The organism is Streptomyces sp. NRRL B-1347, assembly GCF_000720325.1.
Taxonomy (GTDB): domain Bacteria; phylum Actinomycetota; class Actinomycetes; order Streptomycetales; family Streptomycetaceae; genus Streptomyces.
On record NZ_JOJM01000022.1, the window covers coordinates 1 to 174,474 of the forward strand.

160 protein-coding genes, 1 tRNA gene, 1 other RNA gene and 4 pseudogenes are annotated in these 174,474 nt (G+C 72.8%); 84 read left to right on the plus strand and 82 right to left on the minus strand.

Annotated features, from left to right (window positions below):
• Positions 1-100: 100 nt before the first annotated feature.
• Positions 101-2,674: a M14 family zinc carboxypeptidase gene (locus IG74_RS0119695; protein WP_030678608.1), complete on the minus strand. Its 2,574-nt coding sequence runs from the start codon at positions 2,672-2,674 to the stop codon at positions 101-103.
• Positions 2,675-2,787: 113 nt separating this feature from the next.
• Here IG74_RS0119695 and IG74_RS0119700 point away from each other — a divergent pair, with 113 nt between their 5' ends.
• Positions 2,788-3,594, plus strand: a complete 807-nt coding sequence (locus IG74_RS0119700; RefSeq protein WP_030678612.1) for an EI24 domain-containing protein — start codon at positions 2,788-2,790, stop codon at positions 3,592-3,594.
• Positions 3,595-3,861: 267 nt separating this feature from the next.
• Here IG74_RS0119700 and IG74_RS52150 read toward each other — a convergent pair whose 3' ends face one another.
• The 4 genes from IG74_RS52150 to IG74_RS0119715 all read right to left on the minus strand — a co-directional run bounded on the left by IG74_RS52150 (position 3,862) and on the right by IG74_RS0119715 (position 6,253).
• A complete protein-coding gene (locus IG74_RS52150) occupies positions 3,862-4,083 on the minus strand; it encodes a hypothetical protein (protein ID WP_158857697.1) in 222 nt (73 codons plus the stop codon).
• A complete protein-coding gene (locus IG74_RS49510; protein ID WP_234334382.1) occupies positions 4,080-4,301 on the minus strand; it encodes a hypothetical protein in 222 nt (73 codons plus the stop codon). Before IG74_RS49510 ends, IG74_RS52150 begins: the two co-directional genes overlap by 4 nt.
• A gap of 283 nt (positions 4,302-4,584) precedes the next feature.
• The gene (locus IG74_RS0119710; protein WP_030678615.1) at positions 4,585-5,127 is read right to left on the minus strand and encodes an NUDIX hydrolase; all 543 of its coding nucleotides are present in this window, start codon (positions 5,125-5,127) and stop codon (positions 4,585-4,587) included.
• Between the two features lie 4 nt (positions 5,128-5,131).
• Positions 5,132-6,253, minus strand: a complete 1,122-nt coding sequence (locus IG74_RS0119715; protein ID WP_030678618.1) for an adenosylhomocysteinase — start codon at positions 6,251-6,253, stop codon at positions 5,132-5,134.
• Positions 6,254-6,488: 235 nt separating this feature from the next.
• Between IG74_RS0119715 and IG74_RS49515 the strand changes: the two genes are divergently transcribed.
• Positions 6,489-7,715: a helix-turn-helix domain-containing protein gene (locus IG74_RS49515; protein WP_037825762.1), complete on the plus strand. Its 1,227-nt coding sequence runs from the start codon at positions 6,489-6,491 to the stop codon at positions 7,713-7,715.
• Positions 7,716-7,792: 77 nt separating this feature from the next.
• Here the strand turns inward: IG74_RS49515 and IG74_RS0119720 are convergent, their stop codons facing one another.
• Positions 7,793-8,728 (minus strand): major capsid protein, encoded by a 936-nt coding sequence (locus IG74_RS0119720; protein WP_030678621.1) that lies wholly within the window; start codon positions 8,726-8,728, stop codon positions 7,793-7,795.
• Between the two features lie 752 nt (positions 8,729-9,480).
• Between IG74_RS0119720 and IG74_RS0119725 the strand changes: the two genes are divergently transcribed.
• Positions 9,481-9,825, plus strand: coding sequence for a hypothetical protein (locus tag IG74_RS0119725; RefSeq protein WP_051855038.1), 345 nt, complete (start codon positions 9,481-9,483; stop codon positions 9,823-9,825).
• 165 nt (positions 9,826-9,990) lie between these two features.
• On the opposite strand, the gene IG74_RS0119730 is transcribed toward IG74_RS0119725, so the two are convergent.
• From IG74_RS0119730 to IG74_RS0119740, 3 genes are all read right to left on the minus strand, one after another.
• On the minus strand, positions 9,991-10,332 hold the full coding sequence (locus IG74_RS0119730; RefSeq protein ID WP_030678625.1) for an HNH endonuclease: 342 nt from the start codon (positions 10,330-10,332) through the stop codon (positions 9,991-9,993).
• 857 nt (positions 10,333-11,189) lie between these two features.
• On the minus strand, positions 11,190-12,647 hold the full coding sequence (locus IG74_RS0119735; RefSeq protein WP_324607506.1) for a recombinase family protein: 1,458 nt from the start codon (positions 12,645-12,647) through the stop codon (positions 11,190-11,192).
• Positions 12,648-12,788: 141 nt separating this feature from the next.
• The gene (locus tag IG74_RS0119740) at positions 12,789-14,060 is read right to left on the minus strand and encodes a hypothetical protein (protein WP_030678631.1); all 1,272 of its coding nucleotides are present in this window, start codon (positions 14,058-14,060) and stop codon (positions 12,789-12,791) included.
• A 183-nt stretch (positions 14,061-14,243) separates the two neighbouring features.
• Between IG74_RS0119740 and IG74_RS0119745 the strand changes: the two genes are divergently transcribed.
• Positions 14,244-14,855 carry a hypothetical protein gene (locus tag IG74_RS0119745; RefSeq protein WP_234334384.1) on the plus strand — a complete coding sequence of 204 codons (612 nt, stop codon included), beginning with the start codon at positions 14,244-14,246 and terminating at the stop codon, positions 14,853-14,855.
• Here the strand turns inward: IG74_RS0119745 and IG74_RS0119750 are convergent.
• A complete protein-coding gene (locus IG74_RS0119750; protein WP_078868900.1) occupies positions 14,787-15,782 on the minus strand; it encodes a LysR family transcriptional regulator in 996 nt (331 codons plus the stop codon). The two genes, IG74_RS0119745 and IG74_RS0119750, sit on opposite strands and share 69 nt — an antisense overlap.
• A 49-nt stretch (positions 15,783-15,831) precedes the next feature.
• On the opposite strand from IG74_RS0119750, the gene IG74_RS0119755 reads away from it, so the two are divergent.
• The 3 genes from IG74_RS0119755 to IG74_RS0119765 all read left to right on the plus strand — a co-directional run bounded on the left by IG74_RS0119755 (position 15,832) and on the right by IG74_RS0119765 (position 18,085).
• On the plus strand, positions 15,832-16,686 hold the full coding sequence (locus IG74_RS0119755) for an NAD(P)-dependent oxidoreductase (protein WP_030678638.1): 855 nt from the start codon (positions 15,832-15,834) through the stop codon (positions 16,684-16,686).
• Between the two features lie 68 nt (positions 16,687-16,754).
• A complete protein-coding gene (locus IG74_RS0119760; protein WP_030678639.1) occupies positions 16,755-17,132 on the plus strand; it encodes a RidA family protein in 378 nt (125 codons plus the stop codon).
• Positions 17,133-17,236: 104 nt separating this feature from the next.
• Positions 17,237-18,085: an NAD(P)H-binding protein gene (locus tag IG74_RS0119765; protein WP_051855039.1), complete on the plus strand. Its 849-nt coding sequence runs from the start codon at positions 17,237-17,239 to the stop codon at positions 18,083-18,085.
• 4 nt (positions 18,086-18,089) lie between these two features.
• Here IG74_RS0119765 and IG74_RS0119770 read toward each other — a convergent pair whose 3' ends face one another.
• Positions 18,090-18,995 (minus strand): SGNH/GDSL hydrolase family protein, encoded by a 906-nt coding sequence (locus IG74_RS0119770; protein WP_030678645.1) that lies wholly within the window; start codon positions 18,993-18,995, stop codon positions 18,090-18,092.
• Between the two features lie 379 nt (positions 18,996-19,374).
• On the opposite strand from IG74_RS0119770, the gene IG74_RS0119775 reads away from it, so the two are divergent.
• A complete protein-coding gene (locus tag IG74_RS0119775; RefSeq protein WP_030678647.1) occupies positions 19,375-19,869 on the plus strand; it encodes a DUF3145 domain-containing protein in 495 nt (164 codons plus the stop codon).
• Between the two features lie 78 nt (positions 19,870-19,947).
• Here the strand turns inward: IG74_RS0119775 and fabF are convergent, their stop codons facing one another.
• The 5 genes from fabF to fasR form a co-directional block, all read right to left on the minus strand.
• Positions 19,948-21,210, minus strand: a complete 1,263-nt coding sequence (gene fabF / locus IG74_RS0119780; protein WP_030678650.1) for a beta-ketoacyl-ACP synthase II — start codon at positions 21,208-21,210, stop codon at positions 19,948-19,950.
• A gap of 89 nt (positions 21,211-21,299) precedes the next feature.
• Positions 21,300-21,548 (minus strand): acyl carrier protein, encoded by a 249-nt coding sequence (locus IG74_RS0119785; protein ID WP_030358543.1) that lies wholly within the window; start codon positions 21,546-21,548, stop codon positions 21,300-21,302.
• 72 nt (positions 21,549-21,620) lie between these two features.
• Positions 21,621-22,652, minus strand: a complete 1,032-nt coding sequence (locus IG74_RS0119790; RefSeq protein ID WP_030678652.1) for a ketoacyl-ACP synthase III — start codon at positions 22,650-22,652, stop codon at positions 21,621-21,623.
• 15 nt (positions 22,653-22,667) lie between these two features.
• Complete coding sequence (locus tag IG74_RS0119795) at positions 22,668-23,606, minus strand: ACP S-malonyltransferase (RefSeq protein ID WP_030678655.1); 939 nt, start codon at positions 23,604-23,606, stop codon at positions 22,668-22,670.
• Between the two features lie 89 nt (positions 23,607-23,695).
• Positions 23,696-24,907 carry a fatty acid biosynthesis transcriptional regulator FasR gene (gene fasR / locus IG74_RS0119800; protein ID WP_051855055.1) on the minus strand — a complete coding sequence of 404 codons (1,212 nt, stop codon included), beginning with the start codon at positions 24,905-24,907 and terminating at the stop codon, positions 23,696-23,698.
• A gap of 83 nt (positions 24,908-24,990) precedes the next feature.
• On the opposite strand from fasR, the gene IG74_RS0119805 reads away from it, so the two are divergent.
• Positions 24,991-25,647 (plus strand): pirin family protein, encoded by a 657-nt coding sequence (locus IG74_RS0119805; RefSeq protein ID WP_030678664.1) that lies wholly within the window; start codon positions 24,991-24,993, stop codon positions 25,645-25,647.
• 50 nt (positions 25,648-25,697) lie between these two features.
• On the opposite strand, the gene IG74_RS0119810 is transcribed toward IG74_RS0119805, so the two are convergent.
• Positions 25,698-26,513: a serine hydrolase domain-containing protein gene (locus tag IG74_RS0119810; protein ID WP_030678667.1), complete on the minus strand. Its 816-nt coding sequence runs from the start codon at positions 26,511-26,513 to the stop codon at positions 25,698-25,700.
• A 110-nt stretch (positions 26,514-26,623) separates the two neighbouring features.
• Here IG74_RS0119810 and IG74_RS0119815 point away from each other — a divergent pair, with 110 nt between their 5' ends.
• Entirely contained in the window at positions 26,624-27,064 is a 441-nt protein-coding gene (locus IG74_RS0119815) for a MerR family transcriptional regulator (protein WP_051855040.1), read from the plus strand.
• 75 nt (positions 27,065-27,139) lie between these two features.
• Here IG74_RS0119815 and IG74_RS0119820 read toward each other — a convergent pair whose 3' ends face one another.
• The 3 genes from IG74_RS0119820 to IG74_RS0119830 form a co-directional block, all read right to left on the minus strand.
• Positions 27,140-28,009, minus strand: coding sequence for a DUF4429 domain-containing protein (locus IG74_RS0119820; protein ID WP_030678672.1), 870 nt, complete (start codon positions 28,007-28,009; stop codon positions 27,140-27,142).
• Positions 28,010-28,084: 75 nt separating this feature from the next.
• Positions 28,085-29,296, minus strand: coding sequence for an alpha/beta hydrolase (locus tag IG74_RS0119825; protein ID WP_030678675.1), 1,212 nt, complete (start codon positions 29,294-29,296; stop codon positions 28,085-28,087).
• Positions 29,297-29,589: 293 nt separating this feature from the next.
• Positions 29,590-30,219 carry a TetR/AcrR family transcriptional regulator gene (locus IG74_RS0119830; protein ID WP_030678679.1) on the minus strand — a complete coding sequence of 210 codons (630 nt, stop codon included), beginning with the start codon at positions 30,217-30,219 and terminating at the stop codon, positions 29,590-29,592.
• Between the two features lie 172 nt (positions 30,220-30,391).
• Between IG74_RS0119830 and IG74_RS0119835 the strand changes: the two genes are divergently transcribed.
• Together IG74_RS0119835 and IG74_RS0119840 are read left to right on the plus strand one after the other, a co-directional pair.
• Entirely contained in the window at positions 30,392-32,011 is a 1,620-nt protein-coding gene (locus IG74_RS0119835; RefSeq protein WP_030678682.1) for an MFS transporter, read from the plus strand.
• A 266-nt stretch (positions 32,012-32,277) separates the two neighbouring features.
• A complete protein-coding gene (locus tag IG74_RS0119840) occupies positions 32,278-32,688 on the plus strand; it encodes a peptidase inhibitor family I36 protein (RefSeq protein WP_030678684.1) in 411 nt (136 codons plus the stop codon).
• A gap of 49 nt (positions 32,689-32,737) precedes the next feature.
• Here the strand turns inward: IG74_RS0119840 and IG74_RS0119845 are convergent, their stop codons facing one another.
• Complete coding sequence (locus IG74_RS0119845) at positions 32,738-33,544, minus strand: potassium channel family protein (protein WP_051855041.1); 807 nt, start codon at positions 33,542-33,544, stop codon at positions 32,738-32,740.
• A 112-nt stretch (positions 33,545-33,656) separates the two neighbouring features.
• Complete coding sequence (aceE, locus tag IG74_RS0119850; RefSeq protein WP_030678688.1) at positions 33,657-36,404, minus strand: pyruvate dehydrogenase (acetyl-transferring), homodimeric type; 2,748 nt, start codon at positions 36,402-36,404, stop codon at positions 33,657-33,659.
• A 422-nt stretch (positions 36,405-36,826) separates the two neighbouring features.
• Here aceE and IG74_RS0119855 point away from each other — a divergent pair, with 422 nt between their 5' ends.
• The 6 genes from IG74_RS0119855 (at position 36,827) to IG74_RS0119880 (ending at position 41,666) form a co-directional block, all read left to right on the plus strand.
• A complete protein-coding gene (locus tag IG74_RS0119855) occupies positions 36,827-37,258 on the plus strand; it encodes a DUF3052 domain-containing protein (RefSeq protein WP_030678690.1) in 432 nt (143 codons plus the stop codon).
• Between the two features lie 220 nt (positions 37,259-37,478).
• Complete coding sequence (locus tag IG74_RS0119860) at positions 37,479-37,946, plus strand: peroxiredoxin (RefSeq protein WP_030678694.1); 468 nt, start codon at positions 37,479-37,481, stop codon at positions 37,944-37,946.
• A 148-nt stretch (positions 37,947-38,094) separates the two neighbouring features.
• Positions 38,095-38,670 carry a TerD family protein gene (locus IG74_RS0119865; protein WP_030678698.1) on the plus strand — a complete coding sequence of 192 codons (576 nt, stop codon included), beginning with the start codon at positions 38,095-38,097 and terminating at the stop codon, positions 38,668-38,670.
• Between the two features lie 166 nt (positions 38,671-38,836).
• Positions 38,837-39,412, plus strand: a complete 576-nt coding sequence (locus IG74_RS0119870) for a TerD family protein (RefSeq protein ID WP_030678701.1) — start codon at positions 38,837-38,839, stop codon at positions 39,410-39,412.
• Between the two features lie 127 nt (positions 39,413-39,539).
• Positions 39,540-40,688 carry a DUF475 domain-containing protein gene (locus tag IG74_RS0119875; protein ID WP_030678704.1) on the plus strand — a complete coding sequence of 383 codons (1,149 nt, stop codon included), beginning with the start codon at positions 39,540-39,542 and terminating at the stop codon, positions 40,686-40,688.
• Positions 40,689-40,925: 237 nt separating this feature from the next.
• On the plus strand, positions 40,926-41,666 hold the full coding sequence (locus tag IG74_RS0119880) for a TerD family protein (protein ID WP_030678713.1): 741 nt from the start codon (positions 40,926-40,928) through the stop codon (positions 41,664-41,666).
• Positions 41,667-41,685: 19 nt separating this feature from the next.
• Here the strand turns inward: IG74_RS0119880 and IG74_RS0119885 are convergent, their stop codons facing one another.
• A complete protein-coding gene (locus IG74_RS0119885) occupies positions 41,686-42,624 on the minus strand; it encodes a TerD family protein (protein WP_030678716.1) in 939 nt (312 codons plus the stop codon).
• A 298-nt stretch (positions 42,625-42,922) separates the two neighbouring features.
• Between IG74_RS0119885 and IG74_RS0119890 the strand changes: the two genes are divergently transcribed.
• From IG74_RS0119890 to IG74_RS0119905, 4 genes are all read left to right on the plus strand, one after another.
• The gene (locus tag IG74_RS0119890) at positions 42,923-44,089 is read left to right on the plus strand and encodes an HpcH/HpaI aldolase/citrate lyase family protein (RefSeq protein WP_030678719.1); all 1,167 of its coding nucleotides are present in this window, start codon (positions 42,923-42,925) and stop codon (positions 44,087-44,089) included.
• Between the two features lie 26 nt (positions 44,090-44,115).
• The gene (locus IG74_RS0119895; protein WP_234334385.1) at positions 44,116-46,572 is read left to right on the plus strand and encodes a phosphoribosyltransferase; all 2,457 of its coding nucleotides are present in this window, start codon (positions 44,116-44,118) and stop codon (positions 46,570-46,572) included.
• Positions 46,573-46,649: 77 nt separating this feature from the next.
• Positions 46,650-47,387: an HAD family hydrolase gene (locus tag IG74_RS0119900; RefSeq protein ID WP_234334387.1), complete on the plus strand. Its 738-nt coding sequence runs from the start codon at positions 46,650-46,652 to the stop codon at positions 47,385-47,387.
• 39 nt (positions 47,388-47,426) lie between these two features.
• Positions 47,427-47,636 (plus strand): FmdB family zinc ribbon protein, encoded by a 210-nt coding sequence (locus tag IG74_RS0119905; protein ID WP_030678728.1) that lies wholly within the window; start codon positions 47,427-47,429, stop codon positions 47,634-47,636.
• Here the strand turns inward: IG74_RS0119905 and IG74_RS0119910 are convergent.
• From IG74_RS0119910 to IG74_RS0119925, 4 genes are all read right to left on the minus strand, one after another.
• On the minus strand, positions 47,633-48,607 hold the full coding sequence (locus tag IG74_RS0119910; RefSeq protein ID WP_037825768.1) for a sugar kinase: 975 nt from the start codon (positions 48,605-48,607) through the stop codon (positions 47,633-47,635). The two genes, IG74_RS0119905 and IG74_RS0119910, sit on opposite strands and share 4 nt — an antisense overlap.
• Positions 48,608-48,612: 5 nt before the next feature.
• Positions 48,613-49,284: a bifunctional 4-hydroxy-2-oxoglutarate aldolase/2-dehydro-3-deoxy-phosphogluconate aldolase gene (locus tag IG74_RS0119915; RefSeq protein WP_078868901.1), complete on the minus strand. Its 672-nt coding sequence runs from the start codon at positions 49,282-49,284 to the stop codon at positions 48,613-48,615.
• Between the two features lie 72 nt (positions 49,285-49,356).
• A complete protein-coding gene (locus tag IG74_RS0119920) occupies positions 49,357-50,841 on the minus strand; it encodes a hypothetical protein (RefSeq protein WP_051855042.1) in 1,485 nt (494 codons plus the stop codon).
• Between the two features lie 81 nt (positions 50,842-50,922).
• Positions 50,923-51,735 carry a DUF4097 family beta strand repeat-containing protein gene (locus IG74_RS0119925; RefSeq protein ID WP_051855043.1) on the minus strand — a complete coding sequence of 271 codons (813 nt, stop codon included), beginning with the start codon at positions 51,733-51,735 and terminating at the stop codon, positions 50,923-50,925.
• A 191-nt stretch (positions 51,736-51,926) separates the two neighbouring features.
• Between IG74_RS0119925 and IG74_RS0119930 the strand changes: the two genes are divergently transcribed.
• Together IG74_RS0119930 and IG74_RS0119935 are read left to right on the plus strand one after the other, a co-directional pair.
• A tRNA-Val gene (locus IG74_RS0119930) sits at positions 51,927-51,998 on the plus strand.
• A 380-nt stretch (positions 51,999-52,378) separates the two neighbouring features.
• Complete coding sequence (locus IG74_RS0119935; RefSeq protein WP_030678747.1) at positions 52,379-52,630, plus strand: hypothetical protein; 252 nt, start codon at positions 52,379-52,381, stop codon at positions 52,628-52,630.
• Positions 52,631-53,715: 1,085 nt separating this feature from the next.
• On the opposite strand, the gene IG74_RS0119940 is transcribed toward IG74_RS0119935, so the two are convergent.
• The gene (locus IG74_RS0119940; protein WP_037825790.1) at positions 53,716-54,273 is read right to left on the minus strand and encodes a flavoprotein; all 558 of its coding nucleotides are present in this window, start codon (positions 54,271-54,273) and stop codon (positions 53,716-53,718) included.
• Between the two features lie 132 nt (positions 54,274-54,405).
• Here IG74_RS0119940 and IG74_RS0119945 point away from each other — a divergent pair, with 132 nt between their 5' ends.
• The 3 genes from IG74_RS0119945 to IG74_RS0119960 all read left to right on the plus strand — a co-directional run bounded on the left by IG74_RS0119945 (position 54,406) and on the right by IG74_RS0119960 (position 56,763).
• Entirely contained in the window at positions 54,406-55,584 is a 1,179-nt protein-coding gene (locus tag IG74_RS0119945) for a helix-turn-helix domain-containing protein (RefSeq protein WP_030678752.1), read from the plus strand.
• 89 nt (positions 55,585-55,673) lie between these two features.
• Positions 55,674-56,135 carry a hypothetical protein gene (locus IG74_RS45995; protein ID WP_234334386.1) on the plus strand — a complete coding sequence of 154 codons (462 nt, stop codon included), beginning with the start codon at positions 55,674-55,676 and terminating at the stop codon, positions 56,133-56,135.
• 190 nt (positions 56,136-56,325) lie between these two features.
• Complete coding sequence (locus IG74_RS0119960; RefSeq protein ID WP_030678761.1) at positions 56,326-56,763, plus strand: hypothetical protein; 438 nt, start codon at positions 56,326-56,328, stop codon at positions 56,761-56,763.
• Between the two features lie 96 nt (positions 56,764-56,859).
• On the opposite strand, the gene IG74_RS0119965 is transcribed toward IG74_RS0119960, so the two are convergent.
• Both IG74_RS0119965 and IG74_RS0119970 read right to left on the minus strand, forming a co-directional pair.
• Positions 56,860-57,399 (minus strand): hypothetical protein, encoded by a 540-nt coding sequence (locus IG74_RS0119965; RefSeq protein WP_051855044.1) that lies wholly within the window; start codon positions 57,397-57,399, stop codon positions 56,860-56,862.
• Between the two features lie 116 nt (positions 57,400-57,515).
• Positions 57,516-57,803, minus strand: coding sequence for a hypothetical protein (locus IG74_RS0119970; RefSeq protein WP_030678767.1), 288 nt, complete (start codon positions 57,801-57,803; stop codon positions 57,516-57,518).
• A gap of 228 nt (positions 57,804-58,031) precedes the next feature.
• Here IG74_RS0119970 and IG74_RS0119975 point away from each other — a divergent pair, with 228 nt between their 5' ends.
• The gene (locus IG74_RS0119975) at positions 58,032-58,253 is read left to right on the plus strand and encodes a DUF2277 domain-containing protein (protein ID WP_030678770.1); all 222 of its coding nucleotides are present in this window, start codon (positions 58,032-58,034) and stop codon (positions 58,251-58,253) included.
• 127 nt (positions 58,254-58,380) lie between these two features.
• On the opposite strand, the gene IG74_RS0119980 is transcribed toward IG74_RS0119975, so the two are convergent.
• Positions 58,381-58,986 carry a DedA family protein gene (locus tag IG74_RS0119980; RefSeq protein WP_030678772.1) on the minus strand — a complete coding sequence of 202 codons (606 nt, stop codon included), beginning with the start codon at positions 58,984-58,986 and terminating at the stop codon, positions 58,381-58,383.
• Positions 58,987-59,341: 355 nt separating this feature from the next.
• On the opposite strand from IG74_RS0119980, the gene IG74_RS0119985 reads away from it, so the two are divergent.
• Complete coding sequence (locus IG74_RS0119985) at positions 59,342-59,791, plus strand: superoxide dismutase family protein (protein ID WP_324607505.1); 450 nt, start codon at positions 59,342-59,344, stop codon at positions 59,789-59,791.
• 111 nt (positions 59,792-59,902) lie between these two features.
• Here IG74_RS0119985 and IG74_RS0119990 read toward each other — a convergent pair whose 3' ends face one another.
• The 4 genes from IG74_RS0119990 to IG74_RS0120005 form a co-directional block, all read right to left on the minus strand.
• On the minus strand, positions 59,903-60,358 hold the full coding sequence (locus IG74_RS0119990) for a DoxX family protein (RefSeq protein ID WP_030678776.1): 456 nt from the start codon (positions 60,356-60,358) through the stop codon (positions 59,903-59,905).
• Between the two features lie 71 nt (positions 60,359-60,429).
• Entirely contained in the window at positions 60,430-62,418 is a 1,989-nt protein-coding gene (locus IG74_RS0119995; protein WP_030678778.1) for an FAD/NAD(P)-binding protein, read from the minus strand.
• A gap of 159 nt (positions 62,419-62,577) precedes the next feature.
• A complete protein-coding gene (locus IG74_RS0120000) occupies positions 62,578-64,209 on the minus strand; it encodes an alkaline phosphatase D family protein (protein ID WP_037825774.1) in 1,632 nt (543 codons plus the stop codon).
• A gap of 75 nt (positions 64,210-64,284) precedes the next feature.
• Positions 64,285-64,932 carry an HNH endonuclease family protein gene (locus IG74_RS0120005; RefSeq protein ID WP_030678782.1) on the minus strand — a complete coding sequence of 216 codons (648 nt, stop codon included), beginning with the start codon at positions 64,930-64,932 and terminating at the stop codon, positions 64,285-64,287.
• Positions 64,933-65,418: 486 nt separating this feature from the next.
• Between IG74_RS0120005 and IG74_RS0120010 the strand changes: the two genes are divergently transcribed.
• Together IG74_RS0120010 and IG74_RS0120015 are read left to right on the plus strand one after the other, a co-directional pair.
• Positions 65,419-65,997 carry a TMEM165/GDT1 family protein gene (locus IG74_RS0120010; RefSeq protein WP_030678786.1) on the plus strand — a complete coding sequence of 193 codons (579 nt, stop codon included), beginning with the start codon at positions 65,419-65,421 and terminating at the stop codon, positions 65,995-65,997.
• A 200-nt stretch (positions 65,998-66,197) separates the two neighbouring features.
• The gene (locus IG74_RS0120015; protein ID WP_030678789.1) at positions 66,198-66,863 is read left to right on the plus strand and encodes an HAD family hydrolase; all 666 of its coding nucleotides are present in this window, start codon (positions 66,198-66,200) and stop codon (positions 66,861-66,863) included.
• A gap of 125 nt (positions 66,864-66,988) precedes the next feature.
• Here IG74_RS0120015 and IG74_RS0120020 read toward each other — a convergent pair whose 3' ends face one another.
• Entirely contained in the window at positions 66,989-67,774 is a 786-nt protein-coding gene (locus IG74_RS0120020; RefSeq protein ID WP_051855045.1) for a peptidoglycan-binding protein, read from the minus strand.
• A gap of 276 nt (positions 67,775-68,050) precedes the next feature.
• On the opposite strand from IG74_RS0120020, the gene IG74_RS0120025 reads away from it, so the two are divergent.
• Entirely contained in the window at positions 68,051-70,102 is a 2,052-nt protein-coding gene (locus IG74_RS0120025) for an MDR family MFS transporter (RefSeq protein WP_030678796.1), read from the plus strand.
• A 110-nt stretch (positions 70,103-70,212) separates the two neighbouring features.
• On the opposite strand, the gene IG74_RS0120030 is transcribed toward IG74_RS0120025, so the two are convergent.
• Positions 70,213-70,527, minus strand: a complete 315-nt coding sequence (locus IG74_RS0120030) for an antibiotic biosynthesis monooxygenase family protein (protein WP_030678800.1) — start codon at positions 70,525-70,527, stop codon at positions 70,213-70,215.
• Positions 70,528-70,603: 76 nt separating this feature from the next.
• A complete protein-coding gene (locus IG74_RS0120035; RefSeq protein ID WP_030678805.1) occupies positions 70,604-71,008 on the minus strand; it encodes a DUF1992 domain-containing protein in 405 nt (134 codons plus the stop codon).
• A 78-nt stretch (positions 71,009-71,086) separates the two neighbouring features.
• Here IG74_RS0120035 and IG74_RS0120040 point away from each other — a divergent pair, with 78 nt between their 5' ends.
• A complete protein-coding gene (locus IG74_RS0120040) occupies positions 71,087-71,479 on the plus strand; it encodes a hypothetical protein (RefSeq protein ID WP_030678808.1) in 393 nt (130 codons plus the stop codon).
• 20 nt (positions 71,480-71,499) lie between these two features.
• Here IG74_RS0120040 and IG74_RS0120045 read toward each other — a convergent pair whose 3' ends face one another.
• Together IG74_RS0120045 and proP are read right to left on the minus strand one after the other, a co-directional pair.
• On the minus strand, positions 71,500-72,171 hold the full coding sequence (locus tag IG74_RS0120045) for an O-methyltransferase (protein WP_030678811.1): 672 nt from the start codon (positions 72,169-72,171) through the stop codon (positions 71,500-71,502).
• 98 nt (positions 72,172-72,269) lie between these two features.
• On the minus strand, positions 72,270-73,649 hold the full coding sequence (proP, locus tag IG74_RS0120050) for a glycine betaine/L-proline transporter ProP (RefSeq protein ID WP_051855058.1): 1,380 nt from the start codon (positions 73,647-73,649) through the stop codon (positions 72,270-72,272).
• A 481-nt stretch (positions 73,650-74,130) separates the two neighbouring features.
• Between proP and IG74_RS0120055 the strand changes: the two genes are divergently transcribed.
• Entirely contained in the window at positions 74,131-76,350 is a 2,220-nt protein-coding gene (locus IG74_RS0120055) for a bifunctional glycosyltransferase 87/phosphatase PAP2 family protein (RefSeq protein WP_078868911.1), read from the plus strand.
• On the opposite strand, the gene IG74_RS0120060 is transcribed toward IG74_RS0120055, so the two are convergent.
• Both IG74_RS0120060 and IG74_RS0120065 read right to left on the minus strand, forming a co-directional pair.
• Positions 76,307-77,935, minus strand: coding sequence for a hypothetical protein (locus IG74_RS0120060; protein ID WP_420709920.1), 1,629 nt, complete (start codon positions 77,933-77,935; stop codon positions 76,307-76,309). The two genes, IG74_RS0120055 and IG74_RS0120060, sit on opposite strands and share 44 nt — an antisense overlap.
• A gap of 237 nt (positions 77,936-78,172) precedes the next feature.
• Positions 78,173-79,417, minus strand: a complete 1,245-nt coding sequence (locus IG74_RS0120065) for a cytochrome P450 (RefSeq protein WP_030678824.1) — start codon at positions 79,415-79,417, stop codon at positions 78,173-78,175.
• Positions 79,418-79,713: 296 nt separating this feature from the next.
• Between IG74_RS0120065 and IG74_RS0120070 the strand changes: the two genes are divergently transcribed.
• Positions 79,714-80,883, plus strand: coding sequence for a steroid 3-ketoacyl-CoA thiolase (locus IG74_RS0120070; RefSeq protein ID WP_030678828.1), 1,170 nt, complete (start codon positions 79,714-79,716; stop codon positions 80,881-80,883).
• Between the two features lie 145 nt (positions 80,884-81,028).
• On the opposite strand, the gene IG74_RS0120075 is transcribed toward IG74_RS0120070, so the two are convergent.
• From IG74_RS0120075 to IG74_RS0120100, 6 genes are all read right to left on the minus strand, one after another.
• Positions 81,029-81,436, minus strand: a complete 408-nt coding sequence (locus IG74_RS0120075; protein ID WP_030678830.1) for a transglycosylase SLT domain-containing protein — start codon at positions 81,434-81,436, stop codon at positions 81,029-81,031.
• A gap of 381 nt (positions 81,437-81,817) precedes the next feature.
• Positions 81,818-82,594, minus strand: a complete 777-nt coding sequence (locus IG74_RS0120080; protein WP_051855059.1) for an ECF transporter S component — start codon at positions 82,592-82,594, stop codon at positions 81,818-81,820.
• Between the two features lie 95 nt (positions 82,595-82,689).
• Entirely contained in the window at positions 82,690-84,381 is a 1,692-nt protein-coding gene (locus IG74_RS0120085; RefSeq protein ID WP_030678835.1) for an ABC transporter ATP-binding protein, read from the minus strand.
• Between the two features lie 2 nt (positions 84,382-84,383).
• Positions 84,384-85,571: an energy-coupling factor transporter transmembrane component T gene (locus tag IG74_RS0120090; protein WP_051855046.1), complete on the minus strand. Its 1,188-nt coding sequence runs from the start codon at positions 85,569-85,571 to the stop codon at positions 84,384-84,386.
• Between the two features lie 15 nt (positions 85,572-85,586).
• On the minus strand, positions 85,587-86,246 hold the full coding sequence (locus IG74_RS0120095; protein ID WP_030678840.1) for an SCO2322 family protein: 660 nt from the start codon (positions 86,244-86,246) through the stop codon (positions 85,587-85,589).
• Positions 86,243-87,454: a prenyltransferase/squalene oxidase repeat-containing protein gene (locus IG74_RS0120100; RefSeq protein WP_030678844.1), complete on the minus strand. Its 1,212-nt coding sequence runs from the start codon at positions 87,452-87,454 to the stop codon at positions 86,243-86,245. The genes IG74_RS0120095 and IG74_RS0120100 overlap by 4 nt, the downstream gene beginning before the upstream one ends.
• A gap of 439 nt (positions 87,455-87,893) precedes the next feature.
• Between IG74_RS0120100 and IG74_RS0120105 the strand changes: the two genes are divergently transcribed.
• A complete protein-coding gene (locus IG74_RS0120105; RefSeq protein WP_051855047.1) occupies positions 87,894-88,715 on the plus strand; it encodes an SDR family oxidoreductase in 822 nt (273 codons plus the stop codon).
• A 48-nt stretch (positions 88,716-88,763) separates the two neighbouring features.
• Here the strand turns inward: IG74_RS0120105 and IG74_RS0120110 are convergent, their stop codons facing one another.
• On the minus strand, positions 88,764-89,855 hold the full coding sequence (locus IG74_RS0120110) for an MBL fold metallo-hydrolase (protein ID WP_030678849.1): 1,092 nt from the start codon (positions 89,853-89,855) through the stop codon (positions 88,764-88,766).
• Between the two features lie 119 nt (positions 89,856-89,974).
• On the opposite strand from IG74_RS0120110, the gene IG74_RS0120115 reads away from it, so the two are divergent.
• On the plus strand, positions 89,975-91,447 hold the full coding sequence (locus IG74_RS0120115; protein WP_030678853.1) for an aldehyde dehydrogenase: 1,473 nt from the start codon (positions 89,975-89,977) through the stop codon (positions 91,445-91,447).
• A complete protein-coding gene (locus tag IG74_RS0120120; protein ID WP_030678856.1) occupies positions 91,447-91,680 on the plus strand; it encodes a ferredoxin in 234 nt (77 codons plus the stop codon). Before IG74_RS0120115 ends, IG74_RS0120120 begins: the two co-directional genes overlap by 1 nt.
• Positions 91,681-91,721: 41 nt before the next feature.
• Here the strand turns inward: IG74_RS0120120 and IG74_RS0120125 are convergent, their stop codons facing one another.
• Positions 91,722-92,348 (minus strand): TetR family transcriptional regulator, encoded by a 627-nt coding sequence (locus tag IG74_RS0120125; protein ID WP_030678859.1) that lies wholly within the window; start codon positions 92,346-92,348, stop codon positions 91,722-91,724.
• A 316-nt stretch (positions 92,349-92,664) separates the two neighbouring features.
• Between IG74_RS0120125 and IG74_RS0120130 the strand changes: the two genes are divergently transcribed.
• Genes IG74_RS0120130 through IG74_RS0120140 form a run of 3 tightly spaced genes read left to right on the plus strand, consistent with a single transcriptional unit; the run spans position 92,665 to position 95,899 of the window.
• Positions 92,665-94,080 carry a glycosyltransferase family 4 protein gene (locus IG74_RS0120130; protein WP_030678863.1) on the plus strand — a complete coding sequence of 472 codons (1,416 nt, stop codon included), beginning with the start codon at positions 92,665-92,667 and terminating at the stop codon, positions 94,078-94,080.
• Positions 94,074-94,832 (plus strand): class I SAM-dependent methyltransferase, encoded by a 759-nt coding sequence (locus IG74_RS0120135; RefSeq protein WP_030678866.1) that lies wholly within the window; start codon positions 94,074-94,076, stop codon positions 94,830-94,832. The genes IG74_RS0120130 and IG74_RS0120135 overlap by 7 nt, the downstream gene beginning before the upstream one ends.
• Positions 94,829-95,899: a prenyltransferase gene (locus IG74_RS0120140; RefSeq protein WP_030678869.1), complete on the plus strand. Its 1,071-nt coding sequence runs from the start codon at positions 94,829-94,831 to the stop codon at positions 95,897-95,899. Before IG74_RS0120135 ends, IG74_RS0120140 begins: the two co-directional genes overlap by 4 nt.
• 69 nt (positions 95,900-95,968) lie before the next feature.
• On the opposite strand, the gene IG74_RS0120145 is transcribed toward IG74_RS0120140, so the two are convergent.
• Positions 95,969-96,271: a hypothetical protein gene (locus IG74_RS0120145; protein WP_030678872.1), complete on the minus strand. Its 303-nt coding sequence runs from the start codon at positions 96,269-96,271 to the stop codon at positions 95,969-95,971.
• A 135-nt stretch (positions 96,272-96,406) separates the two neighbouring features.
• Between IG74_RS0120145 and IG74_RS0120150 the strand changes: the two genes are divergently transcribed.
• The 4 genes from IG74_RS0120150 (at position 96,407) to IG74_RS0120165 (ending at position 100,780) form a co-directional block, all read left to right on the plus strand.
• Positions 96,407-96,958 carry a hypothetical protein gene (locus IG74_RS0120150; protein ID WP_030678875.1) on the plus strand — a complete coding sequence of 184 codons (552 nt, stop codon included), beginning with the start codon at positions 96,407-96,409 and terminating at the stop codon, positions 96,956-96,958.
• A gap of 249 nt (positions 96,959-97,207) precedes the next feature.
• Positions 97,208-98,458 (plus strand): hypothetical protein, encoded by a 1,251-nt coding sequence (locus tag IG74_RS0120155; protein ID WP_030678878.1) that lies wholly within the window; start codon positions 97,208-97,210, stop codon positions 98,456-98,458.
• On the plus strand, positions 98,455-100,011 hold the full coding sequence (locus IG74_RS0120160; RefSeq protein ID WP_030678880.1) for a VWA domain-containing protein: 1,557 nt from the start codon (positions 98,455-98,457) through the stop codon (positions 100,009-100,011). The genes IG74_RS0120155 and IG74_RS0120160 overlap by 4 nt, the downstream gene beginning before the upstream one ends.
• The gene (locus IG74_RS0120165) at positions 99,998-100,780 is read left to right on the plus strand and encodes a hypothetical protein (RefSeq protein WP_030678882.1); all 783 of its coding nucleotides are present in this window, start codon (positions 99,998-100,000) and stop codon (positions 100,778-100,780) included. Before IG74_RS0120160 ends, IG74_RS0120165 begins: the two co-directional genes overlap by 14 nt.
• 18 nt (positions 100,781-100,798) lie before the next feature.
• Here the strand turns inward: IG74_RS0120165 and IG74_RS0120170 are convergent, their stop codons facing one another.
• From IG74_RS0120170 to IG74_RS0120190, 5 genes are all read right to left on the minus strand, one after another.
• Positions 100,799-101,809: an LLM class F420-dependent oxidoreductase gene (locus tag IG74_RS0120170; RefSeq protein WP_030678886.1), complete on the minus strand. Its 1,011-nt coding sequence runs from the start codon at positions 101,807-101,809 to the stop codon at positions 100,799-100,801.
• Positions 101,810-101,925: 116 nt separating this feature from the next.
• Positions 101,926-102,786 carry a hypothetical protein gene (locus IG74_RS0120175; protein WP_030678889.1) on the minus strand — a complete coding sequence of 287 codons (861 nt, stop codon included), beginning with the start codon at positions 102,784-102,786 and terminating at the stop codon, positions 101,926-101,928.
• A gap of 222 nt (positions 102,787-103,008) precedes the next feature.
• On the minus strand, positions 103,009-104,034 hold the full coding sequence (locus IG74_RS0120180; protein ID WP_030678893.1) for an N-acetylmuramoyl-L-alanine amidase: 1,026 nt from the start codon (positions 104,032-104,034) through the stop codon (positions 103,009-103,011).
• A gap of 10 nt (positions 104,035-104,044) precedes the next feature.
• Positions 104,045-104,719: a class I SAM-dependent methyltransferase gene (locus IG74_RS0120185; RefSeq protein WP_030678897.1), complete on the minus strand. Its 675-nt coding sequence runs from the start codon at positions 104,717-104,719 to the stop codon at positions 104,045-104,047.
• A gap of 127 nt (positions 104,720-104,846) precedes the next feature.
• The gene (locus tag IG74_RS0120190) at positions 104,847-106,583 is read right to left on the minus strand and encodes an MFS transporter (protein ID WP_030678900.1); all 1,737 of its coding nucleotides are present in this window, start codon (positions 106,581-106,583) and stop codon (positions 104,847-104,849) included.
• Between the two features lie 304 nt (positions 106,584-106,887).
• Here IG74_RS0120190 and IG74_RS0120195 point away from each other — a divergent pair, with 304 nt between their 5' ends.
• The 3 genes from IG74_RS0120195 (at position 106,888) to IG74_RS0120205 (ending at position 109,972) form a co-directional block, all read left to right on the plus strand.
• On the plus strand, positions 106,888-107,139 hold the full coding sequence (locus IG74_RS0120195) for a hypothetical protein (RefSeq protein WP_030678903.1): 252 nt from the start codon (positions 106,888-106,890) through the stop codon (positions 107,137-107,139).
• A gap of 95 nt (positions 107,140-107,234) precedes the next feature.
• Positions 107,235-108,425, plus strand: a complete 1,191-nt coding sequence (locus tag IG74_RS0120200; RefSeq protein WP_030678906.1) for a thiolase C-terminal domain-containing protein — start codon at positions 107,235-107,237, stop codon at positions 108,423-108,425.
• 119 nt (positions 108,426-108,544) lie between these two features.
• The gene (locus IG74_RS0120205; protein WP_037825775.1) at positions 108,545-109,972 is read left to right on the plus strand and encodes a DHA2 family efflux MFS transporter permease subunit; all 1,428 of its coding nucleotides are present in this window, start codon (positions 108,545-108,547) and stop codon (positions 109,970-109,972) included.
• A gap of 22 nt (positions 109,973-109,994) precedes the next feature.
• Here IG74_RS0120205 and IG74_RS0120210 read toward each other — a convergent pair whose 3' ends face one another.
• The 3 genes from IG74_RS0120210 to IG74_RS0120220 form a co-directional block, all read right to left on the minus strand.
• Positions 109,995-110,636, minus strand: coding sequence for a response regulator transcription factor (locus IG74_RS0120210; protein ID WP_030678910.1), 642 nt, complete (start codon positions 110,634-110,636; stop codon positions 109,995-109,997).
• A 124-nt stretch (positions 110,637-110,760) separates the two neighbouring features.
• A complete protein-coding gene (locus IG74_RS0120215) occupies positions 110,761-111,276 on the minus strand; it encodes a lytic polysaccharide monooxygenase auxiliary activity family 9 protein (protein WP_030678913.1) in 516 nt (171 codons plus the stop codon).
• A gap of 190 nt (positions 111,277-111,466) precedes the next feature.
• Positions 111,467-112,711 (minus strand): sensor histidine kinase, encoded by a 1,245-nt coding sequence (locus IG74_RS0120220; protein WP_051855048.1) that lies wholly within the window; start codon positions 112,709-112,711, stop codon positions 111,467-111,469.
• A gap of 323 nt (positions 112,712-113,034) precedes the next feature.
• Here IG74_RS0120220 and IG74_RS0120225 point away from each other — a divergent pair, with 323 nt between their 5' ends.
• The 3 genes from IG74_RS0120225 (at position 113,035) to IG74_RS0120235 (ending at position 116,029) form a co-directional block, all read left to right on the plus strand.
• On the plus strand, positions 113,035-113,907 hold the full coding sequence (locus tag IG74_RS0120225; RefSeq protein WP_030678920.1) for a MaoC/PaaZ C-terminal domain-containing protein: 873 nt from the start codon (positions 113,035-113,037) through the stop codon (positions 113,905-113,907).
• Between the two features lie 74 nt (positions 113,908-113,981).
• Positions 113,982-115,058: a Zn-dependent alcohol dehydrogenase gene (locus IG74_RS0120230; protein WP_030678924.1), complete on the plus strand. Its 1,077-nt coding sequence runs from the start codon at positions 113,982-113,984 to the stop codon at positions 115,056-115,058.
• A gap of 29 nt (positions 115,059-115,087) precedes the next feature.
• The gene (locus IG74_RS0120235) at positions 115,088-116,029 is read left to right on the plus strand and encodes a 3-oxoacyl-ACP reductase (protein WP_030678927.1); all 942 of its coding nucleotides are present in this window, start codon (positions 115,088-115,090) and stop codon (positions 116,027-116,029) included.
• Between the two features lie 205 nt (positions 116,030-116,234).
• Here the strand turns inward: IG74_RS0120235 and IG74_RS52155 are convergent, their stop codons facing one another.
• Together IG74_RS52155 and IG74_RS46000 are read right to left on the minus strand one after the other, a co-directional pair.
• Entirely contained in the window at positions 116,235-116,390 is a 156-nt protein-coding gene (locus IG74_RS52155; RefSeq protein WP_158857699.1) for a hypothetical protein, read from the minus strand.
• A 44-nt stretch (positions 116,391-116,434) separates the two neighbouring features.
• Positions 116,435-117,653: pseudogene (locus IG74_RS46000) on the minus strand (hypothetical protein).
• A 218-nt stretch (positions 117,654-117,871) separates the two neighbouring features.
• On the opposite strand from IG74_RS46000, the gene IG74_RS0120250 reads away from it, so the two are divergent.
• The 4 genes from IG74_RS0120250 to IG74_RS0120265 all read left to right on the plus strand — a co-directional run bounded on the left by IG74_RS0120250 (position 117,872) and on the right by IG74_RS0120265 (position 121,985).
• Positions 117,872-118,915, plus strand: coding sequence for an ABC transporter substrate-binding protein (locus IG74_RS0120250; protein WP_030678930.1), 1,044 nt, complete (start codon positions 117,872-117,874; stop codon positions 118,913-118,915).
• 116 nt (positions 118,916-119,031) lie between these two features.
• The gene (locus IG74_RS0120255; RefSeq protein ID WP_030678932.1) at positions 119,032-119,910 is read left to right on the plus strand and encodes a Nif3-like dinuclear metal center hexameric protein; all 879 of its coding nucleotides are present in this window, start codon (positions 119,032-119,034) and stop codon (positions 119,908-119,910) included.
• On the plus strand, positions 119,907-120,650 hold the full coding sequence (locus IG74_RS0120260; protein WP_063761265.1) for a zinc ribbon domain-containing protein: 744 nt from the start codon (positions 119,907-119,909) through the stop codon (positions 120,648-120,650). The genes IG74_RS0120255 and IG74_RS0120260 overlap by 4 nt, the downstream gene beginning before the upstream one ends.
• A gap of 9 nt (positions 120,651-120,659) precedes the next feature.
• Positions 120,660-121,985: a bifunctional RNase H/acid phosphatase gene (locus IG74_RS0120265; protein WP_030678937.1), complete on the plus strand. Its 1,326-nt coding sequence runs from the start codon at positions 120,660-120,662 to the stop codon at positions 121,983-121,985.
• Positions 121,986-122,119: 134 nt separating this feature from the next.
• On the opposite strand, the gene eda is transcribed toward IG74_RS0120265, so the two are convergent.
• Positions 122,120-122,752: a bifunctional 4-hydroxy-2-oxoglutarate aldolase/2-dehydro-3-deoxy-phosphogluconate aldolase gene (gene eda, locus IG74_RS0120270; RefSeq protein ID WP_030678940.1), complete on the minus strand. Its 633-nt coding sequence runs from the start codon at positions 122,750-122,752 to the stop codon at positions 122,120-122,122.
• A 96-nt stretch (positions 122,753-122,848) separates the two neighbouring features.
• The gene (yaaA, locus tag IG74_RS0120275; RefSeq protein ID WP_030678942.1) at positions 122,849-123,649 is read right to left on the minus strand and encodes a peroxide stress protein YaaA; all 801 of its coding nucleotides are present in this window, start codon (positions 123,647-123,649) and stop codon (positions 122,849-122,851) included.
• 293 nt (positions 123,650-123,942) lie between these two features.
• On the opposite strand from yaaA, the gene IG74_RS0120280 reads away from it, so the two are divergent.
• Positions 123,943-125,391 (plus strand): RNB domain-containing ribonuclease, encoded by a 1,449-nt coding sequence (locus IG74_RS0120280; RefSeq protein WP_030678945.1) that lies wholly within the window; start codon positions 123,943-123,945, stop codon positions 125,389-125,391.
• On the opposite strand, the gene IG74_RS0120285 is transcribed toward IG74_RS0120280, so the two are convergent.
• A complete protein-coding gene (locus tag IG74_RS0120285; RefSeq protein WP_199818861.1) occupies positions 125,378-126,109 on the minus strand; it encodes a hypothetical protein in 732 nt (243 codons plus the stop codon). The genes IG74_RS0120280 and IG74_RS0120285 overlap by 14 nt on opposite strands.
• Positions 126,106-126,933 (minus strand): MerR family transcriptional regulator, encoded by an 828-nt coding sequence (locus IG74_RS0120290; RefSeq protein WP_030678951.1) that lies wholly within the window; start codon positions 126,931-126,933, stop codon positions 126,106-126,108. Before IG74_RS0120290 ends, IG74_RS0120285 begins: the two co-directional genes overlap by 4 nt.
• A 188-nt stretch (positions 126,934-127,121) precedes the next feature.
• Between IG74_RS0120290 and IG74_RS0120295 the strand changes: the two genes are divergently transcribed.
• From IG74_RS0120295 to rnpB, 5 genes and pseudogenes are all read left to right on the plus strand, one after another.
• Positions 127,122-127,547, plus strand: a complete 426-nt coding sequence (locus tag IG74_RS0120295) for a DUF4260 family protein (protein ID WP_030678954.1) — start codon at positions 127,122-127,124, stop codon at positions 127,545-127,547.
• The gene (locus IG74_RS0120300; protein WP_107058981.1) at positions 127,510-128,082 is read left to right on the plus strand and encodes a TetR/AcrR family transcriptional regulator; all 573 of its coding nucleotides are present in this window, start codon (positions 127,510-127,512) and stop codon (positions 128,080-128,082) included. The genes IG74_RS0120295 and IG74_RS0120300 overlap by 38 nt, the downstream gene beginning before the upstream one ends.
• Before the next feature lie 86 nt (positions 128,083-128,168).
• Positions 128,169-129,104, plus strand: coding sequence for an AraC family transcriptional regulator (locus IG74_RS0120305; RefSeq protein ID WP_063761266.1), 936 nt, complete (start codon positions 128,169-128,171; stop codon positions 129,102-129,104).
• Positions 129,101-129,883: pseudogene (locus IG74_RS54695) on the plus strand (DMT family transporter); the annotation flags it as partial. The gene IG74_RS0120305 and the pseudogene IG74_RS54695, both read left to right, overlap by 4 nt.
• Before the next feature lie 118 nt (positions 129,884-130,001).
• An RNA gene (gene rnpB, locus IG74_RS48055) (RNase P RNA component class A) lies at positions 130,002-130,405 on the plus strand.
• A gap of 247 nt (positions 130,406-130,652) precedes the next feature.
• Here rnpB and IG74_RS46005 read toward each other — a convergent pair.
• Positions 130,653-132,007: pseudogene (locus IG74_RS46005) on the minus strand (hypothetical protein).
• Positions 132,008-132,154: 147 nt separating this feature from the next.
• Here IG74_RS46005 and IG74_RS0120320 point away from each other — a divergent pair.
• The 9 genes and pseudogenes from IG74_RS0120320 (at position 132,155) to IG74_RS0120360 (ending at position 144,317) form a co-directional block, all read left to right on the plus strand.
• Positions 132,155-132,334 (plus strand): hypothetical protein, encoded by a 180-nt coding sequence (locus IG74_RS0120320; protein WP_030678961.1) that lies wholly within the window; start codon positions 132,155-132,157, stop codon positions 132,332-132,334.
• Positions 132,331-132,534 (plus strand): hypothetical protein, encoded by a 204-nt coding sequence (locus IG74_RS0120325; protein ID WP_030678963.1) that lies wholly within the window; start codon positions 132,331-132,333, stop codon positions 132,532-132,534. Before IG74_RS0120320 ends, IG74_RS0120325 begins: the two co-directional genes overlap by 4 nt.
• A 151-nt stretch (positions 132,535-132,685) precedes the next feature.
• A complete protein-coding gene (locus IG74_RS48050; RefSeq protein ID WP_051855049.1) occupies positions 132,686-133,201 on the plus strand; it encodes an NUDIX domain-containing protein in 516 nt (171 codons plus the stop codon).
• Positions 133,202-133,411: 210 nt separating this feature from the next.
• Positions 133,412-134,257 carry a radical SAM/SPASM domain-containing protein gene (locus IG74_RS0120335; protein ID WP_234334389.1) on the plus strand — a complete coding sequence of 282 codons (846 nt, stop codon included), beginning with the start codon at positions 133,412-133,414 and terminating at the stop codon, positions 134,255-134,257.
• An 18-nt stretch (positions 134,258-134,275) separates the two neighbouring features.
• Complete coding sequence (locus IG74_RS0120340) at positions 134,276-135,082, plus strand: protein kinase (RefSeq protein ID WP_030678969.1); 807 nt, start codon at positions 134,276-134,278, stop codon at positions 135,080-135,082.
• 271 nt (positions 135,083-135,353) lie between these two features.
• Positions 135,354-136,301 (plus strand): annotated as a pseudogene (locus IG74_RS0120345) (sensor histidine kinase); the annotation flags it as partial.
• Between the two features lie 209 nt (positions 136,302-136,510).
• On the plus strand, positions 136,511-137,191 hold the full coding sequence (locus IG74_RS0120350) for a response regulator (RefSeq protein ID WP_030678973.1): 681 nt from the start codon (positions 136,511-136,513) through the stop codon (positions 137,189-137,191).
• A gap of 266 nt (positions 137,192-137,457) precedes the next feature.
• Complete coding sequence (locus IG74_RS0120355) at positions 137,458-143,709, plus strand: DNRLRE domain-containing protein (RefSeq protein ID WP_078868913.1); 6,252 nt, start codon at positions 137,458-137,460, stop codon at positions 143,707-143,709.
• Positions 143,710-143,792: 83 nt separating this feature from the next.
• Positions 143,793-144,317, plus strand: a complete 525-nt coding sequence (locus IG74_RS0120360; RefSeq protein WP_030678979.1) for a hypothetical protein — start codon at positions 143,793-143,795, stop codon at positions 144,315-144,317.
• A gap of 14 nt (positions 144,318-144,331) precedes the next feature.
• Here the strand turns inward: IG74_RS0120360 and IG74_RS0120365 are convergent, their stop codons facing one another.
• On the minus strand, positions 144,332-145,216 hold the full coding sequence (locus IG74_RS0120365; protein ID WP_030678981.1) for a glycosyltransferase family 2 protein: 885 nt from the start codon (positions 145,214-145,216) through the stop codon (positions 144,332-144,334).
• Between the two features lie 367 nt (positions 145,217-145,583).
• Here IG74_RS0120365 and IG74_RS0120370 point away from each other — a divergent pair, with 367 nt between their 5' ends.
• On the plus strand, positions 145,584-146,051 hold the full coding sequence (locus IG74_RS0120370; RefSeq protein ID WP_030678984.1) for a hypothetical protein: 468 nt from the start codon (positions 145,584-145,586) through the stop codon (positions 146,049-146,051).
• A gap of 98 nt (positions 146,052-146,149) precedes the next feature.
• Positions 146,150-147,082: a phosphotransferase family protein gene (locus tag IG74_RS0120375; RefSeq protein ID WP_030678987.1), complete on the plus strand. Its 933-nt coding sequence runs from the start codon at positions 146,150-146,152 to the stop codon at positions 147,080-147,082.
• 49 nt (positions 147,083-147,131) lie between these two features.
• Here the strand turns inward: IG74_RS0120375 and IG74_RS0120380 are convergent, their stop codons facing one another.
• Both IG74_RS0120380 and IG74_RS0120385 read right to left on the minus strand, forming a co-directional pair.
• On the minus strand, positions 147,132-147,911 hold the full coding sequence (locus IG74_RS0120380; protein ID WP_030678990.1) for an SAM-dependent methyltransferase: 780 nt from the start codon (positions 147,909-147,911) through the stop codon (positions 147,132-147,134).
• Positions 147,912-148,055: 144 nt separating this feature from the next.
• Positions 148,056-148,598 (minus strand): DoxX family protein, encoded by a 543-nt coding sequence (locus tag IG74_RS0120385; RefSeq protein WP_051855050.1) that lies wholly within the window; start codon positions 148,596-148,598, stop codon positions 148,056-148,058.
• 211 nt (positions 148,599-148,809) lie between these two features.
• Between IG74_RS0120385 and IG74_RS0120390 the strand changes: the two genes are divergently transcribed.
• On the plus strand, positions 148,810-149,133 hold the full coding sequence (locus IG74_RS0120390) for a hypothetical protein (RefSeq protein ID WP_030678996.1): 324 nt from the start codon (positions 148,810-148,812) through the stop codon (positions 149,131-149,133).
• Positions 149,134-149,185: 52 nt separating this feature from the next.
• Here IG74_RS0120390 and IG74_RS0120395 read toward each other — a convergent pair whose 3' ends face one another.
• From IG74_RS0120395 to IG74_RS0120405, 3 genes are all read right to left on the minus strand, one after another.
• Positions 149,186-150,070, minus strand: coding sequence for a PhzF family phenazine biosynthesis protein (locus tag IG74_RS0120395; RefSeq protein WP_030678999.1), 885 nt, complete (start codon positions 150,068-150,070; stop codon positions 149,186-149,188).
• 74 nt (positions 150,071-150,144) lie between these two features.
• Entirely contained in the window at positions 150,145-150,609 is a 465-nt protein-coding gene (locus IG74_RS0120400) for a lamin tail domain-containing protein (RefSeq protein WP_030679002.1), read from the minus strand.
• A 314-nt stretch (positions 150,610-150,923) separates the two neighbouring features.
• Positions 150,924-151,814: an SDR family oxidoreductase gene (locus IG74_RS0120405; RefSeq protein WP_078868903.1), complete on the minus strand. Its 891-nt coding sequence runs from the start codon at positions 151,812-151,814 to the stop codon at positions 150,924-150,926.
• Positions 151,815-151,947: 133 nt separating this feature from the next.
• On the opposite strand from IG74_RS0120405, the gene IG74_RS0120410 reads away from it, so the two are divergent.
• The 5 genes from IG74_RS0120410 (at position 151,948) to IG74_RS0120430 (ending at position 159,427) form a co-directional block, all read left to right on the plus strand.
• On the plus strand, positions 151,948-153,579 hold the full coding sequence (locus IG74_RS0120410) for an alkaline phosphatase D family protein (protein WP_030679008.1): 1,632 nt from the start codon (positions 151,948-151,950) through the stop codon (positions 153,577-153,579).
• Positions 153,580-153,711: 132 nt separating this feature from the next.
• A complete protein-coding gene (locus IG74_RS0120415) occupies positions 153,712-155,061 on the plus strand; it encodes a multidrug effflux MFS transporter (RefSeq protein ID WP_037825779.1) in 1,350 nt (449 codons plus the stop codon).
• Positions 155,010-156,185, plus strand: a complete 1,176-nt coding sequence (locus tag IG74_RS0120420; protein WP_030679015.1) for a serine hydrolase domain-containing protein — start codon at positions 155,010-155,012, stop codon at positions 156,183-156,185. The genes IG74_RS0120415 and IG74_RS0120420 overlap by 52 nt, the downstream gene beginning before the upstream one ends.
• A 197-nt stretch (positions 156,186-156,382) precedes the next feature.
• Positions 156,383-157,390 carry a small ribosomal subunit Rsm22 family protein gene (locus IG74_RS0120425; protein ID WP_030679019.1) on the plus strand — a complete coding sequence of 336 codons (1,008 nt, stop codon included), beginning with the start codon at positions 156,383-156,385 and terminating at the stop codon, positions 157,388-157,390.
• 72 nt (positions 157,391-157,462) lie between these two features.
• The gene (locus tag IG74_RS0120430; protein WP_030679022.1) at positions 157,463-159,427 is read left to right on the plus strand and encodes a glycoside hydrolase; all 1,965 of its coding nucleotides are present in this window, start codon (positions 157,463-157,465) and stop codon (positions 159,425-159,427) included.
• Positions 159,428-159,475: 48 nt separating this feature from the next.
• Here the strand turns inward: IG74_RS0120430 and ddaH are convergent, their stop codons facing one another.
• Complete coding sequence (gene ddaH / locus IG74_RS0120435) at positions 159,476-160,303, minus strand: dimethylargininase (protein ID WP_420709919.1); 828 nt, start codon at positions 160,301-160,303, stop codon at positions 159,476-159,478.
• Positions 160,304-160,467: 164 nt separating this feature from the next.
• Positions 160,468-160,647 (minus strand): DUF6243 family protein, encoded by a 180-nt coding sequence (locus IG74_RS52160; protein WP_158857701.1) that lies wholly within the window; start codon positions 160,645-160,647, stop codon positions 160,468-160,470.
• Between the two features lie 182 nt (positions 160,648-160,829).
• On the opposite strand from IG74_RS52160, the gene IG74_RS0120445 reads away from it, so the two are divergent.
• Positions 160,830-161,462: a TetR/AcrR family transcriptional regulator gene (locus tag IG74_RS0120445; protein ID WP_030679028.1), complete on the plus strand. Its 633-nt coding sequence runs from the start codon at positions 160,830-160,832 to the stop codon at positions 161,460-161,462.
• Between the two features lie 21 nt (positions 161,463-161,483).
• Here IG74_RS0120445 and IG74_RS0120450 read toward each other — a convergent pair whose 3' ends face one another.
• Positions 161,484-162,362: a glycerophosphodiester phosphodiesterase gene (locus IG74_RS0120450; protein WP_051855051.1), complete on the minus strand. Its 879-nt coding sequence runs from the start codon at positions 162,360-162,362 to the stop codon at positions 161,484-161,486.
• Between the two features lie 170 nt (positions 162,363-162,532).
• Here IG74_RS0120450 and IG74_RS0120455 point away from each other — a divergent pair, with 170 nt between their 5' ends.
• Positions 162,533-163,279 carry a bifunctional DNA primase/polymerase gene (locus IG74_RS0120455; RefSeq protein ID WP_030679036.1) on the plus strand — a complete coding sequence of 249 codons (747 nt, stop codon included), beginning with the start codon at positions 162,533-162,535 and terminating at the stop codon, positions 163,277-163,279.
• Between the two features lie 18 nt (positions 163,280-163,297).
• Here IG74_RS0120455 and IG74_RS0120460 read toward each other — a convergent pair whose 3' ends face one another.
• The 5 genes from IG74_RS0120460 to IG74_RS0120480 all read right to left on the minus strand — a co-directional run bounded on the left by IG74_RS0120460 (position 163,298) and on the right by IG74_RS0120480 (position 168,146).
• Entirely contained in the window at positions 163,298-164,272 is a 975-nt protein-coding gene (locus IG74_RS0120460) for a hypothetical protein (protein WP_030679039.1), read from the minus strand.
• A gap of 36 nt (positions 164,273-164,308) precedes the next feature.
• Positions 164,309-165,088: an FTR1 family iron permease gene (locus tag IG74_RS0120465; protein WP_107058982.1), complete on the minus strand. Its 780-nt coding sequence runs from the start codon at positions 165,086-165,088 to the stop codon at positions 164,309-164,311.
• A gap of 123 nt (positions 165,089-165,211) precedes the next feature.
• Positions 165,212-166,048 (minus strand): heme ABC transporter ATP-binding protein, encoded by an 837-nt coding sequence (locus IG74_RS0120470; protein WP_030679045.1) that lies wholly within the window; start codon positions 166,046-166,048, stop codon positions 165,212-165,214.
• Complete coding sequence (locus IG74_RS0120475; protein ID WP_051855062.1) at positions 166,045-167,130, minus strand: iron ABC transporter permease; 1,086 nt, start codon at positions 167,128-167,130, stop codon at positions 166,045-166,047. The genes IG74_RS0120470 and IG74_RS0120475 overlap by 4 nt, the downstream gene beginning before the upstream one ends.
• A gap of 5 nt (positions 167,131-167,135) precedes the next feature.
• On the minus strand, positions 167,136-168,146 hold the full coding sequence (locus IG74_RS0120480; RefSeq protein ID WP_030679051.1) for a heme/hemin ABC transporter substrate-binding protein: 1,011 nt from the start codon (positions 168,144-168,146) through the stop codon (positions 167,136-167,138).
• A 150-nt stretch (positions 168,147-168,296) separates the two neighbouring features.
• On the opposite strand from IG74_RS0120480, the gene IG74_RS0120485 reads away from it, so the two are divergent.
• From IG74_RS0120485 to IG74_RS0120495, 3 genes are all read left to right on the plus strand, one after another.
• Positions 168,297-169,841, plus strand: coding sequence for an HtaA domain-containing protein (locus IG74_RS0120485; RefSeq protein WP_030679054.1), 1,545 nt, complete (start codon positions 168,297-168,299; stop codon positions 169,839-169,841).
• A gap of 49 nt (positions 169,842-169,890) precedes the next feature.
• Positions 169,891-171,423, plus strand: a complete 1,533-nt coding sequence (locus IG74_RS0120490) for an HtaA domain-containing protein (protein WP_030679056.1) — start codon at positions 169,891-169,893, stop codon at positions 171,421-171,423.
• Between the two features lie 92 nt (positions 171,424-171,515).
• Positions 171,516-172,253: a PhzF family phenazine biosynthesis protein gene (locus IG74_RS0120495; RefSeq protein WP_078868904.1), complete on the plus strand. Its 738-nt coding sequence runs from the start codon at positions 171,516-171,518 to the stop codon at positions 172,251-172,253.
• A 106-nt stretch (positions 172,254-172,359) separates the two neighbouring features.
• Here IG74_RS0120495 and IG74_RS0120500 read toward each other — a convergent pair whose 3' ends face one another.
• Together IG74_RS0120500 and map are read right to left on the minus strand one after the other, a co-directional pair.
• Positions 172,360-173,046 carry a heme oxygenase (biliverdin-producing) gene (locus IG74_RS0120500; protein WP_030679063.1) on the minus strand — a complete coding sequence of 229 codons (687 nt, stop codon included), beginning with the start codon at positions 173,044-173,046 and terminating at the stop codon, positions 172,360-172,362.
• Positions 173,047-173,207: 161 nt separating this feature from the next.
• On the minus strand, positions 173,208-174,065 hold the full coding sequence (gene map, locus IG74_RS0120505; protein WP_030679068.1) for a type I methionyl aminopeptidase: 858 nt from the start codon (positions 174,063-174,065) through the stop codon (positions 173,208-173,210).
• 68 nt (positions 174,066-174,133) lie between these two features.
• Here map and IG74_RS0120510 point away from each other — a divergent pair, with 68 nt between their 5' ends.
• Positions 174,134-174,358, plus strand: coding sequence for a hypothetical protein (locus IG74_RS0120510; protein ID WP_030679072.1), 225 nt, complete (start codon positions 174,134-174,136; stop codon positions 174,356-174,358).
• Positions 174,359-174,474 lie beyond the last annotated feature (116 nt).

A 174,474-nucleotide genomic window follows, 5' to 3' on the forward strand; every position in this document is an offset into this window, starting at 1 on the left:
GGGGGGGGGGGGGGGGGGGTGTGTTTTTTCCCACCCCCTGTGTTGTTGGGGGGGCGGAGCCCCCAGGTCGGGAAGGGGGGCCTGGGGCGCCCCGCGAGGGCTAGCGCGCGGCGAACAGCGCCCGCGCCACCTGGGCGTACTCCCCCTTCGGGTGCGCCCGGAACAGGGGCTCCGTACCGAAGAGGGCGACCTCCGAGCCCCGGACGGAGCCACTCACCACGGAGGCCTGGCCGGCCGCGTCGGCGGGCCCACCGCGCCCGCCGTCCGCAGGACGCCAGTGCCCCGACACCAGCGGATTCCCCGAGCCGTAGGACTCCTCGACCCGCACCCCGTCGCCGAGCCCCGTGAACCACACGGGCGCGTAGACGAAGCCGAACCCGCCCGCCCCGCGGGCATCGCGCACGCGCACCACGCCGTTGGCGTCGCCGTTGCCCTCGACGGCGGTGACGGGCAGCAGCCCGGCCGCGGAGTTCAGCGCGGCCCCCTCGGCCCCGCGCCCGACCAGGCCGCCCCCGCGCGCGAAGAAGGCGTCGAGCCGGGCCTTCGCCTCGCCGGTCAGCTTCCGGTGGTCAAGGCCCGCCGACACGAACAGCACGTCCGTCCTGCCCCAGTCGAAGCCGGAGTTGAGGACGCCGGTCGACACGGGCGTCACGTCGAAGCCCATCTCCCGCAGCGCGAACAGCTCGCCCGGCGTCACCGCGGCGGCGACCCGCGTGCGCCGGAGCACCTCGCCGCCGCGCGCCCGGGTGGCGTGGAAGGCGACGTCGTACTCGGCGGCGGCCTCCCGCGCGAGCCGCCGCGCGGACCCGGGCACGATCGCGGCGGTGTTCCCGGTGGTCCCGGCGGCGCGCACCGCGACCCCGTCCCCGAGCAGCGAGTTCAGCGCCGCGACCGCGCGCGGGTCGTCAAGGCGCAGCCGCAGGTCGCCGCGCGGGGCGACGTACGCGACCCGCGTCGAGGCGTGCACGCGCCGCGCGGGCACCCGCGCCGCGTCGCCCTTGCCCACCGACGTCACGGACGCGCCCCACAGCCGCCCGAGGCTCCAGCCCGAGATGTCGTACATGGCCGACACCTTGGCGCTGATGTCACGCCCGTCGGCCAGGATCACGTTGGCGAGGCCCCGCTTGGGCTGCCGCATGTCGACGACGTACGAGCCCTTCGCGTACGCGCGCCCGCCGAGCCGGAAGTCACGGGTGGCGCGCCGGACGCGGACGTCGTTGGCGAGCAGGTGGTCGACGAGCCGGGACGCGGCGGCCGCGGAGCGCTGCGCCTGCCGCCCGCCCGCCGGGATCACGTACGCGCGCGGGAACCGCGTCGTGTACACGTCCTCCGGGCCGATGCCCGGCACGCCGGGCACCGTCTCCTTCGAGACCGGCACCTGCGCGGCCCCGGCCGCGCCGCGCCGGAACACCTCGATCTGGTCCGCGATCAGCGACCGCCCCCTGCGGTCGGCGAAGTCGATGCTCGCCCGCATGGCCGCGCCCGCGATGTCCACGTTGACGGCGGCGCGGCGGCGCAGCTCGGCGACCGGCTGCGACTCGTATTCGGCGTTGTTGACCTGCAGCGGGAACTCGATGGTGTGCGCCGCGACCGCGCCGTGGAACGGCATGTACTGCGGCGTGAAGATCGGGGGCCAGTCGTCCCAGCCCTCCTTCTGGTCCCGGAAGGGGATGACCGCCGGCTTCACACCGTCCTTCGCCTCGGTGTAGCCGAGGCCGTTGACGGCCTTCTCCATGCCGAGGGCGTTGGCGTAGGTGTTCTTCAGGAACAGGTCGTACTCGTAGTTCTCGCCGTGCGGCGGCGTGGTCGGCTCGATCAGGGTGCCGTTGACGTAGCCGTGCAGATCGATCATCACGGCGGGCTGCTTGGTGACGGCGATGCGCCGCACCGCGCGCGTCTCGGGCTGCGACGCGGTGATGAAGTCGCGGTTCAGGTCGAAGCCGCCCGCGTTCGGCCGGGTGCCCGCGATCCGGCCGTCGGGGTTCATGGTGACGTTGAAGTACAGGCGGTTGCGGGTGAGGAGCTTCCGCGTCCCCGCGTCCTTCGCCTTCGCCAGCTTCCTGATCAGCTTGAGGGCCGCGTCCGTGCCCTCCCACTCGTTGCCGTGGATGTTGTTGTTGATGAAGACGGGTGTCTTGTACGAGGACTTGATCGCCTGGTTCCGGGCGGCGGCCTTCGGCGCGTTCGCGATGAGGCGGCGCATCCGCTCCTGCCGGGCGGCCTCGCGCGCCGTCTCGGGCGCGGTCACCGTCACCAGGTACAGCTCGTGGCCGCCCGCCGAACGCCCGGCGATCTCCACGCTGACCCGGTCGCCGATCCGCTGGATCTCGTTCAGCTCGGGCGCGATGGCGTGGTACGGGGTCAGGCCCAGCTTGATGGACTTGTCGGCCGGGTTCGGCGGCTCCGGGTCGAGCCTGCGCTCGCGCGGATAGCCGCGGCCCGCGCCGGTGTCGAGCGGCACGTCGGCGCCGTCGAGGGCCCGCTCGGCCGCGGCCCGCGGCGTCCTCGCCGCCTTGTCGGGCGGGTCGAGCGGCGTCCCGTCGCGCACCACGGGGCGCGGCGCGGGCCGGGGATCGGCGCTGGCACCGCCCGGTGTGAGCGCGGTGAACAGGAGCGTGCCCGCGGCGGCCGACGCGGTGAGCAGAACCGGTCTGGATGGCCGGGATGTCCCCATCCGTACCTCCCTATGAGGAGTCCTGAGAGATCCTGAGAGATCAGTAGGGGAGGTCTACAGGGTGAACTCCGCCGCAACAAGGGGGTTTTCACCCACCGGATAAGGTGTGCCGCATGCGTGATCTAGGTCAGGGCTTCGGCTATCTGGTGAAGGGGCAGCGCTGGGTCGCCCAGCACCGCAAGCAGTACGGCTGGGGGCTGCTGCCCGGCCTCATCACCCTCGTCTTGTACGCGGCCGCGCTCGTCGCGCTCGCACTGTGGGGCACGGACCTCGTGTCCTGGGCGACGCCGTTCGCCGACGACTGGGGCTCCCCGTGGCAGGGGGCGTTCCGCGGCTTCCTCACCGCCCTGCTGTTCTCCCTCGCCCTGCTCCTGTCCGTGGTGAGCTTCACCGCCGTGACGCTCCTCATCGGGGAGCCGTTCTACGAGTCCCTGTCGGAGCAGGTCGACGTCTCCGTGGCCGGCTTCGCCCCCGAGTCGGGCCTGCCGCTCTGGCGCGACCTGTTGATCTCCGCGCGCGACAGCCTGCGCATCGTGGTGCGGGCGCTGCTGTGGAGCGTGCTGCTCTTCGGCCTCGGCTTCGTCCCCGTGGTCGGCCAGACCGTGATCCCCGTCCTCGGCTTCCTCGTCACCGGCTTCTTCCTGGTGGAGGAGCTGACGGCGGTCGCGCTCCAGCGCCGCGGCGTCCAGCTGCGCGAGCGCCTCGCCCTGCTGCGCGCCCGCAAGACCCTCGCCTGGGGCTTCGGCGCCCCGCTCGCGGTGGTGTTCCTGATCCCGTTCGTCGCCGTGTTCCTGATGCCCGGCGCGGTCGCGGGCGCGACCTTGATGGCCCGCGACCTGCTGGGCGAGGACGACGACGCCGCCGCCGGGGACGACGGGGCCGCCGCCTCCGACCCGCCCCGCACCCCCACCACGGCGTAGCCCCGGCTGCGCCTGTTCTGCGGCGCCGTCGTGGACCCTCGCGCTGACGCGCTCGTCCTCAAACGCCGGACGGGCTGGAACTCTCAGCCCGTCCGGCGTTTGAGGACGAGGCGCGGAGCGCCGAAAAGCGGGGGTACGGGGGCGGAGTCCCCGGATCGGGAAGCCCCGATGCTCGCTAGTAGGAGGTCTGAGGGTAGTGCCTGGTCAGAGCATGCAAAAGCCCCGCTCGGGACTTGGCCGAGCGGGGCGTGGTCTTGCGTGAGCTGATCAGCGCTGGGTGGTCCAGCGCAGGGCGGGCAGCTCGTCCCACTGCGCTAGGGGCCCGTACAGGTGCACGCAGTCGGGGCACACGTAGTGGGTGTGCCAGCCTCCGCCGCTCGCACGAGGGATCTCGCCTACGGGGACGGGGGCCGTCGTCTGGTGGCCGCAGATGCCGAGCACGGGCGGTGTGGGGGTGGTGAGTGCGCTGGTAACTCCGTCGCGGGTCATGCGGACACCGCCCGGACGGGAGTGATGTTCGTGGTGGGGTGGTCGTAGTCCACGCCGAGTTCGGCGAACGCTGCCGCGCGCCACCGCTCGCGTTGCAGATACGGAAGCTCGGGGCGTTGTTCGAAGATTTCCCGGACCGTCTCGGCGCTCGGTGTCTGCCAGGGGGCACGCCATGCGGCCGCTGGATCGGGCTCGGAGGGCGCTTCCCTCACTGGCATGGGCCGGGCTGTCAGGAACTTGGCGGTGTGGCGTCCGGGCTCGACGCGAGGGGCACGGGGCAGTAAGGAGAGCACCCGGAGGAGTGCTCTGGCGATAGCATCACGCACGGTCGTTTCAGCTCCTTGGAAGCTGTCTCGGCAAGCCCCGGTGGACCGGTCCTACGCGGTCTGTCGGGGCGCTTTGGCTACCTGGCGCGTCTCGGCGGGCACGACGGGCGCCAGGACGACGAAGCCCCGTCCATCCGCAGCAGAGGAGCGCCGGGACGGACGGGGCGAGGAGAGATCAGCGCAGGGCGGCGAGGACGCGGCTGCGCAGTGTCTCGTCAGCGATCGTGTCGATTCCCCGCCATGCGTACCCGCTGACCTCTTCCTCTTGGAGTGTTACGGAGTGCTCGCCCGTCACCTGGAAGACGTAGCGGAAGTCCGCGTGCCAGTGAGCGGGCTCGTCCTTGCTGTCGTTGGCGGGGATGGGGTGCACGTCCACGTGGACCGGGGTCGGCTGGACGGGGGCGACGCTGAGGGTGATCCCGGTTTCTTCGACCAGTTCGCGCAGGGCGGCGTGCATCAGGTTCGTGTCCTCGGGCTCCAGGTGCCCGCCTGGGGTCAGCCACTTGTTCAGGGCCACGTGGTGGATGAACAGCGCTTGGCGCTGGTCGTTGACGAGTACGGCGCCCGCGGTGGCGTGGCCGCGGAACTCCTTGCGGCTGGTCACGTCGGCTCCCTGGTCCAACAGCTCCGACAGGGGTGCGAGCGTGTGCTTGTCCTCGGGATGGGCGTCGGCGTACTCGGCGAGGGTGGTGCGGATGTGGGTTGCCGTGATGGGCATTCGATCACCTGTTGTAGTAGTGCAGCCAGGTAGCCGCGATGGCTGCCCGGTCGGTGGCGGGGACTTCGTGCAGGGTGGCGTCCAGACCGCCGCGGGCCAGCATGGCCGCGCCCGCGATGATTTCGGCTTGGACGAGGAAGATGAACGGTCCAACGCTCGCGCCGTGGAGGAAGTTGACGGCGTTGCCGCCATTCAGCAGGTAGAAGTAGTGCCCCGTGGTGGTGTACCGGGTCACGTTCTCTCCGGCGCTGTCCCGGACGTAGCCCGCGGGCAGGCCGTCCAGTTCCAGTTCGTCTTCCGAGCTGGTCACGGTGGCCACGTAGGCGCCGTTCTTCAGGCGAGGGAAGTCCTCGCCGCGCAGGCTGAGTCCCCCGGTAGCGCACAGAACAAGGCCAGCGGTCTCCAGAGCCTGGTCGCGGTCGCGGGCCACTTCGAACCCGTGTGACATGGCTTGTGTCTGCCGTACCGGGTTGATGTCGTAGACGATGACCCGTACGCCCTTGACGTGCAGCAGCCGGGCGATGCTGGAACCGAGCTTGCCGAAGCCGAGGACCAGCGCGGGGCGTCCGTGCAGGATGTCGCCACGCCCTCGCAGGAGGGCTTCGGCGGAGAAGACGACCGACTGGCCCACCAGGAAGTCTTCCGGGTCCTTGAGGGGCGAGCGCGCGACGGACACCACGGGGCACGGCAGCTTGTCCCTGTCGGCGTACCGCTTGTGGCCGTTCTCGGTGTCCTCGACCACGCCGAGGATGTGACCGGTGAAGCGGGAGCAAAGCGCGTCCAGCGAAGGCGCGAAGTACCCGCCCACATCGAGCAGAACGACCGGTTCCCCGGCCGCCCTGGTCTCCAGGTAGGTCACGGCGGTGTCCGCGTCAGCGAAGGTCTCGCGCGTCAGTTCGTCGCACGCTACGACCTGTTCCACCTCGCGCCGGGCCATCACGTCGATGGACTTCGGCTTGGGCAGCACGGCCCGCAGGACGGTTGCCTTGCCGATGGCCCTGATGAAGGCGGGGCGCTCGGGTAAGAGGTGTGTGATCAGCAATGAGGACGGCCGCTCGGGCGGCGTGAACCCATCAGCGATCTTGCTGAAGTAGCTTTCCAGTCGCGCTCGGTCCGTGGCTTCCATGGGCCCTCTCTCGGGTTCCAGGCGAGAGCTGTTCGACTTCCCATCCGGGGGCATCCAGACGGCTTCTTGAGACCGCCCCGCAGATATCCCGCCTTGGGCGATTCACCAGTACAGGGATAGGCATCGAGAGGTGCCAGCGCGGGAGTGCCGCATCTCTGCCGCATCGTTGCCGCATACTGGACTCACCGGACCCTCTGACCTGGTACAACGGCAATCCAGAGAGCGGGGAGGCGACATGGCCAGGCGAGAGAGCTTCGTGAAGCGCCGCAAGGCGATGGGTTTCAGCCAGGAGTCTCTAGCTGAAGCCATCGGAGTGGAGCGAACAACCGTGAGCCGCTGGGAGACCGGTGAAACCGCTCCGCAATCCTTCCACCGGCCGGGCCTTTGCCGAGAGCTGAAGGTATCCGTATCTCAACTGGATTCATTGATCCACTGTGTAGATGGCGGCCCGCAGGCAGTGCCCGCGACAACTGTCCAGTCGGCGTCGTCTCTTCCTGCACATGATGACGAAATGGAAGCCCTGGAACTTGTGCGGCGAGTGGCAGCAAGTGACGTCGGGGGTGAAACGCTCTCACGTCTTGAGCTGGTTTTTGATGAACTAGCGAGGCAGTATCCGTCTTCCACTCCGCAGGACCTCTTGGTGCGAGTGCGTAAGTACTCGGCATACGTCAGTCACTTGCTGGACGCGAGGAAGACCCTGGCAGAGCACCGGCAGTTGCTGGTCCTCGGTGGTTGGTTCTCACTGCTGGGAGCAACACTCCACATCGACCTGAACCAGGAGCATGCCGCGACGGCACGGCTGCACACAGCCATGACGCTGGCCAAGCACGCCGGACATGCTGAAATCCAAGCCTGGTGTTTCGAGACGGACGCATGGCGGGTCCTTAGTGCTGGTGATTACGCCAAGGCTGTGGAGCTGAGCAAGGCGGCTCAAGCCCTTGCACCGAAGGGAAGCTCCGTTGAAATCCAGGCGACGGCTCAAGAGGGGCGTGCGTACGCCAGGCTCGGACAAGTAAATGAGACGTACGGCGCCATAGGTCGAGTCAACGCGCTCGTCTCTCCCATGCGATTCCCGGACCACCCCGAGCATCATTACCAGTACGACCCTGGCAAGTCCGTTTCCTACACTGCGACTACCCTGGCTTGGGTAGGCGACCCGGCAGCCGAAGAGTACGCGCGTGAGGTGATCAATCGGCTTGCCCCATCGAATGACATCTCGACATGGCCGCGTCGCGTAGCCTCGGCCAATATCGATCTCGCACTGTCGCTGGTAGTTTCCGATCGAGTGGACGAAGCCTGTGATGCCGCGCAGCGAGCCATCCTCTCAGGGCGTGTCGTTCCCTCCAACCGCTGGCGCGCCCTGGAAGTCGTGCAGGCCGTCGAGTCTCGCAAAATTTCAGAGGCCAGTGACCTGCGAGAGGCGTATGAGGGAATGCAGCAACCCGAGATAGAGGCCTGCTAGTTAGCCTCCAAGTCACGCCAAAAGCCCCCGTATTCGCCATCCTGGTAAGGGTGACGAATACGGGGGCTTTGAGTGGGTCAGCCGTTCAGGACGCCAGTCAGACGTGCTGCTGCCTTGCCGCCGAACAGTGCGAGCCCGCAGTAGAAATCGATGCGGGTGCGATAGACGGGCTTGTCGTGGGACTCGCCGAGGTCGGTGACCTGGATGCCGCCGTTGGTCAGCCCGGAGACAGCAGCATCGGCTTCGGAGGAGCCGAAGCGCACGGCGTAGATGTCGCCGGTCTGCTTGCCGCCTGTCCCGGCGGTAAGGGGCAGTACATCGGTGCCGTCCAGTTTCTGTCCTGCGTCCAGGAGCGGGATGCCGTTCCAGGCAACGGTTCGCTTCCCCGCGATCTCTGCGGGGAGGAGTTCGCTGCCGCCGAGTCGGCGGAACCCGGACACGATCTTGGCGCGGATCTCGGCGTTCATGTAGAGAGCGCCATTGGAACCGTTGATGCCGCGTACCTGTGCGGTCAGCGCGTCCAACGCATCAAAGAAGTCATAGCCGTTGGCCACAGGCCCGACGCCCTTTGCGTCCAGGACTTGAGAGCCCAGCAGCCGCTTGCGCAAACCGTCGAACCCCTTGGGGTTCACCGCGGCATCGCCATTGAAGAACTGGTCCGCAAAGTGGATAGAGGCGGCCTTGACCTTCATCACGGTCTGAATGGCCCGCTGGTCATTCAGGTTTCCCCGGGTCTGCACGATGAACTTGTCCACGTCCGCGTCACCGCCGAGGATCGCCAGCGTCTCAATCCGCTGGTTCACGGCACCGGTGCTCTCCGGGTACGCCTCGTTCACTGCCCGGAACGAGACGCCAGGAAGGCTGGACTCTTCGTTGTAGCGATAGGCATTCCCCGCCACATCTATCAGCGGCAGTCGATCCAGGATAGGAGACTCCTGAACGAACGTCTCGATCACTCCACGCCGCAGATCATCCTGAGAGAGCTTCGCGGACTCGGCCAGAGTCAATGACATAAGAATTCTCCTGAGTGAATAGCCGGAACGGCATATCAAGTGAGCGTCAGAATGTCTGGCGATGCGCATGGCCCACGGGAACACTCAAATGAGCCATGCGAGTATTTCGCCTCCCTGCCGATCCGTCTCGGCGAGGCGCGGGGGTCACCCCCTGGTCGCCGACTCAGAAACGGCGAGGACGGACACGCTCGGCAGCCCAACCACCCGGCTGGTGCCGCGCTGTCTCCCGGTTGTGGCACGACGTGCAGAGCGGACGCAGACGAGACCACGCGTCCGGATCGGTGTCGCCCCGAGCCACCAGCGAGCGACGCGACTCCGGGAAGTGATCGGCAACCGTCGCGATGCGCGAGCACAGCACGCACCACGGATGCGCGTACAGGTACCGGCGCCGGACGCGCTGCCACCGGGTGTCATAGCCCCGCTCGGCTGTCGTGCCTCGCTGCTGCTGTGCCTCGCGCTCGTGCGTCGGGCAGCGTCCCCCGCTCGTCAGCTCGGGGCACCCGGGGATCGTGCAGGGGGTACGGGGCTTACGGGGCATGGGGGTCACCTCCCGCGGGGTGAGGGTTGATGCGAGGCGAGCGGGACTCGAATGGCGGAGCGCGCACAGCGTGCATTGGTTCCGCTTCTCGTACGCCCTATGATCACCACCGTGCGCTGGAACGATTCCGCTATCCGGACCATGCCCCGGGGGCAGGCTTCCTACCGGATGGTCGGCCGCCGGTCAACGTCCGCCAAGCAAGGGAATTCCCTTCATGCGCATCCGCCATACCGTCGGCGCCGCTCTCGGCGCCCTCGCCCTCATCGTCACGATCCCCACCTCGGCTCACGCCGAGGCCGTCGGCTTCTTCAAGTATCAGTGGGGCCTCCCCGGCCAAACGAACTACGGAGAGATGATCAACGCGCAGACGAACATCTGCCACCAAATCCCCGAAGTCGAAAACAAGCCTCTGCAGAACGCCTTCAAGCCCCTGAACCAGACCGACAAGCAGGCGTGGCTCTTCCTGGAAGAGGACTGCGACGGCCCCCACACCGTCCTGCTCCAAGGCGCTCAGGACGGGCCGCTGCGCCTGTTCAAGTCTGTGTACTTCCCAGCGTAGTGACCTGATCCTCCCGCCCCGGTACGAGTTCGCGCCCGTACCGGGGCGGTCCCGCGCCCGGAGAACACTCGACCCGTCGGACACGCCGTAGAGCAGCGTGCGCACCTACACCGCCCCCTTTCCGCCCCGTGCGAGCCCGGTCAAGGCCCGGACGGAACGGCGTCTTCACGCGGTACGCCCGAACTCCGTGCTCGTCTTCAGCCCGTGGCAGCCGGTGCACAGCACCTGAACGTTGCTCGCCGTGTCCGTCCCGCCCATGGCGAGCGGGCGTACGTGGTCCACGTCCACCGCGTCCGCGGGGAAGTCGCCCAGGCACCAGTCACACCACGCGTGCCCGCGTTCCTGTATCCGTCTGCGGAGCCGCGCCGCCGCATCATGCCGCCTCGCACGGCGCCCACCGCGTGAACGGCGAGAGCGAACCGAGGGACGGTCCTGATACGCCTTGTCGTGAACGTCGCAGCGTCCGCGGCGAGTTGCCGCATCGCTGCACTCAACACATGGGGTCATGAGTCACCGCCTGGTCGTTGTTGTGATGGAGTGCCCGCCCCCGGACTCGAACCGGGAAACTCTGCGGCCGATACCCCGCGGAGGCCGGTACCGCGCACCTCTACCTGTTGGGTCAGCGGGCATGGGGAGCCCCGAGCCGGCGAGGACCGGTCCGGGACGTTGTGGGGGCCGTACGGGCTTCCAACCCCGTTCGGCGCACTCGCCGGGCGAGTGGGTTACTGATGGGCGGTACGGCCCCCGCGCGCTGCCTCACGACCCCTGCGGCCACCCTCGCGGGTGCGTGGTGCACGGACAGCGCTACTACCGAGAGCAGACACTCAGACCGCCGTGTGTCCCCCTGTAGGGCGGGTGCGCGGTAATCCCGCTCTCGGTAAGTCGGTGGGAGAGGGGCGCTCGCTGGTGTGCGCTGCCGCTCCCTTCCCGGCTCTGATAGGGAGCGGAGGTTGCCCGCCGCTCCGAGCAGTCGGGCCATGCTGAACGGCGCCCCAACCAGCTTCAAGGGCAGACAGCAGAGAGCCCCGACGGTCCGTGAGGGACTGCCGGGGCTCCGTGCGGCTAGTTGTACTGCACCGCATACAACCGGGTGACCTAGCCGCGAGCGGCACCCTAGCGGGCGCAGGATGCCCGCCAAGGAGCGGGGGTGGCCCGGTGGCGGAGTGCTGTTTGAGGCGCCGTTCTCTCCTTCTGTGTATTTTTTTCTATGCGTTTCAAAAAAGTGGTGTAAACCGTCACTCCATCACCACCCTGCACCCCGCTGTGGGCCAGTCGGCCCGAGGACGAGCAAGGGGGCGGCGCCGGGGCAGCCGCAAGCCCCGGCAGGCGACGGGTGCCCACCGGGACACAGCGCTACGGCGCCGCTATGCGGCCACCAGTTCCCGCACGGGTTCGGCGGGGGCGGGCTCGGCGAGGCGTGCGGCGCTGCCCGGGGCCGGGGGCGCGTCCTTGCGTGCTTCGGCTTCCATGTCTCCCGTGGTGGCCGCAAGCTCGGCAATGGCAGGGTCCAACTCCCCGGTGATAGCGAACTCAACGCGGCGCACATCGAGCCGTCGCCATCCGCCCTTGCCACCGGGCTTGACCATCAGGCGCGCTCCCGCAGTGATGAGTGAGGCGCGGCGTGCTGCGGTGTCTGCGCCGTTCCAGTCGTCTGCATACGTGCGCCCGGTGGGGACCACCTCGCGGCGGGGCTCGCGCTTCTCGCGGGATTCCAGCTCTGCCAGACGTGTGTCCAGGGCGTCCGCCCGGCGCTGCCACGCTGCCTGAGCGCTCTTGGACTTCTGGCGCCCCTTCTCCTGCTGGTGTTCCTCGAACTCGGCGAGGGTGGCGTCTATCTCGGGCTGCGGGTCGTAGCCCGGTATCTCGACGACGCGGTTGATCTGGATCTTGCCCGCCGCCTTCAGGAACTCGTCGCTCACGTACTCGTCGACCCATTCCGCGCGCACGGTGCACGGGGCGGGGCAGTAGGTCCCGTACTTGTACGACGAGCACCGGTAGGTACCTGAGGACCGGTTCAGGTACATACGCTCGCTGCATCCGTTGCAGTGGATGACCCGCAGCAACAGCGCCGTGGAATCTGTGCGCTCGGGAGCCTTCTGTTCGATCGGCTTGGGGGTGAGGAGCGCGGCGACCTGGTCGAACTCTTCGCGGGTCAGAATCGGGCTGTCCGTGGCCATGACCGGGGCGCCCTGGTCGTCGCGCACGGGCTTGCCGCGGTGCATCTTCCAGCCCATGAGCGCTTCGTTGGTCAGCATCTTCTCGATGGTCTGCGCCCGCCACTGCGCGGGCTTCTTCACGGGCTCGTCCGTGACCGCAACCGTCTTCCTCTTGGTGCGCGCCTGGTAGGCAGTCCAGTGCGCGGAGGGGGAGAGCACGCCGTCCGCGTTCAGTCCGCGCGCGATGGTGTGCAGCCCTCGGCCGTCGACCAGCTCGGCAATGATCCGTTCAATGATGGTGACCGCGTACGGGTCGGGCACCAGGGTCCAACCAACCCCGCCGTGCTCGGCGGGCATGGGGGCGGGCAGGTAGCCGTACGCGGGCTTGCCGCCGCCCCGCCAGCGAAGCGGCATCTTCCGCATGGCTGCCTGTGCCCCGCTGACGCGGTCCTTGATGCTCTGCGACTCGACCTGAGCGGCAAAGGCCAGCATGAGCATCATGAGCTCGCTCATGGGGTCCATCGGGTTGCGGAAGTCGAATGTCAGACGGCCCCCGCCGATGCCCTCGGCGAACACAATGAGCTTGCGGTGTTCGCGGGCCCACTTGGCAAGCTCGTGCATGTCGCCCATGTCCCGGATGGCGCGGTCGAAGCGCCAGAACACCAGGGCGTCAAAGTGCTCCTGCTAGGGAGCGAAGATTGCCTAGCGCCTCTGACCTGCGTAGATGCCACCATGACCCGATCACTCCAGAAGTGTCACTCTGGAACATCGGGAAGGGGCGGGCCTGGGGCGCTCCGCGAGGGACACCTACCGGCGAGCCTCCACCGCCGCCACCACGATCCGCCGCGTCTGTCCGACGATGTCGGCCCGGTTGCGCACGAACTCGGGGTCGGTGACCGCCCCGGTCGCCGGGTCGGTGTTGCCCGCCCCGAACTGGAGCACCGGCGTGTGCACATGGCCGCCCGGCAGCCGGTCGTGCAGGCCGAGCCGGTCGCGGAGCAGCGTCGCGCGGTAGGCGATCTCGTTCGACAGGTAGTCACCGCCGCCGCCCTTGCGGGCCGCCGAGCCGGGCGTCGGCCCGTCGGGCCGGTCCACGGGCGCGCCGCCGCCCGCCGGCACCTCGGTCACGGCCGTGTTGTCGTACACCGGGAAGCGGCCGGTGGAGGCGGCGACGATGTCCTTGTACGGCAGCGTCGTCGTGGTCCACTGCGGCTGCGACGCGGGATCGGCGACCGGGACCGTGCCGGTGCTCGACAGGTTCTCGTTGTCGCCGAAGCCGCCGCGCCAGGCGCCGTTGGTCCGCTCGATGTCGAACTTGCCGATCCGGCCCTGGCTGACGGTCGTGAACAGGTCCACGCGCGGCAACTGCCGCCGCAGCGCCCGCTCCACGGCACCGTCGGCGAAGTCCGCCCAGCGCACCGGGAACGTGACCGTCTCGATCCGCACGGGGCCCGCGGCGGTCCGTATGACCGTGCCGTCGAGGGCGAGGGCCGTCGCGCCGGACGGGTTGCTGATGCGGACGTCCCGGTCGAGCGTGAACGGGTCGAAGCCGGTGAGGAGCACCCGCTTCATCCGCTTGCCGTGGCCCTTGGGGTAGTCGACCTCGTCCTGGCCCCGGGACGACACCTCCAGCTTCCCCAGCAGCCGCGCCCGCCGCTCCGCGCCGAGTTCGCGGCCCTTCGGCTGCCACGCCCGCAGCTCCCGCGTCATCCCGAGCCGCGCCCAGTACAGCGGCCGGTCGTCGCCCCGGCTCAAGTCCCCGCCGCTCGGCCCCCGCCCCTGCACCCGGTCCACGGCGCGCCGCCACAGCGCCTGCCCGTGGCGGACGACGATCCGCTCGGCCTGCCCGTAGGAGTGCGCACGGTCGAGGGCCCGCGCGAACGCGGGCGCCACGGAGTCGAAGCCGCTGCGGCGCAGGATCTCCTGGGGCACCGCCCGCTCCAGGCGCTGTTCCTCGACGGTGGGCGCGGCCCCGCCCGGTGCGGTGGAGTCGGCCAGGGCGGGCGCGGCCGGGAGCCCGAGCAGCAGGGCGGTGCCGAGCGCCACGAGCCGGGGCCCGACTATGTGAGACGAAGCCACGAGAGTCCTTCCGTTGCAGGTGAGGTGGCGGAAGTATCGCGGGCCGCGGGAGCCGTGCGCTACGGGGTACGCGATCTTTGACCTGCCGTGCCGTGCCGTGCTGTACCGCGCCGCTCGCGGAGGTCCGCCCCTGGGCGCGGTCCGCCTCCCCCGCGCGGCGGAGGCGGACCACCATCCGTGCCGATGCCCGGCCCCGGCCCGCGCACCAGCATGGAGAACATGTCGAAGGTCATCTCCCTGCCCGGCGTGCCCCGCTGGGCCGCACGCGCCGCGCACGCCGTGCCGTGGATCGTCCTGCCGTCGAGCCTGTGGCGCGTCGCCCTCGTCCTGGGCCTGCCCGTGTCCGACTACCGGCCGGGGTTCGGCGAATCGCTGTACGTCCTCTCGCTCAGCGCCGTCTCGGAGGGCCTGGCCCTGCTGACGCTCGGTCTGGTGCGGCCGTGGGGCGAGGTCGTGCCCCGCTGGATACCGCTGCTCGGCGGCCGCCGGGTGCGCCCGCTCGCCGCCGTCGTCCCGGCCGCGCTCGGTGCCGTCGCGCTCGCCCTGATCTGGGGCTACGCCTTCCGGAGCGTGGGCGCGGGCCTGGACTCGGGCATCGGACCCGGCGGCATGGGATCGCCCGCGCAGGACGCGTTCCTGGTGCTCTGCTACGCCCCGCTGCTGCTGTGGGCGCCCCTGCTCCTGGCGGTGACGGCGGCCTACTACCAACGCCGCACGGCACGCCCCTCAGCCGGCGAGCAGCCGCCCGGACTCCCGCAGGGCGGCCAGGAACGGCTCCGCGCTGGGCACGGGTGAACGCCCCCGCGCCGTCGCCGCGTACACCGCGCGGGCGGGCGCGCCCTCGTCGCGGACCGGCACGAGCGCGACGTCCTGCCGCACGCCCTGGGCCGCGAGCGCCGGGATCAGGGCGACGCCGAGCCCGGCGGCGACGTACCCCTGCTTGGCGGTCCACTCGGCGACCACATGGGCGACGCGCGGCCTGAAGCCGTGCCGCAGCGCGGCGTCGAGCAGGGTGCCCGCGGGCTCCGCGCTGCCGGAGATCCAGTCCTCGCCGGCGAGCCGGGCGAGCTCCAGGGACGCCTCGCCCGCCAGGGGGTGGGCGGCGGGCAGGGCCACGTACAGCCGCTCGTCCAGGAGGTGGTGCAGCTCGTACGCGTCCTGCGGGAGCGGGCCGCCCGTCGTCGACACCACGGCCAGGTCGAGGTCGCCGTCCGCGAGGCGGGCCAGCAGCGGCCCGGTGAAGCCCTCCTCGCGCGTGAGCGTCACCCCGGGGTGCCGCGCCCGGAACGCGGCGATGGCGCGCGGCACCAGGGCCACGTCCGCCGTCGCGAACGCCCCGAACCGGAGCAGGCCGCGCGCGACACCCTCCAGGTCCGTCAACTCCTGGCGCAGCCGCGACAGTTGGCCGGTGACGGCCCGCGCGTGCGGCAGCACGGCCCGCCCGTGCGCGGTGAGCCGCACGCCGCGCGGCAGCCGGTCGAAGAGCGGGGCCCCGCCGAGCGCGCCCTCCAGGGCCGCGATCTGGCGGGACACGGCGGACTGCGTCAGGGAGAGCCGCCGCGCCGCCACCGTGAACGAGCCCTCGCGCGCCACCTCCAGGAAGGCCCGCAGCCAGAAGGTGGAGAGATCGGCGGCACCCGGCCCCGCCACCGATACCGGTCCCGCCCCCGGCCGCAGCCCCGGCCCGTCCGCGCTGCCATGCGTTGTCTGCATGGCAGCCATGCTAGACATTCGCTTGTCGCATCGCAGCCCCGGGCCTAGCGTCGTCCCCATGGAACAGCGCACACAGCACGCGGAACGCATCGCCTTCCTGGGGCTCGGCCACATGGGCACGCCCATGGCCCGCCGACTGCTCGCCGCGGGGCACCCGTTGACCGTCTGGAACCGCACCGCCACGAAGGCGGAACGCCTCGTCGCGGAGGGCGCGCGCCTCGCGGCCTCGCCCGCCGACGCCGTGCGGGACGCCGATGTCGTGATCACGATGCTCGCGGGGCCCGACGCCGTGCGCTCCGTCGCCGACGCGATCCTTCCGGCGCTCCGCGAGGGCGCGTACTGGGTGGAGATGTCCACCGTCGGCCCTGACGTCGTCAGGGAGTTGGGGGAGCGGGCCGCGGGCCGCGTCACCCTCGTCGACGCGCCCGTCGCGGGCAGCACCGACAAGGCCGCGGCCGGGGAGCTCGGCATCCTCGCGGGCGGCGACGCCGACGGGGTCGCGCACGTGCTCGCCCGGCTCGGGACCGTGACCCGTACCGGCCCCGCGGGCTCCGGGGCCGCGCTCAAGCTCGTCGTCAACACCGCGGTGCTCGGCGGCGTCGCCCTGGTCGCCGAGGCGCTGGCCCTCGCCGACGCGCTCGGCCTCGACGGGGACGCCGCGCGCACCGCCCTCGCCCGGGGGCCGCTCGGCGGCGCCGTCGCCCGCGCCTTCGCCCAGGACGTGCACTTCGGCGCGGACCTCGCCGCGAAGGACGCCGCGCTGGCCGTGCGGGCCGCGGACCTCCCCGTCATGGAGGCCGTGGCGGCCCACTTCACGGCCGCGGCGGCCGACCCGGAGACCGTCCACGAGGACATCTCCCACGCCGTGTCCCACATCCGAGGGCGCGCCGCCCGCGCCGCCCGTACCGCCTGATCCGCACCGCTCGTACCGCCTGATCCCCACCGCCCGAGCCGCACCGACCGAGACCGGAGTCCGCACCCATGCACGTCACCCTGGCCAACCCCGCCGACGCGCCCCAGCCCCTCGGCCCCTACTCCCAGGTCGCCCGCGTCCCGCTCGCCGACGGCCACGCGCTCCTGTACGTCTCCGGCCAGATCGCCGAAGGCGACGGCATAGCCGAGCAGAGCCGGGGCGTCTTCGAGACCCTCACCGCCCTCCTCGCCGCGTACGGCGCGGGCCTCGGCGACATCATCAACATCCGTACGTTCCTGACCGACATGGACGACCTGCCCGGCTACGCGGCCGTGCGCCGCTCCTACCTCACCGCTACGCCGCCCACCAGCACGACGGTGGAGGTGGCGCGGCTGTTCCGGCCGGAGGCACGGATCGAGGTGGAGGTGGTCGCGGTGGCGCGGTAGCGGCCCCAGCGGCGGGAGCCCGCTCGGGACCACGGCCCACCCGGGACCACGGCCCCTCAGCTCGCGGACAGAAACTGACCGCAAGCCCTCCTAACGTCGTCCCCATGACGAACACCACCGCTTCCGCCGCCCGCCCGATCCACCTCGTCTCCGGCGCCACCGGCACCGTGGGCCGCGAGGTCGTCCGCGAACTCCTGGAGCGCGGCCAGCACGTCCGCGCCCTGACCCGCGACCCGGCGAAGGCCTCCTTCCCCGCGGGCGTCGAGGCCGTCCGCGGCGACCTCACCGACCCGGCGAGCCTCAAGGACGCCCTGGCCGGCGTCACCGGACTGCACCTGATCACCTTCAGCGGGGCCGCCTTCAAGCCCCTGGAGACCGGTCCCGAGATCGTCCGCATGGCCCGCGAGGCCGGGGTGCGGCGGGTCACCGTCCTCAACGGCGGCGGCCCCACGCCCCTGGAGGACGCGGTGCGCGCCGGAGGCCTGGACTGGACCGTGCTCATGCCCGTCGAGTTCATGGCGAACGCCCTGGAGTGGGCGGACGAGGCGCGCACCCGGGACGCCGTCCGCGCGCCCTTCGTGGACCGCCTGAGCGCGCTGGTCCACGAGGGCGACATCGGCGCCGTCGCCGCGGTCGCGCTCACCGAGGAGGGCCACGCGGGGGCGGAGTACCTGATCACCGGGCCGCAGGCGCTGACGGTCCGGGAGAAGGTGGCGGCCATCGCCGGTGCACGGGGCCGGGACATCGAGCTCGTCGAGCTCAGCGAGGAGGAGGCGGCTGAGCGGATGCGCGCCGAGGGGCAGGACGAGTACACGATCGCGTGGCTCCTGGACGTCTACAAGAACACGCCCCCGGAGGGGCGCACCGTCGCCGACACCGTCCAGCGCGTCACCGGCCGCCCCGCCCGCCCCTTCGCCGCCTGGGCCGAGGCCCACGCCCCGGCCTTCCGCTGACCCCTCAGGGGCGGCGCGACGTGATGGTGCGGTAGGCCATCTCGGCAAGGCGGGCCTGCCCGCTCTTGCTGGGGTGGAACCAGTCCCAGTGACTCAAGTGATCCGTACCGAAGCGGAAGTCGAACACCGCCCCGCCGTCGTACCGGCAGCGCAGGTCCTTCGCGCAGACCTCCTTGAGGACCTCGTTGTACGCGACGACCCGCTCCTGCACCGACTCCCTGCGCCGGTTGGACGCCGCGTCCGTCGCGTCCGCGTCCTGGAGCATCGTCTTGCAGATGCCGAGCTTCCAGATCTGCTTGCCGAGCACGTTCTCGCGGCCCTCGGACCACAGCCGCTTGAGGTCCGGCACGCTCGCCACGAACACCTGCGCCTTGGGCCGCTCGCGGCGCAGCGCGGCGAGGGCGTCCTCGAAGTCCGCCTTGAACACCGAGACCGGCGTCATCTCGGCGACCGAGGACCGGCAGGCGTCGTTGGCGCCCGCCATCACGGTCACCAGGTCGGGCTTCCGGGCTGCGGCCTGCTCCATCTGCCCCGTCAGATCGGACATGCGCGCGCCGGTCTTGGCGTAGTTCCAACTGTGCGTGGCCGCGCGCTGCTTGCCGAGCAGCCGCTGCGCGAGGCTGCGCACCTCGCCGTCGCTGCCCGTCGCCCAGGACGCCTCCGGGCAGTCGGAGAGCACCGAGCAGGCGTCGAAGCCGCGGGTGATGGAGTCGCCGACGGCGGCGAGGGAGCGGGGGCTCGCGTCCCACTCGGGGACCGCCTTGCGGCCCGCTCTGTCCTGCGCGGAGGGGCCGTTCGGCGCCGCGTCGTCGCCGCCCGACGCGTCACACGCGGTGAGCGTGGCGATGCCGGTCAGGGCCGCCGCCGCGACGGCGACGGCGGCCCGGGAGCGGCGCCGTGGATTCCGCATACTCGTCCCCTCTGTCCCTACGTCGTCCAACGGGACGTCGTACGGGCCCTTCAGGTTGCGTGTCACTACATGGTGAGATGTCCCGGCGAAGGCCTTCGGACACCCGGCCGGGGGGCAAGGGGCCTCCCAGCGAGTGAAACATCCGTGTTACCCGGCATGCGGACCGACGGTACGTCACAATCCTTGCCTCACATCACGGTAGCCTCGCCACCCAGTGGCAACCGATTTTTTCGGTTCCGCTAAATTACATCACGTCACATCTGTCCCGTTTTCAGACTTTCCTTGACTTTCCTCGGTTCTGAGGAACAGCTGGAATACCGCTCGGCACGGGCCCGAGGCCGCCGGGAACGGCGCGCCTCGTCCCACACTGGAGGTCCCGGTGACGACACGTGGAGTTCTGTACGTGCACTCCGCACCGCGCGCGCTGTGCCCGCACGTCGAGTGGGCGGTCGCCGGGGTACTCGGCGCCCGCGTCAGCCTCGACTGGATCAGGCAGCCCGCGGCGCCCGGTACGTGGAGATCCGAGTTCTCCTGGCGCGGCGCGGCGGGCACCGCCTCCAAGCTGGCCTCCGCGCTGCGCGGCTGGCAGCTGCTGCGCTTCGAGGTGACCGCGGAGCCGTCCGCGAGCGCCGAGGGCGAGCGCTACAGCGCCACGCCCGAGCTCGGCATCTTCCACGCCGTCACCGGCATCCACGGCGACATCCTGATCCCCGAGGACCGGCTGCGCGCCGCCCTCGCCCGTTCCAAGGGCGGCGAGAGCGATCTGGAGGCCGAGGTCGCCAAGCTCCTCGGCAAGCCCTGGGACGACGAGCTGGAGCCGTTCCGGTACGCGGGCGAGGGCGCGCCGGTGCGCTGGCTGCACCAGGTCGTCTGACGCCCCCTCCGGGCGCGCCGCGCAACGCGAAGGGCCCCCACCGAGCGGTGGGGGCCCTTCGCGTTGCGTGACGGCGTATCAGATCGTCCGGAAGGCGAGCACCACGTTGTGGCCGCCGAAGCCGAACGAGTCGTTCAGGGCCGCGATCGTGCCCTCGGGCAGCGGGCGGGCCTCGCCGCGGATGATGTCCGCGTCGACCTCGGGGTCGAGGTTCTCGATGTTGATGGTCGGCGGGGCCACGCGGTGCTTGAGCGCGAGGACCGTGGCCACGGTCTCCACGCCGCCCGCACCACCGAGGAGGTGACCGGTCATCGACTTCGTCGACGCGATCGCCATGTGGTCGACGTCGTCGCCGAACGCCTTGCGCAGCGCCTTGATCTCACCGATGTCGCCCTGCGGCGTCGAGGTGGCGTGCGCGTTGATGTGCGCGATCTCGGACGGCTTGAGGTCGTTGTTCTCGACCAGGTGACGCAGCGCCTGCGCGATGCCGCTGCCGGAGGGCTCCGGCTGCGTGATGTGGTGCGCGTCGGCCGAGATGCCCTGGCCCACCGCCTCCACGTAGATCTTGGCGCCGCGGGCCCTGGCGTGCTCCTCGGACTCGAGCACGACCACGCCCGCGCCCTCGCCAAGCACGAAGCCGTTGCGGTCGACGTCCCAGGGGCGCGAGGCGCCCTGCGGGTCGTCGTTGTTCTTCGACATGGCCATCATGTTGCCGAACGCGGCGATCGGCAGCGGGTGGACCGCCGCCTCCGTGCCGCCCGCGACGACGACGTCGGCGCGGCCGGTGCGGATCATCTCGATCGCGTAGCCGATGGCCTCCGCGCCCGAGGCGCAGGCCGAGACCGGGGTGTGCACCCCGGCGCGGGCGCCGAGGGCGATGCCGACGTTCGCCGCGGGCGAGTTCGGCATCAGCATCGGCACGGTGTGCGGGGAGACGCGGCGTACGCCCTTCTCCTTCAGCACGTCGTACTGGTCGAGCAGGGTCGTCACGCCGCCGATGCCGGAGGCGATGACCGCGCCGAGCCGGTCGGGGTCGACGCCTGCGTCCTCCCCGGCCTTGGCGGTGAAGCCCGCGTCCTGCCAGGCCTCCTGGGCCGCGATCAGCGCGAACTGCGCCGAGCGGTCCATCTTGCGGGCCTGCGGCCGCGGGATGATCTCGGTCGGTTCGACCGCGATCTGGCCCGCGATGCGGACGGGCAGCTCCGCGGCCCAGTCCTGCTCCAGGAGGCTGACCCCGGAGCGCCCGGCGAGCAGGCCCTCCCAGGTCGAGGCCGCGTCGCCACCCAGCGGTGTGGTTGCGCCGATACCGGTGACGACCACGGTGCGATTGGTCGAGTTCACTGGATTTCTCTCTCCACGATTGGTTCAGATGCGGATGCGGCGGCGCCACCGCCGGGTGGCGGCTGGCCAGAGCCTGCTGGCCGCCAGGCTCAGGCCTGGTGCTCGAGGATGTACTTGGTGGCGTCGCCGACCGTCTTCAGGTTCTTGACGTCGTCGTCGGGGATCTTGACGTCGAAGCGCTCCTCGGCGGCGACGACGACCTCGACCATGGACAGCGAGTCGACGTCCAGGTCATCGGTGAAGGACTTGTCCAGCTGGACGTCCTCGACCGGAATGCCGGCGATCTCGTTGACGATCTCCGCGAGACCGTCGACGATCTCCTTCTCAGTGGCGGCCATGAGGCGCTCCTTCGTGTGTATCCAGAGGGTGTGACGGCATCCGCGCGGATCCGAAGATCCGTGAGCGGGTGCCTAGGGGAGGGTAACGACCGTGGCGGCGTACACGAGACCCGCCCCGAAGCCGATGACGAGAGCGGTGTCGCCGCTCTTCGCCTCGCCGGTCGCCAGAAGCCGCTCCATCGCGAGCGGAATCGAGGCGGCCGACGTGTTGCCGGTGGTCTCCACGTCACGGGCGACCGTGACGTGCTCCGGCAGTTTCAAAGTCTTCACCATCGAGTCGATGATCCGCATGTTGGCCTGATGCGGAATGAAGACGTCCAGGTCGTCCGCGCTGATGCCGGCCGCGTCCAGGGCCTGCTGGGCGACCTTCGCCATCTCGAACACGGCCCAGCGGAACACCGCCTGGCCTTCCTGCGTGATCGCGGGGAACTTGATCTCGCCGTCGGCGTCGACGGGCAGCTTGGTGACGTCACCGATGTGGTACTCGTCCCAGGCCACGGTCTGCTTGATGGTCTCGGACTTGTCGCCCTCCGAGCCCCAGACCGTCGGGCCGATCGCGGGCTCCTTGGCGGGGCCGACGACGACCGCGCCCGCGCCGTCACCGAACAGGAAGGCCGTCTTGCGGTCCTCCAGGTCGGTCAGGTCGCTCAGCCGCTCCACGCCGATGACCAGGGCGTACTCCGCGGAGCCGTCGATGATCATGCCCTTGGCGAGGGTCAGGCCGTAGCCGAAGCCCGCGCAGCCCGCGGAGATGTCGAACGCGGCGGGCTTGCCCGTGCCGAGCTTGTCCGCGATCTCCGTGGCGATGGCCGGGGTCTGCTTGAAGTGCGAGACGGTGGAGACGATCACCGCGCCGATCTGCTCGGGCTGGATGCCCGCGTCCGCGATCGCCTTGCCCGCGGCCTCGACGGACATCGCCGCCACGGTCTCCTCGGGGGAGGCCCAGTGGCGCGTCGAGATGCCCGAGCGGGAGCGGATCCATTCGTCGGAGGAGTCGATCTTCTCCAGGATGACCTCGTTGGGCACCACCCGGACCGGGCGGTAGCCGCCGACTCCCATGATGCGCGCGTACGGGGCGCCCTGACTGGGCTTGATCTTCGTCATGCTCCAGGCTCCTTCTCAGGCACCCGCCGCGTCGGCGGCGGAGGCGGCGGTCTCGGCGATGAGCTCACGCGCGGCGTCGAGATCGTCCGGCGTCTTCACGGCCAGGGTCTTGACCCCCTTGAGCGCGCGCTTGGCGAGACCGGTCAGCGTGCCGCCCGGGCACACCTCGATCAGCGCCGTGACGCCGAGCTCCTGGAACGTGTCCATGCACAGGTCCCAGCGGACCGGGTTCGCGACCTGGCCGACGAGGCGGGAGACCACCTCGGTGCCGCTCGCGACGGCCTTGCCGTCCCGGTTCGAGATGTACGTGAGGCGCGGGTCGGCGACCTCCAGGTCCTTGGCGGCCTCGCCGAGCACGGCGACCGCGGGGGCCATGTGCGCGGTGTGGAACGCGCCCGCGACCTTCAGCGGCACGACCTTGCGGACGCCCTCGGGCTTGTCCTCGGCGAGCGCGGCCAGCTGCTCGGCGGTGCCGGCAGCCACGATCTGGCCCGCGCCGTTCACGTTCGCCGGGGTCAGGCCGAGCTTCTCCAGGTGCGGGACGGTGACCTCGGGGTCGCCGCCGAGCAGCGCGGCCATGCCGGTCTGCGTCACGGCGGCGGCGTCGGCCATGGCCAGGCCCCGCTTGCGGACGAAGCCGAGCGCGGCGTCCTCCGAGAGCACCCCCGCGTACGCGGCCGCGGTGATCTCACCCACGCTGTGCCCCGCCACGGCACCGGGGGTGATGTCACCCAGTGCCTGAGCGGACAGGAGCCCGGCCGCGACGAGCAGCGGCTGCGCCACGGCGGTGTCGCGGATCGCGTCGGCGTCCGCCTGCGTACCGTAGTGGGCGAGGTCGAGCCCGATGGCGTCCGACCAGGCGGCGAGGCGGTCCGCGGCGCCGGGAAGGTCGAGCCAGGGGGTCAGGAAGCCGGGCGTCTGAGCGCCTTGGCCGGGAGCGACGAGTACGAGCACTCTCACACTCTCTCTTGTGGACAGGATGAACCGCCCGTGGGGACAGGGACGAAGAACCGCTAGGGGAATTGTAGGGGTCCGACAAACCCCTAGGCCTTGTGATCGCCATCGGCCAGGCGCCCCAAGATCAGCGCGATCCGCAGTGTGAAGGCGGAGCGCACATCTGAAGGAGACCATCCGGTGACGTCGGTCACACGTCGAAGCCGGTAGCGCACGGTGTTGGGATGCACAAAGAGCATCCGGGCGGCGCCTTCGAGGCTGCTCGCCTGCTCCAGGTAGACGCTGAGGGTCTCCAGGAGTGCCGAGCCCGCCTCCTCCAGTGGTCTGTAGATCTCCTCCACCAGCTGTTCCCGCGCGGCCGGATCGCCCGCCATCGCCCGCTCGGGCAGCAAATCGTCCGCGAGCACCGGACGGGGCGCGTCCTGCCAGGCGGAGCAGGCCTTGAGCCCCGCGGCGGCGGCCTGCGCCGAGCGGGTCGCGGCGAGCAGGTCGGGCACGATGGGCCCGGCCACCACGGGCCCGGCCGCGTACGGCCCGATCAGGGCCTTGGCCACGGCGAGCGGGTTGTCGTTGCCGCCCGCGATGACGACCAGGCGGGCGCCGAGCACCCCGGTGAGGACCTGGAGCTTCGCGTGCCGGGCGGCCCTGCGGATGGCCTCGACGGTCAGCTCGCTGTCGCCGTCGGGCGCGGTGCCGAGGACCACGCACACGTGGTCGGGGGAGTTCCAGCCGAGCGCGGCGGCCCGGGACACGGCGCCCTCGTCGGCCTCCCCGGACAGCACGGCGTTCACCACGAGGGACTCCAGGCGGGCGTCCCAGGCACCGCGTGCCTCGGCGGCCTGGGCGTACACCTGAGCGGTGGCGAAGGCGATCTCGCGCGCGTAGACGAGCAGCGCCTCGCGCAGCACCGACTCGTCGCCGGGCGCCGCCACCTCGTCGATGGCGGACTCCATGACCTCGATGGTCGTCCGCACCATCTCCACGGTCTGGCGCAGCGTGATGGCACGGGTCAGTTCGCGCGGCGCGGTCCCGAAGACGTCCGTCGAGATCGCCTGCGGGGCGTCCGGGTGCCGGAACCACTCGGTGAACGCGGCGATGCCGGCCTGGGCGACCAGGCCGATCCACGAGCGGTTCTCCGGTGGCATCGCCCGGTACCAGGACAGCGTCTCGTCCATGCGCGCGATGGCCTGCGCGGCGAGACTGCCGGACGACTTCTCCAGGCGCCTCAGGGTGGCGGCGTGCGCGTGGGCGCGGCCGACGCGGGCCGGACCCGGGGCCGCGGCACCTGTGTCCTGGTGGATTTCGTTCGCTGAGGGTTCGGGCACGGGGACAAGACTGCCTTATCGGGGCGGCGGCGTGCGGGGCCGGGTCTAACGTGGGGGTCGTGATTGATGTGCGGCGCTCCGGCGAGCGGTACCCCGGCGGCGACCCCGGGGCGGGGATCGACTCCTACCACGCGTTCTCCTTCGGGCCCTACTACGAGCCCGACAACCTCCGCTTCGGCGCGATGCTCGCCTGCAACGAGGAGCGCCTCGCCCCCGGCGCGGGCTTCGAGGAGCACCCCCACAGCCACACCGAGATCGTCACGTGGGTGGTCGAGGGCGAGCTCACCCACCGCGACTCCACCGGCCACGAGTCGCTGATCGGGCCCGGCGACGTGCAGCACCTCAGCGCGGGCGCGGGCGTCCGCCACGTGGAGCGCAACGCGGGCCCCGCGCCGCTGACCTTCCTCCAGATGTGGCTGGCCCCCCTGGAGCCCGGCGGCACGCCGGAGTACGGCGTCGTCCCCGGAATCGCCGACTCCACGCCCTACGCCGTCCCCGCCGCGGGCGCCCTCCTGCACGTGCGCCGCCTCGCCCCGGGCGAGCGCGCGGAACTCCCGCCCGCGCCGCACGTGTACGTCCACGTGGTGCGCGGCGAAGTGGCCCTGGGCCAGGAGGAACTGGGCCCGGGCGACTCGGTGCGGATCACGGAGGAAGAGGGCCTGGAGACCGTGGCGTACCTCGGCGAGGCGGAGCTCCTGATCTGGGAGATGCCCTAGCCCGCCCCGGGCCCGCCCCGCCTCGCCCCGCACAGGGCACAGGGCACGGCTCAGAGTTCGGCCAGCACCGCGTCCGTGAACGCGGGCCACACCTCGACGGCCCAGGGCCCGAAGGCCCGGTCGGTCAGGGCCACGCACGCGGCCCCCGCGTCGGGGTCGATCCACAGGAACGTTCCGGCCTGCCCGAAGTGCCCGAAGGTCCGGGGCGAGGACGATGCCCCCGTCCAGTGCGGGGCCTTGCCGTCCCGGATCTCGAAGCCGAGCCCCCAGTCGTTGGGGTTCTGGTGCCCGTACCCCGGAAGCACCCCCTTGAGCCCCGGGTACGTCACCGACATGGCCATCGCCACGGTCCGCGGATCGAGCAGCCGCGGCGCCTGCACCTCGGCGGCGAACCGGACGAGGTCGTCGACGGTGGACACCCCGTCCTTGGCGGGCGACCCGCCGCCCACGAGCCCCGTGGACGTCATCCCGAGCGGCTCCAGGACGGCCTGCCGCAGATAGTCGGCGAAGGGGATGTCCGTCGCCTTGGCGATGTGGTCGCCGAGCACCTCGAACCCGGCGTTGGAGTAGAGCCGCCGCGTCCCCGGCGCGGCCGCCACCTGGTGCTCGTCGAAGGCGAGCCCGCTGGTGTGCGCGAGCAGGTGCCGCACGGTCGAGCCCTCCGGTCCGGCCGGCTCGTCCAGCTCGACGGCGCCCTCCTCGTACGCGACGAGCGCCGCGTACGCCGCGAGCGGCTTGGTGACCGAGGCCAGGGCGAAGCGGTGCGCGGTGGGCCCGCGGGTCCCGGCCACGGTGCCGTCCGCGCGGACGACGGCGGCGGCAGCGGTGGGGACCGGCCAGTTCTCGATCAGCTCCAGGCTCTGCATGCGTACGAGCGTAAGCGCCGCGGGAACGCGGCGGCAGCCAGGGGTCGGGCGGGCGGAGCGGACGCAATCCCCTTGCTTCGAGTGCGCTCCAAGGCCATAGCGTGGGGGCCATGACGGTCATGGAGACGGGGCCCGCCCTCGCGGAGAGCCACTACACGATCAGCGAGGTCGCCGCGGCGACCGGCCTGACCGCGCACACCCTGCGCTGGTACGAGCGCATCGGCCTGATGCCGCACATCGACCGCTCCCACACCGGCCAGCGCCGCTACCGCGACCGCGACCTGCGCTGGCTGACGTTCCTCGGCAAGCTGCGCAGGACCGGCATGCCGGTGGCGGACATGGTGCGCTACGCCGAGCTGGTGCGCGCGGGCGACCACACCTTCGCCGAGCGCCAGGACCTCCTGGAGGAGACCCGGCGCGACGTCCGCGCGCGCATCGCGGAGCTCCAGGACACCCTCGCCGTGCTCGACCACAAGATCGGTTCGTACGCGGTGGCGCGCTCGGAGGCCGCCGTCAGCGCGGACGCGGCCGCCGGGCCCTGCGGGACCTGACCGCCGCCCACCGGTCGCGACCGCTCATCGGCCGCGAGCGCTCACCGGTCGCGACCTCTCACTCGCCGCGAGCGCTCACAGCTCGGCGAGCAGCTCGGCCTTCTTCGCCGTGAACTCGTCGTCCGTGAGCAGGCCCGCCTGGTGCAGCTCGCCCAGGTGCCGGATGCGCTCGGCGATGTCGGCCGGGTCGCGCCGGCCGGCCGGGGCGGCCGCCGCGCTCTGCGTCACCGGGGCCGGGCCCGACGCCCTGACCGCCGCGAGCACCGACGCCGCGAACGGCAGTGACTCGTGTACGGGGCCGTAGCCGAGCCCGAAGACGACGGCTGCCGGGTCCTGGTCGGCCTGGGCGGGCTGCGCCACCGGCGTCTCCCGGCGCAGCAGCCGCAGATGTCCCTCGAAGACCTCCGGCGAGCGCCACTCGACCCCGCTGAGGTCGGTCACCAGGAAACTCTGGTCCCCGGCCTTCCACTTGGCCGACGACGCGCCGGTCCAGAACCAGCGGAAGGCCACCGACTTGCCGTCGAAGGACGCCTTCCCGTCGTACGCCTTGAACTGCAGCGGCACCTCGGGCGCGGCCACCAGGTAGCGGTCCGCCTCTCCCGGGTCCTCCGCGGGCAGCAGGGCGCGCAGCTCGTCCGCGTAGTACTCGGCGAGCGTCTCCCGCTCCGCGGGCAGCACCAAGCGGTACGGGTCGGCCCCGTCCTTGAGCTGTCCCGCCGCGGCCTCCATCAGTGGATCGGCACCTGGTCTCGGGACCAGATGCAGAACCGTCGTGCCCCGTTTGCCCGGTGTGAGCGTGACCCCCGCGATCGCCTCCAGGGGGATGCGGCGCTCGCCGAGAGCCTGGAACAGCTTCGGCGTACGGATCCCCCGTTCGAAGCGGATGAGCACGGAGTCGGACTCGAACTCCCAGGCGGCGTGAAATCCGGCCAGTACATCACCCATGCGGCTCATCGTATGCGGCACGCGCTCCTCCGTCTCTCCTGCGGCGGGCCGCTGTTTCGCCGATTTCTACGCGCGTCAGGCCGCCGTCGTACCGGAAATTCCGTCGTGGCAGCCCGCTTCCCCGTCAGCACAGCGCACCGCGCCGTACGCGCCGACGCCGATCCGGGCGAAGTTGCTGAGGCTGTCCGTGCCCGGCTCGAAATAGCCGGTGTGGCCGCGGGCGCGGTCGGCGGACACCACGCGGGCGCCGAAGCCGCCCGACACCGGGTCGGCGCCGTGGCCGAGCCCGCCGACTTCCATGTGCGGCACATCCTGGATCCAGTCGTCGCTGTCCCGTGCGGCCCACACCCGCGCGCGGGTGCCGAGCCCTGACACGTTGTCGGCGCGCATCCCGGGGCTGCCCGCGACCGCGATGTCCGTGACCCGGTCGGGCAGCCGCCGGGCGGCGACCCCGCACACCACCGAGCCGTAGCTGTGGCAGTACAGCGCCACGCCGGTGCGCCCCGGCAGGGCGCGCACCAGGGCGTCGAGGCGGACGGCGCCGTCGTCGGCCCGCATGGAGGTGGCGGCGTCCACGCCGAGCCCGACGGGCGTGGTGTAGTCGGCCCACGCGATCACGGCGGTCCGCGTGCGGGGGTCGGCCCTGCGCTCGGCGCGGTAGAGGGACCGGGCCATGCCGACCGGTGCCGCGTACTTGCGCTGGGTCCGCTCGAAGGTGAGGACGTTGGTGTCGACGCCCGGCACGATGACCGACACGCGGCTCGCCCGGTCGAGGTCTCCGAGGACCTCGGCCATGCGGCCCGAGCCCATGGGGTCGAAGGCGAGGACCTGGCGGCCGGGGCGCATCATCACGCCGAACCGCTTCATCCTGCGCTCCGCCTCCTGCTTGCCCACGGGCGAGAGCCGGTCGTCGTGCATGCGCCGCCGCTCGATCGCCCGGGCCTGCTTCAGGGCGATGCGGTTCGCGTGGAAGCGCAGCCGGACGGGGGCGCCGTTCATGTTGCCGACCGCGAGCGGGTAGCGGGCGGCCAGCCGGTCGCGCTGGTGCGCGGTCAGCGCGGCGAAGAACCGCGCGAGCCGGTCGGCGGGCGCGTCCGCGTCGGGCAGCGGGCGGCCACCGAGGTGCCCCCGCTCCCAGGCGGCGAGGCTGGCTTCGAGCGGCGACGCGGCGCCTCTGTTCTGGCGCACCGCGGTCCACCCGGTGGTCGCCAGCATGACGAACACGACGGTGAGCGCGAGCAATGCGCGCCAGATGCTGAGTTGGGGGGATGAGTCGAAGGAAGTCACTGCGGGACACACTAGGAGAAGGCTGAAGCCCGCCGTGCTCGGGGTGAGGCAGATCACGTTTCTTGCTGGGTATTTGCGGCAAAGCGGGCACGCGCTGTACCGGATCGTCACGCTCCGTCGAAGGGGCGTACGTGTGGCGCGCATGGGGCGCGCGGGGGAGCGGGGCCTGGAGTTGCCACGGAGCGTCAAGCTCCGCTACTCAACGTGGCGATCGGTGGAGGGTGTTGACCGGCCGCGTCCGGCGCCGACCCGTCGCGTCTGCGACCGTCGGCCGCGAACGCGCCCGAGGCGGGTCAGCGGCCGCGGTGCCAGTCCTCCGCGAGGGCGCCCAGATGATCGAGGTACTCCTCCGTCGTCGCCCGGATCGACTCGACGCTGGCGTCCTCGCCGGTGGCCCACAGCCGTCCCGCCGCCCGCATCACGCCGCCGAACGCGGCGGTCGCCACGCGCGGGCGCGGGTCGGCGGGGTCGAGGCCCTCCCGCTCGGCGAGCACGCGCGCGGCCCGCGCCTCCAGCTCGGTGGAGCGGTGCAGATGGGCGGCGAGCAGCGAGGGCGTCGACTCGATCATCTGGTACGTACGGATGTGGAGTTCGACCGGGATCAGCTCGGCCATGGCCTCGTTCATGGCCTCCCAGGAGTCGAGCACGGCGCCGCGCAGCGCCACGAACGGCGGCTCGCCCGGCGGGCGTTCGCGCAGGGCCCGCATGAAGCGGGCCTCCACCATCTCGGGGACGGCGAAGGCGGTCTCCTGCTTGCTCGCGAAGTGCCGGAAGAACGTGCGCTGGGAGACGTCGACGGCCTCGACGATCTCGTCGACCGTCGTCTCCTCGAACCCCTTCGTGGTGAACAGTTCGAGCGCCGCGCGCAGCAGCGCGTCACGGGTGCGCCGCTTCTTGAGTTCGCGCAAGCCGGGCCTGGTCACGCCGCTCCCTCTTCCTCGGATCCCTCTTGCGCGGATCCCTCCTCCTCGGGCCCCTCTTCTCCGGGGTCCGGCACACCCTACCCGCGGCCCCCGGGCGACGGACGTCCAAATGTCAGTGGCTGTCTTATGGAACCCTTTGTCAAGTGTCAGTGACTGACACTAGCCTCGGTCCATGACGACTCAGACTCCGATCGGCGCGGCCGACAAGCCGCCGGACCCGACGTCAACCTCCGCCTGGGGCAAGGGACTTCGCGGTCATCCCTGGCTCACCCTGGTCTCCGTCGGGATCGGCGTGATGATGGTGGCCCTCGACGGCACGATCGTCGCGGTCGCCAACCCGGCCATCACCAAGGACCTGGACGCCACCCTCGCGGACGTCCAATGGATCACCAACGGCTATCTGCTCGCGCTCGCCGTCGCCCTCATCACGGCGGGCAAGCTCGGCGACCGCTTCGGCCACCGCCAGACCTATCTCATCGGCGTCGTGGGCTTCGCCGCCGCGTCGGGGGCCATCGGCCTGTCCGACACCGTCTCGCTCGTCATCGCCTTCCGGGTGCTCCAGGGGCTGTTCGGCGCGCTCCTCATGCCCGCCGCGCTCGGCTTGCTGCGGGCGTCCTTCCCGGCCGAGAAGCTGAACATGGCCATCGGCGTCTGGGGCATGATCATCGGAGCCTCCACCGCGGGCGGCCCCATCGTCGGCGGTCTGCTCGTCGAGCACGTCAGCTGGCAGTCGGTCTTCTACATCAACGTGCCCGTCGGTGCCGTCGCGCTCGTCCTCGGCCTGGTGATCCTCAAGGACCACCGCGCGGAGAAGGCGCCCCGCTCCTTCGACGTCCTCGGCATCGCGCTGCTCTCGGCCGCGATGTTCGCCCTGGTCTGGGGGCTCATCAAGGCGGGCGACCCGTGGGGCTGGGGCAGCGGCAAGACCTGGGTGTTCCTCGGCGGCTCCGTCCTCTGCTTCGCCCTGTTCGCCTTCTGGGAGACCCGGGTCAAGGAGCCGCTGATCCCGCTCGCCCTGTTCCGCTCCGTACCGCTGTCCGCGGGCGTGGCCCTGATGGTCCTGATGGCCTTCGCCTTCCTCGGCGGCCTGTTCTTCGTGACCTTCTACCTGCAGAACGTGCACGGCATGAGCCCCGTCGACAGCGGCCTGCACCTGCTGCCGCTGACGGCCATGATGATCGTCTCCTCGCCGGTCGCGGGCGCCCTGATCACCCGGATGGGGCCGCGCGTCCCGCTGGTGGTGGGCATGGTCTGCACCGCCGTCGCGATGTTCGGCATGACGAGCCTGACGGAGGACACCGGCACCCTCGCCATGTCCCTGTGGTTCGCGCTGCTCGGCCTCGGTCTCGCCCCGGTCCTGGTCGGGGCCACCGAAGTCATCGTGGGCAACGCCCCGTTGGAGCTGTCCGGTGTCGCGGGCGGCCTCCAGCAGGCGGGCATGCAGGTCGGCGGCAGCCTCGGCACGGCCGTCCTCGGCGCGGTGATGTCCACCACCGTGGACTCCGACCTGGAGGGCAACTGGCGGGACGCCGGGCTGCCCGGCACCCCGCCGCCCGGCCTGGAGAAGGCGGCCTCGACCGGATCGGTGCCCGAGGAGATGGCCAAGGCCCCCGGCATGACCGAGAGCACCTTCGCCCGCATCACGGACGTCGTCCACGACACCTTCATGTCGGGCCTGGGCGTCGCGTTCGTCGTCGCGGGCGTGGTCGGCGCACTGGCGGCGGCGGTCGCCCTCCTGACCAAGCGGGGCGCGAACGCGGAGCCGGGCGGGGGCGGGGCGGGCCACATCTGAGCTGCGCCCCCGAAGGGGCGCGGGGCTGTATCGATATGCGGCTCCGCCGCGTGGGCGCGACAAGCCACGACGCACCCGCAGGCAAAGAACAGCCCCACCGCGGCAATCTCAGGAACATCCCTTACAGGTGAGGGGGCGGAGCCCCGCGGATCCGATCCGGGAGGTTCCACCTATCAGGGTGAGCCCCGCCGAAACCCCTTCCAGCTAACGGCGCCCGAGGCGCAAGGTGGCGACAGGTGATCGATACGACACGGGGGTTGATGCACATGCGTACGACCATGCCCACCGCCGCCTTCACGGCACTCACCGCCGCCGCACTCGCCGCGGCGGTCCTCACACCCGCGCACGCGGGCACCACAGCACCGGCACGGGCCGGTGCCGCGCCCCCGGGCAAGCTCGGCGCGTGCGGGCCCGGGGAGCTCTGCCTCTGGGAGAAGGCGGGCTTCAAGGGCGCGCGGCACGTGTTCGAGCTGGCCGGGGTCGACATCGAGAGCTGTGTCGCGCTGCCGGAGGGGGGCAGCGCACAGGCCCTCGCCAACCGCACCGGCCGCCCCGTCACCGCCTATCAGTCCCGGGAGTGCGCCGAGACGGCCGAGTTCAACACCTACCCCGGCGGCGGCACCTGGGCCCCCGAATCGCCCTATCGCATCCGGGCGTTCAAGGTCTGGGAGCACTGAGGCCAGCGGCCCCGGCGCACCGCGGGCACCCGGCCCGCCGGGAGGCGGGTCAGGGCCTGCGGGCCCGGGGGACGGGCGGGGCGGCCGTCTCCTCGTCGGCCACCGGGAGCGGCGCAGGACCCGCGGAGAGCGCGGCGACCTGCGCCCGCAGCGCCATCACCTCCGTGGTGAGGGCCTCGATCGCCGCGGTCTGGCGCCGCTCCTCCTGGTTGTCCTTCTCGAAGCGGGCGATGAACCACGCCGCGATGTTGGCGGTGACCACACCGAGCAGCGCGATGCCCGACAGCATCAGGCCCACCGCGAGGACCCGGCCGAGCCCGGTCGTCGGCGCGTGGTCGCCGTAGCCCACGGTCGTCATCGTGGTGAAGGACCACCACACGGCGTCGCCCAGGGTCTTGATGTTGCCGTCCGGCGACTCCCGCTCCACGGAGAGCACCGCGAGCGAGCCGAACATGAGCAGGCCGACCACGGCCCCCACCACATAGGTGGTCAGCCGTATCTGCGACGCCATCCGGGCCCGCCGCCCCACCAGGAGCAGCGTCGCGACCAGACGCAGCAGCCGCAGCGGCTGGATCATCGGCAGGACCACGGCGCACAGGTCGAGCCAGTGCGTGCGCACGAAGTGCGCGCGGTGCCCGGCGAGGGAGAGCCGCACCAGGTAGTCGGCGGCGAACGAACCCCAGACGAACCACTCCACCCCGGTGCAGGCGCTCGTCAGGGACGCGCTCGCCTCGGGTCTGACTATCGGTACGGCGTAGGCGACGGCGAAGGCCACGGCCAGGGCGAGCAGCGGACGTTGCGTGCGGCGCTCCCAGCGGACCTGTGCCGACTGCTGCTGTTCGGCCTTTTCCTCCATGGTCGCATCGTAGGAAAAGCCCGAAGGGCGACGGACCCCAGGTCCGTCGCCCTTCGCACTGATGAGGTGTTCGCGTGGGGTGCGGGGTGGTGGAGAGGTGCGGCGGAGCGCGTTACGCGTCGCCGCCGGCGGCGCCCGGATCGGCCGCCGTCACGTCCAGGAGCTGGTAGCGGTCGATCGCCTGCTTCAGGGCGGAGCGGTCGACCTTGCCCTCGCGGGCCAGCTCGGTGAGGACCGCGACCACGATCGACTGCGCGTCGATGTGGAAGTAGCGGCGGGCCGCGCCCCGGGTGTCGGCGAAGCCGAACCCGTCGGCGCCGAGCGACTGGTAGGTGCCCGGGACCCAGCGGGAGATCTGGTCGGGGACGCTGCGCATCCAGTCGGAGACCGCCACGAACGGACCCTCGGAGCCCGAGAGCTTGCGCGTCACGTAGGGCACGCGCTGCTCCTCGTCCGGGTGCAGCAGATTGTGCCGCTCCACCTCCACGGCCTCGCGGCGCAGCTCGTTCCAGGAGGTCGCGGACCAGACGTCCGCCTTCACGTTCCACTCCTCGGCGAGGATGCGCTGGGCCTCGACGGCCCACGGCACCGCGACGCCGGAGGCGAGGATCTGCGCCGGAACGGCACCCCGCTCACCGGACTTGAAGCGGTGGACGCCCTTCAGGATGCCCTCCACGTCCACGTCGGCGGGCTCGGCCGGGTGCTGGATCGGCTCGTTGTAGACGGTCAGGTAGTAGAAGACGTCCTCGCCCGGCTTGCCGTCGGCCGTCTCGCCGTACATCCGGCGCAGGCCGTCCTGGACGATGTGCGCGATCTCGAAGCCGAACGCCGGGTCGTACGCCACACAGCCCGGGTTGGTGGAGGCAAGGAGCTGCGAGTGGCCGTCCGCGTGCTGGAGCCCCTCGCCGGTCAGCGTCGTGCGCCCGGCGGTCGCGCCGAGCACGAAACCGCGCGAGAGCTGGTCGGCCATCTGCCAGAACTGATCGCCGGTCCGCTGGAAACCGAACATCGAGTAGAAGACGTACACCGGGATCAGCGGCTCGCCGTGCGTCGCGTACGCGGAGCCCGCGGCGATGAGCGACGCCGTGCAGCCCGCCTCCGAGATGCCGTCGTGCAGCATCTGGCCGGTCGGCGACTCCTTGTACGCGAGCAGGAGCTCGCGGTCCACGGCCTCGTACTGCTGGCCGAGCGGGTTGTAGATCTTCGCGCTCGGGAAGAAGGAGTCCATGCCGAAGGTGCGGTACTCGTCAGGCGCGATCAGCACGAAGCGCTTGCCGATCTCCTTGTCCCGCATCAGGTCCTTGAGCAGCCGTACGAACGCCATGGTGGTGGCGATGGACTGCTGGCCGGAGCCCTTCTTCACGGACGCGTACGTCTTGTCCTCCGGCAGCTGGAGCGGCTTGGCGCGCACGACCCGGGTCGGGACGTAGCCGCCGAGGCCCTGGCGCCGGTCGTGCATGTACTGGATCTCTTCGGAGTCGCGGCCCGGGTGGTAGTAGGGCGGCGCGCCGTCCTCCAGCTGCTTGTCCGTGATCGGCAGGTGCAGCCGGTCCCGGAAGCGCTTCAGGTCGTCCACGGTCAGCTTCTTCATCTGATGCGTGGCGTTGCGGCCCTCGAAGTTCGGGCCGAGCGTCCAGCCCTTGATCGTCTTGGCCAGGATCACCGTCGGCTGGCCCTTGTGCGCCTTGGCCGCGGAGAACGCCGCGAAGATCTTCCGGTGGTCGTGACCGCCGCGGCCCAGGTGCAGGACCTGGTCGTCGGTCATGTTCTCGACCATGGCGCGCAGCCGCTGGTCCTCGCCGAAGAAGTGGTCGCGGATGTAGCCGCCGGTCTCCGTGGCGTACGTCTGGAACTGGCCGTCCGGAGTCGTGTTCATCTTGTTGACCAGGACGCCGTCCCGGTCCTGGGCGAGCAGTGGGTCCCAACTGCGGTCCCACACCAGCTTGATGACGTTCCAGCCCGCGCCCCGGAAGATCGACTCCAGCTCCTGGATGATCTTGCCGTTGCCGCGCACGGGGCCGTCGAGGCGCTGGAGGTTGCAGTTCACGACGAACGTGAGGTTGTCCAGGCCCTCGCGCGCGGCCAGGGACAGCTGGCCGAGCGACTCCGGCTCGTCCATCTCGCCGTCGCCGAGGAAGGCCCAGACGTGCGACTTGGCCGTCTCGGCGATGCCGCGCGCCTCGATGTAACGGTTCATACGGGCCTGGAAGATCGCGCCGAGCGGCCCCAGACCCATCGAAACCGTCGGAAACTCCCAGAAGTCCGGCATCAGCCGCGGATGCGGATAGGAGGAGAGGCCGTAGGGCTCCTTGGACTTCTCCTGCCGGAAGGCGTCCAGCTGCTGCTCGCTCAGCCGGTCGAGCAGGAAGGCGCGGGCGTAGATGCCGGGGGACGCGTGCCCCTGGAAGAAGATCTGGTCGCCGCCGTCGCCCTCGTCCTTGCCGCGGAAGAAGTGGTTGAAGCCCACGTCGTAGAGCGAGGCGGAGGAGGCGAAGGTGGCGATGTGCCCGCCCACGCCGATGCCGGGGCGCTGGGCGCGCGAGACCATCACCGCGGCGTTCCAGCGGGTCGCGTTCAGGATCTTCCGCTCGATCTCCTCGTTTCCGGGGAAGAACGGCTCGTCCTTGGTGGCGATGGTGTTGACGTAGTCCGTGCTGCGCATCTCGGGCACGGCGACGCGCTTCTCGCGTGCGCGTTCGATCAGCCGGAGCATCAGATAGCGGGCCCGCTCACGGCCGCGCTCGTCGACGGCCGCGTCGAGGGAGTCGAGCCATTCCTGGGTCTCTTCGGGGTCGAAGTCCGGGACCTGGCTGGGGAGACCGCCAATGATGATCGGGTTGCGATCGGATCCGGAAGCCACGCTGTTCCTTCGCTGTGTTGTCGCGCGTGCACGCGATCGGATTCGTGCTCTGCCTTGACTCTGCTCTGGACTGTGCTGCGCTGTACGTGTGCTGTACCGGTACGTTACGACGTTCACCATCGTGTACCCCGGTGGTGGATACGTCATCTCTACCGGGGGGTAACCGGGATGCTGACTGGTGACCCTGGGGTAGGCTCGGTCAAATCGCAACGATACGCCCATCCTGCCTAAGGGCCGTGCGGGCCGTCCGGGCCCGACGGGTGTGGCGGGAGTTGCGGTGACACGGCCGGGAACGTCACCGTTTCGGCGGTCTCGACGGCCGGGTACTTGCGCGATCCGTCCCGCCCGTGTGGACTACGGCCAATGCCCCGCGCACGCGCGTGGCTGAAGGCATTCCCAAAAACATGATCAGGAGGCAATCCGTGAGCGCGACCGCGGACCACGCGGAGACGAACCTTGCCGTAAGGCTGGGTTTCCAGCCCGACATGGTGGTCCAGGAGATCGGCTACGACGACGACGTCGACCAGGAGCTCCGCGAGGCCATCGAGCAGGCTACCGGCACGGAGCTCGTCGACGAGGAATACGACGACGTGGCTGATGCAGTGGTGCTCTGGTTCCGTGAGGACGACGGGGACCTGACTGATGCGCTGGTGGATGCCATCGCGTACATGGAGGAGGGTGGCTCGATCCTGCTCCTCACACCGAAGACGGGCCGGGACGGATACGTCGAGCCCAGCGAGATCGGTGAGGCATCCACCACGGCGGGTCTGTCCCAGACCAAGAGCATCAACGCGGGCAAGGACTGGAACGGCAGCCGGCTCATCACGCCCAAAGCCGCCGCCAAGAAGCGGTAGCCGGCCGTAGGCCCTCTGCACCGTTTTCGTGAGGCCCCCAGTGCGCCGCTGGGGGCCTCACGCATGCCCTGACGCCGGGGCTCCGCCCCGGACCCCGTATCGGCCTGCGGCCTCGTCCTCAAACGCCGGACGGGCGGAAACCCCCCTCCCGTTCCGATCCCAGGCGTCAGCCGTAGGCTGGGCACGCCCCAATGGCGTACCCGAAGGGAAGTGGGTTCTCGTGACGGTTGCGGTCGGTGAGACGGCTCCGGAGTTCGAGCTCAAGGACAATCACGGGCGGACTGTGCGGCTCGCGGACTTCCGGGGGCGGAAGAACGTCGTACTGCTGTTCTACCCGTTCGCCTTCACCGGCGTGTGCACCGGCGAGCTGTGCGCGCTGCGGGACGAGCTGCCCAAGTTCGTCAACGACGACACGCAGCTGCTCGCCGTCTCGAACGACTCGATCCACACCCTGCGGGTCTTCGCCGAGCAGGAGGGCCTGGAGTACCCGCTGCTCTCCGACTTCTGGCCGCACGGCGAGGTGTCCCGGGCCTACGGCGTCTTCGACGAGGACAAGGGCTGCGCGGTGCGCGGCACCTTCATCATCGACAAGGACGGCGTGGTCCGCTGGACCGTCGTGAACGGCCTGCCCGACGCCCGGGACCTCAACGAGTACGTCAAGGCCCTCCAGGAGCTCGGCGGCCGCTGAGGCGGCAGGTGGTCCCGGGGGCGACACCCTGGGATTCTTCGGGTGCGGAGCCTGTGGCGAGCGGGAACCGCTCACTAGGATCCACACGTTGATCCGATGGCAAGCACGACTGGGGCTCCCCGCCCCTGGACACTATTTGGGAGGAATCGTGGGAGTCAGCCTCAGCAAGGGCGGCAACGTATCGCTGAGCAAGGAGGCGCCCGGCCTGACCGCAGTTCTGGTCGGCCTCGGCTGGGACGTCCGGACCACCACCGGTCAGGACTTCGACCTGGACGCCAGCGCCATCCTGACGAACGCCGAGGGCAAGGTCAGCAGCGACCAGAACTTCGTGTTCTTCAACAACCTGAAGAGCCCCGACGGCTCCGTCGAGCACACCGGTGACAACACCACCGGTGAGGGCGAGGGTGACGACGAGGCGATCAAGGTCAACCTCGCCGCGGTGCCGGCCGACATCGAGAAGATCGTCTTCCCGGTCTCGATCTACGACGCCGAGAACCGCCAGCAGTCGTTCGGCCAGGTCCGCAACGCGTTCATCCGCGTCGTGAACCAGGCGGGCGGCGCGGAGATCGCCCGCTACGACCTCTCCGAGGACGCCTCCACGGAGACGGCCATGGTCTTCGGCGAGCTCTACCGCCACGGCGCGGAGTGGAAGTTCCGCGCCGTCGGCCAGGGCTACGCCTCGGGCCTGCGCGGCATCGCGCAGGACTTCGGCGTCAACGTCTGAGCCGAGCAGTCCGCAAGTCCAAGCCGTCCGGCGCCGCACACCCGAGTGCGGCGCCGGACGCGCTCGGCACCGCAGTACCCGCCGCCACGCCCGGACCACGGCTTCCGCCACCGGCCCGGGCGGGCGGCAGCCCAACGGCAGGCACCACCCCGGGGAGGACACGATCATGGGCGTCACACTCGCCAAGGGAGGAAACGTCTCCCTGTCCAAGGCCGCACCCGACCTCACGCAGGTGATGGTCGGACTCGGCTGGGACGCTCGCTCCACCACCGGAGCCCCCTTCGACCTCGACGCCAGCGCCCTGCTGTGCCAGTCGGGCCGGGTTCTGGGCGACGAGTGGTTCGTCTTCTACAACAACCTGAAGAGCCCGGACGAGTCCGTCGAGCACACCGGTGACAACCTCACGGGCGAGGGCGACGGCGACGACGAGTCGCTCCTCGTGGACCTGTCCAGGGTCCCGGCCCACTGCGACAAGATCGTCTTCCCCGTCTCGATCCACGACGCGGACAACCGGGGCCAGACATTCGGCCAAGTCAGCAACGCGTTCATCCGTGTGGTCAATCAGGCCGACGGCCAGGAGCTCGCCCGCTACGACCTCAGCGAGGACGCCTCCACGGAGACCGCGATGATCTTCGGCGAGGTATATCGCTACGGCGGCGAATGGAAGTTCCGCGCCGTCGGTCAGGGGTACGCGTCCGGCCTGCGGGGCATCGCTCTAGACTTCGGAGTCAATGTTTCCTAAAGGACTCTCCCCGGGCTCCCCAAACGGCTGACGCGGTCGGCTCGCGGGGGTTCCCGGGAAGCCCCCGGAGGCGCGAGCAACCGGGGACGGCGCGGGGGAGACCCGTACACACACGATTGGGTAGCCAGTGGTACTGAAAACCTTCGGCTGGTCGTTCGCAGTCACTGCGCTCGGCCTGGTCGCAGCGGTGCTCTTCGGGGGGTGGACGGCGTTCGGGATCGTGGCGATCCTGTCCGTCCTCGAGATCTCGCTGTCCTTCGACAACGCGGTGGTCAACGCCGGAATCCTGAAGAAGATGAATGCCTTCTGGCAGAAGATCTTCCTCACCATCGGCATCCTCATCGCCGTCTTCGGCATGCGCCTCGTCTTCCCGGTCGTGATCGTCGCCGTCAGTGCGAGCATGGGCCCGATCGAAGCGGTCAAGCTCGCGCTCAACGACAAGGACCAGTACCAGCAGCTGGTCACCGACGCGCACCCGTCCATCGCCGCCTTCGGTGGCATGTTCCTGCTGATGATCTTCCTGGACTTCGTCTTCGAGGACCGGGACATCAAGTGGCTCGGCTGGCTGGAGCGCCCGCTCGCCAAGCTCGGCAAGATCGACATGCTGTCGGTGTGCATCGCGCTCGTCGTGCTGCTCGTCTCCGCGATGACCTTCGCCAAGAACGCGCACCAGCACGGCGGCACCCACGCCGACAAGGCGGAGACGGTCCTGATCTCCGGAGTCGCGGGTCTCATCACCTATCTGGTGGTGGGCGGCCTCTCCAGCTACTTCGAGAACAAGCTGGAGGAAGAGGAGGAGCGCGAGCACGAGGCCGAGGAGGAGGCCAAGGCCAAGGGCAAGCAGGTCTCCGTGATCCAGCTCTCCGGCAAGGCCGCGTTCTTCATGTTCCTCTACCTGGAGGTCCTGGACGCGTCGTTCTCCTTCGACGGCGTCATCGGCGCCTTCGCGGTCACCAACGACATCGTCCTGATGGCGCTCGGCCTGGGCATCGGCGCGATGTACGTCCGGTCGCTCACCGTCTACCTGGTCCGCCAGGGCACCCTCGACGACTACGTCTACCTGGAGCACGGCGCGCACTACGCCATCGGCGCGCTCGCCGCGGTCCTGCTCATCACCATCCAGTACGAGATCCACGAGCTCATCACCGGCTCCATCGGCGTCATCCTCATCGGCGCCTCCTTCTGGTCCTCCGTGCGCCGCAACAGGGCGCTGGCGGCGGCCGAGGGAAAGGGCTCGGGCTCGGACGAGAAGGCTGAGGTCTCCTCGGGCGTCTGACCGCCCCCGGGCCCCGGCCCGGACCACGAGCACCGCACTGGCGGCGTCCCCGGCACGGGGGCGCCGCCAGTGGCGTCCGGGCGCTGCCGTACGGTGAGATCCGGATCACTGGAGGGGACGTGTGACACCGGCTCCGGCGAGGAACTCTCTTGTTCGGGGCGGCTGTTGGGGCGCGACTCCCCGGTCGCCCCGGGGGCGCGGGCGGATGGTGACCGGGGCATCGAGTGGGGGGTAGGCATGGGCTTCTTCGACGGTCTGCGGCCCGGCCGTGCGATGGACTTCGCGGCGGGTTCGGCCGCGACGAACGCCATCGAGCTGACCAAGCGGCATCCGATGGTCTCGCTCAGCAAACAGGGCGCGGCCACGGGGAACCTCCGCGTCAACCTGTCCTGGCAGATGCGGACGTCCGACCTCATCGGCAAGAAGCGCGGCGGCGGCGGGCTGCTGCGCCACCCCTTCAAGCTGTTCCAGCCCGAAGAGGTCCAGGCGCACACCCAGAGCATGGTCAATGTGGACCTCGACCTCGGCTGTCTGTACGAGCTGGCGGACGGCGCCAAGGGCGTGGTGCAGCCGCTCGGCAACTTCTTCGGGAGCCTCAACTCGCCGCCCTATGTGAAGGGCAGCGGCGACGACCGGTTCGGTTCGGGCACGGGCGAGACGCTGTACGTCAACCTCGACCACCGGGAGTCCATCAAGCGGCTCCTGGTGTTCGTCTACATCTACGACCAGACCCCGGCCTTCGACCGCACGCACGCCAAGGTCACGCTCTACCCCAGCAACGGCCCGCGGATCGAGATCGACCTGGACGAGCGCCAGCCGCAAGCCCGCTCGTGCGCGGTGGTCCTCCTGGAGAACGTCAAGGACGAGCTGCTCGTGCGCCGCGAGGTGAAGTTCGTGTACGGCTTCCAGGCCGAGCTCGACCGGCTCTACGGCTGGGGCCTGCAGTGGGGCCGCGGCTACAAGTCCAAGGTCGGCTGAGCGGCCGCCCGCGCCCCGCTCAGCGCGCCAGGAACTGTGGCCCCTGCGGCGGCATCCGGAAGTTCGGGTCGGGCACGGGCGCGGCCGGGTGCGGATAGCCGTACGCCGCCTGCGGCGCCACCGGCGGCTGGGTGACGTGCGCGGCCGCGGGCTGCGGATAGCCGTAGGCGGGCTGTGGCGCGGGGTAGCGCGGCGGCTCGGGCGGATAGCCGTACGCGGGCTGGGGCGCGACGGCGGGCACGGGCGGCGCGACCGGGTACGCGGCGGACGGCTGCGGGGCGGACGGCTGCAGCTGGGCCGGAGGCACCGGGTGGGCAGGGTGGGCGGACGGGGGCTGCGCGGCGGCGCCGGGCCCGCCCGGCAGCGAGGCGTCCGGAGTCGGCTCGGGCACGGCCTCCGACTCGTCCACCGAGATGCCGAAGTCGGTGGCGAGGCCCACCAGGCCGTTGGAGTACCCCTCGCCGAGGGCGCGGAACTTCCAGCCCTCGCCGCGGCGGTAGAGCTCACCGCAGATCAGCGCGGTCTCGGCGCCGGTCTGCGGGGTGATGTCGAAGTACGCGAGCGGCTCGCCGGCAGCGGCGGCGGGCGAGGCGTCGTACAGCAGGATCCGCAGCGCCCGCACCTGCTCGAAGGGCACGTCCTCGGCGGAGGCGACCAGGAGCACGCGGTCGACGGCCGGGTCGAGGCCCGCGAGGTCCGCCTGGACCGTGTCGGTCAGATGGACGGCGGTGCCCTCGGTGACGCGCTTCTGGCCCAGGCGCCAGACCTTCCCCGAGGGGTGGCGCGGCTGGTTGTAGAAGACGAAGTCCTCGTCGGAGCGCACCCGGCCGTCGGTGCCGAGCAGCAGCGCCGACGCGTCGACGACGGGGGAGCCCTGACTCAGCGTCCAGCGCAGGACCGCGCGGACGGCGGTGGCTTCCAGCGGGACGTTCGACCCCTTCAACATCGCGTGCGTCATGCCGTCATCCTGCCCTTCCCGTCCCGGGCGGTACAACGTGGGGGCCCGGGGTTCTGCTCCGGACCCCGGTCTGCGGCGCCTCACGGGGCGCGCCCCGTAGGGGGTGCCCCAAGAGGGCGCCTTGTCCTATGACATCCGACTGTGCCGGTGTGGTGCCGAGGTGTACGACATGGCCGGGTTACCTGGATTTCATGCCTGAGGGGAACCTCGGACGCCCGCTCTTACGTACTATTACCGGCCACATCTTCGGATCGCATACGTGATGCGGGCGAAATCAGGAGAATCCCAGGGGAACCCCATGCGTCACTTCGGGCACATAGCCCCAGAGGTGCGAGAGCGCCTCTTTCACAGGGAGCCGTGCGCCTTCACCGCGGACTCCCCGCCGCAGCTCATCGCCGCCGCCCTCGGCGCGACGCTGTACAGCCCGGCCACCCGGCCGCAGCTGGCCGACGACATCCTCAAGCAGGCCGGCCGTGGCGTGATCTCGATGGTCATCTGCCTGGAGGACTCCATCGACGACGCCGAGGTCGTGGGCGCCGAGGAGAATCTGATCCGGCACTTCCGGGATCTCGCCGAGCGCCCGGACGCCGATCCTCCGCTGCTCTTCATCCGCGTCCGCGACCCGGAGCAGATCCCCGATCTCACCCGCAGGCTCGGCCCGGCGGTCCGGCTCCTGTCCGGATTCGTACTGCCGAAGTTCACCGAGGAGCGGGGCGTTCCGTTCCTGGAGTCGCTCGCCGCCGCCGAGACGGCGAGCGGGCGGCGCCTGTTCGCGATGCCGGTCCTCGAATCGCCGCAGCTGCTGTACCTGGAGAGCCGCGCGGAGACGATCGCCGGGATCGCCCGCACCGTCGACAAGTACCGCGACCGGGTGCTCGCGCTGCGGCTCGGCGTCACCGACTTCTGCTCGGCGTACGGCCTGCGCAGACCGCCGCACATGACCGCGTACGACGTGCAGATCGTCGCCTCCGTCATCGCCGACGTCGTGAACCACCTCGGCCGCGCCGACGGCACCGGCTTCATCGTGACCGGGCCCGTGTGGGAGTACTTCCGCGTCCAGGAGCGCATGTTCAAGCCGCAGCTGAGGCAGAGCCCGTTCCTCGAGGTCCGCGCCGAGGAACTGCGCCAGGCCCTCATCGAGCACGACCTCGACGGACTGCTCCGCGAGATCGAGCTGGACCGGGCCAACGGCCTGCTCGGCAAGACCTGCATCCACCCCTCGCACGTCATGCCCGTGCACGCCCTGTCCGTGGTCAGCCACGAGGAGTACAGCGACGCGCAGGACATCCTGCGCCCCGAGCGCGACGGCGGCGGAGTCATGCGGTCCGCGTACACGAACAAGATGAACGAGGTGAAGCCGCACCGCGCCTGGGCCGAGCGGACCCTGCGCCGCGCCGAGGTCTTCGGTGTCGCGCGCGAGGACGTCGGCTTCGTGGAGCTGCTCTCGGCGGGACTGCCCACCTGATGACGCGACAGGGCAATGAAGTGACAGTGAGTGACAGAGGAGTGTCGGAGAACGTGGTGTGGTCGGGTACGTGGGTCGCTGAGCGGCTCGGTGTGGAGCTCGTCGGCGACGACCGGCTGCGGGACCTCCTCGGGCTCGCGCTGCGGCGCAACCCCAAGCGCGCCCACCTCCTGGTGTCGAACGTGCTCGGCAAGCACGTGCCGCAGCCGCCCTCGGTCGTACGGCGGTCCGGGTACGAGCTCGGCCTGCGGGTGCGCGAGCTGCTCGGCCCCGACGCCTGCGCGCGCGCCGTCGTGCTCGGCTACGCGGAGACGGCGACGGGCCTCGGCCACTGCGTCGCCGACGGCGTCGGCGACGCCCCCTACCTGCACTCGACGCGCCGCCCCGTCGCGGGCGTGGCGCGCGCGGGCGGCTTCGAGGAGGCCCACTCGCACGCCACCTCGCACCTGCTGCTCCCCGAGGACCCCCGGCTGCTCGCGGGCGCCGGCGCCCTGGTCCTCGTCGACGACGAGTTCTCCACCGGCAACACCGTCCTCAACACCGTCCGCGCCCTGCACGCGCGCTTCCCGCGCGAGCGGTACGTCATCGTGGCCCTGGTCGACATGCGCGCCCCCGCCGACCGCGACCGCCTCGACGCCTTCGCCGCGGAGATCGGCGCCCGCATCGACCTGGTGGCCCTCGCGTCGGGCACGGTGCGGCTGCCGGACGGGGTGCTGGAGAAGGGGCGGGCACTGGTCGAGGAGCACGAGGCCGAGGCGGAGCCCCCGCCCGCCCCGCGCGCCGAGCCCGCCCCCGTCACCCGTGTCCCCCTGGCCTGGCCCGACGGCGTCCCCGACGGCGGCAGGCACGGCTTCACGCCCGCGCACCGGGCGCGCCTCGCGGCCGCCCTCCCCGGCATGGCGGAGCGGATCGCGCGGGCGCTGCCCGAGGACGCCCGGCGCGTCCTCGTCCTCGGCTTCGAGGAGCTGATGTACGCGCCGCTCGCGCTCGGCGTCGCCCTGGAGGGGCACATCGGCGACCGGGCGGAGGTCCGCTACTCCACCACCACCCGCTCGCCCGTCCTCGCCGTCGACGACCCCGGCTACGCCATCCGCACCCGGCTCGTCTTCCCCGCCCACGACGACCCCGCCGACGGGCCCGGCGACCGCTACGCCTACAACGTGGCGGGCGGCGGCTTCGACGCGGTCGTCGCCGTCGTCGACTCCACCGCCGACACGGCCGCCCTGCACGCCCCCGACGGGCTCCTCGCCGAGCTCTCCGCGCACACCGGGCACGTGCTGCTCGCCGTCGTGCCCTCGTACGCACCCGAAAGGTCCCCGTCCGTGCTGCCCGATCCCCTCCGCGGTCCCGCCTTCTCCTCGTACGCGCCCGACGACGTCGGCTGGCTGCTCCAGGACCTGTCGGAGGTCACGCTCGAAGCGCCCACCGAGGAGCGCGAGGAGGCGATCCAGAGCGGCGGCGCCCACTACGCCGAGTCGCTGCCCGTCGAGTACCAGCCGAGCGCGCAGTACCAGGAGCTGTTCCGGGCCGCGCTCGACACCTCCGCCGCCCGCGTCGCGCAGGCCGTCGGCACGGTCACCGAGACGGTCGTCGCCGAGCGCTCGCCCCGCCCCGTGCTCGTCTCCCTGGCCCGCGCGGGCACCCCCGTCGGCGTCCTGATGCGCCGCTGGGCGCGGTACCGCCACGGCCTCGACCTGCCGCACTACGCGGTGTCGATCGTGCGCGGCCGCGGCATCGACGCCAACGCGCTGCGCTGGCTCGCCGCGCACCACGACCCGGCCGACGTCGTGTTCGTCGACGGCTGGACCGGCAAGGGCGCCATCACCCGTGAACTCGCCGCCGCGATACGGGAGTTCGAGGAGGCCGAGGGCGTCACCGGGTTCAGTCCGGAGATGGCCGTGCTCGCCGACCCGGGCTCCTGCGTGCGGACGTACGGCACCCGCGAGGACTACCTCATCCCCTCCGCCTGCCTCAACTCCACGGTCTCCGGCCTCATCTCGCGCACCGTCCTGCGCGCCGACCTCGTCGGGCCCGACGACTTCCACGGCGCGAAGTTCTACCGCGACCTCGCCCCCGCCGACGTCTCCGCCGACTTCGTGGACGCGGTCGCCGCCCGCTTCGACGAGGTGGCCGACGCCGTGGACACCCGGGTCAAGGAGCTGCTCGCCGCCGACCGCGCCCCCACCTGGGAGGGCTGGGCCGCCGTGGAGCGGATCAGTGAGGAGTACGGCATCCACGACGTGAACCTCGTCAAGCCCGGCGTCGGCGAGACCACGCGCGTGCTGCTCCGCCGGGTGCCGTGGAAGATCCTCGCCAGGGCGGGGGCGGGCGCCGACCTGGACCACGTCCGGCTGCTCGCCGCCCAGCGCGGCGTGCCCGTCGAGGAGGTGGACGGGCTCCCGTACACCTGCGTGGGCCTCATCCACCCCCAGTACACGCGCGGGGCGACCGGCGCCGACGGCAAGGCGGTGACCGGAGCGTGAGCGCCCGTACCGTCCGGCTCGTCGCCAGCGACCTCGACCGCACCCTCATCTACTCCGCCGCCGCGCTCGGCCTGCGCATGCCCGACGCCGACGCGCCGCGCCTGCTGTGCGTCGAGGTGTACGAGGGCAAGCCGCTGTCGTACGTCACGGAGACCGCCGCCGGGCTCCTCGCGGAGCTCGGCAGGGCCGCCGTGTTCGTGCCCACGACCACGCGTACGCGCGAGCAGTACGCGCGCATCCACCTGCCGGGCCCGGCGCCCGCGTACGCGATCTGCGCCAACGGCGGCCACCTGCTCGTCGACGGCGTCCCCGACTCCGACTGGCGCGCGGCCGTCGACCGGCGCATCGCGGCGGAGTGCGCCTCCCTGGAGGAGGTCCGCGCCCATCTGCTGCGCACCGCGGACCCGGCCTGGCTGCTCAAGGAGCGCGTCGCCGAGGACCTCTTCGCCTACCTGGTCGTCGAGCGCGCCCTGCTGCCGGACGGCTGGGTCAAGGAACTCGGCGCGTGGGCGGAGCAGCGCGGCTGGACCGTCTCGCTCCAGGGGCGCAAGGTGTACGCCGTGCCGCGGCCGCTCACCAAGAGCGCGGCGATGCGGGAGGTCGCGCGGCGGGTCGGCGCCGACGAGACGCTGGCCGCGGGGGATTCGCTGCTCGACGCGGATCTGCTGGCCGCGGCGGACCGGGCCTTCCGGCCCTCGCACGGGGAGTTGGCCGACGTCGGCTGGACCGTGCCGGGGCTCGTGGTGGTGCCGGAGGCCGGGGTGGCGGCGGGGGAGGAGATCGCGCGGCGGCTGGCCCTCGCGGCGCATTCGTAGCCCGTCCGGCGTTCGCGTGGCGCGGCGTAATCTTGGGGCATGCCTCGTTACGAGTACCGCTGCCGTCCCTGTGGGGACACCTTCGAGCTGAGCCGGCCCATGGCGGAGTCCGGGGAGCCCGCCGTGTGCCCGGCCGGGCACGAGGACACCGTGAAGCTCCTGTCGGCCGTGGCGGTCGGCGGCTCCGCCCCCGCCCCGGCCGGAGGGGGAGGCGGCGGCGGTTGCTGCGGCGGCGGCTGCTGCGGCTAGCGCAGCACGTCGGCCGCGCCGAGCAGGCCCAACTCCGCCCGCGTGGGGGCGCCTTCCCAGTCCCCGCGCGAGGCGACCGCGAAGGCCCCGGTGGTCACCGCCCGTTCGAGCCGCGCCGGCACGTCCGCACCGTCGAGCAGCGCGGACAGGTACCCGGCGACGAACGCGTCCCCGGCGCCCACCGTGTCGACCACGCGCACCGGCACCGCCGGGCGGTGCCACGACGCGCCCCCGGCCGCGTACGCGCTGGCGCCGTCCGCGCCCAGCTTCACGACGACCTCGGGGACGCCGAGCCGCAGCAGCCGCTCGGCCGCCCCGCGCGCGTCGGCCGGTTCGCCCTCCTGCGGCAGGCACACCGGCAGCTCGTCGGCGGAGGCCACGAGCACGTCGACGTACGGCATCCAGGGGCGCAGGAAGGCGCCCGCCGCATCCGTACTCCACAGCCGGGAGCGGAAGTTGACGTCCAGGCAGACCGGCACGGCGTGCTCGCGCGCCAGGCGCAGCACCCGCTCCCAGGCGGCCCGGGCCGCCTCGCCGAGGGCCGGGGTGACGCCGGTCAGGTGCAGCAGCCGCGGCGGCGCCGCGGCGAAGGCCCGCGCGACGGCGTCCGCGTCGACCCGTGAACCGGCGGACCCTGAGCGGTAGTAGTGGACCCGCGTCACCTCCGGGAGGCGCGGCTCGAACAGGATCAGACCGGTCGGCGCGTGCGGGTCGCGCAGGGCGCCCGTGACGTCCACGCCCTCGGCCCGCAGCGTCCGCAGGACCAGCTCACCGGCCTCGTCGTCGCCGACGGCGCCCGCCCAGGCCGCGCCGTGCCCGAGCCGGGCCAGGCCGACGGCCACGTTCGACTCGGCCCCCGCTACGGACACGGTCATGGTGCCGCCCAGCTTCAGCGGCCCCTCGCCGCGCAGCGCTGCCATGGTCTCCCCGAAGGTGAACACGTCAGGGCCCGGCCCGGTGCCCGCGCGCATCCCGCTCACGCGCACACCGCCACGAACCGCCGCGCGCGGCGCCGCAGCGCGTCCAGGTCGCCGCCGTCCGCCGCGTCCCCGACGAGCGGCGAGCCCACGCCCACCGCCGCGGCACCGTGCTCCAGATAGGCCGCCGCCGCGGCCGCGTCCACCCCGCCGACCGGTACGAACGGCAGGTCGGGGAAGGGGCCGCGGAGCGCCTTCAGATAGTCGGGGCCGCCCGTCGCCGACGCCGGGAAGACCTTCAGGGCGGTCGCGCCCGCCGCGCTCGCGGCGATCACGTCGGTCGGGGTCAGGACGCCCGCGAGCACGGGCAGGCCGAGGCCGAGGCCGGTGTCGACGCCCGCGCCGAGGCCGGGCGTCACGATCAGGTTGGCGCCCGCCGCGGCCGCGCGCCGGGCGTCGTCCGCCGTCAGGACCGTGCCCGCGCCGAGCCACGCGTCCGGGCCGAGCTCGGCCCGCGCCCGCTCCAGTACGCCGAGCGCGCCGGAGCCGCTCAGCGAGACCTCGACGAGCGGCACCCCGGACCCGACCAGCGCCAGGACGGTACGGAACGACGCCTCCGGGTCGCGGCCGCGCACGATGGCGAGCAGCCGCCGGGCCCGCAGGGCGGTGAGGAAGCCGGCCGCACCCGTGGCCGAACCGTCGGTCGAACTCTTGGTCACACCCTCGGTCATGCCCTCAGGCTCGCACAGGCGCTCGGGCGCTCCGACGCGGGGCCCGACAGGCGGGCGGGACCGGCCCGGGGCTCAGCCGGCGCCCTGCCCCCGCTCCTCGCGGATCCGCGCGACCACCCGCGCCGCCGTCGCGCGCACGGCCTCCGTCTCGGTCAGGAACTGCCAGTAGTCGGGGTGACGGCCCTCCAGGGCGGCCACCGCGCGGTCCAGGCGGGCCACCGCCTCGTCCAGCGGCCGCGCGTGCTGCGGGTCGGGGCGCTGGCGGCCCGCCATGGCCAGGCGCTGGGCGTCGCGCACCGCGAACCGGGTGCGCTCGATCTCCGCCTGCGGGTCCTTGGAGACCTCGTTCAGCCGCCGGAGCCGGTCACCGGCGGCGGACACGGCCTCGTCGGTGGAGTTGAGCAGGGCCCGCACGGTCGAAAGGCGCGCCGTCGCGTCCGGCCACCGCTGCTCCTCGCGGGCCCGCTGGGCCTCCTTCAGCTTGGTCTCCGCCTGCCGCACGCTCTCCGCGGCCTGCTCGGGGACGCGCTGGAGGTCCTGCCAGCAGGCCGCGGAGAAGCGCCGCCGCAGCTCGCTCAGGACCGGCTCGACCTGCTCGCTGCGGGTGGTCAGGGCCTGGGCGCGGGTGCGCAGCGACACCAGCCGACGGTCGATCTCACGCGCCCGCTCGGGCAGCCGCTCGGCCTCCGCGCGGACGGCCTCCGCGTCGCGCACGACCCGGTCGGCGCGCTGCAGCGTGTCGGCGACGCCGTGCTGCCCGGCGCCCTGGTTGAGCTTGGTCAGCTCGGGCGCGAGCGCGGCGAGCCGCCCCGCCAGGTCGTCGGCCTTCAGGCCCGCGCCGCGCACCGCGTCCAGGGCGTTGCTCGCGGCCAGGAGCGTCTGCCGGGCCCGCTCCACGGCCGGGGCGAGCCGGGCGAGCTGGGTCTCCGCCTTGTCGAGCAGCGGCCCGAGCCCCTGCGAGAAGCGGTCGAGGTCCTGCTTGGTCCTGCCGAGCGCGTCCTTGGCCGCCGTCAGCTCGGTGCGCGCCCGGGCGGCGGCGGACGTCTCCAGGTCGTCCCGGTCCAGGTCGTGCGCGTCGACGGCGCTGATGTACTGGTGGCTGACCTCGTCGATGCGCTGCCCGAGCGCCTCGAAGTCCGCGGCGGCCCGCCGCGCGGCGGGCGAGGAGTCCACTGCGGCGATCGTCTCGATCGAGATCCGCAGGTCCCGCTGCGCGGTGTCCAGCTCGTAGAACGCGGCGGCCGCCGCGTCCTTGGCCGCCTGGGCATCGGCCCGCACGCCTTCCCCACGCCCCCCGAACCACCGCCGGGTCCCACCCCCGGCAAAGGCCCCGGGCAACACGGCGACGAGAAGGGAAAGGGGCAGCAGAACGAGGGCCAGGGCGTCCCGAAGGGGCCGGGGTGCGGCGTCCCGAAGGGGCGCGGGGCGAGACACGATGCGGTTCCGCCGCGTGGGCGCGCCCAGCCGCGACCGACCCGCAGACGGAGACGAGGGCACCGACGGAGAGGCGGAAGAGGCCGTGCCACACCTGTGTGGCTGCGATGGTGTCGCCGTCACTGTCCCTCTCCCGTGCTGTCATCCGCCCTGCCCGGCCGGTGTCACATTCTCCCACCGGTAGAGGACGAACACACGGGGTGGTCAGTTCGCCGCGCGCACCGTGATGCTGCCGTCGACGCTGCGTACCGACACGTGGTGCGGGCTGTCGTCGGCGCGCGGCACGGACACGTCGACGCCGCCGTCCACGCTCTTGGTGTCCACCCGGTACCGGGCGTCGGGCAGACCGACGTTCACGGACCCGTCCGTGCTCCGCGCCCGCACCCGGTCCGGTACGGCGTCGAGTTCGAGCCATACGGAACCGTCCTGGGACTGGGCGCTGACCCGCTTCGACGTGACCCCGTCGGTCCGCACGGAGCCGTCGGCGCTGCGCAGGTCCAGCGGCCCGCTGCTGTTCCGCACGGTCACGCTGCCGTCGGCCGTGCGCACCTTCAGGGGCTCGCGGAAACCGCTGGCGGTCACCTGGCCGTCGCGGTTCACGATGGTCACGGCGACGCCGCGGGGGACGACGACGCGGTGCTTGGCGGAGCAATTGCTGATCAGGCCGCTGCACTTCACCCGGAACGTGAGCTTGTCGCCCTCGGCGCTCTGCTTCCAGGTGACCTTGGGGCTCCCGCCGAGCACGGTCCTGCCGTCGAACCAGCGCGTCACCCGTACGTCCTTCACGCGGTCCGAGACGACGACGTCCAGGGCGGAGTCGTCGGAGTCGAGGGTCAGCGTCCTGCCGGGCAGGCTGAACGCCCGCCGCTCCGGCGTCTTGTCGTCGTCGGCGCTGGCCCCGCACGCGGAGACGAGCCCGATCACGGCCGCCGTGGCGCCGACACCGGCGATGATGCGCGCGCTCCGCGGACCGAGCGGCCCCCGCGGACCCGGGCGACGGCTGTGGGCGGTGGTCATGGTGGTCTTCTCCCCTGGAACCCCTCGCGGCCCCTGCCGCGAGCACACTCCGAACAGTAGGGAGCGGAGCGCCGTCGGCGGGATGTGGGCCGCTACCGGATCCGAGGTGGGGCTAGCCCCCCTGCCGATCGGGGGGCCGCCACGGGTTTGCGGTCCAGTGCCACCGGCAAGGTAGGCTGTCCACTCGTCCCGGGCGCGTAGCTCAGGGGTAGAGCGTCGCCCTTACAAGGCGAATGTCGGCGGTTCGAAACCGTCCGCGCCCACCGGGTCTGACCTGCAACGGGGAGCCCCGTACCGAGATCGGTACGGGGCTCTTTGTAGATCATTTAGGAGACCCTTGGGAGATCATCCCGTCGGGCCCTCACGACCTGGCCCGACGCGCCACCCGCTGCCCGAGTCGCCACCGTGCCCCCAGGCAGTCCAGACGGTGCCTGCGCATCTCCGGCGTCACGTGCTCGTACGTACGTATGCCACAGACGCACACGAAGCCCCGGCCACCGACCCCCAGCCAGGGCTTCGTCGCGCCCCGCGTGCCCGCCGTTCGCGCTAGGACACCCACACGGGTCACAAAGCGGCCACAGCGCCCCTCCCCACTCCACGCCCTGCATGATGCCTTCAGCATTCGGCGCCAGAGGGAGAAGCCATGGCCAGCTACAGCGAGATCCAGAAGGCTGTGAGGGGCGAGAAGTTCAGGGTCTGGTTCGCGTGGGTGTCGGGCGGCACCATCTGGCTGATGATCACGAACGCAACCAAGGCCATCGCCGTCGTCAGTGTCATCACTCAGATCCTCCTGGTCGTCCTGGGCATCCTCTCGACCATCGCCGCAGTACGGATGAGGAACGCCTTCAACCGTAAGGCCGAAGCCGCCCGCAAGGAGGTCCTCGGCGACCTATGACGGCGAGGGGGATTCCGTGGCTGGTATCCGTAACGGCGGCCCGACCGGCGCCTCGTCGCCGCGCAGAAGGCCCTCGGTCTCACGCAGGTCGACGGACGCCGGAGCCCGGTCGGGTTCACCCTCGACCACCTCATCCCGCTGTCCCGCGGTGGCGACCTTCTCTACCCGCCAACACCTGCTCAGCCCAGCACCGCTGCAACAGTGCACGCGAGAACCGCACGCCTCCGCGGCACAGCCACAGCGAACCTCATGGAGGTGGTGAGGAGCCAGCGTCCGAACTGTCATCCGAAGCTGCACGGGCAGCAATCCGTGCCTCTGCCCTCTGAGCCAACATGTGAATCTCTAAGAGTGCGTTCAGGCGATCGCGCTTACCTCGATTGAACTCAACAGTGACCACGAGCATCGGGACGATGGTCACTATGAAGAGGCCAATCCAGATGCCATAGAACATGAACGATGCGACGCCCGGTGACGGCCCCGACTCCTTGCCTGGCCCGCCCGGCAGTCGCGGCGAGCCCGTTCGCAGCGTGACCGGGCCGCGCGGCCCCAGCGGTCCGGTGGGCGAGTCCGACGACCCGGGCCCACCCGGGCCTCAAGGTGAGCCAGGGCTGGCGGGCCTGCGTAGCGAGCCGGGGTCAACCGGTGAACCAGGCCGGGACGTACAGACCTGCCCGGACGGGTACACCTTCCAGCCGCCTCCCAACGATCCGGATGCTCTCGTCTGTCGCCGCTCCGGAGCGCCGAGCCCCGATCCCACTCTGAAGCGCGGCCCGCAGACGGCCGCATTCGATCCTCAACGACGCCAGTACGCGTGAACGATGCCCCGGTCTCCGCCTTGCGTAGGGGCGGGGCACTTCGTCGTGTCCGGGGTCAGGCCGCAGTGACGATGTCCGCGCGCACAGCTGCCGCCTAGTCGACGAGCGGGCTTTCGCACAGGGCGCGTTGGGCTGTGGTGAGCTGGACGTGGGGGCTTGTCCAGAGGGCGCGGATGTCCTCGTTCACGGCCGCAGCGGGGCGCACGGCGGCCCGGGGGGCTGGGGGTTGGGGACATGCCTGCCGGCGTAGGCCGTGGCGCTGACAGCGGACTACTGCCGCTCGTCACGTCCTTCGAACCGGCGCTTTGCGGCAGCCAGCGCGGCATCCCACGGATACGTCGTGGGCTTGCCTGAGCCTGGCGGGTTGGGGACGAAGCCGCCTTCTCCATACAAGACCGTGACCCCCTGCTCACGCAGCTCCGTGACGCTGCGGTCCAGCTGTCGGTGCTGCGCGTAAGCAGCGTTCACGCACGGCATCGTCACGGTCGGGATGCCCTTGCCGATGCCTTCGGCGACGACGCCCACCACGAAGTTCTGCGTGAGCCCCAGGGCCCACGAGTTGATGCTGTTGAACGTCGCGGGGGCGAAGAGAATCGCATCCGCTGTGGGCCAGACATCGGGCTCGCCGGGGAGCTTGTACTTGCTGCGCACTGGATGCCCCGTGAGTACGGCGAGCCCGTCGATGCTCTCGCGAAGCCAGTGGGCTGCCGTCGGCGTCAGCCCGAGGCAGACGTCCCACCCGTCGCCCTGTGCTGTCTCGATCACCTTCGCCACGTCAAAGAGGGGCGGCGCGGCCGAGCCGAACAGGTACAGAGTCCGAGAGGTCATGGGTTCATCCCATCTCGGGGAGCCGATCACGCGCAACTGCCCCTGATTCAGGTGGAACAGGGGCAGTTGCCGGTCCAGCGCCACATAGCGTGGGTACCGTTCCAGATGGCGAGGAAGGAACGGAGCCCCAGTATGCCCAGAGACGGCCAGCCGGGGGCCCGCATCGCACAGCACCGGAAGCTTGCCGGGCTCACGCAACGCGGGCTGGCTCTGAAGGTCGGCTACTCGTACAGCATGGTCCACCAGGTCGAAGGCGGCCACAAACCGGCGAGCCCGGAGTTCACTGCGGCATGCGCCCGGGTGCTCCACGTGGACGTCACGACCCTGACGGGCCAGCCGTACATGACCGAACTCCAGCAGGACCGGCTCGCTGAACTGATCCGACCCATCCGCGAATCGCTCGACTTGTACGACCTCGGCGCCGACCCCGACGTCGATGTACGCGAGGTGCACAGACTCGTCGCGGCGGCGGACGACCTGTGCGAGCGGGTACGAGCAGCAGAGATCAACAAGGTGGCCCGAACCCTGCCCGGGGTCATCGCCGAGCTCACGACAGCCGCGTACCGCACTCCGTCCACCGAACTGTGGGGCGCGCTCGGATCCGTCTTCCGCACCGCACACGACGTCACCGTGAAGCTCGGCTTCTACGACCTCTCCACGATCGCTCTGGACCGAATGGAGTGGGCCGCACAGCGGGCCTCCGACCCCGTCCTCGCGGCAGTGCGGCAGTACATGCGCGGCCTCGTGTACCACCGCGAGGGGGAGCACACCATCGGGCTCCGGCTCGTGAACGCCGGCCACCAGCTTCTCGGCCAGAGCGACGAGAGCCCTGCCTCGCTCGCTGTCGCGGGGCAACTGCACCTCGGAGCCACCGTCATCGCCGCGCGTGCTCGTGAAGCGGACACGGTGAAGACCCACCTCGATGAAGCGAAGAAGATCACCGACCGCATCGGCGAGATGGGTCACGTCCACTGGTTGTCCTTCGGGCCGACGAACTGGGCAGCGCACGAACTGTCCGCGCTCACCGAGATGGGGCGGTACGGCAAGGCCGTCGAGAAGGCGAAGAAGATCGATATCCCCGACTCCTGGCCCTCGTCTCGCCGCGCGCACGTGCTGATCGACCGCGGGCGCTCGGAGATGGAGATCGGCCGCAGCGAGGCAGCCCTGAAGTCCATCGTGAAGGCCCGCGAGGTGGCTCCCCAGCAGACCCGCTACCACCCTGGCGCGCGAGCGACCGTCGAAGGGCTGATTCACCAGCAGCGGCGCACGCCGGACGCGTTGGGGCACATCTCCGCATGGCTCGGCCTGTGACACCTGGTGTCACTGAAGAGTGACAGTTGACGCCCTTGCGCGTGGTCACGCTGGTCACAAGGCCTGATCAGCGACGACAGGGGCACATCGTGGAAGCCAACCTCAGAGCCGTATCGCAGTGGCTGGCGGAAGCCGACCCGCGACCGGGCGCGGTGTGGGCGGCATGGGAGCAGCATGGTGTCGCGCTGCTCCCGCTCGGCCGCCTCTTCGACGCGGTCCGCGTCCCGGCTGAGCAGGTCCACGCTGCGACGGGCAGCGAGAATCCGAAGACGGTCGAGACGGCGCTGCTCGCCTGGCTCGACGGCCCGGTCATCCGAGACCTGCGCAGCAGCATGGGCCCGTACTACATGCTTATCGCGCCGGACGCAGACTGGGGCGGCCCGGCCGAGCGCCTGACGACCGGCACCTACTTCGGCGTCCCGCGCCCCGGTCACGCGACGATGCTCTCCCGCTGGGTGGTCCTGCCGCCGCACCCCGGCGCCCTGTGCGACACCCGGCACCTGCGCACCCTCCTCGCCACAGCCACGCCCCTCAGGACGGTGGGCCGATGATGGCCGCCGACCTGCCCCCGCTCGAGCAGCAGGCCGAGGATGCGTACCGCATGTACCTCGATCACCTGCGCGTCTGCCCCCGATGCGGCCTGAACTGGGGAAGGCGCTGTGCGGCAGGCCTGTTCCTCAATGGGAACCTACGAGCCACCCGGCTCGCAGCTCGCCTGTACGAGCGCGGGGGGACAAGCTGATGCGTGACGTGACCGAGGCCCTGCTCCTGACAGTGGTGCCCGCCCTCAGTACCCTCTGCCCGGAGCAGCGCTCCGGCGCCGTCTGCGTCTGGTGCCCGCGCGCACTGCCGCCCGGCGAAGGCGTCGACCTGAGCTCTGACGGCCGTCTGCGCGCCTGCGCGCCCTGCCACATGGTCCAAGCCCGGGTCCTGGCGACCTACCTCGGCTGGTACGACCACGGCATCACCTGCCTGCGCTGCCCTCTCGGCCCCTGCGACCGCGGCCAGGTTCTGGCCACCCGGCACCAGGCCGCGCGGGAACAGGCAGGGAAGCCGCCGCTGCGGTGCGTGCATTGCCGGGCGATCATCGAGCCCGGCGAGCAGGCCCGTCCGCACCTGTGGCAGGGCCTGAGTGGGCCCGTGTACAGCTACCTCCACGCCCGCCCGTGCCTGCGATAGACCGTGTGCTCAGCGAACGAGGTCGGCTGTCGGCGGTTCGAAACCGTCCGCGCCCACCGGGTTCAGCATTACATCGACGGCCTCTCGGGGAGATCTTCACGATCCCCGGGGGGCCTTCGGCTTGTCCGCGGCCAGGACGGCCTCGGCGTTCTTCAGCGCGCGGGCGCGGAGTTGGCGCCACTGGGCCAGCTCGGCGCGGTGCCCCGCCCGGACTTCGGCGAGCGGCCGGTCGGCGTGCGCGGCCTCCGGCTCCATGTTGTTCACCACCGTCGACACCCGGAACCAGCGCTTCTGGTCGCCGTACAGCGCGCGCTGGGCGGCGGCCAGGCAGCCGTCGGTGTGCGCGCCCACCGAGTGGCCCGTCGGGAGGGTCAGGGAGAGCTCGGTGCGGCCGGTACCGAACAGGGCGCGGGCCACGCGCGTCCGCTCGGCCGCGGCCGGCGGGCGGTCGCCCGGGCGGGGCGGGGTGAGGCCCCGGCGGCTCAGACAGCCGTCGGTGAGGCGCTGCTGTGCCGCCTTGATGACGTCGTCGGGGGCGGGCGCGGGCGGACGCGGCGCCGGGGACGCGCACCCCGCCGCGAGGGCGCCCGCCAGGAGGACGGGCAGCGGTACGGAGACGAGGGCGCGCAGGCGCATGGGGGCTCCCGGGGTGGGCTCGGCACGGTGCGTGCGCAAACTCCCCGGTGACGGCGCGGGTAAGCGTCGCTTCACCCGCGCCGGTGAGTAGTCCTACCGGCTCCGGTGACGCGGGGCTACTTGCGGCGGTGCTGCGCCGACGGGTGCGTACGGCGGTACCTGCGGTCCCAGCGCTCCTGCCGGGACCGGCGGATGCGGTAGTCGCGGTACGAGGCGGGCGTGCTCATGCCTCCGCCGCCCGCGCTGCCGCCGCTCCCGGCTCCGCTCATGCCGCCCTTGACGGCGGCGCGGTCGTGGCGGCGGATCAGGAAGTAGGCGATCCCCGCAGCAACCAGCCACAGCAGCGGCTGGTTGAAGCCGAGGGCGATCAGGAACAGAAGCAGGGCGATCGTCAGGACAATCATGGGTATACCTCCGCAGGCTGGGCGCGGGGGCTGGGCGTGACCTTCAGGGACGGGAGTGGGCCCGCGCGGCGCGAAGCGGGGGCGGCTCCGGAGCGCGAACCGCGACTCGCGGGGTCGTACACGGGCTCATCGGGCCTTCGTAGGGGGGAGTCAACGCCCGCCGCCGGTGCCTGTCAATGCTCCGGGTATCCCTCGCCTCCGGCCCCGAAACCCTGCGAAGCTGGAGGCATGTGCCGCAGCATCAAGACGCTTCGCCCGCCCGCGCTCGCCGACGAGGCCACCGAGGACGAGATTCGGGCGGCCGCGCTTCAGTACGTACGCAAGGTGTCCGGGTTCCGGGCACCGGCCGCGCACAACCAGGAGGTGTTCGACCGGGCCGTGGAAGCGGTCGCCGCGGCCACGGCCGAGCTGCTCGAAGACCTGGAGGTACGCGGGGCCAGGGCGAGGTAGCCCTCGCGGGGCGCCCCGGACCCACCCCTTCCCGAACCATGGGGCTCCGCCCCCTGGACCCCCGGGCCAGCGGCGCTCCGCACGAGCGCGCAGCGCGATGGAGGGGCGGGCGGGTGGGAGGAGGACCCTACGCGGGGCGGCGCACCACATAGGCCGCGCCCGCGCCCGCCGCGAAGAGGGCGAGCACCGAGACCCCCGTGGCCAGCCAGGTCGCGCCGAGCCACTGGCCGCCGAAGTAGCCGAGGCCCACGCTGTAGCCGGCCCAGGCCACGCCCGCGAGGGCCGACCAGGGCAGGAAGTCGCGCTTGCGGCGGTGGGCCGCGCCCGCGCCGAGGGAGACGATCGAGCGCCCGGCGGGGGCGAAGCGCGCGATGACGACGAGGACGCCGCCGCCCCGCGAGAGGGCCGTGCCGAGCCGCTCCTGGGCGCTGGTCAGGCGCCGGGAGCGGGCGATGGCCCGGTCGAGGCGCTCCCCGCCGCGCCAGGCGATGCGGTAGGCGACGAGGTCGCCGAGGACGGACGCGGTCGCGGCGCACAGCATCAGGAGCAGGATGTCCGGCACGTCGTGCGGCACCCGCCCCGTGCCGGAGCTCGCCGCCGCGGCGGCCGTGGCCGCGGTGATGACGAGGACGCCGCTGGGCAGCAGCGGCAGGAACACGTCGAACAGGACGGAGAGGGCCACGACCGCGTAGATCCACGGACTGGCGGTCAGCGCCCCCACACTCTCAAACACCCGAATCTCCCCGTAGCTCCCCGGTCGGCAACTCATCGCCGCGATATCGCGGGGAGCGGCGGGTGGCGGCCAGACGACAGCTGTACAGCGTACGCCGCGAGATCGCCCAGAGATCCACTGGGGGCTCAGTTGTTCGCTACGTCACGTTCACCGGGGAGTCGGCCGTTCACCCGGCGGGCTTCGCGGCCCGGGCGTACGGTGGTGGGCGGCCCGTACGAACAGTGACAGAGCGCCCCAAAGGGGCCTGACCTGGCGATACGAGGAGCTTGCCATGGTGGCAGGAGTGTTTGCCCCGGCTGTTGCGGCGGTTGTGCTCGCCGCGGCCGGAACCACCGGAAGTGGCACATCGGACAGCGTGGAGGTCCGCGCGGCGGGGCGGTTCGCGCCGCCGACGGCCTTCGTGCCGTCCTCCGCGATCACGTACGACCAGCCGCTCGTGCCCGCCGCCTCGTGGATCGAGGTGACGCAGCACAGCGATCAGCGCGGCACGCGTGTCTCCCTGCGCGTGCGGGGCCTGGAACCGGGCTACGCGTACGGCGTGCACGTGCACCAGAAGCCGTGCGGCGCGGACCCGGCCGCGGCCGGCGGGCACTACCAGAACGTGCCGGGGGAGATGAGTCCCGAGAACGAGGTCTGGCTGGACTTCACTGCCCGCAAGGACGGTTCCGGCAAGGCGTCCGCCTTCCACGACTGGGGTTTCCGGCGCGGTGAGGCGGCGGCGGTCGTGCTGCACCGGGAGCAGGGCGGCGCGGGCGAGCGGCTCGCGTGCTTCAGCGTGCCGTTCGCACCGCCCCCGGCGGGATAGCGGCTCGTCCGTCCCGTCCGTACGTGACGGTCGTACATGACGGTGCCCCCGCCTCCGTACCGGTTCACAGGTACGGAGGCGGGGGCACCGTTCGCGCGCGTGGGGGCGCGCTCAGGCCGCGATGGGGGTGCGGTCGGAGTCGGCCGCGGCCTTCTGCTCGCCGCGGGCCGCCGCGATGACGCGGTCGAGGGAGAACGCCCCGGAGCCGGTGAAGACCAGGAGCAGCAGGGCCCAGCAGAACATCGCCGAGGCCTCTCCGGCGTTCTCTATCGGCCACAGGGCCTCCGGCTGGTGGACCTTGAAGTAGGCGTACGCCATCGAGCCGGACGAGAGGAACGCCGCCGCGCGGGTGCCGAGGCCGAGGGCGACGAGGGCGCCGCCGACGAGCTGGATGACGGCCGCGTACCAGCCGGGCCAGGTGCCCGCGTCGATGGTGGCCCCGCTGCCGTCGGTGCCGCCGAAGGCGCCGAAGAGCGAGGCGGCGCCGTGGCAGAAGAAGAGCAGGCCGACGACGATGCGGAAGAGGCCGAGGGCATAGGGCTGGGCGCTGTTCAGACGCTCAGTCATGGTGGGGGACTCCTTCGGTCTTGTTCGGTTGGGGACGTGAACCGATCGCGAAGCCTCAAGATTAGGTGGGCCTAACTAGTACTTGCAACTTCAACATCTGAGTCTTTCATGAGAATCCTGTGAGGGGTGTTGGTCTGTACCAAGTCGGGGGTCTGGGGCAAGTCTGGAGCCTGGGGAGCGCCGGAGGCCAGAGTCGTGCCGGGGAAAGCTGCCGCGGCCCGCAGCGCGGCACGCGCCACCGCGTCCGCGTCCGAAAGGGTCACCGAGTCGACGCCCGGCCGGGCCCCGGCCGCCGTCACCCAGTGCACGCCCTCCGTGGGCACCCCGAACGCGAACACCCGCGGATGTGCCCGGCCCTGACGGTCGATCAGGTGATAGGGGCGCACGGTCACGTCGAGGCCGCCCGTCTCGTAGCCGTCGACGGTGTGCGGGCGGCACCGCCCGGACCGCAGCAGCTCCGCGAGCAGCGCGTCCCCGGCGCGCCGTACGTCGGGCTCCGGGAGCCGCGCCTCCACCAGCGTCGTCACCCGCACCCCGGAGCCCCGTACGTCCGGCGAGCGCGCGACGAACGCCCCTTCCTGCGCCCGCACTTCGAGGCGCGGCCCGAGCACCTCGACCACGCCCGCCTCGATCAGCGCCGTCAGCTCCTCCGTGCGCCGCCGGGGCGGGCCGATCGACAGGAAGGCGTTCAACGGCGTGTACCAGGCGTCCAGGTGGTCACGGCGCGAGCGGCCCGTGATGCCGCCGTGGTCCACGGTGAGCCGCAGCTCGTTGCGCAGGTCGCGCAGCACGTCGAGGGCCGACTTCAGCGGGCCCGCGACATTGCCGAGCGCGGCCTGGGCGGCGTCCGCGCGCAGATGGCCGAGCAGCCAGGCACGGAACTCGCCCGGCGAGCCGAAGGTCCGCCCCGCGCACGGGCGCGCGAGCCGCGCCCAGGACCAGCGGTCGGCCTCCGGTATCCCGAACGCGTCCAGGAGCGGGGGCTCTTCGGGGTCCCGGTGGGGGACGTCGAGGAAGCGGTCGCGGAAGGCCCGCGCCCGCCCCGGTGTGCCACGGGCGCTCAGCAGCGCCCCGTAGTAGACCGTCTCCACCTCCTTCGCCACCAGCGGCCAGACCTCGGCGCGGAAGTCCGGCGCGTCCCCGCTGTCCGCGCGCTTGCGGAAGCGGGCGATCACGTCGGCGGTGAGCACGGCGGGCTCGTGCCGCCCCCAAGGGCCCTTCGCGTTGTCGCCGCGCGCCTGGTACGGCACGCCGCGCCGCGAACCGGCGTACAGCCGCGGCTCGTCGCCGGACGGCAGGTAGCGCGGCGGGCGGCCCGGCGTGCGGACGAAGCGGCCGCCGCGGCCCTCGGTCAGGAGCGTCACGTGGTCGAAGAAGTTCAGGCCGAGCCCGCGCAGGAGCACCGGCTCGCCCGGGGCGAGCGGGGAGAGGTCGACGTCGGCCGGGTTGGCGGGCGGGACGTGGCGCAGACCGTGGCGGGCGGCGTACTCCGAGAGACCGGTCAGCGCGGCGGCGGGCGCGGTGGGCAGATGGCCCTGGGCGAGCACGACGGCCGACAGACCGGTCAGGGCGCGGGAGCCGTCGAGCAGGAGGGTCTGGAAGCCGTCGGCCGTCTCGGACAGGCGGGTCGCGCGGGCCGCGTGGGTGACGACGCGGACGGCGTCCGGGGCCGTGCGCAGCGTCCGGGCGAACACCCACTCCAGGTAGCGGCCGTAGTCGGCGCGCGTCGGGTAGTCGTCCGGGCCGAGCCCGGGTATGTGCCCGTCCGCCGCCCACTCGTACAGGCTCGGCCCCGGTCCGACCGGTCCCGCGCAGTCGACGCTCGCGTCGGTGAACAGGGTCACCTGGGAGGCGACGGTGTTCATCAGGAGCTCGGGCGCCTGGTCGGTGCGCCAGACCCGGCCGGGGCCCGGTGGCGCCGGGTCGACGACGTGGACGGTGAGCCGCGAGCCGGGGGCGAGCAGTTCGGCGGCCGAGGCGCAGAGGCGTTCCAGGACGCTGGTGCCACGGGGGCCCGCCCCGACGACGGCCAGGGCGGGGTTGGGGGGTGCGAGGGACAAGCGGGGGCTCCCTTTGCGGATACGGCGGATGCGGCCGATGCGGCCGTTACGGCGGATGCGGCGGTCGTGGTGCATGGGGAAGCGAACGGTCCGCATCATGCCTCGCGACGGCCCCCCGGACCCGCTCCTTGCCGAAACCCCCGCACGGCCCGGCCGGAACTACCCCGGGGGAGACAGCTGCCGCGACGCCGCGGTGGTGAGTCCTCCGGCGGCCCCGGCCTGCTCGAGGCGGAGCTCGGCGGCGCGGCCCCGCATCGTCAGGGTCATCAGCTGGTTGCCGAACCAGGGGCCGCCCGTCCTGCGCCAGCTGACCCCGGTCGGCGCCAGCCTCCCGTGGCGGGCGAAGAGCCGGCCGATGACGCGCCCCGCGCGGCTCCAGCCGAAGCGGAAGCCGACGCGTATCGAGGCGGGGATGGAGTTGTGCACCGGCGAGCAGGTGAGCTGGAGGACCCGCGCGGCGGGCGCCGTGCCCTTCGGCCAGGCGGGCTCGGCGACGTACGCGTGGTGGACGTCGCCGGACAGGACGCACACCGTCGCGGGGGCGTCCGGGCCCGAGCCCGCCTCGGCGATCAGCTCGGTGAGCGCGGCGAACGAGGCGGGGAACGCCGCCCAGTGCTCCAGGTCCGCGCGCCGCCGCAGGTCCTCGCCGAAGCGGGCCCAGCGGGCGCCGCGCTCGCCCCGGCACAGCGCGGCGTTCCACCCCTCGGCGTCGTGGATGAGGTGGGGGAGCAGCCAGGGCAGCGAGGTGCCGATCAGGAGGTGGTCGTACCCGCCGTCGAGGGCCTGCTCGCGCAGCCAGCGCGCCTCGTCGGGGTCGAGCATGGCGCGCCGGTCCTCCGCCAGGACGCGGGCGGCGCGGGTGTCGACCATGAGCAGCCGCGTCCGGCCGAAGTCGCGGCGGTAGCTCCACCGGGCCGCCCTGGGATCGGCGTCGGCGCGGGCGGCGAAGGCGGTCAGCGCGTCCGTGCCGTCGGGGGTCGCGCGCACCGCCGCGTACAGCTCGTCGCGGTCGAGCTCGGCGGGCGGCAGGTTGCCCAGGTGCTGGTAGACCCAGTACGACATCAGGCCGCTGCGGACGCGCTCGCCCCACCAGGGCGTGGCCCGCATGTCGGCGAGCCAGGAGGCGCTGGTGTTCCAGTCGTCTATGACGTCGTGGTCGTCGAAGACCATGCAGCTCGGCACGGTGGAGAGCAACCAGCGCACCTCGGGGTCGAGCCAGGACTCGTAGTAGAGGTGGGTGTACTCCTCATAGTCCGCGACCTGGTCGCCCGGGGGCTCGGACAGGTCGCGCCGGGCGGCGAGCCAGCGGCGCGTGGCCTTGGAGACCTCGTCCGCGTACACCTGGTCCCCGAGGAGCAGCAGGACGTCCGGGCGCTCGGCGGCCGGGTCGGCGGCCAGGCGCGCGGCGAGGGCGTCGAGCGCGTCCGGGCCCACGGGGTCGTGCTCCCCGGCGGGCGGCGCGGCCCAGCGGCAGGAGCCGAAGGTGACGCGGACGGCCTCGGGCTCGTCCGACGGCGTGCGCAGGGTGCTCGGCGGGAACGGGCTCTCGGGCAGCGGCCAGACGGTGCCCCCGTCGAGCGTCACCTCGTACGCCGTCTCCGTGTCCGGGCTCAGTCCGGTCACCGGGACGAGCGCGTAGTGGTGCCCGGCGATCTGGAACGTGCGGGCCGAGCCGCCCGCGCCGTCCGCGCACCGCACCTCGGCGGTGCAGGGCCGGTCGGCCTCGACCCACACGGTCGCGGTCCGCCCGTCGACGTATCTCAGCAGGGGCCCCAGACGCAGCCGTGCCACAGTGATCACTCTCCTCCGTCGCCCCGTACGGTACGGAACGACGGAGGCGGGTGGGACGGTTCCGGAGATCTGCCGTCAGCAGCCGTTCAGGATCGAGGAGAGCTTGCTCTTCTCGGCCGGGTCGACGCTGAGGTTGTAGTGCTGCTTCACGTCCACCCACATGCGCGCGTAAGTGCAGTGGTACGAGGAGACCGGGGGCAGCCACTCGGCGGGGTCCTTGTCGCCCTTGGCCTGGTTGACGTTGTCGGTGACCGCGATGAGCTGGGGCTGGCCCAGGTCGTTGGCGAAGGCCTGGCGCTGGGCCTGGGTCCAGGCGTTGGCGCCGGACTTCCAGGCCTCGGACAGCGGGACGACGTGGTCGATGTCGAGGTCGGACGCCTGGGTCCAGGTGGCGTTGTCGTAAGCGGACCTCCAGGTGCCGGAGACGGCGGCGCAGCTGCCGTCCTGCTGGACGTTCTCGCCGTCGCGCTTGAGGACGACCTCGCGGGTGTTGCAGGCGCCGGACTGGGTGATCCAGTGCGGGAACTTGGACCGGCTGTAGCCGTCGGACGAGCCCTCGGCGCGCTCGGTGAGCTGGCCGAGGTAGGTGCGGGCGGTGGCGGCGCTGACCGGCTCGGGCGGCGCGGCCTGGGCGGGGGAGCCGGACAGGAGGGTGGCGGCACAGGCGAGGGCGGCGGCGCCGACCAGGGCCGCGGGGCGGCGACGCGCGTAGATTCCGGGCATGCGAACTCCCTTGAGGTGGGGGGATGTTGACCACTCGGGCGTGGAAAGGCTGGCGGTGTGGGGTTGCCAGCAGGTGTGCGCGCGGTGACAGGGTCGCGTCAAAATGGTGGCCGGGGCAAGGGGTTCGGCGGTATGTCACGGCTTGTCATGTGTACACGGGGTCGCGGGAGTTGCCGCCGAGTGACTCAGCTCACCCCGCGAGGCGTCCCGGATCGGACCAAAGTCCCTGTTCGCGGGCCTGGGGGGATCCCGTACGATGGCTGGAGCAGAAGGGGAGTAGCTCTTCGCCGGACCGTCGACACACTGCTCAGCGCAAGCTGGGCCGGCGCCCGGAGGCGGCCCACGGTGTGGGCGGCCAGCGAGACCTTCGGCAAGCAGTGCCCGCGCACACATCCGTGTGCGCCCGTGAGCGCTGCCGTGCCGAGGTGTCGTGAGCGAAGGCTGCTGCGAGGCTCTCGGTGGGGTGGCCCGACCGATTGAGGAACCTTGATCAGCTTGAGTGTGACGGCGCTCGTCTTCGGCGTCGTCTTCCTTGCCGAACTGCCCGACAAGACCGCGCTCGCCGGGCTCGTGCTCGGCACCCGCTACCGCGCGAGCTACGTCTTCGCGGGCGTGGCCGCCGCGTTCACGGTGCACGTCGTGCTCGCCGTGGCCGCGGGCAGCGTCCTGACGCTCGCGCCGCAGCGCCTGGTGCACGCGATCACCGGCGTGCTGTTCCTCGGCGGCGCGGCGATGCTGCTCATGAAGAAGGGCGAGGGCGACGACGAGGTCAAGGCGCCCAAGGGCCAGAGCTTCTGGCGGGTCTCGGGGGCGGGCTTCATGCTCATCCTGGTCGCGGAGTTCGGCGATCTGACGCAGATCATGACGGCGAACCTGGCCGCCCGCTACGACGACCCGCTGTCGGTCGGCATCGGCGCGGTGCTCGCGCTCTGGGCGGTCGCGGGCCTCGGCATCGTCGGCGGCAAGGCGCTGATGAAGCGGGTGCCGCTGGCCCTCATCACGCGGATCGCGGCGCTGCTGATGCTGGCGCTCGGCCTGTGGAGCCTCTACGAGGCGGTGGCCTGAGGTGGAGCCGTCGCGGAGGTGGCGGATGTCCCCTAACGGGGCCGCTGATGGGGGTCTGACCTGCGTTGTTGCCGCTTGCGGGACTTATTTTGTACCGTGAGGGAACAAAGTGGCTCCGCCCGTACTCCCTGACCGGCGGGCGGGGCCGCCTTGTCTTACTCGACGCGTGTGCGGGTCCCCTTCGCCTTTGGAGTACGCCGATGACGGCCGTGACCGAACTGACCGCCCGAGCCCTCCTCCTGGACATGGACGGGACCCTCGTCAACTCCGACGCCGTCGTCGAGCGCTGCTGGCGCGACTGGGCGGCGCGGCACGGGCTGGACCCGGACGTGGTCATGAAGGTCGTGCACGGCCGCCAGGGGCACGCCTCCATGGCGCTGCTGCTGCCCGACCGGCCCGTGGAGCAGAACCACGCCGAGAACCGCGAGATGCTCGCCCGCGAGACCGCCGACCTGGACGGCGTCGTCCCCGTGCCCGGCGCCCCCGCCTTCATGGCCTCGCTCGCCGGCCTTCCGCACGCCCTGGTGACCTCCGCCGACGTCGCCCTTTCCACCGGCCGCATGGGCGCCGCGGGGCTGCCGATGCCCGCGATACGCGTCACCGCCGAGAGCGTCGGCGCCAGCAAGCCGGACCCCGAGGGCTTCCTCAAGGGGGCGGCGGAACTCGGCATCGCCCCCGAGGACTGCGTCGTCTTCGAGGACTCGGGGGCGGGGATCGCGGCCGGGCGCTCCGCGGGCATGAGGGTCGTCGGGGTCGGGCCCCGGGCCGCCGAGTACGGGCCCACCGTCTGCGTCGACGACCTCACCCAGGTCCGGGTCACCGCCTCGGCGGACGGGGTGCTTCGGCTTTCTTTCGGCTCGTTCTGAGTTTCCGGTAGCACCGCAGTGGGTCCTGTGGTCTTCGGGCCGCGGATTGCAGTGGGCTGGTCGCGCAGCTCCCCGCGCCTCTGAGGGGGCTCCTCCGCGGCCCCGGCAAGTCGCCCCACGTGCCCCTAAGGCGACGCTTCGGTCTCTGCCTCCAGTGACCTGCGGGTCGCCCTCCCGTAGGTGCCGAGGGGGTCCTGGGTGATGCCTCGCGCCCATTGGTAGCGGGCTACCGACTGGGCCAGCAGAGGGGTGTAGGTGTCGTCCGGCGGGCCCTCGTACAGCTGTAACTGGCGCAGGCGGTCCTTGAGTTCGGTGACCTCCGGGCCGCGGTCGCCCAGGCGCAGGGCGGGCGGCGGGGACGGCGGGAAGGACACGGTGCCGGTGGCGCGGGCCGTCGTCCGCGTCGGGGACGTGGCGGGCGCGTGCTTCGGCCGCGGCGACGCCGACGGGGACGACGACGAGGAGGGTGAGGGGCGCTCACGGCTCGGCGTCGGCGTCGGGGTCGGGGCCGGTGGCGGGCTCGGCACGGGATCGGCCGACACGCGCGCGGCCGGTTCCTCCGGCGGCCGGTCCTCGTCGGTGCTCTCCGTCGCGTCCGGCAGCGCCCGGTCGGAGCCGCCGCCGTCCCCCTCGGAGAGCATGCCGGTGGCGAACACGGCCGCCGAGGCGAACAGCGCCCCCGCCCCCGCGAGCAGGCCCGTACGGCCCCGGCGGGCCCGTCTGCGGGAGGTCCGCGGGGCGCCCTGCTCCCCGGCGGCCCGCACCGCGGCGGGCCGGGCGGCCGGTGGCGGCGGGGCCGACGACAGGGCCGGAAGCGGTGCCCGCGGCTCCGGCAGCGTCACGTACGGCCGGATGCGCAGCGGATCGAAGTCCTCGGCGGCCGCCGCCTGCGCGGAACGGCTCTCACGCATCGCCTCCGCGGCCTCACGCGCACATCCGCACGCGGGCGCACCACCCGGCGCACGCGATCTGCCACAGCGGGGGCAACACGCCCCCACAGGCGTCCCACAAGCCCCTAAGACCGGCTCCTCGGGCCCCACGGGCCTCCCGTGCTGCTCGCTCACTGGGTGCTCCCCTCCATCGGTGGCCCCGTAGAGCTCCTCAGGAGTATGCAGCCGTACGACTCAACAGGCCATAACGGGTGACACGGCCCACGATGGAGAGGAGGAGCACCCGGGGAGGTGTCCATGACGCAGGACGTGAGCGCCCGTCCGTCCGGGCCGGAGCACGGGGCGGGGCCCGGCGAACACGTGTCCGGCGGCGTACTGGTCTCCATCGGCGCGCTGCTGCTCGGCATGCTGCTCGCCGCCCTCGACCAGACCATCGTCTCGACCGCCCTGCCGACGATCGTCAGCGACCTCGGCGGCATGGAGCACCTGTCGTGGGTGGTCACGGCGTATCTGCTGGCCGCCACGGCGGCCACCCCGCTGTGGGGCAAGCTCGGCGACCAGTACGGCCGCAAGAAGCTCTTCCAGATCGCGATCGTGATCTTCCTGGCGGGTTCGGCGCTGTGCGGCGCCGCCCAGAACATGTCCGAGCTGATCGCCTTCCGCGCCCTCCAGGGCCTCGGCGGCGGCGGGCTCATGGTCCTGTCGATGGCGATCGTCGGGGACATCGTGTCCCCGCGCGACCGCGGCCGGTACCAGGGCCTGTTCGGCGCGGTCTTCGGCGCCACCAGCGTGCTCGGGCCGCTGCTCGGCGGCCTGTTCACCCAGCACCTGAGCTGGCGCTGGGTCTTCTACGTCAACCTGCCCATCGGCGCGGTCGCGCTCGTCGTGATCGCCGCCGTCCTGCGCATCCCGGCGCGCTCGGCCCGGCACACCATCGACTACCTCGGCACCTTCCTCATCGCCTCCGTCGCCACCTGTCTGGTCCTCGTCGCCTCGCTCGGCGGCACCACCTGGGACTGGGGCTCCCCGCAGATCGTCGGGCTCGCGGTGCTCGGCGTGGTGCTCGGCGCGTGCTTCGTCGCGGTCGAGCGGCGGGCGGCGGAGCCGGTGCTCCCGCTGAAGCTCTTCCGGGTCCGCACCTTCACCCTCTCCGCCGTCATCAGCTTCGTCGTCGGCTTCGCGATGTTCGGCGCCATGACGTACCTGCCGACGTTCCTCCAGGTCGTCCAGGGCGTGTCGCCCACCATGTCGGGCGTGCACATGCTGCCGATGGTCGTCGGCCTGCTGATCTCGTCGACCGCGTCCGGCCAGATCGTCAGCCGCACCGGCCGCTGGAAGGTGTTCCCCGTCGTGGGCACCGGCGTCACCGCGCTCGGCCTGCTGCTCCTGCACCAGCTGAAGCCGGACAGCCCGACGTTCGAGATGAGCGCGTACTTCTTCGTCTTCGGCTTCGGGCTCGGCCTCGTCATGCAGGTGCTCGTGCTGATCGTGCAGAACGCCGTCGGCTACGAGGACCTGGGCGTCGCCACCTCCGGCGCGACCTTCTTCCGCTCCATCGGCGCCTCCTTCGGCGTCGCGGTCTTCGGCACGGTGTTCACCAACCGGCTCGGCGACAAGCTCGGCACGGCCCTCAGCGGGCAGCAGCTGCCGCCCGGCGTCGGCGTCGACTCCCTCAAGGCGGATCCGCGCGGCATCGCGGAGCTGCCGCCCGGGCTCAGACCCGGCGTCGTCGACGCGTACGCGAGCTCGATCACCGACGTCTTCCTGTACGCGGCCCCCGTCGCGCTCGTCGCCTTCGTGCTCGCCTGGTTCCTGCGCGAGGACAAGCTGCGCGGCGCGGTCACCGCGCCCGACCCCACCCAGACGCTCGCCAGCAACCCCGTCCAGCGGTCCTCGTACGACGAGGTGGCGCGGGCCCTGTCCGTCCTCGGCACGCGGGAGGGGCGGCGCGCGGTCTACGAGGACATCACCCGGCGTGCCGGGTACGACCTGCTGCCCGCCGCGAGCTGGCTGCTCCTGCGCATCAGCCGGCACGGGCACGTGGAGCCCGCGACGCTCACCGAGCGCAGCATGGTGCCGCTGACCGTCATCACCCAGGCCTCGCGCCAGCTGGAGGAGCGCCACCTCGCGGTGCGCGAGGGCCTCGGCCTGCGGCTCGCCCCCGAGGGCCGGGAGGCCGCCGCCCGCCTCGCCGAGGCCCGCGAGGAGTCCCTCGCGGAGCTCCTCGGCGACTGGTGGGGCCCGGGACGCCCGACGGACCTCCGGCAGCTCGTGGAGGAACTGGGCGCGGAGATGTGCGGCTCGGACGGCGAGCGCCCACGGGACCCCGTGCGGGGAGCTGTGCGGTAGGGCCGTGCCGTTGACCGCCGTTTGCCGCGTGCAGGTTTCGTCGTGGCTGGCCGCGCCCGCGCGGCGGAGCCGCATATCGGCACAGCCCCGCGCCCCTTCGGGGCGCGCCTCTAGGCCTTCGGCGCCGCCTGCTGGACCACCTCGAAGGACCACACCGTGGAGCCGCTCGCGGCGGGCTTCGGGCGGTCGCCGGCGCCCTGGTGGGCCGCCTTCATCGGGCCCTCCATCCAGGCCTGGAAGGCGGCCTCGTCGCGCCAGCGCGTGTACACCAGGTAGTCGTCCGTGCCCTCGACGGGGCGGAGGAGCTCGAACCACTCGAAGCCGTCCGAGCTCTCGACGGTCCCCGCGCGGGACGCGAAGCGCTTCTCCAGGACCTCGCGCTGCTCGGCGGGCACGTTCAGGACGTTGATCTTCACGATACTCATGCGGCTCATCCTCGCCTACGGCCGCGTCAGCGCGGCGTGAGGCCCCGGTCCCGGCCGGGACCGGGGGCGTCCGGGGTCAGTCACCGTGCTGTTCGCGCCACGCGCGCGCCACCTCGTCCACGTCGTACGGCCGCAGGCCGAGCGGCGGGCCCGGCGGGGGCCTGCGCAGCGCCTCGCGGATCTTCTCGTTCAGCTCCGTCACCAGGCGCCGCGCCACGCGCTCGGACGGCGCGTCCGCCGCGGCCGCGATGACGTCCTCGGCCTCCTTGCGCAGGGCCAGCGTCGGCGACAGGACGGACAGGCCCTCGCGGGCCAACTTCCGCTTGACCCACCACAGTTCGTCGTAGGCCGCGTTCGCGTCGTCGGGCAGGGGTCGGCCGCGGCCGGGCAGCGCGGCGAAGTCCCCGCGCTCCTCCGCCTCGCGGATCTGCCGGTCGATCCAGGACTCGAAACTCACACCCGGTGGTTTCCGCTCCGTCATGGGTCCATGGTCCCCGAGGCAATCGGCGGTGGCGAGGCTAGGATGCGCGCGAGTGTCCGAAACCATGGGGGTACGGAGATGCTGGAGCTCACGATGGCCACGGTGTCGGGTGCGGACGCGGGCGCGACCGCGGGCATGACGATGGCGGAGGCTCCCAGCGAGCCGGGCGCCGTGCTGCTGGTCGGCCGCGACGGCAGCGTGTGCGGGCTCGTGCCGCCGCAGGACTGGCTGTTCGTCTCCCGTACGCACCTGGAGTTCCGCTGCGGCCCCGACGGCACCTGGACCGTCACCTGGCTGCGCGGCTCCCAGCCGAACCCGGCGTCCGAGGTCCGGCTCCTCGCCCACGGGGCGGCGACGCCGCTCGCCTACGGAGGGGCGGCGCCGCTGCCGCGGGGCGGCTCCGGGGAGATCGTCGTGCAGGACCGCTCGGGGCCGCGGAGCGTGAACGTGGGCTTCTACCACGAGGGCTGAGCCCCCGGCCGGGCCGTGGCTCAGGTCCGCACGCGGGCCAGGGCGAAGCCGTCGTACCCCTTGGCGCCGACCGTCTGCACCGCCGTGCCGTCGAGGTCCGGGTGGCTCGCCATGAGCTCCAGGGCCTCGCGGGTGCCGCGGATCGCCGGGTCGTCCGACGCGGCGTCGGCGACCCCGCCGCCCCGGACCACGTTGTCCAGGACGATCAGGCCGCCCGGTCGGATCAGCTTCAGGGCCCACTCCAGGTAGCGGGCGTTGTTGGCCTTGTCCGCGTCGATGAAGACGAGGTCGAAGGGGGCGGCGCCCTCGGCGCGCAGCGCGGCCAGGGAGTCCAGGGCGGGGCCCGTGCGCACCTCGGTGACCTTGTCCAGGCCCGCGTGGGCGAGGTTGGCGCGGGCCACGGCGGCGTGGGCCGGTTCGAACTCCAGGGTGATCAGCCGGCCGTCCGCGGGCAGGGCCCGGGCCAGCCAGATGGTGCTGTAGCCGGCCAGGGTGCCGATCTCCAGGATCCGGTGGGCCGGGGTGAGCCGGGCCAGGAGGTGCAGGAGCTTGCCCTGGGTGGGGGTGACGCTGATCGGGGGCAGCCCCGCGGCGTCGGCCGCGCGGCGGGCGTGGGCGAGGGCCTCGTCCTCGGGGACGAGGAGGTCCGTGACGTAGGTGTCGACGGCGGTCCAGGTGGGCTCGGTGGTCATGGGACTCCTTGGGGTGGTGGCGGTGGGGCCCTGCGGGGCTCTCCCCACACCCGCCCCTTCCCGAAACCAGGGACCCCTCCCCTGACCCCCGGTACGCGTCAGGCGGCGGGCTCGACCGCGGGCGGGGAGCCCGGCAGGGGCCGGCCCGCGGACTCCGTCATGCGCCAGACGGCGAAGCCGCCCACGACGGCCGCCGCCATCATGTAGTACGCGGGCATCATGACGTCCCCCGTGGCCCCGATGAGCGCCGTGACCACCAGCGGCGTCGTACCGCCGAAGACGGACACGGAGATGTTGAAGCCGATGGACAGCGAGCCGTAGCGGACCTTCGTGGGGAAGAGGGCCGGCAGGGCCGACGGCATGGAGGCCGTGAAGCAGACCAGGAGCAGGCCGAGCGCCGCCATGCCGAGGCCGATGGCCCACAGCGAGCCGTCGCGGATCAGGAGCAGGGCGGGGACGGAGAGCAGGAAGAAACCGGCGCAGCCCGCCGCGATGACGGGGCGGCGGCCGACGCGGTCGGTGAGCGCGCCGACGAACGGCTGGGCGCACATCATCAGGGCCATCACCGCGAGCACGACGAGCAGGCCGTGCGTCTCGTCGTACTCCAGCTCGCTGGTCAGGTACGTCGGCATGTACGACAGGAGCATGTAGTCGGTGACGTTGAAGACCAGGACGAGGCCCACGCAGAGCAGCAGGGTGCGCCACTGGCCGGTCACCATCTCGCGCAGGCCGACCTTGCCGCGGGTGCGCTCGTCGGCGTGCGCCCGCTCCAGGTGGGCCGCGAACGCCGGGGTCTCCTCCAGGCGCATGCGCAGGTACAGGCCGATCAGACCCATCGGACCGGCGATCAGGAAGGGGATGCGCCAGCCCCAGGACAGCAGGTCGTCGCTCGACAGGAGCGCGGTCATCAGGGTGACCAGGCCCGCGCCGCCGATGTAGCCCGCGAGCGTGCCGAACTCCAGCCAGCTGCCGAGGAAGCCGCGCCGCTTGTCGGGGGCGTACTCGGCGATGAAGGTGGACGCGCCCGCGTACTCCCCGCCGGTGGAGAAGCCCTGCACGAGGCGGGCGAGCAGGAGGAGGACCGGCGCCCAGACGCCGATCGTGGCGTACGAGGGGATCAGGCCGATCGCGAACGTGCCGGCCGCCATCATGATCATGGTGACGGCCAGCACCTTCTGGCGGCCCACGCGGTCGCCGAGGGGCCCGAAGACCATGCCGCCGAGCGGGCGGATCAGGAAGGCCGCGGCGAAGGCGCCGAAGGTGGAGAGGAGCTGCGCCGTCGGGTTGCCGGACGGGAAGAAGACCTTGCCGAGGGTGACCGCGATGTAGCTGTAGACGCCGAAGTCGAACCACTCCATCGCGTTGCCGAGCGCGGCCGCCTTCACGGCGCGCTTGACCAGCGCCGGGTCGGTGACGGTGGGCTCGGGGGCCCGCGCGGCGCCGGGTCCCGCGGGGGACGGCGCCTGCTGCTTGCTCACGGCGACGGTGGTGGCGTTCGGCAAGGGCTCGCTCGCCTGCCTTTCGATCGACGACAAGGACACAAGTCGACGACCATAGGTGTAAGCACCATCATTACGGGGAGTGATCTTCTCGTGTCATAGCGATGTAAAAGTGGGTGTACGCAGCTCAAACGGATCAAGATGGGCCAGTGCGGACATGGCGGCTTTGTGATCTATGTCGCGTCCCGGGCCGGGAACCGAACCTCAGGGGGCGGAGAGTCCTGTGAAAGACGGGGTGTCGGTCGTCGCGCCCGGTGCGGGCCCCGTCCGCGCGATTGCCGCGGAGCCCGACCCGGTTGGGCACCGCAGCCGAAAAGCCGGTAGAAAGCGGTGTGGCGGCCAGGTGAAGTGGGGGTTGCGCGCGTCTCCCCCAGGGGCGTGCGAGCCTCTTCGGGTGAGATCACGGATCTCCTGGCACTTTGATCGAGGATGACGGATGGGGCGGGAGGGCCGACAGGGCGTGGCGAATGTTGAGCACAGGGGACCGGGAAGCGCCTTTGGCGCGGGGACGCCCGGCTCGCCCAAGGCGCGGATCGAGGTGATCCGGGTCGCCCTCTGGCTGGTCGCCGCGGTCCTCGCGGTCCGGCAGGCCGCCGTCGTCCTGCGCACCCCCAAGGGCGAGCGGCTCACCGACCTGGAGACCTGGATCGGGCCGAACGGCGTGCTGCACGTGAAGGGCTCGCTGTACGACGCGGACAAGTTCACCGGCACGCCGTTCGCCGGGCTCGTCCTCAAGCCCTTCGCCAGCTCCGCCGAGCAGGCGCTCGGCTGGGCCTGGACCTTCGGCACCCTCGGGCTCGTCGTCGCGCTCGGGCTCGTCGCCGCCCGCGCCCTGCCGCAGCCCGTCTCCCGGCGCACCTCGCTGCTCGCGGCGCCCGTCGCGATCTGTCTGCTCATGCTGTCCCTGCCGGTCCGCAACGCCCTGCACCTGGGGCAGACCAGCATCATCCCCGTCCTGCTCGTGCTGCTCGGGTGCTTCGCCGTCCGGGGCGAGCGGGCCAGCGGCATCCTGATCGGCGTCGCCGCCGCGCTGCAGCCGACCGTGCTGCTCTTCGCGCCGCTGCTGTGGTTCACCGGCCGCAGGAAGGCCACCGCGTCCCTCGGCCTCACCTTCGTGGGCCTGACCGGCGTCGCCTGGGCGGCCCTGCCGCACGACTCGTGGACGTACTGGGTGCACCACCTGGCGGGCGCGGGCCTCGGCGCGAACCCCGACGCCAACGCCAACCAGTCGCTGCACGGCGCGCTGCTCCGCTTCGGCCTCCAGGGGCCGCTGGAGATAGGGCTCTTCCTGGCCCTGGGCGCCGCCGTCGCCTTCCTCGGCCTGCGCCGCGCCGTGACGTACGCGAAGGACGGCCAGCTGCTGCTCGCCGTCGCGCTCACCGGCTGCGTGGCCATCGCCGTGTCCCCGACGAGCTGGCAGCACCAGCTGCTCTGGCTGCTGCTCGCGGTCGTCGGCCGCGTCGGCAAGCGCGCGTCCGACCGGTACGTGTGGCCGATCGCCATCGTCCTGGTGATGACGCTGCCGTCGAAGATGATGCTCCCGAACATGTCGGTCCTGGAGCCGCTGCGCGACAACGTCGTCCTGCTCGCCGCGCTCGCCTCCGCGCTGATCGTGCCGTTCCTGTCCCGGACCGCGCCGGAGTACCAGAAGCCGATCCCCACCTCGTACGCCGATCCGGTACCGGCGCGGTGGAAGTGGGTGCCGCTCTTCCCGTTCTGGCGGCGCGTGCTCACCCGGCCGAACCTGCTGCTCGAACTGCTCCTGATCCGCGTCGGCTACTCCGCCTACCAGCAGACCCGCCTCGCCGCGACCGGCGGCACCATCTCCGGCGGCCGCGAGCGGGCCGAGGCGCACGGCGAGCAGATCCACTCCATCGAGCAGTTCCTGCACATCGACATCGAGCACTGGTTCAACCATCTGACGGCGCGCACGCCCTGGATGGAGAGCTTCTTCAACTTCTACTACACGTCGTTCCACTTCGTGGTGCCGCTGAGCGTCCTCGCGATCCTGTACCTGCGGCGCCCCGCCCAGTACCGCTGGGCGCGCTCCGCGCTCGGCTTCGCCACGCTGCTCGCGCTCGTCGGCTTCTGGGGCTACCCGCTCGCGCCGCCGCGGCTGATGGAGGACCTCAACTTCATCGACACCATCCACGGCGTACAGGACTTCTCGCAGCCGGACTACGGCACGCTGACGAAGCTCACCAACCAGTACGCGGCGATGCCCTCGCTGCACTTCGGCTGGTCCCTGTGGTGCGGTCTGACCATCGCGATCCTCGCCCCGAAATGGTGGATGAAGGCCCTCGGCCTGCTGCACCCGTTCTTCACGGTGTGCGCGATCGTCGGCACCGGCAACCACTGGGTGCTCGACGCGGTGGGCGGCGCGGCGGTCGTCGGCGCGGGCTTCGGTCTGACGTACCTGCTCCAGGGGCCCCGGGTGAAGGAGGTCCTGAAGCCCGGCTCGCTGACACCCTGGCTCGGATCCCCGCAGCCCGCGGTGGCGGGCCCGCCCGCGCAGGCCGCGGGGCCGGACCGGATGAGCAAGGCCGCGTCGAAGGCCGAGAACACCGAGAGCACCGAGAGCGCCGGAAACGCCGGGAGCGAGGACGGGACCGAGCCGCCGGACGGGTCCGAACCCGTCAGCAGTCCGCGGGACGCGCCGGGCGGCCGTACCCCGAGCTGATCGTGTAGGTGCCGGGCGCGGGCACGGTGAGCCGGGTGAAGTCGCCCTCCTTCGCCAGGCACGCGCCCTCGGCCCGCAGCCACGGCGAGTACACGATCCGCACCGTCACAGGACCCCGCTCCGGGACCCGCACCACCACCTCCGTACTGGTGGAGCGGACCACGGACGCGGGGGCCGACGTCATCGGGACGGCGTCGCGCACCCGGAAGATCCGCCAGTGCTCGTCCTTCCACACCGGCTCCAGCCACTGCGGCCGGCTCCTGACCAGGGCGGCCTCGTCCAGGGCCGGGCCGTCGGGGCGCCCGGACGGCAGGACCACGAAGCCCACCGCCCACTTGTCGAGCCAGGCCCGGTAGGTGGTGGCGGAGAACGAGCCGTCGTAGAAGAGGCGGCCGCGCTCGATGTCGAGCTGGCGGTTCCAGCCGCGCGCCATGTTCACGTACGGGGCGAGCGCGGTGGCCTCGCGGTGGTTGCGGGCCGGGACCACCTCGACCCGGCCCCGGTCGGCGCCGAGCCGCTCCAGGGCGGTCACCACGCCGTGCGTGTCGGTGGCCCACGCCGGGACGACCGTCGACACCTCCAGGTCGTCGGCGGTCTTCTGCGCCACCCACGCCGTCGACAGGACGAGCGCCGTGACAAGGGCGAGGCGGCGCATCACCGGGAGGGCCGGGGTCAGCAGGGCGGCGAGCAGCAGGGCGGGCGCGACCAGCTCGGCGAGCCGCTCGACGTTCGTGCCGATCGGGGACGGGATGAGGTACGTCAGGACGGTACCGGCCGCGTACACGCCCGCGCCCATGCGGAGCACCCGCCACTCGCGCGGCCCCGCGACGATCAGGACGAGGCTGAAGAAGACCGGCGGGAAGATCCGGTCCGCCCACATCAGGTGCTCGCCCTTGAAGGGGAAGAGCACGGTCGTGGTGCCGACCACCACGACGGGCGGCACCAGCAGGGCCAGGGCGCGGCCCCAGTCCCGTACGAAGAAGTAGCCCGCGCCCGCCACGAGCAGGAACAGGCCCGCCACCGGCGACGCCATGGTGGCGAGCGCCGCGCACAGGACCGCGACGGTCGTGCGCCGGGTGCCGAGCAGGGCGAGCACGGCGCCGAGCCCGAAGGCGAGGCCGAGCGCGAACGTGGTGCGCCCGGAGGCGACGTTGCACCACACGGCGAGCGAGGCGAGCACGGCGGGGGCGAGCGGGCGGCGCACCCCGGCGCGCTCGATGACCACCGCGACCAGCCAGGCACCGGCGACGCCGGAGAGCACGGTGACGGTCTTCACGCCGAGCGCGGCCATCAGGTACGGCGAGATCACGCTGTAGTTGGCGGTGTGCATGCCGCCGTACCAGAAGAGGCTGTACGCGGCCGTGCCGTGGTCGTCCACGAAGCGGGCCCAGGCCTGCTGCGCGGCGAGGTCGCCGCCGCCGGTGGCGAGGAACGCCGCCCAGACCGCGTACAGCGGCAGTGTGGGGGCGGTGGCGAGGACGGGGACGCGGTGGCGCCGGTAGAAGGAACGGAAGGCTCGGAAGGGATCCTTCCGGTCGGTGGGTGAGCTGCCGGTGGGAACGATCGAGAGGTCGGCAGAGACCACGGTCACCGTTTCCGTTCGAAGTCTTGAGGCTCTTGAAGGGCGGCGTTCACCCCCCAAGACGCTGTACATGACGAAAACGTTGGCGCGTTCTGCCGATCACGTGAACATATGGCGGAATTCCTCGAACGGTTCGCGGCGGTACGGGTGTTACGCGCGGTTCGTTCGGTGCGCGGGTTTCGGCCAGGGGAGGCAGGGGCGGAGCGTAGGGGATGGGCCCCTGCCTCCCGTGGGGCCCGGTCAGCGGGTGCTGACCTGGAGCTCCTTGACCCCGTTGAGCCAGGCCGAGCGCAGCCTGCGCGGGTCGCCGGTCAGGCGCAGGTCGGGCAGCGCCTCGGCGACGGCGGTGAAGATGAGGTCGATCTCCAGGATCGCCAGGGACTTGCCGAGGCAGAAGTGCGGGCCGCCCCCGCCGAAGCCGAGGTGGGGGTTCGGGTCCCGGGTGATGTCGAAGACGTCGGGGTCATCGAAGACGTCGGGGTCGTGGTTGGCGGAGGAGTAGAAGAGGCCGACGCGGTCGCCCCGCTTGATCAGGGCGCCGCCAAGCTCGGTGTCCTCGGTGGCCGTGCGCTGGAAGGAGACCACGGGCGTGGCCCAGCGCACGATCTCCTCGGCGGTGGTCCGCGGCCGCTCCCGCTTGTACAGCTCCCACTGGTCGGGGTGGGTGAGGAAGGCGTGCATGCCGTGGGTGATGGCGTTGCGGGTGGTCTCGTTGCCCGCGACGGCGAGCAGGATCACGAAGAACCCGAACTCGTCCGAGTTCAGATTGCCCTCGTCCTCCGCCGCGACCAGCTGGCTGACGATGTCCTTGGCCGGGCACTCCTTGCGGGCGGCGGCCAGATTCATCGCGTACGAGACGATCTCCATGGCGGCCTCGGTGCCGACCTCCTCGGTGATCGCGTACTCCGGATCGTCGTACGCCGCCATCTTGTTGGACCAGTCGAAGATCTTGGAGCGGTCCTCCTGGGGGACGCCGATGAGCTCGGCGATGGCCTGGAGGGGCAGCTCGCACGCGACGTTCGTGACGAAGTCGAAGCCGCCGTCGGGCCGCGCGTTCGCCAGGGCGGTGCGGGCGATCCCGTGCGCGCGGGCGCGCAGGGCGTCCTCGAGGGAGCGGATGGCGCGGGGCGTGAAGCCGCGCTGCACGATCTGGCGGACCCGGGTGTGCTCGGGCGGGTCCATATTGAGCATGATCAGCTTCTGGACCTCGATCTGGTCGCGGCTGATCGTCTCGTTGAAGCGGATGATCGCGGTGTTGAGGTTCGAGGAGAACAGCTCGGGGTGCGTGGAGACGTGCTTGACGTCGGCGTGCCGCGTCACGGCCCAGTAGCCCGCGTCCTCGTAGCCGGCCACCCCGGGCCGCTGTGCCACCCAGTGCACCGGCTCCACCTGCCGAAGGCGCGCGAACTCCGGGAAGGGCACGCGGTCTTGGAGGACGTCCGGGTCGGTGAAGTCGAACCCGTCGGGCAGCGCGGGACAGGGCATCGGGGGCTCCAGGCGTTTCGGCACCGGTGGGGGTCGGAGGTCGGGGCGGGCTGCTGCGCGTGGTTCTGACGGTCCATCAGGAGATGGCTCGACCGTAGTAACCGGTTCTACAAGTGGCAAGGCTCGCGCGGCGGTTCGTTGCGCGCGCGGTGCGCCGCGGTGTGTGCACGACCCTTGCGGGAGCGGGGTGGGGCTCAGCAGACTGCTGACCGGAACTAGAACGCGTACTAGTTCTCGCGTGCGACGCGGGCGGGGCGCCGGGACGCCCCGCCGCATCCGGAGGAGAGGACGAGATCGTGGCCGCCGAACCTGTCATCGTCGAAGCCGTACGCACCCCGATCGGCAAACGCGGAGGAGCGCTCGCCAACCTCCATCCGGCCTACCTCCTCGGCGAGACCTACCGCGAGCTCATCGGGCGGACCGGCATCCACGCCGACTGCGTCGAGCAGATCGTCGGCGGCACCGTCACGCACGCGGGCGAGCAGTCCATGAACCCGGCGCGCACGGCCTGGCTCACCATGGGCCTGCCCTACGAGACGGCCGCGACGACCGTCGACTGCCAGTGCGGCTCGTCGCAGCAGGCGAGCCACATGGTCGCGAACATGGTCGCGGCGGGCGTGATCGACATCGGCATCAGCTGCGGCGTCGAGTCCATGTCCCGGGTGCCGCTGGGGTCCGGCAGCAAGCACGGCCCCGGCAAGCCCTTCCCCGACGAGTGGAACGTCGACCTGCCGAACCAGTTCGAGGCCGCCGAGCGGATCGCGCGCAGGCGCGGGCTGACCCGGCCGGACGTCGACGCCCTTGGACTCCTCTCCCAGGAGCGGGCGGCCGCCGCGTGGGCCGAGGAGCGCTTCAAGCGGGAGACCTTCGCGGTCCAGGTGCCGACCACCGAGGAGGAGCAGGCCGCGGGGCAGGGGATGTGGCGGCTCGTGCACCGGGACGAGGGGCTGCGGGACACGTCCCCCGAGGCCCTCGCCGGGCTCAAGCCGGTCATGCCGACCGCCGTGCACACGGCGGGCAACTCCTCCCAGATCTCCGACGGGGCCGCGGCCCTGCTCTGGGCCTCCAAGCGGATGGCGCGGGCCCTGAAGCTCAGGCCGCGCGCGCGGATCGTCGCGCAGGCCCTCGTCGGGGCCGACCCGCACTTCCACCTCGACGGGCCCGTCGACGCCACTCGGGCCGTCCTCGGCAAGGCCGGGATGTCCCTGCGGGACATCGACCTCGTCGAGATCAACGAGGCCTTCGCCTCGGTCGTGCTCAGCTGGGCGCGGGTGTTCGAGCAGGACCTGGAGAAGGTCAACGTGAACGGCGGCGCGATCGCGCTCGGGCATCCCGTGGGCGCGACGGGGGCGCGGTTGCTGACCACGGCGCTGCATGAGCTGGAACGGCGCGACAAGGAGTTCGCGCTGGTGACGATGTGTGCCGGGGGTGCCGTGGCCACAGCCACGATCTTGCAGCGCCTGTAGCGCCGGGGGGCTCCGCCCCCTGCCTGGCCCCCCGCACTCGGCACCATCCAGCCCGTCCGGCGTTTGAGGACGAGCGCGGAGCGCGAAAAAGGCGGCCACCCCGCCGGGGGTGACCGCCTCGCTGCTCAAGGCCCAGGGGCCAGGCTCAGTACCAGCCGTTGGCCTGCCAGTGGTTCCACGCGCCACAGGGGCTGCCGTAGCGCTCCTTCATGTACGAGTGGCCCCACTTGATCTGGGTCTCGGCGTTGGTCTTCCAGTCGGCGCCGGCCGAGGCCATCTTCGAGCCGGGCAGGGCCTGGACCAGGCCGTAGGCGCCGGACGAGGAGTTCGTGGCGGTGACGTTCCAGCCGCTCTCGTGGGAGACGATCTTGTCGAAGCACTGGAACTGGCCGGCGTCGCTGATCACTCGCTGCGCCACGGCCTTGGCCGAGTCGGACGCCGGAGCGGCCTGAGCGGGGGCCGCGGCGAAGACCATGCCAGTGGTGGCTGCGGCGAGGACACCGCCGACGAGGGCCTTCTTGGGCGTGATGCGGCGGAGGAGCGTGACGGACACAGAGGACCTTCCGGTCGGGAACAGGGCGGTCGCGGTGCTTGCCGCTCCGGCTCCGTAAGAGCGGGGGCAATGCGTCGGCGCCGAGGCCTTGAGCGGTTTCCCGGAGTGCCCGGGAGGCTCGTGGACGGCCGGTCGGCGCCGTGCGACTCATCCAGAGAAGCAGGGCTGTTACGCCGCCGCAATGACCCCTCTTACTAGTGGCACTCGCACCGAGGACGAAGGGCCCCGCTGTGATCTGGCTCTCAATCCGCAGGTCAGAGCATGAATTGGCGTGTACGTGACAGTGACGTGCGGCTACGGGGTCCCGTAGTAGAGGACCAAAGTCCTGTGGGGCGGCTCACCGCCCACCCACCCGTTTCATCACAGAACGCACAAGACCGTTCACGGTCGCGGGGCCTCGAATGTGACCGGCGCCTCGAACGCGGCCCGCCGCGTGGCCCGGCGCAGCGCCTTCAGGACGGCCGGGCCGAGCGCGAGGCTCAGCACGACGGTGAGCACCGCCCGCGGCAGGTCCCAGCCCAGGGACGTGGCCAGGCAGTACGCGAGGAAGCGGGCCAGGTTGTCGCCGACCGCGTCGCCGGGCACGAAGGAGACGCCGGTGGCGAGGCCGGAGATGTAGGGCCAGCCCTGGAGGTTCATCACGGTCCCGTACAGGACCGAGGCCACCGCCCCGTACGCGCCGAGCAGCCAGAGCTCACGGCGGCCGCGCAGGGTGTCCGCGCCCGGCAGCAGCCCTGCGCCCATGCACACCCAGCCCATGGACAGCATCTGGAACGGCATCCAGGGGCCGACGCCGCCGGTCAGGAGCGCGGAGGCGAACATCGACACGGCGCCGAGCACGAACCCGAAGCCGGGCCCGAGCACCCGCCCGCTCAGCACCATCAGGAAGAACATCGGCTCGATCCCGGCCGTGCCCGCGCCGAGCGGCCGCAGCGCGGCCCCGGCGGCGGCGAGCACCCCCAGCATCGCGATGGCCTTCGCGTCCAGGCCGACGTCCGAGATGGTCGCCACGACCACGCCCACCAGCAGCGGGAGCAGGGCGGCGAACAGCCACGGCGCGTCCTGCGCGTGCGCGCCCAGGCCTGAGTCCGGCCCGGCGAGCAGCGGCCAGCCGAAGGCCACCACGCCGATGGCGCTCACCAGGGCCAGGGCGGCCATGGACCGCCGCCCGAGCCGGATGGGCCGTGCCTGTCGGTCCCCGCGGGTCGTGTGTGGCTGGGCGCGCAGTTCCCCGCGCCCCTTCGGGGCGCTGGTCACCGGGCCGCCTCCAGTGCCTCGCGCACCTGTGAAACGGTGAGCCACCGCTGTGGTGCCAGGACCTTGGTGACCTGGGGGGCGAAGGCCGGGGACGAGACGACCACCTCGGCCGTGGGGCCGTCGGCGACGACCTCGCCCTCGGCGAGGATCACCACCCGGTGCGCCAGCTCGGCCGCCAGCTCCACGTCGTGCGTGGCCAGGACGATCGCGTGGCCCTCGGCGGCGAGCCCGCGCAGGATCGTGACCAGGCGGGCCTTGGCCGCGTAGTCCAGGCCGCGGGTCGGCTCGTCGAGGAGCAGCAGCGGCGGGCGGGCCGTGAGGACGATCGCCAGGGCGAGGGCCAGGCGCTGGCCCTCCGACAGGTCCCGCGGGTGCGTGTCGTCGGCGATGCCCGGGAGCAGCTCCGCCACCAGGGCGCGGCAGCTGCCCGCGGGTGCCTCGGCGTCGTGGTCGGCGGCCGCGCACTCGGCGGCGACCGTGTCCGCGTACAGCAGGTCGCGCGGTTCCTGCGGGACGAGGCCGACCCGGCGGATCAGCTCGCGCGGGGCCGTGCGGTGCGGGGCCGCGCCGCCGACGCGGACGGTTCCCGCCGTCGGCGGCAGCAGGCCCACGAGGGTGGAAAGGAGCGTGGACTTGCCCGCGCCGTTGCGGCCCATCAGCGCGATGGTCTCGCCCGGCGCCACGGTCAGGTCGACGCGCCGCAGCGCCTCGACGCGCCCCCGGCGCACCGCGAGCCCCTCGACCCGCGCGCCGGTCGCGGCGTCCGCGGGCTCATCCGGCGCCTTCCGCCCGAGCCGCCACCACCGCCCGGCGGGGGCCGCGGCCCGCTCCCCGGACGCGGCGGGGGCCGCGCCCCGCTCGGGCGGGGTGACGTCGGCGAGCCGCTCGCGAAGCCCGGCCGTCTTGCGGCGGGCGTCGCGCACGGTCAGCGGCAGCGGGTCGAGCCCGGCGAGCCGGCCGAGGGCCACGACCGGCGGGTACACCGGCGAGACGGCCATCAGCTCGGCCGGGTCGCCCAGGACGGGCGCCGCGCCGGGGGATGGCAGGAGCAGCACCTGGTCGGCGTACTGCACGACCCGCTCCAGACGGTGCTCGGCCATCAGGACCGTGGTGCCCAGGTCGTGGACCAGGCGCTGGAGGACGGCCAGGACCTCCTCGGCCGCCGCCGGGTCGAGCGCGGACGTCGGCTCGTCGAGGACCAGGACCCGGGGGTGCGGGGTGAGGACGGAGCCGATGGCGACGCGCTGCTGCTGGCCGCCGGAGAGGGTGGAGATGGGCCGGTCCCGCAGCTCCGCGAGGCCGAGCAGGTCCAGGGTCTCCTCGACGCGGCGGCGCATCACGTCCGGGGCGATGCCGAGCGACTCCATGCCGTACGCCAGCTCGTCCTCCACCGTGTCCGTCACGAAGTGGGCGAGCGGGTCCTGGCCCACGGTGCCGACCACGTCGGCGAGCTCGCGCGGCTTGTGGGTGCGGGTGTCGCGGCCCGCGACGGTCACGCGCCCGCGCAGCGTGCCGCCGGTGAAGTGCGGCACGAGCCCGCTGACGGTGCCGAGCAGCGTGGACTTGCCGACCCCGGACGGGCCGACCACCAGGACCAGCTCGCCCTCGGGGACGGCCAGGTCCACGTGCTCGACGGTGGCCCTGGGCACGCCCTCGTACCGTACGGAGACGTCCTCGAACCGGATCATGGTCATGGGCTCTGCTCCTTGGCGGCGGCTCGGGACGGGCGGGGGGCGGGGGCCTGCGCGGGCGGCGGCACCGGTGCGACGAACGCCGGGAGCAGACCGAGCAGGATCGCCGCGGCGGGCCACAGCGGCAGCTCGGGCGCGACCAGCGGGACGACCCCGGGCTGCAGCTCGGGCACCCCGTACGAGCTCGCGGCGATCATCAGGCCCGCGACGGCGGCGCCGGACCCGGCGACGAGCCAGGCGCGCACGCCCCACACGTCGGGCCGGTAGCGGGTGCGCACCGCGCGCCGTCCGCCGAGCCACAGACCGCCGAGCGCGGCGGCGAGCCCGGCGCCGAGCACCGGCAGGCCGTACGTCCCGCCGTCCGCGGTGAGCAGCCCGTACGTTCCGGCGCACACGCCCATCAGGCCGCCGAGGGTCAGGGCCGCCGTGGTCCTGCGCACCCGCGCGGGCACGGCGGCGGTGCGCCCGAAGCCGCGCGCGTCCATCGCGGCGGCCAGCGCCACGGAGCGTTCGAGGGCGCCCTCCAGGACGGGCAGGCCGACCTGGAGCAGGCCGCGCACCCCGCGGTCCGCGCGCCCGCGCAGGCGGCGGGCGGCGCGCAGCCGCTGCACGTCGGCGATCAGGTTCGGCGCGAACGTCATCGCGACGACGACGGCGACGCCCGCCTCGTACAGGGCGCCCGGCAGGGACTTCAGCAGCCGGGCCGGGCTGGCCAGGGCGTTCGCGGCGCCCACGCAGATCAGCAGGCCCGCGAGGCGCACCCCGTCGTACAGCGCGAACACCACGCCCTCCGCGGTGACCCGGCCGCCGATCCGCACCCCCCGCGCCCAGTCCGGAAGGGGCACCTCCGGCAGCGTCACGATGAGGTGGGTGCCCGGGATCGGCGAGCCGAGGAACACCGCGAAGACGAGGCGGATGCCGATGACAAACAGGGCGATCTTCACGAACGCGCCGTACGCGCGCGCCCACGGCGCGGCGGTGCGCCGGGCCGCGACGACGTATCCGGCGACCCCGATGAGCAACCCGATGAGCAGCGGGTTCGTGGTGCGGGACGCGGCCGTGGCGAGCCCGAGCGCCCACAGCCACCAGGCGCCCGGGTGCAGGGCGTTGGAGCGGTTGGCCTCGGGCGCGAGGCGGCGGCGCGGGGCGCCGGGTGCGGCGGCCCGCGGCGGGCGTGGGCTACTCATCGTGGCGCGCCCGGCTCACCCGCGCCGGCGGCGGGCCTGCCAGACGCCCGCGGCGCCGAGCACGACCACGGCGGCGATCCCGGCGAGCAGGCCGACGGACGGGCCGCCGTCGCCCTCGTCGGCGCCCTGCTCGCTCCGGTCGCCCGAGTCGCCTGACACCTGCTCGCCGCAGCCGGTCTTCGGGTAGTCGGAGATGGCGCACAGCAGCGCGTTGGTGTCGTAGCGCAGGGGCTCGGCGACGGCGGCGAGCGCGTCGGCGCTCGATCCGCCGTCGTCGATGCGGGCGCACGCGGTGCGCGGCTTCGGCGGTGTCTTCCCGCCCGGCGCGTCGGCGGCCGTGCCGAAGTCGATGACGACGGCGATCCGCTTCTTCCCGGCCGCGGGCTTCGTGTCCGCGCAGATCGTGTCGAAGTCGGCGCTGCCGCGCGGCTTCTTCGCGGTCTCGGCGTCGGCGGACACGGCGAAGCGGAACCCGTCCACGTCCCCGTCGTCCGGCCGCGCGATCGAGGGTCCCTGGGTGGCGTACACCCACGCGTCCCCGTCGCCGCGCTGCCAGAACGACCAGTAGCGGTAGTCGGCGCCGTGGGCGGGGGCGGCCGCGCAGAGCGCGAGCAGGGCGGCGAAGAGCACGGCCACCGCCCGGCGGTGGCCGTGTCCGCGACGGCGGTGCGTCACAGCTGGTTCTTCTTGCGGCCGCTCAGCAGGAAGCCGATGCCCACGCCCGCGACCAGGCCGACGCCGACGATCCACCAGACGCTCACGCCGCTGCCGTCGTCGTCCTTGTCCTTCTCCTCGTCGGCAGCCTGGGCGCGCGGGGCCGGGCCGGTCGCGTTGAGCTGCTTGACCAGGTCGGCGCCGCCGAAGTCGCGCGGGTCCAAGCCCGCGGCGTGGGCGGCGAAGACCAGCTGGGCGTAGGCGGCGGGGCCGCTCTGCTTCGCCCAGGCCGCGGAGTTGTCGGCGAGCCACTCGGCGGACTTCTCGGCCTGCTCGCCCTGGCCCGCGGCGGCGAGCGCGACGACCGCGTCGGCGGTGTTGCCGACGTCCGGCTTGTCGGTGGAGCCGGGCAGGGACGAGGTGAGGTGGCCGGACTTGCCGAGGGCGTCGAGGAGGTAGCCGGTGCCGTTGGCCGCGGCCTGCTCCGCCGAATCGGCCTTCGCGCACTTCGGCGTGGCGGCGTCCTTCTTCGGCGCGGCCACGACCAGGCCCTTGCCGAGGCCGCCGAGCACACCGGCCGCCGTGGCGTCGGCGTTCGGCGTGAGCTTGCCGGACTTGGCGTCGGCGAGGCCGAAGGCGCCGCCGTCCTTGCCGCAGTCCATGGCGAGCTTCGTCAGCGCGTCGTACGGCGACTTGCCCTTCTGGGACTCGACGGCCGCGGGCTTCGCGCCGGTGGCGGCGAGCGCGCCGATCACGATGCCGGTGGAGTTGGCGTCGCTCGGCAGGCCCGGGGTGTAGCCCCAGCCGCCGTCCTGGTTCTGCACGGACTTCAGCCAGGCCACGCCCTTGTCCACGGCCTTCTTCTCGCCGCCGAGCGCGGCGAGGGCCTGCACGGCCGCGGCCGTCGAGTTGCTGTCGACCTGCGCCTTGGAGTCGCAGGGCACGTCCGCGTCGGCGCGGTAGGCGGCGAAGCCGCCGCTGCCGCACTGCTGGCCGGTCAGCCAGTCCACGGCCTTCGCGGCGGGCGTGACACCGGTCGCGTCCTGCGCGAGCAGGGCGTACGACTGCCGGAACACGCCGTCGAACTTCGGGTCCGTCTTGCCGTACAGACCGGAGGGGAGCGCGCCGGAGGGCGAGGGCGAGGCCTCGTCGGCGAGGGCGGCCGGGGCCGCGGCCGTGCCGAGGGCGGCGACGGCGGCCAGGGCAGCTGCGCTGCGGCGAACGTTCATGATGCGGCGGGTGCCTCTCCCTGCGGGGAGCCGGGCGGCACGGCACGACAGGGGCACCGGGCGGCTCCGGCTCCGTATGCCTCGACGGTGCCGGCCATCGGTACGGTCCCGATGACGCGAGCCGGTCACGTGCCGCACGAGGTGCTCCGGTTCGCCGCGGGCGGATGGTGCCACGGCGGCCTCTCCCGGGCCGGGCGAAGCCGGGACCCCGGAACGGGGTCTTCCCCGGGCCGGGCGAGCCGAGACCTCGGGGACGGGCCGGTGCCGGATTTCCACCGGCTTCCCCTCGTACGTACGTGATGACGACCCGCACACTCTACCGGCCCGTACGCCGCCCCTCCCGGCCAGGCGCGGCCGGTGATCGCGGTCTGGTGCGGCCCGTGCGGCGGGCGTAGCGTGGCGGGAGCCCCAGGGCGCGGCAGTTGAGGGGAGCACGACCGTGAAGGACCCGAGCCGTACGCAGCCGGACCGCATCGACGACCAGACCGCCCGCACCTATCTGATCACCGGCGCCGCCTCAGGGATCGGCAGGGCCACCGCCCGCCATCTGGGCGCGCGCGGCCACCGGGTGATCGGCGCGGACCTCAAGGACACCGACATCAGCGCCGACCTCGGCACCGAGGAGGGCCGCGCCCTGCTCGCCGAGGCGGCGGCCGACCTCGGCGGCGGCCGGCTCGACGCCGTGATCGCCTGCGCCGGGGTCGCCGACTACGACCCCGTCACCGTGCGCGTGAACGCCTTCGGCGCGATCGCCACGCTCACCGGGCTCCGCCCGCTGCTCGCCGCGGGCCGCCATCCGCGCGCGGCCGTCGTGGCGTCCGTGGCCGCCCTGCACCCCACCGACCCGGCGATCGTGGCCGCGGTGCTCGCCGACGACGAGGCCGCGGCCGTCGCCGCCGCGCGCGAGGCGATCGACCGCGGCGAGCCGCAGCGGGTGTACGCCTCCGCCAAGCACGCCCTCGTGCGCTGGGTGCGCCGCGCCGCCGTGAGCGACGCGTGGGCGGGCGCGGGCATCCCGCTGAACGCGATCGGGCCCGGCATCATCCGCACCCCCATGAGCCGCCCGATGATCGAGGACCCGGAGGTCCGCGCGATCGCCGACGCCGCCGTCCCCATGCCGTTGAACGGCTACGGGGAGGCGGAGCAGGTCGCCCCGCTGCTCGACTTCCTCACCTCGCCGGAGAACACGCACGTGACCGGCCAGGTGGTCTTCATCGACGGCGGCGCGGACGCGGTGCTGCGGGGCGAGGAGGGCTGGTGAGGCGGTAGGCGCCGGGCACGAAGGGCCGGGTCCCCGGCCCCCGGGGCCTCACACCGCCACGTACGCCACCGGGTCGCTGCCCGGCACCGGCTGCGCCCGGCCCTGCTTCACGAGCCTGCGCAGATGCGCCTCGGCCTCGGAGACGGCGATGTTGCGGGAGCCGAAGGGGATGTCGGCCCAGGGCCTGTTCCACTCCATGCGCTCGGCGAGCTGCCAGGGCGTGCGCTCCTCGGCGAGCAGCGCGAGCAGGCCCGCGAGCCGCTCCTCGTGGTGGACGAGCAACTCCCGCACCCGGGCGGGCGCGTGGGCGAAGGCGTGCTGGTGCGCGGGCAGGACCTCCGCGACGCCGAGCCGTCCGATCCGCTCCAGGGAGTCCAGGTAGTCGCCAATGGGGTCTGCCCTGCTCGAGCGAAGCCGAGAGCTCGGGGAAGGATCGGTCACCGTCCGGTCGTCCGGGTCCTCGTACAGGCCGATGTGCGGGGTGATGCCCGGCAGCAGGTGGTCGCCGCTGAACAGGCGGCCGCGCCCCGGGAGTCGGGCCGGGTGCTCCTCCTCCAGGTGCAGACAGACGTGGCCGGGCGTGTGCCCCGGGGTCCAGATCGCGCGCAGGCGGCGGCCGGGCAGGTCGAGGAGTTCGCCGGGCGGGATCGGGCGGTCGGGCAGGGCGGGGAGGCGGGCGGCGAGCCCCGGGACGCGCCCCGCGTCACGGGCGGCGGCCAGCGGCGCCACGTGCTCGGCGGGCGCGCCCGCGGCGGCCAGCTTGTCCGCCAGGTAACCGAACCACCGCCGCATCGGGTACTCCCGGGTGCGCCGCACCACGTGCGCGTCCGCCTCGTGCATCGCGAGCCACGCGCCGGAGGCGGCCCGCACCCGCGCGGAGAGGCCGTGGTGGTCCGGGTGGTGGTGGGTGAGCAGCACCCCGTGCACGTCGGCGGCCCCGGTCCCGCACGCGGCGAGTCCCGCGACGAGGGCGTCCCACGACGCCGGGTCGTCCCAGCCGGTGTCGACCAGGACGGGGCCGCGGTCGGTGTCGAGCACGTACACCAGCGTGTGGCCGAGGGGGTTGTCCGGGATCGGCACGGCGATGCTCCACACCCCACCGCCGTGGTCGGTCGCGCCCGCGCTCGTCACCTGCGTCATCCGCCGCCCCCGTCCCTGCCGTCGGAGCTCAACGGCCGCACGGCCGTTGCTCACTATAACTAGAACTGATATCAGTTCTGAAGCAGCGTCAGGAAGCGTCCCGCAGGAGGCGGTCGGTCATGACGGAACTCGTGGAGCACGGACAGCTGTTCATCGGCGGGGAGTTGACCGAACCGCTCGGCAAGGACGTCATCGAGGTCGTCTCGCCGCACACCGGCGAGGTCTTCGCGCGGGTGCCGCACGCCGCGCCCGCCGACGTCGACCGGGCCGTCGCCCTCGCCCGCAGGGCCTTCGACGAAGGGCCCTGGCCGCGCATGAGCCTCGACGAGCGGATCGAGGCCGTCACGAAGATCAAGGACGGTCTGGCCGCGCGCCACGAGGAGCTGGCCCGGGTGATCAGCTCGGAGAACGGCGCCCCGATCACCGCGTCCGTCCTCGTACAGGCCCTGGCCGCGATGATGGTCTGGGACGCGGCGATCACCACGGCGCGGAACTTCACGTACGAGGAAGCGCGCGCCGGCGTGCTCGGCGACATCCTGGTGCGGCGCGAGCCCATGGGCGTCGTCGCGGCCGTCGTGCCGTGGAACGTCCCGCAGTTCACCGCGGCGGCCAAGGTCGCGCCCGCGCTGCTCGCCGGGTGCCCGGTGATCCTCAAGACCTCGCCCGAGACGCCGCTCGACGCGTACGTCCTCGCGGAGATCGCCGCGGAGGCGGGCCTGCCGGAGGGCGTGCTCTCCATCGTCTCCGCGGGCCGGGAGGTCAGCGAGTACCTGGTCGGGCACCCCGGCGTCGACAAGGTGTCCTTCACCGGGTCCGTCGCCGCGGGCAAGCGCGTCATGGAGGTCTGCTCCCGCCATCTCACCCGCGTCACCCTGGAGTTGGGCGGCAAGTCGGCCGCCGTCATCCTGCCGGACGCCGACGCGGCGAGCGCGGTGGCGGGCATCGCGCCCTTCGCGTGGATGATCAACGGTCAGGCGTGCGTGGCGCAGACCCGCATCCTCGTGCCGCGCTCCCGCGCGGGCGAGTTCGCCGAGGCCTTCGCCGCCGCCGCGACCGCGCTCAAGGTCGGCGACCCGCTGGACCCGGCGACCGAACTCGGGCCGCTGGTCGCCGAGCGGCAGCAGCGGCGCTCGCTCGACTACATCCGCATCGGCCAGGAGGAGGGCGCCAAGATCCTCGCGGGCGGCGGCCGCCCGGCCGGGCTCGACCGCGGCTGGTACGTCGAGCCGACGCTGCTCGGCGGCGTCGACAATTCCATGCGCGTCGCCCGCGAGGAGATCTTCGGGCCCGTCATCTGCCTCATCGAGTACGGCGACGAGGAGGAGGCCGTGCGGATCGCCAACGACTCCGATTACGGCCTCAGCGGCACCGTGTGGACCGCCGACGTCGAGCGCGGCCTGGACGTCGCCCGCCGGGTGCGCACCGGCACGTACTCCGTGAACACCTTCAGCCTGGACATGCTCGGCCCCTTCGGCGGCTACAAGAACTCCGGCATCGGGCGGGAGTTCGGGCCCGAGGGGTACGGCGAGTACTTCGAGCACAAGATGATCCACCTGCCCGCCGGACACGCGCCCGAGGGGGCCGGGGCCTGATGGGCGACCGCTGGCACGTCGAGGTCGACCGGTCCGTGTGCATCGGCTCCGGGATGTGCGTGAACCTCGCGCCGGACGGCTTCGCCCTGGACTCCGCGCGCCAGTCGCACCCCAGGCGGGCCGAGACGGACGCGGCCGAGCAGCTCCTGGAGGCAGCCGAGAGCTGCCCCGTCGAGGCCATCACGCTCACCCTGCTTGGCACCGGCGAGGTGGTGTTCCCGCCCGAGGAGTAGCCCGGCCCGCAAGGCGCAAGGCGCAAGGCGCAAGGCGCGGCCTACGCCTCCGCCGAGGTCAGGTCGATCAGACGGCACACCGTCTCGATGTCGATCTTCACCTGGGCGATCGAGGCCCGGCCGGAGAGCCAGGTGATCAGCGCCGAGTGCCAGGTGTGCTCGATCACCCGCACCGCGGAGAGCTGCGCCGCCGTCGGCTGGCAGGCCAGGCCCATGGCGTCCAGGACGATCGCCGTCGTGAGCCGCGAGACCGTGTCCACCTCGGGGCTCACGGAGCGGTCGGCGAAGGTCAGGGCGCGCACCATCGCGTCCGCGAGGTGCGGCTCGCGCTGCAGCGCGCGGAAGGCGCGCATCAGCGTCTCGGCGACCCGCTCGGCGGGCGTCTCGCCGGCGGGCGGGCGCTTGCGCAGCGTGGTGTGCATGTGCTGGAGCTGGTCCTGCATCGTCGCGACGAGCAGGTGCACCTTCGAGGGGAAGTAGCGGTACAGCGTGCCGAGCGCGACCCCGGCGGCCTCCGCGACCTCGCGCATCTGGACGGCGTCGAAGCCGCCGCGGCTGGCCAGTTGGGCGCTGGCGTGCAGGATGCGGCGGCGGCGCGCCTCCTGGCGCTCGGTGAGCGGCGGCGACACCGTCGCCCGCGCCCCGGCCGTCTTCGCGTCAGCTGTCATCGTCCCGTCGCCCCGTCAGTCCCATCGGCCGTCGCTGGGGTCCCGGGGATCCCGAGCCCGTCCCGCTCATCCGCAAAAGATCCCACAGTTCCGCCCCGTGGTCCCGTCCCGTGGGCCGCGGGACCGCACAGCATGACAGGGCGGTCGCCGTGGCGCGAATCACCTGATCCGGGCCTACCGGCATGGCTACCTGCCGGTAGATTCAAGCGCGTCCGGCGATCACGGGCGGTCGCGGTGGGAACAAACTCTGAAACTTGTTCTACATTACCGTCCCGGCGTAGTCTCGCGGGCAACTGAAGGAAGAAGGGGGCCGACAGTGACCGCTGAGGCCAGAGAGGCGGGCCCCCCGCCGGGGTCCGCGATGGACGGCGGCCGCGCGCTGCGCATCGCTCTCCTGACCTACAAAGGGAACCCGTTCTGCGGCGGCCAGGGCGTGTACGTACGCCACCTCTCCCGTGAGCTCGCCCGGCTCGGCCACCGCGTCGAGGTCATCGGCGCCCAGCCCTACCCGGTGCTCGACGAGGGCGAGGACCTCGAAGGCCTCCGGCTGACCGAGCTGCCGAGCCTGGACCTCTACCGCCAGCCGGACCCCTTCCGCACCCCCAAGCGCGACGAGTACCGCGACTGGATCGACGCGCTCGAAGTGGCCACGATGTGGACCGGCGGCTTCCCCGAACCGGTCACCTTCAGCCTGCGGGCCCGGCGCCATCTGCGCGCCCGGCGCGGCGCGTTCGACGTCATCCACGACAACCAGACGCTCGGCTACGGCCTGCTCGGCGACCTCGGCGCCCCCCTGGTGACGACCATCCACCACCCGATCACCGTCGACCGGCAGCTGGAGCTCGACGCCGCCGCCGACTGGAAGCGCCGCGCGTCCGTGCGCCGCTGGTACGCGTTCACGCGCATGCAGAAGCGCGTCGCGCGCCGCCTGCCGTCGATCGTCACCGTCTCCGGCACCTCGCGCCAGGAGATCGTCGACCACCTCGGCGTCCGCCAGGACCGCATCGGCGTCGTGCACATCGGCGCCGACACCGACCTCTTCTCGCCCGACCCCGCCGTGCCGGAGGTACCGGGCAGGATCGTCACGACGTCCAGCGCGGACGTCCCGCTCAAGGGCCTGATCCACCTCGTCGAGGCGCTCGCGAAGGCCCGTACGGAACACCCCGCCGCACACCTCGTCGTCGTCGGCAAGCGCCCCGAGGAAGGGCCGGTCGCCGCCGCCGTCGAGCGGTACGGCCTCGAAGGGGCCATCGAGTTCGTCAAGGGCATCACGGACGCGGAACTCGTCGACCTGGTGCGCTCGGCGCAGGTGGCGTGCGTGCCCTCCCTGTACGAGGGCTTCTCGCTGCCCGCGGCCGAGGCGATGGCCACGGGCACGCCGCTCCTGGCCACGACCGGCGGCGCCATCCCCGAGGTCGCGGGGGCCGACGGGGAGACGTGCCTCGCGGTGCCGCCCGGCGACGCGGGCGCGCTCGCCGCGGGCCTGGTGCGCCTCCTGGGCGACGCGGAGCTGCGGGCGCGGCTCGGCGCCGCCGGACGCGAGCGGGTGCTCGCCAGGTTCACCTGGGCTCAGGCGGCGAAGGGCACCGTGGCGGTGTACCGCGAGGCGATCGAACGCTCCGCGGGAGCGGCACTGCGGCGCTTGGCCCCGACGGTCCCCGTGCCCGTGACGGCCCGCCCGCCCGCCCCCGAAGTTGCTGGCTCCCACCACGAAAGCAGGACCCCGTGCTGACCGTCGACTTCACCCGCTTCCCGCTCGCGCCGGGGGATCGCGTCCTCGACCTCGGCTGCGGGGCCGGACGGCACGCCTTCGAGTGCTACCGGCGCGGCGCCCAGGTGGTGGCGCTCGACCGGAACGGCGAGGAGATCCGCGAGGTCGCGAAGTGGTTCGCGGCGATGAAGGAGGCGGGCGAGGCCCCGGCGGGCGCCACCGCGACCGCGATGGAGGGCGACGCGCTCAACCTGCCCTTCCCCGACGAGTCGTTCGACGTCGTGATCATCTCCGAGGTGATGGAGCACATCCCCGACGACAAGGGCGTCCTCGCGGAGATGGTCCGGGTGCTCAAGCCCGGCGGCCGCATAGCGGTGACGGTCCCGCGCTACGGCCCGGAGAAGGTCTGCTGGACGCTCAGCGACGCGTACCACGAGGTCGAGGGCGGCCACATCCGCATCTACAAGGCGGACGAACTCCTCGCCAAGATGCGGGAGTCGGGCCTCAAGCCCTACGGCACCCACCACGCGCACGGACTGCACTCCCCGTACTGGTGGCTCAAGTGCGCGTTCGGCGTCGACAACGACAAGGCGCTGCCCGTCCGCGCCTACCACAAGCTCCTGGTCTGGGACATCATGAAGAAGCCGCTGGCGACCAAGCTCGCCGAGCAGGCCCTGAACCCGCTGATCGGCAAGAGCTTCGTGGCGTACGCGACCAAGCCGCACCTGCCGCGCGCCGCCGCTGCCCCCGCCGACGCGAAGGCCGGGGCGTGACGAGTCCCGAGCGCACCGAACACCTGGTCCTGCCCGGCGTTCTGACGGCACATCAGGCAGCCGGCACGGTCCGCGGCATCCTCGCCGCGCAGCGCCCGGACGGCGCCATACCGTGGTTCCGCGGCCACCACCTGGACCCGTGGGACCACACCGAGGCGGCCATGGCCCTGGACGCGGCCGGCGAGCACGCCGCCGCCGCCCGCGCCTACGACTGGCTCGCCCGGCACCAGAACGCGGACGGCTCCTGGTATGCGGCGTACGCCGACGGCGACCCGGACGCCGTCACGGACCGCGGCCGCGAGACCAACTTCTGCGCGTACGTGGCCGTCGGCGTCTGGCACCACTACCTGACCACCGGCGACGAGGTGTTCCTCGACCGCATGTGGCCGGTGGTCGTGGCGGCCGTCGAGTTCGTGCTCGCGCTCCAGCAGCCGGGCGGCCAGATCGGCTGGAAGCGGGAGCCGGACGGAACCCCGGTCGCCGACGCGCTCCTGACCGGCTCCTCCTCCATCCACCAGGCGCTGCGCTGCGCCCTCGCCGTCGCCGAGACGCGCGAGGACCCGCAGCCCGACTGGGAGCTGGCGGCGGGCGCCCTGGCGCACGCGATCCGCAGGCACCCCGAGCGGTTCCTCGACAAGGACCGCTACTCGATGGACTGGTACTACCCCGTCCTCGGCGGCGCGCTCACCGGGGCCGAGGCCAAGGCCCGCATCGAGGAGGGCTGGGACCGCTTCGTCGTGCCCGGCCTCGGCGTGCGCTGCGTGGTGCCCAACCCGTGGGTGACCGGCGGCGAGAGCGCCGAACTCGCCCTCGCCCTGTGGGCGCTCGGCGAGTCCGACCGCGCCGTGGACGTCCTCAGGTCCATCCAGCACCTGCGCGACGACGAGACCGGCCTGTACTGGACGGGATACGTGTACGACGACGCCGCGGTCTGGCCCGTCGAGCAGACCACCTGGACGGCGGGCTCCCTGCTGCTCGCGGTGGCGGCGCTCGGCGGCGACGAGGCGACCTGCCGGGTGTTCTCCGGCACGGACCTGCCGACGGGCCTGGACCCGGACTGCTGCTGAGCGCTCCGCCGGTTCCGCGGCGCCCTGCCGTCACTCGCTCCCGTGCCGGGCCGCCGGCCGGGGCGGGAGTCAGCGCCGCCGCAGCTGCCCGGCCACGAGGTGGCCGACCACGAGGTACACGACGGCGGCCAGGCCGTAGCCCGCCACGACCCGCGCCCACCGCTCGTCGAAGGTGAACATGTCGTGCGACCAGCTCGCCAGCCAGCGGGCGACGTCGCGCACGACCTGCACCAGGTCGTTGCCGCGGTTGGCGTCCAGCAGGTCCATCAGGATCCACAGGACGATGATGACCGCCGCGACGTTCGCGAGGACCAGGACGACCTTCGCGGCGTCGGCGCCGCCTCGTGTGCTCTTGGTGAATCGGGGGGACATGAGGGGCGGGTACCGGCCCCGTGGCCGTCGAAACCCGGAGGGGCGCCTCCAACGGCCCCGCCCGCCTTGCACGGCCGCCCCGGCGGGGTGAGGCTGCTGGCCGGGGGAGCCGTCCGTGCCTCCGGGAGGTCACCCGTGTTCCGCTCCGCACCGGCCACCGCGGTACGCCGCGCGCTCGTCCCCCTCCTGCTGTGCTGCGCCCTGCTCGCGGGGGCCACCGGCTGCGGCGGCGGCGACGGCGACTCGGCGACCCCCTCCGGCACCAGCTCCGCCGACCGGCAGAAGTTCGCGAAGACCCGCTTCGTCACCAACGCGGGGCTCGCCGCCGGGGCGACGTACCAGTGGATTGTGAAGCCGTACCGGGACGGCCGCTTCAGGTCCGGCGCGGGCGGGCGGAGATTCGCCCTGATCAAGGCCGGGCTCGCCGGGGCCTTCACCTACAACCGGCTGAGGGCGGCCCTGCGCAACGCCCAGGGCGACCCGACCCTCGCCAAGGCCGTGGCCCCCCTGACGGCGGGGGTCGAGGCCCTCAAGGACCTCCCCGCCAAGCTCCGCAAGGGGGACTCGACGGAGGCGGTGGTCGGGTCCTTCGGCGACACGATCAACTCCGTCAAGGACGCGGGACGCTCCGCAGGCGCGGAGGTCACGGATCAGATCCCTTCGGCGGGGCAACTGACCAAGGGTTGAGGCCCCTGGACCCCGGCCCTATCGGCCTGCGGCCTCGTCCTCAAACGCCGGACGGGCTGGATGGTGCCGCTCGCGGTGGCATTCCGGCCTCTCCGGCGTTTGAGCAGCGGGGTCCGGGCGCCCCGCGAGGGAAGCCGTGAGCTGATGGGGCGTCATTCACCTTAGGTTCAGGTGGAGTTGGCGCCTCCCAGGTACTCCGTTCGCGGTGGAGGCGCATGCTCCTGCCCCCGCCCACGGCAGGAGAGCGCGGTGCCCGAGAGTGCCAGAACGTCCAGCAGAGAAGAACCCCGCCTGGCCACCCGCCGCCCGGCGGCCCGCCGCCGCCGCTTCCCGCGGCACGTGCTCGCCGCGATGCCCCTGGCCCTCGCGGGCCTCCTCGCCCTGCTCGTCTCGGGCAACGCCCTGCGCCCCTTCGAGCGCATCACGACGATCGACGGCAAGATGGCGTCGAAGTCCGACTACTTCAAGGACCCCGAGGTCCAGCGCCTGCTCCTGAAGCACGGCATCCGCGTGGACATCCACCGCCTGGGCTCGCGCGGCATCGCCACCCAGTCGCTCGCGGGCATGGACGTCGTGTTCCCCTCGGGCCAGCCCGCCGCACGGCTGATCATGCGGGGACAGCAGCGCTCCGTGCGCACGGCCCGCCCGTTCGTGACGCCCCTGGCGCTCGGCACGTTCCGCGAATATGCGCAGACCCTGGTGGCGGAGGGCGTGGCCCGCCCGCAGCGGGCGAGCGGCGGCGGCGACACGCTGTACTACGACCTCGACATGGCGGGCTTCCTGCGGCTCATCGAGCGCGACAGGACCTGGGACGGCATCGGCTACCGCGACCACTCCACCCGCAGCAACGGCGGCCGCGTCCTGGTGCGCACCTCCAGCGTCTGCGAGTCCAACGCCGCCGGCACGTACCTGAGCATCCTCGCCTTCGTGAAGAACGGGAACCGGCCGCCCGGCACCGAGCGCAAGCGCGGCGACGCGCGCGGCGGCGACCCCGTCCTCGACGTCGCCGCCAAGGTCAAGCCGCTGATCAACCTCCAGGGCATGGCCGCGGACGAGCAGGCCGACAGCTACTTCTCCGACGAGGGCGAGTCCATCGCTCCGGTGTCGCTGATATACGAGCACCAATTCCTCGCCCACCAGGTCGGCTTCCAGAAGCGGCACCAGCGGGCCGACACCCGCCGCGTGCTGCTCTACCCCTCGCCGCAGGCCCTCACCGAGCCGCAGCTCATCTCCCTCAACGGGCAGGGCGACCGGCTCACCGACCTGATGGAGTCCGATCCCGCCCTGCGCCAGCGGGCCATCGAACTGGGCTTCCGGGTGCGGTTCTCCGGCGAGGACAGCACCAGCGAGCAGCTCAACGCCTATCTGCGCGACCACGGCGTGCAGGTGCCCACCCCCAACCCCGACCAGACGAAGGCCGACGCGCCCGACCTGGACGCCCTGGAGCAGATCATCAACCACGTCGGCAACTGCCCCCCGGCCGACGGCGGCCCCTCATGAGGCGGCGCTCCCTCGCCGTCTGCCTGGCGCTGCTCGCCACCGCCCTCACCGCCTGCACCCGCGGCGACGACACCACCACCCTGAGGGTGCTCGCCAGCCCCGAACTCGCCGACGTGGAGCCGCTCCTTGGCGAGCTGAAGGACGACACCGGGGTCGAGCTCGACATCGACTTCAAGGCCACGGCCGACCTCTCCGGGCCGCTCGGCTCCTACGACCTGGCCTGGCCCGCGTCCGACCGGTCGTACCTGCTGCGGCTGCGGGAGCGCGGACAGCGGACCGCGCCGCCCGAGTCCACCGCGATCATGCGCTCGCCGGTCGTCGTCGGCCTCACCCGCGCCACCGCGGAGCGCGTCCGCGCGGGCGCCCGGGGCGCCAAGGTCACCTGGGCCGACGTCGCGGACGCCGCCGCCGACGGCACCGTGCGCTTCGGCATGGCCGACCCGCGCCGCAGCGACACCGGGCGCGCCGCGCTCGTCGGCGTGGCCACCGCCGCCGCGGGCACCGGCGGGGTGCTGCGCGAGCGGGACGTGTCCTGCGACCGGCTGCGCGGCTTCCGCTCGGGCCAGACGCTCACCGCCGCCAGCTCCCGCGCCCTGATCGATGCCTACGTACGCAGTCCGGGCAAGGCCAACGCGCTCATCGCGCACGAGGCGGAACTCCTCTCCCTGAACGCGGCGGGCACCCTGCGCGACCCCCTGGAGATCGTGCACCCGGCGGACGGCATGGTCCTCTCGGACTTCCCGCTGATGCTGCTCGACGCCAAGGAGCACAAGGCGTACCGCAAGGTCGTCGACTGGCTGCGGCGCGACGACGTACAGAAGAAGCTGGTGGAGCGCACCTGGCGGCGGCCCGTCGGCGCGGACGTGCCCCGGCCGCCGCAGCTGCGGTCCGCCATCGGCAACGCGCTCTCCTACCCCGACCAGCTCTCCGTCATCCAGCGGCTGATGGACGACTACGGCGATCCGGCCCGCCGCACCGGCGACCACGTGGTGTTCCTGCTCGACTTCTCCACCTCGATGCGCGGCGGGCGGATGGCGGACCTGCGCACGGCCTTCGCCGGGCTGAGCGGCGCGGACCCGACGGCCACGGGCAAGTTCGCCCGCTTCTACCGGGGCGAGCGCCTGACCGTGGTGCGGTTCGCGGGCCGCGTCCTGGAGGAGCGTACGGTCACGGTGCGCGGCGACGGCGATCTGCGCGCGCTGAACTCCTTCGTCGCGGGCGGCCGCTTCGGCGACGCGACGGCCGTGTGGTCGGCCCTCGACCGCGGCTACGACCGGGCCGCGGCCAGCCTCGACGACGACCCGGGCCGCCGCGTGTCGATCGTGCTGATGACCGACGGCGAGAGCAACTCGGGCCTGTCGTACGGCCAGTTCGCCAGCCGCCACTCCGAACGGGGCGCCGCCGCGCGGTCGGTGCCCACCTTTCCCGTCCACTTAGGAGAGGCCGACGCGAGGGCGCTGCGGCGCGCCGCCGACAAGACCGGCGGCCGCGTCGTGGACGCCGGGTCCTCCTCCCTCTCCCAGGCGTTCAAGGAGATCCGTGGGTGTCGTTGACAGCGCGTGGTGGGACCTGTGGTGGCCGTGGATGGTCGTCTGGCTCCTGACGGCGATGTGCGCGGGCGTGCTGCTGCGGCACGCGCTGGTGCGCCTGGGCTGGCTCCGGCTCGGTCTGCGGCGCGCCTCGCGAGGCCGCAGGACCTTCCACGGCATGTGCTTCTACCTGCACGAACAGCGGGTGATGGACCTCTACCAGACCGGCGGCTTCTCGGCCGCCCTCGAGCAGGAGGTCGCCGACCGCACGAACGTGACGGGGGGCTTCAGCCTGTGGGCGAGGTTCCGCGGCGCGGGCGGCTCGGCGGGCCGCGACGTCACCAAGGAGCGGTTCACCTCCTACGTCCAGCAGAACACCCCCATCACCGTCATAGGGCTGCTCATGGACACGATGCGCAGGGAGGACGCCGTCGTCCACGCCGACCTCACCACCGGGCTCCTCGTCCCCAACCGGGCCCTCGCCGACACCCTGCGCGACAGCGGCGACGACCGCGTCGCGCTCAGCGCCGTGATGTCCGAGTTCGTCTCGGTCACCGGGCGCTTCACCGCGCGCGGCCTGCCCGGCGGCGACGTCGTCCTGCGCGCCCGCTACGGCGACGGCCGCCCGGCCGCCCACGTCAAGATCACCTGCGCCGAGGACGGCATCCGCGAGGAGTTCCACGAGGAGGACTACTTCAGCGGCGAATTCCAGGCCCGCTGCCTGGGCAAGGTCCGCACCTGGAACCGCGACGCGGGCGAACTGACCCTGGATCCGGTGGCGATCTTCCGCTGAACCGCTGAACCGCCGCGGCTAGGCGTTGAGTTCGGCCAGGACGCGCAGCGTGTCCGGGTCCCGGGCCAGGACAAGGAGGTCCGTGACCGGGCCCTTGCGCCACAGGGTCAGGCGCTCGGCGATCCGTTCGCGCGGTCCGACCAGGGAGATCTCGTCGGCGAAGGCGTCCGGCACGGCGAGCACGGCCTCCTCGCGCCGCCCGGCCAGGAACAGCTCCCGCACCCGCCGCGCCTCCTCCGCGAAGCCCATCCGGGCCATCAGGTCGGCGTGGAAGTTCCGTGTGGCGTGTCCCATGCCGCCGATGTAGAAGCCGAGCATGGCCTTCACCGGCAGCAGGGCCTCGTGGACGTCGGCGCACACCGTCGCGCGGACGAGGGGGGCCACCATGAAGCCGTCCCGCAGGCCGGTGAGCGCGGCCTCGTACGCGTCCGTGCGGGTCGGGGACCAGTACAGCGGCAGCCAGCCGTCCGCGATCCGGGTCGTCTGGGCGATGTTCTTGGGCCCCTCGGCGCCGAGCAGCACGGGCAGGTCGCCGCGGAGCGGGTGCGTGATGGACTTCAGCGGCTTGCCGAGCCCGGACCCGTCGTCCCCCGGGTACGGCAGCGGGTGGAACCGGCCGTCGAGCGCCACCGGGGCCTCGCGCCGCAGCACCTGGCGTATGACGTCCACGTACTCCCGCGTCGCGGTCAGCGGTGACCTGGGGAACGGCCTGCCGTACCACCCCTCCACCACCTGCGGGCCCGACAGCCCGAGCCCGAGGAGCACGCGGCCGCCGGAGAGGTGATCGAGGGTGAGGGCGTGCATGGCCGTGGCGGTGGGGGAGCGGGCGGCCATCTGCGCCACCGCCGTGCCGAGCCGGATCCGCGAGGTGTGCGCGGCGATCCAGGTCAGCGTGGTGAACGCGTCCGAGCCCCAGGCCTCGGCGGTCCACACCGAGTCGTACCCGAGCCGCTCGGCCTCCTGCGCGAGCGCGAGCTGCCCGGGTTCGGGGCCGCGGCCCCAGTACCCGAGCGCGAGCCCAAGCCGCATGGTCCCTCCCAGCAACTCGTCTGACGATCCGTCAGCTCACTCCTCCGCCGGGACTGTACGCCAACGGCCCCCCGCCCGGAAGGGCGAGGGGCCGCTGAAGGCTTGCGGGGGCCGGGTCAGCCGCGCTGGATCCCGGTGGTGTCCTGGAGCACACCACGACGGCCGTCCTGCGTCTGCGCCACCAGGCTCTGGCCGCGCTGCTCGACGGCCAGGTACCAGGTGCCCGGCGCCAGTTCGGCGATCGGGGTCGGCGAGCCGTCCTCCGGGTACAGCGGGCGCGGCACCGGCACGGCGAACCAGAACGGCGAGAAGTCCGCCGACGCGGGCTGCGCCTGCGCGGCGGCCGGCGGCGGAGTGGCGCCGCCACCCTGCGGCTGCCCGCCGAACGACGGCTGCTGCGGCTGACCGGGCTGCGCGCCGTACGGCTGCGACTGGGCCCCCGGGTAGCCGTACCCGCCCTGCGGCTGCCCGCCGTAGGGCTGCGGGGCGACGGGGCTCGGGGCACCCATGAGGGGGGCCTTGAGGGCGGGGACGATGTTCGTGGCGACGGCCGCGGCGACGAGGACGAGAGCGCCGATCAGGCCGAGGATGAGGCCCGTGCCGGCGTCGGGGGTGTCGACACTGCCGTTGCCGCCGAACCGGCTGTTGAGGGCCTCGAAGAACTTGTCGTAGGACTGCCCGGTGTCGAAGATGGCGCCGAGCGCGCTCCAGGCGGAGGCGAAGGTGAGGCCGATGCCGAACGTGCCGAGGTCCAGACCGGCGATCTTGCGCTGCGAGCCCGTGGCGCGGCCTACGACGATGAGCGCGGCACCGATGATGCCGGCCAAGTACACGCTCATCAGAAGGTTGCCGTTGTCCCAGGCGGTGGGGATGTCGTCGCCATCGCCGTCAATGGTGTCGAGGAACGAGGCGATGAAGAGCAACACCGCTGCTCCGATCACCACGCCGTCGCCTCGAGTGAGGGAGCGGAAATTCACTTCAGGTCCTTCGTCAGTCGTCTCGTCGTTAGAGGCGTCGCTGTCGCCTGGTCGCGGATGCTCGCGGGCGTGGAGCGGCGGGGGTGGCCCCTCATCGTACGGAGGACCTTATCGTCCGCCCGGCCGGGGTGTCTGCTTCAGATAAAGATCGTCACTGAGTGAAGATCTCCCGGTTGCCGTCCCGTGACGAGGCGGCAACGGACCCATCACGACTGCCCGCTTTCACCGGGCGAGGAAGCTACCGATTCCGTCGGAAATGCCGTGGGCCGCCTTCTGGCGCCAGTCCGGGTTCGTGAGCAATGCCTCGTCCTTCGGGTCGCGCATGTTGCCGCACTCGATGAACACCTTGGGGACCTTGGAGAGGTTGAGGCCGCCCAGGTCGCGGCGGACGTCGAGGCCGGTGCCGTCGCCGACGTAGTTGGAGGGGGCGCTCTTGGTGGCGGACAGGAACTTGCCCGCGATGCGCTCGCCGAGGTCGCGGGAGGGCCCGACGATGGCGGTGGTGTCGGCGGCGCCGCCGCTGACCTTCGCGGGCAGGATCACGTGGAAGCCCCGGTTGCCGACGGCCGAGCCGTCGGCGTGCAGGGAGACGACGGCGTCGGCGCGGGCCGCGTTGCCGATGCGGGCGCGCTCGTCGACGCACGGGCCCCAGGCGCGGTCGCCGTCCTGGGTGAGGCGGACCGTGGCGCCCTGGCGGTGCAGCAGGTCCCGCAGGCGGTGGGCGAGGTCCAGGGTGAACCGGGCCTCCGTGTAACCCCGGTTGGTGGACGTGCCGGTGGTGTCGCACTCCTTGGAGTTGGTGCCGATGTTCACCGGGCGGTTGATCTCCGCGGTGTGCCGGAAGTTGCCCGGGTTGTGGCCCGGGTCGATCACCACGACCTTGCCCTTGAGGGGGCCCGAGGGCGCGGGGCGGCCCCCCGACGACGGGGCCTTCCCGGACGGCTTGGCGTCCCCCTCCTCGCCCCCCTTGTCGTCCGGCTCGTCCTTCGGCTTCTCGGACTTGCGCGCGGCGGGGGACTTCGAGGAATCGTCGGCGGTCGGCTTCGAGGGCGCGTTCTGGTCCGAGCGGCTGGCCGACGGCAGCGTTCTCGGCCGCTCGGCGCCCTCCGAGCCGCCCGTCGCGTCGTGGATGAGGTAGCCCGCGAGCGTGGCGGGGGCGAGCACGGCGAGGGTGACCGCGAGCGTGCGGCCACCGCCGAAGCGGCGGGGCGGGCGCGGTGGCTGACTGTCCGGACCTACGTACGACACGACAGGGAGCCTATCCGCGGCCGGAGCCGGCCGCGCCGGTTCGGCGCAGGACGCGGAGGGAGTCGGTGACCGAGTCCTCAGTGAACATCCCGGACTCCAGGGCCCGGAGGTACACGCGGTACGGGGCCTGCCCCGTCCACTCGTCCACCGGGTCGGGGAACACGTCGTGGATGACGAGCAGGCCGCCCTCCGCCACGTGCGGCGCCCACCCCTCGTAGTCCGCGCCCGCGTGCTCGTCGGTGTGCCCGCCGTCGATGAAGACCAGGCCGAGCGGGGCGTGCCAGAGCCGCGCCACCTGCGGGGAGCGGCCGACGACCGCGATCACGTGGTCCTCCAGGCCCGCCTTGTGCAGCGTGCGCCGGAAGGTGGGCAGCGTGTCCATGCGGCCCACCTCCGGGTCCACGGTCTGCGGGTCGTGGTAGTCCCAGCCGGGCTGCTGCTCCTCGCTGCCCCGGTGGTGGTCGACCGTGACCACGCTCACACCGGCCGCGCGGGCCGCGTCCGCGAGCAGGATCGTGGAGCGGCCGCAGTACGTGCCGACTTCGAGCAGGGGAAGGCCGAGGGCCGCCGCCTCGCGCGCGGCCGCGTACAGGGCGAGCCCTTCGTGGACGGGCATGAAGCCCTTGGCCGCCTCGAAGGCGCCGAGGACCTCCGGTGCCGGGGCCTGAGCCTGAGTGGCAGCCATCGTCTTCCTTCCGGTACTTGACCTGCGCGGGACGGACCCGCGTACGTACGGGCGCCCATGGTGCACCACACCCCCGGCACCGGGGTGACGGGGGTGCGGCCCGCGGCCGCAGGGCCGCACGGGAGGCTCAGGCCAGGATCTCGCTGTCGCCCGGCAGCGCCAGGTCGACCTCGACGGGCCGCTGCTCGCCGCGGTGGACGGCCGAGACGGCGTGCGGCGCGTGCCCGGCGGCGGTGGCCGCGAGCACGTACGCGCCGTCGGCGGGGACCGCGAGGGCGTACCGCCCGTCGTCGTCGGTGACCGCGGCGTCCGCCCGGCGGCCGTGCGGATCGATCAGCGTGACCCGCGCGCGGGCCACCGGCGCGCCCGCGGGGGAGAGGACCCGCCCCTTGAACCCGCCGGTGAGCGCCTCGGCGGCCCGGGCGAGCGCGGCGTCCTCCTCGCTGCTGGCCCGCAGCTGGGTGTGGGTCCCGGCCGCGGCCCGGGGCCTGCCGGGCAGGAACAGCGCGAACACCAGGCCGATCGCGACGGCGCCGGTGGCGATGAGGAAGGAGGCGCGGAAGCCCTCCATGGTGGGCACCTCGACGGGGCCCGCGGTGTGGGCGGTGTTGGCGAGCACCATGCCGATGACGGCGCTGGACACGGAGGTGCCGATGGACCGCATCAGGGTGTTGAGGCCGTTGGCCGCGCCCGTCTCGGACGGGTCGACGGCACCGATGATGAGCGCGGGCAGCGAGGAGTAGGCGAGGCCGATGCCCGCGCCGACGACGACCGAGATGACGATGGTCTGCCAGGCGGCGCTCATCAGGCCGAGGCCCGCGCCGTAGCCGATGGCGATGACGAGCATGCCGAGGATCAGGGTGACCTTCGGTCCGTACGCGGCCGAGAGCCGCGCGTAGACGGGCGCCGTGAACATCATGGTCAGGCCGAGCGGCGCCACGCACAGGCCCGCGACGACCATGGACTGGCCGAGGCCGTAGCCGGTGGCGGCGGGCAGCTGGAGGAGCTGGGGCAGCACCAGCGAGATGGCGTAGAAGGCGACGCCGACCATGATCGAGGCGAGGTTGGTGAGCAGCACCTCGCGCCGGGCCGTGGTGCGCAGGTCGACCAGCGGCGCCTTGACGCGCAGCTCCATCACGCCCCACAGGACGAGCACCACGGCCGAGGCCGCGAACAGGCCGAGGGTCAGGCCCGAACCCCAGCCCCAGTCGCTGCCCTTGGTGATGGGCAGCAGGAAGAGGACCAGGCCCGCCGAGAGGCCGAGCGCGCCGAGGACGTCGAAGGTGCCCTCGGCCCGCAGCGGGCTCTCCGGCACCAGCAGGACGATGAGCAGCATGGCGAGCGCGCCGAGGCCCGCGGCCCCGAAGAACAGGGCGTGCCAGTCGGCGTGCTGCGCCACGAGCGCGGCGGCGGGCATGGCGAGGCCGCCGCCGACGCCTATGGAGGAGCTCATCAGGGCCATCGCCGAGCCGAGCCTCTCGCGCGGCAGCTCGTCGCGCATCAGGCCGATGCCGAGCGGAATGGCGCCCATCGCGACCCCTTGCAGGGCCCGCCCGGCGATCATGACGACGAGGTCGTCGGTGAGGGCGCACACCAGCGAGCCGACCACCATGACCGCGAGGCTGGTGAGCAGCATCCGGCGCTTGCCGAAGAGGTCGCCGAGCCTGCCCATGATCGGGGTGGCGACGGCGCCCGCGAGGAGCGTGGACGTCATGACCCAGGTGGCGTTGGACGGCGTCGTGCGGAGCAGGACGGGCAGGTCCTTGATGACGGGGACGAGCAGCGTCTGCATGACGGCGACGACGATGCCGGAGAAGGCGAGTACGGGGACGACACCGCGGGGGTGAGCCGTCGCGTGCGACATAGGGCTGGGGCCTCCGGGACGAAGGGGTGACGGGGCGGCACGGCGGCCGGACGAGGCGTGGGGCGCGTCGCGCGGGAGACGTGTGGCGGACGGACGGGACGTCGTACGTGTGACATACGTGGGACAGGCGGGACGCATGGGACGTCCGCGGTTACATGCACGATGAACCTGTTTCCCGGGGCGACTATTCCGGCATCCGTCGAACCAAAGGAACTCTTGACCCTCCATTGACCGCGCCTGTACGCGGTCCTGTCACTGGCCCCGCCGGACTCGCCCCGCCGGACTCGCCCGGACGGTCGCTGGCATGCTGTACACCTGCACGACACCTGCACGGCCACGAAGCGAAGAAGAGCTGGCGGGCCCCCGTCACGAAGGATCCCCCGTCATTCCGCGCACGCCCTGGTGGCTCAATCTGCTGGCACTGGCCCTCGCGGTCGCCCCCTGCCTGGTCCTCGGCCTCCCGTGGTACGTCGCCGCCGTCGCGGCGCTGATCACCGGAACGGCCGCCGACCGGGCCTGGGTGGCGGTCGAGCGCCGACGCGGCGACAACGACTAGAGCCGGGGCGCGAGGCGCGGCGTCCGGCCTTCCTTCGGATTGGAACGTGTTCTATTCTGCCGCCGTTCCGCCGGGCTCTGCCAGGGAGGTCTGTCGTGAAGGCGTACGTCGTCGGCGTCGGTATGACGAGGTTCGAGAAGCCCGAGAGCAGGGACTGGCAGTACTGGGACATGGCGCGGGAGGCGGGCGGCGGGGCCCTGGCGGATGCCGGGGTGCCGTACGCGGCGGTGGAGCAGGCGGCCGTCGGGTACTGCTTCCAGGCCTCGACGGCGGGCCAGCGCGCGGTGTACGAGCTCGGCCTGACCGGGCTGCCCGTCTACAACGTCAACAACAACTGCGCGACCGGCGCGACCGCCCTCATGCTCGCCCGCCAGCTCGTGACGGGCGGTACGAGCGACTGCGTCCTGGCGCTCGGCTTCGAGCGGATGAAGCGGGGCTCCCTCGGCGGGGGCGGCGACGGCGACCTCGCCGCGTCCCCGGTGGCCCGCCACTACGGAGTGATGGCCGCCCGCCACGGCTTCGCGGCCACCCCGCCCACCGCCCAGATCTTCGGCAACGCGGCCCGCGAGCACATGGAGCGGTACGGCACGACGCCCGCCCAGCTCGCGGCGGTGGCCGCGAAGAACCACCGGCACTCCGCGCACAACCCCCTCGCCCAGTTCCGGGACGCGTACACCGTGGCCGAGGTCCTCGCCGCCAGGACCGTGCACGACCCGCTCACCAAGCTCCAGTGCTCGCCCACGTCCGACGGCGCCGCGGCGGCGCTCGTGGCGTCCGAGCGCTTCGTGGAGCGGCACGGACTCGCGGGCCGCGCGGTCGAAATCGTCGCCCAGGCCATGACGACCGACACCGAGGAGTCCTTCGCCTCCGGCTCGTGCCTCGACGTGGTGGGCCGCCCGATGACCCGCGCGGCCGCGCGCCAGGTCTACGAACGCTCCGGCCTGACCGCCGACGATCTCGACGTCATCGAGCTGCACGACTGCTTCTCCATCAACGAACTCCTCACGTACGAAAGCCTCGGCCTGTGCGCGGAGGGCGAGTCCGGCAAGCTCGTCGAGTCCGGCGCGACCACGTACGGCGGGCGCTGGGTGGTGAACCCCTCCGGCGGCCTGATCTCCAAGGGGCACCCCCTCGGCGCGACCGGCATCGCCCAAGTCGCCGAGCTGGCCTGGCAGTTGCGGGGCGAGGCGGGGGAGCGGCAGGTGCCTGGGGCGCGGGTCGGGCTCGCGCACAACATCGGGCTCGGCGGAGCGGCGGTGGTGACGCTGCTGCGGCGGGCGGAGTGAGCGGAGCGGGGGAGCGGCGCTGCGGGGGACCACGACTTTCGGCCTAGGTCCCCGGCCCCACGCCGTACCCCGCCATTTTCCGATGTACGGGGCATGTGTCGGCTGTCAGCATGGAGCCCATGCTGGAGACCCCTGTTGACACCCCCATATCCCGGCGCGCCGCCGCGCCCCTGTGGCTCGTGGTGGCCGCCGCCTGCGCCGGGCAGTTCCTCGTCGTCCTCGACGTGTCCGTCGTCAATGTGGCGCTGCCGTCCATGCGGGCCGACCTGGGCCTCAGCGCCACGGGCCTGCAGTGGGTCGTCAACGCGTACTCCATCGCCTTCGCCGGGTTCATGCTGCTCGGCGGGCGCGCGGGCGATCTCTTCGGGCGCAAGCGGATGTTCCTGGTGGGGCTCGGCCTGTTCACCCTCGCCTCGCTCGGCGGCGGGCTCGCGCAGGAGGGGTGGCAACTGCTCGCCGCGCGGGCGGTGCAGGGCCTCGGCGCCGCCGTCCTCGCGCCCTCCACCCTGACCATCCTCACCTCGGCCGTGCCGGAGGGGGCCGCGCGGGTGCGGGCCATCGCCACCTGGTCGGCCGTCGGCGCCGGCGGCGGCGCCGCGGGCGGGCTCGTCGGCGGCGTCCTCACCGACGGCCTCTCCTGGCGGTGGGTGCTGCTCGTGAACGTGCCCGTCGGCGTCCTGGTGTTCGCCGCCGCGCTGCGCTGGATCAGCGAGAGCAGGGCGAACGGCGCCCGGCGGCTCGACGTGCCCGGGGCCGTCCTCGTCACCGCGGGCATCGCCACCCTCGCCTACGGCATCGTGCAGACCGAGGTGGAGGGCTGGACCGCCGCCGCGACCCTCGTGCCGCTCGCGGCCGGGCTCGGCCTGATCGCCGCGTTCCTCGGCGTCGAGGCGCGCTCCAAGGCGCCGCTCATGCCCCTGAAGCTGTTCCGGGTGCGGTCCGTCTCGGCGGCCAACGCGACCATGTTCGTCTGCGGCATGGGCCTGTTCGCGATGTGGTTCTTCATGACCCTGTACGCGCAGAACGTCCTCGGCTACACGCCCCTGGAGGCCGGGCTCGCGCTCATCCCCAGCTCCGTCAGCGTCGTCGTGGGGTCCAAGGTCGCGCCCCGGCTCATGCGGGTCGCGGGGGCGCGGACCGTCACCGTCGTCGGCGTCCTGACCGCGGCGGCCGGATTCGCCTGGCAGTGGCGGATGCTCGCCGGGGACGGCGCGCACGGCGCGTACGTCACCTCGATCATGCTGCCCGGCATCCTCATGATGCTGGGCGCGGGGCTCGCGGGCACCCCGCTCGCCTCCCTGGCCACCAGCGGCGCCGAGCCGGGGGACGCGGGGCTCGTCGCCGGGCTCATCAACACCTCGCGCACCATGGGCGGTTCGCTGGGGCTCGCGATCCTCTCCACGGTCGCCACGGCCCGTACGGCGGGGCGGCCCGGGGCGGACGCGGTCGCCGACGGCTACGCCCTCGCCTTCCTCTGGGGCGCGGTGTTCCTCGCCCTCGCCGCGCTCGTCGTCCTCGTCTGGATGCCGCGCGCGGCCCGCGACTGACCGGCGGGGCCACCGGCGAGGGCTACAGCCACCCCTGCTGGCGGGCCTCCCGCGCGGCCTCCATGCGGTTGCGCGTGCCCGTCTTGCCGATGGCGGCCGACAGGTAGTTCCGTACGGTCGACTCCGACAGGTGCAGCGACGAGGCGATGTCGGCGATCGTCGCCCCGTCCACCGAGGCCCGCAGCGCGTCCGCCTCGCGCGGCGTGAGCGGGTTCGGCCCCGCGCTCAGGGCGGCCGCGGCGAGCGCCGGGTCGATGACGGTCTCGCCGCGCAGCACCTGGCGGATCGCCTCCGCGAGGTCCTCCACAGGACCGTCCTTGACCAGGAAGCCCGCCGCTCCCGCCTCCATGGCCCGGCGCAGATACCCGGGGCGCCCGAAGGTGGTGAGGATGAGGACCCGGCAGTCGGGGCACTCGTCGCGCAGCTCCGCCGCCGCGTCCAGACCGCTGCGGCCGGGCAGTTCGATGTCGAGCAGCGCCACGTCGGGGCGGGCCGTCAGGGCGGTGCGCACGATCTCGTCGCCCGCCCCGACCTGCGCGACGACCTCGATGTCCGGCTCCATGCCGAGCAGCAGCGCGAGCGCGCCGCGCATCATGCCCTGGTCCTCGGCGAGCAGGACCCTGACGCACTTGGCGGGCCGGCGGTCTTCGGGCATCTCGTCCATGGCGTCAGGCTACGGCCAGAACGCCAGGTCGGGGCGGGTGGTGCCCCGGCCGGCCGGACCTCCGGGGGCCTTTCGGGTCCGGCCGACCGGCCCCCGTCCGGGGCTTCGGGCGAGCCCCGGAGCGTCAGCCCTTGATGTTGATGTCGACGCAGGCGTAGAACGCGTTCGCGGTGTCGTAGATGTTCCAGACCGCGAGCATCTTGTGCCGGCCCGTGATGCCGCCGAAGTCGACGGTGTGCGTCACGGTCGTGGGCGGCTGGCGGCCGCCGTCGTTGATCTCCTTGACCTTGCGTCCGTCGACGAAGTACTGCCAGGTGCTGGTGCGGTGAGGCGCCGTGAGGCGCCACGTGAACTGCTGCGACGCGTTGACGTCGGAGACCTTCCAGCCCTTGCTGTCGTTGTCCAGCTCGGCGAACCGGGCGTTGCCGCCGCTGCAGCTCCGCAGGCCCTTGGGGCCCTCGACGCTCTGCGGCTCCCACTTGATCTCGCCGCACGGCACGGTGTTCGCCGCGCACTGGGCCTGGCGGCTCGGCGGCGAGTTGATGTAGCCGTGGGTGCTGGCCGGGGTGACGGAGGCGAAGACGAGGAGGGGGGCGCACGCCGCGCCAAGGCCCATGGCCAGCTTCCGTTTGGTGTTCATCGTTGCTCCCTCTGAGGTGGGGGACGAGGGGCTAACCGGCCCGGCGCCTGGGCCGGTCCATTGGCCTAGACCTTACGGATTGACTGGACTCCGTCAAGAGTTGCGGCAGGTTCTGGCACACGACGCGCTCCGGCCGCGGCGCGTACGGGCCGCGGCGCGCACGGGCCGCCGGTCACCCCCGGCCCGCCGGTCACCCCCGGGCGGCCCCCGCCCCCGCCTCCGTGCGTTCCCCGTCCGTGGTCGGCAGCACGGCCGTGACCCGGAAGCCGGAGCGCGGCGCCGGGCCCGACTCCAGGGAGCCGCCCGCCGCGGCGAGGCGTTCGGTCAGGCCCTTGAGCCCGCTGCCGGGCGGGGCCGAGCCCACGCCGCGGCCGTCGTCGGTGATCACCAGGCGGGTCCGGCCCCCGGCGCCCGCGACCTCGATCTCGCACCGGCCCGCCCGGGCGTGCCGGACGACGTTGGTGGCCGCCTCGCGCACCACCCAGCCGAGCAGCGCCGCCGACCGCGGGTCGAGCGGCGGCCCCGACTGCCGTACGACCGTCTCGACCCCGGCCGCGTCCAGCAGGTCGCGCACCCGGTCCAGCTCCGTGCTGAGCGAGGCCTCGCGGTAGCCGGTGACGGCCTCGCGGATCTCCGTGAGCGCCTGCCTGCCGACGGACTCGATGTCCGCGACCTGGCCGAGCGCCGCGTCCACGTCGCGCGGGGCGAGGCGGCGCGCGGCCTCCGACTTCACCACGATCACCGACAGGGTGTGGCCGAGCAGGTCGTGCAGGTCCCGGGAGAAGCGCAGCCGCTCCTCCGCCACCGCCCGCCGGGCCAGCTCCTCGCGGGCCGCGCGCAGGTCCCGTACCGCCTCGGACAGGGACAGGATCGCCGCCGTCACCATCGTCGAAAGGAACGTGCCGTACGCGATGTTGACGCCGTCCCAGCCCTCCCTGAACCCGGCGACCGCGCCCGCGAGGGCGCTCAGACCCAGGCCGACCGGGCCGAGGCGACGGCCCCTGACCACCGCGCCGACGGCGAGACCGAACAACGGGAAGAACATCAGCCAGTTCCCGCCGTAGCCCGCGGCGAGCCCGACGGTCAGCGCCCCCAGGGCCAGGAGCGAGCCCATCGTGCCGCGCGACTCCCGCTTGGCCTTGTCGAAGGCCCGGAAGGCGATCGAGACGTACAGCGAGTTGAAGACCAGCAGGCCGATCGCCGCGATCCACGGGTTCGCGGTCCTGCCCTGGAGCAGATGGGAGAACGCGCCCATGCCCATGAGCAGCCAGGGCAGCAGTGCGAAGCCGTTGGGCGGGCCCGGGGGCGTGTCGTCGTCCCCGCGGCGGCGCCGCTCCCGCCGGGCGGCCTTCTGCTCCGGCCGCTCGGCGTGCCACGCGGCGCGCGCCGCGCGGGCCTCGTGCAGTCGGCAGGCGGCGCCGCGCATCCAGGACATGTCCCGCTCCCCGTTCCGTTGCGTGCGTGGTGGCTTTCGACAGTAAGAGAAGGGGGCGAGGGCTGCGAAGGCCCCTTCGTACGGTCCTGGCCAGGACAAATGTCACGGGTGCCGGCGCCGGTGCGGTGTCCGGCGGCGTGATCTGACGCTACGTCAGGAGTCGGTGCCGGGAGCCTTCCCAACTCCCGGGCGCTGGGCTATACATGGGAGCGCCGGAATGGAACGCGTTCTAGAACGTGCCACCGGCCCCGCCGCGACCTCGGTGCGGCCGACGGTGCGGACGGTCGCACCGAGGTCTCGAGACCACCAAGGAGCCGCCACCCATGCCCATCGACGCCGCCAAGGCCCTGGCCGCCGAGCCCCGCAGCGCCGCGATCAGCTGGGACCACAAGGACGTGCAGCTCTACCACCTGGGCATCGGCGCCGCCGCCAACCCCGACAAGGACCGCCCCGCCACCGACCCGGACGAGCTGCGCTACACGCTGGAGTCCCGGCTGCACGTCCTGCCCAGCTTCGCCACCGTCGCGGGCGCGGGCATGGGCGCCATGGGCGGGCTCTCCGCACCCGGCATCGACGTGAACCTGGCCGCCGTCCTGCACGGCGGCCAGGCCATCGAGCTGCACCGCCCCATCCCGGTGGCGGGCACGGCCACCCTGACGTCCCGGGTCGCGGCCGTCCACGACAAGGGCAAGGCCGCCGTGATCGTCCTGCGCGCCGAGGCGGCCGACGGCGACGGGCCGCTGTGGGCGAGCGAGGCGCAGCTCTTCGTCCGCGGCGAGGGCGGCTTCGGCGGCGAGCGCGGCCCGTCCGCGCGGCTCGACGTGCCCGACCGGCCCTTCGACCGGACCGCCGACCGTCCCGTCCGGCAGGACCAGGCGCTGCTCTACCGCCTGTCCGGCGACTGGAACCCGCTGCACGCGGACCCCGAGTTCGCCAAGCTCGCGGGCTTCGACCGGCCGATCCTGCACGGCCTGTGCTCGTACGGGATGACGCTCAAGGCCGTCGTGGACACCGTGCTCGGCGGTGACGTGTCGCGGGTGCGCGGCTACCGCACCCGCTTCGCCGGGGTCGTCTTCCCCGGCGAGACCCTGCGCGTCGGCATGTGGGAGTCGGCCGGGCGCGTCCAGGCGGTCGTCACGGCCCTGGAGCGGGACGGAGCGCCGGTGCTCGCCGACACCGTCGTCGAGCACGGCTGACGTGCCCGGGCGAGCGCGGGCGACGTACGTACCACCGGTGCACGTACCCCCGAAGTGAGAGGAGCCCCACCCTCATGCGCGCAGCCGTACTGCACGAGACAGGCCAGGACAAGCTCGACGTGCTCGACGACGTCGAGGCGGTGGGCTTCGGCCCGGGGAAGGTGCGCATCCGCGTCCGGGCCACGGGCCTGTGCCACTCCGACGTGTCCGCGATGAACGGCGTGCTGCCGCAGCCCGCGCCGTTCGTCCCGGGCCACGAGGGCGCGGGCGAGGTCCTCGACGTCGGCGACGGCGTCACGAACGTCAAGCGGGGCGACCGGGTCCTGGTGTGCTGGCTCCCCGCCTGCGGTGCGTGTCCGGCGTGCAGGCGCGGGCAGACCGAGCTGTGCCTCGCCGGGTTCATGAACGCGGGCACGCCCAACTTCAAGCGCCCGCAGGGCGACGTCTTCGGCTTCGCGGGCACCGGCACGTTCGCCGAGGAGGTCGTGGTCGACGCGGCCTGCGCGGTGCCGATCCCGGACGACGTGCCCTTCGACATCGCGGCGCTCATCGGCTGCGGCGTCACCACCGGGCTCGGCGCTGCCCTCAACACCGCCGACGTGACGGCCGGTTCGTCCGTCGCCGTCATCGGCTGCGGCGGCGTCGGCGTCTCGGTGATCCAGGGCGCGCGGCTCAAGGGCGCGGCCCACGTCGTGGCCGTCGACCCGGTGGCGGCCCGGCGCGAGGCGGCGCTGCGGTTCGGCGCGAGCGAGGCGGTGGCGCCCGACGCCCTCGACGACGCCAAGCAGCGGGCCACGGCGGGCGAGGGCTTCGACTACGTCTTCGAGGTCGTCGGCAAGTCCGCGACGGCCCGCACCGCGTACGAGGCGACCCGGCGCGGCGGCACCCTGTGCGTGGTCGGCGCGGGCGCCATGGACGACCAGGTCCAGTTCAACATGTTCGAGCTGTTCTTCGACGAGAAGCGCATCCTGCCGTCCCTGTACGGCGGCGGGGACGTGCTGCGTTCCTACGAGCGGGCCATCGCGCTGTGGCGCGCCGGACGCGTCGACCTCGCGGGCATGATCACGCACCGGGTGCAGCTCGGCGAGATCAACGAGGCCCTGGAGCAGATGCGCACCGGTGCGGCGCTGCGGACCTGCATAGAGATTTGACGTCGCGACCGCGACCGAAGGGAGTTTCCGTGCTGCTGCCGCTTGAGGGCCTGTCGGCCGTCGTCACCGGGGCGGGCCGCGGGCTCGGCCGGGCCGAGGCCGTCGAACTCGCCCGGCTCGGGGCGAGCGTCGTCGTCAACGACTACGGGCAGCCGGGCCGCGACGGCACCGGCACGGCGTCCGCCGGGCCCGCCGAGGACGTCGCCGCCGAGATCCGCGACGCGGGCGGCAAGGCCGTCGCGCACTGCGGGGACGTGGCCGACCACGCGCAGGCCCGCGCCCTGGTGGACCTCGCCGTCGACACGTACGGCAAGCTCGACGTCCTGGTCAACAACGCGGGCATCCTGCGGGACCGGATGATCTTCTCGATGTCCGAGGACGAGTGGGACTCGGTCGTCCGCGTGCACCTCAAGGGGCACTTCAACACCGTCCGGTTCGCGTCCGCACACTGGCGCGAGCGCTCCAAGGCGGCGGGCGGGCCGGTCTACGGCCGAATCGTGAACACCTCGTCGGAGGCGTTCCTCGCAGGCTCCGCCGGACAGCCCAACTACGCCGCGGCCAAGGGCGGGATCGTCGGCCTGACCACGTCCACGGCGCTCGCCCTCGCCAAGTACGGCGTGACCGCCAACGCCATCTGCCCGCGGGCGCGTACGCGGATGACGTCCGACGTGTTCGCGGGCTTCGCCGAACCGGCCGAGGGGGAGCTCGACCCGCTGGCGCCGGAGCACGTGGCCCCGCTGGTCGGCTATCTCGCCTCGCCCGCGGCCGGGCGGGTCAACGGCCAACTCCTGGTCGTGCACGGCGGCATCGTGGCCGTGATGGAGCGCCCCCGGGTCGCCGCCACGTTCCGCGCGACCGCCGGGGCGTTCACCGCCGAGGAACTGGACGAGGCACTGACCCCGCACTTCGCGACCCGCCCGGACGGCGAGACCTTCGCGGCGACGGAGGTGCTGGGCCTGAAGCGGGATTGATCCCCTGACCCGCCCCTTCCCGAAACCAGGGGCTGCCGCCCCTGGACCCCGCTTGATCGGCCTTCGGCCTCGTCCTCAAACGCCGGACGGGCTGGATGGTGCCGCTTGCGGCTGTATTTCAGCCTCTCCGGCGTTTGAGGAGCGGGGGTCTGGGGGCGGAGCCCCCAGGTCGGGAGAGGGCGGGCCCGGGGCGCCCCGCGAGGGACTAGCCCTCGGCGCCCTGCCTGCGGTGGCGGCCGCTGGGCGCGGCCTCCTCGTCGTGCGCCGCCACGGCGCCGCGGTGGCGCCCGTGACCCGCCTCCTCGTCGCCCTCGGCGTACCGTGGATCGGCCATGGTGTCCGTCGTGGTGTCGGTCGTCATGAAACTCACCCCGTAGTAAAGATCGTTCGTACCGGCGGGCGAGTCTAACCGCCCGCCGCGCGCCCCCCGAGGGGTGCCTGTTGCAGGGGCACGGGCCGGGTGGCCCGGGGGGCGCCGCCCCGCCCTCCGGGCCCGTCGGAGCCGCGCGGGCGGGGACCCGCGGCGGCGGCGCCGGGCGCCTCGATCCGGGCCACGCCGCACGGCCCCGCGCCGGTGGCGTACGGCAGGCGCAGCACCCCCTCCGGCGTCCAGCGGCCGACGCCGGGCAACCAGCCGTCGGGGGGCGTCAGTTGCTGGACCTTCCGGTCGGCGGGGCGCCAGGCGCACAGCGCGGGCCGCGCGTCGCCACCGGCGTCCAGGCGCAGGGCGACCGCGCAGACCTCCGGGGTGAGGACCTGGCCGGGCTGGATCGCGAACGGCGTCGCCCCGCGGCCGGGAAGGCGCAGGCACTCGGGGAACCGCACCGGGTGCGTGCTGCCCAACACGCCCCAGCCGAGCCGGGGTTCGCCCGGTGCGTCCGAGCGGATGAGCAGCAGTCCGCTGTCGGCGTCGGCGAGCAGCAGCCGGTCGTCGCTGTCGGCCGCGATCTGGAGCAGGGGCGACACCTCGCCGCCGCGCTCCAGGTCCACCGCCACCGTCTTGGTCGGTCCGTCGAGCCCGCGGTCGAGCGCCAGCATGCGGTTGGTGCGGTCGAGCCAGACGCCGCCGGTGCAGCGGCCGGGGACCTCGGCGAGGTGCTCGGGCCCGAACGAGCCGCCCGCGACCAGCCACACCGCCGTGGAGCGCGCGCCCGCCGCGAGGGCGTAGGCGTACCGGCCGTCCGGCGCGGGCGGCAGCAGGGTCAGCTCCGCGCCCTCGCACGCGACGCTGCCGAGCGCCACCTCGCCGGTGCCGGGTCCGGTGGGGTACAGGAGCGCAAAGACGTGGCGGCCCGCCGCCCGCCGGTGCACGCGTCCAGCGCTCGGGGTACCAGGAGCCGCCGGTGTGCGTGAGCCGGGCGGCGTAGGCCCCGTCGGCGCTGAGGACGGCGGGCGGGGCGGCGGGCGGGGCGGCGGCGACGTCCGGTGGCGGCGGCTCCGGCGCGGCGGCGGGCGCCGCGGGCCCGGGCACGAGGACCGCCCCGCCGCCCGGCACATCGACGCGCCGCGTGGTGCGTGCGGCATCCGGCGGCGAGGGCGGCATCGAGGGCGGCGTCGTGGGCGGCGACGGGGCCGGGGGAGTGGGCGGCGAAGGCGGCGATGGCTCGGCCACAGGCGCTGTCATGGGGGGTCACCTCCGCTCGCGACGCTAGTTTTCGCACGTACTGGCGTGGCATCCGAGGCCAGTCGCTTCACGCGTACGTGTGGTGATGTCCCGATTCGCCGGAGAAGGCGGGGGTGAGTGTGCTGCCTGGGGGAGCGGTTATGGTGAGGCAACCCTAAGTTGCGTGCCGGCCCGCCCCCGGGGAACCCGCACGCCCTGCCCGTCCCCCTGGAGCACCGATGTCCGTACGACGCCGTCGAACCACCCGCGGCACCGCCGCCGTCGCCCTCGCCGTGGCCGGGGCGCTCGCCCTCGCGGCCTGCGGCTCCGGCGGCGACGGCACGGGCAAGAGCGACAACGGCAGCGGCAGCAAGGCCGTCGCCCAGGGCGGCGAGGACTTCGCCGAGGCCGCCGAGAAGACCGCGCGGATGGGCACCACGGCCAAGCCCGGCCAGTTTCCGCGCACCCTCACGCACGCCCTCGGCAAGACCGAGCTGAAGCAGCGCCCGCAGCGGGTCGTGGTCCTCGACGTCGGCGAGCTGGACAACGTCGTGTCCCTCGGCGTCAAGCCCGTCGGCTACGCCCCCACCGAGGGCGACGACGGCGTCCCCGGCTACCTGCGGAAGCGGGCGGGAAGCCCCAAGGACATCGGCACGATCAACTCCCTCAACCTGGAGGCGATCGCGAACCTCAAGCCCGATCTGATCCTCGGCAGCGAGCTGCGCGCCGCCAAGCTCTACCCGCAGCTCTCCAAGATCGCCCCCACCGTGTTCTCCGTGCGCCCCGGCTTCACCTGGAAGGAGAACTACCTCCTCAACGCCGCCGCGCTCGACCTGACCGCCGAGGCGAAGTCCCGGCTCGGCGCGTACGAGAAGAAGGCGAAGGCGCTCGGCGAGGAGATCGGCCCGAAGAAGCCGACCGTCACCATGCTGCGCTACATGCCGGACCGCGTCCGCCTGTACGCCAAGGCGTCGTTCATCGGCACCATCCTCCAGGACGTCGGCCTGCCCCGGCCCAAGAACCAGCAGGTCAACGACCTCGCCACGGAGATCAGCCCGGAGCGGATCGACGACGCGGACGCCGACTGGATCTTCACCGGGGTCTACGGCGACCCGAAGAAGACCGGCCGCACGGCCGCCGAGAACAACCCGCTGTGGAAGAAGCTCGACGCGGTGAAGGAGGGCCGGGCGAAGAACGTCCCGGACGAGACCTGGTACCTGGGCCTCGGCGTGACCGCGGCCGACACGGTCCTGGACGACCTCCGGAAGCACCTGGTCAAGTAGCACCTTGTGGCGAAGGTCACGGGAGCCGTCGCCGGCGGAAGCGCGGCAGCGGCCGGCCGCCGCCGCGGGAGCGGCGCCGGTTCTGGTGCGCAGGGGCGTGCAGGTAGCCTTTGTCCGTGCCCCGTCTGTCTGAAGTCATCGCCGCGCTCGACGCCCTGTGGCCCGCGGAGCGGGCCGAGCAGTGGGACGCGGTCGGCACGGTCTGCGGTGACCCGGACCAGGAGGTCTCACGGGTCCTGTTCGCCGTCGACCCCGTCCAGGACATCGCCGACGAGGCGGTCCGGCTCGGCGCCGACCTGCTCGTCACCCACCACCCGCTCTATCTGCGCGGTACGACGACGGTGGCCGCGTCGACGTTCAAGGGCCGGGTCGTCCACGACCTGATCAAGAACGACATCGCGCTGCACGTCGCCCACACCAACGCCGACACCGCGGACCCGGGCGTCTCCGACGCCCTCGCGGGCGCCCTCGGCCTGCGCGTCGTACGCCCCCTCGTGCCGGACCCGGCCGACGAGCACGGGCGGCGCGGGCTCGGCCGGATCTGCGATCTTGAACACCCACTGACCCTCGCCGAGTTCGCCGAGCAGGCAGCGAAGCGGCTGCCCGCCACCGCGCAGGGCGTCCGCGTCGCGGGCGACCCGGACCAGCTGATCCGTACCGTCGCGGTCAGCGGCGGCTCCGGCGACAGCCTCTTCGGCGCCGTGCGCGCCGCGGGGGTCGACGCCTTCCTCACCGCCGACCTGCGCCACCACCCGGTGTCGGAGGCCCGCGCCGAGGCACCGCTCGCGCTGCTCGACGCCGCGCACTGGGCCACCGAGTGGCCCTGGTGCGAGCTGGCGGCCGCCCAGCTCGACGAGATCTCCGACCGGCACGGATGGGGCCTTCGCGTCCACGTCTCGAAGACGGTCACCGACCCCTGGACCGCCCACGCGGCGTCGTCCCCCGCAGGGAGCGCCTCGCGCGCCCCTTCTGATTCCTTTGGAGCCCCCAACTGAACGCCGCGCCCGCCGACCAGATCCGTCTCCTCGACGTCCAGGACCTGGACGTACGCCTCGCGCAGCTCGCGCACAAGCGCAAGTCGCTGCCCGAGCACGCCGAGATCGAGTCGCTGACGAAGGACTTCACGCAGCTGCGCGACCTGCTCGTGGCCGCGCAGACCGAGGACAGCGACTGCGCCCGCGAGCAGACCAAGGCCGAGCAGGACGTGGACCAGGTGCGCCAGCGCGCCGCCCGCGACCAGCAGCGCCTGGACTCCGGCGCGGTCACCTCGCCCAAGGACCTGGAGAACCTCCAGAAGGAGATCGCCTCCCTCGCCAAGCGCCAGGGTGACCTGGAGGACGTCGTCCTGGAGGTCATGGAGCGCCGCGAGTCCGCGCAGGAGCGCGTCGCCGAGCTGACCGAGCGGGTCTCCTCCGTGCAGTCCAAGCTCGACGACGCCACCGGCCGCAGGGACGCCGCGCAGGCGGAGCTCGACCGCGAGGCCGCCTCGGTCACCAAGGACCGCGAGGTCGTCGCGGCCGCCGTCCCCACCGACCTGCTCGCGCTCTACGACAGGCTGCGCGTGAAGCAGGGCGGCATCGGCGCGGCCAAGCTGCACCAGCGCCGCTGCGAGGGCTGCCGCCTGGAGCTGGACATCACCGAGGTGAACGAGATCAAGGCGGCGTCGCCCGACAAGGTCGTGCGCTGCGAGAACTGCAGCCGCATCCTGGTGCGCACCTCCGAGTCCGGCCTGTAAGGGGCGGGCGTGGCGCAGGAGTTCATCGTCGAGGCCGACGGCGGCTCCCGGGGCAACCCGGGGCCCGCGGGCTACGGCGCGGTCGTCATCGACGCCGTCACCGGCGAGACGCTGGCGGAGACCGCCGAGTACGTCGGCGTCGCCACGAACAACGTGGCCGAGTACAAGGGCCTGGTCGCAGGCCTGAAGGCGGCCCGCGACCTGGACCCCGACGCGAGGGTCCGCGTCCGCATGGACTCCAAGCTGGTCGTCGAGCAGATGTCGGGCCGCTGGAAGATCAAGCACCCCGACATGAAGCCCCTGGCCGCCGAGGCGGCCGCGGTGCTTCCCGGCGCACAGGTCAGCTACCAGTGGATCCCGCGCGAGAAGAACAAGCACGCGGACCGCTTGGCGAACGAGGCCATGGACGCGGGCAAGCGCGGCGAGCAGTGGTCGCCCGCGGCGTCGACGGCGGACCTGCGCGCCGCGTCGCGCGCCGCCGCGGAGCCCGCGGGCCCGCCCGGCGACGCGACCGCGGGCGCGGCCAAGGCGCGCGCGGCCCTCGCCGGGGCGACCGGCAAGGCCTCCGGCGGGGCGAAGGCGGGCACCGATGCCGTCGCCGCCGACGTACGGGCGGCGCGCTCCGTCGCGGCCGGCGAGTCCGACGGCTCCGGCGAGCCGTCCGGCACGGGCACCGCGACCCCGCCCGTCGGCTGGGGCACGGCCGCCGACCTCGGCGCCCCCGCGACCTTCGTCCTGCTGCGTCACGGCGAGACCCCGCTGACGCCCGAGAAGCGCTTCTCCGGCAGCGGCGGGAGCGACCCCTCCCTGTCCGACGCCGGTCGTGAGCAGGCCGTCCGCGTCGCCGCCGCGCTCGCCGCGCGAGGCACCGTGCAGGCCGTCGTCTCCTCCCCGCTGCTGCGCTGCCAGGAGACCGCCCGCACCGTCGCGGCCCGGCTCGGCCTCGACGTCCAGCTGGAGCCGGGGCTGCGCGAGACGGACTTCGGCGCCTGGGAGGGGCTCACCTTCGCCGAGGCGCGCGAGCGCTACCCCGACGAGCTGACGTCCTGGCTCGCCTCGCCGAACGTCGCCCCGCCGGGCGGCGAGTCCTTCGCCGAGGTCACGAGCCGGGTCTCGGCGGCCCGCGACAAGCTCCAGGCCGCGTACGCGGGCCGCACCGTGCTGCTCGTCACGCACGTCACGCCCATCAAGACGCTCGTACGGCTCGCGCTCGGCGCGCCGCCCGAGTCGCTGTTCCGCATGGAGCTGTCGGCGGCCTCGCTGTCCGCGGTGGCCTACTACGCGGACGGCAACGCCAGCGTCCGGCTCCTGAACGACACGGGGCACCTGCGGTGAGCGTGCGCAGCCCAAGCGTTTCGCTGGGTGTGCCGCGTTGGGACGGCGGGCGTCCGCGGGTCGTCTGTGGCTGGTCGCGCCCACGCGGCGGAGCCGCATATCGACACAGCCCCGCGCCCTAGGGGGCGCTCTCGCTACCGCAGTGCTGCGGCCTCGCGCGCCAGGGACTCGATCCGCGCCCAGTCCCCGGCCGCGACGGCGTCGCCGGGCAGCATCCAACTGCCGCCCACGCAGCCGACGTTCGCGAGCTCCAGATACGCCGGCGCGGACGTGACGGAGACGCCGCCCGTCGGGCAGAAGCGGGCCTGCGGGAGCGGGCCCGCGAGGGACTTCAGATAGGCCGTGCCCCCGGCCGCCTCCGCGGGGAAGAACTTCATCTCGCGCACGCCGCGTTCGAGCAGCGCCACGACCTCCGACGTCGTCGAGACGCCCGGCAGGAACGGCACGCCCGCCCCCCGCATCGCCGCCAGGAGCGAGTCCGTCCACCCCGGGCTGACCAGGAACCGCGCCCCCGCGTCCACCGCGTCCTCGACGTGCTCCGCCGAGAGGACCGTGCCCGCGCCCACCACCGCGTCCGGGACCTCGGCGGCGATCGCCCGGATCGCGTCCAGGGCCACCGGCGTCCGCAGCGTGACCTCGATGGCGGGCAGTCCGCCCGCGACCAGCGCCCGTGCGAGCGGCACGGCGGCGTCGACGGTGTCCACCACGACCACGGGGATGACGGGGGCGAGGTCCAGCACGGAAGCCTGGGCGGCGGGGGAGTCCATGGGGGCATCGTGCCTCGCCCCCACCACCCTCCGCAAAGCCCGTTGCGTGCTCCGCAACGCGAGGGGTCGGGGCCCCTGCCACGGGCCCCGCACGGCTCAGTGGATGTCCCGCACCACCACGTCGAGGGACCACGCGGCGGTCGGCTTCGCGGGCGGTTGCGCCTCCACCGTGTAGCCGAGGTCCCCGAGCGCCTCCACCAGCTCCGCCGGGGAGGCGGGCGCGGCCCCCGCGGTCAGCAGCGAGCGCACCAGGCGGCCCTTCGTGGCCTTGTTGAAGTGGGAGACGACGGAGCGCCGCTCCACGCCGTCCACCACGCGCGCGTGCAGCACCCGTACCGTCGCGGTCCGCCCCGCGACCTCGCCCTTGGGCTTCCACGCCGTCGCGTACGCCGCGGAGCGCAGGTCGAGGACGAGGCCCGTCCCCGCGGCCTCGGGGAGCACGGACGCCATCGGGCCGCGCCAGTGCGCGCCGAGCGCGCCGAGGCCCGGCAGCTTCACGCCCATCGAGCAGCGGTAGGAGGGGATGCGGTCGGCGACGGAGACCGCGCCCCACAGGCCGGAGAAGACCAGCAGGGAGCGCGCGGCGCGCCGCTTCGCCGCCGCGTCGAGCGTGGCCAGGTCGAGCGCGTCGTACAGGACGCCGGTGTAGATCTCACCGGCGGGCCGGGCCCCCGCGGTGCGGAGCTCGGCGTTCTTGGCGACCTCGCCGCGCAGCCCCTCGCTGAGGCCGAGGACCTCCCGCGCCTTCTCCTCGTCGGCGGCGCACAGCTCCACGAGCTCGTCGAGGACGGCGGCACGCGCCGCGGCGAGCCCCGGAAGCGACAGGGCCTCGGACTTGAGCGGCGCCCCGCGCCCGGAGGCGGCCTTACCCTCGGACGGCGGCAGCAGGACGAGCAAGGTCTTCTCCTTCGGAGGGATACGGGGCCGGGGCTCGGCCCCCGCGCCAGCGTACGGGGTGGTGCCCCGCAGCCCCTTGTCGCGCTGCGCGCTCGTCCTCAAACGCCGGACGGGCTGGATCCTTCCCGCTGGCGTGTCTGTCCCGGGAGTGCCCCTCAGGGGCGCGGGCCCGTGTCGATGTGCGGCTCCGCCGCGTGGGCGCGACCAGCCACGACGGGACTCGCGGGCGATCGACGGCCTACCGTGGCACATCCGGCGTGCCGCCCCGCAGGACCGGGCCTACGCTCGGGGGTATGCCCCGGCGCCATCTCCGAGTGACCGGCGCAGCCGAGGCCCCGCTGCGGGCCGCCCTGCGGGAGCTGCGCACCAGGCTGGACGTACCCGAGGAGTTCCCGGCGGGGGCCCTCGCGGAGGCGGAGCGCGCCGCCGCGGCCCCGCGCCTGCCGGACGAGGACGCGACGGGCGTCCCCTTCTTCACGATCGACCCGCCGACGTCCGTCGACCTCGACCAGGCGATGCACCTGTCGCGCCGGGCGGGCGGCGGCTACCGCGTGCGGTACGCGATCGCCGACGTGGCCGCGTACGTCACCCCGAAGGGCCCCCTCGACACCGAGGCCCACCGGCGCGTCACCACCCTTTACTTCCCGGACGAGAAGGTGCCGCTGCACCCGACCGCCCTCAGCGAGGGCGCGGCCAGCCTGCTGCCGGACCAGACCTGCCCCGCGCTCGTGTGGACGATCGACCTGGACGCGGACGGCCGCACCGCATCCGCCGACGTGCGCCGCGCCCTGGTCCGCAGCCGCGCCAAGCTCGACTACGACGGCGTGCAGCGGGACATCGACGCGGGCACCGCGGAGGAGCCGCTCGCGCTGCTCGCGGACATCGGCCGGCTCCGCGAGCAGCTGGAGGTCGAGCGCGGCGGCATCTCCCTCAACGTCCCGGAGCAGGAGGTCGTCGAGGGCCCGGACGGCGGCACCTACGAACTCGCCTACCGCGCGCCTTTGCCCGCCGACGGCTGGAACGCCCAGATCTCCCTGCTCACGGGCATGGCCGCCGCCCAGCTCATGATCGATTCTGGTACGGGCGTCCTGCGGACGCTGCCGACCGCCCCGGACGGCGCGGTCGGCCGCCTTCGCAGGACCGCGAAGGCCCTCGACATCGACTGGCCGCACCACCTTCCGTACGCCGGGCTCGTCCGCTCCCTCGACCCGCGCCTGCCCCACCACGCCGCGTTCCTCCAGGAGTGCACGACGCTGCTGCGCGGCGCCGGGTACACGGCGTTCAGCGGCGGCGAGGTCCCCGAGCTCACGACGCACGCCGCGGTGGCCGCGCCGTACGCCCACTGCACCGCGCCGCTGCGCCGCCTCGTCGACCGGTACGCGTCCGAGCTGTGCCTGGCCGCGTGCGCGGACGCCGCGCCGCCGGAGTGGGTGCTCGCGGCTCTGCCCGCGCTGCCCAAGGAGATGGCGGAGGGCACGCGGCGCGGCAACGCCGTGGAGCGCGCGAGCGTCGACATCGTCGAGGCGGCCCTGCTCAAGGACCGCGTCGGCGAGGTCTTCGACGCGGTGGTCGTGGACGTGAAGGAGGCGGAACCGGCCGTCGGCACCGTGCAGTTGACCGCCCCCGCCGTCGTCGCCCGGATCGAGTCCGGCACAGCCCCCCTGCCCCTGGGCGAACGCCTGCGCGTCCGCCTGGCCCGGGCGGACCCGGGCGAGGCGAAGGTGCTGTTCACTCCCGCGTGAGGAGACCGTACGCGTCCGGCGGGACCGCCGCCGGGCAGTCGGACTCCAAGGGTTCCAAGGGTTCCGAGGGCGCCAGGGACTCCAGCTCCCGGTCGAGGCTCGGCGCCTCCCGGGTGACCACCGGCGGGCGCCGCAGCGCCGCGACGAGGCCCTGCGGGTCGTCGGCGTGCAGCCGCACCACACGGGCGTACGCCGTCCGCCCCAGCGGGCGGACGAACGCGACGGGCTCGGTGAGCTCGACGGTGACCGTCGTCTGGTTGCCGACGGAGACGTCGACCGTGCCGTCGGCGCCGATCCGGACCACGCGGCCCTCGGGGTAGCGGCGCTCCACCCGGACGCCGCGGATGAGCGGGGCCGGGATCCGCAGGTCGAGGAGTTGTCCGTAGCGCACCCGCAACGAGCCGTCCGCGCCCGCCACATGGGGCCGCGTCACGCACGCGGCGTGCAGGGCGATCAGCTGCACCACGGTGTACGCGTCGACGAACAGCAGCGCGGCGTGCGCGAGCGGCCACGGCACGACGAGGGCGAGCGCGACCGTCTCGATCACCGCGAGGAAGGCGAAGGCGAAGAGCGTCGAGGTCTGCGGCCCGGTGTACGCCGCCGCGCGGTCACCGTGACCGACCCCGTGCCGCCGCCGCGCCAGCCACAGGCCGAGGCTCTGCAGCCCCCGCAGCTCGTGGGCGAGGAGCCGCCGCGCCACCCGTACGAGGCCGGTCACGGTGACCACTCCGTCGTCCCGGTGAGCACCTTCAGCATGTGGCGCACGGCCGCCGCCTGGGCGGGCGCGAAGTCGTCGAGGAACGCGTCCCCGAAGGCGCTGCCGAGCCGGGGCCGCTCCTTCGGCGCGGGCCCGCCGCCCGTGCCGCGGGCCTCCGCGCGGTCCTCGCCCCCGCCCACGAGGACCGCGAGGATGTCGTCGGGGACGAGTCCCGCGAGCTCCTTGCCGAGCGGGGCGACCCGGGGGTCGTCGGCGGGCGCGTCGGCCAGCTCGTCCAGGCGCGCGTACACCTGCCGCAGCCGGGCGGTGAGGTCGGGGTCGTCGGCGACCTCGCGCAGCGTCTCGTAGAGGCGCTCGCGCAGGCCCGCCCCGGCGATGGCGTCGAAGAGGGCGAGGTGTTCGAGGTCCTTCGCCGCGGTCGCCGAATCGGTCGGCCACAGCCGCGTGAACAGGTCCGCGAGCCCCGGCGACACGGGACCGTCACCGGGCAGCAGCCCCTCCCTGGACATCTGCAACAGCTCGGCGAGCCGGGCGCGCCGCTCCCGGACGGCCGCCTCCTGCCGGGCCAGGTCCTCGTCGAGCTCGGCGAGGACCTCGGTCAGTTCGCGCCCGGCGTCGTCCGCGAGCACGTCCCGCACCTCGTCGAGGCCGAGGCCCAGCTCGGTGAGGCGTTTGATGCGCGCGAGCACGATGGCTTCGCGCAGGCCGTACGAGCGGTAGCCGTTGGGCCGGCGCACCGGCTCGGGCAGGAGGCCGAGGTGGTGGTAGTGCCTGATGGCGCGCGTCGTCAGACCGACGGCCGCCGCGATCTCTCCGATCCGCATGTCACCAGTAGAAACGTTGACGCTGCGGCAAGGTCAAGCGGTCGCGCACGCCCGGGCCTTGACGGCTAACGCCGTTAGCCATACCGTTCTGGCTAACGGCGTTAGCCGCATGTCGCGTATGGCGTACCACGTGCCGCGTATGGCGTACCGCGCATCGCATGTCGCATGTCGCATATCGAGGAGACCCCATGACCACCGTCGCCACTCCCGCCCCGAAGGCCCCCGCCCGCACGGCCCCGCGCACCGCGCTCCGCGTCGGATGGCTCGCCGCCGCCGTCTTCTGGACCGTCCTCGCCGTCCTGGAGGGCGTCCACCACGGCTGGCCCGCGGGCGCCGCCGCGCTCCTCTTCGCCCTCGCCCCCGACCTGGCCCTCTTCGTCGGCCTGAGCGAGGCGCCCCGCACGGCCCGCGGCCAGCTCCCGCCCCGCGCCGTCCCGTACTACAACGCGGCCCACCGCGCCCTGGTCCCCCTCGCGCTCCTCGCCGTCTACACCGTCGTGCCCCTGACCTGGCCGCCCGTGCTCGCGGCCCTGTGCGCCTGGCTCGCCCACATCTCGTACGATCGCGCCTTCGGCTATGGACTGCGTACGAAGGAAGGTTTCCAGCGTGGCTGACCAGCGGCTGACCGCCCGTGCCCGCGAGATCGTCACGGCGGCCCGCGCCCTCGTGGAGGAGGCGGGCCCCGAGGCGCTGACCATGCGCTCCCTCGCGGACCGCCTCGGCATCAAGGCGCCCTCGCTGTACAAGCACTTCCCCGACAAGGCCGCGGTCGAGGTCGAGCTGATCGCCCAGCAGCTCGCCGGGGCCGCCGAGGCCTGCGAGGCCGCCGAGGCCCGCGCGCCCGGCTCCCTCGCCGCGCTCGCCGACGCCTACCGTGCCCACGCCCTGGCCCACCCCCACCTCTACCGCCTGGGCACCGAGCGCCCCCTGCCCCGGCACGCCCTGCCGCCCGGCCTGGAGGAGCGGGCGGCGGCCCCCCTCCTCCGCGCGTGCGGCGGCGAGGTGGAACGGGCCCGCGCCGTATGGGCCTTCGCGCACGGCATGGTCATCCTGGAGATCCACGGCCGCTTCCCGGAGGGGGTCGGCCTCGGGGAAGCGTGGAAGACGGGCGTGGCGGCGTTGGAGGGGAGCGCGGGGGAGCGCCCCTAAGGGGCGCGGGGAACTGCGCGACAAGCCACAACGAACCCGCAGGCGTACGACAACGAAGCGCGGCGCAGCTAGGGGGGCGACGGGGGATGGACGGCGCAGGCAACCCACGAGGCGAGAGCGCACGAGGCGAGAGCGAACGAGGCAAGAGCGAACGCGCGATCTGGACCAGAGCGCCCCTGGGCGGCGGCACCACCCTGGACCTGCTGACAGCCCGCTTCGACAGACACCGCTACGCCCCGCACTCCCACGAGGAATTCACCGTGGGCGTCTGCGTGGCGGGCAGCGAGATCATCGACTACCGCGGCGGGCGCCTCGACATCGGCCCCGGCGCCGTGGTCGTCCTCGCCCCCGGCGAGCCCCACACCGGCCGCCCCGCCCCCGGCGACGGCTACGCGTACCGCGCGATGTACCCGGCCCCGCACCTGCTCGCCGACGCGACCGGGGACCTGCCGCACTTCAGGGAGGCGGTCGTGGACGACCGGCAGCTGGCGGAGGCCCTGCACGCGGCGCACACCGAACTGAGCGGGGGCGCGGCCGCCGACCCCCTGGCGGCGCTCGCCGCCGAGTCCCGGATCGCCTGGCTGCTCAGCACGCTGGCCCGCCGCCACGGCAGCGCGCGCCCCGCCCCCGAGCCGGTCCCGGGCGCGGCCTCCATAGCCCTCGCGGTCCGCGACCGCCTGGCGGACGACCTCGGCGCCCCGCCCACGCTCGCCCAGCTGGCGGCCGAAACAGGCCTCTCTCGCTACCAGTTGCTGCGCGCCTTCCGTACGACGATGGGCATGCCGCCCTACGCCTGGCTGGCCCAGCACCGGGTCGCGAGGGCCCGCGCGCTCCTGGAGGCGGGGCGCAGACCGGCGGAGGTCGCGGCCCTGGTGGGCTTCGCCGACCAGGCCCATCTGACGCGCTGGTTCAGGAGGGTGCTCGGGGTGACGCCGGCGGCGTACCGCGACAGCGTGCGCGGGGCCGCCCCGCAACAACGTTCAAGACACCCCTCACCGCCCCTCCGCACACTGCGGGCATGACGGCACGTGGCTGGTTCCTCTTCTCCCTCATGGGTGTCCTGTGGGGCATCCCGTACTTGATGATCAAAGTGGCGGTCGACAGTGATCTGACACCGTCGATGGTGGTGTTCACGCGCTGCGCCCTCGGCGCCGCGCTGCTGCTGCCCTTCGCGATACGCCAGGGCGGGCTCCCGCGCGTGGTGAAGGCCCACTGGCGCCCGATGCTGGCCTTCGCCGCGGTGGAGATCCTCGGCCCCTGGTGGACCCTGACCGACGCCGAACGGCACCTGTCCAGCTCCACCGCGGGCCTCCTGATCGCCGCGGTGCCGATCATCGGTGCCGCCCTCGCCCGCTTCTTCGGCGACACCGAACGCTTCGGCGCCCGCCGCCTGACCGGGCTCGGCCTGGGCTTCGCCGGGGTCGCCGTCCTCACCGTCCCGCACCTGACGGGCGGCGACGCCTGGTCGCTCACCGAGGTCCTGATCACGGCACTCGGCTACGCCACGGCCCCGCTGATCGTGGCCCGCCACCTCAGGCAGGTGCCGACGCTCCAGCTGATCGCCCCGTGCCTGGCGCTCGCGGCGGTGGTGTACGCCCCCGCGGCGGCGGCGACCTGGCCGGGCGAGGTCCCGGACGCCAGGACGCTCGCCGCCCTCGCGGGCCTCGGCGTCATCTGCACGGCCCTGGCCTTCGTGGTCTTCCTGGAACTCATCCACGAGGCGGGCCCGACCCGGGCCGTCGTCTTCACGTACGTCAACCCGGCGGTGGCGGCGGTCGCGGGCGTCGCCTTCCTCTCCGAACACCTCACCCCCGCCTTCTGGGCCGCGTTCGCCCTGATCCTGGCGGGCTCGTTCCTGGCCACGGCGGCCTCGGCACCGCGGGGCCGGTCACGGCGGGTACCATGGTCGGCACGGCAGACGAGCCGGGCGGACGGCCGCGTGGAGGTCCTTGTGGACCTCTCCGAGGAACGTCCGGGCTCCACAGGGCAAGGTGGTGGCTAACGGCCACCCGGGGTGACCCGCGGGACAGTGCCACAGAAAGCAGACCGCCGAAGGCTCCGGCCCTCGGTAAGGGTGAAACGGTGGTGTAAGAGACCACCAGCGCCTGAGGTGACTCAGGCGGCTAGGTAAACCCCACCTGGAGCAAGGTCAAGAGGAGCGCCGTGAAACGCGCTCTGCGCGGACGTTCGAGGGCTGCCCGCCCGAGTCCGCGGGTAGACCGCACGAGGCCCACGGCAACGTGGGCCCTAGATGGATGGCCGTCTCCCCGGCCGCCGCGAGGCGCCCGGGCGACAGAACCCGGCGTACAGCCCGACTCGTCTGCCCCCTCACTAGGGGCACGCCCCTGAAGCGGTATTTCAGCCGACCAGGGGCCCGACTTAACCTGCGAGGCCCGCTCCGTGTGACTGCCCCGGCCTGGTATCTGGTGTTCTGTAGCGGTCAGCGGATCCGTGCTGCTCGGTGACCCGATGACCCGAGCGGCGCGGTGACCGACCGCACGGTGCGACCCTGTCTGAACTGGGCAGCCCCTCCCCTTCCAAGAGGGGAGGGGGTGGGGCCGGGCAGGCGGCTAGCCCTTCAGCGTTGCCACTTCAGCAATTCGAGGGGATAGCGCCTTGACTGATCGTGAGTGTCCATGAGGATTCAGGCGGCGTTGCATGGTCTCAAAGTGCTCGTCCCCTCGCGCAGAGGAGATGTGTTCGTAGTCGTCGAGGAACCGCCCCCACGACTCGCATGCCGCGTCCAGATGTCCATGTTGCAACTGTCGTTGGGCTAGAACAGCGTTGAAGTGGACTCGGCCTTGACGTTCGTTCTTGGGCTGCGCCTTCAGTGCCTGTTGGAGAGCCCCGATCGAGCCGGGGAGGTCTTTCCCCTCGTACAGCACGTGGGACACGTGGAAGGCGTACGCCGACTGGTCGTACCCCCCGATTGACTCGCGACGACTATCCGCTTTCATGAGCGATGTTTCGGTCTCCGTCAGCAGGCGTCGCGCGCGCCTGTGATCACCGACCATCGAGGCGGCGTGGGCTTGCTGCCCGGTGAGGAACGCTCGGAGTCGTGGACCGGCCTTCGGGGCGGCCTCAGCCGCCGAATCGGCAAGCTGCAACGCGCGGGGCCCGTACCCAAGGTTGGCTGCCTGGAGACTCATTCCCCGCAGAGTCCGGCAGTACGTCACGTGATCATCCGCATGGCCCGCAAGTTCCAGCGCCCGGGTGTAGTAGTCCTGAGCAGTGCGGTGATCTCGTTCGTACATCGCCATCCACCCAGTCAGGTAGGTCAGGTCAGAGGCCGCGGCGTACATGTCCTTCCTGACCGCCTCGGAAGCTTCAGCGCGAAGCCATGGGCCTACTGTGTGGACCAGGAGGCTGCCGCCATAGGACGGGCGTGGGCACCCCCAAGTTCGTCGAGGATGTCCGCAATCTTGTCAGTCATCTTACGAACTGACTCGACTTGACCTGAACCGATCCGAACTGTTGCCTTACCAGGAGTCACCGGGGCAACTTCCGCGGCGTGCGCCACGTCGGCGAACAGAGGAACCGCCAATGCTGCGGAGAACAGTCCGCCTGCGGCAATGACACCACGGCGCGTGGGGTCCATATCGGCCCTCCCTAGGTCGACAAGTTGTTCCACGGTGTCGACGCCCTGCGGGGCATGGTCGGACGGTGCGACCGGAAGCCCGGCTTCGGCGTGTGTCACGGGGCGTTGCAACTTTCGGGATAACGCCTCAAGGATCACGCGCCTGACCGGTGCATTTGGCACCGTACCGCGAACCCAATGGGAGACGGCTGATTGGTCATAGCGGAGCGTCAAACCGGCTTCCGCGCCGAGTCGGTTCACGATGATCGCGAACTGAGAACGGCTCCATCTCGTCTGCTCAAGCAGTCTCTCTAAGCCCAAGTTCGGCGTACGCGTGCGCCTCGCCATGTCTTCAACTCCCCACAGACAGTGCGGCGTTCATGGCTTTCATACTTCCGCTTGGCTCTCACAGTACCGCTGTGGGTGCTCGTGCGGTTGCGTAGAGGCAAGGGAGATCGCCGGGGATCGCGGTCGATCATCAGACGGAGTGACGCCATGGCCGATGAGCAGCAAACGACCGCCCTTGGGTGGATGGGCGACGTCGAAGAGCTGACGGCGCGCATAGGGGCCGGTGGCATTCAGGCGCAGGCGCCGGACTGGTGGCCGCTGACCTTTGATCCGGCAACGCCACGGATCCTGCGCACCGTCGAAGAGGGCCTGGAGGGACTCCTGTGAACCCGGACCGGGGGCAGATGGTCTACGACTCGGCGAAGCGGTCTGTCGGCAGGGTCATGGACGCAGAGGGGCCCTTCGTTCAGCTCCGTTCCCGGGCCGGGCTCGCCTGGGACGCCGAGCGCAAGAACTTGAGCCCGGCTGTGTCGGTGGACGAGCTTGCCGCAGCCGATCAGGTCGATCTCACGGCATTCGAGCTGTGATGGCCGCGAAGCCCCACACCCCTGGGCCTGGTTGCTGCGCAGTTACGGCGGTCATCGCCGGAGTGTGCTTCATCGTCAGCGCCGTCCTGCTCATGGCACTCGCCCTCACCCGTTCTTCGTGACTCAGCCTCGACACAACGAAATAGGAGCAATGATGCACGGCGACATGGACCCGACCGACCAGCCTCCGAGGCGGCTCGGATGTCTGGTCTTCGTCCTCAACGAGGGGGACGAGGTGTTGATGGTCAAGCCGAAGTACAAGCACGCCGGGAAACGGCTTGGGTGGCAGCTGCCGGGCGGGAACGCGCATGAGGGCGAGGACATTGCCGCCGCCGCGGCCCGTGAGCTGCTGGAAGAGACAGGGCTGCGGCGTCCGATCTCGCACTACCTCTGTACCGATCAGGTCCCGGAGAGCGAGGAAGGCACGAGCACCGAAGGCATCAATTTCGTGTGCGACGGGGGACAGCTGTCGGTTGCGGAGGCCGCGGCGGTCACTTTGCCGGACGCGGCCCGAGACGAGCTCGCAGCCCTGACCTGGGTGCCCTTGAGCCGACTGCACCAGTTCGCGTTCCCGTATCAAGCCCGGCGGATCCGCAACGCTGCGAAGGCACGCGCGTGGGGCCTGAAGCAGCCGCTCTACGTGCTCGGCGAGGCCGCCACCGCGTAGCCACGATTCCCGTCCGGTTGTGCCGGACGGTACGGCTCGCTCAGCGGCCCCGGCGCGGGTCCGAGCGGGGGAATCGCCCGACCTCTTGCGGAGCGACCGACACGTAAGGGGAGGGACAAGTGCGGTAGCCCTACGAGGGAAGGACGGCATGTGACGCCCATCGGAGCGAAGCGGGAAGGAACTCCTGGCGCCGAGTCGCTGTGGCTCGACGTGACTCGCAGGTGCCAGCTCAATTGCGGGCATTGCTACAACTCGTCCGGACCGGACGGTGACCACGGCACGATGACCCGGAACGACTGGTTCAGCGTGCTGGGCCAGGCGGCGGAGATCGGCGTCAGCAATGTCACGCTGATCGGTGGAGAGCCAACGCTGTACCCCCACGCGATAGAGGTAGCGGAGCGCGCTCTGGCTCTCGATATGAAGGTGGAGGTCTACAGCAACCTGGTTCACGTCTCGGAGCGTTGGTGGGCCGTGCTTCAGCGGGAGGGCATGTCGATTGCCACCTCGTATTACTCGAACAAGCCCGCGAGGCGTAACCAGGTCACTCGTCGCCCGAGCCACGCCAGGACTCGCGACAACATCGCCAAGGCGATCAGCTTGGACATCCCGATCCGTGCCGGCGTCGTCGGGAACAGGAAGCGACAGATCTGGACCGCGAAGCGCGACCTTCGGATGATGGGCGTGGAGGAGATCGGCGCCGACCGGATCCGCGAGTTCGGACGGGGAGGCGGTGGTCAGGAACCGGACGCCTCGAACCTGTGCGGCATGTGCGGTGACCGCAGGGCCTCGATCGGCCCCAACGGTGAGGTGTCCCCGTGTGTCTTCTCCACCTGGATGGGTGTTGGCAACGTCCAGGACGCCTCGCTGGCCTCTATCCTGAGCGGCCCCGCGCTGGCTTGGGCGGTCGCCTCCATCGAAGGCGCACGCCGGGGCAAGGAGAAGACGAAGGCATGTCGTCCCGACTGTGTCCCCCAGAATCCGTGCGACCCACGCTGCGAACCGAACGCCGCGTGCCGCCCAGGGACCCCGCCCAGCGAATGCAAGCCCAGGAACTGACGCACGAGGAGAATTGGCATGACCGGCCTTCCCGACTCGCACTTTGAGGAACTGATCCACCCGCACACGGGGGCAGTCGGTCACGTCCGGACTCCGGCCCGCGGATTCAGTTCGGACTTCGCCGCGGTCGTCGAAGGTGAGAAGGGCCGGTTCTTCGTCAAGGCCATGTTCAACGTTCCCGGAGGGCGGAAGGACTCCCTTCTCCGGGAACAGGCGATCAATCCGTTCGTCCAGCCCCTCTCCCCATCGTTGGTGTGGAGCGCGGGCGGTGACGAGGACGGGTGGATCATCCTCGGGTTCGAAGTCATCGAAGGTAGGGCATCGCGTTTCGAGAAGGGATCGTCAGACCTGAGCGCGGTGATCGAGACCCTGGACCGCATCGCAGGACTGGGACTTCCTGAGGCCGCGAAGGGCTGGTCGGAGGACCGGTGGGACAGGTTCGCCACCAGCGCCTCTGAGGCGGCTCTCTTCCGTGGGAACACCCTGGTCCATTCGGACATCAACCCCAGCAACATCATCATCGGTGAACGAGGAACGTGGGTGGTGGACTGGTCGTGGCCCACCCGGGGAGCGGCGTTCATCGACCCCGGCTGTCTCGTCGTGCAGCTCATCGCGGCCGGGCACACGCCGGAATCTGCCGAAGGCTGGGCTTCCCGGTGCTCGGCTTGGACGAGTGCCGACCCGAGGGCCATCGACGCGTTCGCCCTGGCCAGTCTTCGGATGCACCGCTACTTCTCTGGACGGGACCCGCACGTTCCCTGGCTGACGGCCATGGCGGAGTCGGCGGAAGCTTGGGTTGAGAGGCGTCGACGGCCGGATGCGTAGTCGTTCCCTGCCTCGCTGTTTCCGTAGGTGCTCTCTGCACGGTCGGGCGGCGTAGGGCCCCGAGCCGCCGCCCCGGCGATGGCCGCGCTGCTCCGATGTGGAGTACGTCACTCCGTAACGCCCCGCAATCCGGTGTCACCGCCCCGAAATGGGTGTCACCACGGATGGATTCCGGGCCGCCGTCTGCCCAAACTGGTCCGGTTCGACGGGATACATCGGCCGCGTCCGGTCCGGGAGGATAGGGGTGCTGTTGTAGGAGAGAGGGAGTGCGGTGTCGTTGTTCTGGCGGATCTTTTCGATGAACGCCGTCGTGCTCGTCGTCGCCGCGCTGCTGCTCCTCAGCCCCATGGTGACCGTGTCCAGCCCGGTGCTGCTCGGTGAGGCGCTCGTCGTGCTCGGCGGGGTCGTGGCGATGCTCGTGGCCAACGCCGTGCTGCTCCGGGTGGGGCTCGCCCCGCTGAAGCGGCTGAGCCGGGCCATGGCCGCCGCCGATCTGCTGCGGCCCGGGGCCAGGACCGCCGTCGCGGGGCACGGCGAGGTGGCCCAGCTCATCGGCACCTACAACGCCATGCTCGACCGGCTCGAGAGCGAGCGCGCCACCAGCAGCGCCCGCGCCCTGTCCGCCCAGGAGGCCGAGCGCCGCCGGGTCGCGCGGGAGCTCCACGACGAGGTGGGGCAGACCCTCACCGCCGTGCTGTTGCAGGTCAAGCGCGCGGCCGACCGGGCGCCCGAGCCGCTGCGCGAGGAGCTCCGGGCCGCGCAGGAGACCACCCGGGGCAGCCTCGACGAGATCCGGCGCATCGCGCGGCGGCTGCGGCCGGGCGTCCTTGAGGACCTCGGCCTGGTGAGCGGCCTGAAGTCCCTCGCCGGGGAGTTCGGCGAGTCGGGGCTCACCGTCCGCGACCGCTTCGACCCCGGCCTGCCCCGCCTGGACGGGGAGGCCGAACTCGTGGTGTACCGCGTCGCGCAGGAGGCCCTCACCAACACCGCGCGGCACGCGGGCACCGGCCGGGCCGAGCTGGCCCTGCGGTGCGTACGGGACGGGGTGGAACTGATCGTCCGCGACGACGGCCGCGGCCTGCGCGACGCCGCGGAAGGCTCCGGCATCCGGGGCATGCGGGAGCGCGCCCTGCTCCTCGGGGGACGGCTGACGGTGGGGGCGGACCCGGCGGGGGCCGGTAGGGCCGGTACGGGCACGGTCGTACGCCTCTGGATCCCGGCGGGCCGCACCACCACGCGCCCCGCCGGGACCGACCGCCGCGCCGGGACCGACCGCCGCGCCGGGACCGACCGCGCCGCCGCATCCGCCGCGTCCCTTGCATCCGCCGCGCCCGCCGCGACGGGGCGTTCCGTCGCGAGTCCCGCCGCACCCGACCACCCAGCCGTGCCCCCCGTCCCGTACGTCTCCGACGCCCCTGAAGGCCCCGCATGACCGGCGCGACCGCGACCGCTTCCGCTTCCGCCGCCACGCGGATCCTGCTGGCTGACGACCACGCCTTGGTCCGCCGCGGGGTGCGGCTGATCCTGGACGGGGAGGATGACCTCTCCGTGGTGGCCGAGGCGGGGGACGGGGCCGAGACGCTCGCGCTGGCCAGGGAGGTGCGGCCGGATCTCGTGGTGCTCGACGTGGCGATGCCGCGTCTCACGGGGCTGCAGGCGGCCCGGGAGCTGTCCCGGCTGCCGGACGGGCCCCGCATCCTGATCCTGACCATGTACGACAACGAGCAGTACTTCTTCGAGGCCCTCAGGGCCGGAGCGTGCGGGTACGTGCTCAAGTCCGTCGCCGACCGCGACCTCGTCGCCGCCTGCCGGGCCGCGATGCGCAACGAGCCGTTCATCTACCCGGGCGCGGAGAGCACCCTCATCCGCAAGTACCTCGACCTGCTGCGGCAGGGCCGGGCGCTGCCCCGCAAGGCGATCACCGACCGGGAGGAACAGATCCTGAAGCTCGTCGCCGAGGGGCACACCTCGAAGGAGATCGGCGACCTGCTGACCATCAGCGCCAAGACCGTGGAGCGGCACCGCGCCAACCTGCTCCACAAGCTCGGCCTGCGCGACCGGCTCGCCCTGACCCGGTACGCCATCAGGGCAGGCCTGATCGAGCCCTAGCCCGTCCACCCGCTGGACCCCGCCGACGGCCCCGTACGACCGCCGCTCGGCGATGCCGTGCTGCCCGCGTGCACGCCTCCGCGGAGTGCCGCGCCCAGACCCCACACCCCCCCCCACAGCCACCACCACCGCACCCACACCAAGGGGAGACTGTGCACCACCGCAGCGAACACGCGCCCGTGCCCGAGGACACCGGGTACCGAAGACGCCGACGGTTCGGCGACGGGACCGGGCCGAAGCCGCTCGCCACCGGCCTCGCGCTGCTCATGGCCGTGTCGTGCCTGTACGGCGCCGAGGCCGCGACGGCGGCGCCCGCGGAGCCCGCCGCGGCCAAGGCGGCCGAGCCCACCGCCACGACCGCCGCGGACATCGCGTCGGCCCGGGTCACCGCCCGCCTGCACGGCAAGCGGATCGAGGCCCTCTCGGAGCGCACGGAGACGTCGACGACCTGGGCCAACCCGAACGGCAGCCTCACCACCGAACTGACCGCGGGACCCACCCGGTTCGAGGACGACGGGACCGGCAAGTGGCGGGACGTCGACCTCGACCTGGTGAAGAACGACGACGGGTCCGTGGAGCCGAAGGCCCACCCCCGGGGCCTGGAGCTCGGCGCGCCCGGCGGCAAGCGCCTGGCCCGCATGGACCAGGACGGCGCCGCCCGTGACCTGGTCACCCTCGGCGAGGGCGACCAGCGCATCACGCTCCGGTGGAAGGGCGGCCTGCCCGTGCCGAAGCTGGACGGCACCCGCGCCACGTACGAGAACGCCGTGCCCGGCGCCGACGTGGTGGTCGAGGCCACCCGCACCGGCTTCGAGCAGTTCGTGGACATCAAGCGCAAGCCCGCCGAGAAGGACTACGGCTACACGCTGCCCCTGCGCGCCAAGGGCCTCAAGGTCCGGCAGCACAAGGACGGCAGCCTCACGTTCACCGAGCGCCGGGGCAAGAAGGACAAGAAGCGGGCCGTCATGCCCGCGCCCGTGATGTGGGACGCCACCGTCGACCCCGTCTCCGGCGAGCACACCCGCCGCGCCCCGGTGGCGATGAAGGCCGTCGAGGTCAAGGGCGGCGTCGACCTCGTCGTCACCCCGGACGCGGAGTTCCTCGCCGACCCGAAGACCAAGTACCCCGTCACCGTCGACCCGTCGACCTCCGCCCTGGCCAACGTCTTCGACACGTACGTCCAGCAGGGCGAGACCCGGGACTGGTCCACCGACACCGAGCTCGACTTCGGCAACCCCGGCACGAAGAACGCCAACGGCACGCCGCGCACGGCGCGTTCCTTCATCTCCTGGGACACCCGGCCGGTCCAGGACGCGCTCGTCATGGACGCCGAGCTCTCGCTGTGGAACTTCCACTCCGCCAACGACAAGGACTGCAAGGCCCAGCCGTGGGAGGTGTGGTCCGCGGGAGCCGCGTCCACCTCCTCGCGCTGGACCGCGCAGCCGGGGTGGACCGCGAAGAAGGCGACGTCGAACGAGACGCGCGGCAACCCGGCGTGTACCGGCGCGCCCGACGGCTGGATCAACGCCGACGTGACGGCCCTCGTCCAGGAGTGGGCCTCGGCGAAGGCCGCCCGCGGGCACATGGGCCTGCGCGCGGCGAACGAGACCGTGGTCGCGCAGTGGAAGCGGGTCAACTCCGCGAACGCCGCGACCCGCCCGCCCAAGCTGACCGTCACCTACAACTACCGGCCGCGCACCGGCACCAAGCAGGAGGCGGGCCCGCCGTACTTCTCCTACGGCGGCGCGTACGTGGTGAACAGCCTCACCCCGACGCTCCGCGACACCTTCACCGACGCGGACGGCGACAAGGTCAACGGCACCTTCCAGATCTTCGACACCGCCACCGACAAGCAGGTCGGCAACGTACTGGTGTCGAAGTACGTGCCGTCGGGGCAGGTCGCGTCGGTGACCGTGCCGTCGGGCGTGCTCGCGCACGGAAAGACGTACAAGTTCCGTACGTCTCCGTACGACAACGCGCACTACAACACCGGCTGGTCGGCGTGGAAGACCTTCACGGTCGACACCTCCGCGCCGTCCGCGCCCACGAAGGTCACGTCCACGGACTACCCGAAGGACGCCTGGGTGAAGGGCGCGGGCAAGCCCGGCACGTTCACCGTCACGCCGCCCGGCTCCGACCACCACTGGCTGGAGTGGTCCCTGGACGGGGTGACGTGGACGAAGGAGCCCACCGGCGGCGCGGGCGCGGCGAAGAACATCTCCGTCACCCCGCCGAAGGACGGCACGCACACCCTCCAGGTACGCGCCGCCGACAAGGCCGACAACAAGTCCGAGGCCATCGAGTACACCTTCCACGCGGGGCCCGGCGGCTTCGTGCGGCCCGCCGAGGGCGAGCGCACCGCACGCCGCCTTCCGCTCCTCGCGGAGGCCGACGGGGAGAAGTTCGACAAGGTGTCCTTCTCGTGGCGCCGCGCCGAGGCCGACGACTGGGTGCGGATCCCCGCCAAGGACGTCAGCGCGGGCGGCAGCCCGCTCGGCGGCTGGCCCGTGGACCTGACCGGGGGCCGCAGCGACAGGCTGGTGTGGAACGCCACCGACACCGTCGACCCCGACGGCAGCGTCCAGGTCAAGGCCGACTTCACCGGGCCGAAGGGCGCCACCGGCAGCACCGCGCCGCTCGCCGTCGTCGTCGACCGGAACGCCGGCGACGCCGCGACCGCCGAGACGGGCCCCGGCTCGGTGAACCTGCTCACCGGTGACCACACCCTGTCCGCCACGGACGCCTCCGCGTTCGACCTGTCGGTGAGCCGCACCGCCTCGTCGCGGACCCCCGACAAGGGCGCCAGACAGGAGAACCAGGCGCCGATCTTCGGCAAGGAGTGGGTGGCGGGCACCGCCGCCGAGCTCACCGACTCGGACTTCTCGCACCTGCGGAAGATCTCCGCGACGGCCGTGGCCGTCGTCGACGCCGAGGGCGAGGAGACCCACTTCACCGCGAACGCGGCCAACAGCGCCTGGATCCCGGAGCCCGGCTCCGAGGACCTCACCCTCAAGGGCGGCGTCACCGGCTCGTTCACCCTCACCGACACCGAGGGCACCGTCACCGAGTTCACCCGCACCGACTCCGCCGCCACCACCTGGCAGGTGTCCAGCACCCTCCTCGACGGGCTCGCCAACTCCACGACGACCATCGTGTCCGAGTCCGTGACCGTCGACGGCAAGAAGCTGGCCCGGCCCAAGCGCGTGGTCGCGCCGACGTCGGCCGCGTCCGCCGCGGCCTGCACCGCCACCCCGGCCACCAAGGGCTGCCGCGTCCTTGAGTTCGTGTACGCGGACCGCACGACCGCGTCCGGCGAGACCCTCGGCGACCACGAGGGCCGGGTCAGGGAGCTGCGCCTGTGGGCCACCGCCCCCGGCGCCGCCGAGGCCACCGCCAAGTCCGTCCAGAAGTACGCCTACGACGGCGCAGGCCGGCTGCGCCAGGCCTGGAACCCGCAGATCAGCCCGGCCCTGAAGTCCGCCTACGACTACGACGGGGCGGGCCGGGTCACCACGTACACCCCGCCCGGCGAACTGCCCTGGACCTTCACGTACGGCAAGGCGGGCAGCGCCGCGACCGCCGGTGAGGGCATGCTCCTGAAGGCGTCCCGCTCCGGTCTGAAGCCGGGCACCACCGGCACGCAGGAGGGCACCGCGAGCACATCCGTCGTCTACGACGTGCCGCTGACCGGCGCCAAGGCCCCGTACAAGATGGGCGCGTCCGACGTGAAGGCGTGGGGCCAGCTCGACGCCCCGACGGACGCGGCGGCGGTCCTGCCCGCCGACGCCGTGCCGTCCGCGCACTCCGGCGACGAGCTCACCGCGGCCGCGTACCGCCGGGCCGACGTGCACTACCTGGGCGTGTCGGGCCGAGAGGTCAACACGGCGACGCCCGGCGGCCACCTCACCACCACCGAGTCCGACCGCTTCGGCAACGCGGTGCGCGAGCTGAGCGCCGCCAACCGCGCGGTCGCCCTCGGCCTGACCGCCGCCGACAAGGCCGTCCAGGCCGACCTGGGCCTGGCAGGGCTCACCCCGGCGGAGCGCGCCGACCTGCTCGCCACCCGCTCGCTGTACAACGACAACGGCACCCGCGAGCTGGAGGAGCTCGGCCCGCTGCGGCGCGTCGACCTGACGGCCGACCTGAAGTCGGGCGCCACCACGCTGGTCCCGGCGGGCACGTCGGTGGCCGCGCGTGCCAGGACGGTCAACGAGTACGACGCCGGGCGTCCCTCGGACGGCACGGCCAAGGTCAAGGACCAGGTCACCAAGGTCACGACGGGCGCCGAGGTGCGCGAGCACCCGGGGGTCATGGGCGAGAGCCGCGTGACCCAGACGGTGTTCGACTGGGCCAAGGGCCAGCCCGCGAAGACGATCCAGGACCCGGGCGGGCTCGCGCTCACCACGACCACCGAGTACGACGCCCAGGGCAGGGTCGTCAAGCAGCTCCTCCCGGGCGCGAACGGCTCGGACGCCGGGACGCGCGTGACCAGCTACTGGTCGGCGACGGGCAGCGGCCGGTGCGCCGGGCGCCCGGAGTGGGCCGACCTGGTCTGCGAGGTCTCGCCGGGCGGCGACGTCACCGGCGGCAGCCAGCCCAAGCAGCTGCCGACGTCCACCACCGAGTACGACTGGTGGGGCAGCCCCGCGAAGGTCACCGAGACCGCGAACGGCGTGACCCGCACGACCACGACCACGTACGACGACGCGGGCCGCCAGACCGGCGTGGCCGTCACCGGCGGCACCGGCGAGAAGGTCCCGGAGTCCACGACCGCGTACGACCCGGCCACCGGACAGGCGGTGCGGACGACGTCGCCCACGGGCGGCAGCCTCACCAAGACGTTCGACAAGCTGGGCCGCCAGATCGCGTACACCGACGCCGACGGCGGCACCACGACCACCGAGTACGACCTGCTCGGCCGGCCCGTGAAGGTCACCGACACGGCGCCGTCCACCGTCACGTACACCTACGACACCGCGGCCGAGCCCCGCGGCCTGGCCACGAAGACCGTCGACTCCGTCGCGGGCACGTTCCAGGCCGCGTACGACGCCGACGGCTCGGTGGCGAGCGAGAAGCTGCCCGGCGGCTACACCCTCACGCAGACCGAGGACACCTCCGGGGCGGTCACGGACCGCACCTACACGCGGGACGGCGACGGCACGACCGTCTACTCCGACACCGTGACCAAGTCGGTCCACGGCCAGGTCACCGAGCACGCGGCCTTGTCGGGGCAGAGCTACCGCTACGACGCCACCGGGCGCCTCACCACCGTCGAGGACACCGCGGAGACGGTGTGCACGCGCCGCGCCTACGGCTTCGACGCGCGCGCCAACCGCACCTCCCTGACCACCGCGACCGGCACGCCCGGCGCCGACTGCCCCGCTTCGGGAGGCACCACCGCCAAGCACACCTACGACAGCGCCGACCGGATCGTCGACCCGGGTTACGCCTACGACGCCTTCGGCCGCACCACGGCGGCCCCCGGCAACGGCTCGCTCGGCTACTACGCCAACGACCTGGTGCACCGGCAGACGGAGGGCGGCAAGCGGCAGACCTGGCAGCTCGACGCCGCCCTGCGGTTCCGCTCCTGGACGGTCGAGTCCGGCTCCGGCACCACCTGGACCAAGGAGCAGTCCAAGGTCAACCACTACGACAGCGACGGCGACAACCCCCGCTGGATCGTGGAGGACACCGCCACCGGCGCCCTGACCCGCATGGTGGACTCCGCGTCCGGAGACCTGGCCGCCACGACGGACAAGACCGGCAACGCGGTGCTGCAGCTCACCTCCGTCCACGGCGACGTGGCGCTCCAGCTGCCCCTCGACAAGAGCCGGGCGGTGGTCGCGCTCGACTCCGACGAGTACGGCAACCCGCGCGCAGGGCAGGCCCCGACCCGCTACAACTGGCTGGGCGGCAAGCAGCGTTCGGCCGAGACCCTCACCGGTCTCACGCTGATGGGCGTGCGCCTGTACCACCCGGCGACCGGCCGCTTCCTGTCCGTCGACCCGGTCTACGGCGGCGGCAACAACGCCTACGAATACGTGGGCGGTGACCCGGTCAACCGCTTCGACCTCGACGGCAAGTGGTGGAAGAAGGTCAAGCGCGGCCTGAAGCGGGTGGGCCGCAACGTCCGCAAGAACTGGCGGACGTACGCCGGGTACGGCGCGACGGCGGCGTGCATCGTCGCCTCGGCCGGCACCTGTGCGATCGCCAGCGTCGCCGTGTTCGCCGCGACCTCCGCCGCCGACGGCCGCGGCGGCAAGTGGCGGACGAAGAAGTACTGGAGGTCGACGGCCAAGTCGGCGGCCTGGACCGCTGTCGGCGTCGGCGCGGGCCGCTTCGCCGCCGGGTCCTGGTGGAAGTCCAGCAAGGGCTTCGCCCGGGGCGGCAAGCACGCCGCGGGCCGTGGCCGCCACGCCAAGCGGTTCTCGTACCGCAGGACGGCGTGGTCCTACGGGGGCAACGTGTGGACCGGCACGCTCACCTGCGGGATGAGCTGGAAGATGCGGTACTGCTAGAGGCAGTCCGCCCGGTCAGGGGGTGCCGCGCGCAGGCGCGGCGCCCCCGCCGGGCGGCCCGAGAACGTGAGGCGTACAAGCACATGCACTACACCAACAGGCCCGTGCGGCGGGCCTCCTGGGCGATCGTCGCGATGATGGCGGTGGTCGCCGTCCAGTTCCTCTTCGGGGGCGGCGGGTTCGGGGGCGGCGGGGGACCGCGCGACGCCTGGGACGTCGCCCTGGCCCTCGCCCTGCCGGCGGGCGTGACCTGGGTCCTGGTCCGCACCGGCCTCACGCCGTCCGTGGCGTGGGACGAGCAGCGGCTGGTGATCCGCAACCCGTTCTTCGTGTACGAGGCGTGCCTGGCCGACGTGCGGCTGCTGGGCCGGGCGGGCCGGGGCGGGGCGCTGCACCTGGAGGGCGTCGGCACGGTGCTTCCGTGGGCGATGACGCGCTCGGTGTTCGACGGGCGCCGGGCCGAGACCGCGCGGCGGGAGCTGCGGCACGCGGTGCGGCGGGCCGAGGGCACGGCGGCGGCTCCCGTGCGGCGCCGCTTCCGGGTGGAGTGGACCGACGTCCTGGTCCTTCCGATCCTCGCGGCGTTCGTCTGGGCGTTCCTGCCGTAGCCCGGTCGCGGCGGTCAGATGAGGGGCGGGCGGCCCAGCCTCGTCATCAGCCACACCGTCCGCCAGCTCATCGGGCGGCGCTCGCCGCCCGACGTCCGGAAGCCCTCGACGAAGCCGCCCGCCCAGGCGCGCAGGCCGCCGAGCGACCGGGTGCGCAGGAGCGTGAGCAGGGTCCACACCGTCAGATAGACGGGGACGAGGAGCAGCGGCAGGCGGCGCCGGGCGAGCCAGACGCGGTTGCGGGCCGTCATCCGGTAGTAGACGGCGTGCCGGGCGGGGGACGTCTTGGGGTGCTGGAGCAGCAGCGCCGGTTCGTACAGGACCTTCCAGCCGTCGTCGAGCGCGCGCCAGGCGAGGTCGGTCTCCTCGTGGGTGAAGAAGAAGTCGGCGGGCCAGTCGCCGGTGCGCGCCAGCATCTCCATGGAGAAGGCGTGGCCGCCGCCGAGGAAGGACGTGACCAGGCCCCGGCGCATCGGGTCCTTGGCGCGCAGCCGCGGCACGTGGCGGCGCTGGGTCTCGCCGTGCTCGTCGGCGATGCGGAAGCCGACGACGCCGAGGCGCGGGTCCTCGGCGAACAGGCGCCGGACGGTGCGGAACACGTCGGGGTCGACGAGCAGCCCGTCGTCGTCGAGCTCGATCGCCACGTCGACGTCGCCGAACTCGCGCAGCCGGGCGAGGGCGACGTTGCGCCCGCCGGGGCAGCCCAGGTTCTCGTCGAGCGCGATCGTGGTGACCTCGCCGGGGTAGGCGGGGAAGTCCGGCAGCTCGGTGCCGTTGCCCACGATGACGACCCGGGCGGGCGGCACGTCCTGCTTGGCGACGGACTCCAGGAGGGCGTCGACGTCCTTGGGCCGGTTGCCCATGGTCACGATGGCCACACCCAGGCGCGGTTCGGACACGGGGAGCCCTCCAGGTCGGGTCGCGGTGGTGGTCGTGGCGGTGCGGCCGAGGCCCCGGGGGAGCGGTGCGCCGCCTTGACGGTTCTGGCGATGGTAGCCGTTCACCGGTGTGTTCATCGCACGACGGGGCGCGTTCACGGTGTTCACTCCGGCGCGTGCGCCAGGTGGCGGAGTGCCGAGTGCCGGTGGCTCGACCGGTTTTGGTCGTGACATGTCAAAAATCAAGAGAGTGTCCCTTGCTACCTCCGGGGACCCATGTCTCAATGCCTCCAACCCAAATCGCTGACACGCCGTCAGCCGCCGTGGTGCGGGGCGTGTTCAGCGAGGCGGCACCCCACACTCCCCCCATGCGAAGGCAGGCCATTCCATGAGGCACGGCAGACTCGTCCTCTGTTCGGCACTCGGCACCGGCGCGCTCACCCTGACCGCCCTCGTGCTCGCCCCCACCTCCGCCGCCGTCGACCCCCAGACGGCGACCATCGACTTCGAGTGCGGCTCGTTCGGCGCGGGCGCGGCGACCCTCAAGGCCGCGCAGAACGGCACCAGCGCCACCATCGAGCTCTCCACGTCCGCGATCACCGCACCGATCAACGTCGGCGCGGGCGCGGTCAACTCCACCCTCACCCTCACCAAGAACGGCACCGGCACCACCACCTTCACCGGCAACGCCAACCCGGCCATACCGGCGGGCAGCCCCATCTCCAGCGGCCCGCTCAACGGCACCGTCGCCCCCGGCGACAGCCTCGCGGCCAAGTCCCTCAAGATCGTGGTCTTCGGCATCACCGTGAACTGCAACGCGACGTCGGCGCAGAAGCCGGGGCCGTTCGTCTTCTGACCCGCCCCGCAGGGGCGCCGCCGCCCGGACGGCGGGCGGCGGCGCCCTCGCCCGTAATCCCGTTGCCGCCGCGCCCGCGCCCGCCTACCTTGCCGATCATGCTGCCCCCCGTGCACACCGACGAGGAATGGGACGCGATCGTCCCGGACGAGGCCGTGATGCGGCCCGGCGCCGAGGACCTGTGCGCCCGGCTCGGCGTCGCCGGGGCGCCGCTGACCCGCTTCGGCGAGGGCTCCCAGCCCGTCTACGCCGTCGGCGACGAGCTCGTGCTCAAGCTCTTCCCCGCCGCGTCGGCCGACGACGGCGTCACCGAGGCCCGCGTCCTCGCCCACGTGCACGGCCGCCTCCCCGTCGCGACCCCCCGGGTCCACTCCTTCGGCCCGTACGAGAACGGCTGGCGCTACGTCCTGATGTCCCGGCTCCCCGGCGAGGGCCTGCACCACGCCTGGCCGCGCGTGCCCGCGGCCGACCGGGAGCGGCTCGCCGAGCGGGCGGGGGAGGCGCTCGCCGCGCTGCACGCCCTCGACCACGCGCCGCTCGCGGACGCCATCGGGCCCGGCGACTGGGACGCGTTCCTGGCCCGGCAGCGGGCGGGCGCGGTCGAGCGGCAGCGCGCGCGGCACCTCCCCGAGCACTGGCTGGAGCAGATTCCGGACTTCCTCGACGCGGTGGAGCCGCCCGCCGCCGGGGCCCGGCGCGCCCTGCTGCACACCGAGTTCATGCGCGAGCACCTGCTCGCCGCGCCCGCGCCCGGCGGCTGGGAGCTCACCGGGCTCTTCGACTTCGAGCCCGCGATGATCGGCGACCCGGCGTACGACTTCGTGGCCGTCGGCCTCTTCGTCACCCGGGCCGACCCCCGGCTCCTGACCCGCCTCACGACGGCGTACGGCCGCGCCTTCGAGCCCCGCGAGCTGCTCGCCCTCACCCTGCTGCACGTCTACAGCAACCTGCCCTGGTACCTGCGCGAGCTGCCCGCCCCGCCCGAGCCGACGCTCGACGCGCTGGCCGAGCACTGGTTCGGGCGGGGCTGAGCGCCTCGCCGCAACCGCCGAGCCGCACCGGACCGCCCGGCGGCGGGGCTCAGTCCACGGGGACGAGCGTCAGATAGGCGGTGCCGAGCACGCGGCGGTAGCCGCGCAGCCAGATCGCGCGGTGCCGGTCCGCGCGCTCGCGCGCCCGTGCCGCCCGCGGATGCGAGGGGTTCGCGGCCAGCCACACCTCGACGTCCGCCAGATACGCGGCCTCGAACTCCTCCCACTCCTCGTCGCTCGCCGTCTCCACCCACTCCGGCCGGAACCCCGCGGCGACCGCCGCGTCCGTCAGGTCGCCCAGGTACAGGTGCTCGTCGGTGCGGGCGTCCGGCCACATCGCGGCCAGCTCCGCCGCCGTCGGCGTGCGCTGCCAGAACCCCTCGCCGAGGACGACGCGCCCACCGGGCCGCACCAGGCGGCGCAGGGCGCGCAGCGCGCCCGCGGTGTACGGGGGCGCGGCGTCGGCCGGGCACAGGGCGTGGCCGGAGCTGAGGCACAGCACGACGTCGGCGGGGCCGCGCGCGGTGTCCGTAGCCGACTCGGACGCGAACTCCACGCGGTCCGCGAGCCCCCGGGCCCGCGCCAGGGCCCGCCCCCGCTCCAGGTCCTCCTCGTTCAGGTCCACTCCGACGGCGGTGGCGGTGGGCACCGCCGCGAGCAGCCGCAGCGTCAGCTCGCCCCAGCCGCAGCCGAGGTCGAGCACGGTGGGCCGCTCCGCGGCCCGCAGCGCCCCGGCCACCCGCGCCACCATGCGGGCGGCCCTGGCCTCGGACAAGGGGCCGTGGAAGGTGAGGCGGGTGAGGCGGGGCGGGGCGTCTGCGAAGGTCATGGGGCGCGACGCTAACCGGTCGGGCGCCGGGGCCGCACGGGGTTTTGTCCCTCGCGGGGCGCCCCCGGGCCCGCCCCTTCCCGAACCGGGGCTCCGCCCCGGACCCCGCTCCTCAAACGCCGGAGGGGCTGAAAGATCCAATCGTCAGGCCTCGTCGTCCCGCAAGGCCCGTCTCCGGGAAGCCACGAGCGCGGCTGTCGCGACCCCCGTCGCGAGGAGCGCGGCCGGTGCCATCCAGGGCCGGTTGAGGGCGTCGCCGAGCGCGTGGTCGGCGGAGAGCCGTCCCGGCCCCGTGACCGCGAGCGCCGCCGAGACGAGGCCGAGGACCGCCGGGTACTCGAAGCCGCCGCCCTGGTTGAAGAAGCCGTTGGGCGCGTGCACGGGCGCCGCCCCCGCCATGGCCCCCGCCGCCGCGGCCCCGGCCGCAGGGGTGGCGAGGCCGAGCGCGAGCAGCGCGCCCCCGCCCGCCTCCGCGAGCCCCGCGAGCACGGCGTTGACCTTGCCCGGCCGGTAGCCGACGGACTCGAAGAAGGCGCCGGTGCCCTCGATCCCGCCGCCCCCGAACCAGCCGAGCAGCTTCTGCGAGCCGTGCGCGGCGAGCACCGCGCCCGTGCCGGTGCGGAGCAGCAGCAGCCCGATGTCGCGCCGGTCGGGGCGGGCGCAGGGGTGGGAACGGCGACAGGTCACGGCGGGCTCCAGGGCGGGCTCGGGACGAGGGGGCGCCTCGTGGAGAGGCACCCCGCGCTTCCTCCCACCGTCCACCGGGACGGCCCCGCCCACGCGGTGCGGCCCGCCGTCCGGGTGAGCGGCCGCGGAACCCGCGAGGGAGCGGGCCCGGCGGTCACCGACCGTACGGGCACCGGTGGCGGGACCGGTGCCCCGGTGTGACCGTGGACGCATGACCATTCCGGTGAACCAGCTCAGCGACCCGACGGTCAGGGACTTCGTCACCGCCCTGAACGCGGGCGACCAGTCCGCCGTGGCGGGCCTGCTCACCCCCGGCGCGACCATGTCCGACGACGGCTCCGACCGGAACCTCCAGGAGTGGCTGGACCGCGAGGTGTTCTCCTCGAACGGCCACATGGACGTCGAGTCGGAGGCGGACGACGGCCTCACCCTCGTGGCCAACTACCGCAACGACACCTGGGGCGCGATGCGCACCAAGTGGCAGTTCACGGTGGACGGCGGGAAGGTGTCCCGGTTCGAGACCGGTCAGGCCTGAACCGGGGCCGGGGCCGGGGCCGGGACCCGGGGGCGCGGGGCGTCGGTGGCCGTCAGCCGGGAATGCGTACCGCCGCGCCCGACACGCGCACCCGGGCGTCCCCTTCGAGCAGCGTCACCGTGAGCAGCCCGGGGCGCCCCATGTCCACGCCCTGGTGGAGGGTCAGCTCCGTCGCGGCGGGGACCAGGCCGAGCTCGCGCGCGTAGGCGCCGAACGCCGCCGCGGCGGCACCGGTCGCGGGGTCCTCGACGACGCCGCCGACGGGGAACGGGTCCCGCACGTGGTAGACGGACGGGGTCTCCCGCCAGACCAACTGGACCGTCGTCAGGTCGAGCCGCAGCATCAGGGACTTCAGCCGCTCGAAGTCGTAGTCCAGGTCGGCGAGCCGCTCGCGCGTGGCCGCCGCGAGGACCAGGTGCCGGGCGCCCGCGAAGGCGATGCGCGGCGGCAGCTGTGCGTCGAGGTCGCCCGCCGCCCAGCCGAGGGCGGCGAGGGCCTCGGTGACGTCGGCCGCGGGGGCCTCGCTCACCTTCGGCTCGACGCTGGTGAGGGTGGCGCGCAGCGTCCCTCCGGCCTCGGCGACGGTGACCGGCACGGTGCCGGCCTGCGTCGCGAACACGAAGTCGCCGGGCCCGTCGCGCTCGGCGAGGGCGACGGCCGTCGCCACGGTGGCGTGGCCGCAGAAGGGGACCTCCGCCTGCGGGCTGAAGTACCGCACGGTGAAGGAGCGGCCCTCGGGCCCGGCCCCGGCGGGCCCCGGCGTCACGAACGCCGACTCGCTGTAGCCGAGGTCCGCGGCGATCGCCAGCATCCGCGCGCCGTCGAGTCCGTCGGCGTCGAGGACGACTCCGGCCGGGTTGCCGCCGTCGGGGTCGGTGGCGAAGGCCGTGTAGCGCAGGACGTCGGTGGTCTGGGCATGCTGGTTCGGTGTGTTCATGATCAGACGATAACTGCCGTGCGGCCGGGAGCATTCCCGGCCGCACGGCGGTGTGCGTGCGGGCCCGCCCGGGCTCAGTGGCAGTTCTTGGTGCCCCGGTCGCGGGTGGTCCAGGAGCAGGAGTCGAGCTGCGAGCCGTTCGGCTTGATCAGCCGGGCCTTGTCGCTGGTGTTGTTCCACACGTGCCAGCCGCGGCCCCAGTAGCGCACGCCGGCGGCGTCGGTGCCCCGGCCGGTGCGGACCTTCACGGTCTTGCCCGCGCCTATCTTGTAACTGCCGAAGGTGTAGGTGTAGTTGGCGTCCTTCAGCTTGTAGCCCTTGAGCTGGATCGGGTTGCGGCTGTTGTTGTGGATGTTCACCCACTCGCCGTTGACCGAGGCGTTGGCGGTGGTGTCCCGGCCGGGGCTGTCGTACTGGATGAAGCCGAGGTGCAGACCACCCTGGTGGCGCGGGGCCGCGGACGCCGGGCCCGCGGCGAGCAGCGGGGCCGTGAGTGCGGTGGCGGCGAGGACGGCCGTGGCCGCAGAACGAATGCGCAACGTGTGCTCCGTCTGTGAAGTTTCCGTGGAGAGCTGCCGAGCCTAGCGGCTGGCCGCGGGCCCCGAGGGCGGATCCCGGCGGCTGCCCAGAGTCTGGTCCCCAGTTCGTCCGAAATCCGTAGGGGCGTCATCCGCCGCTCGGCGCAGGGCGGTTCCGCGCCCGAGCGGGCATGGTGAAGCCCGCTGCGGTACGGATGTGCCGCGCCATCACGTCGGACATCTGCGGCCTCGTCGTGGCTGGTCGCGCCCACGCGGCGGAGCCGCACACAGACACAGCCCCGCGCCCCTACGGGGCGCTCCCCGGCGTGCAGCCCTCAGCCCCGCCCCACATACGGCATCGTGGTCGCGAGCACCGTGGCGAACTGCACGTTCGCCTCCAGGGGCAGCTCCGCCATGTGCCGCACCGTGCGCGCCACGTCGGCCACGTCCATCACCGGCTCGACCGCGACGTCCCCGTCGGCCTGGAGGATTCCGGAGCGCATGCGCGCGGTCATGTCCGTCGCCGCGTTGCCGATGTCGATCTGGCCGACGGCGATGCGGTACGGACGCCCGTCCAGGGACAGGGATTTGGTCAGGCCCGTGAGGGCGTGCTTGGTCGCGGTGTACGCGACGGAGTGCGGGCGCGGCGCGTGCGCGGAGATCGAGCCGTTGTTGATGATCCGGCCGCCCTGCGGCGCCTGCTCCTTCAGCTGCCGGAACGCGGCCTGCGCGCACAGGAAGGCGCCGTTGAGGTTGGTGTCGACGACGTGGCGCCAGGCGTCGTACGGCAGCTCCTCGACGGGCACGCCCCCCGGTCCGAACGTGCCGGCGTTGTTGAAGAGCAGGCCGAGCCGCCCGAACCGCTCGCGCACGGCGGCGAAGAGCGCGGCGACGTCGTCGGGCGCGGAGACGTCGGTCCGCACGCACAGCGCCCGTTCGCGGACGGCGTCCCCCAGGTCGGCCGCGGCCAGGTCGACCGTCTCGCGCAGCGTGGTGTCCCTGCGGCCCGCGAGCGCCACGGACCAGCCCGCGCGCAGCAGTTCCACGGCGACGGACCGGCCGATTCCGGAGCCCGCGCCGGTGACCACGGCCGTCTTCGCGGCGGCCTCCGGAGCCGCCTCCGGGGCTGCCTCGGAGGCTGCGTCCGGGGCCTCCTGAGGGTCCGTCCGCTGGTCCTGAGGGTCTGTCCGTCGGGCCCGGGGGGATGCCGTTCGCTCAGCGTTCATGGCCCCGCAGCGTACGGGAGGGTCCGCAACTCGGACATCATCTGCTCGACATATGGCTGTTGTGTACGCGACAGTCCATCGTCGTCCCTCAGCACTCCAATGCACCGTACAGCCATTGTCCGGGGAGGGGCACATGTCAGCTTCAGGTCAGCACGCACCCGAACTCCGCGCCGCGGCACGCCACTTGGGCCGCCGTCGCTTCCTGACCGGCACCGGCGCGGCCGCCGCGCTCGCCTTCGCCACCAACCTGCCCACGGCGGGTGTCGCGGGCGCCGCCGAGCTCGACGCCGCACGCGTCTCCGACGACCCGTTCACCCTGGGCGTCGCGTCCGGAGACCCGCAGCCCGACTCCGTCCTCCTGTGGACCCGGCTCGCGCCCGAGCCGTACGCGGAGAACGGCGGCCTGCCCGCCGAACGCGTCACCGTCCACTGGGAGCTGGCCCGCGACCCCCGCTTCCGCCGCGGCGTCAGACGCGGCACGGCGACCGCGCACCCCGAGTTCAACCACTCCGTGCACGTCCAGGTCGACCACCTCGACGCGGACCGCGCCTACTACTACCGCTTCCGCGCCGGCAAGTGGACCTCCGACACCGGCCGCACCCGCACCGCGCCGCACCCGCACAGCCGCACCGGCTCCCTCACCCTCGCCGCCGTGTCCTGCCAGGCGTACCACGACGGCTACTTCACCGCGTACAAGCACCTCGCCGATGACGACGTCGACGTCGTCTTCCACCTCGGGGACTACCTCTACGAGTACGCCGTGAACTCCGTCGGCGGCGCCCGCAAGTACACCGACCGGGTGCTGCCCGACGTCTTCAACCGCGAGACGCAGACCCTCGACGACTACCGCCGCCGGTACGCGCTCTACAAGACCGACCCCGACCTGCGGGCCGCGCACGCCGCGCACCCCTTCGTCGTCACCTGGGACGACCACGAGGTCGAGAACAACTACGCCGACGACCTCGACGAGAACGGCAACCCGCCCGAGGAGTTCCTCCTGCGCCGCGCCGCCGCGTACCGCGCGTACTGGGAGAACCTGCCGCTGCGCCGCCCGCAGCGGCCCGCCGGGCCCGACATGCAGCTCTACCGCCGCCTCGGCTGGGGACGGCTCGCGCAGTTCGACATCCTCGACACCCGGCAGTACCGGTCCGACCAGGCGTACGGCGACGGGGCGCACGTGCCCGGGCCCGAGTCGCTCGACCCCAAGCGGACCATCACCGGCGCCGGCCAGGAGCGCTGGCTCATCGACGGCTGGCGCCGCTCGCGCGCCCTGTGGAACGTCGTCCCGCAGCAGGTCACCTTCTCCCAGCGCAAGCTCGACCTGAACCCCGTCGCCAAGGTCAGCATGGACGCGTGGGACGGCTACGCGGCCTCGCGGCAGCGGGTCCTGGCCGGGGCCAGGGCCGCCGACGTCGAGAACCTCGTGGTCCTCACCGGCGACGTGCACGTCGGCTACGCCTTCGACATCCTCGACGACTTCGACAAGCCGTCGTCGAAGATCGTCGGTACGGAGATCGTGGCCACGTCCATCGCCAGCGGCAAGGACGGCGCGGAGCGGCCCGCCAACTGGGAGACGTACACGAAGGCCAACCCGCACCTGAAGTTCTACAACGGGCGCCGGGGCTACGTGACCGTCGCCCTGGGCCGCGACGAGGCCCGTGCCGACTTCAAGACGGTCTCCGCCGTCACGACGCCCGGCGCCCCGCTCACGACGGCGGCGTCCTTCGTCACGGAGGCCGGCAACCCGGGCCTGAAGCCGGCCTGACCCTGCCGGGGCTCCGCCCCTCGTCCGCGAACGCCGGAGGGGCTGGATCTTCCAGCCCCTCCGGCATTCGCAGAGGGCACCCCCCGGCGCCTGCGACGATAGGGGGACGTGACAACTACCGGGAGGGGCGCGATGGCCGAGCGCGGGCAGGGGACGGGCACACAGTCCGAGGGGCACATAGGCGGCGGGGGCGCCGCGGCCCCGGAGGGCACCGCCGAGGCCGTGGGACCCGCGAACCGCGGGGCCCTGCGGGTGGCGACGGGAGCCCTCGTCACCCTCATCCTCGGCGGCCTCACCGCCATGCCCCCGCTCTCCATGGACATGTACCTCCCGGCCCTGCCGGAGGTCACCGACGCCCTGCACGCCCCGGCCGCCACCGTCCAGCTCACCCTCACCGCCTGCCTCATGGGCATGGCCCTCGGCCAACTGGTCGTGGGGCCGATGAGCGACAAGTGGGGCAGACGCCGCCCCCTCCTGGCGGGCCTGCTCGTCTACGTCCTCGCGACCGCGATCTGCGCGCTCGCCCCCACCGCCGAGCTGCTCATCGCCTTCCGCCTGCTCCAGGGGCTCGCGGGCGCCGCCGCCATCGTGATCGCGCGGGCCGTGGTGCGCGACCTGTACGACGGCGTGGAGATGGCCCGCTTCTTCTCCACCCTGATGCTGATCTCCGGCGTCGCCCCGGTCGTCGCGCCGCTCATCGGCGGCCAGGTCCTGCGCGTGACGGACTGGCGCGGCATCTTCGTCGTCCTGACGGTCGTGGGCATCGCCCTGACCGTGCTCGTGTGGCGGAGCCTGCCGGAGACCCTCGCGCCGGAGGACCGGCACGGCGGCGGCACCGCCGAGGCCCTGCGCACCATGCGCGGGCTGCTCGCGGACCGCGTCTTCACCGGCTACATGGTCGCGGGCGGCTTCGCCTTCGCCGCCCTGTTCGCGTACATCTCCGCGTCGCCTTTCGTCATCCAGGAGATCTACGGAGCCTCGCCGCAGACCTTCAGCCTGCTGTTCGGCGTGAACTCCATCGGCCTGATCGCCGTCGGCCAGATCAACGGCAAGCTGCTCGTGGGCCGGGTCAGCCTCGACAAGGCGCTCGGCCTCGGGCTCGCCGTCATCACGCTCGCCGCGGCCGCGCTGCTCCTCATGACGAGCGGAGTCTTCGGCGACGTCGGCCTCGGCGCGGTGGCCGCCGGGCTCTTCGTCCTGATGTCGGCGATGGGCCTGGCCATGCCCAACACCAACGCCCTCGCGCTGATGCGCACCAAGCACGCCGCGGGTTCCGCCTCCGCGCTGCTCGGCACCTCCTCCTTCCTGATCGGCGCCATCGCCTCGCCGCTGGTCGGCATCGCGGGCGAGAAGACCGCCGTACCGATGGCCGTCGTCCAGCTGGCCTGCGGACTGGCGGCCGTCATCTGCTTCGTGGGACTGTGCCGCCCGTGGCAGCGGAACAGCAGTACCCAGGAGGAGCCGGAGGGGGCGGACCGCTGACGCCGCCCCGGGTGCTGCGCCCGGGCACCGCGGACCGCGCCGGACTCGACCCCGAGCTCCTCGCCCGCCTCGTCCACGACGTACGCGAGCTGACGCGCGGGCCCCGGCCGTGGGCCGCGGGCGCCGTGGTCACCGCCGGGCGCGGCCCGGTGATCGCGGTGGCCGAGGCGGCGGGCTGGGCGGTGCGGTACGCCGCGTACGACGAGCACGCCGACGCGGGCGTCGAGCTGCCGCCCGAGCGCCGGGTGCCGATGACCGTGGACACGCCCTTCGACCTGGCCTCGCTCACCAAGCTGTTCACGACCGTGGCGGTCGTGCAGCAGCTGGAGCGCGGCACCATCGGGCTCGACGATCCCGTCGGCGGGCACGTCCCCGAGTTCACGGGCGCCGCCGCGCACGGCGTCACCGTGCGCCAGCTCCTCACCCACACGTCCGGCCTGCGGCCCGAGCTACCGCTGTACGAGCACCCCGACCCGGCCGCGCGGCTGCGGGCGCTGCGCGTCGAGGCGCCCTCAGGGCCGCCCGGCACCTACCTCTACTCCGACCTGAACCTGCTGCTCCTCCAGCACCTCCTGCACCGCGTCACCCGGCGCCCCCTCGACGCGCTCGTCCGCGACGGCATCACCCGGCCGCTCGGCATGGCCGCCACCGGCTTCGGGCCGTGCCCCGGCGCGGCCGCCACCGAGGACCAGCGCAGGCCCTGGGCGAAGGCCGACCGGGGGATGCTGCGCGGCGAGGTCCACGACGAGAACGCGTGGGCGCTCGGGGGCGTGGCGGGCCACGCCGGGCTCTTCTCCACCGCGCGGGACCTCGCCGTGTTCTGCCGGGCGCTGCTGTGCGGGGGCGCGTACGGGGCCGCGCGCGTCCTCGGTCCCTCCTACGTCGATCTGATGCTGGCGCCGCCCGGGCTCGGCTTCGCCGTCGACCAAGGGTGGTTCATGGGGGAGCTGGCGGGGCGGGGGGCCGCGGGGCACACGGGGTTCACGGGTACGTCGCTCGTCCTCGACCGGGCCTCCGACTCGTTCCTGGTCCTCCTCGCCAACACGGTCCACCCCCGACGGCGGCCCCCGGCCAACGGCCCCCGGGCCCGGGCAGCCACGACCCTCGCCCAGTCCCTCCGCTGACCCCTGCCGGGGGGCGGGCGGAGGTGGTGCGGGCGTGGGCGGGTGGTATTCAGCCCGTCCGGCGTTTGAGGACGAGCGCGGTAGCGCGATGGATGGAGCCCGTCCGGCGTTCGAGGACGAGGTGCGGAGCGCCGAGGGGGCGCGGTGCCGCACGGCGGAGGCGCCGGGCAGCCGTGGGCGCGGCCTAAAATCGACAGGTGTACGAGCACCTTTCCCCCGCCGAGACCCTCCGCACCGCCCTCGCCGACCTGCTGGAGGACCTCCCTCCGCGCGCCGCGGCCCAGGCGGTGGACCGGCTGATCGCGAACTACCGGGGCGCCACCCCGACCGAGGCCCCCGTCCTGCGGGACCGGGCCGACGTGACGGCGTACGCGGCGTACCGGATGCCCGCCACCTTCGAGGCCGTGCACGCCGCCCTGCGGGCGTTCGCCGCCGCGGCCCCCGAGGGCTGGGCCCCGGCCGGGCACACGGACATCGGCGGCGGCACGGGCGCCGCGACCTGGGCGGTCAGCGCCACCTGGCCGGGGGAGCGGCCGGTCACCGTCCTGGACTGGGCCGAGCCCGCCCTTGACCTCGGCCGCGAACTGGCCGCCACGCACCCGGACCTGGCCGCCGCCCAGTGGCAGCGCGCCCGCATCGGCGCGTCGCTGACCGTGGCGCCCACCGCCCTCGTCACCATCTCGTACGTACTCGGCGAGCTCACCGCCGACGACCGGGAGTGGGTCGTCGACGTCGCCGCCCGCGCCGCCACCGACGCCGTGGTCGTGGTGGAGCCCGGCACCCCGGACGGCTACGCCCGCGTCCTGGAGGCCCGCGACCGGCTCGTCGCCGCCGGGTTCCGCGTGGCCGCGCCGTGCCCGCACAGCGACACCTGCCCGATCGTCCCGGGCAGCGACTGGTGCCACTTCTCCGCCCGGGTCAGCCGCTCATCGCTGCATCGCAAGGTCAAGGGCGGCTCCTTGGCGTACGAGGACGAGAAGTTCGCGTACGTCGCCGCGGTCCGCGGCACCGGGCCCGCCGCCGAAGGGCTCGCGCCCGCGTCCCGCCGCGTGGTCCGCAAGCCGCAGATCCGCAAGGGCCAGGTCCTCCTCGACCTGTGCGAGGCGGAGGGCGCGCTGCGCCGGGAGACCGTGACGAAGCGGCACGGAGCCCTCTACAAGGAGGCGCGGGACGCCGCCTGGGGCGACGCCTGGCCCGAGGCCTGACCGGGGCCGTCGCCGGAGTGCCGGGCGGGGCTTCTTAGAAAGTCCTTAGGGGCGGTGACTATCCACGTCACCATGCCCATCAAGATCACAGCCCTCGGGCTCGCCCTCACCCTCGCCGCCGGAAGCGCAGGCGGCGCCGGCGCGCAGGCCGCCGCCCCGGAGCGCGCGGCGCCCGGCACCCGGGTCGAACTGGCCGTCCGCGGCGGCACCGCCGTCGTGGACACCGCCACGCTCGCCGTGCGCGCCCGCACCCGCGACGGCCACGACCGGCTGCTCTCGGCCGCCGCCGCGACGCCGCTCGGCGCGCCGGGACCCGTGCGGCGGCTCAACGGGGGCCGGGTCCGCTGGAGTTACCCCGAGCGCGGCCTCGACGTCACCGCCCGGGCCGACCACGGCCGCCTCGCCCTGAGCTTCGGCGCCCGCCGCGACACCGCGCTGCGCTGGCCCGTGACGGGCGTCGGCGCCCCGGCCTCCGCGAGCCTGCAACTCCCGCGCGGCGAAGGGCTCGACATCCCGGTCGCCGACCCCTTCTGGACCTCCGGCGGCGGCCGCATCGCGGGCACGAGCGTCGACGTGGGCGCCGAGCTCACGCTGCCGCTGTGGGGGTACTCCGCGGGACGGCACGGCGTCAGCTACCTCACCCCGACCGACATCGGCACCTCGCTCGCCTTCACGAAGGACCACGGGAGGCTGCGCGCCACCGCCCGGCACGCGTTCCGCCGCGCCGAGGGCACGCGCGCGTACACCGTCACGCTCGCCCTGACCGACGGCAACCCGGTCGCGCCCGCCGCCGACTACCGCGCCTACCTCGCCGAGCGCGGCCGGCTCGGCAGCCTGCGCGCGAAGTTCCGGCAGAACCCGGCGGCGCGGGGGCTCCTCGGCGCCTTCCACGCCTACCTCTGGGGCGAGGCCCGCACCGCCGCCGGGGTGCGGCGCCTCCGCGCGCTCGGCGTCGACCGCATGTGGCTCGGCTACGACGCGGGGCCGGGCCCCATGGACAAGGAGGCGGTCGCCGCGGCGAAGGCCGCCGGATACCTCGTGGGCCCGTACGACACCTTCGCCAACGGGCAGGACCCGAAGACCGCCGACAGCCCCACCTCCGTCTGGCCGGGCCGGGTCTACCCGGACTTCTGCGTGCGCGACGCCGACGGCACCCCGCACACCGGATTCGGCGGCCGCGGCTGCTACTTGAGCTCCGCCGCCTTCGAGCGCGCCGAGCCCGCCCGCCACTACCTGGCCGACCGCACCCGCGCCATGGTCCGCAACGGCTCCGACAGCTACTTCCTCGACGTCGACGCCACCGGCGAGCTGTTCCGCGACCACTCCGCGGACCACCCGATGACCAAGGCCCAGGACCGCGCCCACCGCCTCGCACGGATGCGCCGCATCACCGGCTCCGGCCTCGTCCTCGGCTCCGAGACCGCCCAGGCCTGGGCCAACCGGGTCCTCGCCTTCGACCACGGCAGCGCGACCCCCGTCGCCGACGGGCTGTGGGCCCTCCAGAAGGACCGGGAGAAGTGGGGCGGCTACTACCCGGAGAACGCCCCGAAGGCGTTCTTCAAGCCGGTGCGCCTGCCCGCGGACCTGTCCGACGCCATGTACGCGCCGCGCTACCGCGTCCCGTTGTACGGGACAGCCCTGCACGACGCGACCGTCAGCGCCGAGCGCTGGGAGCTGTCGTACGAGAAGCTGCCCGCGGAGAAGACGCGGCGCGCGCTGCTCGCGATGCTGTACGACCGGCCGCTCAACTACGTGCTCGACGGGCCCGCGCTGACCCGGCACGGCCGTGAACTGGCCGCGCTCCAGCGCTACTTCTCGCCCCTGCACCGGGCGGCCGGGGCCGAGCCGCTGACGTCGTTCCGGTGGCTGACCGGCGACCGCTCGGTCCAGCGCACGGTCTTCGGCGACGGCACCCTGACCGTCACCGCCAACTTCGGCACGAAGGCCCGCGCCGGGCTCCCGGGCGGCTGTGTGGACGCCGAGCTGCGCACCGACACCCGCCCGCGCAGGCTGTGCCCGGCGGACCTGGGCTCCTGAAGGAAGAGGTGCGGGCGGTCCACAGGCCGCCCGCAGCCGAAGGACGGGCTACCGCAGCCTCAGCTCCTGCGTACAGCACTTCACGCTGCCGCCGCCCTTGAGCAGCTCGCCGAGGTCCATGCCGATCGGCTCGTAGCCGCGGTCGCGCAGCGGCTGGAAGAGCCCGGTCGCCGCCTGCGGAAGGAGCACGTGCAGGCCGTCGGAGACCGCGTTGAGGCCGAGCGCCTCGGCGTCCGCCTCCTCGGCGATCAGCGCGTCGGGGAACAACTGCTTGAGCACGGCCTGGCTGCCCGGCGAGAACGCGCCCGGGTAGTACATGACGTCGTCCGCAGTGTCGTCCAGGACCGCGAGGGCGGTGTCCAGGTGGTAGTAGCGCGGATTGATCAGGTCCAGGCCGATCACCGGGCGGCCGAACACCTCCTGGGCCTCGCCGTGCGACAGCGGGCTGGCGCGGAAGCCGCGGCCCGCGAGGACGTACGAGGACGTGACGGCGAAGTCGCCCTCGCCCTCGTTGATGTGGGTCGGCTCGTGCACGTGCTCGAAGCCGTGCGCACGGAACCACTCCAGGTGGGCCGCCGCCTCCGCCTGCCGCTCGGGGTAGGCGAAGCTGGCGCCGAGGACCCGGCCGTCGACGACGGTGGCGCCGTTGGCCGCGAAGACCATGTCCGGCAGGTCGGGGCGGGGTTCGAGCTCCTCGACGGTGTGGCCGAGCGAGCGGTAGCGATCGCGCAGGTCCTCCCACTGGGCGATGGCCAGCGGGACGTCGACGGGTTTGGCGGGGTCCATCCACGGATTGATGGAGTACGTGACCTTGAAGTGCGCCGGTGGGCACATCAGGTAGCGCCGGGGTGTGGCGCGCCGGGCAGCTTGACGCAACGAAGGCTCCTCACGAACCGCAGGGGCTATTGCTGCCCATGGTGCGGTCTGAGGAGCCTTCGCGCAGTGATCTGAGTGGCTCGAACTGTGGTGTGGACGGGAAAAAGCTCATGAACCGGAGGTTCCGGGGGTCAGGAGCCTTTCGTTCGCGGGGGCATCCGGCGTCATGAGCCGTTGTTCGCCGCCCTGCCCTCCTGGAGCCTCCGCAGCAGCTCACGCTTCTGCTCCTGGGGGCTGAGCCCGCCGCCGACACGGCCCGCGCCCTTGCCGCCGCGCAGTGCCTTGCGCGACAGGTTGCTGCGGGTGCCGCCGACACCGAGCATTCCGGATCCGCTTCGCGTCATGGTCGTACCTCCGTGAGTCGTCGAAGTAGTGGCCGTTGCCGATGTCACACCGACCATCAGCGAGACGTTGCGTCTCGTCTTGGGTCAACAGTAGGCGAGACGCTCCGTCTTGTCGAGGGGATTTGCGGCGCCGCGGCCGCTGGTGAGACGCGGCGTCTCGTGGCGCTGCTACATTCGACGGCATGGCCCAGAAGACCGCACCTGACTCCACGCGCCGCAGCGAGCGTTCGCGCCGCGCGATCTACGACGCCGCTCTCGCCCTGGTCGGCGAGGTCGGCTACGGCAAGATGACCATCGAGGCGATCGCCGCCCGCGCGGGCGTCGGCAAGCAGACCATCTACCGCTGGTGGCCCTCCAAGAGCGCCGTCCTGCTCGACGCCTTCCTCGACCTCGCCGACCAGGCCAACGCCCAGCTCAGCGAGGAGGCCGGGCTCGCGGAGCCCGCGACCGCCATCCCGGACACCGGTGACCTGGAAGCCGACCTCAAGTACGTGCTGCGCGCCACCGTCGACGAGATGACCGACCCCAAGTTCGACGCCCCGGCCCGCGCGCTCGCCGCCGAGGGCGTCGTCAACCAGGAGCTCGGCGTCGAATTCGTCGAGAAGCTCCTCGAACCCCAGCTCCAGCACTACGTGAAGCGGCTGCGCCTGAGCCAGGACCGCGGCGAGATCGCCGCCCACGTCGACCCGCGCATCGCCCTCGAACTGTGGACGGGCCCGCTCGCCCAGCGCTGGATGCAGCGCACGGGCCCGCTCACGCACGCGTACGCCGACACGCTCGTCGAGTACGCCCTGTACGGCATCGCACCCCGCTGACCCGGCACCGCGCGGCGCGGATCACCGCCGGTTGAGCGGCCCGAGGAAGCGCCGCGCCGCCTTCTTGCCGCCCTTGACCGGCGTCCGCGAAAGCAGCCCCGGGGCGTCCGTGATCACGCCGTTGCAGCCGAGCCTGAGCACCCGGTCGCGCTGCGCGGGCGTGGTCACCGTGTGCGCCCACACGCGCGGGATGCCGGAGTTCACCGCCCGCCGCAGGTCCTCGTCGCGCGCCTTGTAGTCCACGTCCAGTACGTCGACGAACGACGCCCAGCGCTCGGGGCGGTCCGTGCGCAGCTGCTGCTTCGACCGCCACAGCTGCGCGAGCAGGCCCAGGTGGTGCGCGCGCCTGGCCACCCAGGGCTTGTTGGAGTTCACGAACACCGAGCGGGCCAGGCCGCGCTCGTGGATCAGGGCGCTCAGCCGGTTCAGGCTCTCCGGGTCCTTCGCCTCCAGCATCAGCATGACCCGCCCGCCGAACCGGTCGAGGACCTCCGTCACCGTCGGCGGCCGCTCGATCCGCCAGAGGCCCGGCACGTGCCGCTGCGGCCGCAGCCGCACGTGCTGCCACTCGCGGGCCGTCAGCAGGTTCACCGGGCCCGTCGCGTACGTCGTGCGGTCCAGGGTCGCGTCGTGCAGGACCACGAGGGTGCCGTCGGCCAGCATCCGCGTATCGGCGTCGATGACCTGCGCCGTGCCCCGCTCGAACGCCGCCACCAGGCCCGACATGCTGTTCTCCGGCACCTCCAGGGCGCCGCCCCGGTGCGCGGTGTGGACGAACGGCGGCAGCGCGTCGACCGTGAGCGGGCCGCCGCCCCACTCCAGCGGGGCCAGGAAGGCGGTGGGCCCGGTGAGGGCCAGGGCGGTGACGCCCGAGAGTGACAGCACAGTCCGTGTGACCATGGCGACCACCGTAGGAGTGGAAATCGCCTCTTCGCCCGCAATGACGCGCTATGTCACCCCCCGCCTTGCATCACCCCAGCTACCCCGGATGTGGGCTACGGCCACCCGAGGAGCAGGATGGTGGGACCATAGGTCATGCTGTTCCGCACAATGGCGAGGTGAGGGGATAGATGGGCGCAGAGTTCGGCCGGACGTCCGGCGCGCAGAGCAGGATCTCCCAATGGCTTCGCCGACGGTCACGTGCGGGCGCGGACGGCGACGCCGAGGCCACGCGCCGTGAGGACCTGCTGCTCGCCGTCGCCGCCGCGGGACTGCCGCTCGCCCCGGCCGCGCACCCCGCCGGTTACCGCTGTTCCTGCGACCGCATCGGCTGTCCCACGCCCGCCCGGCACCCCGTCTCCTTCGCCTGGCAGACCCAGTCCACCACCGACCGCGCGCAGATCGAGCGCTGGTCGCGGCACCAGCCGCAGGCCAACTTCATCACCGCGACCGGCATGGTGCACGACGTCCTCGACGTGCCGCTGGAGGCCGGGCGCGCCGCTCTCGAGCGGCTGCTGGCCGACGGGATCGACGTCGGGCCCGTCGCCGAGTCCGAGGGGTCGCACGGACAGGGGCGGCTGCTCTTCTTCACCGCGACGCGCGGGACGCCGGAGGACGAGGACGAGTGGTGGCCCTGCGAGCTGGACTGCCACCCCGAGACGATGGACGAGCACCCGGGGCTGCGGTGGCACTGCCGCGGGTCCTATGTGCTCGTGCCGCCCGCGCGACTGCCCGGTGACCTCGCGGTCGGCTGGGTGCGGGGGCCCGAGTTCCCGCTGCCCGACCCGCTGACGCTCCTGGAGATCCTCACCGACGAATGCGCCCGGTACGCGGGGGAGCCGCAGGGGGACGTGGCCGCCTGGCCCTTGCGCGGCTGAGCCCCCGGCGGGGCGCGGCTACTCGCCCTTCGCCCCCACCAGGCCCTGCATGCGGCCCAGTATCGTGACCTCGCCCTTGGCCCCGGGGGTCAGGGAGACCTGGTTCGAGACGCGTTCCAGGGTGACGGACTGCTTGGCCTCGCCCTTCATGAGGGCCTTGACGTCCGGTTCCACGTCGACCGTGAGGCCCTTGGACGCGGTCTGCTTCTCGTAGTGGTGGGTGGAGAAGAAGACGAGCGCGCCGCCGTCGCGGGTGCGCAGGCCTATGGGGGCGAACGCGCCGGCGTTGCGTGGCTCGTCCAGGTACTGCACGGCGAGGCCGAGGCGCTTGCTGTTCTTGTCGCGGGCGGCCTTCCACTGCGTGGTGTGCGGGCCCGCGGCGAACGCGTCGCCGCCCGACTTCAGGAACGCCGTGTACTCCTCGCCGAGGCGCCGGGGCGCCATCGCGAGACCGGCCTGGTCGACGGCGACCGGCTGCGCGAACCCGTCCCCGTCCTTCTTCAGGTCCGGGATCCGGTCGGGAAGGACCAGGTTCAGATACGTGGCCTCCCACAGCTGGTCCCCGCTGCCGCGGGTGAAGACGATCAGCCAGCGGTAGCCGTGCGGCTTGCGGTTGCTGAGGGCGCTGACGACGAAGAACCGGGGCCAGCCCGCCTTCTTCGGGATGGCGTACTCGACGTCCGAGAACCGCAGCGGCACGTGCCGGGCGTTGCCGTCCGGGTGCTGCGCGCGCCGCGCCTTCAGGCCCGCCTGGTTGATGGCGCCGAGCGGGCCGGTGACGCGGGCCGCGTCCAGGGCGGGGTCGTAGGCCTCGTCGGCCTTGTTGTAGGCGCGCAGGAACTCCTTGAGGGCGCGGGCCGCCTCGGCCTTGGTCGCCGTGGGGATGACCTCGCGCTCCCCGTGCACCGTCACGCATCCGCTCGCCGTCACCGACAGGGCGAGTGCCGCTGCCGCCGAGGCACCGAACCGCCCGAGCCTGCGCACCCTGATCATGGGACCCCTTCGCCTACCCGTTTCCGGGCCCGAACCCTATCGGGACCCCGCCGGGCCCCGGCGCGGGGGCGCCGTCAGGAACACCGCGAGGGCCGCCACCAGATACAGCGACCAGACGGCGGCCTGCAGGACCGTCGGCTGCGGCGGCAGGACGAACACGCCCTCCAGGAGAGCGCCGTACCAACTGTCCTGCGGAATCGCCGCACCGACGTCGAACGCCTTGTCCTCCAGGCCGCCGAGGAGCCGCGCCACCTGGAAGGCGCGCACGCCGTGCGCGAGGAAGCCCGCCGCCGGCACGAGGAGCAGCGCCCCGGCCCAGGTGAGGAACGCGGCGCCGCCGACGCGCAGGAGGCCGCGGCAGCAGAGCAGGCCGAGCGCGGCCGCGGTGAACAGGCCCAGGACCACGGCGAGCAGCGGCGTGTACGTGCCGTCGTCCGCCGTGCGCACGGCGGCCCAGACGAGCAGGGAGGTCTCCAGGCCCTCGCGGCCCACGGCCAGGAACGCCGCCGCGGCCGGCGCGGCCGTGCTCGTCCGGGCGGTGTGCCGTGCCCGCAGGGCCAGCCACGTCACGAGCGCCGCCGTAAGGACCGAGAGGGAGCCGCCGAGCACCTCCCGCGCCTCGAACGTCAGCTCCCGCGAGCCGAAGGTGAGGGCGCAGCCGAAGCCGAGGAACAGCGCCGCCGCGCCACCGGCGCCGGTCCACACCGGGGCAAGCGCGTCCCGGCGCCCCGCCCTCACCAGATGCGCGACGAGGACGCACACCACGAGCCCGGCCGCCAGGCCCGCCCGCAGGCCGATCAGATAGCTGCCGAACACCGCTCATGCCTTCCCGGTGCACAGCGCACGGCTCCACCAGTCGCCCTCGTCCCGCCCCCGGACGGGATGACGTAGACCGCCGAACCCGCGCGGGGGATGTACGCGGGAGGCGATCAGATGTCGTCAGCCGGCCCCGCGCACCGGTGTGACCAGTGGCTTTCCGGTACGAGGATGGGGGAACACCTCGATCGGCTGGCGGTACACGCCGGACAGCAGCTCCGCGTCGAACACCTCGCAGGAGGCGCCGTCCGCCGCCACGGTCCCGCCCTGGAGCACCACCGCCCGGTCCGCGTACGCCGCCGCGAGTCCCAGGTCGTGCAGCACGACGACCACCGCGTCCCCGGCGGCGGCGCGCTCCCGGCAGATCCTGAGGACCAGCTCCTGGTGGCGCAGGTCGAGCGCGGCGGTCGGCTCGTCGAGCAGCAGCAGCGGCGCCCGCTGGGCGAGCACCCGGGCGAGCGCGACCCGGGCCCGCTCGCCGCCGCTGAGCGCGGAGAACGGCCGCGCCGCGAACTCGGCGACCTCCGTGGCGGCCATCGCCTCGCGCACCACCTCGTCGTCGTCCTCCTCCAGGCGGGTCCCGGCCCAGGGTGCGCGCCCCATCCGGACGACGTCCTCGACGGGGAAGGGGAACGACAGCGTCGCCGACTGCGGCAGCACCGCCCGGCGCAGCGCCAGTTCGGGAGCGGGCCAGTCCCCGGCCGCCCGGCCGCAGATCCGCACGGTGCCCGAGGCGACGGGCAGATCGGCGGCGAGCGCGGCCAGGAGGGTGGACTTCCCCGCGCCGTTGGGGCCGACGAGGGCGAGCACCTCGCCCGCGCGGGCCGCCACCGAGACGCCCTTGAGGACCTCACGACCGCCGAGCGCGAGCCGCGCGTCCAGGGCCTCGGCGAGGGCGTCGCCGGGCGCCACGGGCCCGGGCACCGCGCGCTCGCGCACGCCGAAGAGCCGCCCGATCATGCCCAACCCCCTTGCTTGCGACGGGTCCTGCGCAGCAGCCAGAAGAAGAACGGGCTGCCGAACAGCGCGGTGAGGACGCCGAGCGGCAGCTCGGCGGGGGCGGCCACGGTACGGGCCGCGAGGTCGGCGCCGACGAGCACCACGGCCCCGCCGAGCGCGCTGCCCGGCACCAGGAAGCGGTGCCCGGGACCGGCCGCCATCCGCAGCAGGTGCGGCACGAGCAGCCCCACGAACGTGATGATCCCGGCCACCGCCACGGCCGCCGCGGTGAGCAGCGCCACCACGAGCACCAGGACGATCCGCAGCCGCTCCACGTCCACGCCCAGGTGCCGCGCGGGCCGTTCGCCGAGCGCGAGCAGGTCCAGCTTGCGGGCGTACAGGGGCGCGACGAGCAGCCCGGCCGCCGCGCACGGCAGGACGGCGAGCACCTTCGGCCAGGTGGCCTGGGCGAGCGAGCCGAGCTGCCAGAACGTGATCTGCGAGACCTGGGCGTTGTCGGCGAAGAAGATGAACAGGCCGATCAGCGCGCCCGCGAAGGCGTTCACGGCGATGCCGGTGAGGATCAGCGTCACCACTTCGCTGCGGCCGCCCTCGCGCGACAGGGCGTACACGAGCAGCACGGTGACGAGTCCGGCGACGAACGCGCAGACCGTGACGGTCCAGTTGCCGAAGAAGCTCAGGCCGAGCGCGATCGAGGCGACCGCGCCCACGGCCGCGCCGGAGGAGATCCCGATGACGCCCGGCTCGGCCAGCGGATTGCCGAACACGCCCTGCATCAGCGCGCCCGCGCAGCCCAGCGACGCGCCGACGAGCAGCGCGAGCGTCACGCGCGGAAGGCGTACGTTCCACAGCACGCTCTCCGGCACCCGGTCGAGCGCGTGCCCGCCGAGGCCGACGCGGTGCCGGACGGAGGCGAGGACGTCGCCGAGCGGGATGTCGTACGCGCCGAGCCCCGCGGACAGCAGGCCCAGCACGACGAGCGCGGCGGCCAGGGCCGCGGTGATCAGCGCGGGCGTGCCGCGCCGCCCGCGCCGGGCGGTGGCCGTCTCCCGCGCGGGGGCCGCGGCGGGCGGCTTGCTCACGAGCGTCACTCGGCGTCCCCGTACAGCTGGTCCACGAGGGAGGCGAGCACCCGGTCCGTGCGCGGGCCGTAGTTGAGGAGCACGCCGTCCTCGACGGAGACGACGCGGCGGTCCATGCCCGCCGGGGTCTCGGCCACGCCCGGGATCTTCACCAGGCCCTCGACGCCGCCGACCGAGTCGAGGCCCTTGGACATCACCAGGATCGCGTCCGGCGCGGCCTTCGCGAGGGCCTCGCTGGTGATCGCCGTGAAGTCCTTCCTCAGGCCCGACTCCTTGCCCGCGTCGACCGCGCCCGCCGCTTCGAGCAGCGATGAGGCGCCCGAATCGCGGCCGCCGAGCAGATAGACGGAGGCCGAGCCGCGCAGATAGAGGAAGGCCACGCGCGGCTTCTTCCCCTTCTCCGGCACGGACCGGCGCACCTTGTCGAGCCGCGCTTCCGTACGGGAGGTGAGGGCCGCGCCCGCCTTCGGCACGCCGAGGGCCTCCGCGACCGCCTCGATGCGCGGGCCGACGTCGTCCAGGCCCTTGGCCGGGTCGAGGACGACGAGCGGGATGCCCGCGTCCCTGATCTGGTCGACGGCCTCCGCCGGTCCCGTCGTGCTCTCGGCGAGGACGACGGTCGGCTTCAGGGAGAGCACGCTCTCCGCCGACACGTCGTGGGCCCGCGTCACCACGGGCAGCTTCTCGGCCTGCTCGAAGGTGGCGGTGATGTCCCGGGCCACGACGCTCTTGCCCAGGCCGAGCGTGAACACGATCTCGTTCAGGCTGCCGCTGAGCGGCACGATGCGGCTGGTGTCCTCGACCGTGACCTTCTTGCCGTCCGCGGAGTCGACGGTCACCGGGAGCTTCGGCCCCGGCGTCTTCGTGAGCGGTTCGAGGCGGTCGGCGTGGGCGGCCTTCGCCCCCGTGCGCTTGCCCGCCGAGCCGCCGTCATCTGCGGATCCGCATCCGGCGAGGGTGAGGGCGAGTACGGCCGCCAAGGCGCCGGCCGTCCGGAGTGAGCGCGGCTTACGCACCGAAGTCCACCGTCCTGTCGTGTGGTTCCCTGATGACGAGATCTTAGTTTAGGTTAGCCTTACCTAACGATCTAGGCCTCGCTGGTCACTGCTCGGCGCTTCTCGCGCCTGTTCGTCATTGCTCGTCACCGTTCCTCTTGGAGGGGTCCCATGCCGTCGTCCAGACCGTCGCGAGCGCGCCGCGGCCACGGCGCCCGCGCCATCGTCGTGGCTGTTCTCGCCGGACTCGCCGCCGCGCTGCTCCCGGCGGCCGCCGCCCACGCCGAGGAACGCACCGTGCGCGGCGGCAGACTCGACTGGGGCATCAAGTCCTCTTTCCAGAGCTACGTCACCGGGCCCATCGCGCACGGCAGTTGGAACCTCCAGGGCGGCGCCGCCACCGTCGGCGGCAGCCAGTTCCGCTTCCACTCGGCCCAGGGGTCCTACGACCCGGCGAGCGGGGCCTTCAGCGCCGGGTTCTCGGGCGGGGTGCACTTCACCGGCCACAAGAAGGGCTCCTCGTACCAGCTCGACCTGACGATCAGCCGCCCCACCGTGAAGGTCTCCGGCGGCTCCGGCACGCTCTACGCCGACATGGTCAGCAAGGCCAAGGGCACCGGGAAGGTCACCTCGACCGCGCAGGTGCCGCTCGCCTCGCTGAACCTCTCCGGCATCAACATGAAGGGCGGCTCGGGCCCGATCGCCCTCACCAACATCCCCGCCACGCTCACCGCGCAGGGCGCGAAGGCCTTCGCCGGGTACTACACGGCGGGCACGCGGCTCGACCCGGTCAGCCTCTCCACGGACCTCGCCGCGGCCACCGGCAAGAAGCCCGCCGACAAGCCGTCGAAGAAGCCCGGGGATCCCGGTGACTCCGGCGCCAAGGACAGCAAGGACGGCAAGGACGGCAAGGACGGCAAGAAGGACGCCAAGGGCAAGAAGGCGAAGGCCGCAGGGCGCTTCGAGGACGCCGCCGTCGACTGGGGCGTGCGCCGCACCTTCCGCGAGTACGTCTCCGGATCCATCGCCAAGGGCAAGTGGACCCTGACGTCCGGTGCCCAGGACGGTGGCGCGCTGTTCCGCTTCCCGCGCGGCGAGGGCTCGTACGACGAGAAGAAGCGCACCCTCGACGCCGACTTCACCGGTGCCGTCCGCTTCACCGGGAAGCACGGGCTCGACATCGGCCTGAGCCGGGTCGCGGTCGGCGTCAAGGACGGCAAGGGCACGCTCTACGCCGACGTCGACAGCGGGGACTTCACCAAGAAGAAGGCGCCGCTCGTCACCTTCACCGGCGCCGGTCTCGCGGGCCTGAAGCCCAAGGACGGCCTCATCGCCGTCACCGAGGCGCCCGCGAAGCTCACCGCCGACGGGGCCAGGGCGTTCGGCTCCATGTACAAGGCGGGCACCGCGATGGACCCCGTCTCGCTGGCCGTCGCCGTCGACGAGAAGGCGGAGCTGCCCGCGCTCCCGGACCTCGGCTCGGCCGCGGAGTCCGGGTCCGCGAAGTCCCCGGACGCCGCGAAGGACGCCCGGCCGAAGACGGAGCAGGCCGCGAAGTCCGCCGACGACACGTCGGACTCGTCCGCCGCCCTGCCGATCACCGTCGGCGCCGTCGCCGCCCTGCTCGTCGCGGCAGCGATCGCCTTCGGCATCGTCCGCAAGCGGCGCGCGACCCGCACGGCGGGCACCCCGGACGACTCCGTCGGCACCCCCTGAACCACCTCACCCCCACCTCCCCCTCCCTCCACGCAAGGAGCACACTGACATGGCTGCCCCCCGCCGCCCCATAGTCCGTGCGGCCGCCGTCGCCACGGCCGTCGCGCTCGGCGCGAGCGCGCTCACCCTCCCGGCGTTCGCCGCCGACGAGCCCGCCGCGGAGCCCGCCGCCGGATCCCCGAAGGCGCCGCCGGTGTACAGCGTCGTGGACGGCACGCTGAACTGGGGCTTCAAGCAGAGCTTCCGCGACTACGTGGTCGGCATGGCGCGAGGAAAGATCACCACCAGCGGCGGCGCCCAGCAGGCCCCGAGCAACGGCGTGTTCACCTTCGGCGGCGCCAAGGGCACGTACGACGTGGGCAACCACGCCCTGAAGACCTCCTTCAAGGGCGGCGTCCGCTTCACCTCCACCCTGCACAAATTCGACATCACCATCGCCGACGTGAAGGTGCACACCAAGGGCAAGACCGGTGCCATCCAGGCGGACGTCTCCCTCAACGGCGCCAAGCAGAACGACATCGACCTCGCCACCCTTGACCTCAACGGCATCCAGCCCGGCCACGGCGAGGGCGGCGCGGTGACGTTCAAGGACGTCCCGGTGAAGCTGACCGCCAAGGGCGCGAAGGCCTTCAACGGCATGTACCGCAAGGGCGAGGTGCTCGACCCCGCCACCCTCACGGTGAAGCCGGGCGCGCCCGTCCCCGGCCCGAAGCCGACCCCGTCGACCCCCACGAAGCCGAAGCCGACCCCGTCCACGCCGACGAAGCCGAAGCCGACCCCGTCGACACCCGCCAAGCCGAAGAAGGTCGTCGGCGGCAAGATGTCGTGGGGCCTGAAGGAGAGCTTCCGCCGCTACATCTCCGGGGGCGGCAAGATCACGACGGCCGGTGGCGCCAAGAAGAAGTCCAACGGCTTCGACTTCCCGTACGCGAAGGCGAAGTGGAGCGCGAGCGCCAAGACGGTGGACGCCTCCTTCGGCGGCAGCGTGCGGTTCCGGTTCCAGGGGCACGGCATCGACATGACGTTCAGCGACCTCAGGGTCAAGGCGAGCGGCAAGAAGGGCACGCTCTACGCCGACGTGAAGGCGCAGGGCCGCACCCGTGACGACGTGAAGTTCGCGACGCTCGACCTGTCCCGCGTCTCGTACGCCGCCAAGAACGACGTGGTGCTCCTCAGCAAGGTCCCCGCGAAGTTCACGGCGGCGGGCGCGCGGCAGTTCGCCAACGACACGGTGGGCTCCCCCTACAAGGCGGGCGACCCGATCGACCCGGTGACCGTCGCGCTCACCCTGTCCGACCGCGCGAGCATCCCGCCCGCCGCGGGCTCCTCCGGTTCGACGGGGTCCTCCGGCTCCGGCGCGTCCGGCATGGGCGGCGACACCGGGCCCGCCGGGTCCGTGGGCGGCGGCGGTTCCGTCGGCGGGGACACCGGTTCCCTCGCGGACAACGGCTCCCTCGCGGAGACCGGCTCCGAGATCCCGTCGGGCGCGCTGTTCGGGATCGCGGGCGCGGTGGTCGCGGCCGGCGCGGGCGCCGTGTACGCGGCGCGGCGGCGCGGTCCGGGGCACGGCGTGCGGGCGTGACGCCGACGCCCTGAACCCGGCCGGGGTGTGACGACCCCAACTCCTCGTCCGGCGCCGCACGTACGTGCGGCGCCGGATGCTTGAATGCCGGAATGACCGAAGAACAGGGGCCGGGCGCACCCGGCGCAGCGGACGGGACGGACGTGCCCGTCGGGTCCGACGTGCACGCCGGAGTCGACGTCCTGCGGGTCTTCTGCGGCCCCGACGGCCGGTACGGCAACGAGCTGGGAGTCGTCAGGAACGGCGGCCGCGTGCCCGCGCGCGAGGCACGGCAGGCGCTCGCCGGGAAACTCGGCTTCAGCGAGACGGTGTTCGTCGACGACCCCGAGCGCGGGCACATCGACATCTACACGCCCACCACACGACTGCCCTTCGCCGGATACCCCTGCCTCGGCGCCGCCTGGCTGCTCGACGTGCCCGAGCTCGTCACCCCCGCCGGGGTCGTCGAGGCGCGGCAGGACGGGGAGTTCACCTGGATCGCGGCGCGGGCGGAGTGGGCGCCCCCGCGGACGCTGCGCGCGTACGGTTCGGCGGCCGAGGTGGAGGCGCTCGCGGTGCCGCCCGCCGGGGAGTGGATCTACGCCTGGGCGTGGGAGGACGAGGCCGCGGGGCGGGTGCGGGCGCGGGGCTTCCCCGGGCGGAACGACGGCATCAGCGAGGACGAGGCCACCGGCGCGGCGGCCCTCCTGCTGACCCACCAGCTGGGCCGCGCCCTCAACATCACGCAGGGGCGCGGCTCCCAGATCATCACGGCGCCCGGGCCCGGGGACCTCATCGAGGTGGGCGGCCGCGTGGCCCTGCCTTCGCACGCCACTTGGCCGTCGGCCTGAACGGGGCCGGGCCATCCGGACCTCGCGCTGCCGGAGTATCAAGCCCGTCCGGCGTTCGAGGACGAGCGCGCAGCGCGAAATGCGGTTGCCCGGCCCGGTCAGAGGGCTACGCCACGCGCGGGAACTCCGTGGCGAGGTCCCGGAACAGGGCCGTGTTCAGGGCGAACGCCCGCTTGCACTCGTCGACGATCCGGTGCCGCTCCAGCTCGTCGGGAACGGTGACCTCGATCCGGTCGAGCAGCTCGCGGTACTCCCGCTTGAACGCCGCCGGGTTGGAGATCCCCTCGAAGACGTAGAACCGCACGCCGTCGCCCTTGCGGGCGAACCCCCAGGCCTTCTCCGCCCTGCCCCGGATGATCTGCCCGCCGGAGAGGTCGCCGAGGTAGCGGGTGTAGTGGTGGGCGACGTACCCGCCCGGCCATGTCCGCGCGCACTCCTCGACCCGTGCCGCGTACGCGGCCGTCGCGGGCAGCGCGGTGGCGCGCTCGCGCCAGCCCGCGCCCCGCAGATGCGTGAGGTCCCGCTCCAGCTCGGCGACGCGCAGCAGCTCGGGCTGTATGAACGGCCCGGCGACCGGGTCGTCGCGCAGGGCCTCGGCGCCGCCTTCGAGGGCGCGGTAGACGAACCACAGCTGTTCCGTGTAGCGCGCGTACGCGTCCACGCCCAGACGGCCGCCGAGGAGGTCGCTCATGAACGTCGACGTCTCCGCCTCCGTGTGCTGTTCGTGGGACGCGGTGCGGATGAGCGTCGAGAACGAGAGCGGTGCGGTGGGCTGAGGAATCGCCGAGTCCATGCGGGACCTCCGGATGCCGAGGGGCGGGGAACCAGTGTGGCCAGCACCGATCATCCAAGTTAGGCTTACCTAAGTCAACTGGTTCCCGACGCCCTGTCGGTAAAAACGTTACGCGCCCCTCCGATTCGCGGCAGCGTGAGAATTCTCGGCGGCGCGGGGATTCAGGGCAGCGTGAGGATCTCCGCCCCGGTGTCCGTCACCACCAGCGTGTGCTCGAACTGCGCGGTGCGCTTGCGGTCCTTGGTCACGACGGTCCAGCCGTCGTCCCACATGTCGTACTCGTGCGTCCCGAGCGTCAGCATCGGCTCGATGGTGAACGTCATGCCGGGCTGGATGACCGTGGTCGCGTGCGGGCTGTCGTAGTGCGGGACGATCAGGCCGGAGTGGAACGACGTGTTGATGCCGTGGCCGGTGAAGTCGCGGACCACGCCGTACCCGAAGCGCTTCGCGTACGACTCGATGACACGGCCGATGATGTTGATCTGACGGCCGGGCCTGACGGCCTTGATGGCGCGGTTCAGGGACTCGCGGGTGCGCTCGACCAGGAGCCTCGACTCCTCGTCCACGTCGCCCACCAGGTACGTCGCGTTGTTGTCGCCGTGCACGCCGCCGATGTACGCGGTGACGTCGAGGTTCACGATGTCGCCGTCGCGCAGGACCGTGGAGTCCGGGATGCCGTGGCAGATGACCTCGTTGACGGACGCGCACAGGGACTTGGGGAAGCCGCGGTAGCCGAGCGTCGAGGGGTAGGCGCCGTGGTCGCACATGTACGCGTGCGCGATGCGGTCGAGCTCGTCGGTGGTCACGCCCGGCGCGATGGCCTTCGCGGCCTCCTCCATCGCGCGCGCGGCGATGCGGCCCGCCGTGCGCATCAGCTCGACGGTCTCCGGGGTCTGCACCTCCGGCCCGGTGTACGGCGTCGGGGCGGGCTTGCCGACGTACTCCGGGCGCCGGATGTTCCCGGGCACGGAACGGGTGGGAGAGAGCTCCCCTGGTTCGAGCAGTGACTGGCCAGACATGCCAGCGAGTCTAACGAGCGCGGATGGGGCAGCATGGCGGGAGAGAGCGGGGGAGACGGGAGCTGGCCATGGCGCTGTTCAAGAAGCGGACCGCCGGGAAACCGGGGGAGTGGTACTACTGCCTGGAGCACAAGAAGGTCGAGGAAGGCCCGGAGTGCCCCGGCAAGGACCGGTTCGGTCCCTACGCCTCGCGGGAGGAGGCCACCCACGCGATGGAGACCGCGGCTGAGCGGAATCTGGAGTGGGACACGGACCCTCGCTGGCACGAAGGCCCCTCGCGATCGGACCCCTGACCCCGGCCCTTTCCCACCCGCCCACCCGATACTCCCCGGCTTCGCGGGCCGGGCCCTGACGCTTCGCGCTGCGGCCGGGTGGGTGGCTCCGCCGCTACCGCGGCGGGCTTTTTCCC

Coding starts and splice junctions, on each gene's coding strand:
- IG74_RS0120085 (WP_030678835.1), bottom strand. CDS start 84,381: ATGATCCGGTTCGAGGACGTCTCCGTACGGTACGAGGGCGTGCCCAGG.
- IG74_RS0119820 (WP_030678672.1), bottom strand. CDS start 28,009: ATGGGTGATGTACTGGCCGGATTTCACGCCGCCTGGGAGTTCGAGTCC.
- IG74_RS52150 (WP_158857697.1), bottom strand. CDS start 4,083: ATGACCCGCGACGGAGTTACCAGCGCACTCACCACCCCCACACCGCCC.
- IG74_RS0120220 (WP_051855048.1), bottom strand. CDS start 112,711: ATGTCCTGGATGCGCGGCGCCGCCTGCCGACTGCACGAGGCCCGCGCG.
- IG74_RS0119890 (WP_030678719.1), top strand. CDS start 42,923: ATGCGTCACTTCGGGCACATAGCCCCAGAGGTGCGAGAGCGCCTCTTT.
- IG74_RS52160 (WP_158857701.1), bottom strand. CDS start 160,647: ATGACGCGAAGCGGATCCGGAATGCTCGGTGTCGGCGGCACCCGCAGC.
- IG74_RS0120290 (WP_030678951.1), bottom strand. CDS start 126,933: ATGCGGATCGGAGAGATCGCGGCGGCCGTCGGTCTGACGACGCGCGCC.
- IG74_RS0120495 (WP_078868904.1), top strand. CDS start 171,516: ATGACCGAAGAACAGGGGCCGGGCGCACCCGGCGCAGCGGACGGGACG.
- IG74_RS0120305 (WP_063761266.1), top strand. CDS start 128,169: ATGGACGGCGCAGGCAACCCACGAGGCGAGAGCGCACGAGGCGAGAGC.
- IG74_RS0120485 (WP_030679054.1), top strand. CDS start 168,297: ATGCCGTCGTCCAGACCGTCGCGAGCGCGCCGCGGCCACGGCGCCCGC.
- IG74_RS0119815 (WP_051855040.1), top strand. CDS start 26,624: ATGACGGTCATGGAGACGGGGCCCGCCCTCGCGGAGAGCCACTACACG.
- IG74_RS0120065 (WP_030678824.1), bottom strand. CDS start 79,417: ATGCCCTGTCCCGCGCTGCCCGACGGGTTCGACTTCACCGACCCGGAC.
- IG74_RS0119790 (WP_030678652.1), bottom strand. CDS start 22,652: ATGACGAAGATCAAGCCCAGTCAGGGCGCCCCGTACGCGCGCATCATG.
- IG74_RS0119970 (WP_030678767.1), bottom strand. CDS start 57,803: ATGATTGTCCTGACGATCGCCCTGCTTCTGTTCCTGATCGCCCTCGGC.
- IG74_RS0120205 (WP_037825775.1), top strand. CDS start 108,545: ATGCTGGAGACCCCTGTTGACACCCCCATATCCCGGCGCGCCGCCGCG.
- IG74_RS0120375 (WP_030678987.1), top strand. CDS start 146,150: ATGCTGCCCCCCGTGCACACCGACGAGGAATGGGACGCGATCGTCCCG.
- IG74_RS0120090 (WP_051855046.1), bottom strand. CDS start 85,571: ATGAGTAGCCCACGCCCGCCGCGGGCCGCCGCACCCGGCGCCCCGCGC.
- IG74_RS0119925 (WP_051855043.1), bottom strand. CDS start 51,735: ATGACCACCGCCCACAGCCGTCGCCCGGGTCCGCGGGGGCCGCTCGGT.
- IG74_RS0120030 (WP_030678800.1), bottom strand. CDS start 70,527: ATGAGTATCGTGAAGATCAACGTCCTGAACGTGCCCGCCGAGCAGCGC.
- IG74_RS0119960 (WP_030678761.1), top strand. CDS start 56,326: ATGCGTGACGTGACCGAGGCCCTGCTCCTGACAGTGGTGCCCGCCCTC.
- IG74_RS0120300 (WP_107058981.1), top strand. CDS start 127,510: ATGGACTGCGTACGAAGGAAGGTTTCCAGCGTGGCTGACCAGCGGCTG.
- IG74_RS0120395 (WP_030678999.1), bottom strand. CDS start 150,070: ATGAACACACCGAACCAGCATGCCCAGACCACCGACGTCCTGCGCTAC.
- IG74_RS0120295 (WP_030678954.1), top strand. CDS start 127,122: ATGACCACCGTCGCCACTCCCGCCCCGAAGGCCCCCGCCCGCACGGCC.
- IG74_RS0119765 (WP_051855039.1), top strand. CDS start 17,237: ATGACGAACACCACCGCTTCCGCCGCCCGCCCGATCCACCTCGTCTCC.
- IG74_RS0119945 (WP_030678752.1), top strand. CDS start 54,406: ATGCCCAGAGACGGCCAGCCGGGGGCCCGCATCGCACAGCACCGGAAG.
- eda (WP_030678940.1), bottom strand. CDS start 122,752: ATGGACTCCCCCGCCGCCCAGGCTTCCGTGCTGGACCTCGCCCCCGTC.
- IG74_RS0119840 (WP_030678684.1), top strand. CDS start 32,278: ATGCGTACGACCATGCCCACCGCCGCCTTCACGGCACTCACCGCCGCC.
- IG74_RS0119885 (WP_030678716.1), bottom strand. CDS start 42,624: ATGACGCACGCGATGTTGAAGGGGTCGAACGTCCCGCTGGAAGCCACC.
- IG74_RS0120380 (WP_030678990.1), bottom strand. CDS start 147,911: ATGACCTTCGCAGACGCCCCGCCCCGCCTCACCCGCCTCACCTTCCAC.
- IG74_RS0120280 (WP_030678945.1), top strand. CDS start 123,943: ATGCCCCGGCGCCATCTCCGAGTGACCGGCGCAGCCGAGGCCCCGCTG.
- IG74_RS0120040 (WP_030678808.1), top strand. CDS start 71,087: ATGCTGGAGCTCACGATGGCCACGGTGTCGGGTGCGGACGCGGGCGCG.
- IG74_RS0120195 (WP_030678903.1), top strand. CDS start 106,888: ATGCTGTACACCTGCACGACACCTGCACGGCCACGAAGCGAAGAAGAG.
- IG74_RS0119745 (WP_234334384.1), top strand. CDS start 14,244: ATGCCCGGCCCCGGCCCGCGCACCAGCATGGAGAACATGTCGAAGGTC.
- IG74_RS0120445 (WP_030679028.1), top strand. CDS start 160,830: ATGGCCCAGAAGACCGCACCTGACTCCACGCGCCGCAGCGAGCGTTCG.
- IG74_RS0120370 (WP_030678984.1), top strand. CDS start 145,584: ATGAGGCACGGCAGACTCGTCCTCTGTTCGGCACTCGGCACCGGCGCG.
- IG74_RS0120250 (WP_030678930.1), top strand. CDS start 117,872: ATGTCCGTACGACGCCGTCGAACCACCCGCGGCACCGCCGCCGTCGCC.
- IG74_RS0119905 (WP_030678728.1), top strand. CDS start 47,427: ATGCCTCGTTACGAGTACCGCTGCCGTCCCTGTGGGGACACCTTCGAG.
- IG74_RS0120225 (WP_030678920.1), top strand. CDS start 113,035: ATGCCCATCGACGCCGCCAAGGCCCTGGCCGCCGAGCCCCGCAGCGCC.
- IG74_RS0119845 (WP_051855041.1), bottom strand. CDS start 33,544: ATGGAGGAAAAGGCCGAACAGCAGCAGTCGGCACAGGTCCGCTGGGAG.
- IG74_RS0119730 (WP_030678625.1), bottom strand. CDS start 10,332: ATGACCCCATGTGTTGAGTGCAGCGATGCGGCAACTCGCCGCGGACGC.
- IG74_RS0119935 (WP_030678747.1), top strand. CDS start 52,379: ATGGCCAGCTACAGCGAGATCCAGAAGGCTGTGAGGGGCGAGAAGTTC.
- IG74_RS0119900 (WP_234334387.1), top strand. CDS start 46,650: ATGCCCGACGCCGACGCGCCGCGCCTGCTGTGCGTCGAGGTGTACGAG.
- IG74_RS0120510 (WP_030679072.1), top strand. CDS start 174,134: ATGGCGCTGTTCAAGAAGCGGACCGCCGGGAAACCGGGGGAGTGGTAC.
- IG74_RS48050 (WP_051855049.1), top strand. CDS start 132,686: ATGATGCACGGCGACATGGACCCGACCGACCAGCCTCCGAGGCGGCTC.
- IG74_RS0120120 (WP_030678856.1), top strand. CDS start 91,447: ATGGGCGACCGCTGGCACGTCGAGGTCGACCGGTCCGTGTGCATCGGC.
- IG74_RS0120320 (WP_030678961.1), top strand. CDS start 132,155: ATGGCCGATGAGCAGCAAACGACCGCCCTTGGGTGGATGGGCGACGTC.
- IG74_RS0120360 (WP_030678979.1), top strand. CDS start 143,793: ATGCACTACACCAACAGGCCCGTGCGGCGGGCCTCCTGGGCGATCGTC.
- IG74_RS0120015 (WP_030678789.1), top strand. CDS start 66,198: ATGACGGCCGTGACCGAACTGACCGCCCGAGCCCTCCTCCTGGACATG.
- IG74_RS0120100 (WP_030678844.1), bottom strand. CDS start 87,454: ATGAACGTTCGCCGCAGCGCAGCTGCCCTGGCCGCCGTCGCCGCCCTC.
- IG74_RS0119915 (WP_078868901.1), bottom strand. CDS start 49,284: ATGACCGAGGGTGTGACCAAGAGTTCGACCGACGGTTCGGCCACGGGT.
- IG74_RS0119870 (WP_030678701.1), top strand. CDS start 38,837: ATGGGCGTCACACTCGCCAAGGGAGGAAACGTCTCCCTGTCCAAGGCC.
- IG74_RS0119750 (WP_078868900.1), bottom strand. CDS start 15,782: ATGGCTGCCATGCAGACAACGCATGGCAGCGCGGACGGGCCGGGGCTG.
- IG74_RS0119975 (WP_030678770.1), top strand. CDS start 58,032: ATGTGCCGCAGCATCAAGACGCTTCGCCCGCCCGCGCTCGCCGACGAG.
- IG74_RS0119965 (WP_051855044.1), bottom strand. CDS start 57,399: ATGCGCCTGCGCGCCCTCGTCTCCGTACCGCTGCCCGTCCTCCTGGCG.
- IG74_RS49510 (WP_234334382.1), bottom strand. CDS start 4,301: ATGCCAGTGAGGGAAGCGCCCTCCGAGCCCGATCCAGCGGCCGCATGG.
- IG74_RS0120080 (WP_051855059.1), bottom strand. CDS start 82,594: ATGGCCGCCCTGGCCCTGGTGAGCGCCATCGGCGTGGTGGCCTTCGGC.
- IG74_RS0120430 (WP_030679022.1), top strand. CDS start 157,463: ATGCCCATCAAGATCACAGCCCTCGGGCTCGCCCTCACCCTCGCCGCC.
- IG74_RS49515 (WP_037825762.1), top strand. CDS start 6,489: ATGGCCAGGCGAGAGAGCTTCGTGAAGCGCCGCAAGGCGATGGGTTTC.
- IG74_RS0120145 (WP_030678872.1), bottom strand. CDS start 96,271: ATGTCCCCCCGATTCACCAAGAGCACACGAGGCGGCGCCGACGCCGCG.
- IG74_RS0120185 (WP_030678897.1), bottom strand. CDS start 104,719: ATGGCTGCCACTCAGGCTCAGGCCCCGGCACCGGAGGTCCTCGGCGCC.
- IG74_RS0120025 (WP_030678796.1), top strand. CDS start 68,051: ATGACGCAGGACGTGAGCGCCCGTCCGTCCGGGCCGGAGCACGGGGCG.
- IG74_RS0119725 (WP_051855038.1), top strand. CDS start 9,481: ATGCGCATCCGCCATACCGTCGGCGCCGCTCTCGGCGCCCTCGCCCTC.
- IG74_RS0120450 (WP_051855051.1), bottom strand. CDS start 162,362: ATGGTCACACGGACTGTGCTGTCACTCTCGGGCGTCACCGCCCTGGCC.
- IG74_RS0120115 (WP_030678853.1), top strand. CDS start 89,975: ATGACGGAACTCGTGGAGCACGGACAGCTGTTCATCGGCGGGGAGTTG.
- IG74_RS0120160 (WP_030678880.1), top strand. CDS start 98,455: ATGAGGCGGCGCTCCCTCGCCGTCTGCCTGGCGCTGCTCGCCACCGCC.
- IG74_RS0120215 (WP_030678913.1), bottom strand. CDS start 111,276: ATGAACACCAAACGGAAGCTGGCCATGGGCCTTGGCGCGGCGTGCGCC.
- IG74_RS0120005 (WP_030678782.1), bottom strand. CDS start 64,932: ATGCCCGGAATCTACGCGCGTCGCCGCCCCGCGGCCCTGGTCGGCGCC.
- IG74_RS0120490 (WP_030679056.1), top strand. CDS start 169,891: ATGGCTGCCCCCCGCCGCCCCATAGTCCGTGCGGCCGCCGTCGCCACG.
- IG74_RS0119715 (WP_030678618.1), bottom strand. CDS start 6,253: ATGGAAGCCACGGACCGAGCGCGACTGGAAAGCTACTTCAGCAAGATC.
- IG74_RS0120460 (WP_030679039.1), bottom strand. CDS start 164,272: ATGATCAGGGTGCGCAGGCTCGGGCGGTTCGGTGCCTCGGCGGCAGCG.
- IG74_RS0119810 (WP_030678667.1), bottom strand. CDS start 26,513: ATGCAGAGCCTGGAGCTGATCGAGAACTGGCCGGTCCCCACCGCTGCC.
- IG74_RS0120045 (WP_030678811.1), bottom strand. CDS start 72,171: ATGACCACCGAGCCCACCTGGACCGCCGTCGACACCTACGTCACGGAC.
- IG74_RS0120125 (WP_030678859.1), bottom strand. CDS start 92,348: ATGACAGCTGACGCGAAGACGGCCGGGGCGCGGGCGACGGTGTCGCCG.
- map (WP_030679068.1), bottom strand. CDS start 174,065: ATGTCTGGCCAGTCACTGCTCGAACCAGGGGAGCTCTCTCCCACCCGT.
- IG74_RS0120230 (WP_030678924.1), top strand. CDS start 113,982: ATGCGCGCAGCCGTACTGCACGAGACAGGCCAGGACAAGCTCGACGTG.
- IG74_RS0119770 (WP_030678645.1), bottom strand. CDS start 18,995: ATGCGGAATCCACGGCGCCGCTCCCGGGCCGCCGTCGCCGTCGCGGCG.
- IG74_RS0120350 (WP_030678973.1), top strand. CDS start 136,511: ATGACCGGCGCGACCGCGACCGCTTCCGCTTCCGCCGCCACGCGGATC.
- IG74_RS0120035 (WP_030678805.1), bottom strand. CDS start 71,008: ATGACGGAGCGGAAACCACCGGGTGTGAGTTTCGAGTCCTGGATCGAC.
- IG74_RS0119910 (WP_037825768.1), bottom strand. CDS start 48,607: ATGCGCGCGGGCACCGGGCCGGGCCCTGACGTGTTCACCTTCGGGGAG.
- IG74_RS0120020 (WP_051855045.1), bottom strand. CDS start 67,774: ATGCGTGAGAGCCGTTCCGCGCAGGCGGCGGCCGCCGAGGACTTCGAT.
- IG74_RS0120410 (WP_030679008.1), top strand. CDS start 151,948: ATGTCAGCTTCAGGTCAGCACGCACCCGAACTCCGCGCCGCGGCACGC.
- IG74_RS0120500 (WP_030679063.1), bottom strand. CDS start 173,046: ATGGACTCGGCGATTCCTCAGCCCACCGCACCGCTCTCGTTCTCGACG.
- IG74_RS0119760 (WP_030678639.1), top strand. CDS start 16,755: ATGCACGTCACCCTGGCCAACCCCGCCGACGCGCCCCAGCCCCTCGGC.
- IG74_RS0120405 (WP_078868903.1), bottom strand. CDS start 151,814: ATGAACGCTGAGCGAACGGCATCCCCCCGGGCCCGACGGACAGACCCT.
- IG74_RS0120455 (WP_030679036.1), top strand. CDS start 162,533: ATGGGCGCAGAGTTCGGCCGGACGTCCGGCGCGCAGAGCAGGATCTCC.
- IG74_RS0120470 (WP_030679045.1), bottom strand. CDS start 166,048: ATGATCGGGCGGCTCTTCGGCGTGCGCGAGCGCGCGGTGCCCGGGCCC.
- IG74_RS0120190 (WP_030678900.1), bottom strand. CDS start 106,583: ATGTCGCACGCGACGGCTCACCCCCGCGGTGTCGTCCCCGTACTCGCC.
- IG74_RS0119720 (WP_030678621.1), bottom strand. CDS start 8,728: ATGTCATTGACTCTGGCCGAGTCCGCGAAGCTCTCTCAGGATGATCTG.
- IG74_RS0119755 (WP_030678638.1), top strand. CDS start 15,832: ATGGAACAGCGCACACAGCACGCGGAACGCATCGCCTTCCTGGGGCTC.
- IG74_RS0119990 (WP_030678776.1), bottom strand. CDS start 60,358: ATGACTGAGCGTCTGAACAGCGCCCAGCCCTATGCCCTCGGCCTCTTC.
- IG74_RS0119835 (WP_030678682.1), top strand. CDS start 30,392: ATGACGACTCAGACTCCGATCGGCGCGGCCGACAAGCCGCCGGACCCG.
- IG74_RS0120110 (WP_030678849.1), bottom strand. CDS start 89,855: ATGACGCAGGTGACGAGCGCGGGCGCGACCGACCACGGCGGTGGGGTG.
- IG74_RS0120390 (WP_030678996.1), top strand. CDS start 148,810: ATGACCATTCCGGTGAACCAGCTCAGCGACCCGACGGTCAGGGACTTC.
- IG74_RS0120210 (WP_030678910.1), bottom strand. CDS start 110,636: ATGGACGAGATGCCCGAAGACCGCCGGCCCGCCAAGTGCGTCAGGGTC.
- IG74_RS0119940 (WP_037825790.1), bottom strand. CDS start 54,273: ATGACCTCTCGGACTCTGTACCTGTTCGGCTCGGCCGCGCCGCCCCTC.
- IG74_RS0120355 (WP_078868913.1), top strand. CDS start 137,458: ATGGCCGTGTCGTGCCTGTACGGCGCCGAGGCCGCGACGGCGGCGCCC.
- IG74_RS0119710 (WP_030678615.1), bottom strand. CDS start 5,127: ATGCCCATCACGGCAACCCACATCCGCACCACCCTCGCCGAGTACGCC.
- IG74_RS0119700 (WP_030678612.1), top strand. CDS start 2,788: ATGCGTGATCTAGGTCAGGGCTTCGGCTATCTGGTGAAGGGGCAGCGC.
- IG74_RS0120340 (WP_030678969.1), top strand. CDS start 134,276: ATGACCGGCCTTCCCGACTCGCACTTTGAGGAACTGATCCACCCGCAC.
- IG74_RS0119785 (WP_030358543.1), bottom strand. CDS start 21,548: ATGGCCGCCACTGAGAAGGAGATCGTCGACGGTCTCGCGGAGATCGTC.
- IG74_RS52155 (WP_158857699.1), bottom strand. CDS start 116,390: ATGACGACCGACACCACGACGGACACCATGGCCGATCCACGGTACGCC.
- IG74_RS0119880 (WP_030678713.1), top strand. CDS start 40,926: ATGGGCTTCTTCGACGGTCTGCGGCCCGGCCGTGCGATGGACTTCGCG.
- IG74_RS0120415 (WP_037825779.1), top strand. CDS start 153,712: ATGGCCGAGCGCGGGCAGGGGACGGGCACACAGTCCGAGGGGCACATA.
- IG74_RS0120170 (WP_030678886.1), bottom strand. CDS start 101,809: ATGCGGCTTGGGCTCGCGCTCGGGTACTGGGGCCGCGGCCCCGAACCC.
- IG74_RS0119695 (WP_030678608.1), bottom strand. CDS start 2,674: ATGGGGACATCCCGGCCATCCAGACCGGTTCTGCTCACCGCGTCGGCC.